The sequence below is a fragment of the Amycolatopsis thermoflava N1165 genome (genome assembly GCF_000473265.1).
Classification (GTDB): domain Bacteria; phylum Actinomycetota; class Actinomycetes; order Mycobacteriales; family Pseudonocardiaceae; genus Amycolatopsis_E; species Amycolatopsis_E thermoflava.
The window spans coordinates 3,774,146-3,999,098 of the sequence record NZ_KI421511.1 but is presented as its reverse complement, the minus strand read 5'-3'; the positions used below and the strand labels follow the sequence as shown (position 1 = coordinate 3,999,098).

The following is a 224,953-nucleotide window of genomic DNA, read 5'->3' as shown; positions in this document are numbered from 1 at the left end:
CCGCGCGCTTCTCGGCGGCGGCGTCGAGCCAGTCGAAAACCTGCTCTGGGGAGGAGGAAGCCGGTAGGTTCACGTCACGCAGTGTCGCACCGAGCCACAGCTGGGGAGTGGAGGGGCCATGACCGGCACGGGACCGGCGATGATGCCGGAGGACTGGAGCCGGGCGCTCGCGGTGGTCGCGCACCCGGACGACCTGGAGTACGGCGCGGCCGGGGCGATCGCCCGGTGGACCAGGCAGGGGAAGTCGGTCGTCTACGTGCTCGCCTCGCGCGGCGAGGCCGGCATCGACAGCATGCCGCCCGAGGAGGCCGGGCCGCTGCGGACGCAGGAGCAGCTCGCCGCGGCCAGGGTCGTGGGGGTCGAGGAGGTCGAGTTCCTGGACCACCCGGACGGCCTGATCGAGAACGGGATCCCGTTGCGGCGGGACATCGCGGCGGCGGTCCGGCGGCACCGCCCGGAGCTGGTGGTGACGCTCAACCACCGCGAGTCGTTTCCCGGCGGCGGATTCAACATGGCCGACCACCGCAACGTCGGCCTGGCCACGCTCGACGCGGTCCGCGACGCCGCCAATCGGTGGCTCTTCCGCGACCTCGGGCTGGAGCCGTGGAGCGGCGTGCGGTGGGTGGCGGTGGGCGGCTCGCCGGTGCAGACCCACGCCGTGGACATCACCGGCACGTTCGACCTGGCGGTCGCGTCGCTGCGCGAGCACAAGGCGTACCTGGCCGCGCTGGGCGGGGTGATGTCCGAACCGGAGCCGTTCCTGCGCCAGTTCGCCTCGGCCGCGGGCGAACTGGCCGGCGTGCCCCTGGCCTGCACCTTCGAGCTGTTCCCGATCTAGCGCCGGACCCGGTAGGTCACGTGGGTGACCAGCGAGGTGGTGCGCGAGGAGACCGGCTCCAGGTCCAGGTCGCTGAGGCCGGCGAAGAGCCGCTCGCCCTCTCCCAGCACCAGGGGGGCGATGTGCAGGCGCAGCTCGTCGATCAAGCCGGCCGCCAGGTACTGGTTCACCGTCGAGGCGCCGCCCGCCACCGACACGTTCCGGTCACCGGCCGCGGACCGCGCCTGCTTCAGCGCGGACTCGATGCCGTCGGTGACGAAGTGGAACGTCGTGCCGCCCTCCATCTCGATCGGTTCGTGCGGGAAGTGGGTCAGCACGAACACCGGCCCGTGGTACGGCGGCTCGTCGCCCCACCAGCCACGCCAGTCCTCGTCCCATTCGCCACGGACCGGGCCGAACATGTTGCGCCCCATGATGAACGCGCCCGCGTCGACGATGGCGTCGATCTCCGGCCGGTTCTCGTCCGGGGTCTCGAACATCCACCGGTGCAGCTGCTCGCCGCCCTCGCCGAGCGGGTCCTTCCGGGTCTGACGCGGCCCCGCCAGGAAACCGTCGGCCGACACGCCCAGGCTGCTGAACACCTTGCTCATGGTCGTCTCCTCTACTGGTTGTGGTTTGCAATCGGTTTTCAGGAACTGTACTGCTTCCGGAACCGGTTGTAAACTGCAATCGGAAGGAGGGTGGGATGACGGACGAACGCCGGTCGGGATGCCCGATCAACCTGTCGGTCGAGGTGCTCGGTGACAAGTGGTCGCTGGTCGTGATCCGGGACATGATGTTCGGCAACCTGCGGCACTTCCGGGAGCTGCTGCAGAACTCGCAGGAGGGGATCGCGTCGAACATCCTCGCGTCCCGGTTGCAGCGGCTGACTGAGCTGGGACTGGTGTCCCGCGCCCCGGACCCCACGCACAAGCAGAAGGTGATCTACAGCCTGACCGAACCGGCGATCCAGCTCGTGCCGGTGATGGCGCACCTGGGCGCGTGGGGGCGCAGGCACCTGCCGGTCACCCGCGAACTGGCCGTGCGGGCGGAACTCCTGGAACGCGGCGGGCCGCAGCTGTGGGACGAGTTCATGGACGAGCTGCGCGAACAGCACCTCGGCATCCCGCGTCCCCCGGGCCGGGAGTCGGTGTTCGCGAAGCTGCACAGCGCCTACGAAGCGGCCCTCGCCGAACAGAGCGCATAACCCGCGGCGCCGCGCCTGCACACCGCGAGACTCACGGAAAAGGCCCACTGAACGAAAGAACCGCCGCGACCCCGGGCTGGGATCGCGGCGGTTCCGGGTTCAGCGCGTCAGCTGGCCGACGGCGTGCTGCGACGCGGGCCGCGGCCCGGACGCCCCTGGCGGTAGCCGCCACCGTGACCGCGGTCGCGGTCGCCGTAGCTGCCACCGCGACGCGGCCGCTGCGGCCCGCCGAAGCCACGCGAGCCGCCACCCCGGCGCGGGGCGGTGTCGCGCGGACGGTCCACCACCGGGACGCCGCTCGGCTCGCGGGCGCCGGTGATGTCGGACAGCTTCGCGTCACCGGGCCGCACGACCAGCTGGTCGGCGCGGACGCCGGCCTTGTCGGTCATCCGGCGCACGGTGCGCCGCTGGTCGGGCGTGATCAGCGTGACCACGGTGCCCGACGCACCGGCGCGCGCGGTGCGGCCGGCGCGGTGCAGGTAGTCCTTGTGGTCCGCGGCCGGGTCGACGTGCAGCACCAGGCTGACGTCGTCGACGTGGATGCCGCGCGCCGCGACGTCCGTGGCGACCAGCACCGTGGTGTGGCCGTCGCGGAAGTCCTGCAGGACCCGGTTGCGCTGGCCCTGCGACTTGCCGCCGTGCAGCGCGCCCGCCCGCACACCGCGCTCACGCAGCCGGTCGGTCAACCGGTCCACGTGGTGCTTGGTGCGCACGAACATGATCGTGCGGCCCTCGCGGGCGCCGATCTCGGTCACGACCGACTGCTTCTCCTGGCGCGAGACCTGGAACACGTAGTGGTCCATCGTGTCGACGCTGGCCGTGGCCGGCGCGACCGAGTGCTCGACCGGGTCGTGCATGTACCGGTTGACCAGCTGCCCGACGTCGCCGTCCAGCGTCGCCGAGAACAGCAGCCGCTGGCCGTCGCGCGGGGTCAGGTCCAGGATCTCCCGGACCTGGGGCAGGAAGCCCATGTCCGCCATCTGGTCGGCCTCGTCGATGGCGATGAACTGGACCTCGCTGAGGTCCGCGGTGCCCTGCCGGACGTGGTCGGACAGACGGCCCGGCGTGGCGATCAGCAGGTCGACGCCGCGGTGCAGCGCGTCGGCCTGCCGGGGGAAGGCCATCCCGCCGACGGCGGTCCGGCACCACAGGCCCAGCGCGCGGGCCAGCGGGGTGAGCGCGTCGCTGACCTGGAGGGCCAGCTCACGCGTGGGAACGAGGACCAGGCTGCGGGGTTTCCGCGACCGGGCCTTCCCGCCCTCGAGGCGGGCCAGCAGGGCCAGCCCGAAGGCGAGGGTCTTCCCGGATCCGGTCTGCGCCCGGCCGAGCACGTCGCGCCCGGCGAGCGCGTCCGGCAGGGTCGCCGACTGGATCGGGAAGGGTGCGTCGATGCCGGCCTTGCGCAGGGCCCCGAGCAGGGGCTCCGGCAGGTTCAGGTCGGCAAACGACTGCACGGTGGAAGTGGACTCAAGGGTGATGCTCACGCACTGCCTCTCGGACGTGGTGGTACGTCGCAAGGGAGGCCCGGTGTGCCTGCGCGCAGGCAGGCTGAAGAACAAGTTCGGCGGGCTTTCACAAGGACGAACCCGGCGCGGCTGCGCCATCGGTGGTGTGTCCGCGTCCCATGAAGGGGGCGACCCGAATTCACGTCGCCCGGTTGCGGACTGTGATCAGAATACCTGAAGACCGTCGGGGACCTCACCTCAGCCCCGCCCGCTGCCGCAGGTCGAAAGCCAGGTCATCGGCCTCGACCTGCAGACCCCGCGCGGCAAACCACGCGGAGATGTTGTGGACGTCACGGGTGAGGTACTCCGCTCCTCTCGGATTCGCCACGACATCCACGACCTGGGGCAGGTCGATGAGCACGATCCGGCCCTGGTGGACGAGGATGTTGTAGGCGGACAGGTCTCCGTGCGCGAGCCCCTCCGACGCCAGTACGTCGAGCGCCCCGATCGTCTGGAACCACAGGTCGCGTAGTTCCTCCGGCTCGGGCCGCAGCTGTGCCAGGCGTGGCGCCGCCGTGCCGTCGGGCTCTCCGACGAACTCCAGCAGCAGTTCCGTGCCGTCCCGCTGCACCGGGTACGGCACCGGCGCACCGATCGTCCACAAGCGACTGAGCGCGGCGAACTCGGCGATCGCCCACTGCTCCGCGATGAGGTTGCGGCCGAACGAGGTGCGCTGCGCCATGGCCCGGTTCTCCCGGGACCGGCGCATGCGCCTGCCCTCGAGGTAGCCGGAGTCGCGGTGGAACTGGCGGTGCTCGCTTGATCGGTAACGCTTCGCGGCGAGCAGGCATTCCCGGCTGCGGTCGGGGAGCCCGCGGCGCAGCAGGTGCACCTCGGCCTCCTTGCCGGTCTTGAGGACACCCAGCTCGGTGTCCACGGCGGCCAGTTCGGTGACCAGCCAGACCGGGTGCGGGCGCGGGCCGTGCTCGGCGCTGTCCCACGTCGAGTAGCGGTCGGCGCCGCCGGGCACCGCCGGTTCGGCGTAGCTGTCGTCGCGCACGCGGGCGAGCCGCTGCCGCTCCTGTTCGGTCAGGCGGCCGCTGCGGACGGGGTTGATCTCGTCGTCGAACCGCGGGCGGCGACGACGTGAGCGTGGTGTGAAGTCTTCGAAATCGTGCTGACGCACTGGTGGGTCTCCAAGGCTGAGGGGCCCCACCGGCGCCGTTCGATCAGGCGGGTGGGGCGGGTGGACGGGCGGCGAAGGCACGGCCCAGCACAACGACGGACACAACGCACCTCCTCCACTCGCCACCGGGGCCCAGCGCACCGGCGTTGGCGTGATCATGCCGTCGGCGGTGCTGCGGCCGCAACCGAATTAACGGCAGACTGGCGGCATGCGCGTGATCGTGATCGGCTCCGGGATCGCCGGAGCGAGCACCGCCCACCAGCTCGCCCGCCGCGGCGCCGAGGTCGTCGTGGTGGAGGCCGGCCGCCCCGGGGTGGCGACGGCCGCGGGTGCGGGCATCGTGTGCCCGTGGACCAGCCGCCGCGGCGACGACGAGTACCGCTTCGCCGCCGCGGCCGCCGCCTACTACCCGGAGCTGGTCGCCCAGCTGGCCGAGGACGGCGCGGGCGACACCTCGTTCGAGGTGGTCGGCGGCATGGTCGTGTCGGCGGACCCGGCCGAACTCGACGAGGCGTTCGCCCGGGTGAGTGCGCGCGTGGCCGGGGAACCGGCGGCGGGCGAGGTCTCCCGGCTCGATCCGGCGCAGGCCCGCGAGCTGTTCCCCGCGCTCGCGCCCGACCTGGCCGCGGTGCACGTCTCCGGCGGCGGACGCGTGGACGGGCGGCGGATGCGGCAGGCGCTGCTCGACGCCGCGGTGGCGCGCGGCGCCCGGATCGTCGAGGGCGCGGCGGAACTGAGCGGGCGCGGCGTCCGGGTCGCGGGTAAGGAGCTGGCGGCGGACAAGGTCGTCGTCGCGGCCGGGGCGTGGAGCAGCGAGCTGGTGCCGTCGGTGTCCGTGGCGCCGCAGCGGGGCCAGATCAGCCACTTCGAACTGCCGGGCGCGGACACCGCGCGCTGGCCGGTCGTGCTGCCGGTGTCCAGCCACTACCTGCTGGCCTTCCCCGGCTCGCGGGTGGTCGCGGGCGCCACGCGGGAGACCGGCTCCGGCTTCGACCACCGCATCACCGCGGCCGGCCAGCGGGAGGTGCTGGACAACGCCCTGACCGTCGCGCCGGGCCTGGCCGACGCGACGCTGCTGGAAACCCGGATCGGCTTCCGGCCCGCCTCACCGGACGGCCTGCCGCTGCTCGGGCCGCTGGCGGAGCGGCCGGACGTGCTGATCGCCACCGGCTTCGGCCCGGGCGGGCTGACCGCGGCGCCGTTCGCCGGACGGCTCGTCGCCTGCCTCGCGCTCGGCGAAGACGTGCCGGTCGACCTCGCGCCCTACCGGCCGGAGCGGTTCACCGGTCGGTGATCAGCTCCAGTTCCTGCTCGCCGACCCGGTCGAGCGTGATGCCGGCCCGCTCGGCGGCGCTGATCAGGCCTTCCACAGTGGAGGGTTCGCGGGTGGCGGTCGCCAGCGCGGCGGCGAGCTTTCCCTTGTAGGCCTTGTTGAAGTGGCTCACGGTCTTGCCGCTCGCGGTGACCACGCGCACGGTGATCGCGCGCGGGATCCGGGCCAGCGCGGCGTAGGCGCCGGAGCGCAGGTCGACGATCAGACCGTCCACTTCGGCCAGTGCGGGCTCGAGGACCGGACGCCACAACGACCGCAGCGAGCCGAGCGCGGGCAGGGTGGTGCCGCCGGAGAGCCGGTAGGCCGGGATGCGGTCGTCGCCGCGGGCGATGCCGAACAGGGCGGAGGCGACGGCCAGCCTGCGGTCCGCCTTCGCCCGTGCGGCGGGACGCAGACCGCCGTAGTCGAGCGCGTCGTAGAGCACGCCGGTGTAGCGCTCCAGCGCGGGCAGGGTGGGCGCGCTCCAGAGCGCGCCGTTGCGCGCCACCTCGTCCTCCTGTCGCGCCGACAGCCCCAGCACGTCCAGGCTCTCCGGAACGTTGCCTGCCAGCTCCACGAGCGCGTCGGCCAGCTTGCGCCGCAGCGGGTTCAGCTCGGGGAACGACAACGCGTCGAGATCCAGCGGAGGGCCGTCCCCACCGGCGGCTTTGGTTTCCGAAGGAGGCAGCAGCACCAGCACGGCCAGCAGGGTAACTCGCGGCCGGAAAATCGCTGGGGACGGGCCGGCGGCTGTGCCTACGCTCGGCCGATGACTGTGACCTGGCGCGCACTGCGGCTGGACGACGCCGAAGCGGTGACGGAGTTGTTCGCCGCGGGCGAGAAGGTGGAGCCCACAGGGGAGGAGCACAGCGTCGCCGACATCAGGGAGAGCCTGGAGTCGCCGAACTCCCCGCTGCCCGAGGCGGGGGTCGCCGTGCTGGACGGCGACCGGATGATCGCCTACGCGATGACGGCACGCCGGACCGCCGCCGATCCGGTGCACCACATGCGGGTCGAGTCGATGGTGCACCCGGACCACCGGACGAATGCGCTCGGCGCGGAGCTGCTCCGGTGGTACGAGGAGGCGAGCTCCGAACTTCACCGGAAAGTGTTCCCGGGAGCGCCGCTGGAACTGCACGCCATGGCGCACGACAACCAGCGGTGGTACGCGTCGGTGCTGCGCCGCGGCGGCTACGAGCACGTGCGCACCTTCCTCGACATGGCGGCGGACCTGTCCGCCCTGCCGTCCGTGGAGTCCACGGTCGAGCCCGTCCGGTACGAGCCGCGGCACGAGGAGGCCACCCGGCTCGCCCTCAACGAGGCGTTCCGCGAACACTTCGGCAGCGCGCCGCTGACACCCGAGCTGTTCCGGCACCGCGTCACCGGCAGCGCGGGGTTCCGGCCGGAGCTGTCGTTCCTGACCCTCGACGGCGACCGGGTGACCGCGCTGGTGCTGTGCGTCGAACGCGGCGTGGCCGACGGCGAGGTGGTCGTCGAGTACGTCGGCACCCTGCCCGAGGCGCGGGGCCGCGGCGCGGCGAAGAGCCTGGTGGCTCGGGTGCTGCGGGAGGCTCGCGAGTGCGGCTACCGGCGGGCGGTGCTGGGTGTGGACGGCGCGAACCCGACCGGCGCGCAGCGGGTGTACGAGCGGTGCGGCTTCGCGGTGACCGGCCACTGGCACGTGCACGCGCGCCCGGTCAGCGGACGGTAAGCCGTCGGTCAGCGCTCCTGGCGAAGCTCGGGTCAACCGAGTTGAGGAGCTTCGATGAACAGGACAGTGCTGATCTCCGGTGCGAGCATCGCAGGCCCGTCCACGGCGTTCTGGCTGAACCGCCTGGGCTACGCGACGACCGTGGTCGAGCGGGCGCCCGCCCTGCGTGAGGGCGGGCAGGCCGTCGACTTCCGCGGCGAGCAGGTGTCGGTGCTGCGGCGGATGGGGTTGCTGGAGGAGATTCGCGCGCACCAGACGTCGATGGGGGAGCAGCACATCCTGGACGCGTCCGGGAAGCGCGTGGCGAGCCTGCCTGCGTCGATGATCAGCGGTGAGGTCGAGATCCAGCGCGGGGACCTGAGCCGCGTGCTGTACGAGGCGACGAAGGACCGCACCGAGTACGTGTTCGGCGACTGGATCACGTCGCTGACGGAGACCGGTTCGGGTGTCGAGGTGACGTTCGCCCACGGCGCGCCGCGGACCGTCGACCTGGTGATCGGCGCCGACGGGCTGCACTCGGGCGTGCGGGCGCTGGCGTTCGGCCCGGAGTCGCGGTTCCGCACCGAGATGGGCTACGCGTGCGCGGGGTTCAGCGCGCCGAACCACCTGCGGCTCGACCACACCGGGCTGATCTACAACGTGCTCGGCCGGGGCGTGACGTACGCGGCGCAGGACCCGGACGGTCCGGCGAACATCGGTTTCGTCTTCGCGGCCGACGGCCTGACCTTCGACCGCAAGGACGAGGACCAGGTGAAGCGGTTGATCGCCGAGGTGTACGACGGCGTCGGCTGGGAGGTCCCGCGTCTGCTGGAGGGCCTGCGCGACGCGGCCGACCTGTACTTCGACGAGCTGGCGCACGTGTACCTGCCGCGCTACACCAGCGGCCGGGTCGCCCTGGTCGGCGACGCGGGCTGGGGCGTCGGGCCTGGCGGTGGCGGCACGGGACTGGCGATGATGGCGGCGTACGTGCTGGCGGGCGAGCTGGCCGCCGCGGGCGGGGACCACGCCGTGGCGTTCGAGCGGTACGAGTCGGAGGTCCGCCCCGCCGCCGAAGCGGGCGCGAAGCAGGCGAAGGGCACCGGCCCGTTCCTGGCGCCCCGCACCGCGCGCGGTCTGTGGCTGCGGAACCAGTCGCACCGCATGCTGACGACCCGCGTGTTCTCCGGGGTGTTCGACAAGATGACGCTGAAGGCGGCGAACACGTTGAAGCTGAAGGACTACGGGATCTGAGGCTCCCGGGAGTTGAGGGCTTCCGAGATCTCCTCGAAGGACATGGCGGCGCCGCGGTCGTGGGCGGCCGCGAAGGCGTCGGCGCCCAGCAGCTTCTGGCAGCCCGCCGCCACCGCCGCCACGTCCTGGTCGTGCGGCCTGGTGGCGCTCCGCAGCGCCACCGCCATTCCCAGCTGCTCGGCCGCCCGCTCGGGGTCGCCGTCGAGCAGGGTCATCCCCGCCTGGCCCTCCAGCGCGTCCGCGATGTCGGTCCGGAAGTGCTGCGCCAGCGTGATGTCCAGCGCCTGCCGGTGCCGCGCCCGCGCCTCCGCCCAGTCGCCCGTCGCCTCGGCGAGCCTGCCCATCGCGGTGAAGGTCCGGGCGCTCGCCGCGTCGCTCTGCCAGTCCGTCCCCAGCATGGCCAGCGCCCGCTCGAAGTGCGCCCGCGCCCGCGCGAAGTCACCGCGACGCCGGGCCAGCTCGCCGAACCCGCGCTCGGTGAGGCCGAGCAGGGTCGAGGCGCCCGCGCGCCGCGCGAGGTCCGCCGCGTGGCGGTGACCGGCCTCGGCGTCGGTCAGGTCGCCGTCGCGCAGCAACCGGTCCGCCCGCCGCGCCCACAGCTCGGCCAGCTCCTCCGTCGCGTTGAGCTGCCCGAGCAGGTCCATCGCCTCGTCGACGAGCGCGGTGGAGCGGTCCCGGTCACCGCGCAGGTCCGCGAGCTCGGCGAGCCCGTCGAGCACCTGCGCGGTGCCCCACCGGTCGCCGATCCGCCGGAACAGTCCGAGCGACCTCGCGAACGCCTCTTCGGCGCCCGCGCTGTCGCCGTTGAACAGGCGCAAGTAGCTCGTCGAGAAGTGCACCAGCGCCTGGAACCACGGATCGTCGTCGTCGAGCATGGCCTGTTCCAGCTCGTTCGGCCGCCGCGCCGGGCTGGGCGGACCGGCGAACAGTGCCCAGTAGACGAGCAGGTACGGCTGCCGCAGCGGCCACGGCAGCGACGGCACGATCGAATCGACCCGCCGCAGGTGCTCGTCGAGGCCGGGCGATTCGGCGGGCGCGGCGTTGAGCACGCACAGCACGTACTCCTCCGCCAGGTCGCCGGGCGGTTCCGGGCCGAGGTTGGCCAGCAGCCGCGCGGCGAGCGGCGCGACTTCCGTGCGCACGCCCTGCAGGCGCCAGTACGACGACAACGCGCCGACGAGCCGCAGCGCCAGCGCGGTGTCCGACTCGACCGCCCAGCGCAACGCCGCGTGCAGGTTCGCCCGCTCGGCGGTCAGGCGGGCGAGCCACTCGATCTGCTCGGTGCGGCGCAGGTGCGGGTCGGCGGTCTGGGCGAGTGCCAGGAAGTGGCTGGCGTGCGCCCTGGCCACCGCGTCCCGTTCGCCCGATTCGTCCAGTCGCTCGGCGCTGAACGCCCGGATCGTCTCCAGCATCCGGTAGCGCTCACCGGAAAACTCGATGAGCGACTTGTCGACAAGACTGTCGAGGAGGTCTTCGGTGTCCGGTTCGGACAGTCCGCACACGCTCGCGACCGCGTCCATCGTCGCCCCGCCGGAGAAGATCGCGAAGCGGCGCACCAGGTTCTGCTCCTCCGGCGCGAGGAGGTCCCAGCTCCAGCCGACGACGGCGCGCAGCGTCTGGTGCCGCGGCGCGGCGGTGCGGCTGCCCTTGGACAGCAGGCGGAACCGGTCGTCGAGGCGGGCTTCGAGCTGGTCCAGCGGCAGGGTCCGCAGGCGTGCCGCGGCGAGTTCGATGGCCAGTGGCAGCCCGTCGAGCGCGGCGCAGATCCGCCGCACCCGCTCGGCCGAGTCGTCGTCGAGCCGGAACCCGGGCCGCACGGCGGCGGCCCGTTCGGTGAAGAGCCGCACCGACTCGTAGCCGGTGGCCTCGGCCGCGCCGGCGCCGCGCGGCGGGGACGCGAGCGGGGGCACGGCGCACAGCGCCTCGCCGGTGATGCCGAGTGGCTCGCGGCTGGTGGCGAGCACGCGGAGTCCCGGGCTCGACGAGAGGAGCCGGTGCACGAGCTTCGCGGCGTCGGCGATGACGTGCTCGCAGTTGTCGAGGATCAGCAGCAGGCGCCGGTCGGTGAGCGCGGTCTCGATGCGCCCGACCGGGTCCGGCGGGGCGCCGCCGGTGGGGAACAGGCCGGTCTCCCGCAGGCCGAGCGCGGTGAGGACGGCCTGGGCGACGTCGGCGGCGCTGGTGACGGGCGACAGGTCGACGAAGCACACTTCGCCGTCGGCGCGGCCACCGGCCTCGATGGACAGACGGGTCTTGCCGGCGCCGCCGGGGCCGGTCAGGGTGACCAGGCGGCCGGTGCCGAGCAGGCCGGCGATGCGGGCCAGTTCCGGTTCGCGGCCGATGAAGGTGGTGAGCTGGGCGGGGATCTTCGGCGGTTCGGGTGCCGGCTCGGCGCGCAGCACGGCGAGGTGCGTGGCGGCGAGTTCCGGGGACGGGTCGGCGCCGAGTTCGTCGGCGAGCACGCGCCGGGCGTCCTCGAAGACGGTGAGCGCTTCGGCTTGGCGGCCGTTGGCGGCGAGCGCGCGCATGAGCAGGACGCGGGGCCGTTCCCGCAGGGGGTGCGCGGCGCACAGCTCGGTGAGTTCGCCGATCACCGCGCGGGATTCGCCGATGGCGAGGTCGGCTTCGGCGCGGTCCTCGACGGCGGCGACGCGCAGCTCGTCGAGGCGCGCGGCCTGGGCTTCGGCGAAGGGCGCGTCGCGCACGTCCGCGAGGGCGGGGCCGCGCCAGAGGTCCAGGGCGTCACGGAGCAGCTTCGCGGCGCGGGCGTGTTCGTTGGTGGTGAGGGCTTGGCGTCCCTCGCGGGCGAGGCGGGTGAAGCGGTGGAGGTCGACGCGGTCCGGTTCGACCGCGAGGCGGTAGCCGGCGGGCTGGGATTCGATGTGGGCGTGGTCGCCGAGTTTGCGGCGGAGGCGGGACACCTGGGCCTGCAGGGCGTTGGCCGCGTCGCCTGGCGGGTGGTCGCCGTAGAGGCCGTCGATGAGCCGGTCGGTGCCGACGACGCGGCCGGCGTCGAGCAGCAGGAGCGCGAGGAGGGAGCGCGGCCGCGGACCGCCGAGGGGCACCGGGTCGCCGGCCGCGGAGCGCGCCTCGACAGGACCCAGGACGGCGAACCACACCCCGCGATTGTGGCGCATGGCGCGCCGGACGGGGTGAGGCTGTGCCGCGGTTCGCGGGCCGCTGCTTTACTTCACTCATGGAACCTGGGCCGCTGACGATTTCCTACGCCGTGGCTTCCGACGTCGGGCAGCGACGCGAAGCGAACGAGGACTCGGTCTACACCAGTCCGCGTCTGCTCGCCGTCGCCGACGGGATGGGGGGTCACGTCGCCGGTGAGGTCGCCAGTTCGGGCGCGGTCGCCGCGATCGCCGCACTGGACGAGCGCCTCGAGGCGGAGTCCGCGAAGGCCGACGTGGAGGCGCTGGCGGCCGCCGTGTCCGACGCCGGTGCCCGCTTGCGGGCCCAGGTCGAGGAGGACAGCCGGCTGCAGGGCATGGGGACCACGCTGACGGTGCTGGCCTGGGACGGCACGTCGTTCGCGGTGGCCCACGTCGGGGATTCGCGGGCGTACCGGCTGCGCGAGGGCGAGCTGACGCAGGTGACGCGGGACCACACGGTGGTGCAGGAGCTGGTGGACCAGGGCCGGATCTCGCCGGAGCTGGCGATGAGCCACCCGCAGCGTTCGGTGCTCACGAGGGCGCTCCAGGGCGCCGGCGAGCCCGAACCGGACCTCTTCGTGGTGGACGCAAGGCCCGGCGACAGGTACCTCATCTGCTCCGACGGCCTCTCCGACGTCGCGACGCCGGAGCAGCTGACCGAGGTGCTGACGACGGTGCCGACCCCGGAGGAGGCCGTGCAGAGGCTGGTGGAGCTCGCCAACGCGGGCGGCGGACCGGACAACATCAGCTGCATCGTGGCCGACGTGGCCGAGACGAGCGCCACCCCCTGACGCGGCTGATGTAGCGGGCTAGAGCGACATGGCCGACGTGGCCGACCCGGCCGACGTGGCCGGCTCGGCCGACGTGGCCGACTTGGCTGGCTCGGGCTGGCCTGGTCCGCGTGGCCGGCGCGGCCGGCTCGGGCTGGCCTGGTTGGCATGCCCGGCGCAGCCGGCTGGAGCGACATGCCCGGCGCGGCTCGGTGCGGCTGGTTGGGGCTGGCTTGGTTGGCGTGCCCGGCGCGGCCGGCTGGAGCGACATGGCCGGCGTGGCTCGGTGCGGCTGGTTGGGGCTGGCTTGGTTGGCGTGCCCGGCGCGGCCGGCTGGAGCGACATGCCCGGCGTGGCTCCGTGCGGCTGGTTCGGGCTGGCCTGGTCAACGTGGCCGGCATGGTGGCTCGGGCTGGCCTGGTCCGCGTGCCGGCGCGGCCGGCTGGAGCTACGTGGCCGGCGCGGCCGGCATGGCTGGCCTGGTCGGCGTGGTCGGCCAGAGCTGACATGGTCGATGTGGCTGGCCCGGCTGGCGCGGCCCGCATGGTCGATGTGGTGAGCGCGGGCGGCTAGAGCTACATCGCCGGCGCGGTTGACTCGGCCTACAGGGCCGACATGCCCGACGGCATTCGCGGTGGGCTTCGCCGGTGGCGGTGCGGACCGCTGCGGCCACGCACCCTAGGTGGCTGCGCCGCTGGCGGTCGGCGTGCCGCGCCCGGTGGGTCTTCCCGGCGGCGTGTCCGCGTCTGATCATGAAAACTGGTTCGCGCGTTCGTCGGCCGCGGGTACGGTCGGGGCCATGGCCTCACCGGAAGCGCTGGTCTCCGCGCTGGCGGACCCCGAACGCCTGATGCTTTTCGCCCGGATCTGCACTTCGCCTGACGGGCTACCGATCGCGGAGGATCGGCACACCGCGAAACTCGCGAAGCGCCTCGTTTCGGCTGGGATCGTCACCGTTGACGGGGACCGGTACCGGGCCGTGCCGCAAGCGTTCCGAGAGTCGCTCGCCAAGCCGGCGAACGATCCGCTCGAAGCGCTGTTCAGCCGCGGCAGGCTCACCGCGATCCCGCGTCCGGGCAAGCTCCGCCAGGCCCTGCTCGTGAAGCTCGCCGAGCAGTTCGAGCCTGGCCGGGTCTACACCGAGCCGGAGGTCCGCGCGAAGCTCGCCGCGATCTACGAGGACCATGCCGCGCTCCGCCGCTACCTCGTCGACGCAGGGCTCCTCCAGCGCAGCAACGACGGCCGCGCATACGGCCGCCCCGCTGAAGCCCGGCCCGGCCTCGAGACCGACGGTCGGCGAGCCCACGTCTGAGTGCGGCTGGCGTACGGCGATCGACACCTGATTGAGCCGCTGACTCGGCCAGTGGGCGTTGAGCTGCCCAAAACTGACGCTTGAGCCGCTCGGCTCGAGGCGCCAGGTGGGCCTCAACGCGACTGCTTGCGGTAGATGCCCCGCACCACGTCGGGGCGGGTCACGTTCGCACAGGCCGACTCCCCAGTGATGTCCCCGACAGCCGCGGGGGCTCGCCCGGCCGTGACGGGACTGCCCGAGTGCTGGGCCACGTCGAGGCGCGTCGCTAGGCTGCGGGAGGTGCGGGGGCAGCGCCATTCTGCCCCCGCACCCTTTCGGTCACACCGTGTCAAACACGCAGGAACCACGCTCACGCGACGGTTCTCGACGTCGAGGCTCGCGATGCGGACCTCGACCCGTTCACCGGCTTCCGCTTCCGCAGTCCAGGCGGGCCTGGACAGCAGCCCAGGAACGCCCGGCGGCAGTTCGACCAACGCGCCGAACGGAAGCACCCGCGTCACGGTCGCGGCGATGACTCCGCCGTCCGCGTGCTGGGCGAGGAAATCGCGCCACACGGCCTGCGAGACCTGGTACTGGGACATGTGATCACCTCCTTTCGCGTCGTCCCAGAGAAGGGGAGAGCGCAGGAGGTGGCGGGCCACGGGCCCGCCGAGTGATCACGGCCCGGCCGGGAGTCCTGTCTGTGCGCGGCGCAAGGCCGACCCGGCAGTCACGGCGTCGAAGTTAGCAGCTCACCGTGCCATGCTCAACAGTCCTTCCTGTCGTAGGGTCTTCGCCATGATCGCCGCCGACCCGGACCGACTCTGCCCACGACCACAACTCGTCCGGTCCGAGTGGTTCGACCTGGACGGTGCCTGGGGCTTCGCCTTCGACGACGACGATCGCGGCCTCGCCGACCACTGGTTCACCGCCACCGAGCCGTTCGACCGGACGATCACCGTCCCGTATCCGCCCGAGTCGCAACTCTCCGGCGTGCACGCGACCGAACCGCACACGGTGGTCTGGTACCGCCGTGAGTTCGACGCCCCGCCGATCCCCGACGGCCACCGCCTCGTCCTGCATTTCGCCGCCGTGGACTACGCGGCCTCGGTGTGGATCAACGGGATCCACCTCGGCAGCCACGAAGGCGGGCAGACGCCGTTCTCCTTCGACATCACCGCGGCTCTGCGGTCGGACGGTCCGCAGGTGATCGTCCTGCGGGCGGAAGACCGCCCGGACGAGGGCACCCAGCCCAGGGGCAAGCAGGACTGGCACCCGGAGCCGCACGACATCTGGTACCACCGCACCACGGGAATCTGGCAGCCGGTGTGGGCGGAGGTCGTCCCGGCGCTCCACCTTCGCGAACTGCACTGGACTCCCGAGCTCACCCGTGCGTCGGTCTCCTGCGAGGGCGAGCTTTCCGCGGCGCCGCGCGAAGCTGTGACGATCCGCGTGGTTCTGCGGCACGGGGACGAGGTGCTGGCCGAGCAGTCCGTGCGCGTCGACCGGCGGCGGTTCCGGTTCGACATCACCGTGCCCGCGCTGCGGCACGGACAGGACCGGTCCCGGCTGCTGTGGTCACCGGAGAACCCGGTGTTGGTCGATGCGTCGATCGAACTGCACGGCGCGGAAGTGCCGTCCGACGCGGTGAGCAGCTACCTCGGTCTGCGCGAGGTCGGCGTGGCCGACGGTCGCTTCCTCCTCAACCACCTCCCTTACTACCCGCGAATGGTCCTCGAACAGGGCTACTGGCCGCAGTCGCACCTCGCCGCGCCGGACTCGGTCGCACTCCGGCGGGAGGTCGAGCTCATCAAGGAACTCGGCTTCACCGGCGTCCGCGTGCACCAGAAGGCCGAGGATCCACGATTCCTCTTCTGGTGCGACAAGCTCGGCCTGCTCGTCTGGGGCGAGACCGCGAATGCCTACGAGTTCGCGCCCGAAGCCGTCGAGCGGCTCACCCGGGAGTGGCTGGAGATCCTGCGCCGGGACCGCAGCCACCCCTGCATCGTGACGTGGGTGCCGGTCAACGAGAGCTGGGGCGTTCCCGACATCGCCACGGCACCCGAGCAAACCCACTTCGTGCGCTCGATCTACCACCTCACCAAGAGCATCGACCCCACCCGGCCTGTCATCGGCAACGACGGCTGGGAGATCGCGGAAGCCGACATCATCGGCGTGCACGACTACGCGCCGACCGGTGAAGCACTGTCCACACGGTACGGTGCCGCGTTGCGCCACACCCTGTCCGACGGCCGTCCCGGTGGGCGCCGCCTCCTGCTCGACGGCACCGCTTCGGACCGCCCCGTCATGCTGACCGAGTTCGGCGGCCTCTCCCACGTTCCCGCCGAGGACGAGAAGTGGTTCGGCTACTCGACTGTGACCGACGACGAGGAGCTGGCCGTCCGGCTGGACCAGCTCGTCACCGCGGTCCTCTCGTCGCCGGAACTCGCCGGCTTCTGCTACACCCAGCTGACCGACACCGAGCAGGAACGCAACGGCCTGCTCACCGCCGAACGCGTGCCCAAGCTCGATCCGGCCCGCGTCCGGGCCATCCTCACCCGGCCCGCGGCGGCCGTGCCCCCGGAGGAGCTGAACCCGTACCGGGAGCGCAGCTGAACAGGTTCGCCCCGCGAGCAGGGCATCGACGCAGCACCTGTCGCTCTCGGCACGCAGCGCGCTACGCCAAGGACGCGCTGCGGGCGATCTTCAGTGCCGCGCTCGCCGGGGCGAGAGCGCGAACCACCGGGTGCACCTCTGCCCTTGGCCCCACCGACCGAGAACCTTCAGCGGTGACCCGCGGGCGCGCCGTGTGCCCGCGACGCGCCCGCGGGCGGGAACCGCGGGGAGCGGATCCCGGACCGCCGCCAGCCCGGACTCACGTCCCCAGGAGCGGGCGAACGGCGATCTCGTCTGCGGCGACTCCGCCTAGTAGTCCCAGATCTGGATGGCCCGCACGACGAACGGCGCGTGCGGCACGAACGTCCCGCCACCCGGGTACGTGGTGAAGTCGCCTTCCGTGGAGCAGTCCTCGCCTTGGTACACCGTCACGTCGCGGTCCAGCCGGTTCACGAACGACCGCGCGTCACCACTGAGCGGAATGCATTCCCCGGGATTGGCGGTGCGAAGGTCGAGGAACTGCACCGACCCGCCGTAGAACTCCTCGGACCACGCGCAGAACTCGCCTTGCTCGCAGCCATACCCGGCCGGCGGCGCGGTCTCCGCCTCGGCGATGCCGCCCGTGGTCAGCAGTCCCAGCGCGGCCAGCACGAGCGCCTTCGGCAGGTACGCGCGAAAATTCGCGAACATTTCTCATCTCCCCTGTGAGTCGGTCTCCGCGGTGCGCGGTTCCGGACTCCACAATGGCCGGTGGGAGAAGGGTTGTCAGCAGGGATTTCTACTTCTGTGGATAAGTAGGTTCCGTTAACTCGATCGGGGCCTCGGAAACGCACTTGTCCACAGGGCGCAAACTGATTCTTGCCGAACGGGCGAAACCTCTGCTATTTGGCAGGACCCGTGGAACCCCGCACCACCAGCTCGACGTCCAATGTGGTCGCCTTCGGCGCGCGCTGCCCGGAGAGCAGGCGCAGCGCCAGTTCTCCGGCCAGCTGCCCCTTGCGCACGAGGTCCTGCCGCACAGTCGTCAACGGTGGATCCGAGCACGCCGCCGGCGGCGTGTCGTCGAACCCGACGATCGACAGGTCCGCCGGCACCCGGAGACCGCGTTGCCGGGCAACGGCGAGCGCCGCGAGGGCCAGTTCGTCCGACATGCACAGCAGCGCGGTCGGCTCCCGGTCCAGCAACGCCGCCGCGCCGGGCATCGCCGCCTCCCGCGACAGCCCCGACACCTCCCAGATCGGCACCGCGTCCGGATCGATCCCGGCCGCCCCCAAGGTCTCCAGGTAGCCGGCGAGCCGCTCCCGGTTGTCCAGGAACCGGCTCCGCGCCGCCTCCGTCGCGCTCAACGGACCCCCGCGCGGTTCGGACAGGCACTGCGCGGACAGGATCGCGAACCGCCGGTGGCCCAGTTCCAGCAGATGCCGGGCCGCGGCCGCCGCACCGCCGCGGTCGTCCGTCGACACCCGCGCCGACCCGGGCACGACCGGCTGGTCGATCACCACCAGCGGCAGCCCACGCTGCTTCACCGCCCGCAGCGCCGGCGCGTTGTCCGCCAGCGAGTAGGCGACCGCGAGGTCGGCCTGCGCCGCCAGCACCCGGTCCGCGCGTGGCCCGCCGTCGTGCCCGCCCGGCAGGAGGAGCAGCGCGTGCCCTTCCGGATCGACCCGGCTCGCGAGCGCGTCCAGCGTGATCGACAACGCCGGATCGGAGAACGCCGCCGACAACCCGGTGTCGAGCATGAAGGCGATCGCGCCCGACCGCTGGGTGGCGAGGCTGCGGGCGGTCGGGTTGGGGCCCGCGTAGCCGAGCCGCTTCGCCGCGCGCAGCACTTCCTCACGCAGGTCGGCCGACAGCTGGTCCGGGCGGTTGTACGCGTTGGACACCGTCGCCCGTGAGACGCCCACCGCTTCGGCGACGTCGTCGAGCGTCGGGCGGCGCCGACGGGTACCGGTCATCGCCGCAGTCTAGACCGATCGCCCGCCGGGTTGACGTTCTGAAGCGCTTAAGTCATTGTGGGACGGGTGATTGGGGTCAATGATCGGGTAGCGGTGTTCGTCGTCTTCGCGCTCAACGGCGCGGTTTACGGGTCCTGGGCGCCGCGCGTGCCCGCGCTCGCCGAGCAGGTCGGAGCCAGTCCGGGCGAACTGGGGCTGGCGCTGCTCGGCGGCACAGCGGGGCTCCTGCTGGCGGCCCCGCTGTCCGGCCGCGTGTCGGAGCGGTTCGGCGCGCGTGCCGTGATGCTCGCCGCGACGCTGCTGTCCTGCGTCGTGCTGTCGTTGACCGGGCTCGTCGGCTCGGTGGCGTGGCTCCGCGGTCGCGTTGTTCGGCCTCGGCTTCGCCAACGGCGGGCTCGACGTGGCGATGAACATCGGCGGCGTCAGCGTCGAGCGGCGCACGGGCACGGCGATCATGCCGGTCTTCCACGCCGGCTTCAGCTTCGGCGGGCTGGTCGCCTCGGCCGCAGCCGGGCTCGCAGCGGCGCAGCACTGGTCACCCGAGCGGCACTTCCTCGTCGCCGCCGTCGTGACAGCGCTCGTGATGCTGGTCGTCCACCACGGCTTGCCGCGTGCGGTGCCGCGCACCGAACGGGCTGCCCGGCCGGCGACCACCGCGCCCACTCGGCGACCGGTGCTGTGGCTGCTGGCCGTGGTGCCGCTGTGTTCCGCGATGGCCGAAGGCGCCAGCTCGGACTGGTCCGCGTTGCTGCTGGTCACCGAGCACGGCGCGGGCGAGGGCGCCGCCGCGCTCGCCTTCACCGCGTTCTCGCTCGCCATGGCCGTCACCCGGCTCGGCAGCGCGTGGGTGCAGCGCCGCCTCGGCGCCACCCGGACCCTCGCGGTCGGCGCGGTCGTCGCCGCGGCCGGCCTGCTGGTGTCCGCCCTCGTCCCGGTCGCCGCATTGGCCTTCGCCGGGTTCGTGCTGGCCGGCACGGGGCTGGCCGCCGCGTTCCCGGTCGCGCTGAGCCTGGCGGGCGAGGCGGGCAAGCGCGCGGACGGCAGCGGCGGGGAGCGTGAGATCGCGTTCGTCACCACTGTCGCCTACACCGGGTTCCTGGCCGGTCCGCCGCTGATCGGCGGTGTCGCACAGGCGACCTCGTTGTCCGCTTCGTTCGTGCTGGTAGCGGTTCTGGCGGCGCTCATCGCGCCGGCCGCGGTCGGCGCGAGTCGCGCACGTCACCGTGAACGGACCGCTGCCGAACTCCCCGTTTGAGGCGGGCCTACCCTCGACGTGTGCCCTCCGAAGTTACCGAGACCGCGTCCCGGCGCCGGGTGAGCGTCCTCCCGCTGCTCCTGGTGTGCGGGTTGCTGGCGGCGGTGGTGGCCGTCGCGCTGCTCGCGCTGTCCGGCGGGGCCACCTACCAGATCGCCGGCCTGCCCGAGCCGGGCCTCGTGACGCAGTACGGCGTCGGCGTGGTCCGCGTGCTCGCCGACGCGGCCTCCGTCGTGTGCGTCGGGTCCCTGCTGCTCGCGACCTTCCTGGTGCCGCCGCAGAAGTCCGGCGTGCTGGCGCGCGACGGGTACGCGGCGCTGCGCACCGCCGGGATCGCCGCGTGGGTGTGGTTCTTCGCCGCGCTCGCCTCGGTCCTGTTCACCGCGGCGGACGCGGCGGGCAAGCCGGTCACCGAGCTGTTCTCGCCGCAGGTCCTGCTGGACCTGGTGGACGCGATCGAGCAGCCCAAGGCCTGGCTGTGGACGGCGGGCATCGCGCTCGTGCTGGTGCTCGGCTGCCGCCTGGCGCTGTCGTGGGGCTGGACCGCGGCGCTGTTCGGGCTGTCCGTCGCCGGGCTCGTCCCGGTCGCCGTGACCGGCCACTCGGCCAGCGGCGGTTCGCACGACCTCGCCACCAACAGCCTGCTCTACCACCTGATCGCCGCGTCGCTGTGGGTCGGCGGCCTGGTCGCGCTGCTCGCCCTCGGATGGCGGCGCGGGGAGCACCTGTCGCTCGCGGCGCGGCGCTTCTCCCGGCTCGCGCTGGTCTGCTGGATCGTGATGGCCGTGTCCGGCGTGGTCAACGCGCTGGTCCGGCTGCCGCTGTCCGACCTGCTGACCACCGAGTACGGGCTGCTCGTCGTGGCGAAGGTCGTCGCGTTGCTGGTGCTCGGCGTGTTCGGCCAGCAGCAGCGGACCCGCGGGGTGCGCGCGGTGGTGGACGGACAGGGCGGCGGGCAGCTGCTGCGGCTGGCCGCGGTCGAGGTCCTGATCATGTTCGTCACGATCGGCATCGCCACCGCGCTCGGCCGCACCCCGCCGCCGCAGGAGGCGGTCCAGCCGTCGACGACGGAACTGCTCATCGGCTACGACCTGCCCGGCGCGCCGACCGTGCTGCGGCTGCTGTTCGACTGGCGCTTCGACCTCGTCTACGGCACGGCTGCGATCGTGCTGGCCGCGCTCTACCTGGCAGGCCTGCGGCGGTTGCGGCGCAAGGGGATCGAATGGCCGGTGGGACGCACGGTGGCGTGGCTGACCGGGTGTTTCGTGCTGCTGATCGCCACGTCGTCCGGCATCGGGCGCTACTCGCCCGCGATGTTCAGCGTGCACATGGGCAGCCACATGCTCCTGTCGATGATCGCGCCGGTGCTGTTCGTGCTGGGCGGTCCGGTGACGCTGGCGCTGCGGGCGCTGCCGGTGGCGGGCCGGGACGCCCCGCCGGGACCGCGCGAGTGGCTGCTGGCGGCGGTGCATTCACCGGTGTCCCGCGTGCTCACCCATCCGATCGTCGCGCTGGCCTTGTTCGTCGGTTCGTTCTACGCGCTGTACTTCTCCGGCTTGTTCGACGCGGCGCTGAACTACCACTGGGCACACCTTCTGATGAATGCCCATTTCCTCCTCGCCGGTTACGTCTTCTACTGGCCGGTGATCGGGGTCGACCAGGCTCCGCGGCGCCTGCCGCACCTCGGCCGGCTCGGGATGATGTTCGCCGCGATGCCGTTCCACGCCTTCTTCGGCGTGATCCTGATGTCGAAGCAGACGATCATCGGCGACAACTTCTACCGGGCGCTGCACCTGCCGTGGGTGTCCGACCTGCTCGCGGATCAGCGCCTCGGCGGCGGCATCGCGTGGGCGTCCGGCGAGGTCCCGGTTCTGCTGGTGCTGATCGCGTTGCTTGTGCAGTGGTCGCGGGCCGACGCGCGTGAGGCGAAGCGGAAGGACCGCCGCGAGGAGGCCAGCGGCGACCAGGAACTGGCGGCCTACAACGCGATGCTCAAGCAGATGGCGGACCAGGGCAAGCCGCGCCCGTAGCACAGCCCACCGACAATTCCGGGGGCACGACCGATCAACCCGGCGAGTTGTCCACACGGCCCGAAACCATCCACAGATTTCGGCCGTTTTCGCTTTCGCGCTCCCAATCGCTCGTTTCCGGTGCACTCTTGGTCTCAAGCCGGTGACGACGAGTGAGAAGGAGAGCGGCGATGGCGATCGGGGAGACGATGGTGACCCTGGTGGGCACGGTGACCAGCGACATCACGGTCAAGCGGGTCGGGCAGGACCGGCACGAGCTGGCGATCTTCTGGGTGCGCAGCGACGAGCGCCGGTTCGATCGGAACAGACAGGAGTGGGTGCCGGGCAGGCGCTTCTCGGCGCGGGTGGTGTGCCGTCGCGGGATGGCGGTATCGGCCGCGGACGGGCTGCGCCGAGGCGATCCGGTCGTGGTCAACGGGCGGCTGCACACCGGTGATCCGGACACCGGCGGGTCTCGTGCTCAACTTGAACTCGAGGCTTTCGCGCTCGGGCCGAACCTCGCCCAGTGCGGCGTCTCGCTGAGGCGGGGCTCGCGGCCCGAACCCGATGTCCCGTCCCAGATCCCGTTGTGGGAGGCTGCCGGGCCCGCCGTCGAAACCCTGCAGGACGGGCCCGTCGAGGCGCCCGCGCCGGCACTCGCCGGGCCGCGAGGAGGGCAGGGCCCGTGACGAGCGGAGCGTTCTCCACGGTGACGGGGGGTTGACTGTCCGTCGCGGGATGGTGACCGGCGTTCGGTCGCGCGTGACACGGCTCTACGATCGTGGGCATGGCCGAGTTCATCTACACCATGAAAAAGGTGCGCAAGACCGTCGGGGACAAGGTCATCCTCGACGATGTCAGCACCGCGTTCTACCCGGGCGCCAAGATCGGCGTCGTGGGTCCGAACGGTGCCGGCAAGTCCACCGTGCTGAAGATCATGGCGGGGCTCGATCAGCCGAGCAACGGTGAGGCCTTCCTCCAGCCGGGCGCGAGCGTCGGGATCCTGCAGCAGGAGCCGCCGCTCAACGAGGACAAGACCGTCCGCGGCAACGTCGAGGAGGGCCTCGGCGAGATCAAGGTGAAGCTCGACCGCTTCAACGAGATCGCCGAGCAGCTGGCCACCGACTACAGCGACGAGCTGATGGAGGAGATGGGCCGGCTCCAGGAGGAACTCGACCACGCCGACGCGTGGGAGCTGGACTCCCAGCTCGAGCAGGCGATGGACGCGCTGCGCTGCCCGCCGCCGGACGAGCCGGTCACCCACCTCTCCGGTGGTGAGCGCCGCCGGGTCGCGCTGTGCAAGCTGCTGCTGTCGAAGCCCGACCTGCTGCTGCTCGACGAGCCCACCAACCACCTGGACGCGGAGAGCGTGCTGTGGCTGGAGCAGTTCCTGGCCAGCTACCCCGGCGCTGTCCTCGCGGTCACCCACGACCGGTACTTCCTGGACAACGTCGCCCAGTGGATCATGGAGCTCGACCGCGGCCGCGTCGTCGGCTACGAGGGCAACTACTCCACGTACCTGGAGAAGAAGCGGGAACGCCTCGAGGTCCAGGGCAAGAAGGACGCCAAGCTCGCGAAGCGCCTGAAGAACGAGCTGGACTGGGTGCGGTCCAACGCCAAGGCGCGCCAGACCAAGTCGCGGGCCCGCCTCGACCGCTACGAGGAGATGGCCGCGGAGGCCGAGCGCACCCGCAAGCTGGACTTCGAGGAGATCCAGATCCCGCCGGGGCCCCGGCTGGGCAGCGTGGTCGTCGAGGTCTCGCACCTGAAGAAGGGCTTCGAGGACCGCGTCCTGATCGACGACCTGTCGTTCACGCTGCCGCGCAACGGCATCGTCGGTGTGATCGGCCCGAACGGTGTCGGTAAGACGACGCTGTTCAAGACCATCGTCGGGCTGGAGAAGCCGGACGACGGCGAGGTCAAGATCGGTGAGACGGTCAAACTGTCCTATGTAGACCAGAACCGGGCCGGGATCGACCCGAAGAAGACGGTGTGGGAGGTGGTGTCCGACGGGCTCGACTACATCAACGTCGGGCAGACCGAAATGCCGTCGCGCGCGTACGTGAGCGCGTTCGGGTTCAAGGGCCCGGACCAGCAGAAGCCGTCGGGCGTGCTCTCCGGTGGTGAGCGCAACCGGCTGAACCTGGCGCTGACCCTCAAGCAGGGCGGCAACCTGATCCTGCTGGACGAGCCGACCAACGACCTGGACGTCGAGACGCTGGGCTCGCTGGAGAACGCGCTCGAGCAGTTCCCCGGTTGCGCCGTGGTCATCTCGCACGACCGGTGGTTCCTGGACCGCGTGGCGACGCACATCCTCGCGTGGGAGGGCACCGACGAGAACCCGGCCAAGTGGTTCTGGTTCGAGGGCAACTTCGAGGGCTACGAGAAGAACAAGGTGGAGCGGCTCGGACCGGACGCGGCCCGGCCGCACCGGGTGACACACCGCAAGCTGACTCGCGACTGAGCGGGGAAGCCCCGTGCTAGCACGCTCGAGCCGACACGGAAGCGGAGTCCCCTTGGTAGCCACCCAGCACAGCCGATCCGGTTCGCGTCCGCAGGACGGTGGCCGGAGCGCGGAGATCGCCGCGGTCGAGCGCATGCTCGGCCAGGCCGCCGACTTCGAGCTGCGCGCGCCCGAGCTGGCGCTCGTACTCGGGGAGCGGGCGGCGGCCCTGGCCGAGGCCGCGGGTGCCGAGGAGCTGTGGGTGCGTGGTGAAGGGCTCGCGGTGTCCGCGCGGGTTCGTCTCGGTCTGCGCGCGCCCACGGTGGGGCGTGCCGTGGCTGCTCTGCGTGCCGCGGAGGACACGGGGCAGACAACGCTCGCGGCGCAGCTGCGCACCGACCTCGCCGTGTGCGCCCGTAGCGTCGGCGCGCCGCTCACCGGGCTCGCCGCGCTGCGGCCGGTGCTGGACTCGTCCGGCTTCGGCGGCGCGCGGAAGGCGGCGGTGCTCAGCCAGCTGGTGGCGTGCTTGGCGCAGTTCGGGCGCAAGCTGGAGCTCGACAAGACCCTCGCCGAGGCCGACCGGTTGTGCGGCGCGGACGACGACCTCGACGGAGATGGGCGGCTGCTCGCGCGGTCGCTGCTCCGGGTCGCGGTGTCGGCGCACCGGCGGCGTCACGGCGACGTCATCGGCGCGGCCGACGCGGCGCGCACCGGGCTCGGCTTCCTCGAGCAGCTGGAGGACGCGCAGCACGACGGTGGTGTCGTGCGGATCCGGCTGGTGCTCCAGCTCGTGTGCTCGCTGCTCGACCGCGGGGACGGCAAGAACGCGCTGGAGCTCGCGCAGTCGGTGCTCGACGAACCGGCGCGAGCCGCGTCCGTCGCGCCGGCGGGTTGGCTCCGGATGGCGATCGCGACGCGGGTCCTGCTGCCCTCCGGCAGCGTGGAGGCGGCCGCGCGCATGCTGCGGGATGCCGTGCACGCCACCGAACGGCACGAGTTGCACGCGTTGACCGCGCGCCTGTGGACCGAGCTGGCACACGTGGAGGAGCGGCTCGGCCGCTACGCCGAAGCCATCGAGTGCCTGCAGCTGGCGCGGGCGGCCGAGCACATCCACGCGCGGGCCCGCCGTCAGGCGGTGGGACTGCTCGCCGGTGAGTTCGGCGGTGGCGGGCACGAGGTCGACCTGGACCGCGTGCTGGGGTCGGTGCCGGCGGGCGAGACGGCGAGCGCTTCCGTTGCGGTTGCGCCGTTGTCGGTGCCCGAGCCGAAGGTTCCGGCCACCCGTGAGCCCAGCGCCGAGGTGACGACCGCGCACGCGGACGCTCCGCGTCCGCGCGCGGCGGCGGAACAGGGCCGGAACAACAGCGAGCGGCCGAGCTGGTCGCTTGCGCCCGAGCCAGCCGACAAGCGGCTGGCGGACGTCGCGAAGGCTTCCCGCGCCGAGGATGCGGCAGGGGTTTCGCGGTGGGACGAGATCGGGACCGGGTCGCGGTTCGAGGAGCCGGAGCGGCCCTCGCGAGCGTCCGAGCGTGAGTCCGGGCGCGCGCGGGCGGACGAGGTGGCACGGTCCGAGCGTGAGTCCGCGCGAGCGAAGGCGGACGAGAGCGCGGCGGTGGCGCGGCTTGAGCAGCGTGAGTCGGTGCGGGACCGGGCTGGCGAGAGCGTCTCGCGGCTGGACCGGCGTGAGTCCGCGCGGAGCCGGGCTGGCGAGGAAGCGTCCCGGTTCGGGGCGCGTGAGGCGGTGCTCGCTGACGAAGTGGCGACGGCATCCCACACTGAGCGGACCGATTCCTCGACGGGGCGGGCTGACGAGGTCGCGGCGGTGGCGCGGTCCGAACCGGCTTCTGGCGACGTGGTGCGGTACCGGCGGCCTGAGACGGTCGCGTCCGGCATGCAGTCGGATCCCGAGCGGCGGAAAGCCGGAGGGCGGCGGCGGGCCGAGGAGAACTCGGACGGGCAACCGGCGGACGTCTCGCCCGGCGAAGTCTCGTCCGACATCGTGGCGCTTTCCCGATCGGAGCGCGCTGACACGCGGGCGTCGCGGAAGACGCGGCACGATTCGGAGCACGGGTCGGTCGCGGCGCGGAGCGTGCTGGACCGGCTGGGGGTCAGCACCGGTGCGGGTGGCGGGCGCCGCCGCGCGCCCGGGGCAGGGGAGCCCGAGTCGGGTGGACGCCGCCGCGCCGAGGACGGCCCGAGCCGGGAATCCGCCGCGCGCGAGGAGTTCGGTGTGGGCGAGGACGTCCGCAGTGAATCCGCCAACTCGCGCGCGGATTCGGATCGGAACTCCGCCCGGCGAGCGGACGAGAGCACGCCCCTCAGCGGTGACTCGGGCACGCCCCGCGAGTTCTCCGGCCATGACGATGCGGCCCGGGATTCCGCCGTGCGGGCGGGCGAGAGCACAACGCTCAGCGGCTCGGACGCGCGCCGCGAGTTCTCCCGGCGTGAGGATGCGGCCCGGGATTCCGCTGGGCGAGTGGACGAGAGCGCGCCCCTTAGCGGCTCCGACGCGGGCCGCGAGTTCTCCGGGCGTGAGGATGCGGCTCGGGAGATCGCCGCCCGGGAGGGCAGCGATTCGTCGAGCGAGTCGTGGTTGAGTGCGGATGCGGAGCCGGTCAACCGGGCGGACATCCCGCAGACTGGGCGGGCCGAACCCGACGCTCGCAGTGAGAACGAGCCCGCGCCGAGCATGCCGGTCATCGACAACTGGTTGCCGCGCTTGCGGCTGCCACCGTCGCTGGCGCCGTGGGACGACTCCGCCGACACGGACAGCGAACCGGCGCCCAGCAACAGCACCTCGGAGACCCCGTTCACGAACGCGCCGGTGCTCCAGGACGACGGGCTCGGCGAGCCGTTCCGCACTGAGCTGACCGGCGTGCCGGACGACGACCTGCCGGAGGACGCCGGGCTCGCGGACCTGCTGGCCCGCGCGCTCGCCGAACACCAGGCGGGCACCGCGAGCGCGGCGGCGCTCGTGAAGCGACTCGGCAACCAATCGTCCTCCGAGCCGCGGCCCGTCAACGGCCACGGACGCAACGGCAGCGAGCCCGGAAACGGCCGCCACCGCGGCGACCGCTGAGCACCGGCCGGTCTGTCGACGCCGGGCGCGGCAGGCTTGGCCTGGCGCTGCCGCGCTGGCGACCCCTCCCGGGGTGAGGAGTCGGCGGTGGGGCGTTGCTGCGCTGGTGCCCCTCGGGGGCGTAGCCGGGGTGAGGGGTTGGCGGCGGGGCCGATGGTGAGCGGTTGGCGGTGGGGCGTTGCTGCGGTGGTGCCCGGTCCGGGGGCGCAGCCGGCGTGAGGGGTTGGCGGCCGGGCCGATGGTGAGGGGTTGGCGGTGGGGCGTTGCTGCGCTGGTGCCCCTCGGGGGCGCAGCCGGGGTGAGGGTTGGCGGTGGGGCGATCGCGCGTTGGCGAGCTCCGGTGGCTGGTGGGCCGGGGAGTGCCGAAGGGGGAATTCGCCGCAGTCCGCGGCCGCGGTGGAATTCGCGGCGGTCTGCGGCGTGGGCCCGCGGCGGGGGTTCCTGGGACTGGTGGAGCGGAGCAAGGAGTTGGCGCGGTGAGACGTCGGCGGCTGGCAGCCCGGGCGGCTGGTGCTGGTGGCTGGTGCAGTGGCTAGGCGTTTGGAGGGTTGGCGTTCGCGGCTGGTGCAGCGGCCGGCAACTATGCGGCTGGTGTAGCGGCTGGCGGCCCCGGGCACCGGGCGGCGGTGCATCTCGCGGCGGCTTGGCGCCTTGCCACCCCGTGGGGCCGGGCATCAGGCGGCGGTGCATCCTCGGCGGTTTGCCGCGTCGGCAGCCGGGGCAGTCGCGGGGATGAACAGAAGCGGCCCGCGGCACCGCCGGGCCGCTCGGACCCCGGGCGCGGAGGCACTATGAACACCTCCGAACCCCCGCTCCGATCTGCCTCGATTGTGCATCGATTCAACAATCCGACGGTCGGGCGTCAGCAGGTTTTACGAGCTGGTTATGGTGGTGTTCGTTCAGCGTCACGCGCGCGATCAGACTCGGTGGAGAGTTGCCTGAGATGAGCTCGACGAGAGTGTCCGTCCGCCCCGGAACCGCGACCGGAACCGACCGCCTACGACCCGCCAGCCCGGAGCAGATCCGGGACGAGCTGATCGAAGCCGCGGCCCGGCACGCTCCCGACATCGCCGACCTCATCCGCCTCTACTACCGCCACATCCCGGCCGACGAGATCCTCGGCGACGACCCCGTGGACCTCGTCGGCGCCGTCCGGTCCCACCAGGAGTTCGCCCGCAACCGCATGCCGGGGCGGCCCGCCGTCCGGCTGCTGAACCCGACCACCGCCGAGGACGGCTGGACCCGCGACGCCACCGTGGTCCAGATCGTCACCGACGACATGCCCTACCTGGTCGACTCGATCACCGCCAAGCTCGCCCGCGACGGCGTCCAGGTCCAGCGCCTCGTGCACCCGATCGTCGCCGTCACGCGGGACATCACCGGCGAACTCGTCAAGGTCCACCCGGCCGCTGACGTCGCCAACCCGCCCGAGGGCGCGATGGTCGAATCCTGGATGTACGTCGAGATCGACCTCATCACCGACCTCAACCGCGCCCGCGAGCTGGACACCCACCTCGCCTCCGTGCTGGGCGACGTCCGCGAGGTCGTCGAGGACACCGACAAGATGATCCAGGCCGCGGAAAGCCTCGCGGCCGAGCTCGACGCCACCCCGCCGCCCCTGCCCGCCGACGAGGTCGCCGAGGGCGCGAACCTCCTGCGCTGGCTCGCCGACGGCCATTTCATGTTCCTCGGCTACCGCCGCTACGAACTGGTCGAGGACCCCGACCCGGGCACCGACGAACCCGCCCTGCGGGCCGTCCTCGCGTCCGGGCTCGGCGTGCTCCGCCAGGACAGCCTCGCCGCGCGCAGCCTCACCGCGGGCCCCGACTCGGCCGCCACCGCGCTCGCCCCGCACCTGCTCGTCCTCACGCAGGCCAGCGCACCGTCCACTGTGAACCGTCCGGTCTACCCGTACTACGTGGGCGTCAAGACGTTCGACGAGCGCGGCAACGTCACCGGTGAGCACCGGTTCCTCGGCATGTTCACCACCTCCGCGCTGCACGAGGACGTCCTCGACGTCCCGGTCGTCTCGCGCAAGGTGTGCGAGGTCATCCACCGCGCCGGCTTCCCCATGGAGTCCTACTCCGGCCAGCGCATGCTGGAGGTCCTGCAGAACTGGCCGCGCGCCGACCTGTTCTCCGCCGACCTGGACTCGCTCTACTCGACCGCCATCGGCGCGATCACGCTGTCCGACCGGCGCCGTCTGCGGCTGTTCCTGCGCCGCGACACCTTCGGCCGCTTCTACTCGTGCCTGGTGTTCCTGCCGCGCGACCGCTACACGACCCGGTCCCGCCTGGCGATGCAGGAGGTGCTGCTCGCCGAACTGGAGGGCACCCACCTCGAGTACGGCACGCGCGTCGGCGAGACCGCGCTCGCCCAGGTGCACTTCACCGTCCACACCGACCCGGCCACGCGCGTCGAGCCGGACGTGCTGCGCATCCAGGAACGGCTCAACGCCGCGGTGCGCAACTGGGACGACCTGATGGTCGAGGCGATCCTGGCCGAACGGCGCGAGCGGGCGGGCGAGGTCGCCCGCACCACCGCCACCCTCGGCGAGGAGTCGGCAGGTGAGCTGGGCCAGCGCTACTCGGGCATCTTCCCGGAGGCGTACAAGGAGGACTTCACCGCCGTCGAGGCGCTCGCCGACCTGCGCAAGCTGGAAGGCCTGACCGGCCCCGACGACCTGGCGATGTCGTTCTACACGCCGGACGGCGCGGAGCCGGGGGAGCGGCGGTTCAAGCTCTACCTGCTCGGCGAGGGCGTCACGCTGTCGGCCGTGCTGCCGGTGCTGCAGCGGATGGGCCTGGAGGTCGTCGACGAGCGGCCCTACGAGCTGCGCCGCTGGGACGGCACCCGCTCCTGGGTCTACGACTTCGGCCTGCGCATCGGCCTCACCGACCTCGGCGACGCCGAGGTTGACCTGCGCGAACGTTTCCAGGACGCGTTCGCCGCGGCCTGGCGGGGCGACTGCGAGGTCGACGACTTCAACGCCCTCGTGTTGCGCGCCGGGCTGAGCTGGCGCCAGGCCGCGGTGCTGCGCGCCTACTCGCGCTACCTGCGCCAGGCAGGCACGCCGTACTCGCAGGAGTACATCCAGCGCGCCGTCCTCGCGCACACCGACATCGCCAAGGCGCTGGTGAAGCTGTTCGAGCACCGCTTCGACCTCGCCACGAACCCGGATGCCGACGAGCAGACCGAGGCGCTGATCGGCGAGATCTCGGCGATGATCGACGCCGTCACCAGCCTGGACGAGGACCGCATCCTGCGGCGCCTGCTGTCGGTCATCTGCGCCACGCTGCGCACCAACTACCGGGTCACCGACGCCGACGGCCGCCCCCGCCCGTACCTGGCGCTCAAGCTCGACCCGAAGAGCGTGCCGGACCTGCCGGAGCCGCGGCCCCGGTTCGAGATCTTCGTGTACTCGCCGCGCGTCGAGGGTGTGCACCTGCGCTTCGGCTCGGTCGCGCGCGGTGGCCTGCGCTGGTCCGACCGCCGGGAGGACTTCCGCACCGAGATCCTGGGCCTGGTCAAGGCGCAGGCGGTGAAGAACGCCGTCATCGTGCCGGTCGGCGCGAAGGGCGGGTTCGTCGTCAAGCGCCCGCCTGCCCCGACCGGCGACCCGGGCGTGGACCGCGACGCGCACCTGGCCGAGGGCATCGCCTGCTACCGCATGTTCATCTCGGGCCTGCTCGACCTCACCGACAACCTCGTCGAGGGCCGCACGGTCCCGGCGAAGGACGTCGTGCGCTACGACGGCGACGACAACTACCTCGTCGTGGCGGCGGACAAGGGCACCGCGACCTTCTCCGACATCGCCAACGAGGTGTCCGCGTCCTACGGCTTCTGGCTGGGCGACGCCTTCGCCTCCGGCGGCTCGGTCGGCTACGACCACAAGGCCATGGGCATCACCGCGCGCGGCGCGTGGGAGAGCGTCAAGCGCCACTTCCGCGAGCTGGGCGTGGACACCCAGAGCCAGGACTTCACGGTCGTCGGCATCGGCGACATGGCGGGCGACGTGTTCGGCAACGGCATGCTGCTGTCCGAGCACATCCGGCTGGTGGCGGCGTTCAACCACCTGCACGTCTTCCTCGACCCGAACCCGGACGCGGCGGCGTCGTTCCGCGAGCGCAAGCGCCTGTTCGAGCTGCCCCGTTCGTCGTGGGAGGACTACGACCGCTCGCTGATCAGCGAGGGCGGCGGCGTCTTCTCCCGCAGCGCCAAGACGATCCCGGTCTCGCCGCAGGTGCGGCAGGCGCTCGGCCTCGCCGACGACGTCACGCAGCTCGCCCCGGCCGACCTGATCCGCGCGATCCTGCTGGCGCCGGTGGACCTGCTGTGGAACGGCGGCATCGGCACCTACGTCAAGGCCGAGACCGAAAGCCACGCCGACGCCGGGGACAAGGCCAACGACGCGGTCCGCGTCAACGGCAACCAGCTGCGGGTGAAGGTCGTCGGCGAGGGCGGCAACCTGGGCCTGACCCAGCGCGGCCGCATCGAGTTCGCCCGCTCCGGCGGCAAGATCAACACCGATGCGCTGGACAACTCCGCGGGCGTGGACTGCTCCGACCACGAGGTCAACATCAAGATCCTGCTCGACCACCTGGTCAGCAGCGGCGCACTGGACCGCGAGCAGCGCAACGAGCTGCTGCACCAGATGACCGACGAGGTCGGCCGCCTGGTGCTGGCGGACAACTACCACCAGAACGCGGTCCTCGGCGTGAGCCGGGCGCACGCGCCGCAGATGCTGCCTGTGCACGCCCGGCTGGTCGCGAACCTGGAGAAGGCCGGGGCGCTGGACCGCAAGCTGGAGGCGCTGCCGAGCAAGCAGCAGTTCCAGGCGCTGGAGAAGGCGGGTGACGGCCTCACCTCGCCGGAGCTGGCGACGCTGCTCGCGCACGTGAAGCTGGAGCTGAAGGACGAGCTGCTGGCCAGCGACCTGCCGGACGCGGAGGTGTTCGCCCGTCGGCTGCCGGAGTACTTCCCGGAGCCGCTGCGCGAGCGGTTCGCCGACCGCATCGGTGAGCACCCGCTGCGCCGCCAGATCATCACGACGCTGCTGGTCAACGAGGTCGTCGACGGCGCGGGCGTGTCCTACGCCTACCGCCTGGCGGAGGAGATGAACGCGACCGCGACCGACGCGGTGCGCGCGTACACGATCGTCACGCGCGTGTTCAACCTCAACGCCCTGTGGGACGACATCAACGCCCTCGACAACGCGGTGCCCACCGAGGTCCAGGACGAGATGATGCTGGAGTCGCGGCGGCTGCTGGACCGCGCCGCGCGCTGGTTCCTCGCCAACCGGCCGCAGCCGCTGGCCGTGGGGGCGGAGATCTCGCGCTTCGGGCCGGTCGTCGCCGAGCTGGCGCCGAAGGTCGACACCCTGCTGCGCGGCCGCGAGGCCGAGGCGGTGCGCGAGCAGGCCGACCGGTACGCCGAAGCCGGCGTGCCGCGTGAGCTGGCGCTGCGGATCGCGGGCCTGCTCGACGCCTACGGCCTGCTCGACGTCGTCGAGGTGGCCGAGCTGGCGGTGCGCGAGGCCGGGGTGGACGCGGAGCGCAGCCCGGAGGAGGCGTCGCAGCTGTACTACGCGCTGTCCGCGCACCTGGACGTCGACCGGCTGCTCACCTCGATCAGCGCGCTCGAGCGGGGCAACCGCTGGCACGCGCTGGCGCGGCTGTCGCTGCGGGACGACGTGTACTCGTCGTTGCGGGCGATCACGCTGGACGCGTTGCGGCACAGCGATCCCGAGGACGACACCGACGAGAAGATCGCCCAGTGGGAGAAGACGAACGCCTCCCGCCTGGCGCGGACCCGCGTCGCGCTGGACGAGATCAACCAGTCGGGCCGGCTCGACCTGGCGACGTTGTCGGTCGCCGCGCGCCAGCTGCGGAGCACGGTGAGGTAGGAATATCGGGGTGTACGTAGCGAAGGTGCGGCCCCGCTGGTCGGACATGGACGTGTTCGGGCACGTCAACCACGCGAACATGGTGACGTTGCTCGAAGAGGCACGCGTTCCGTTGTTGTTCGACGAAGCGGGCCGCGCCGGGCTCGCGGAGTTCGCGAAGGGCATGGTCGTCGTGAAGCTGGCCGTGCACTACCGCGCCCCGGTCGTGGTCGACGGGCAGGAGATCCGGGTGGAGATCTCGTTGCAGGACCTCAAGTTCGCGTCGCTCACCCTGGCCTACCGGGTGCACGACGGTCCGGACGCGGAGTCGCCCGTCGCGGTCACCGCTGAGACCGTACTGGCGCCCTACGACGTCACCACCAACCGTCCGCGCCGCCTCACCGCGGAGGAGCGGGCGTTCCTGCAGACCAGGCTGACGGAGGCGGGCGCGTGACCGAGCTGCGCATCCCGGACCGGGGCGACCGCGAGACGCTCGGGGCCTTCGTGGCCAGGGCGGTGCGGCTGGACGGCCAGGCCGCGGTGCGGTTGCGTAACCGCGGGGGCGGGATCGTCGAGGCGTGGGTGTCCACGCCGTTCGACTGCCTCGCCACCCGGGCCGTGCACGGCGAGGTCGAGCCGGGCGACGTGACGGTGTCCGGCAACGAGCTGCTGGCCGCCCTCACGGTCGCCGGCGGCGAGCGCATGGACCCCGGCCCGCCGCGGGACCTGCTGTGGCACAGCGAACTGCCGGCCACCGGGCACTGGCAGCTGATCGACGAGCTGCCGACGAAGGTGATCAGCGAGCTCACCGACCGCGGTGTCGCACTGGCCCGCGAGAACGCCGGCCCGCACGGCAATCCGCCGGCGTCGCTGATGGATCAGGCGGTCCTGACGGTCAGCGAGGGCGATGTCGAGGTCAAGGTCCAGATGCGGTGCCTGTTCGCCCTGTCCGGGATGGGGTTCTTCGATTCGTCCATCCCGGACGACATCATCCGGGTGACAGCCACGAACTCGTGGATGCGCCTGGACGCCAGGTACGGCGCGGTGGTCCGGCGGCGGCACGCGCTGCTGCCCCTGCTGTTCTGACTTGCGCTGGAGCAGCTCCAGGTCGCTAGGGTCGCGGCCATGCGCTTCGCATTCAAAACCTCACCGCAGGACACCGAGTGGGCCGACATGCTCGCCGTGTGGCAGGCCGCCGACGACATCGAGCTGTTCGAGTCGGGCTGGACCTTCGACCACTTCTACCCGATCTTCTCCGACCCGACCGGCCCGTGCATGGAGGGCTGGGTCACGCTGACCGCGCTCGCGCAGGCCACCAAGCGGCTGCGCCTCGGCACACTCGTCAGCGGCATCCACTACCGGCACCCCGCGCTGCTGGCGAACATGGCCGCCACGCTCGACATCGTGTCGAACGGGCGGCTGGAAATCGGCATCGGTGCGGGCTGGAACGAGGAGGAGTCCGGCGCCTACGGCATGGAACTCGGCACGGTCAAGCAGCGCAGCGACCGGTTCGAGGAGGCCTGCGAGGTGCTGGTCGGCCTGCTCACCCAGGAGACGACGACCTTCCAGGGTGAGTACTACCAGCTCACCGACGCCCGCAACGAGCCGAAGCCGGTCCAGCGCCCGCACCCGCCGATCGTGATCGGCGGCAGCGGCGAGAAGCGCACCCTGCGCACCGCCGCCCGCTTCGCGCAGCACTGGAACTTCGTCGGCGGCACGCCGGAGGAGTTCGCCCGCAAGCGGGACGTGCTGCACCAGCACTGCGCGGACATCGGCCGCGACCCGAAGGAGATCATGCTGTCCAGCCACGTGCGGCTGGGAGCCGATCTCGACTACGCCAAGGTCGCCGACGAGGCTGCCGCGCTCGGCGAACAGGGCCTCGACCTGGCGATCGTCTACCTGCCGCCGCCGCACACCCCGGACGTGCTGGAGCCGCTCGCGGAGGCGCTGGCCAAGCTGGGCTGACGCCCGACGGCCCCGTGCCCGACCGCGGGCACGGGGCTCAGACCCAGCTGTTCATCATGCTCTGGGCGGCCATCTCCAGGTAGTTCCACAGCTGCGTCTCCAGCGGCTCCGGCAGCCCCGCCTCGTCGACCGCGATCCGCATCGCGCGCAGCCACGCGTCACGTTCGATCGGGCCGATCTTGAACGGCGCGTGCCGCATCCGCAGGCGAGGGTGTCCGCGCTGGTCGGAGTAGGTGTGCGGGCCGCCCCAGTACTGCATCAGGAACAGCCGCAGCCGGTCCTCGGCCGGCCCGAGGTCCTCCTCGGGGTACATCGGCCGCAGCACCTCGTCCTTCGCCACCTCGGCGTAGAACCGCGCGACGATCTTGCGGAACGTGGGTTCCCCGCCGACGGCCTCGTAGAAGGACTGGGGGTCGCTCATACCGGTCACCCTTCCATCATGCCGTGGTCGCCGTGGACAGGAAGCCCGCTTCCTCCAGTGCCGTGAGGCACGCCGCGCGCAGCTGCCGCTGCACGGCCCACTGGCGGCCCGGCCGCACCTTCACGGTCAGGCGCAGTTCGATGCTCTCCGGTGTGACCTTTTCCACGCCGAGCACCTCGGGCTCCTCCAGCAGGTCGACCGACAGCGGCTCGGTCGCGGCCGCGGCATGGGCGGCCTCCGTCAGCACGGCCGTGGCGCGTTCGACGTCGGCGTTGTAGCTCAGCGGCACGTCGACCAGGGCGATCGCGTAGCCCTGGCTGGAGTTGCCGACCCGGGTCACCTCGCCGTTGCGGACGTACCAGACGGTGCCCTTGACGTCGCGGATCGTGGTGATGCGCAGGCCGACCGACTCGACGGTGCCGGTGGCGGGGCCGATGTCCACGACGTCGCCGACGCCGTACTGGTCCTCCAGCATCATGAACATGCCGGACAGGAAGTCCTTGACGAGGTTCTGGGCGCCGAACGCGAGTGCGATTCCGACCACACCGGCGGAGGCGAGCAGCGGTCCGAGGTTGATGCCCAGCTCACCGAGGATGTAGATCGCGGCGAGCCCGAGCACCACGAACGAGGTCAGCGACTTCAGCACCGAGCCGATCGTCTTGGCCCGCTGGCGGCGCCGCTCGGCCACGACCGGACCGAGGATGTCGGGGGCGCGCTCGCGCAGGGGTCGCAGGATCGTGGGCAGTTTGCCGCCGTTGCTGCGCGGCATGGTGGTGACCCGGTCGATCAGCTTGTGCAGCAGGAACCGGATGATCAACGCGACGAGCAGGATCAGGATGATCCGCAGCGGCTTGGCGATCAGCCAGTTGGCGGAGGCCGCCAGCCATTCGTTGTGCGTGATCTGGAACACTTGGTAGCACCAGGTACCGGGCTGGTTGATGCACTCGGGTGCTTCGTTGAGCAGCGGCGTCACGGGGCTCGGGGATCCCTTTCTGGCCGTTTTCGACCGGCGTCACGCAGACGTCGAACGAATTTCACAGGACACGTCTTCTAACACAGGTGCGCATCGGGTGTGATCTGTGGTCGACTATGGCTGCACCGGTGGAGGTGGTCGAGTGCCAGACCGACAACCGATCCCCCTCGGCGCCCCCGACCAAGCGGTGGGCGGGCAGGCGCCGGAGGTAGCCCTGTGTTCTGTTCAGGATCAGGGCGCTCACCAGGGTCAGGGGCCGCCGGGAGGCGGACCTCAGCCCAGTGGGCCACCCCCGCGAGGCGGCCGCGTGAGCCGACCCTCGGGTCAGCGTAGAGGGCGGGATCCGGCCGGTCTGAACGCCCCTGCCACGCCGGGCGCGTTCTCGATGGGCAGGCGTCGCGTGCTGCTCCTCAACGCCACGTTCGAACCACTGACCGCGCTCCCGCTGCGACGGGCCGTGGTGCTGGTGATGTGCGGGAAGGCGGAGGTCGTGCACGGCGATCCGGGGGGCCTGACGTTGCACGCCGCGACGTTGTCGCTGCCCGTGCCGTCGGTGATCCGGTTGTCCACGTACGTGCGGGTGCCCTACCGGGCGCAGGTGCCGCTGACGCGGGCCGGGCTGATGCACCGGGACCGCTACAAGTGCGCGTACTGCGGCGGTCGGGCCGAAACGATCGACCACGTGCTGCCGCGCAGCAAGGGTGGGCCGCACAGCTGGCAGAACTGCGTGGCGTGTTGCGCGAAGTGCAACCACCGCAAGGCAGACCGGCTGCTGGAGGACCTGGGCTGGCAGCTGCGCGTGGTGCCGACGGCGCCGCGGGGCCCGCACTGGCGGCTGCTGGTGCACTCCGGGGACGCGGATCCGCTGTGGAAGCCCTACCTCGGCGTGGCGGCCTGACAGGGGACACACCGGTGCCCCGGCTGTGGTGGTGAGCCGGGGCGTTCCGACGTCTTCGTCTCGGTGGTGGTTCGGTTCAGTTCGGGGGAGGGACGGCGTCTCAGGCGGCGGTGACTCGCGTGCCTCGGGTGACCCGGGTGCCCATCGTGACGCGGGTGCCGCGAGTGACTCGCGTGCCACGGGTCACGCGGGTGCCCATCGTCACGCGGGTGCCCCTGGTGACCCGGGTACCGCGGGTGACCCGGGTACCGGCCGTCACCCGTGTGCCGCGCGTCACACGCGTGCCCCGCGTGGTGCAGCCGTTGGATGCGTCGATCAGTGACGGAGCGTGGTCGTCGTTGGTCTGAGCGAGGGTACGGAGCAGGTACATGATCTGTCCTCCAGGGACCTGTGCGTTACTCATTGGGAAGGGGAGCGGGGCGCAAGGCCCGTACAGGTGAAAAAGCTACGAGGAACTGGGCCACCGGACAAGGCAATCGCGCCCGGTGCGGCCGGCTGTACGTTGAGTTGCAACCTTTCGTCCGACCGCTCTTCAGCCCATCGCCCCAACGCGGTCGCGACGCTCGGCGGACGGCGGCCCCCACGCGACGAGCGGTCGTGACCGGCTTCGGCGGGCTCGGGTTCGTCGGGCTACTCTTCTGGCGTGAACATCGGAGAGACGATCCTGATCTTCGCGCTGATCCCGGCCGCGATCTACGGGGTGATCAGCGTGCTCACCCTGCGGTCGAAGCTGACCGGCACGCCGCGCTACCGGCCCGGCCAGGCCTGGGAGTACCCGCCGATGTGGTGGAGCGGCAACCCGGAAGGTATCGGGACCGTGCACGACACGCACTCCGGCGAACCGGTGGAGAACAGGGACGCGAGCGGGAACGCGCGCGTGACGGCGGCAGGAGGAGCCCGTGGCAGCTGGTGAGCTGACCCGACAGCCAGGATCGGACGAGGAGCTGGAGGTCGGGGTCGCGATTACCGCGACCGGTCGCCGCTCGGTGGCCCGGATGTACGAGCCCGCTGCTCCATCCAGCCCATTCAGCACCGTCCAGTTGGCCCGTCTGGACGAGGCGCTGACGCTCGCGAGCCGGGAGACCGGGCTCGACTTCAGCGTGTACCTGGGCGAGCTGGGCTCCGAGAGCCGCGCCCGCGCCGAAGAGCTGCACGCGAGGATCGAACCGAGCTCCGCGAACGCCGTGCTGATCGCCGTCTCGCCCGGCGAGCGTGTGGTGGAGATCGTGACGGGCTCCGACGCGATCCGCCGCCTCCCCGACCGCGGCGCCAAGCTCGCCGTGATGAGCATGGTGGCGTCCTTCAAGGAGGGCGACCTCATCGGCGGCCTCACCTCGGGGCTGCGCATGCTGGCCGACCAGGCCGGCTCCGCCCCCAAGCACTAAAGGGCAAAAAGAAGAAGGGCGGTCGCGCAAGCGGCAGCCCTTCTTCTTTTTGATCTTTGAACCCAAGGTAGCTGGGTGGTCATCCCGTCGCCTGACACCGGACGATCACCTTGAGCCAGGGCCGCAACCCAGGCCGCCAACCGGCAGCCGAACATGCCAACCTTGCGGCCCTGGCTCAAGGTGATATGCACAAACCGGAAGGCGACGGGATGACCACCCAGCGACCACCTCACCAAGGCGAGACGAGGCACCCAACCCCTGGTCATCCCGGAGCCTGCCCGTCCGGCGAGGACTCTTTTGATCTTTAAACCCGCGCCTTCGCGCGGCGAAGAGTCCGCCCTGCGGGCGGGAAGCGCCTCACGGCGCTCAAATGGTCACCTTCCGACCACCCCCCGCCCCCGATGCCTGATTGTGTTTCAGTCGCCGAGCAGGCGTGTCAAGGCGGGAAAGCGTGCCTTGACACGCCTGGTCGGCGACTAAAGATCGGCTGTGGATCGGGGGCGGGGGAGGTCTGGTTGGGGTAGTCGGTGCTGTTGCGTTGCCGGCTTGCGTTTGTTGAAAGCAAAAAGGGCGCCGAGCTGCTTGTGCCCGGCGCCCTTTGCTTTGTTGATCAGGCCTCGTCGAATTCCCGTGCTGCCAGTGCGCGCACGATGCCGGCCCGGCCTTCCGAAACCAGCCGCCGGAGGGCAGCCGGGTGGTCGCCGGCCAGCCACTCGTCCGCGGCCTGCACCGTGGCGTGTTCGACCGCCCAGGCGGGGAACAGGCCGACGACCGTGGGCTGGGCGCGTTCGCTCGATCGGCGGGACCAGACCTCGTCGATGGCGGCGAAGTAGGTGTTCACGTAGCCCGTCAGCAGGTCCTTCTGCCCGGGGTGGGAGAAGCCGCCGATGATGGCGTTGCTCATCGCGTTCGGGAGGTCGTCGTCGTAGACCGCGCGCTGCCACGCCTCCGCCTTGGCCTCCGGGGTCGGACGCAGGGCACGGGCGTACTCGGCGTGGCGGCGGCCCGTCGCGGTGTCGTCGCGGGCCAGTTCCGCGTCGATCTCCTCGTCCGCCGCCCGGCCGTGCGCCACCAGCGCGTTCAGCAGGCGCCAGCGCAGGTCCGCGTCGACGACCAGGCCCTCCAGCGGGTTCGACCCGTCGAGCCAGCCCGCCAGCACGTCGACCGTCGCGTCGTCCAGGACCGAGCCTGCCAGCGAGTTGACGAACGCCAGCTGGTGGTCCGAACCCGGCTCGGCGGCACGGGCCAGCTCCAGCAGCTTCCGGGTGAACTGCGGCCACCCCTCGGCCGCCGCCCAGGACGGCTGCGCGTACGAGTTCAGCGCCGTCTGCGCCTGCAGCAGCAGCCGCTGCACGACACCGACCTCGGTCTCCGCGTGGATCCCGTGCAGCACGATCTGCAGGAAGTCCCTGGCCTTCAGCTCGGCCTCGCGGGTCATCTCCCACACGGCCGACCAGCACAGGGTCCGCGGCAGCGGCTCGGTGATGTCGGCGATCCGGTCGACCAGCGTGGTCAGCGAACCGGCGTCCAGGCGCATCGTGCAGTAGGTCAGGTCGTCGTCGTTGACCAGCACCAGCTTGCCCGCCGGCTGACCGACCAGGTCCGGCACCTCGGTGCGCTCGCCCTCGACGTCCAGCTCCACCCGCTGCTTGCGGACCAGCTTGCCGTCCTCGTCGTCGTAGACGCCGACCGCGATGCGGTGCGTGCGCAGCTCACCGGCACCCGGCTTCGCCCCGGTCTGCAGCACCGCGAACGACGTGAACCGGCCTTCGGCGTCGGTCTCGAACTTCGGCCGCAGCGAGTTCAGGCCGGTCGTCTCCAGCCACTGCGCGCTCCACCCGGACAGGTCGCGGCCCGAGGCCTCCTCCAAGGCGCTGAGCAGGTCGGCCAGCGTCGCGTTGCCCCACGCGTGCTTGCCGAAGTACACCCGCAGCCCGGCCAGGAAGTGGTCCAGCCCGACGTAGGCCACCAGCTGCTTCAGCACGCTGGCGCCCTTGGCGTAGGTGATGCCGTCGAAGTTCACCTCCACGGCCTGCAGGTCCACGATGTCGGCCGCGATCGGGTGCGTCGAGGGCAGCTGGTCCTGCCGGTAGGCCCACGACTTCTCGATGTTCGCGAAGCTCGTCCAGGCGTGCTCGTACTCGGTCGCCTCGGCCTGCGCCAGCACGCTCGCGAACGTCGCGAACGACTCGTTCAGCCACAGGTCGTCCCACCAGCGCATGGTGACCAGGTCGCCGAACCACATGTGCGCCATCTCGTGCAGCAGCGTCTCGGCGCGCCGCTCGTAGGCGTAGCGGGTGACGCGGCTGCGGAAGACGTAGTCCTCCAGGAACGTCACCGCGCCCGCGTTCTCCATCGCGCCCGCGTTGAACTCCGGCACGAACAGCTGGTCGTACTTGCGGAACGGGTACGGCGTGGCGAACGCCTTGTGGTAGAAGCCGAAACCCTGCTTGGTCTCGGTGAACAGCCGCTCGGCGTCCATGTGCTCGGCCAGCGACGCGCGGCAGTAGATGCCCAGCGGGATCGTGCCGTGCTCGTCGGTGTACTGGTCGTGCCACTCCGCGTACGGGCCGGCGATCAACGCGACCAGGTACGTCGAGATGCGCTCGGAAGTGGCGAAGACCGTGCGGGTGGCGCCCTCGGCGGTCTTCTCCGTGCTCTCCATCGGCGCGTTGGACACGACCTTCCAGTCGCTCGGCGCGGTGACCGTCAGCCGGTAGGTGGCCTTGAGGTCGGGCTGGTCGAAACAGGCGAACATGCGCTTCGCGTCGGCCGTCTCGAACTGCGTGTACAGGTACACGGCGTCGTCGACCGGGTCGACGAAACGGTGCAGGCCCTCGCCGGTGTTCATGTAGCGGCAGTCGGCCTCGACGACCAGCTCGTTGGTCGCGGCGAGGTCCGGCAGTTCGACGCCGTTCTCCTCGGTGTAGCCGGAGACGTCCAGCGCCGTGCCGTTCAGCGTCGCGGAGCGGACGGAGCCGGCGACAATGTCGACGAACGTGCTCGCGCCTGGCTTCGTGGCGGCGAACCGGATGGTTGTCTTCGAGTCGAAGCTTCTCTCGCCCGGGCCGCCGTTACCGTCCGTGAGATCGAGGGCGATGTCGTAGGACTCGACCTCGAGCAGCTCGGCACGCTGTTTGGCTTGGTCACGGGTCAGGTTAGGGGCGGGCACAGGCACCTCGGAAACGCTCGCGGTTGTCATTCTCGGTGATCCCGCTATCCAATCATGTTCCGGCGGGGAACAAGTGCACTCCGCGTGCTGTTGGCCCGTTTGACGGCCCCAGCACCCACAGGGAGAACACTGATGACCGCAGAGCGCACACGGGTGGACTTCTACTTCGACCCCGTCTGCCCGTTCGCCTGGATCAGCTCGCGCTGGATCCTCGAGGTGGAGAAGCAGCGCGACCTCGACCTGAACTTCCGCGTCATGAGCCTCGCGGTCCTCAACAGCGGGCGCGACCTGCCCGCGGAGTACAAGGAGCTGCTGGAGAAGGCGTGGGGCCCGGTGCGCGTGGCCACGGCGCTCGCGCAGGAGAAGGGCGAGGCGGTCCTGCGGGACTTCTACACCGAGTTCGGCACCCGCTACCACAACCAGGGCAACAAGGACATCCCCGAGGTCACCCGCCAGGCCCTGGAAGCCGTCGGCGCGCCCGCCGACCTCGCGTCGGCGGCCGACTCCGCCGAGTACGACGACGCGCTGAAGAAGAGCCACCACGAGGGCATGGACCCGGTCGGCATGGACGTCGGCACCCCGACCATCCACATCGACGGCGTCGCGTTCTTCGGGCCGGTGCTCAGCTCGATCCCGAAGGGCGAGGACGCCCTGAAGGTGTTCGACGGCGCCCGGCTGCTGGCCAGCTACCCCGACTTCTACGAACTCAAGCGCACCCGCACCGGCGAGCTCAACTTCGACTGAGCTCGTCGCGCTGGGCGGCCACGAAGTCCGGGCCGACCGGATCGCCGTGCCCCGGCACGATCGTGGCGGGATCGAGCGCGAGCAGCCGGTCCAGCGCCGACGGCCAGCGAGCGGGGTACGCGTCCGGTCCGATCGACGGTGGCGCGCCCTGCTCGACGAGGTCACCGGCGAACAGCACCCCGGCGTCCGGCACGTGCACGGCCACGTCGTGGTCGGTGTGCGCCACGCCGGGGTGGACCAGCTCGACGGTCCGGCCGCCGAGGTCCAGCTGGACGCTGTGGGTGAGCAGGTGGTCCGGCAGCACCAGCCGGGCCGCGGCGAGCCGCTCGGCTTCCGGCTTTCCGGCCAGCCGGCGCACCCACGCCGCCCGGTCGGACTCGCCTTCGCGGATGAGCGCGTCCCGGCAGCGTTCGTGCGCCCACACCGGGCAGGGCAGGAACGCGGCGGTGCCGAAGTGGTGGTCGAAGTGGGCGTGGGTGATGACCACGACCCACGGCAGCGCGGTGATCTCGCGGATCTCCGCCGCGAAGGCCGCGCCGTGGACCTCGTCGCAGCCGGTGTCGATCACCAGGCACCGCTCGGCGCCCACCACCAGACCGAGCGTCTGGTCCAGATGCTCGTAGCGGCGGGCGTGCACGCCGTCGGCCAGTTCGAGCCAGGTCACGCTGCCTCCAGGAGATCGCCGACGAGGACGGGGGCCACGGTGCTGACGTCCACCTGAGCGGCGAGCTCGACGTCCCGTCCGTGGCCGTTGAGGGTGAGACCCCGCCCGGAGACACATCCTCGCAGCGCTTCGGCGATGTCGGTGCCGCGGTAGGCGGTGGCGGCCAGCAGCGCCTCGGCGGAGGCGTCGCGGCCGGACAGCGCGGCGGCGATCGCGCCCGCGCCGAGGAGGTCCTCCACACACGGCCGGAGCGGTCCGCGGGGAGCGGTGGTCGTGATGTTGATGCCCCAGCGCTCGCCGGCCGGGACGACACCGATCGGGCGCTCGCCGGCCAGCTGGTCGGCGGCGGCCGCGACCGCCGAGGCGTTGCGCAGGCAGCCCACGAGCACCGTCGCGCCGGTCCCCGCGGCCTCGGCGCACAGGGTCGCCCCGTTCGGGGACGGTAGGTCGAGCAGCCCGGGATCGGGCCCGACCGCGGCCGGCCGCGGCACCTGGCCACCACGCCAGCGCAGGGGACGGACCCGGCCGCCGCGGCCGGTCACCAGGTCCACGGTCGTGCTGAACGACAGCACGTCCACGACGATCAGCACCGCGCACTCCCGCCCAAGCTCGGCGACCCCTTCCGCACCCCACTCCAACCGCAGGTCATGCCCGTCCTGGGCGAACGCGTCCACACCCCCAGCATGCCCGGCTTCCACCCGGATGCGAGACTCCACCCGTGCGCGTCTACTTGGGATCAGACCACGCCGGCTTCGAGCTGAAGAACCACTTGGTCGAGTACTTGAAGGGCCAGGGCCACGAGGTCACCGACATCGGCCCGGCCGTCTACGACGCCGCCGACGACTACCCGGCCTTCTGCATCGAGACCGCCCGCCGCGTGGTGGCGGACGAGGGCAGCCTGGGCATCGTCATCGGCGGTTCCGGCAACGGCGAGCAGATCGCCGCGAACAAGGTGAAGGGCGCCCGGGCCGCGCTGGCCTGGAAGCCGGAGATCGCCGAGCTCGCCCGCCAGCACAACCACGCGCAGCTCATCGGCCTCGGTGCGCGCATGCACACCGTCGAGGAGGCCACCGCGATCGTCGACGCGTTCCTGTCGACCCCGCCGTCGGAGGACGAGCGGCACGGCCGCCGCGTGCAGCAGATGCTCGACTACGAGCGCACCGGCACCCCGCCGCCGCTGCCTGCCTGATGCCCGAGGGGCACACCCTCCACCGGCTCGCCCGCCTGCACCAGCGGCGGTACGCGGGCGCGCCGGTTGGCGTTTCCAGTCCGCAGGGCCGCTTCGCGAGCGAGGCGGCCCTTTTGGACGGTCAGGTCATGCTGAAAGCCGAGGCCTACGGCAAGCACCTGTTCCACGACTTCGGCCCGCTCGGGTCCGTGCACGTCCACTTGGGACTGTACGGCACGTTCACCGAGGCGAAACTGCCGGAAACCCCGCCGGTGGGCCAGGTCCGGCTGCGGCTGACCGGCCGGACGCACTGGACGGACCTGCGCGGGCCCACCCGGTGCGAGCTGCTCACGCCGGACGAGGTCGACGCGATCAAGGCGCGCCTCGGCCCCGACCCGCTGCGCCGCGACGCCCGCCCGGACGAGGCGTGGCAACGGATCTCGGCGTCCCGCACATCCATCGCCGCGCTGCTGATGGACCAAAAGGTCGTGTCGGGTATCGGGAACGTGTACCGCGCGGAGGTGCTGTTCCGGCACCGGATCAACCCGATGGTGCCCGGCCGCGCGCTGGACCACGTGCAGTGGAAGGTGATGTGGACCGACCTCGTGGCGCTGATGCGCAAGGGCGTGCGGATCGGCCGCATCGACACCGTGGACGACGAGCACCTGCCCGAGGTCACCGGCCGCGCGCCGCGGCAGGACCGGCACGGCGGCGAGGTCTACGTCTACCGGCGCACCGGGCAGCCGTGCCTGGTCTGCGGCACCCCCATCGCCCACACCGAGCTGGCCGGGCGGAACCTGTACTGGTGCCCGGTCTGCCAAGCGGCCTGAAAAAGCGGGCCGGACGTGGTGTCCGGCCCGCTGTGCGTTGAGGCGTCAGAAGCCGCCGAAATCCCCGCCGAAGTCGCCCCCGAAGTCGCCTCCGCCGAAATCGCCGCCCATGTCGCCGCCGAAGTCCCCGCCCGCGTCGCCGCCGGCGTCACCCATGTCGCCGCCGTCGGCTCCCGCGTCGGCCATGGCGTCCTCCTGGCCCGCGTCGTAGCCGGACTCCCACGCCTCGGCGCTCGCGATGCCGGCCATGCCGCTGAACATCGCGCTGAACAGGAACATCGACCCGAGGCCCCACGCGCCCGCCACGAGCGCCGGCTTCCACCACGGCTCGCTGTACCAGCCCTGCGGCACCGGGCGCCCGGCCACGCGGCCACCCGGGTAGTAGTAGGGCGTGTTGTCGCCGGGGTTCGGCGACGCCTCGTAGTGCCTGCCCTCGACGTCCACGCTGCGGTGCTCGGTGACCTTGCCCGCCCGCTCGCGCTCGGTCTCCTCGGGCAGCTTCGGGCCAGGGTCCATGCCCATCGCCTCGCGCGCGGCGCGCACGTAGTAGAGGCCTTCGAGCGCGGTCTCCTTGACGAGCTTGGCCTGCTCGGCCGTCTGCGCCTGCTCCAGTTGGGAGCCGGCCGCGTTGTAGCGCTCGGACGCGTCGGCCAGCGCCTGCTTCGCAGGCTCGTTCGAACCCACGAGGTTCAGCACCTGGCCACCCAGGCGCTCGACCAGGCGCCGGGCGTCGGCCTTGGCGTCGTCGAGCTGGCGCCGCCGCGTGGCGGCCTGGGCTTTCGCGAAGTAGGCGATGCCGCCCACGATGAGGACGAGGAGCACGATCACGGTGATCGCGGTGCCCATGGCTTACTCCCGGAAGTTCGGTGTCTTGAACCGGACAACGGGGACGCTACGCCGATGGTTCCCAGCTCGCGCACAGGACGCGCACAGGCACCTCCTCGGTGTAGACGCCGCCGGGTTCGGCTTCGCGGAGCGCCGCCCGCAGGTCGGCGTCGAAACCGCGCCGGCCTGCGGCGTCGAGCTTCTCCAGCGCGCCGGCGGAGTACAGGGCGCCGACCACCTCGTCGAGACCGAGCCGCTCGGTGTGATCAAGGCGATGTTCCCGCACCCGCGTGAACCCGGCCCGTTCGAGCAGGTCCCGGTACCGCGCACGCTCGGCGTCGCTACTGCCGCACGCGGGGAAATCCAGCGCGCCCAGCCACCGCGTGGACACCTGCCGGATCGCGGTCGCCCACCGGGTGCGCTGCGTCCAGACCGGGGTGCCGTTGGCGATCACCGCGACGCCGCCACCCGGCCGGAGCAGGCGGGACAGCGCCGCGAACAGCGGGCCGGGATCCATCCAGTGCAGCGCCTGGCCGATGGTGACGAGGTCGAGACCGCCCGCGCCGAGCAGGGGCTCCAGCGCGGGCACGTCGCTGTCCGCGCCGACGACCCACACGACGTTCGGGACCTCCGCGGCGCGGGCGTGCGCGAGCATGTCGGGGGAGGGGTCCATGCCGATCACCGCGCCCGCCCTGGCGGCCATCGGCACCGTCAGCTGACCGGTGCCGCAGCCCAGGTCCAGCACCCGGCCGAGCGGGAACTCCGCCGCCAGCAGGTCGAAGACCTCCGTCCGGTACCCGCGGCGGAAGCGCGCGTAGTTCGACGCGACGTCGCCGGCGAATTCCTGGATCACGGGGACCAGTCTGTGAGCCGGCGGAACGCGGCCGCAAGCTGTTCCGCTCTCGACGAAAACTAGAACACGTTATAGTCTCGAGCGCATGAAGTTCACCCTCTCGGTCGCGATGAACCCCCTGGACCAGTTCACCGAGCTAGCGCGCACCGCCGAGGAGTGCGGCTTCTCCTCGATCGCGTTGCCGGACTCGCTGTTCTACTCCGAGCACGTGTCCGCCGAGTACCCGTACACGCCGGACGGCAGCCGGTTCTGGACCGCGGACACGCCGTGGGCCGACCCGCTGGTGGCGGTCGCGACGATGGCCGCGGTGACCGAGCGGATCGAGTTCTACACGTCGGTCCTCAAGCTCGGCTCGCGCAATCCGGTGCTGCTCGCGCGGCAGGTCGGGTCGGTCGCGGTGCTGTCCGGCAACCGGTTCGGGCTCGGGCTGGGCGTCGGCTGGTCGCCGGAGGAGTTCGAGTGGTGCGGCGCGCCGTACGCGAAGCGCGGCAAGCGCGTGGACGAGGCGATCGAGGTGCTGCGGCTGATCCTGGACGGCGGGATGGTCGAGTACCACGGCGAGTTCTTCGACTTCGACAAGCTGCAGATGAGCCCGGCGCCGTCGGAGCACGTGCCGTTCTACATCGGCGGGCACACCGAAGTGGCGTTGAAGCGCGCCGCGCGGGTTGGCGACGGCTGGTCCTCGGCGATGATGAAGTTCGACGACCTGCGCTCGACGATCTCGCGGCTCGCGGAACTGCGCGCCGAGTACGGGCGGGCCGACGTGCCGTTCGAGATCCAGGCGGTGTGCATCGACCGGTTCGGGCTGGACGGCTACCGCGAGCAGGCCGAGATCGGCGTGACCGACATCGTCACGCAGCCCTGGGTGTTCGACGGCATCGGGTTCGGCGATCCGGTCGGCCCGAAGAAGGACGCGATCCGCAAGTTCGCCGACGAGGTCATTTCCCGGTTCTGAGGGGGCGTGTCATGGGTGTTCAGGTGTGCTGGGACGTCGAGGCCGAGCAGCCGCCGGCCCGGGTCGCATCGTGGCGGTCGATGAACGCGACCTGCCGCGGCGCGAAGGACGAGTGGCTGGCGTTGTTCGCGCCGGACGCGGTGATCGAGGACCCGGTCGGCAAGTCGATGTTCGACGAGGAGGGTCGCGGGCACCACGGCCACGAGGGGATCGCGGCGTTCTGGGACCTGGCGATCGCGAAGGTCGAGCGGTTCGAATTCGTGATCAAGGATTCGTTCGCGGCGGGCGACGAGGTGGCGAACGTCGGGACGATCACGACGTACCTGCCCGGCGGGTACCGCGTGGACACCGAGGGCGTGTTCGTGTACCGGGTGGGTGACGACGGGCTGGTCCGGTCGATGCGGGCGTTCTGGGAGACGGAGCGGGCGATGGCGACGGCGCGGCAGGTGGGCGGGTAAACACTGGGCGCACGTTCGTAAGCCGTGTGTTACCGGCGGTGTGGCTGGTGTTGGTCGCGTGCTGGTGTTCGCCACGATGCCGCGCATGCACGGCAGATCGCCTTTGGAACTGTGCGTCTACTGGGGCTGGCTCCCCGACAGCGACGCCGGAGCCACCCACTGGGTCTCCCCGGCGCGCGACTACCACCCGAGGACCGGGCTGAGGTCCAACTGCGGGAGGCGCTGCATCCCGTCGGAGAGGACCCACGCGTGGCGGAAGCTGCCGCGGTGCCGGGACTGCGTGTCGTCGCTGGCTGCTGCTGATCGGGCGCGCGGCTAGACCAGGCGTTTGGTGAACCCTGCGGCGATGAGGCGCTGCAGAGCATTGTGGACATCGGCCGGGAAGGGTTGGGGGATCGCGAAACCCCGCTCGGCGTAGAGGGTGATGCGCTGCGTGTCGCCGACGAGCATGTTGATCACCCGGTCGTCGTCGCCGATGGTGCGCAGGTGCTCGTCGAGGGTTTGCGGCTTGGCGGCGCACACGACGTCCACCTCGGGCCACAGCTTGCGGCAGGTCGCGTAGGCGCGGCGCTGCTGGTAGGGGCGCGAGACGAGGGTGACTTCGCGGATGTCGTGGTCGCGGAGCAGGTCGCGCGTGAAGGTGATGTTCTCGCCGGTGTTGGTGGCGCGGGTCTCCAGCCGGATGGCCGCCGCCGGGACGCCGCGGGCTCGAGCGTGCTCGCCGAAGTGGACGGCCTCGCCGCGCGGGAACAGGTCGACCGTGGTGGGCGCGTTGGCGCCGGTGAAGACGACCAGCGGAAACCGGCCGGCGTGGTACAGCTCGGCGGTGTGGTCGGCGACTCCCAGATCATGACTCCCGAGCCCCACGCCGACATCCGTCCGCCGCGGCTCGTGGTCCAGGTGGTGGTAGCGCCAAAGCAATTCGACGTCGGGGCGCAGGTGGTCGTCCACAGCCGTCTCAACCCAGGCTGCGCAGCAGTGCGCGGTAGGTCCGGTCCACCTGGCCCTCCTCGACGTGCACGATCCGGGCCCGCGGCCGGGCCGCGACGACCTCCATCAAACGGTCGTACATCACGGACAGGTCGTCGAACCCGCCGTCGCGCCCGATCATCTCGTGGGCTTCGACATGCAGCGGGTCGGCAGCCGCGCGGGTGCGCTCGGCGAAGCGCCGCAGCACGTTCTCCTTGCTGTCGAGCAGCACGACCTCGTGGAACGCGGCGCCGACCTCGCGGGAGAGGCACTCGAGCTGGTCGATGAACGCCGTCCGGCCCAGGAACTGCGGGACAACCACGTCGTGCCCGGCCAACAGGTGCGCGCGAGCCGCGGCGAGCGTGACGCCACGAGCAAGCCGGCCTGCGGTGTGCGGGTCGTCACGCCAGCGGCCGATCAAGCTGCGGACACGGTCGACGTCCAGGTTCAGGGTCAGCGGATGATCGTCGGCGAAGCGCCCCGCGAGGGTCGACTTGCCACACGCGGGCGGGCCGTTGAGCAGGAGCAACCGCGGCACCCGGCGACAGTACCAACGACCGCCGCCCAGGAGACGACGAGAGCGGGCGACGGGAATCGAACCCGCACCACCAGTTTGGAAGACTGGGGCTCTACCATTGAGCTACGCCCGCATGCACCCGCATCGTACGGGCGCGTCTGCGAGTCTAGCGGCTCGCGCTAGAGTGATCGCACCGCCCCGGCCCTGGGGCGAACCGGGATGTGGCGCAGCTTGGTAGCGCATCCGCTTTGGGAGCGGAGGGTCGCAGGTTCAAATCCTGTCATCCCGACCACCAACAACCGGCCGGTCGCCCGCGTGGCGGCCGGCCGGAGTCATGTCTGGCGGCCGGCGCAGCGTCCGGCAGGCGCTTATTTTTCGTCACCGCTATCCTTAATTGTGTTCAACAACGCTTCGTGAGCCGTGAACCGGAACCTCGGGCGTCACGTTATCTGCTGACCTCGGTTAGCTACTTCGCAGTATCGTTGAGATTTTCTGCTCCTTCACTTATTGTCCCTCAGCAGACCTGGGGGTGGTGCTTTTTTCCAACGGTGAACGAAGGACGCAATGGGCTCGATGACGGAATTGACGTTCGGCTGGATCACGCCCGTTCTGTCCTACGTCATGGCGTGCGTGGGAAGCGCACTCGGTCTCCGCTGCATGGTGCGAGCGCTTTCCGCGACCGGCCGTTCCCGCCGCCACTGGCTCGTCAACGGCGCCATGGCCATCGGCACCGGGATCTGGACCATGCACTTCATCGCGATGATGGGGTTCGGCGTCACGGGCAGCGAAATCCGCTACGACGTCCCGCTCACGGTGCTCAGCCTCCTGGTCGCCATCGCGGTCGTCGGCATCGGCGTGTTCGCCGTGGGATACCTCGTTTCCAAGACGCTCGCCGTGCTCGTCGGCGGCGTCGTCGCCGGCCTGGGCGTCGCCGCCATGCACTACATCGGCATGGCCGCCATGCGGATGGCCGGCAACGTCTCCTACGACCCCGGCGTCGTCACACTGTCCGTCGCGATCGCGGTCGCCGCCGCGACCGCCGCGCTGTGGGCCACCCTCAACATCCACGGCAAGGCCGCCGCGGTCGGGGCGTCGCTCGTGATGGGCGTCGCAGTCAGCGCCATGCACTACACCGGAATGGCGGCGGTCAGCGTCGAAGTCCACGCCGGGCATTCCGTGACCAGTGGCGCCACCCCCATGCAGTTCGTGTTCCCGCTCACCGTCGTGCTGGGTTCCTACCTCTTTCTGACCTCCGCGTTCGTCGCGCTTTCCCCAGGTCCGCAAAAAGAACTGACGACGACCTGAGCGAACCGCGAACGAATTCCGCAATTGGAGAACCATGGCCGTGCGCCGAGAAAAGCATGCCCGCATTTCGCCGGCACCCCGGCTCGTCGACCGCCTGACGCCGCGGTCCGTCCGCGCGAAGATCGTCGCCCTGCTCATGGTGCCGGTGGTCTCGCTCATGGTCCTGTGGGGCCTCGCCACGGTCTCGGCCGTGCAGACCGCCTGGAACCAGCGTCAGGTCGAGGAGTTCGACACGCACCTGACCGCCCCGGTCGCCGACCTGGTCACCGGCCTGCAGGCCGAACGCGCGGTCGTCGCCGCCCACCTCGCCGGCTCCGGTGACCTGCCCGCGCTGGAGCAGCGGTACGCCCAGACCCGCGCGGCGCTCACGACGCTCCGCGACGGGGTGACCCTGGTCGCCGCCGACCTCGCCGGCATCGCGCCCGACCTGAACCGCCGACTCGGCGACCTCGTCGCCGACGTGACCAGGCTGAGCGGCGCCCAGGGCGCGGTGACCGCCCGCCAGGCCGACTGGCGCGCCACCTTCGACGCCTACTCCGGCGCGATCGACACCGCCTTCGCGGTCGAATCCGCGCTCGCCGACATCCACGACATCCCGGTCGCACTTGCCGTGCCCGGCCTCGGCCGCGTCGGCGAGATGCTCGCCCGGCAGGACGCCGCGGCCCGCGCCGCAGCCGCCGGACGCGCGAACGCCGAGACCTACCGCGCCTTCGTCGACGCGCTCGGCGGGCAACGCGTCCTCACCGCCGGGCTGCTGTCCGACCTGCCGGACGCCCAGCGGGAAGCCCTCGGCGACATCACCACCAGCGACTCCTACCGCGCCCTCACCGACGTGCAGAACTCCGTGCAGGCCGACACCGCGGGCCGCGCGCTCGCCGCGACCGTCACCTCCGGCCAGTGGGCCGCCTCGCTCGACGCGGTCACGCGCGACCTCGCCGCCGTCCGGTTGGAGGCAGCCACGGCGGCCGCCGCCGAAGCGGACGACGCGGGCAACGCGGCCCTCACCGAGAGCGCGGTGACCGTCCTGCTGGGACTCGCCGCCGTGCTGCTCGCCCTGCTGATCTCCGTGCGGATCGGCCGCGGCCTGGTGATCGAGCTGGTCGGCCTGCGCGACTCGGCCCTCGAACTGGCCAACCGGCGGCTCCCGCGCGCGATGCGCAGGCTGCGGGCAGGCGAGAAGATCGACCCGGACGCGGACGTGCCCGTCGTGCCGCCGAGCGACGGCGAGATCGGCCAGGTCGGCGCCGCGCTCAACGCCGTGCAGCGTGCCGCGCTGACCGCCGCCGCGGAACGCGCCGAGCTGCTCACCGGCGTGTCCGGCGTCTTCGTCACACTCGCCCGGCGCAGCCAGTCGCTCGTGCACCGCCAGCTCAGCCTGCTCGACACGATGGAACGGCGCTCCGAGGAACCCGCCGAGCTGGAGGACCTGTTCCGCCTCGACCACCTCGCCGCGCGCATGCGCCGCCACGCCGAGGGCCTGATCATCATGTCCGGCGCCGCCCCCGGCCGCGTGTGGAGCAAACCAGTCCCGCTGATGACCGTCGTCCGCGCGGCCGTCGCCGAGGTCGAGGAGTTCCAGCGGGTCGAGGTGCACCGGATGGCCGACGTCGGCGTTCAGGGCGCCGCGGTCGCCGACCTCACCCACATGATCGCCGAGTTGGTCGAGAACGCCACGTCGTTCTCCCCGCCGAACACCACGGTTCTGGTGCACGGCGAGGCCGTCGGGGCCGGGTTCGTCGTGGAGATCGAGGACCGCGGCCTCGGCATGGGGCCGGAACGGCTGGCCGAGGCCAACCGGCGGATCGCCGAGGCGCACCAGCTCGACCTGTTCGACGGCGAGCAGCTCGGGTTCTACGTGATCAGCCGCCTGGCGCGGCGCCAGGGCATCACCGTCACGCTGCGGCGCTCGGCCTACGGCGGCACGACCGCGGTCGTGCTGGTGCCGACCGGGCTGCTCACCCGCGCCGAGGCGGCGCCGGCCGACGCCGAGGTCCCCACGGCCCGGTCGCGCCCGGCGCGGCGCCCCGAGCCCGTCCGGGAACGGGACAACGGGCGTCACCGTCCGCCGCCGCGCCCGCCCGCCCCGCCACGGCCCGAACCGGTGGTCGCCGAGGACGACGTCACCGGCGGTCTGCCGCGCCGCAAGCGACAGGCGCACCTCGCTCCCGGGTTGCGCGAGTCCGCGCACGACGAGGCCGCGACGCCGCGGACGTCGCCCGACGAGGCCCGCGCCACCATGTCCGCCCTGCAGCAGGGATTCACCCGCGGACGCAACGGATGACGACGAGAGGGGTAGCGGTGGACGCCACCGATAACGGCCGGGAGCTGGCCTGGCTGCTGGACGAGCTGGTGGGCAACGCGCCACGGGTCCGGAACGCGCTGCTGCTGTCCAACGACGGCCTGGCGATGGCCACCTCGACGGGGATGACCCGCGAGGAGAGCGAGCACCTCGCCGCGGTGTCGTCGGCGCTGAACAGCCTCGCGAAGGGCGCGGGCAGGCAGTTCGACGCCGGCGCGGTCCGGCAGACGATGGTCGAGCTCGACGGCGGTTTCCTGTTCGTCATCGCGGCTGGCGGCGGGACGTGCCTGTCGGTGTTCGCCGAGGCCGGCACCGACATCGGACTGGTCGCCTACGAGATGGCCCGGCTCGTTTCGCAGGTGGGTGAGCACATGTACACCGCACCACGGCTGGACCGGACGGGCACGTGAGCGACTGGTACGGCGACGAGTCCGGCCCCATGGTCCGCCTGTACGCGCTGACCAGGGGCCGGGCCCGGCCGTCCGCCGAGTTCCTGGACATCATCGCGCTCGTCTCCGCCCGCACGCGGCCCGAGCACGACCTCACCCTGAGCCCCGAGCAGGCGGTGATCCTCCAGCTGTGCCAGGCGCACACGCTGTCGGTCGCGGAGATCGCGGCCCGCGCGAACCTGCCGCTCAACGTCACGCGGGTGCTGCTGGCGGACCTGCTGAACGGCGGGCACGTCGAGGTGACCCGCCCGGTCCCGGCCGCCACCGGACCGACCGACCGCATCCTGAGGGAAGTGCTGAATGGACTCCGTGCGCTCTGAACCACTGCCCGCGCCGGCGAAACCCTTCACCGCGTTGAAGATCCTCATCGCGGGTGGTTTCGGCGCGGGCAAGACCACGATGGTCGGTGCGGTCAGCGAGATCCAGCCGTTGCGCACGGAGGAGTACCTGACCGAGGCGGGCGCCGGGATCGACGACGCCGAGGGCCTGGAGCAGAAGACGACCACCACGGTCGCCATCGACTTCGGCCGGATCACGTTCGACGAGCACCTCGCGCTGTACCTGTTCGGCACCCCGGGGCAGGACCGGTTCTGGTTCTTCTGGGACGACATCGCGCAGGGCGCGCTCGGCGCGGTCGTCATCGCCGACACGCGCCGCCTCGAAGACTGCTTCCCGGCGGTCGACTACTTCGAGCGGCGCGAGACGCCGTTCGTGGTGGCGGTGAACTGCTTCGCCGGATCCCGCCAGTACCGCGCGAACCAGGTCGCGGCGGCGCTCGACCTCGACCCCGGCATCCCGGTGGTGCTGTGCGACGCGCGGAACCGGGAGTCGGCGAAGGAAGTGCTGATCGCGCTGGTGGAGCAGGTGCGGCGGGGCAGACACCGCTGAGTTCGGCCGGGACCGACACGACCGGTCCCTAGCGTGGCGGCGTGAACATCGCAACGGACGAGCACGTCGTGATCAACCCGAAGATCCTCTATTTCGGCACGCCCGTGGTGCTGCTGTCGACCGAGAACGCCGACGGCAGCGCCAACCTCGCGCCGATGTCCTCGGCCTGGGCGCTGGGGCAGGTGGTCGTGCTGGGGCTGGCCGCCGCGTCGCACACGGCGGCCAACCTCCGCGCGCGCCGGGACGTGGTGGTCAACCTGCCCGGCCCGGAGCAGTGGCGGGCGGTGGAGCGGCTGGCCCCGCTCACCGGCGCGGACCCGGTGCCCGCGCACAAACGCGGCGCGTTCCGGCACGAGCCGGACAAGTTCGCGGCGTCCGGGCTGCGGCCCGCGGAGTCCGACCTGGTCCGGCCGCCGCGGGTGGCGGACTGCCCGATCGCGCTGGAGGCGCGGGTGGCCGAGGTGGGCGAGGGCTGGGGCGGCGGTTTCGTGGTGGTGCAGGCGGAGGTGCTGCGCGTGCACTGCGATGCGCGGCTGGTCGTGCCCGGCACGCAGCACGTCGACCCCGGCGCGTGGAGCCCGCTGATCTACAACTTCCGGCACTACTTCGGCCTCGGGCCGGAGCTGGGGCACAGCTTCCGCTCGGAGACGCCGCGCTAGGTCGCGAGGGCTTGCGGCTGGGGGTGGGGCTGTCGCTGGGGGGAGGGGCGGCAGGGTGGTGGCCTGCAGCTGGGCTGGCTGCTCGGGGGGAGGGGCGGCAGTGCGGGGGTTTGTGGCTTGGGTGGTGGGGCCGTCGCTGGAGGAGGGGCAGTCGCGCGGGGGCTTGTGGCTGGGTGGTGGGGCTGCCGCTGGGGGAGGGCAGCAGCGTGGTGGCCTGCGGCTGGGCTGGCTGCTTGGGGGGAGGGGCAGCAGTGTGGTGCCTTGCGGGTGGGTGGCGGGGCTGTCGCTCGGCGGAGGGGGCAGCAGCGCGGGGGCCTGCGACCTGGGCGGCCGGAGCCGCCGCGGCCGGAGCCGCCGGGGCAGGTGAGCCGCCGCGGCCGGAGCCGCCGGGGTAGGTGAGCCGCCGCGGGAGGTGAGTCGTGGGCGAGGGTCAGCGTGCCCGAGTGACCACGGTCAGGAGCCCTGCTCGCGGCGGGCGCGGGCCCGGCGTTTGCCCTCGTGCATCGCCTGCACGCGGGCGATTGGGATGGTGCGGCCGTGCTCCACCAGATCCGCCGGCAGCTCCTGCGGATCCGGCAGCGACTCGGTCCACGGATCGTCCGAGCCCAGCAGCCGCAGGGCCTCGCGGAGCGTGAAGTCGCTGGGCTGCACGTTGTCCAGGTCGCTCCACGGCACCGGGAACGACACCGGCAGCCCGGGCCGCACCCGCGGGCTGTAGACCGACACGACCGTGGCGCCGCCCGCGCGCGTCGAGTCGAGGAAGACCTTGCCCTCGCGGTCCTCGCGGATGAATGCCGTCGTCGCCAGTTCCGGGTCGAGCGCCTCGGCTCGCGCGGCCAGTGCCCGGGTTGCCGCGGCGGCCTGCTCCGCGTCCGCGCCACGCACCGGCACGAAGATGTGCACCCCCTTGGAACCGCTCGTCTTCACCGCGCCGGCCAGACCGCAGTCGTCCAGCGCGCGGCGCACCAGGTGGGCCGCGCGCACCGCCAGGTCGAAGGCCGCCGAGCCCTCCGGCGGGTCCAGGTCCAGCACCAGGTGCGTCGGCCGGTCCAGGTGCCCGGCGGTGCCCAGCGTCGGGTGGTACTCGATCGCCCGCTGGTTGCCGAACCACAGCAGCGTGCGGCGGTCGTCGCACAGGGCGTAGGTCACCTGCCGGTGCGAGCTCTCCGCCCACATGCTCACCCGCGGCACCCACTCCGGGGTGTACTTCGGCAGGTTCTTCTGCATGAACGCGTCCTGGCCGCGCAGCACCCGCACGACCGACAGCGGCCGGTCCCGCAGCGCCGCGATCATCCGGTCGGCGACCGCGTCCAGGTAGTCGACCAGATCGCGCTTCGTGGCGCCGGCATCGGCGAACAGTGACTGGTCGAGGTTCGTCAACGACACGCCGTCCCGCACCTCTGCGCTGCTCATGGCCCCACTCTTGCCGATCCGTGTCGTCCAGGCCACCCCGGATCGGGTTTGCGGCCACCCGTGCAGGGGTAGCGATTCCTCGTGGACATGGGTGAGCGGTACCGGCTCGAGGAGCGGATCGGTGGCGGTGGCAGTGCCGACGTGCACCGCGCGTGGGACCGCGTCGCCGAACGCGAAGTCGCGATCAAGCTCTTCCGCGCCGGTTCCACACCCGCCCAGCAGCGGCGGCAGGCGCAGGAGTTCCGCATCCTGGACCGGTTGCGGCACCCGGCGTTGGTGCCGCTGTACGACTCCGGCGTGTGCGACGGGCGCGTGTTCTTCGTGATGCGGCTCGTGCACGGCCCGACGCTCGCGGACCGCATCGCCGAGGGGCCGCTGGCGATGGACGAGACGATCGAGCTGGGCGCGCGGCTGGCGGACGCGCTGGCCTACGTGCACCACGCGGGGATCACGCACCGGGACGTGAAGCCGGCCAACATCCTGCTCGGGCCGGACGGCGCGGTGCTCGGTGACTTCGGCATCGCGCAGGGCCACGACAGCACGCGCTTCACCACCACCGGCACCGTGGTGGGCACCGCCGCGTACATGGCGCCCGAGCAGGTGCGCGGGGAACCGGTCGGCCCGCCCGCGGACGTCTACTCGCTCGGGCTGGTGCTGCTGGAATGCCTGTCCGGGCGGCGCGAGTACCCCGGGTCGCTGACCGAGTCCGCGGTGGCGCGCCTGCTGCGCCCGCCCGCGGTGCCGGACGACCTGCCCCCGCACCTGGCGGACCTGTTGCGGCGCATGGGGAACCGGGACCCGCACGGGCGGCCGTCGGCGCGTGAAGTGGCGGCCGTGCTCGGTGGGGCGACCCGGCCGTTGGTTCCGCTGAAGCCGAAACGGCGGCTCGGTGTCGCCGCCGGGATCACCGGCGTGGCAGCCGCGGCCGCGATGGCGTTCACACTGCTGAACGGGTCCACCACGGAGGCGCCGGCCTCGGTGCCCGCACCCGTGGCGCCGGCCCCCGCGCCGGTGGCCGCGCCGCCGCCGGTGACGAGCGAAACACCCGCCCCGGTGGCGAAAACCGTTCCGGCGAGCCAGAGCGAGGAGGCTCCCGCGCCCGCGAAGGGCCGGAAGGACGACAAGAGTAAGGGCCAGGACAAGGGCAAGGGGCAGGACAAGAAGCCCGGCAAGGACAAGTGAGGCGTCAGACCGTCTTGCTCATGTGCACCAGCGCGCCGTCGAGGAACGGCTCCTCGCGGTCCACCCGGTAACCCAGCCGCCGGTAGAAGCGGATGTTCTCGGTGAACAGGGCGTTCGTGTAGAGCCGCACGCCGGGCAGCCCCATCGACTGGGCCAGCAGGTCCGCGTGCCGCATCAGCAGGCGCCCGTGACCGGCGCCCTGCGCGGAGGGCCGCACGGCGACGTTCTCGATCAGCAGGTGGTCCACCGCCGGGATCATCTCGATCAACGCGACCAGCTGGTCGTCGTCGTAGAGCAGGTCGATGCGGTGGGCGGTGACGGCCTGCCGGTAGTCCGTGCGCATCGGCAGGGGTTCTCGGCGGATGATGTCCACCCACTTCGCGTACGCGGCGTGGACCAGTTCCCGGATCGCGTCGGCGTCGTCGGGCGTCGCGCGTCGGAAGAGGTACTTGTGCGGCATTTCTCCTCCTTCGCGGCCGGGCGGTTGCCCGTGGGTCCGGGGGGTACCCGTTGCCCGCACGAACAGCCGAGTATCAGGAGAGCGTATGGCGCAGCACGCCGGACTCCGGGACCTCGCCGCCGCGGGTCGCGCCGAGGCCGACGCCTACCGGGGGAACCACGACCGCCCGCTGGGCGGCTACCTCGTCGTCCTGCTCGTGTACACCTCGCTCGTGGCGACGGCGACGCTCGTGGCTCTGCTCACCGGCCGCAAGATGCCCCGTGACCTGCGGGTGTCCGACATCGCCCTGATGGCGATGGGTACCCACAAACTGGCCAGGACGATCAGCAAGGACGCCGTCACCAGCCCCCTGCGCGCCCCGTTCACCCGATACGCCGACACTGGCGGGCCCGCCGAGGTGATGGAGGAGGTGCGCAAGCCCTCCGGGCTGCGGCACAGCCTCGGCGAGCTGCTCAGCTGCCCGTTCTGCCTCGACATGTGGGTGGTGACCGGATTCACCGTCGGCCACGTCTTCGCGCCCCGCGTGACGCGCCTGGTCGCGGCGGCGCTGGCGGCGCTGACCGGCGCCGATTTCCTGCAGCTGGCCTACGCGAAGGCGCAGCAGATCGCCGAGGGCTGAGCCCGCCGGGTGTCGCGGAGGAGAAGCAGGGGTACTCGCACCGCGGACAGGAGGTGCGATGACTGAGCTGATGACCCGGGAAGACGCGGCCATCGAGGTCCGCGACCCCGCGAGCGGCGAGCTGGTGGGACGCGTACCGAGTGCGACCGCGGACGAGGTCGCCGCGGCGGTGCGCGCGGCGCGGGTGGCGTTCACGGGCTGGGAGCGGACCGCGGCGGGGGAGCGCGCTGCCGCGTTGAAGGCCGCGGCTGCCGAACTGCGTGAGCGGGCCGACGAGCTGGCCGCGATGAACAACCGCGAGACCGGCAAGCTGCCGGACGAGGCACGCGAAGGTGTCCTCGCCGGCGCGGGGACCCTCGAGCAGTACGCGGAGCTGGGGCCCGCCCACCGCGGGCGCAGCCTGCAGGGCGGCTGGGACGCGACGGACCTGATGGTGCCCGGGCCGCGTGGTCTCGTGGTGGCGCTGACGCCGTGGAACGACCCGGTCGCGGTCGCGTGCGGGCTGATCGGCGCGGCGCTGGCGACGGGCAACGTCGTCGTGCACAAGCCGAGCGAGCGGTGCCCGCACGTGGGGCGGATGCTGACCGAGCTGATCGCGCGGCACCTGCCCGCGGACGTGCTGGTCTGCGTGGACGGCGACGGCCGGGTGGGCGCGCAGCTCGCGGAGTCCGCGGACGTGGATGTGATCGCGCACGTCGGCAGCACCGCGACCGGCCGTTCGGTGGCGGTGGCCGCGGCGCGGACCGGGGCGAAGGTGCTGCTGGAGAACGGCGGCAACGACGCGCTGATCGTCGACGCCGGTGTGGATCCGAAGTGGGCGGCCGAGCAGGCCGCGCTGGGGGCGTTCGCGAACGCCGGGCAGATCTGCGTGTCGGTGGAGCGGATCTACGTGCACCGGTCGGTGGCCGACGAGTTCCTGCACGCGCTCGTGGCGGAGGCGCGCAAGCGCCCGTCCGAGGTGCCCATGGCGCCGCTGGTGGACGAGCGGCAGCGCGAGCACGTGCACTCGCACGTCGAAGACGCCGTGGCGCAGGGCGCGTCGCTGCTGGCCGGCGGGAAGTTGCCGGACGGGCCGGGTGCGCACTACCCGGCGACCGTGCTGGCCGGGTGCACGCCGTCGATGCGGGTGCTGAGCGAGGAGACGTTCGGGCCGGTCGCACCGGTGCGCGTGGTCGACAGCTTCGACCAGGCGCTGGAAGAGGCGGCCGACGACCGGTACGGCCTCACGGCGACGGTGCTGACCGATTCGATGGCCCACGCGCAGCGGGCGTGGCGGGAACTGCCCGTGGGGACGGTGAAGGTGAACAACGTCTTCGGCGGCGCGCCCGCCGGCGCGGCCCACCCGCGCAAGGCCAGCGGCGAGGGGTTCGGCTACGGGCCGGAGCTGCTCGACGAGATGACCGTGACGAAGGTCGTCCACATCGGACCCTCCGGCGGTTAGCGCGTGCCGGCCCTGCCGGTGAGGGGCATCGGCACTCGCGCGCACGATCCAGCCCGTGCCGTCGAGCCGGAGATCGCGGCCAGCCGGGCCGAAGGCGCGCGGCGGAACTTGGCGGGCACCGAGGTGATGCGAGCGGATCCGAGCGGCACCTGCCGTCGCGCGCCTCCGCCGCTCGACGGTCGTCCACATCGGACCGTCCGGCGGTCAGGCGGGCACGCGGCCGAGAGCCTCGGCCAGCTGGGCGCGGTAGGCGGCCAGCCGGCCGGGGCGGTTGCCGGTCAGCGCGCCCACCAGCTCGCCGTCCCGCCGGTATGCGATGTCGAGTCTGCCGCCGTCCGGGTCGTTCTCGTGGACCTCGACGGTGTCGGCGAACGCGGGGAAACCCACGGCGCGGAGCCGGACGCCGTAGAGGTCGGACCAGAACGACGGCACCGGGCGGTAGGTGGCGGGATGGGCGGGGTCGAGCAGATTCCGGGCCGCCACCTCGGCCTGTTCGACCGCATGCGTCCAGTGGCCGAGCACGGCGCCATCCGGTCCCGCCCACGGGTGAGGCCAGCGGGCCACGTCCCCCGCCACCACGATGCCCGGCACCGGCGCCCCGTCGGTGCCGAGCGCTCGTGCGTGCCGGTCGCAGACGAGACCGCGGTTGATGCGCAGGCCCGCGCCGGCGAGCCATCCGGTGCGCGGCGACGCGCCCAGCGCCACCACCGCGAGGTCGGCCGCCACCCGGGTGCCGTCCGACAGGATCGCGCCGGTCAGCCGGTGGTCACCGGTGAACGAGCCGACCCGCGTGCGCGTCCGCAGGGACACCCCGGCCGCGCGGTGCAGCGCTGCGACGAACTCGCCGGCGACCGGCCCCAGCGCGGAGCGCAGCGGCTGCGGCTGCGCTTCGACCAGCTCGACGGACGTCCCCCGGCCCCGGGCGGCGGCGGCCAGTTCACCACCGAGGAAACCTGCCCCGATGACCAGCAGGCGATCGCCGCCGCCGAGCCGGTGCCGCAGGGCCCGGGCGTCGTCCAGCGTGCGGAACACCCCGACCTCCGGTGGATGCGTTCCGGGCCAGGGGTTCGGCGCGGAGCCGGTGGCGACGACCAGGCCGGTGAAGGGCAGGACGTCGCCGCCGTCCAGTTCGACGGTGCGGCCCGGCACGTCGAGCCGACGGGCTCGCCGTCCGAGCACCCAATCGATCCCGAGCCCGGCGGATGGCAGTGCCGCCGCGGACTCGTCCGCGGTCGCGGCGAGGAGCTCCTTGGACAGTGGTGGCCGGTCGTAGGGGAGATGCGGCTCCGCGTCGACGACGGTCAGGCGCCCCCGGTAGCCGTGGCGGCGGAGTGCGGCGCACGCGCGCTGGCCGGCCAGGGACGCACCCACCACCACGATGCCCGCGTCACCGGCGGTCATGCCGCCGGTCTTCCGCTGCCGGACGGGCCGACGGTGATGGCGCGCACCGGGCAGGCCGACGCGGCCCGGATCACGTCCGCACGCCGTTCTTCCGGCGGGGACGGCGAATAGCGGAGCTGGTCGTCGTCGTCGAAGGAGAAGACGTCCGGCGCGCCGAAGACACATTGGCCATGGCTCTGGCACACCGCGAGGTCGACGTGTACTTGCACGGTGACCGTCCTATGAGGCAGTGGGGAGGGGAGGGTTGAAGCGGGAGAAGGCGGGTGCGCTCCAGCGGAGGCGACTGGCGCTGGGGATCTCGACCACGGCGCTGACGGTGAAGTCGACGACCCGTTGCGCGCCTGGCAGGGACCCGGCCGCGGCCTGCCCCCAGTCCGTGCGCGCCGTTCCGGTGAGCTGCACGGTCGTGCCCGTGGTCCAGTCCAGGAACAACAGTCCGGCGGCCGGGTTGACCTCCAGGTTGCCCAGCGTGTTGAACATGGCGTTGCCGACGTAGTCCGGCCAGCGCAGTGTGGTGCCGGACAGCACCTGGACGAAGCCCGGGTTGCCGCCGCGGTGCGAAGCGTCGACGTCGCCGTCCCGGTCGGCGGTGGCGACGAAGAACGTGTCCGCACGGCTGAGGAGTTCCCGCTGGTACGGCGACAGGGCGGACGAGGTGACCGGTTCGCCGGGCGCGGCCTGCTCCGGGTGCGGTTCCCGTTTCTGGATGTACTTCGGGCAGTTCGCGTAGACCTGCTCGAGCGCGACCCGCAAGCCGCCGGCGACCGGTGTGCTGCGGCCGTTCATCCGCATGCGGCGCCGGGAGGACGCCTCGATCGCGAGCATGCCCACCGGTGTGGGTTCGCCGAGCCGGGAGCGCAGCGGGTCGCCGGGCGCCGGGAGCGCCGCAACGGCGAGTGTGGTGTCGTCCTCGGCCCGCAGGAACCCCGGCGGTCCGGACAGGAGTGTGGCCCAGACCCGGCCCTCGGCGTCGGTGGCGCCGAGCACGAGCATGACCTGCTGGGCGAGGAAATCCCGGGCCACCGCCGGGATCGCGCGCTGGATCGCGCGGGCGGAGAACCCGCCCTGGTCGAGGAGGCCGGAGCGCCGCTGGGCGGCCCGTTCACCCTCGTGGTAGACGTCGACCGCCACAGCGGCCTCCTTTCAGCTCGGAATCAGGGTGGGAATCAGAAGAAGCCGCAGGTGGGCGCCTCGCCGCTGGGGGCGGCCGCGGTCTCGGCGCCGCTCGGGGCGTAGATCTCCAGGCGGATGCCGTCCGGGTCGGTGAAGAAGATCCCGCCGGAGCTCATGCCTTCCCCGTGCGGCACCACTCCGTCGTAGCGGAACTCGGCGCCGAGTTCGCGCAGCACCGCCTCGGCCGCTCGCACCTCGTCGATCGAGCCGACCTGGAAGGACAGGTGGTGCAGGCCGGCCGAGGACGCGGGGAACGGCGTCTCGCTCTGCTGCCACAGGGTCAGCACCAGCCGCCCGTCGCGTCCGAGGAAAGCCCAGCGTCGCTCGTCGTTCCCGCCTTCCGCCTGCACCTGGAACCCGAAGACCCGGGCGTAGAACGGCACCGCACGGTCCAGATCCGTGACGTTCAGACCGACGTGGCCGGTCTGAACGGCGCTGATCGTGGCAGTTGTCATGAGCTTCCTCCTCGGTGGGGCCTAACTGTCTTAATGAAGTTAGACGGTTAGAAGATCCAGTGTCAACCACCTATTGGGAGATGACCGGGTAGACTGGCCTCGTGTCAGACCCCCGCCCGTTGACCGGCGAGCCGCTGTGCCTCGATCTGCTGAACACGTATTGGATCGGCGAGAACGGCCCCGAGGACCTGCTCGACTCCACCGACGGTGTGGGCGTCTGGCTGCACTCGGCCGGGCTGGCGGACCGGGCGGTCGCGAACGAGGCGACGCGCGACGCCCTGCGTGAGACGCGGGAAGTACTCCGGGCGCTGGTGGACGGCGAAGCCGGGCGGGACGCCGCTCGCGAGCTCAACCGGATCCTCGAGCGCGGGGCGCTCCGCTACCGGCTCGGGGCCGCGGGACCGGAGACGCGTGGCACGACCGATGATCCGGCCTGGCTGCCTGCCTGGCTCGCCGCGACGGACTACCTGGGACTCGTCGACGGCAAGCCGGAGCGGATCAAGCGTTGCGCGGCGCACCCGAAGTGCGTGCTGCACTTCTACGACACGACCAAGAACGGCACGCGCCGGTGGTGCTCGATGGCGGGGTGTGGCAACCGGGCGAAAGCCGCCCGGCACTACGAACGAGAGCGAGCCGGGTCTGGCTGAAGCCGGGGCGGCTCACGCCGATTCGCGCAGCTTCAGCGACACCGGCAGCACCTGCCGCCGCGGGCGGATCGTTTCACCGGCCAGCAGGGCGGTCAGCGTGGCGACCATCTGGCGCACCTGGGCGGCCGGGTCCTGGTGCACGGTGGTCAGCGGCGGGTTCATCGCGGTGGCCAGCGCCGGGTGGTCGTCGAAACCCACGACCGCCACGTCGGCGGGCACGCGGCGGCCCGCGGCGCCCAGCGACTGCAGCACTCCCGCGGCCATCACGTCGCTCGCCACGAAGACCGCGTCCAGGTCCGGCTCCCGCGCGAGCAGCCGGTCCATCGCCTCGCGGCCGCCGTCCAGCGTGAAGTCCGCCTCCTCCGCCAGGCCCGCCGACTCCAGCCCCGCGTCGGCCAGGGTCTTGCGCCATCCGGACAGCCGGTGGACCGCCGCGGTCTGGTCCTGCGGGCCGGCGACCGTCGCGATGCGGCGGCGGCCCAGCGAAACCAGGTGCTCCACCGCGAGCCGCGCGCCGGACTCGTTGTCGAAGTCGATCACGTGCACGCCCCGTGCCACGCCGCCCGCCGGGCCGCCGAACACCACCGGCAGCCGCAGCAGCCGCAGCGCCCGCGGCAACGGGTCCGCCTGGTGCGGCGCGAACACCAGCGCGCCGTCGACGTGCCCGCCCTCCAGGAAGCGCAACGTCCGCGTCAGGTCGTCCCGTCCGTCGCAGAACATCAACACCATCTGGGCCCCGGACGCGGCCAGCTCCCGGTACCCGGCGCGCATCACCGCGGTCCGGTACGGATCGCCGAGCAGGACCTCCTCCGGCTCGGACAGCACCACCGCCACCGCGCCCGTCCGCCGCGTCACCAGCGACCGCGCAGCCTGGTTCGGCGAATAGCCCAGATCCGCCGCCGCCGCGCGCACCGCTTCCCGGGCGCGGGCGCTGACGTTCGGGTCGTCGTTCAGCGCCCGGGACGCCGTCGAGCGCGAGACTCCGGCGAAGGCGGCCACGTCCTCCAGCGTCGGACGGCCGTCGTGGTTGCCGTGTGCGGTCACCGGGTCACCTTCCGCCATGGATGGGAGCGCTTCCAACAATAGCGCATCTTGACACGGCTCGTGACTGGGGACACACTCAACCCCGTTCTGGGAGCGCTCCCAAAATCTCCCTCCCTGGAACCCCACGAGTTAGGGAATCGACGTGCGACATCTTCACAAGGGCGTGAGCTTCGCGATCGGACTGGCGGTGCTGGGCGCGAGCCTGGCCGCCTGTGGCGGCGGCTCGTCCGGGACGTCCGGCGACGGGCGGATCGAGCTGTCCATCGGCACCTTCACCGAATTCGGCTACGAAGACCTGATCACCGAGTACGAACGCCTGCACCCCAACATCAAGATCACCCACCACAAGACCGGCGAGGGCGGCCCCTACCACCAGAACCTGATCACGAAGCTGGCCGCTGGCAACGGGCTGGAGGACGTGGTCGCGGTCGAGGAGGGCCACTTCTCCGACATCATCGACAAGTCGTCGAAGTTCAACGACCTCACCGAGATCGGTCCCAAGGACGTGACCGCGGACCGCTGGCTGAACTGGAAGTACGAGGCGGGCAAGGACAAGGACGGCCGCCTGATCGGTTACGGCACCGACATCGGCCCGCTGGCCCTGTGCTACCGCAAGGACCTGCTGCAGGCCGCCGGCCTGCCGTCCGACCCCGAGGGCGTCAAGTCGTTGTTCGCGACCTGGGAGTCCTACTTCGCGGCCGGCGACCAGTACGTCGCGCGCACCGGCGGCAAGGCGTGGTTCGACGCGTCCTCGCAGCTGTACAACTCCATGGTCAACCAGCTCGAGACCGGTTACCTGGACCGCAACGACAACCTCACCATCGAGACGAACCCCGGCATCAAGGCGGCCTGGGACCGCATCACCGGCGCGATCCAGCGCGGCCAGTCCGCGAAGCTCATCGCGTTCGGCAACGAGTGGAAGACCGGGTTCCAGCAGGGATCCTTCGCCACCACCGTGTGCCCGTCGTGGATGCTCGGCGTGGTCGAGGAGAACGCAGGCCCCGGCAACGCGGGCAAGTGGGCGGTCACCGACGCGTTCCCCAACGGCGGCGGCAACTGGGGCGGCTCGTACCTGACCGTGCCGAAGCAGAGCCAGCACCCGAAGGAGGCGGCCGAGCTCGCGGCGTGGCTGACCGCGCCGGAGCAGCAGCTCAAGGCGTTCCAGGCGCGCGGCAACTTCCCGAGCCAGACGCAGGCCCTCACCTCGCCGCAGCTGCTGCAGCAGACCGAGCCGTACTTCGGCGACACCAAGGTCGGCCAGCTCTACTCCGAGCAGGCCAAGAAGGTGACCCGTGCGCAGTACAAGGGTCCCGGTGACGGCCAGATCCAGGAGAACGTCACCAGCCCGGCGCTGCAGGCCGTCGAGCAGGGGACACCGCCCGACCAGGCCTGGCAGCAGGTGGTCGACGAAGCCAAGAAGATCGTGCAGTGAGCGCAGGGGGAACGGGCCGATGACCAGTGTGGCCGAAAAACCACCGCGGCAGGACGTGCCGCCGGAACCGGTGAGACCGACGCTGCGGCAACGGTTGTCGCGCTGGGACGTCAGGTTCTCGCCGTACCTCTACATCGCGCCGTTCTTCGTGGTGTTCGGCCTGACCGGCCTGTTCCCCCTGCTCTACACGGGTTACGTGTCGCTGTTCGACTGGGAGATCGGCGACGACGACCCGAAGTTCATCGGGCTGGAGAACTTCGTGACGCTGCTGGGTGACGCGCAGTTCTGGAACGCGGTCGTCAACACGATCTCGATCTTCGTGCTCTCCAGCGGGCCGCAGCTGGTGATCGCGATCCTGCTCGCGGCGCTGCTGTCGCTGCGGCTGCGCTTCCCGGCGAGCTGGCGGGTCGGGATCCTGCTGCCCTACTCGGCCAGCCTGGTCGCGCTCGGCATCATCTTCGCGAACCTGTTCGGCCCGCGGTACGGGCTGGTCAACGCGATGCTGGAGGCGGTGGGGCTGGACCGGGTGGAGTGGCAGGCCAACCGGTTCGCCAGCCACCTGGCGATCGCCACGATGGTCAACTGGCGCTGGACCGGCTACAACGCGCTGATCGTGCTGGCGGCGATGCAGGCGCTGCCGCGGGACGTGTACGAGGCGGCGGTGGTCGACGGTGCCGGCGCGGTCCGCCGGTTCTTCTCGATCACGCTGCCGATGCTGAAGCCCACGCTGATCTTCGTGGTGGTCACCTCGACGATCGGCGGGCTGCAGATCTTCACCGAGCCCAAGCTGTTCGACGCCATGCCCGGGTCGAACAACGGCGGTTCGCAGCACCAGTTCCAGACCCTGACCTTGTACCTGTACCAGTCGGCGTTCGAGGGCTTCGACCTCGGCTACGCCTCGGCGATCGCGTGGCTGCTGTTCCTGCTGATCGTCCTCATCGCACTGGTCAACTTCCTGATCACCCGGCGGGTCGCCGCGACGACGGGACTGAAACGATGACCGTACGGATATTCCCGCGCGGGCGCGGCGGGTCGCGCTTCTTCGTCTACGCCACGCTGATCGCGTTCGTCGCGGGTTCGCTGTTCCCGTTCTACTGGTCGTTCCTGGTGGCCAGCCGCGACACCGGCATGCTGTCGGACCACCTGCCGCCGCTGCTGCCGGGCGGGAACTTCTGGGCCAACGCCGGCCGCGTGTTCGACGCAGTTCCGTTCTGGAAGGCGCTGGGCAACAGCCTGATCGTGGCAGGCACGGTGACGCTGACGACGGTGCTGTTCTCGGCGCTCGCCGGGTTCGCCTTCGCCAAGATGCGGTTCCGCGGCTCGAACGGGCTGTTCGTGTTCATCGTGGTGACGCTCGCGGTGCCCACGCAGCTGGGCGTGATCCCGCTGTTCATCATGATGTCCGACCTCGGCTGGGCCGGGCACCTGCAGGCGGTGATCGTGCCGAACCTGGTCACCGCGTTCGGGGTGTTCTGGATGCGCCAGTACATCGTGGACGCCGTGCCGTACGAGCTGATCGAGGCCGCGCGGGTGGACGGGTGCAGCGTGTTCGGGACCTTCGTGCACGTCTGCCTGCCCGCGATCCGCCCGGCGGCCGCGGTGCTCGCGATGTTCACGTTCATGATGTCGTGGAACGACTTCCTGTGGCCGCTGATCGTGCTCGACGCGGGCAACCCCACCGTGCAGGTGGCGCTGGAGAAGCTGCAGAGCGGCCACTACGTCGACTATTCGCTGGTGCTGGCCGGGACCACGCTGGCGACCATTCCGGTTCTGATCGTCTTCCTGCTGCTCGGGCGCCAGATCGTGTCCGGGATCATGCAGGGCGCGGTGAAAGGGTGAGCATGTCGGTTCTGGGTGAAGAGGTCACCGCCGGGCTGGAGTTCCCGCCCGGGTTCGCGTGGGGGGTCAGCACGGCGGCCTTCCAGATCGAGGGGGCGACCACTGTGGACGGTCGCACCGACTCGATCTGGGACGCGTTCTGCCGCCGTCCGGGCGCGGTCGCGGGCGGTGACACCGGGGAGCCGGCGGCCGACCACTACCACCGCTTCCGGGACGACGTCGCGCTGATGGCCGAGCTCGGGCTCGGGGTGTACCGGTTCTCGCTGGCCTGGTCCCGGGTGCGCCCGGACGGCGGCGCGGTCAACCCGGCTGGGCTGGACTTCTACGAGCGGCTGGTGGACTCGTTGCTGGAGCGGGGGATCACGCCGTGGGCGACGCTGTACCACTTCGACCTGCCGCAGGCGCTGGAGGAGCGCGGCGGCTGGGCCGCGCGCGACACCGCCCACCGGTTCGCCGAGTTCGCCGCGTCGGCCGCCGAGCGGCTGGGCGACCGGGTGCCGTTCTGGTCCACCCTGAACGAACCGTGGTGCTCGGCGTTTCTGGGCTACGCCAAGGGCATTCACGCGCCGGGCAGGCAGGAGCCGCGCGCGGCGGTCGCGGCGGCGCACCACCTGCTGCTCGCGCACGGCCTCGGCCTCGCCGAGATCCGCAGGCACGCGCCGCGGGCGCAGGCGGGCATCACGCTGAACCTGTACCCGGTGCGGGCGGAGGACCCGTCGTCGGCGGCGGACCGTGACGCGGCGCGGCGGGTGGACGGGTTGCAGAACCGGCTGTTCCTCGACCCGGTGCTGCGCGGGCGGTACCCGGAGGACCTGCTGGCGGACCTGGAGCCGTTCGGTCTCGGCGCCTGCGTGCGGGACGGGGATCTGGCGCTGATCGGGGCCCCGATCGACCAGATGGGGATCAACTACTACCGCGGCTACGAGGTCACCGGCACATTGCGGCCGGGGGTCGAGCCGGGCGGGCTGGAGTGGGTGGGCGCGGACGGGATCGGGTTCGTGCCCGACACGGCGGCCTCGGTGACCCACTCGGGGTGGTTCGTGCAGCCGGAGGGGCTGACCGAGACGCTGGTGCGGGTGCACCGCGAGTACCCGGCGGTGCCGTTGTACGTCACGGAGAACGGCGCGGCCTACGACGACTCCGTGCGGCCGGACGGCTGGATCGACGACGTCGAACGGGTCGAGTTCCTCGCCGCCCACCTGCGGGCGGCGCACGCCGCGCTCGCGCAGGGGGTCGACCTGCGGGGGTTCTCGTACTGGTCGCTGCTGGACAACTTCGAGTGGGCGGAGGGCTACTCGAAGCGGTTCGGGCTGGTGCACGTGGACTACCGGACACAGGCCCGCACGATGAAGCGCAGCGCCCACTTCTACGCCGAGGTGATCCGCGGCAACGCGGTGCCGCCGATCGGCGGGTGACGGTGCTACGTCTCGTCGGTGAGCAGGCGGTGTTGCTCCACGAGCCACGTGTCGAACTCGACGGACGCGTGGATCCAGGTGGCGGTGGTGGTCACGAAGTGCTCCACCGTGACGCCGGCGCCGATCAGCATCATCGCCTCACCGATCAGGGTCACCGCGCCGTCGTCGCCGGTGTGGCTGTACACCTTCGGCCACAGCGTACGGCGGTTCCAGTCGTCGAGGAGTTCCAGCAGGTGCGGCTTGGCCTCGATCGCGTGGCGGCGGTCGTAGAAGGTGCGCACGGCGAAGGTTCGTCCCTCGTCCGCGCCGCGGAACACGAAGTACATCCGAAAGTGCTCCCACGGGGCGCCGAGATCGCCGTCCTCGTCGAGGCCGTACTCCAGCCCCATCTCCTCCAGCAGCCGCTCGACGAAGGCCTGGTCGGGAACGACGATCTCGGTGGTCATCCGGAGATCCTGTCAGGCGGGGGTGACGGTGGGCAGCGGGGTGGTGGTCAGGTCGGGCAGTGCGGGCGCCAGGTCGGCCATCAGCGCGGTCGCGTTGTCGTGGCCGCCCGCCGCCAGCACGGCGTCCACCAGGGCGTGTGCGCTGTTCGACGGCACGCGCAGCAGTTCGGCCATCGCGGCGCGGGTCAGGACCTTGTGGACGCCGTCGCTGGTCAGCAGCAGCCCCGCCGGACCGACCGCGACGGCGTGGCCGAACTCCTCGGGGCGCGCCGTCCGCACGCTGGTCGTGACCAGGTGCTCCATCCTGGGGGTGGGCACCTGGCCACGGTCGCGGAAGTACTGCGCCAGCGTGTGGTCCCTGGTCAGCTGGCGCAGCGAGTCGCCGTCCCAGGCGTAGGCCCGCACGTCGCCGACCCACCCGACGCGGTAACCGCCATCGACAGGCGTCGCGACCACCAGGACGCAGTCGCCGGCCGGCTCGGCGCGGACCGCCCGCTGCGCGGCGGCCAGTGCGGCAGCCGGCCCCTGCGACGCGGGCACCTGGACGGCCGTGGCGACGGCGACCTGGGCGGCCCGCGCGGCGCTCTGCTCGTCTCCCACGCCGTCGGCGAGGGCGAACACGACCTCCCCGGTGCTCGGGTCGGTGTAGGCCGCGGTGGCGTCGGCGTTCACCGAACGCGGGCCGCGGGCGGTCGCGGTGGCCCACACGGGGCTGGAGGTGAGGCGGTGCATGGTGGCCTCCTTCGTGCTGTTGTACCTCCACTGTCGACCGCCCGCCTGTGCTCAGGCTGAGATCGGCGTGAAGCCGGGCTATGAGTCAGCTCAGCACGTACACCGTGGTGCCCCCGATCGTCGTGGCCGTGAAATTGGCCTCGACCCACGCCTGGATCTCGCTGGACGACGTCTCACCGGAGCCGCGCATGCCCTGCCCGTCGGCGATGTAGTACTTGATCTCGCCGGCCGCGACGTAGGCCTGGAACTGCTCCAGCGTCGGCGACGCGTCGCTGCCGTCCCAGCCGCCGATCGCGATGACGGCCTTGCCGGTGGCCAGTTCCAGGCTCGCGGCCTGCTGCGACCCGCTGACCGCCGCCGCCCACTTGGTCGTGGTCTGCGACAGCAGCGTCGCCAGTTCCGCCGAGGACGACTCCCTGCCCGGGCCCATGCCGCCCATCGCGCTGGTGCCCGGGCCGGACGCCGGGGTCGAGCCGTTGTGCGCGACGCTCGCGGTGGTCACTCCGTAGGCCGCGCCGCCGAGCCCGAAGACCAGCACCGCGGCGGTGACCAGCACGGCGCCGATCCGCCGGAACTGGGTGACCCCGGCCAGCAGCCCGGTCGACACGAGCAGCCCGAGCGCGGCGACCACGAACTTCAGCCATGGCAGGTAGTCCGGGGTGCGGGCGAGCAGGATGTAGTCCCACACCGCGGTCACCGCGACCAGGCCGGCCAGCACCGCGCGGGCGGCGAAGTTCGCCCGGCCCTGCCACAGCGCCCTGCCCGCGATCGCGACCAGCGCGGCGATCGCCGGGGCGAGCGCCACCGAGTAGTACGGGTGGACGGTGCCGCTCATGAAGCTGAACACGCCCGCGGTCACGACCAGCCAACCGCCCCACAGCAGCAGCGACAGCCGGGTCTTGTCCGTGCGCGGCGCGCGGCGGGTGAACCACAGCCCAGCGACCAGGCCGAGCGCCGCGGCGGGCAGCAGCCAGGAGATCTCGGCGCCGAAGGCGGAGTTGAACATCCGGAACACGCCGGTGCTGCCGCCGAACCCGGTGCCGCCGCCCCCGCCCAGGTTGCCGTCGCCGCCGAAGATCCGGCCCAGGCCGTTGTAGCCGAGCGCCAGCTCCAGCAGGCTGTTGGTCGTCGAACCGCCGATGTAGGGCCGCGAAGACGCGGGCCAGATCTCCACCAGCGCGACGTACCACCCGGCCGACACGACGACGGCGACGAGCGCGCCGAGCAGGTGCAGCAGGCGACGCCGCAGCGAGGCCGGCGCGGCCACCAGGTACACCAGCGCGAACGCCGGCAGCACCAGGAACGCCTGCATCATCTTGGTCAGGAACGCGAACCCGATCGCGACACCGGCGAGCGCCAGCCACTTGCCGCTTGCCTTCTCGGTGGCGCGCACCGTGCCGTACGCGCCCGCGACGAGCAGCAGCACCAGCAGCGCGTCCGGGTTGTTGAACCGGAACATCAGCACGGCCACCGGGGTGAGCGCGAACACGGCGCCCGCGAACAACCCGACGACGGGTCCGGACGTGCGCTTCACGGTCGCGTACAGCAGCCCGACCGAGGCGACCCCCATCAGCGCCTGCGGCGCCAGGACAGTGAAGCTGGAGAAGCCGAAGATCCGCGCGAACGCCACCGCGACCCACAGCGCGGCGGGCGGTTTGTCGACGGTGATCGAGTTGCCGGAGTCCAGCGAGCCGAACAGCCAGGCCTTCAGGTCCTGGGTGCCGGCCTGGACCGCGGCGGCGTAGAAGCTGTTGCCGTAGCCGGATGCGGTCAGGTTCCACAGGTAGAGCACCGCGGTCGCGGCCAGCAGCGCGAGCACCGCGGGCCGCACCCAGGCGGGCTGGTTCGACGGCCCGCGCAGGAGCCGGCGCATCCGGCCGCCGGGCGGGGAGCCGGCGGGCTCCTCGGCCCGGTGCCGCGGCCCGGTGCGGGCCGGCTCGGTCAGGACGCTGGTCATCTCGGATCTCTTTTCTCTCGGAGGAGTCAGCTCTGCCGGCGCGGGTGGAACACCCAGCCGCGCAGCAGGACGAACCGGAGGACGGTGGCGGCGAGGTTCGCCAGCACCAGGACGGTCAGTTCGAGCGCGAGCCCGGGCGCGGTGAGCCCGGTCAGCAGCGCGAGCGAGCCGCTGGTCAGGACGAGCCCGAGCCCGAACACGATCAGGCCTTCGAACTGGTGCCGCCCCGCGCCCTTCGCGCCGCGCACGCCGAAGGTGAACCGGCGGTTGGCGGCGGTGTTGGCGACGGCGGTGACCCCGAGCGCCAGGAAGTTGGCGAGCTGCGGGCCCATGCCGAGGCGCAGCAGCAGGAACAGCACCAGGTAGGCGAGCGTGCTGCCGGCGCCGATCGCGGCGAAGCGGACCAGCTGTGTGGCCAGCCGCGGCGGCACCCCGAGCGCCGACACGCCGATCGGGTGGCGGCCCAGCTGCGCGCGCAGGTCGCTGATCGGCAGCGTGCCCTTCGCGAACGCCCGCAGCATGCGGGCCACGCCCTTGAGGTCGGCGGTCGCCGTCGCGACGATGTCGACCGAGGAGTCCGGGTCGTCCACCCAGTCCACCGGCACCTCGTGGATGCGCAGCCCGGCGCGCTCGGCGAGCACCAGCAGCTCGGTGTCGAAGAACCAGCCGGTGTCCTCGACCAGCGGCAGCAGCTGCCGGGCGACGTCGGACCGGATCGCCTTGAAGCCGCACTGCGCGTCGGTGAACTTCGCGGCGAGCGCGCCGCGCAGGATCAGGTTGTAGCAGCGGGAGATGAACTCGCGCTTGGGGCCGCGCACCACGCGCGCGCCGCGGGCCAGCCGCGAGCCGATCGCGACGTCCGAGTGCCCGGAGATCAGCGGGGCGACCAGCGGCGCGAGCGCGGCCAGGTCGGTCGACAGGTCGACGTCCATGTAGGCGACGACCGGTGCGTCCGAAGTGGACCACACGGCGTTCAGCGCCCGCCCGCGGCCCTTGAGGTCCAGGTGGCGCACCTCGACCTCGGCGAACTCGCGGGCGAGGCGCTCGGCCACCTGCAGGGTGGTGTCGGTGCTCGCGTTGTCGGCGACGGTGATGCGGAAGCGGTAGGGGAGGGAGGTGGTCAGGTGGGCGTGCAGCCGGCGGATGCACGGCTCCAGGTCGGTTTCCTCGTTGTAGACCGGGATGACGACATCGAGGACCGGGTCGGCTGTCCGGGTGTCGATGCGGGTCGTGCCGGGGCCGGTCGCGGGGATCGTGACTGTCATGCCTCCACGGTCGCGGCGCGTGCTGTGCCGGGACTTTGAAGAAGCCTTGTGGCGACTAGGAAGTCAGGTCGTACACGGTCACACCGTCCACAGTGGTCGAAGTGAAGTTCGCGGCCACCCACTCGGCGATCTCCTCGGCCGCGTCGCTGCCGCCGGTGCTGTTGATCTCGGCGGGCTCGCCGACGAAGTAGTGGATCCGCCCGTCCGCCACGTACTGCTGGAACTGCGCCGGCGTCGGGGACGGGTCGGTGCCGTTGAACCCGCCGAGTGCCATCACCGGGAAGCCGGACGCCAGCTGGTAGCTCGCCGCCGGGTTGGAGCCGACGGTGGCCGCGACCCACGTGTAGTTCTCCGCGTCGGCCTGCAGCAGCGCGGTCATCTCGGCGCTCGGTGTCGTGGTGGTGAGCAGGCTGCCGACGCCGCCGCGCATCCCGCCGCGTTGACCACCACCGGGCGGGCCGCCCTGGCCGCCGAAGCCGCCGCTGCTCGGCCCGGCCGAGGGGATCGCGCCGGAGTGCGGCGTGGCCGTGGTCGCCACCGTGTACGCACCGGACCCGAGCAGCGAGGCGATCAGGGCCAGCGCCGCGACCCCGCGGGCGCCGGAGCGCGGCAGCCGGTCGGACACCAGGACCAGCACCGCGGCGGCCAGCCCGAGCAGCAGCACCACGTACTTCAGCCAGGGCAGCCAGGTGGATTCCCGCGTCAGCAACAGGTACCCGGTCAGCGCGGTGAGCACGACACCGCTGGACAACAGCCCGGACGCGATCGGGTGCGCCCGCGCCCGCCACAACCGGACCGCGCCGGTGCCGACGAGCGCGGCGACCGCCGGGGCCAGCGCGACCGTGTAGTAGGGGTGGATGATCCCGCTCATGAAGCTGAACACGCCGCCGGTGACGACCAGCCAGCCGCCCCACAGGATCGTCGCGGCGCGTGTCCGGTCGGTGCGCGGCGCGCGCCAGGTCAGCCACGCGAGCGCGCCGAGCGCGATCGCCGCGGCGGGCAGCAGCCAGGCGATCCCGCCCGCCATCTCGCTGCCGAACAGCCGCGCCCAGCTGCCGCTGCTCTGCGCGCCGCCGAGGCTGCCGACCTCGTCGCCGGTGATCCGGCCGACGCCGTTGTAGCCGAGGGTCAGTTCGAGGATGCTGTTGCTCTGCGACCCGCCGATGAACGGCCGCGAGTCCGCCGGCCACAGCTCGACGACCGCGAGGTACCAGCCCGCCGAGACGACCACCGCGCCCAGCGCGCCGAGCAGTTGCAGCAGCCGCTTGCCCAGCGACGTGGGCGCGGCGACCAGGTAGGCGATCGCGAACGCCGGGAGCACCAGGAACGCCTGCAGCATCTTCGCCAGGAAACCGAACCCGACCGCGACCCCGGCCAGCGCGAGCCACTTCGGGGACGCCTTTTCCAGCGCCCGCACCACGCAGTACGCGCCGAGCACGAGCAGCAGGACCAGCAGCGCGTCCGGGTTGTCGAAGCGGAACATCAGCGCGGCCACCGGGGTCAGCGCGAGCACCGCCCCGGCCAGCAGACCCGCCGTCGGCCCGGACACCCGGCGCACGGTGGCGAACAGCGCCCACACCGAGCCGACGCCCATCAGCGCCTGCGGCACGAGGATGCTCCACGAGCTGAGCCCGAACAGCCGCACCGACAGGCCCATCACCCACAGGGCGGCGGGTGTCTTGTCGACGGTGATCGCGTTCGCCGCGTCGCTGGATCCGAAGAACCACGCCTGCCAGCTCTCCCCGCCGGCCTGCGCCGCGGCCGAGTAGAACGCGTTGGCCCAGCCGGACGCGCTCAGCCCCCACAGGTAGAGCACCGCGGTGGCGATCAGCAGCCCGCCCAGCGCCGGGCGCACCCAACCCGGACCGGGCGGGTGCGGATCGGCGGGTTCGGGGGTCGAGGGTGCGGAGCCGCGCTCGGCGAGGGCCGTCATGAGGTCACTGTGACCGCGCGAGCTTGGCCGTCGTTGTGGCGTTCCTGTGTGGAACCTGTGCGCGGCAGCCGCACCTCGAACTCGGTGCGGCCGGGTCTGCTGTGCACGCCGACCGTGCCGTGGTGCGCGTGCACCACCGCGGCGACGATGGCCATGCCGAGACCGGTGCTGCCTGCCGCGCGGGAGCGTGACGAGTCGCCGCGCGCGAAGCGTTCGAAGACGTGCGGCAGCAGGGCGGGCGCGATACCGGGGCCGTCGTCGGTGACGGTCAGGACCGCGCTGCCGTCCGCCGACACGCTCAGCCGCGTGGTCACCGTCGTGCCGGGCGGGGTGTGCGTGCGGCCGTTGGCGAGCAGGTTGCCGAGCACCTGGTGCAGGCGCTGCGCGTCGCCGGCCACCACGACCGGGTCGGGCGGCAGTTCGAGCCGCCACCGGTGCCCGGGCCCGGTGATGTGCGCGTCGCCGACGGCGTCGGCGACCAGGCGGGTCAGGTCGACCTCGCCGGCGTCGAGGGGGCGGCCCGCGTCCAGCCGGGCGAGCAGCAGCAGGTCGTCGACCAGCGTCGTCATGCGGTCGGCCTCGGATTCGACGCGGCTCATCGCGTGCGCGATCTCCGGCGGCACCCGGCCGCCACTGCGCCGGGTCAGCTCGGCGTACCCGCGGATCGCGGCGAGCGGGGTGCGCAGTTCGTGGCTGGCGTCGGCGACGAACTGGCGCACCCGCATCTCGCTGTTCGCGCGGGCGTCGAGCGCGTTGTCGATGTGCACGAGCATCCGGTTCAGCGCGTAGCCGACCTGGCCGACCTCGGTGGACGGATCGGTGTCGGTGACCGGCACGCGCACCGACAACGCGACGTCGCGGCGGTCCAGCGGGAGTTCGGTGACCTTGGACGCCGCCGCGGCCACCCGGTCGAGCGGGCGCAGCGTGCGGCGCACGACGAACGCGCCGACGAACCCCGCGCCCAGCACGGCGATCGCGGCGACCGCGGCGAGGATGATCCCGACGGTCAGCAGGGTGTCCTCGGCCTGGTCCATCGGCAGGCCGAGGACCAGCACGACGCCGTCGTCGATGGTCGCGATGACCCGGTAGTCGCCGCCGGACAGCGAGATCGTGTGGGCGTGGCCGTCGACCGGGGTCGCCAGCAGGGCCGCGGCGTCGGCGGCAGGCAGCGCCTGCGCCTCGTTCTCCGGGGAGCCGGGGATGGGGGCGAGGGTGGCCGCTTCGAGCACCCGGCCGCCGGCCAGCTGCGCGTACAGCGTGCCCTCCGCGGTGCCCGGGATGTGCAGCGGATCGTCCCCGGCGGGCCCGTCGAAGTGCCGGGTCCGCTCGACCGCGTCCCGCACCTGCGTGTCGACCTGCTGGGTGAGGAACCTGCTCAGCGCGAACTCGCTGATCACGCCCACCACCAGGCACACGACGGCGAGCAGCGCGACGAGCGCCGCGATCAGCTTGGTCCGCAGCGGGCGGACGCGCCGCGGTCGCGTCCCGGCCCGCCGGTGGGCAGGGTGGGGCAGGTTCATGCCACGACGATCCGTCGGGTTCGTGTGTGGTGCTTGTGCCGTCCCTGTGAGGCGGCTGTGTCCGCCCGGGCACAGGAATCCTTCACCCGTCCCACAGTCGGTCCACAGCGGAGCCGCCGAAGCTGGTCCTCGACGCACCGGCGAGAGGAACCCACGATGACCACGGAACAGCAGACCGCCCCGCAGTCCCAGGAATGGGGCGCCCAGCAACCGCCGCGGAAGTGGTCCGCGCGCAAGACCGTCGCCGCGGTCGCCATCGCGGTCGGCGTCGCGAGCGCGGGTGGCGTGGCGATCTACGCGGCGAGCGGCTCGACCGACTCGTCGGCGATGGGCCAGGGCGGGCCGGGCGGCGGCATGGGGATGCCCGGCGGCGGTTCGGCGAGCGCGATGGTGAACGCGCTGCACGGCGAGTACGTCGTCGCCGACGGCAACGGCGGCTACACCACCGAACTGATGCAGATCGGCACCGTCACCGAGGTCAGCGCGACGTCGCTGACCGCCAAGAGCGACGACGGCTACACCAAGACCTACACGATCGACAGCGACACCGCGGTCGGCGACAACGCCGACCTCAGCAGCATCGCCACCGGCGACACCGTCACGGTCGTGGCGTCGGTGTCCGGCGACACCGCGACCGCCGACACGCTGACCGAGGGCACTGCCCAGGCAGGCCCGGGCGGCGCGGGCGGCGGCCAGCAGGGCGTGATGCCGCGCCGCGACGACGGCACCTCGGACTCGGGGTCGAACTGACGTGGACGCGCGGGAGAGCGGTGCGCGGCGGGCAGGCTGGCTCACGATCGGCCTGGCCGTGGCCGGGGTCGCCGGGGTGACCGCGGTCGCGGGCACGGTGCACGAGGCGTCGGCGACGGTGGGGTCCACTTCGGACAGCGCGACGGTGCCCGGGTTCAGCGGCGGGGACCTGTCGCAGGGCAGCGGGCAGGCGCACGCGCAGTCGGGAGGTTCGTGATGACACTGGTCGACGACGCGACGGTGGCCGAGTGGCCGGTGTGGAGCACGACGGCGCGGGTGGTCGTCACCGACCCGGCCGCGCTGGCCGAGGCCCGGTTCGTCGTCGAGTCCGAACTCGGCGAGGTCGAGCGGGCGTGCAGCCGGTTCCGGCCGTCCGAACTGGCCGCGGTCGAGGCGGCGGGGGAGGAGGTCGAGGTCGGCGAGCTGCTGGCCGAGCTGATGGGCGCCGCGCTGGAGGCCGCCAGGCGCACCGGTGGTGACGTCGACCCGACGCTCGGCGAGGCGCTCGCGCAGCTCGGCTACGACCGCTCGCTGCCGTTGCCCGCGGAAGGTCCGGCTGTGCCGGTGCAGGTGCGGCCCGCGCCCGGCTGGCAACGGATCCGGTTGGCGGGACGGCGGTTGTTCATCCCGCCCGGTGTCCGCGTCGACCTGGGTGCGACCGCGAAGGCGCTGGCCGCCGACCGCGCCGCGCGGCACGCGGCGGGCCGGCTCGGCACCGGCGTGCTCGTCGAACTGGGCGGCGACCTGGCGACCGCGGGCGCCGCACCGCCCGGCGGGTGGCGCATCCACGTGCAGGACCAACCGGACGACCCGGCGTGCACGGTGGTGCTGCCGTCCGGCGCGGCGATGGCAACGTCCAGCACGCGCAGCCGCAGCTGGTTGCGTGGCGGGCGGCTGCTGCACCACGTCCTCGACCCGCGCACCTGCCAGCCGGTCGAGCGGATCTGGCGCAGTGTCACGGTGGTCGCCGACCGCTGCGTCGACGCGAATACCTGCACCACGGCGGCGCTCGTCCGCGGCGTCGACGCCTTCGGCTGGCTGCGCGACCTTCGGTTGCCCGCCCGGCTGGTCGCGCGCGACGGCGAGGTGCGTGTGCTGGGCGGCTGGCCGGCATGAGCACCGATGCGCTGTGGGACTTCGGGCGTGGCAGCGGGGTGGTGGCGCTGGTGCTGGTCACGGTCAGCGTCGTGCTGGGGATCCTGACCCGGCGCGGCGAACCGGTCGCCGGGCTGCCGCGGTTCGCGGTCACCGAGGTGCACCGCAACGCGAGCCTGCTGTCGGTGGTGTTCCTCGCGCTGCACGTCGGGCTCCTGTTGTTCGACCCGTACGCGCAGCTGCGGATCTTCGACCTCGTCGTGCCGTTCGCGGGCGACTACCGGCCGTTCTGGCAGGGGCTGGGCACCGTCGCGCTGGACCTGCTCGTCGCGCTGGTCGTCACGAGCCTGCTGCGGCAGCGGCTGGGCAGGCGGACGTGGCGCGCGGTGCACTGGCTGGCCTACGCGATGTGGCCGGTCGCGGTGGCGCACTCGCTGGGCACCGGCACCGACGCGTTCAGCGCGTGGTTCCTCGCGATCGCCGCGGTGTGCGTGGCCGCGGTGCTCGGCGCGGCGGGGTGGCGGTTCACGCGGAAGGAGCTGGTGTCATGACCGTGCTCGAAGCGGCGGCCCCGGACCTGGCGGCGCACGAGAGCCGCAACGGGCCGATCCCGTGGGGGCAGGACGTGGTCGGTGACCTGGCCGCGGCGGGGCTGACCGGCCGCGGCGGCGCGGGGTTCCCGGCGGCGCGCAAGCTGGCCGGGATGAAGCCCGGCGGGGTGGTGATCGCGAACGGCGCCGAGGGCGAACCGGCCAGCCGCAAGGACCACACCCTGCTCAGCGTGGCGCCGCACCTCGTCCTGGACGGGCTGCAGCTGGTCGCGGAGGCGGCCGGCGCCCGGGAGGTGTGTTGCTACGTCTCGCCCCGCAGCGCGATGGCGGTGCGGACCGCGCTGGCCGAGCGGCGGGAGTGGGACGCGCGGCCGGTCCGGGTCGTCGTCGCGCCGGAGACCTTCCTGGCCGGTCAGGAGTCCGCGGTGATCGCCGCGGTCGAGGGCCGCCGCGCGGTGCCCGCCGACCGGCTGCGCCCGGCTGTCCACAGTGGATACCTGGTGCACAACGTGGAGACGCTGGCCCACGTCGCGCAGATCCTGCGGTACGGCCCGGCGTGGTTCCGGTCGCGCGGCACGGCCGACGAGCCGGGCACGTTCCTCGCGACCGTCGGCGGCGCGGTGCGGTCGCCGGGCGTGTACGAGGTGCCGTTCGGCACGCCGCTGCCGGTGCTGCTGGACAAGGCCGGGGGAGCGGGCCCGCTGCGGGCGGTGCTGGTGGGTGGCTACCACGGGGCGTGGATGGCGCCGGACGTCACGCTGTCCAGGGCCGCGGCCGGCTCGCTGGGCGCCGGGGTGGTGGTCGCGCTCGGCGCCGCGGACTGCGGATTGCAGGCGGCGGCGCGGATCGGGGACTACCTGGCGCGGGAGAGCGCGCGCCAGTGCGGGCCGTGCCGCAACGGGTTGCCCGCGCTGGCCGGGGTGCTGTCCGGCTTGGCCGCCGGGGACGCGGACCTCGCGCGCGGCGCCGGTGCGCTGGCGTCGCTGGTCGAGGGCCGGGGCGCGTGCCACCACCCGGACGGGACGGCGCGTTTCGTGCGCAGCACGGTGCGGATGTTCGCCGACGAGATCGCGCGCCACGGGCGCGGGGAATGTGTTGCGAGGAGATGACCGTGCGCCTGCACATCGACTGGACCGCGTGCGACGGCCGGGGCCTGTGCACCGAGCTGTTGCCCGAACTGCTGGACCGGGACCCGTGGGGCTACCCGGTGCCGCCCGGCCGGGAGCCCGAGGTGCCACCCGGACTGGTCCCGCACGCCGAACGAGCGGCCCGCCTCTGCCCGACGCTGGCTTTGCGGCTGCGCCGTTAGCATCGCCGGATGGGCGGGGTGTCGCGGAACCTGAACTACCAGCCCGAGTGGCCGGTCCCGGAGTTTGCGGGGCTGTCGGTCCCGCGGGCTAGCGCGCTGGCCGGCGAAACCGGCGTGGCGCTGATCGACGGGACGGCCGGCGCGCCCGCCGGCCGTCGGGCGCATCGTTGGCGAGGGCCCGCGCGGCACGACTCGGCGTCGGTTGGCGCATGGTCGGGGTGTGGGTGGAGCGTGGCGCTGATCGACGGGACGACCGGCGCGCCCGCCGGCCGCCGGGAGCGTCCTTCGCCAGGATCCGCACGGCACGTCACCGAGCCGTCCGCGCACGGTCGCGGTGTGGGTGGAGCGGGGCGCGCGGGTCTGACTGTCAGTTGGCGTGCCCGTTTGCGGCGCTGGCCGTCGGCCGCGTCGTTGGCGAGGGCCCGCGTGGCACGACTCGGCGTCGGTTGGCGCGTGGTCGGGGTGTGGGTGGAGCGGGGCGCGCCGCCCTTGACCGTCCGCGGCGCGCATGGCGCGCCATTGCGCCGTCCGCGCACCGTCCCCACACGGGCACGGTCGAGCGGGGCGCGGGCCTGACCGTCAACCACGCGCCCGGGTGCGCAGGTGGATGCGCTCACCCTGCTTGCCGAACAGGCTCAGCACCTCGACGCCACCGCGGCCGGCCGCGCCGAACCAGTGCGGGATCTGGCAGTCGAACTCGGCGGCCTCCCCGGCGCCCATCACGAAGTCCTTGCCGCCCAGTTGCACGCGGAGCCGTCCGCGCAGCACGTACAGCCATTCGTGGCCCGCGTGGGTGCGCAGGTGCGGTTCCTCGTCGTGCGCCGGGATGATCATCTTGTACGCCCGCGGTTCGCTCTGCTGCCGGGACAGCGGGATCAGCACCCTGCCGTCCTTCCGGGTCGGTTCCTGCGGCACCCGCGGGTCGACGATCCGGGGCGCGGCGACGATCTCGTCGAGCGGCACCCCCAGCGCAGCGGTGACCGGCAGCAGCAGCTCCAGGCTCGGCTTGCGCTGACCCGACTCCAGCCGCGACAACGTGCTCGTCGAGATGCCGGTGGCGCGGGACAGCGCGGTCAGGCTGACGTTCTTCCGCTCCCGGGCGCGCCGCAGCCGGGGAGCGATCTGCTCGATGACGGCGCCGATGGTCGGTTGCGACTCCACGGACGCAGTGAACCAAGGCGTCCCGGTTTCGGCAACGTCTGTTGTCGGGGCCGGGCGGTCTCCGGATCCTCGCGGTGGAGGTGATCCGAATGGAGATGATGATCGGCAGGCGGACCCGGAACCGCCTGCCCGCAGGGGTGTACCTGCTCGGCTTCAGCCTGTTCGCGATGGGCACGGCGGAGTTCCTGCTGGCCGGGGTGTTGCCGGCGGTGGCAGGCGACCTGGGCGTCCCGTTGTCGGCGGCGGGGTTCCTGATCACCGCGTTCGCGCTCGGTGTGGTGCTCGGCGGGCCGCCGTTCGCGGTGCTCAGCCTCCGCTGGCCGCGTCGCGCGACGCTGGTGGTGACGCAGGGCGTCTTCGCCGTGAGCATCGCCGCCGGGCTGCTCGGCGACTACCCCGTCCTCGTGGCCACGCGGGTCGTCGCGGGCGTCGCCTACGCCGGTTTCTTCGCGGTCGCGTCGGTGACCGCGGTCAGCCTCGTGACGCCGGACCGGAAGGCCAGGGCCTCCGGGGTCGTGGTGAGCGGGCTCAGCGTCGCGATGGTCGCCGGCGGGCCCGCGGGCACGCTGCTGAGCCACTTCACGAACTGGCGCGGCGGGTTCTGGGCGGTGGTGGCCCTGACGGTGGCCGGGATCGCCGGCTGCCTGCTCGGCATCCCCGACACGCCCAACCGCGCGAGCAGGCCCAGCGTTGCGGGCGAACTGGCCACCATGCGGAAACCGGCGCTGTGGGGCCTGCTCGCGATCACGATCCTCACCACCGCCGCCTACATGATCACGTTCAACTACCTGGCGGCCATGCTCACCGTGCCCGACGTGTGGGTCCCCGCGGTACTCGCGCTGTTCGGGATCGGGGCATTCGGCGGGCTGTCGATCGGCGGCCGGGTGTCCGACCGCCGCCCGCACCTGGCGCTGCTGACCGGCGCTGCCGCGATCGTGGTGCTCTCGGTGGCGGTGGCCGCCGCCGTCGGGCACGGCTGGGCGGTGGTGCCGCTGGTCTTCCTGCTCGGCGTCGCGGCGTTCGTGCTGAACCCGGCCATCTACGGGCGCGTCTTCACCGTCGCGGCCGGCGCGCCGACCCTCGCCGGCGCCACCACCGTGTCGGCGTTCCAGCTGGGAATCAGCATCACCCCGGCGCTGGCCGCGGCCGCGCTCACGCGAGGCGCCCCGCTCAGCGCGGTGTGCTGGATCGGCGCCGCCCTGGCCGCGGCCGCCGTGCCGCTGATCCTGCTGGACCGGCGTTAGGCCCCCTCCGCCACGCGGGCCAGCATCGCGCGGAACGAGCGTTGCTCGGCGGCGCTCAGCGGGCCGAGCAGTTCGTCCTCCACGGCGCGGATGTCGGCCCGCGCCGCGGCGTGCCGGGCCTCGCCGTCCGGCGTGAGGCGCACGGTGTGCGAGCGGCGGTCCGCCGGGTCGCGTTCGCGCACCACCAGGCCCTCCTGGGCGAGCTCGTCGAGCAGGCCGATCAGCCGGGTCTTGTCGTAACCGATGGCCTTCGCCAGCGCGAGCTGTGAGGTCGCCGGCTGCGCGGCGAGGCTCGACAACGCCGCGTACGCCCACATGGAGAGCCCGTGCGCGCGCAGCACGGGCTCCTCCGCCTTCATCAACCGCCGCACGATGCGCGCCAGCGAAGCGCCGAGTTCTGCCACGCACCGAATCGTAGAGTGACAAGACGATAAGCAAGAGCGTACGATCTGCTCATGCCTACGATTTCCGAGTCCATCTCGATCGCCGCCACGCCCCAGACCGTCTTCGACCTCGTGTCCGACCCCAGCCGGCTGCCGAAGTGGGCGCCCGGCGTGGACGCCACGCGAGTGCGCGTCCGCGCGTCACGGGAACACGGCACCGTCGACTTCTTCGCCGCCGACAACCCGGACGCCGGCGTCTACACCCGCGTGCTGCCCAACGGCGAGGGCGCCGAGTACCAGTTCACGATGTTCTTCCCGGACGGCACACCGGAGACGGTCGTCGCCGAGCAGGCTTCGGTCGTGCGTGGTGAGCTGGATACCGTCCGGACGCTTTGCGAATGACGGTCAGGGCCGGTGGAAGTGCTCCACGTGCACGGCGTCGTCCGGCACGGCGTGCTCCGCCAGCGCCGACCGCACCGGCCCGGCGACCTCGGGCGGCGCGCACAGCAGCCACTCGTCCACCTTCGACGGGTGCAGGCGCGCCTCCAGCAGCCCCCGGATGCGCCCCGGGTCCAGCCCGCCCGGCAGGTACCGCTCGTACGAGATCGCCAGCGCCTGGCCGATGCTGTCGAACGGCCGCGTCCCGCGCGCGTACCGCAGGCTCGGGTCGCGCTCGTCGGTCCGGTAGTGCGTCACCCGCAGCCGCCCTTCGAAGCGGCGCGCGTACTCCGAAAGCTCGTCGGCGAACAGCGTGTCGTCCCCGGACCGGTTCACGTACAGCAGCGTCACCCGGCTGCGGGGTGACTTCTCCAGCAGGTGCACCACGACCGGCAGCACCGGCGCGATCCCCGATCCCGCCGCGACGGCCACCACGTGCCGCGGTTCGGAGCGCAGCGTGAACGTCCCGGACGGCGGCCGCGCCAGCACCCGGTCGCCGAGCCGCAATCCCATGGCGTACCCGGAGAACCGGCCGCCGGGCACCCGTTTGATCGCCACCCGCAGCTCCGGCTCGTCCGGGCACGCGCAGATCGCGTAGCTGCGCTCCACCGGCTCGCCGTCGATCTCGGCGCGCAGCACGAGGTGCTGTCCGGGCGCGAACCGGAACACCTCGCGCAGCCCGTCCGGCACGGCGAGGGTGACCGCGACGGCCTCGCCGGTCAGCGAGCGCACGCCGGTGACGGTCAGCGGGTGGAACTCCGACGGCGCCTCGGTGGCGGGCGCCGCGGACTCCGGCGACCGCGGCAGCGGGATCGCGGTGTAGCGGTAGAACGGACGGCCGGGCCGCTCGGCGTGCATCCGGTGGTATCCGGTCGGCCGCCGCCGCGGGCGCCAGTCGTGGCACCACGACACCAGCGCGAGCGCGAGCCGCTGCGGTACCAGATAGACGACCGCCAGCTCCCACCCGTGCCCGGTGCCCACCACGGCCGCGAGCACGCACGGCAGGAACACGAGCATCCCGAGCGTCTCGGCGCTCTCCGCGGTCGGCCGCCCCGGCGTGGACAGGTAGCGCCACGCGTACCAGAGGTCCACGGTGGCCCAGCGCAGCGGCAGCGTCCACGCCGGGCCGCGCGTGTTCCACGGCGTGAGGTGCTCCGGCGACCCGGACCGGTGCTGGGTGAGGTGCACGTACCTGGCCGCGGGGAAGCCGCCGAACGGGGACACGAACGGCACCGTCACGCGGCCGAGCGCCCCGTTCACCCACGTGAGGCTGCCCGCGGCGTGGTGCGCGGCCTCGTGCAGCACGGTGAACAGGGCGACCACGGCGAGGGTATGCAGCGGTACGGTCGCCCACGCCGGTGAGTGCCAGACCAGGGCGAGCAGGGTCGCCCAGCTCCACAGGCCCAGCCCGCAGGCGGCGAGCGCGACGGTCGGCGCCACCACCATCGGCAGGCGCGTCGGGGGTTCCGCCACGACCTGCGGAACGCCCTGGACCTGGGCATCGGCTGTCACGAACCGGGCTCCTGGGGACGGCGGGACGGCAGGACCAAGACGGTAGACAAAGCGTCCCCAAATGTAAACGGAGAGCACGCGCCCGTACCTCACCGCCTGGCAGGCAGGGCCGGGCCGGTGCTGTCCGGTCGCTGGCCTAGACTCGGCCTTTGGGCACTGCCGTGCCCGCATGTCGGCTACCACCCGAAAACCAGGTTTTCACGGCTCGAGGAGAACACGTTGAAGAGCACCGTCGAGCAGCTCAGCCCGACGCGAGTCAAGATCAATGTCGAGGTGCCGTTCGACGAACTCAAACCGAACTTCGACCGCGCCTACTCCAAGATCGCCCAGCAGGTCCGCATCCCGGGCTTCCGCCCCGGCAAGGTGCCCGCTCGCGTCCTGGAGAGCCGGATCGGCCGCGCGCCGGTGCTCGATGAGGTCGTCAACGAGGCCATCCCGGCGAAGTACCTGGAGGCGGTGCGGGCCGGCGAGGTGCGCACCCTCGGCCAGCCGGACTTCGAGGTCACCAAGCTCGAAGACCGTGAGGTGCTGGAGTTCACCGCCGAGGTGGACATCCGCCCGGAGATCACCCTCCCCGACTTCAGCGGCCTGTCGGTCAGCGTCGACGACGTCGAGGTCACCGACGAGGAGGTCGACGCCGAGCTGGACAACCTCCGCGCCCGCTTCGGCACGCTGAAGGGCGTCGAGCGTCCCGCCCAGGACGGCGACTTCGTGTCGATCGACCTGTCGGCCACGGTCGACGGCAAGGAGGTCGAGGAGGCGGCCACCAGCGGCCTGTCCTACGAGATCGGCTCCGGACAGCTGGTCGACGGCATCGACGAGGCCATCATCGGTGCGAACGAGGGCGAGACCAAGACCTTCACCACCAAGCTGGTGGCGGGTGAGTACGCCGGCCGCGACGCCGAGGTGTCGGTAACCGTGCAGAGCGTCAAGGAGCGCGAGCTCCCCGAGGCCGACGACGAGTTCGCCCAGCTGGCGAGCGAGTTCGACACCATCGACGAGCTCAAGGCCGACCTGCGCGAGCGCCTGGCCAAGATGAAGAAGGTCCAGCAGGGCGTGCAGGCCCGCGACAAGATCCTGGACGAGCTGCTGGAGTCCGTCGACGTCCCGCTGCCGGAGAAGGTCGTCGAGGCCGAGGTCGAGAACCGCAAGCACGACGCGATCCACGACCTGGACCACAGCGAGGAGAACCTCGCCAAGGTGCTGGAGACCCAGGGCAAGACCCTGGAGGAGTTCCACGCCGAGCTGCAGACCGAGGCCGAGAAGGCGGTGCGCACCCAGCTGCTGCTGGACAGCGTCGCCGACGCGGAGGAGGTCCAGGTGGGTGACGCCGAGCTGACCGAGCGGATCATCTACCAGGCCCAGCGCTTCGGCATCAGCCCGGACGAGTACGTGCAGCGGGCCCAGCAGTCGGGCCAGCTGTCCGCGATCTTCGCCGACGTGCGCCGCGGCAAGGCGCTGGCGTCGATCGTGCGCAAGGCGACGGTCACCGACGCCTCCGGCGCCGAGATCGACCTGAGCGACCTCTTCGGCGGCGACGAGGACGAGGCCCCCGCGGCCGCCACTGAGACCGAGGTCACCGAGGAACCCGCGGCCGCTTCCGAGAAATAAAGCTGTCAGCGAACTTGGGCGGTACCGGGCATGCCGGGCCGCCCGAGTTCGTTAGGGTCGGTTACAAGATCTCAGCATCTTCGACAGTGCACAGTGGATCTCCCTCCGGGAGGGCCACAGCGGTGAAAAGGCAGGCAGACGTGACGCAGCACAAGGCAGAGGCTCGCAGCTCGACCGCGGGCCTCAATCTGACCGACTCGGTGTACGAGCGGCTGCTCCAGGAGCGCATCGTCGTCCTCGGCTCCGAGGTCAACGACGAGGTGGCGAACCGGATCACCGCGCAGCTCCTGCTGCTGTCCGCGGAGGACTCCGAGTCGGACATCCGCTTCTACATCAACTCGCCGGGCGGCTCGGTGACCGCCGGGTTCGCCATCTACGACACGATGCAGCTCATCGAGCCGGACGTGGCGACCTACGCGATGGGCCTGGCCGCCTCGATGGGGCAGTTCCTGCTGTCCTCGGGCGCCCCCGGGAAGCGCTACTCGCTCCCGCACGCGCGCATCCTGATGCACCAGCCGTCGGCCGGTGTCGGTGGCACCGCGTCCGACATCGCGATCCAGGCCGAGGTCTTCGGCAAGTGGAAGCAGGAGCTGGCCCGGATCACCGCCGAGCAGACCGGTCAGTCGGTCGAGCAGATCATCGCCGACGGCGACCGGGACCGCTGGTTCACCGCCGAGGAGGCGCGGGAGTACGGCTTCGTCGACCACGTCCTCACCCGGGAGAACCAGCTCCCGTCCAGCAACGGCAGCCGCTGACCGGGCCTGATGAGGAGAAAGCTCTCATGAACAACTTCCAGCTTCCGCAGTCCCGGTACATCCTGCCGTCGTACGTCGAGCGCACGAGCTACGGCATGAAGGAGTCGAACCCGTACAACAAGCTGTACGAGGAGCGGGTCATCTTCCTGGGTGTGCAGGTGGACGACGCGTCGGCCAACGACGTGATGGCCCAGCTGCTGCACCTCGAGCACGAGGACCCGGACCGCGACATCACGATCTACATCAACTCGCCGGGTGGCTCGTTCACCTCGCTGATGGCGATCTACGACACCATGCAGTTCGTGCGCCCGGACATCCAGACCGTCGCGCTGGGCCAGGCCGCCTCCGCGGCCGCGGTCCTGCTGGCGGCGGGCACCAAGGGCAAGCGGCTCGCGCTGCCCAACGCCCGCGTGCTGATCCACCAGCCGGCCACCGAGGGCACCTACGGGCAGGTCTCGGACCTGGAGATCCAGGCCAACGAGATCCAGCGGGTGCGCCGCCTGATGGAGACCACGCTGTCCAAGCACACGAACAAGACCGCCGACGAGGTGCGCGCGGACATCGAGCGCGACAAGATCCTGACCGCCGAGCAGGCCAAGGAGTACGGCATCATCGACGAGGTGCTGCCGTACCGCAAGGCGACGCAGATCGGCTGAGGCCCGGCCCCGGGACTCTGACCCGGCCGGTGCGTGTCCTACCCGGCGCGCCCCGGCCTCCGGTTTAGGGTCTCGGGGCGCCCGGCGCCCGCTGGTCCTCCCGCGCGGCGCTCCGGGCGGGTACCGTCTAGGGGCAGCGGCCATTTTTCCCGCTGGCTCGGCGGCGAGGGCAGGAACACGATCAGGTGTGCCGGCAGGCGCACCGGAGGGGAACAGGTCAACGGTCATGGCACGGATCGGCGACGGCGGGGACCTGCTGAAGTGTTCTTTCTGCGGGAAGAGCCAGAAACAGGTGAAGAAGCTCATCGCCGGACCTGGCGTCTACATCTGCGATGAGTGCATCGACCTGTGCAACGAGATCATCGAGGAGGAGCTGGCCGAGGCCGGCGACGTCAAGCTCGACGAGCTGCCCAAGCCGCTCGACATCCACGAGTTCCTCGACCAGTACATCATCGGCCAGAGCGACGCGAAGCGGACGCTCGCCGTGGCGGTGTACAACCACTACAAGCGCATCCAGTCCGAGGACAAGACCGGTCCGAAGGACGCCAAGGACGAGCCGGTCGAGCTGGCGAAGTCGAACATCCTGCTGCTCGGGCCCACCGGCTGCGGCAAGACCTACCTCGCGCAGACCCTGGCCAAGATGCTGAACGTGCCGTTCGCGATCGCGGACGCCACGGCGCTGACCGAGGCCGGGTATGTCGGCGAAGACGTCGAGAACATCCTGTTGAAGCTGATCCAGGCCGCGGACTACGACGTCAAGCGCGCCGAGACGGGCATCATCTACATCGACGAGGTCGACAAGATCGCCCGCAAGTCGGAGAACCCGTCGATCACCCGGGACGTGTCCGGTGAGGGTGTGCAGCAGGCGCTGTTGAAGATCCTGGAGGGCACGACGGCGTCGGTGCCGCCCCAGGGTGGGCGCAAGCACCCGCATCAGGAGTTCATCCAGATCGACACCACGAACGTGTTGTTCATCGTGGCGGGCGCGTTCGCGGGCCTGGAGAAGATCATCAATGAGCGGGTCGGCAAGCGCGGCCTCGGCTTCGGCGCCGAGATCCGCACGAAGGCCGAGATCGAGGAGAGCGACGTCTTCTCCGACACCATGCCTGAGGACCTGATCAAGTTCGGGCTGATCCCGGAGTTCATCGGCCGTCTCCCGGTCGTGGCGAACGTGACGCACCTGGACAAGGATTCGCTGGTCCGGATCCTCACCGAGCCGCGCAACGCCCTGGTGAAGCAGTACAAGAAGCTCTTCGAGATGGACAACGTCGAGCTGGAGTTCACCAAGACGGCGCTCGAAGCCATCGCCGACCAGGCGGTCCTGCGCGGCACCGGCGCCCGTGGCCTGCGCGCGATCATGGAAGAGGTGCTGCAGCCGGTGATGTACGACATCCCGAGCCGCACCGACGTCGCCAAGGTCGTCATCACGGAGCAGACGGTCCGCGAGAACGTCAATCCCACGATCGTGTCGCGTCAGCCGTCCCGGCGGCGCAGCAGCGAACGCGGCGAGAAAACGGCCTGATCTGCGTGAAGGCAGCTCCTCCACGCTCGCTAAGCTAGCCGGATGAGCGTGGAGGGGGCTGGTCCCCGTTCGGGTGCCGGCGAGGGCACCGCTCCGGCCGACGCGGCCGGGGACACCGTCGTTCCGGAGGGGCGGGACGATGTGCGTGGCATCAGCGACCTGACCTTCCGGGTGGTCGCGCCGTACCTGAGCAGTCCGGTCCTGTTCAAGGTCATGCTGGTGCTGCTCGGGCTGATGACGCTGGCGTGCGTGGTAGCCGCCCCCGTGCGCCTGTCGGCGCTGCCCCTGATCCCGCTCCCGGTGCTCGGCGTGGGGTTCTACGCGCTCCGCCGGGTACGCACCGCAGACGGCGACTACCGCCCCCTGTTGCGCTGGTCAAGCCTCCTCTTCGCGGCGACGCTCATCGGCCTGTGGCTGCTGTCGGTAGTGGGCCGCTGGGTCAGCTGACCCAGCACCACCCGAAATGACTCAGCACCACCCGAAAACGCAAGCCGGCAACGCAACAACACCGACCATCGAACCAGACCTCCCCCGCCCCCGATCCACAGCCGATCTTTAGTCGCCGACCAGGCGTGTCAAGGTACGCTTTCCCGCCTTGACACGCCTGCTCGGCGACTGAAACACAATCAGGCATCGGGGGCGGGGGTGGTCGTAAGGTGACCTTTCGAGCGCCGTGAGGCGCTTTCCGCGCGTCAGCGCGGCTTTAAAGATCAAAAGAGTCCTCGCCGGACGGGCAGGCTCCGGGATGACCAGGGGACCGTTGTCGTCTCACCTCGGGTGGGTGGTCGCTGGGTGGTCATCCCGTCGCCTTCCGGTTTGTGCATATCACCTTGAGCCAGGGCCGCAAGGTTGGCATGGTCGGCCGCCGGAGAGAGCCCGGGTTGCGGCCCTGGCTCAAGGTGATGGCGCCGGTGTCAGGCGACGGGATGACCACCCAGCTACCTTTGTTCTTCAAACAACTGGCGCTACGCGCTTGGGCGGTGGCGGCCTAGGAAGCTCACCATGCTCGGCACCACCGTCCGGTTGAACGAGTCGCCGTGCTTGCCTCGCGCCGTATACCCGATTTCGGGCTTCACGGCCGCGATGAAGCGTCGGGCGCCGTGGATGAACGCGTCTTCCGTGCCGCACCACAGGGCGGTTGGGATGCCCGCCGTCGCCTCGAGGTGGCGTAGCGGGTCCATCGACGCCCAGTCGGCTTCGTCACGGAAGGTGTGCCGCTTCGCCATCTCCGTCCACGACAGGATGAGCGCCGGCGCCAGCAGGGCCAGCGCACCCACCGGCTGGCGGCGCTCCGCCCGGCGGCGGGCGTACAGCAGGGCACCGAAACCGCCCATCGACATGCCGGTGCAGGCGAACGGCATCCCGTCCACGCCGCCGAGGCCGCGTTCCCGCAGCCACTGCGGCACCTCCTCCAGCAGCATGCCCATCGGATCGTCGCCGGGCACGTTTTCATGCCAGTAGTTGTCGCCGCCGTCGACCGCGACGAAGCCGTACGGCTGGACCCGCTTGCGGGCGACCTGGCTGGCCAGCTCGGCGAGCGTCCCGGTCGGGGCCGCCGTCCGCGCCCGCCCGTGCAGGCCGTGCAGCAGCAGCGACACCGGCAGGTTCCGCGGCGGCGACTTCGACGGCAGCAGGATGACCAGGTCGACCATCCGGTTCCGGTACCGCGACCACACCCGCTCGACCTTCGCGACCCCGATCTGCGACGCGGGCGACGACGACGCCACACCCAGCGCCCGCTGCAACGCCTCGCTCACCGGCAGCACCCCGGTCGCCGTCCCCGCGGCGACCGCGGCGATACCCAGGCCCGAAGCGCCGGCGATCAGCACCGAGCGGCGGCTGGGCCGCCCGCGCGGTTCAGTCGCTTCGTCCTCGTCCACCTGGCCTCCCGGCGCCATTGAACATCAGTCCCGTAACCCATGTCGTGGGAAGTTCCGCAACCGATACACCGACAGGACTAATGTCGTGCCCATGCGGTTCGCGATCTCGATTCCCCAGTTCGTGGCCGACGGAACGTTCGACCCCGCCGCCTTCCGCTCGTACGTGCGGCGCGCCGAGGAGCTCGGCTTCGAGAGCGGCTGGACCCAGGAGCAGGTCCTCGGCACGGCCCCGCACCTTTCGGCGAACGAGACCATGGCCTACGCGTTCGCCTGCACCGAGCGCTTGCGCCTCGGCTGCGCCGTGTACGTCACCCCGCTGCACATCCCGGCGCACCTGGCCAAGAGCCTCGCCACGCTCGACCAGCTCAGCCGCGGCCGCCTGGAGGTCGGCGTCGGCAGCGGCGGCCGCAACCGGCCGTTCGCCGCGTTCGGCCTCGACGGCGAGGCGCACGTCGCCCGGTTCACCGAGGGGATCCGCCTGGTCAAGGCGCTGTGGACCGAGGACGTGGTCGACTTCGACGGCCGCTTCTGGCAGCTCGAGGGCGCCTCGATGCAGCCGAAGCCGTTCCAGAAGCCCGGCCCGCCGCTGTGGTTCGGCGGCAGCCACCCGAACGCCCTCAAGCGGGCGGTGAAGCACGGCGACGGGTTCTTCGGCGCCGGTTCCTCGACCACCGCGGCCTTCGCCGAGCAGGTCAAGACGCTGCGCGAGGTGCTGGCCGAAGCCGGGCGCGAGGACTTCCAGGTCGCCAAGCGCGTGTACATCGCGGTGGACGACGACGGGGACGCCGCCCGCCGCCGCGTCGCCGACGGTCTCGCCGAGATCTACGGCAAACGCGGCCTCGAGGCGGTCGCGGTGGCAGGCACACCCGACGAGTGCGTGGCCGGGGTGCAGGAGGTCGCCGCCGCGGGCGCCGAGCTGATCCTGTTCACCCCGTTCGCCGACCAGGCCGAGCAGATGGAACGCCTGGCCGCCGAGGTCATGCCCCGGATCTGAGCGCTCACACCGCGGCCGGCTCCAGTACGCGCTGGTCGCCGGTGTAGAGGTTCATGCTGGTGCCGCGCAGGAACCCGACCAGCGTCATGCCGTTCTCCTCGGCCAGCTCCACCGCAAGCGACGACGGCGCGGACACCGCCGCGAGGAACGGGACCCCGGCCATCGCGGCCTTCTGCACCAGCTCGAACGACGCCCGCCCGGACACCAGCAGCCCGCAGTCCGACAACGGGACCCGGCCCTCCAGCAGCGCCCAGCCCAGCACCTTGTCGACCGCGTTGTGCCTGCCCACGTCCTCCCGCACGGCCAGCAGCGACCCGTCCGCCCGGAACAACCCGGCCGCGTGCAGGCCGCCGGTGCTGGCGAACACGCGCTGCTGCTTGCGCAGCGTTTCCGGCAGCCCCGCGAGCACCTCCGTGCTCACGGCGAAAGTCGACTCCCCGGGCGCGAAGCGGGTCTTGAGCTTCACCGCGTCCAGCGCCGCCTTGCCGCACACCCCGCACGAGGACGTCGTGTAGAAGTTGCGCTCCACACCCGTCTCCGGCGGCGCGACGCCCTCGGCCAGGGCGAGGTCCAGGACGTTGTAGGTGTTGCGCCCCTGGTCGTCGACGCCGTCGCAGTACCGGGCCGTGAACACGTCGTCCCGCGAGGCGATGACACCCTCGGACAGCAGGAAGCCGTGCGCCAGCTCGACGTCGTGCCCGGGAGTGCGCATGGTGACGGCCAGGGCCTTGCCGCCGACCCGCAGCTCCAGCGGCTCCTCGGCCGCCAGCAGGTCGGCGCGCCGCGTCTGCCCGCCCTCGGTCAGCTTCCGCACCGGACGTCGCACCGTCACGCGCCCCATCGGGCACTCCATTCCACTCATCGACGACAAGAGCTTGCCGTGCCGTCGCGCATCTAGTAAGAAATTGCAGGCTCAATCACCAGCGTAGGGGAGCCCGCCGTGGCCGTCACTTTCCTCGACCGTTCGCACAGCATCGCGCCCCCGGACTGGAGCCGGTGGCTGATCCCGCCCGCGGCCCTGTCGGTGCACCTCGCGATCGGTCAGGCGTACGCGTGGAGCGTGTTCAAACCGCCGCTGGAGAAGGCGCTGGGCCTGTCCGGGACGCTGAGCGCGCTGCCGTTCCAGCTCGGCATCGTCATGCTCGGGCTCTCCGCGGCCTTCGGCGGCACGCTGGTCGAGCGCAACGGGCCGCGCTGGGCGATGTTCGTGTCGATGACCTGCTTCTCCACCGGGTTCCTGGTGTCCGCGCTCGGCGCGTTCACCTCCCAGTACTGGCTGGTGGTGCTCGGCTACGGCCTCATCGGCGGCGTCGGGCTCGGCATCGGCTACATCTCGCCGGTGTCGACGCTCATCAAGTGGTTCCCGGACCGGCCGGGCATGGCCACCGGCATCGCGATCATGGGCTTCGGCGGCGGGGCGCTGATCGCCTCGCCGTGGTCGAGCCAGATGCTCGAGTCGTTCGGGTCGACGCCCAGCGGCATCGGCACCTCGTTCCTGATCCACGGCGTCGTCTACGCGGTGTTCATGTCGCTCGGGGTGTTCCTGGTGCGGGTGCCCGCGGAGGGCTGGAAGCCCAAGGGCTGGGAGCCGACGGCCGCGAAGGCCCGGTCGATGATCACCACGGCGAACGTGTCGGCCGCCAACGCCATCAAGACGCCCCAGTTCTGGTGCCTGTGGGTCGTGCTGTGCTTCAACGTCACCGCGGGCATCGGCATCCTGGAGAAGGCGTCGCCGATGATCACCGACTTCTTCCGCGGCACGTCGGTCCCGGTCGGCGCGACCGCGGCCGCCGGTTTCGTCGCGCTGCTGTCGCTGACCAACATGCTCGGCCGGTTCGTCTGGTCGTCCACTTCGGACTTCATCGGCCGGAAGAACATCTACCGCATGTACCTCGGCGTCGGCGCCCTGCTGTACCTGGTGATCGCGCTCGTCGGGAACTCGTCCAAAGTGGTCTTCATCCTCGCGGCGATGGTGATCCTGTCCTTCTACGGCGCGGGTTTCGCCACGATCCCGGCCTACCTGAAGGACATGTTCGGCACCTACCAGGTCGGCGCGATCCACGGCCGCCTGCTCACCGCGTGGTCGGCCGCCGGTGTGCTCGGCCCGCTGATCGTCAACGCGATCGCCGACAGCCAGAAGCGGGCGGGCAAGCAGGGCCCGGACCTCTACACCACGTCGTTCTACATCATGATCGCGCTGCTGGTGATCGGCTTCATCGCCAACGAGCTGGTGCGCCCGGTGAGCGCGAAGTACCACGAACCGGAGAGCGCGGACGTCGCGCGCGAGGAGGCGAAATGAGCACGCCGGAGCAGGTCCCCGCGCGCCGCCGGGTCTGGTTGATGACGCTGGCCTGGCTGTGGGTGGGCGTGCCGTTTCTCTACGGCCTCTACGAACTGATCCTCAAGGTCGTCAAGCTGTTCGGCGGCTAGAACAGCCCGCCGCCGGCGTGGATCGTCTGCCCGGTGATCCAGCCGCCGTCGGCGGAGGCGAGGAACGCCACGATCGACGCGATGTCCGACGGCTCGCCGAGGCGCCCCAGCGGCGTCTGGGCCGTGGTCGCCGCTAGGCGTTCGGCGTCCATCCCGGCTTCCAGCGCGTCGCTGCGGGTCGCGCCGGGCAGCACGCTGTTGGCGGTGATCCCGCGCGGCCCGAGTTCCTTGGCCGCGGCGCGCACGAGCTGCTCGGCAGCCGCCTTGCTGGCCGCGTACACGCCGCCGTTCGGGCGTGCGGTGACCGTGGCGCCGCTGGAGATCACGATGATCCGGCCGCCGTCCCGCAGCCTCTTCGCGGCCTCGCGCAGGGCGACGAACGTCGAGCGGGTGTTCGTGGCGAAGACCCGTTCGAAGTCCTCGTCGCTCGCCTCGGCGAGCGGGGCGAACCGGGCGATCCCCGCGTTGCCGACCAGGATGTCGAGGCCGCCGAAGGCCGACTCGACGGCGTCGAACAGCGCCACGACCTGCGCCGGGTCCGCGACGTCGGCCTGGACGGCCACGGCCTGCCCGCCCGCGTTGTCGATGGTGGCGACCACCTTGGCCGCCGCGTCCGCGTCGGTGCGGTAGTTCACCACCACCCGGGCGCCTTCCGTGCCCAGCCGCTCGGCGATGCCCCGCCCGATGCCCCGCGATCCGCCCGTCACGAGGGCCACCCTGTCCGTCAGCACTATTCCTCCAGATGATCGATAGTCGAGATACTCGACTAATTGGTGGAGCATGTCAACTATGCTGGGGGCATGGAGGGCTTGGCCGCGGCGGTCGCCGCGCTGCACCGCGAAGCGGCGGTGCTCTACGCGGGAATCGCCCGCGACTTCGACCTGACCAGCCAGCAGACCCAGGTGCTGTGCGGCCTGGCGCGGCGCCCGTCGTTCGGCGAGCTGGCGACGCTGCTGGGGTGCGACAAGACGAACGTGACCGGGATGGTCGACCGACTCGAGAAGCGCGGCCTGCTCGCGCGGGAGCCCGACGAGAAGGACCGGCGCGTCAGTCGCGTCGTGCTGACCCCCGCGGGCGAGGAGCTGCGCGAACAGATCAGGCAGCGGTTCGCGGAACTGGTGGGGGAGCGGTTCAGTGCCTTGACGGACGAGGAACGCGCCCGGTACGCGAGCCTGGTCGAGGTCCTCAGCGGGCCGGTTCGGGCAAGCTCTCGCTGAGGCGCCGGCGACCCTGGCCCGGACTCCTCAGCGGTGCAGCCCGCGCAGGCCCTGGATGAGACCCGGCTGGTCGCGCACGCCTGGCCCTCGCGGCGAGTCGGTTCGCACTAGCGCTCGGTGGGGCGCCGGCGAGGCTGGCGCGACCTTCCCAGTGGTTGCAGGGCGTTGGCAGCTGCGCGTGCCTGGCCCAGGGCCCGTCAGCGATGCAGTTCGCGCAGGCTCTCGATCAACCCCCGGCTCGCGGAGCGCACGTGTTCCTCCGCCAGGTCGCCCAGCCCCTCGACCCGCCGCGCGCGCAGCAGTGTCGCCAGCTCGCGGTGCTCGTCCACCACGCGCGTGCGGTAGTGCTCGTGCGAGAGCCGCACCCGGTGGGCCTGGAACAGGTGCACTTGCGACCGCACGGCCTCCCACGCGTTGGTCAGCCTGCCGTTGGCCGCCATCGCGTACACGCAGTCGTGGAACTCGATGTCCAGCGCCACCAGCCGGTCGCCGTCCGCCGGGCCGCGTGCCTCCCGGTCCATCGCCGCCACCAGCCGGTCGAGCTCGTCGAACTGCCCTTCCCGGCCCCGCTCGGCCGCGGTCAGCGTCGCCAGCCGGTCCAGCGCCGCGCGCACCTCGTAGACCTCGGTGATGTCGGTCTCGCTCAGCTCGATGATCCGCGTGCCCCGGTGCCACTCGCTGTGCACCAGCCCCTCGCGCTCCAGGATCGCCAGCCCCTCGCGTACAGACCCGCGGCTGACCTGCAGTGACGCGGCCAGCTCGACCTCGCGCAGTGCGCTGCCAGGCGCGAACCGGCCGGACAGGATCTCGTCGCGGATGCGGTCGGCGGCCTCCTCGGCCAGACCACGCCGCCGGGCGGGTTGCATGTCCTAATGTTGACATTCCGACATAGTCCGGGTCAAGCTGGAGCCACCGACGATGAAGGAGGCACCATGACCCGCCCCGCGTTCCACCTCGCGATCCCGGTCGACGACCTCGGCCGCGCCCGGGAGTTCTACGGCGGGGTGCTCGGGCTGTCCGAAGGCCGCTCCGACACCAAGTGGGTGGACTGGAACTTCCACGGCCACCAGGTCGTCACCCACGTCGTCGAGGGCGCGCGCAACGAGGCGGGCCGCAACCCGGTCGACGGCCACGACGTCCCGGTGCCGCACTTCGGCCTGGTCCTGACCGTCGACGCCTTCCACGAGCTCGCCGGCCGCCTCAAGGACGCGGGCACGCAGTTCGTCATCGAGCCCTACCAGCGATTCGCGGGCGAGCCGGGGGAGCAGTGGACCATGTTCCTGCACGACCCGGCGGGCAACGCGCTGGAGTTCAAGGCTTTCCGCGACGAGTCCCAGCTGTTCGCCAAGTGAGCCGCGGCGTCCTCGTCACCGGAGCGTCGGCGGGCCTCGGCCGCGCGATCGCCACGGCCTTCGCCGAGCGCGGCGACCGTGTCGCGGTGCACTACAACTCCAACCAGGCCGCGGCGGAAGCCACCCTGGCGGCGCTGCCCGGCGACGGGCACGCCCTGGTGCAGGGCGACATCCGGGAGGCCCAGCGCATCGCCGACGCCGCCGAAGACGCGCTCGGCGGGGTCGACGTCCTGGTCAACAACGCCGCCGTGGTGACCACCACCGAGACCGCGCACCCGCTCGCCGAGACGACCTTCGAGCACTGGCGGGAGGTCTGGCGGCAGTCGGTCGAGGTGAACCTCCTCGGCGCGGCCGACGTCACGTTCTGCGTCGCCCGGCACATGATCGGCCGCGGCGCGCGCGGACGCGTGGTCAACGTCGGCTCGCGCGGCGCCTTCCGGGGCGAGCCGGACCACCCCGCGTACGGCGCGACGAAGGCGGCCCTGCACTCACTGGGCCAGTCGCTCGCCGTGCACCTCGCGCCGCACGGCATCGCGGTGAGCACGGTCGCGCCCGGGTTCATCGCGACCGAGCGGGTCGCGGACTGGCTGACCGGTGAGCGGGGCGACGCGTTGCGGGCCCAGGCCCCGTTCGGCCGGGTCGCGGAGCCGCCGGAGATCGCCGCCGCGGTGGTCTACCTCGCCTCCGCCGAGGCCGAGTGGGCCTCCGGCGCCATCCTCGACCTCAACGGCGCCTCCTACCTGCGGTCCTGAGGACAGTCCTCCGGGCGGACCACCCGCAGGATCTGCTCGGAGATCGCCCGGAGGGCGTCCACCTGTTCGCGCGTGAGCACGTCGAACACCAGCTCGCGCACCGTGTCCACGTGGTGCGGCGCGGCCTGCTCGATCGCCTCCCGGCCCTCGCGGGTCAGCACGATGAACGCGCCGCGCGCGTCGTCCGGGCACTCCTCGCGCGCCACCAGGCCGCGCTTCTGCATGCGCCGCAGGTGGTGCGACAGCCTGCTCTTCTCCCAGTCCAGCGCCCTGGCCAGCTCGAAGACCCGCACCCGGCCCTCCGGCGTGTCCGTGAGCTGGACCAGCACCTCGAAGTCGGGCAGCGACAGCTGGGAGTCCGCCTGCATCCGGCGGCCCAGCGCGGCGTTGAGGTGGCTCTGCATCTTCACGTACGCGCGCCACGCCTGCTGTTCACCGTCATCGAGCCATCGGGTCATGCCATTGAGTATAGCGGGAATAGTTGACGCGTCATCCAAGTTGTGTCACTGTGTCGATGACACATCAACCAGACCTTCACGGGAGGAACCCGCAATGACCACCCAGACCGGCTACGCGAACCTGACCGGCGAGTACACCCTGGACCCGACCCACACCCGGATCGGCTTCGTCGCCCGCCACGCGATGGTCACCAAGGTGCGTGGCGCGTTCAACGAGTTCACCGGCACCGCCCACATCGACGGTGACGACCCGGCCAAGTCGTCGGTGACGGTCGCCATCAAGGCGAACAGCATCGACACCCGCAACGCCGACCGCGATGCCCACCTGCGCAGCAACGACTTCCTGTCGATGGACGAGCACCCGGAGATCACCTTCGTCTCCACCTCGATCCGGCAGACCGGCGACGCGAGCTTCGACGTCACCGGCGACCTGACGATCAAGGGCATCACGAAGTCCGTCACGGTCCCGTTCGAGTTCGAGGGCACCGCCCAGGACCCGTTCGGCAACACCCGGATCGGCTTCGAGGGCTCGACCACCATCAACCGCAAGGACTTCGGCGTCACCTGGAACGCGGCGCTGGAGACCGGCGGCGTCCTGGTGAGCGACAAGGTCACCCTGGAGTTCGAGGTCTCCGCGATCAAGGCCGCCTGACGCGGATGCCGGTGGTGCCCGGCGGGTAAGCCGGGCACACCACCTCCGCCAGGAGAAAGGAACGCCAGCCATGACCTCCGTCGACCTCGACGCGGTCCGCCGGGAGCGCGACCGCATCCGGGACGCCCACCTCAAGCCCGCGGGGGAGCGGCCCGCGTCGTCCGCCCGCGGCCTCCACCACACGGCGCTGATCAGCAGCGACGTCGAGCGAACCGTTCGCTTCTACCAGGACGTCCTGGAGTTCCCGCTCACCGAGCTGATCGAGAACCGCGACTACCCCGGGTCGTCGCACTTCTTCTTCGACATCGGCAACGGGAACCTGCTGGCGTTCTTCGACTTCCCGGGCCTGGACGTGGGCCCGTACGCCGAGGTGCTCGGCGGGCTGCACCACATCGCCATCTCGGTCGACCCCGAGCGGTGGCAGCGGCTGGTCGCCAAGCTCGCCGAGGCCGGCGTCAAGCACGCGGTGCACAGCGACGTCTCGGTCTACTTCCGCGACCCCGACGGCGCCCGCATCGAGCTCATCGCCGACCCGCTCGGCGAGATGTACGGCAACACCGTCCTCTAGGACGCGGGCTCCAGGCGGAGCACGATCGCCTTCGAGACCGGCGTGTTGGACTTCTTCGCCACCGAGTCCAGCGGGACCAGCGCGTTGGCCTCCGGGAAGTAGGCCGCCGCGCACCCGCGGGCCGTCGGGTACGCCACCACCCGGAAGTGCTCCGCCCGCCGCTCGCTGCCGTCCTCCCACTCCGACACGAGATCGACCAGCTGGCCGTCGGCGAAGCCCAGCTCCGCCAGGTCGGCGGCGTTGACCAGCACGACCCGGCGCGCGTCCTCGATGCCGCGGTAGCGGTCGGACAGGCCGTAGATCGTCGTGTTGTACTGGTCGTGGCTGCGCAGCGTCTGCAGCAGCAGCCGGCCCGCCGGCACGCGCGGGAACTCCAGCTCGCTGGTCGTGAAGTTCGCCTTGCCCGTCGAGGTGCGGAACGACCGCGAGTCGCGCGGCGGGTGCGGCAGGACGAACCCGTCCGGCTGCCGCACCTTCGCGTTGTAGTCCTCGCAACCCGGCACGACCTGCGCGATCCGGTCCCGGATCAGGTCGTAGTTCCCCTCGAAGTCCCGCCACGGCACGGCGTGGTCCGCGCCGAACAGCTCGGTCGCGAGCCGGCAGATGATGGCCACCTCGGACAGCAGGTGCTCGCTCGCCGGCTTCAGCCGCCCGCGCGAAACGTGCACGCACGACATCGAGTCCTCGACCGTGACGAACTGCTCGCCCGCGGCCTGCGTGTCCCGCTCGGTGCGGCCCAGCGTGGGCAGGATCAGCGCGGTCCGGCCGGGCACGACGTGCGACCGGTTCAGCTTCGTCGACACGTGCACGGTCAGCTCGCACGACCGCAGCGCTCGCTCCGTCAGCCCGGAATCCGGGGTGGCGGCGGCGAAGTTGCCGCCCATGCCGATGAACACCTTGCCGCGGCCGTCGCGCATCGCGCGGATCGAGTCCACGGTGTCCAGCCCGTGCTTGCGCGGCACCGGGATGCCGAACTCGTCCTCCAGCCTGCTCAGGAACGACTCGGGCATCTTCTCCCAGACACCCATCGTGCGGTCGCCCTGCACGTTGGAGTGCCCGCGCACCGGGCACAGGCCCGCGCCCGGTTTGCCGATCATGCCGCGCGCGAACGCCAGGTTGCTGATCTCCTGGATCGTCGCGACCGCGTGCCGGTGCTGCGTGACACCCATCGCCCAGCAGTAGACGGTGCGCTCGGACGCCGCGATCATCCGCGCCATCCGCTCGATCTGGTCGCGGTCCAGCCCGGTGGCCTCGTCGATCGCCGACCAGTCGATCTCGCGCAGGTTCTTGGCCCAGTCGTCGAAGCCGTGCGTCGAGGACTCGACGAACTCGCGATCGACGATCGTGCCCGGCGCCGCCTCCTCCCAGGACAGCAGCAGGTGCCCGACCGCCTGGAACAACGCGAGGTCGCCACCCAGGCGGATCTGCGCGAACTCGTCGGCCAGCGGCGTGCCCTTGCCGACCACGCCGCGCGGGTTCTGCGGGTTCTTGAACCGCATCAGCCCGGCTTCCGGCAGCGGGTTCACCGCGATCACCTTCGCGCCGCGGCCCTTGGCCTCTTCCAGCGCGGACAGCATGCGCGGGTGGTTGGTGCCCGGGTTCTGGCCGACGACGACGATCAGGTCGGCGTGGTGGATGTCGGCGAGGCTGACCGAGCCCTTGCCGATGCCGTAGGCCTCCGACAGCGCCGCGCCGGAGGACTCGTGGCACATGTTGCTGCAGTCCGGCAGGTTGTTCGTGCCGAACGAGCGCACCAGCAGCTGGTACAGGAACGCGGCCTCGTTGCTGGTGCGGCCGGAGGTGTAGAAGATCGCCTCGTCCGGGCTGTCCAGCTCCTTGAGCTTGCCCGCGATCAGCCGGAACGCCTCGTCCCAGCCGATCGGCTCGTAGTGCGTGCCGCCCTCGCGCAGCACCACCGGCTCGGTGAGCCTGCCCTGCTGCCCGAGCCAGTAGTCGGTGCGGCCGTGCAGCTCCTCGACCGGGTGCTGGGCGAAGAACTCCCGTCCGACGCGCCGCTTCGTGGCCTCCTCGGCGACCGCCTTCGCACCGTTCTCGCAGAACTCGGCGAGCTTGCGGTGCTCACCGTCCTCCGCGCGCGGTTCGGGCCAGGCGCAGCCGGGGCAGTCGAAACCGTCGCGCTGGTTGAGCAGGCGGAGGGTCTTCACCGTGCGGCCGGCGCCCATCTGCTCGACACCACGCAGGAGCGACACCGCCACTCCCGGGATGCCCGCCGCCCACTCCTTGGGCTTGTGCACTTCGAGGGCGGCTTCGTCGATGTCGGCGCGAGGAGCGTTGCGTGTCACGTCCACTATCTTGCGTCAGCGCTTGCCTTCGCGCGAGTACCGAGTTTCCGGTCGGTCACCGTGACCGTGAACAGCACGGCGCCGATCACGATGAGTGCCGCGGCCAGTTCGTGCAGGCCGTGCGAGGTGGCGTGGTCGCCGAAGCACAGCGCGATCAGCGTCGACGACCCGATCGCGCCGAGGTACTGCGCCGTGCGGAACAGGCCGCTCGCGGTGCCCATCACGTCCGGCGGCACCTGGCCGTAGAGGACGGTCTGGTTGGTCACACTGGTCAGGCCCTGACCGAGCCCGAACACCGCGGCGAGCACCACGAGCGCGCCGATCCAGGTGCCGTCGTGCACGAACAGCAGCAGCACCGACCCGGCGAGCAGCGCCAGCGAGTTGACGACCAGCCGCCCCTTGAGCCGCGCCGGCCTGCCCGCCGACGCCGCGGCCAGCACCGCGGCCACCGACATCGGGGTCAGCAGCGCGCCCGCCGTCGATTCGGTGAGCCCGCGCGCGGATTCGAGCCACTGGACGTAGCCGAACATGATCGAGTAGACGATGAGGAACGCCAGCGCCTGGCGCAGGTAGGTGCGCAGGAGCGGGCGGTTGCCCGCCAGCATCCGCAGGTCGACGAACGGGCGTTCGGCGTGCAGCTCGACCCGGACGAACAGGGCGCCCAGCACCAGCGCGACGCCGAGCAGGTACAGGTCGGACACCGCGGGCGCCATCACGTAGAGGAGCACCGCGAGCAGGGTCGCGGAGAACAGGGCGATGCCGGCGACGTCGATCGGCTCCCGCCGTCCGGCGCGCGGCGGGTCCTTGGGCACCCAGACGAGCGCGAGCACGAACGCGACCGCGGCGAGCGGGATGTTCACCGCGAAGATCGCCGGCCAGCCCGCCAGCCCGATCAGCGCGCCGCCCAGCGTCGGGCCGATGACCATGACGGTCTGCGAGGACATCGCGAGGACCGACAGGACGCGGCTCGGCACGCCGCCGCCGGTGGCGTCGGCGCGCTTGCGCAGCACCGCCATCGCGGCGGGGAAGCCGGCGCAGGTGCCGATGCCGAGCACGACCCGAACCGCGACCAGCCAGCCCAGCGAGAACGCGAGCAGGCCGCCGACGCCGGCGGCGAACACGGTCACCGAGCCGGCCAGCAGCACGCGCCGCGCGCCGAACCGGTCGACGAACAGCCCGACGACCGGTTGCCCGACTGCCGTGGCCAGGTACAGCGAGGTGATCAGCCAGGCGGTTTCCCCCGGTCCGGCGCCGAACGCCTGGCCGATGGGCACCAGCGCCACGGCGATCAGGGTGGAGTTGACGGGGTTGAGCACCGCGCTGGCCACCAGGGGGAGGACCATGCGCGGCGGGTAGGCGGTTCGCGTGAGCTGTGTCGTCCGCTGGGACGTGGTCACCACTTCCTCATCGCTGCGCCAGCTTCGCGAGCAGGGGCAGCGCTTCGTCGATCTTGCGGCGCTCCTCGGCGGTGAGGTCGTCGGTCAGGGCGCGCGCCAGCCACTCCTCGCGGTGCTGGTGCACGCCCCGCACGGTCTTCTCGCCCAGGTCCGACAGGGCGACGAGCACACGCCGCCCGTCGCGCGGGTCGCGGGTGCGGCTGAGGTAGCCCAGCTCGTCCAGCGCGCCCAGCGTGGCCGCCATGGACTGCTGCCGGACGTGCTCCGCCGCCGCGAGCTGCGCCTGGGTGGCCGGGCCGTCCCGGTGCAGGCGCGCGAGCACGGCCGACTGCGAGGGCGTCAGGACGCCTGCGTTGTCCACCTGGCGCAACCGGCGGTGCAACTGCCCGACGACGGCGCGCACCGCACCGGCCAGGCGCGCCGCGTCGTTCGGGACCCGGGTCATATAGACAGTCTAGACTGTTGAGTCTGAGCTGTCGAAGTGACTACTCGCAGCCGCCGGTGAACTCCGGCATCGGCTTGGTCACGTCGTACATCGCCGCCTCGTCGAAGCCCGAGGTGTCCTGCGTGACGGGACCGGGCTCGCTGTAGGCCGGTGCGAGGTAGCCCCGCTTGGCCGGCTCGCAGGCCATCGAGTAGACGATCCCCCTGGTCGTCGTCACCCACAGACCGCGGTCGTTCTTCTGGAAGGAGGAACCCCGAACCAGTTCGAAGTCCACCTCGTAGCGGATGAACACGTCGATGTCGGCGGGGCTCATGATCGGCGCGTAGCTGCCAGGGTCGAACGCGTAGGCGACCGAGTAATCCGCGTGCAGGGCCAGCCTGTTCGCTTCGTCTCCCGGGGCCGCGGTGATGGTGCCCGTGATCCGCGGGCCTGCCGGGAGCAGCCGGTAGCCGTCTTCGGCGAAGCTGACCACGGACCGGAAGTCCTCCGTGCGGTCGTTGATGGCCTTGGCGAACTCCCGCCGGGCGTTCGGGGCCAGCAGGTTCAGCAGCAGCGATCCGTCGCGACCCTCGATGGTGCGCCGGTCGAGCCTGCCCGCGCGGATGACCTCCCGCACCTGGCCGACGGCCGCCGCGACCTCGCCGGCGGAGAACCCGCCGACCGGGCCGGGCGGCGGGGCCAGCAGCCCGTCCACCGACTCGCCCCAGGTTTCGGCTGGGGTGCCGTCGAACGGGCGCTCCAGGTTCACGCGCGCGATGTCGGGCAGCACGCTCGGCGCGGTCGGGCGCATCTCGGCTGGTGGGGGCGCGCTGCCGTCGTAGTGGGCGGACGTCGAGCGGCCCCACTGGACGAGCCCGAACACCGCCCCGGCCACGACGACCAGCGTCACGCCGGTCCAGGCGAGCCGCTTGCCCGTCCGGCGCTGGCGGCGCACACCGGCCCGCGCCTGCTTCACCGCGTGCCGCTGCCAGTCGGGGTCCCGCAGATCCGGGTGCTCCGCGATGTCGTAGTCGTCCACTTCGGACCTGCCTTCCGGTTCGATCTCGCCTTCTGATCGACCGGCTGCGGAGATCGTTACGGGGTGCGCGCGTCCTGAGACCGATCCGCAAACAACGGTGCGATCAGGGGCGCCCCGGCGCACCATGAAGCCGGCCGCGCGAGGGTCGGTGTGACTGCCGTCACCAGGGCCGTTCTCGGCCGCCAGGGCGCCGGCCGCGCGTCGTCCGGGGTGTGTGCGAAGCCGTCCATTTCGGACCCGCCGCCCCCGGCCGAAGATCGTCACCGGCCCCGGAGGCAATGCGGATGCGGCGCTGATTAGCAGGTTCGTACACTTACCGGTTGTGACGGAGAACGCCCCTGACCAGCAGCCCGCCCTCCCGGCCGCGTGGAACCCGGCCGACGAAGAAGCCGCCCTCTACCAGCGGTGGGTAGACGCGGGCTACTTCACGGCCGACGCCGGGTCGGACAAGCCTCCGTTCACCATCGTGCTGCCGCCGCCGAACGTGACCGGCAGCCTGCACATGGGGCACGCGCTCAACCACACCCTGATGGACGTGATGACGCGCCGCCGCCGCATGCAGGGCTACGAGGTCCTCTGGCTGCCGGGCATGGACCACGCCGGCATCGCGACCCAGAACGTCGTCGAACGCGAGCTGGCCAAGTCCGGCAAATCGCGCCACGACCTCGGCCGCGAGAAGTTCGTCGAGCGCGTCTGGGACTGGAAGGCCGAGTACGGCGGCAAGATCCTCGGCCAGATGCGCCGCCTCGGCGACGGCGTCGACTGGTCGCGTGAGCGCTTCACCATGGACGAGGGCCTGTCCCGCGCCGTCCAGACCATGTTCAAGCGCCTCTACGACGACGGCCTGATCTACCGCGCCGAGCGCATCATCAACTGGTGCCCACGGTGCCTCACCGCGCTGTCGGACATCGAGGTCGAGCACTCCGAGGACGAGGGCGAGCTCGTCTCGATCCGTTACGGCGACGGCGAAAACTCGATCGTCGTGGCCACCACCCGCGCCGAGACGATGCTGGGTGACACCGCGGTCGCCGTCCACCCGGACGACGAGCGGTACAAGCACCTGGTCGGCACCGAGGTCGAGCTGCCGCTGACCGGCCGCCGCATCCCGGTCATCGCCGACGAGCACGTCGACCCCGAGTTCGGCACCGGCGCCGTCAAGGTCACCCCGGCGCACGACCCGAACGACTTCGAGATCGGCCGCCGCCACGACCTGCCGATGCCGACGATCATGGACGAGCGCGCCACGATCACCGTGCCCGGCCCGTTCCAGGGGCTCGACAGGTTCGAGGCGCGCCCTGCGATCGTCGCGGCGCTGCGCGAGCAGGGCCGGATCGTCGCGGAGAAGCGCCCGTACCTGCACGCCGTCGGGCACTGCTCGCGGTGCGACACGGTCGTCGAGCCGCGGCTGTCGCTGCAGTGGTGGGTCAAGGTCGAGCCGCTGGCCCGCGCGGCCGGCGACGCGGTCCGCGACGGCCGCACCAAGATCCACCCGCCGGAGCTGGAGAAGCGCTACTTCGACTGGGTCGACAACATGCACGACTGGACGATCTCGCGCCAGTTGTGGTGGGGCCACCGCATCCCGGTCTGGTACGGGCCGAACGGCGAGACGGTGTGCGTCGGGCCGGACGAGCAGCCGCCGTCCGGCGAGGGCTGGACGCAGGACCCGGACGTCCTGGACACCTGGTTCTCCTCGGGCCTGTGGCCGCTGTCGACGCTCGGCTGGCCGGAGGAGACGCCGGACCTGGCGAAGTTCTACCCGACCAGCGTCCTGTCCACCGGCTACGACATCCTGTTCTTCTGGGTCGCCCGGATGATGATGTTCGGCCTGTACGGCGGCGGCGACGTCCAGCCGTTCGACCACGTCTACCTGCACGGCCTGATCCGCGACGCGCAGGGCAAGAAGATGTCGAAGTCGCGCGGCAACGTCATCGACCCGCTGGACTGGATGGACAGCTACGGCGCGGACGCCACCCGGTTCACGCTGGCCCGCGGCGCGAACCCCGGTTCGGACATGGCGCTGGCCGAGGAGTGGGCCGCCGGGTCGCGCAACTTCTGCACGAAGCTGTGGAACGCCACCAAGTTCGCGTTGATGAACGGCGCCACCGTGGCGACGCCGCTGCCGCCCGCCGCGGAGCTGACCGAGGCCGACCGCTGGATCCTCGGCCGCCTCGCGAGCACAGTGTCCGAAGTGGACGAGCTGCTGGAGGACTTCCAGTTCGCCAAGGCCGTCGACCGGCTCTACCACTTCACCTGGGACGAGCTGTGCGACTGGTACCTGGAGCTGGCGAAGGTCCAGATCGCCGGTGAGCGGGCCGACAGCACGCGCGCGGTGCTGGGGCACGTGTTCGACACGGTGTTGCGGCTGCTGCACCCGGTGATCCCGTTCATCACCGAGAAGCTGTGGCGGGCGCTGACCGGCGGCGAGTCGGTCGTCATCGCCGACTGGCCGAAGGCGGACGCCTCCTACGCCGACGCGGCGGCCGACGCCCGCATCGCCGACGTGCAGAAGCTGATCACCGAGATCCGCCGGTTCCGGTCGGACCAGGGCCTCAAGCCGGGCCAGCGCGTGGCGGCGCGCGTCAACGGCGCGGGCTTCGCCGACGTGTCCGCGCACGAGGAAGCGGTGCGTGCGCTGGCGCGGCTGACCGCCCCGGAGGACGGTTTCACGGCGTCCGCCTCGGTCGAGGTGAGCCTGTCCAGCGGGAACGTGCACGTCGAGCTGGACCTGTCCGGCGCGGTCGACGTGGCGGCCGAGCGCAAGCGGCTGGAGAAGGACCTGGCCGCGGCGCAGAAGGAGCTCAAGCAGACCGAGGGCAAGCTCGGCAACCAGGCGTTCCTGGACAAGGCGCCCGCCGACGTGGTCGAGAAGATCAAGGTGCGCCGGGACGCGGCGGCAGCCGACATCGAGCGGCTCACCGCGCGCCTGGGTTCGCTGCCCACGGCCTGAGCACGCGGTTCGGGACGGGCCTCGCGCCCGTCCCGGCGCCGTCCGGTCTTGGGTTCAGGTGATGCTGTCGGGGATTTCGGCAACCGGAGGGTGGAGTCCGGCACCGTAGCTCCGATCCAGGCGAGGTGGCCAACCGCCAATCCGGCGTCGAACTCCGCGGGAACCTGCCGCCGGACGGCCCGCACGTAGTCGGCCGCGCCCCACTCGGGATGGGGCCGCGGTCGCGCAGGGCGGAGCCGCCGTACCGCGCCTGCAGGACACTCACCGAGGCGCGCGTCCCGGAGCCGTCACCGGCCGACGGAGCCGTCGGCCTGTTCGCGCAGGATGTCGGCGTGCCCGGCGTGCCGCGCGGTCTCCTCGATCATGTGCACGAGCAGCCAGCGCATCGACGGCGGCTCGGTCTTCCGCAGCGATCGGGCGCCCGGGCGGTCCAGATCCGGGCAGGCGGCGATGATCGCGTCGCAGCGTTCGACCATCGCGCGGTACTCGGCGAACAGCGTTTCGGCCGTGTCCGCGGGCCCGGGGAACGCTTCGTCGTCCCACAGCTCGACCTCTTCGCCCGCGTAGGCCCACACGAACCAGTTGTGCTCGACCGCGATCAGGTGCTTCACGAGCCGCAGCAGGCTCGTGCCGGACGGGACCCCGGCGGTGCGCGCTGCCTCGTCCGGCAAGCCGTCTGCCTTCGCGATGATCGATTCCCGCAGGTAATCGAGGAAGGTCACGAGCGTCGTCTTCTCGTCCGCGTTCAGGCTGGGCGGCCCCAGATCACCCCTGGTCATCGGCTCACTCTAGGCGGGCGGGTAGACGAGGATGCGCTCGCCGCCGTTGGTGGCCGTGCCCAGGTACGCTGAGCCGGCCGCGACGCCGTCCGGGACCTTGGTGCCGTCGGGCAGCGGCGTCGCCTTGCCGGTGCTCAGGGACACGCTCACCGGCGTGTCGTCGCTGCCCGCGGTGCCGTAGGCGGTGTCGCCGCCGATCGCCGTCAGCTCGATCGCGCGCCGGTCCGAAGTCTCGGCGAAGCAGCGGCCCTTCCCGGTCGACAGGTCGAACGCGACGCGACCGGCGAGCAGGTAGTGGCCGGAGACCACCGGTTCGAGGCCGGACGGACCGTGGGCGGTCGCGCCGTCGAGGTCGCACTTCACGGAGCCGCGAACCTGTCCGGTGGCGGCGTCGTGCAGCGCCCACAACCACTCGGTGGGGTCCTCGGTCGGCCAGCCGGCGAGGACCGACTGCCCGTCGGGGGAACCGACGACCTCGACGTTGCGGAAACCCTCGTTCGAGCTCGCGCCTGCCGGCTTGACGTCGTCGCTGATCCACGCGCCCGGCACCCAGAACGACTGGAAGCCCTGCACCAGCGGCCCGCTCGCGGTCGCCGCGACCACGGCCATCCGGTCGGCGCACGACCCGATGGCGTGCGGGCACTCCTTCGGCGGGCGCAGCCCGGCGTCGTCCTCCGGGTAGCTGGTCATGCTGCCGTCCGCGACGCGCACCACGGTCACCGTGTCGCCGTTCTCCAGGAACACGCGGCCGTCGGATTGCGCCCAGTAGTCGCCGGACCTGACGGGCAGACTGACGTCCCGTTCGGGCGTGACCGCCGTGCCGGACGAGTCCGTGCCGTACACGTAGAGGTGCGTGCTCCGCGCGGGCTTGTCGACGCCGTTGTCCTCGCCCGTGCCGGTGGTGGCCAGCACCGCGTACTCGCGCCCGCCGTCGCTGGTCACGAACACGGTGGAGTCGAGGTCGCCCTCCGGTTCCGGCACGGGCACGCTGCGCCACCGGACCGCCCCGGTGACGGCGTCGTGCGCGACCATGTGCACCCCGTCCGGCCCGCTCGCCCGCACCAGCAAGAGGCGGGCTTCCGGCGCGCCGGTCGGGTGCGCGAACTCGACGTCCTGGTCCGCGCTGATCGACCAGCCGCGGGCGGCGTCGAACTCGGCCGGAAGCGGTTCCCGCGGCGCGGACGGCGCCGAGCTGCTGGACACGGGCGGCGCAGCCGCTCGCCCGCCGTCGGAACCACATCCGGCGAGCACCACGACCGCACAGGCCGCCGCCAGAACACCCGTCACCTTGTACGACACGTCACCGCTCCCAGTTGATCACGAACCGGAGCTGTGACGGGGGTGCGACGCGAACGGTTCCGCCACCGGTCGGCGTTGGAAACGGCAAATCAGTGCAATTGCCAGGGAAGGGCACAAGGACCCTTCAGCGGTTCACTCGGAGGTGTGAAGATGGACGAACCTGTAGGTGTTCGAGTGGGGAAGACCGATGGACAGGACTCCCAGGCCGTCGGGGTGCACCGAGACCAGCCTGCACTGCCGCTGGCCCGCTTCGCCCCGTGACATCACGGCGCTGCGGTACGAGCTCGTGCGCTGGGCGCAGGACCTCGACCTCCCGGGTCACCTCGCGCACGCGATCGGTCTCGCCGGCTACGAGGCGCTGACGAACTCGGTGACCCACGCCTACCCGGAGGGCACGGACGGCCCGGTCGAACTGCACGCGAGCCGGGACCACGACCTGATCGCCGTCACCGTCATCGACCGCGGCCGCTGGAAGACACCGCCGCCGGGGCGCTCGATGTCCGACGGCCGCGGGCTCCGGCTCATCCGCGGGCTCGCCGGGCACGTCGAGGTCATGGCGACCGACGAGGGCACCACGGTGTCGATGACCTGGCAGCTGCCGAACCACCTCGGGTTCGAGCGGTCAATCGCGTAGTTGCGCGTACGTCACCGCGGCGACGCCCTGCATCCCGGTGAAGAACGGGTGGTAGTTCGCGGCCCACGGCTTGAGGTCCTTGCCGTTGATCCACGCCTGCCCCGGCGGGGCGCACGCGTCGTGGCCCAGTGACGGCCCGAAAGTGTCCACATAGGACGCGTCGCCGTCGTCCGCGACCGCCTTTTCCAACGCCGCGTTGAGTTCTTCCTCCACGCTGTTGAGCCACGGGTAGTCGCCGTCGGCGAAGGGCAGCACGTCCGGGCAGGTGCCCGACGGCGGCGCGATGCGCGGGTAGCCGATCACCAGCACCTCGGCCTCCGGCGCGCGGTCGTGAATCTCGCCGAGCACGGCGGTGACGTTCGCCTGCGTCTGCGGCAGCCGGGCCTTGATGGTGTCGACGCCGTCGACGGTGAAGTGGCGCTCGCAGGGGTTGCCGGTGGGATCGGAGGCGCGCAGGCCCGGGCAGGTGCCGATGATCGTGCCGAAAACGCCGTAGTCGTTGCCGCCGATGCCGAGCGTGACCAGGTCGGTGTCCGGGCGCAGGGCGTCCAGTTGCGGTGGGTTCGGGCCGAGGACCACGTCCTGCGGGGCGACCATGTCGTGGGTGTCCGCGCCGCTGCACGAGACGTCGGTGAACGCGCCGACCCGCAAGGCGATCGCCAGCAGCGACGGGTAGTTCCCGGTCGAGCGGAGGCAGCCGACGGGGTCCACGCGCTGCAGCGGGATCAGTGGGCCCGCCGTGTAGGAGTCGCCGAGCGCGACGTAGTGCCGGTAGCGGGGTTGCGCGGACGCGGTGAGCGTCGAGGCGAGCAACGTGCAGGCGGCGACCAGGAGGACGAACATGCTGCGGCGCATGGGTAGTTCATAGCTCCGGGCGGGTCAGCGTGCCGCCGCCATTCGGGTGGGCTCGCGTTCCGTCACCTGTCCGGGGTAATGTACAGGTATGGACAGGACTGAACAGGTCGGTTTTTCCAAGCGGCACCGCCTGGTCACCGATCTCGCCGAGCAGATCCGGACGGGCAGGCTGGCGCGCGGTGAGCGGTTGCCCGGGGAGCACCAGCTGGCGCAGCGGTACCAGGTCAGCCGGGGCACGGTCCGCAGCGCCCTGTCCGAACTGCAGCGGCGCGAGCTGATCGCGACGGAGAGCGGTGTCGGTTCGTTCGTCACCTTCGACGGCGTCGAGCTGGACCAGGCCGTCGGCTGGGCCACCGCGCTCGCCCGGTCCGGGTTCGAGATCACCACCGACCTGCTGGCGATCGAGCACGTCCGCGACGACGCCCTCGCCGAGCGCTTCGGGGTCGAGTCGTTCGTCTCGATCCGCCGGTTGCGTCGCGACCAGGCCGCCGGCCCGGTGTCGCTGGAAGTCGCGCTCGTCCCGGGCACCGGCGCGCTCGCCGGGCTGCCGGAGCGAGGCTTGGTGCGCGGCTCGCTGACCGCGACGCTCGCCGACGCCGGTCTGCGCGCCGAAGGTGGTGAGCAGTGGATCGGCACCGAGGCGCTGACCCCGGAGACCGCGGCGCTGCTGGAACGGCCGCCAGGCACGCTGTTCCTCCGCGCGGTCCGCACGAGCACCGACGCGGCGGGTGGTCTCGTCGAGCACGTCGTCAGCCTCCTGGACCCGGCGCGGTTCCAGTTCCACCTCACGTTCGGCCGCCGGTGAGCGCGCGGGACCGGGCGCTCGGCGCGTTCGCCGGGCTCGCCCTCGGCGACGCGCTGGGCATGCCGACGCAGTCGATGTCGCGAACCGAAATCACCCGCCGCTACGGGCGGATCGACACGCTCGTGGACGCCGTGGCGGACCAGCCGATCGCGCCCGGCATGCCGGCCGGGTCCATCACCGACGACACCGAACAGGCCCTGCTGCTGGCGCGGCTGCTCATCGACGGCGACGGCCGGATCGACCCGCTGGTGTTCGCCCGCGCGCTGCTCGACTGGGAAGCCGACATGATCCGGCGCGGCTCGGCCGACCTGCTCGGCCCGTCCACGAAACGCGCGCTGGACCTGCTCCAGTCGGGCGCCGACCCGGCCGAGGCCGGGCGCGGGGGCAGCACGAACGGCGCCGCCATGCGGATCACGCCGGTGGCGATCGCGACCCCGCCGGAGCTGGACCGCCTGCTGGACGCCGTGACCGAAGCCAGTCTGGTCACACACAACTCGAGCCTCGGCATCGCTGCGGCCGCGGCCATCGCGGCGGCCGTGTCCGCGGGAGTGGACGGCGCGTCCCTGCCCGAAGCGCTCGACCACGCCGAGGCGGCGGCTGCCGCCGGTGCCGGCCGCGGCGCCTGGAGCGCGGGCGGCGACATCGCGGCGCGCATCCGCTGGGCTCGCGACTGGGTGTCCGGAATGGACACCGCGACCCTCGCCGACGCCGTCTACCAGGTGATCGGCACCTCGGTCGCGGCGCAGGAATCGGTGGTCGCGGCGATCGCGCTGGCGCAGGCGCTCGGTGACCGGCCCGCCGACGCCCTCACCCTCGCCGCCGGACTGGGCGGCGACACCGACACCGTCGCCGCGATGTGCGGCGCGATCCTCGGCGCGCAGCACGGCTTCGCCGGACTGCCCGCCGGACCGGTCGGCACCGTTCTCACGGTCAACCGGCTGGACCTCGGCCCCGTCGTCGACGGGCTGCTGGAAATTCGTGGAAGGAAGTGACATGGCGACTGACACCGCTGTCGAGTCCCGCGCGGGTGCATTGGAGACCCGCGGCATCGAACCGGTCCCCGAGGCCGAACGCACCGGCAGGCCCGGGCAGCTGTTCTGGGTGTGGTTCGCCGCGAACATCTCCATCCTCGGTCTGCCGCTCGGCGCGACGCTGGTCGCGATCCAGGGGCTGACGTTCTGGCAGGCCGCGATCGTCGCGGTGATCGGGTCGGTCGGGTCGTTCGCGATCGTCGGCGCGGTGTCGATCGCCGGGCGGCGCGGGGGAGCGCCAGGCCTGACGTTGTCCCGCGCGGTGTTCGGCGTGCACGGCAACGCCGGGCCGACCGTGGTGTCGCTGCTGTCGCGGCTGGGCTGGGAGACGGTCAACACCACGACCGCCGCGTTCGCCCTGTTGTCCCTGTGCGCCATCGTGTTCGGCACCGCGTCGGACGCGAAGGCCACGCCGGTGCTGACCATCGCCTGCATCGCGGTGTTCGTCGCGTGCACCGTGGTGGTGTCCGGGCTCGGGCACGCGGTGCTGGTCGCCGTGCAGCGCTGGGCGACGTGGATCTTCGGCGCGCTCAACATCGTGGTCGCGGTGAACCTGGTCGCGACCATCGACTGGAGCGCGGTCGGGGCCGCCGAGCCGGCGTCGGTGGGCGCGATGATCGCCGGGGTCGGGACGATCGCGGCCGGCACCGGCATCGGCTGGGCGAACGCCTCGGCCGACATGTCGCGCTACCAGTCGCCCGCGGTGCGCAACGGGTCGCTCGTGCTGTCCGCCGCGGCGGGCGCGGGGATCCCGCTGGTGCTCCTGATCGGCCTTGGCAGCCTGCTCTCCGCGGGCGACCCCACGCTCGCGCAGGCCGACGACCCGGTCGCCGCGATCCGGTCGATGCTGCCCGCGTGGATGGCGGTCCCGTACCTGCTGGCCGCGTTCGGCGGGCTCCTGCTGTCCAACCACCTGTCGGTGTACTCCGCGGGACTGACCACGCTGACCCTGGGCATCCGGATCAAGCGGGTGTACGCGGTGGTGGTCGACGTGATCGTCACCTTCGCCGGGGCCGCGTACTTCATGCTGGTCGCGGACAACTTCTACGGGCCGTTCATCGCGTTCATCAGCCTGCTCGCGGTGCCGATCACCGCGTGGGTCGGCGTGTTCGGCGTGGACATGCTGCGCCGCAGGCACTACGACCCGGCCGGGCTGATGGACCTGCGCCGCACCAGCGTGTACTGGTACCGGGCCGGCATCGAGCCGCGCGCGCTGCTGGCGTGGGCCGCGGGCATCGTCACCGGGTACCTGTTCACCACCGCGGGGACCGGCGAGGACGTGTGGTTCACCGGGCCGTTCGCGAACACGTGGCCGGGGCAGAACGGGCTGGGCTGGCTGATCACGCTCGTCGTGGCCGGCGGCCTGTACGGGCTGCTCGGCGGCGCGCGGACGGCGTCGCGGTGAGCAGGCTCGTCCATACCGGACAGGTGATCGTCGACCTGGTGCTGCGGGTGCCGGAGCTGCCGCGGCGCGGCGGTGACGTGCTGGCGGATGGGATGGACCTCACGCCCGGTGGCGGCTTCAACGTGATGGCCGCCGCGGCCCGCTCCGGCGCCGAAGTGGTCTACGCCGGCGCCCACGGAACGGGCCGGTTCGGCGACGCGGTCCGGGCGGCGCTGGCGGCGGAGGGAATCGGGGTGGCCCAGGCTCCGTTGTCCGATGTGGACACCGGGGTGTGCGTGGTGCTGGTCGATTCCGGTGGTGAGCGGACGTTCGTGACCGGCACCGGCGCCGAGGGGATGCTCGCGCCGGGCCGGCTGGACGACGTGCCGGTGGCGGCGGCCGACCTGGTGTACGTCAGCGGGTACTCGCTCGCGCACGCGCCGAACCGCGCGGCGCTGGCGGCGTGGCTGCCGACCGTGCCGGCGCGGGTGCTGCTCGACCCCGGCCCGCTCGCCGCCGACCTGCCGCTGGACCTCGTGCTGCCGCACGTGGACATCCTGAGCTGCAACGCCGCCGAGGCTCGCGCACTGTCCGGAAAGGACTCGCTGACGGAGGCCGCGTTGGCGCTCGGCGGAACGGTCGTCGTCCGCGACGGCCCGGCCGGCTGCCTGCTGGCCGAGAACGGCGAGGTGCGGACGATCCCGGGTTTCCCGGTGGAGCCCGTGGACACCAACGGCGCGGGCGACGCGCATTGCGGAGTCCTCGCGGCGGAGCTGCTGGCCGGAGCGGACCTGGCCATGGCGGCCCGCCGGGCGAACGCCGCCGCCGCGATGGCCGTGCTCCGCCCCGGCCCGGCCACTGCGCCTAACCGCCAGGAGATCGACGAGTTCCTGGCGGCTCGCGCGTAGTGCTGCGCCGCTCAGGACCGGCCCGCGGCGGCACGAAGGGCGCTCTGCGCGAGCCTGGCGTGCTCGCCGACCGGTCCGCGCGGTTCCCCCGGCTCAGCGGGTGGTGCTCTGCCTGGCGGCGACCGCGGGTCTTCTCGCGCCGTGGCGCGGTGCCGGGCTCGGGTGGCTGTCGTGCGGGCGAACCGCGCTCGGGCCACGGTGGCGAGGAACTCGCCGCTCTGCGGACCGCGGGCCTGCTCGCGGCCGGCCGGCGAGCCTGGCGTGCTCGCCGGCCGTGCCGTGCCGGCTCAGCGGTAGGCGCCCTGCGCGGCGGGGACCATGGGTCTTCTCGCGCCGTGGCGCGGTGTCCGCGCTCGCGGTGGCTGTCGTGCGGGCGAACCGCGCTTGGCCACGGTGGCGAGGAACTCGCCGTTCTGCGGACCGCGGGCCTGCTCGCGGCCGGCCGGCGAGCCTGGCGTGCTCGCCGTGCCGTGCCGGCTCAGCGGTAGGCGCTCTGCCCGGTCAGCAGCTGCCCGAGCACCAGCGTGTGGATCTCCTCCGTGCCCTCGTAGGTCAGCACGCTCTCCAGGTTGTTCGCGTGCCGCAGCACCGGGTACTCCAGGCTGATCCCGTTCGCGGCCAGGATCGTGCGCGCCGTCCGGGCGATGTCGATCGCGGTGCGCACGTTGTTCAGCTTGCCGAAGCTGACCAGCTCGGGCGGCAGCTCGCCGGCGTCCTTGCGGCGCCCGAGGTGCACCGCGAGCAGCATGCCCTTGTTCAGCTCCATCGCCATCCCGACGAGCTTCTGCTGCGTAAGCTGGAACCCGCCGATGGGGCGGCCGAACTGCTCCCGCGTCGACGCGTAGTCGAGTGCGCTTTCGTAGCACGTGCGGGCCGCGCCGAGCGCCCCGAACAGGATGCCGAACCGCGCCTCGGACAGGCAGGACAGCGGCCCCTTCAGCCCGGTCACGCCGGGCAGCACCGCGTCGCCCGGCAGGCGCAGGTCGTCGAACGACAGCTCGGCCGTCGCGGACATCCGCAGCGACAGCTTGTGCTTGATCTCCCGCGCGGTGAACCCCGGCGTGTCCGTCGGCACCACGAACCCGCGCACGCCCTCGTCGGTGCGCGCCCACACCACGGCGACGTCGGCGAGGGTGCCGTTGGTGATCCACATCTTGGACCCGTTGAGGATCCAGTCGCCGCCGTCGCGCTTGGCGAACGTGCGCATGTCGCCAGGGTCGGACCCGCGGTCGGGCTCGGTGAGGCCGAAGCAGCCGATCGCCTCGCCGCGTGCCATCGACGGCAGCCACCGGTCCTTCTGCTCGTCCGAGCCGTACTTCCAGATCGGGAACATCGCCAGCGAGCCCTGCACGGACACGAAGCTGCGCAGCCCGCTGTCACCGGCCTCCAGCTCCAGGCACGCCAGGCCGTACGCGGTGGCGCTGGTGCCCGCGCAGCCGTACCCGGTGAGGTGCATGCCGAGCAGGCCCATCTCGCCGAGCTGCCCCACCAGGTGCTTCGGGAACGTCGCGTCCTCGAACCACTGGCCGGCGTGGTCGGCGACCTCCTTGCGGACGAAGGTCCGCACCGTGTCCGCGATCTCGCGCTCCTCCTCGTTCAGCAGATCGCGGATGCCGAGCAGGTCACGGGGGTCGGGCTTCGTCATGACGGCGTTCTTCCTGTGCGGGCCCGTGCCAGGGCGCGGGCGGGTGGACCGGATTCGATCACTCCGCCGAGCAGGCAGAGCAGGGCTTCCCGCCGCCGCGGCCCGACGAGCTGCGCGCCGGCCGGGAGACCGGCGCCGGTCAGCCCGGCCGGGACCGTCAGCGCGGGATGCCCGCTGACGGAGGCTAGTGCGGTCAGCCGGTAGTACGCGTTTTCGAGCGACTCCGCTCGCCCGCCGAGCTCGACCTCGTCGGTGTCGGCGGGCGCGGCGGTGACCGGCACGGGTGGGCATCAACAGGGCGTCGACCTCGCTGAGCACCGCGTCCACCTCGGCGGCGATCTCGGCAGCGCGGGCGCGGGCGGCCTCGTAGTCGTCCCGGCTCACCTCGGCGCCTGCCTTGAGCTGTCCGATCGCGCGGCCACGCAGGCCGGACGGGTCGTCGGAGTAGGCCTGCCACCACTGCTGGGCGGACTCGTACAGCATGGTCGTGTACCCGGCCGAGCGCGCGTGCCGGGCGCCCAGCGGCAGCTCGACCGGCACGATCTCCACGCCGGCCGTGCGCAGGGTGTCTGCGGCCGACTCGACCACCTCCAGCACCTCGGGGTCGATCTTGCCGCGCCACAGGTGCTCCGGCCAGCCGAGGCGCAGACCCTCGACGGTGTCCGGCGCGGGTTCACCCGCACCGGCCAGGATCCGGTGCACCGTGAGGCAGTCCGCCGCCTTCCGCGCGATCGGGCCGGCGGTGTCCATCGACGGCACGAGCGGCGTCACCCCGCGCATCGGCACGGTGCCGTGCGTCGGCCGCAGCCCGGCGACCCCGCACAACGCGGCCGGGATGCGGATCGAGCCGCCGGTGTCGGTGCCCAGCGCGACCGGCACGTCCCCGGTGGCGACGGCGACCGCCGAGCCGCCGCTCGACCCGCCCGCGTCCCGGTCCGGCGCCCACGGGTTGCGGCAGCCGGGTGTGCGGACCGACCACGCCAGCTCCGGCACGGTGGTGCGGGAGACGGGGACGTAGCCGGCGGCACGCAGCCGGGCGACCACTTCGGCGTCCTCGGCCGCGACGTGGTGCCCCAGTCCGGGCGTGCCGTTGCGCGTCGTCTGGCCCGCGACGTCGAGGAAGTCCTTGACCGCGAAGGGGATTCCGGTTTCCGGGTGGGGAAAGCGCTCGACGTAGGCGCCGAAGTCGGTCGACAGCGCGCACACCTCCTCGTGCACGGGGACTTTCCCGAGAGCTTGCCCGATCAGTGTGACCCCGTCGAGGGCGCGGCGCGCGTAGTCTCGGCCACATGTGCCGAAACATCACGGTGCTCCGCGGGCTCGAGCCGTCGGCGACGGCGGAGGAGATCGAGGCCGCCGCGCGCCAGTACGTGCGCAAGGTGACCGGGGTGCAGACCCTGTCCGACGCCACGCGCGAGCCGTTCGAACGGGCCGTCGCGGAGATCGCCGAGATCACCACGCGGCTGCTCGGCGAGCTGCCCGCGCGCCGCCAGCCGCCCACGACCGTGCCCCCGTTGCGCCGGCCCGAAGTGCGCGCGCGGATCGCCGCGCGTCAGGCCCGGTAGAGCAGCAGGTAGCGGAAGAACAACAGCGGCCGCACGCTCGATCCGGGCAGCAGCCGCGCGGAGTCGCGTCGCACCTGCGTCATCGTCGTGTCCCAGTCGCGCACCGGCGCCTTCGCCACCGGGTCCGGACCGCCGTTGAGGTGCTCGCCCGCCGCCACGACCAGCCGCGCCGCCAGGTTGACCGGTGGCGCGAGCAGACCCCACATCGCCCAGTCCGCCGCCGAGCGCGGCTTGGCCAGCCCGAGCACCGCCAGCACCCCGCCGGGGTTGAGCGCCGCCCGCAGCTTCGTCACCGTCTCGAACGGCACGTGGTGCAGCGAGGCGAGGCACGAGATGAAGTCGTAGCGGCCCAGCTCCGCCGTCGTGACGTCCTCGTTCCGGTAGGTGATGCCGGGGCCGAGCGCCCGCGCCGCGGCGATGACCTCCGTGGACGGGTCGATCCCCTCGACCGACAGACCGGCCGCGGCCAGCTTGCGGGTGAACCGTCCCGCGCCGCACCCCACGTCCAGCGCGGTGCGTGCCCCGGCGGGCACGTGCCGCAGCAGCAACCGGTGGTAGGCGTGGTTGTGGTCGAACGGCATGCAGCCCAACCTGCCAGGACCCGCGAAAGTAGACTCGGCCGGGTAGTCAACCCCGGCCGAAGAGGGAGAACGCGTGACATCGGGCGAGGACGAGGAGTACCCGGCGGAGCTGTCCAGCGGGGGCAACTTCGTAGCCGGGCCCCTGCCCGACGATCCGGCCGAGATCGACCCGGTCGACCTGGAGGAGATCGAGCGACAGGCCCGCCGTGAGCTGCTGCGCGTCGAGGCCGAACTGAACCAGCGCTGGCCGGAGACGAAGATCGAGCCGTCGCTCGACCGCATCGCCGCGCTGATGACCGTGCTGGGCGACCCGCAGAAGACGTACCCCGTCATCCACGTCGCGGGCACCAACGGCAAGGGCTCGGTCACCCGGATGATCGATGCGCTGCTGTCCCGCCTCGGGCTGCGCGTGGGCCGCTACACCAGCCCGCACCTGCAGCTGGTCACCGAGCGGATCGCCGTCGACGGCGCCCCGATCGCGGCGTCGAAGTACGTCGACATCTACCGCGACATCGCGCCCTACATCGGCATGGTGGACAACGCGGGCGGCCCGAAGATGAGCAAGTTCGAGGTGCTCACCGGCATGGCGTTCGCGGCGTTCGCGGACGCGCCGGTCGACGCCGCGGTGATCGAGACCGGCATGGGCGGCACCTGGGACGCCACCAACGTCGCCGACGGGCAGGTCGCGGTCATCACGCCGATCGGCCTCGACCACACCGACTACCTGGGCAGCGACCTCGGCGGGATCGCGGGCGAGAAGGCCGGGATCATCAAGGCGGGCAGCGTCGCGATCCTCGCCGAGCAGGAGCCGGATGCGCAGCGCGTGCTGCTGGAGCGCACGGTCGAGGTGGACGCGACGGTCGCGCGCGCGGGCAGCGAGTTCGGCGTGCTGCGGCGCGAGATCGCGGTCGGCGGGCAGATGCTGAGCCTGCAGGGCCTCGGCGGCGTCTACGACGAGATCTTCCTGCCCCTGCACGGCGCGCACCAGGCGAACAACGCGCTGCTGGCGCTGGCCGCGGTCGAGGCGTTCTTCGGCGCGGGCAAGGACCGGCGGCTCGACATCGAGGCCGTGCGCGAGGCGTTCGCGGCGGTGGAGATCCCGGGCCGCCTGGAGCCCGTCCGCGCCGCGCCGACGGTGCTGCTGGACGCGGCCCACAACCCGCACGGCGCGCGGGCGCTGGCCACCGCGATCGAGGAGGAGTTCGCGTTCCGCAGGCTCGCCGCGGTCATCGGGGCGCTCGAGGACAAGGACGTGCGCGGCGTGCTGGAGGCGCTCGAACCGGTGGTCTCCGATGTGGTGGTCACCAAGAACAGCTCGCCCCGCGCGATGCCGCTGGACGAGCTGAACGAACTGGCGCTGGCGGTGTTCGGGGAGGACCGGGTGGTCGCCGAGCCCAGCCTGGACGCGGCGGTGGAGACCGCGGTGGCGCTGGTCGAGGAGAGCGACGGCGGCGAACCGCTGGCCGGCGGCGGTGTGCTGATCACGGGTTCCGTCGTCACGGTCGGCGACGCGCGGACGTTGTTCGGGAAGGAGCCCGCGTGAGCGAGGAGAAGACGGTCCGGCCCCCGGCGAAGGACCCGATGAAGTCCTTCCGCGGGGTGATGGCCGGGACGCTGATCTGCGAGGCCATCACGGTCGGCCTGGCGCTGCCGGTGATCGCCAACCTGGGCGGCGGCATCGGCACCCTCGCGGGCTGGGGGATCATCGTGATCGCCGTGCTGCACGTGCTGCTGTGCGGCGTGCTGAAGCGGCGCTGGGCGGTGCCGGCGATCCTGGTGCTGCAGGTCGCGCTGGTCGCGTACTTCGTCGACACGGTGGCCATCGGCGTCATCGGCCTGCTGTTCCTCGCGTTCTGGCTGTGGGCGCTGTGGCTGCGCAACGACGTGGCCCGGCGCATGGCTGAGGGCCGTCTGCCCAGCCAGCAGCAGTAGCGGCGATCCGAAAAGAGAGCAGTGCTCTTGACAAGGGCGCTCCGCTCGGTCATTGTTGTCTTGTGAGAGCACTGCTCTCGAAATGGACAACCGATCTCGGAGGAGTGTTCCCATGAAGCGCACCGCCTGGGCCCTCGCCGGCGTCTTCCTGCTCGCGTTCGCCGTGTTCGAGGCCGTCAAGCACGGCGGCTGGACCGTCGGCGCCCTGCTGCTCGGCCTGATCGGGCCGGACCTGACGTTCCTGGCCGGGATCGGCGCGCCGCCCGCCGAGCGCGGCGTGCTGCCGCGCCGGGTGGTGCCGTTCTACAACGCCGCCCACCACTGGGCGGGTCCGGTCGTCCTGCTTGTGGTCTTCAGCTTCGTCGCGAGCCCCGCTGCCTTCACGCTCGGGCTGGCCTGGCTCGCGCACATCGTCGTGGACCGCGCCTTCGGTTACGGTCTGCGCACGGCCGACGGCAGGCAGCGTGCCACCGCGTGATTTCACCGTCCGGTCAGCCGGAGTTGGCCCGTCGGCCCCCGAGCCCGCATAGAACTCCAGCATGACCGAACAGACCCGCCGCTCCGCCCTCAGAACCGGCCTCGTCGGCGCCGGTGTCCTCGCCGCAGGCGTCCTCGGCAGCCCCTTCGCGAACGCCGTCCTCGTCCGCAAGGACCGCCCCGTCCTGACGCACGGCATCCAGTCCGGCGACGTGACCCCGAACTCGGCACTGGTCTGGACCCGTGCCGACCGGCCGTCCCGCATGATCGTCGAGGTCTCGCGCGACCCGTCGTTCCGACACGCGCGGACCATCCGCGGTCCGCTGCTGACCCCGGACACCGGCGGCACCGGCAAACTGCGGATCTCCGCGCTCGCGCCGGGCACCGAACTGCACTACCGGGTCACCGCCGAATCCCTCGACGGCCGGGCCACCAGCGAGCCGCTGACCGGCACGTTCAAGACCGCGCCGGTTGGGCGCAGCGACGTGCGGCTGACCTGGTCCGGCGACGTGGCGGGCCAGGGCTGGGGCATCAACCCGGACATCGGCGGCATGACCGCCTACGCCGCGATGCTCGCCCGCAAACCGGACCTGTTCCTGCACAGCGGCGACACGGTCTACGCCGACGGCCCGCTCACCGAGACGGTCACGCTGCCCGACGGCCGCGTCTGGCGCAACATCGTGACCCCGGAGAAGACGAAGGTCGCCGAGACGCTCGACGAGTACCGCGGCCAGTTCGCCTACAACATGCTCGACGCGAACGTCCGCGCCTTCACCGCCGCCGTACCCAGCTACGTCCAGTGGGACGACCACGAGGTCACCAACAACTGGTACCCGGGCGAGATCCTGGACCTGCCGCAGTACACCGAAAAGCGCGTCGACGTGCTGGCCGCGCGGGCGTTCCAGGCGTTCCACGAGTGGCAGCCGATCGACCCGCGCCAGGCGGTGGACGGCCGGGTGTACCGCAGCTTCACCTACGGCTCGCGGCTGGAGGTGTTCGTGCTGGACATGCGGACCTACAAGGACGCCAACACCGCGGACCCGACGAAGCCCGGGCAGATCCTCGGCGAGAAGCAGGCGAAGTGGCTCGTGGACGGCCTGTCCCGCAGCCGCGCCACGTGGAAGATCGTGCAGGCCGACCTGCCCATCGGACTGGCCGTGCTGGACGGCTCCACCGGCATCGAGGGCGTGGCGAACAACCGGCCCGGTGCGCCCGCAGGCCGCGAGAGCGAGATCGCGTGGGTGCTGCGGGAACTGGCGAAGCGGAAGGTGCGCAACACCGTGTGGCTGACCGCCGACGTGCACTACACCGCGGCGCACCACTATTCGCCGGACCGCGCCGCGGTGCAGGATTTCGACCCGTTCTGGGAATTCGTTTCCGGCCCGCTGCACGCCGGCGCGTTCGGCCCGAACACGCTCGACCCGACCTTCGGCCCGCAGGCCGTTTTCGTGCACGCCCCGCCCGCCGCGAACACCTCGCCGATGGCCGGTTTCCAGCATTTCGGCGAAATCAACATCGACGGCGGCTCGGGTGAGCTGCGAGTCGATCTCCGTGACGGCACGGGCGCCTCGCTGTGGTCGACGACCCTGGAACCGCAGCGCTGACCAGGCCAGTAGGCTTCGGGCAATCCGTGCACGTGATGAAGGAGAAACACAGTCGTGAGTGAACGCACGCTGGTTCTGGTCAAGCCCGACGGCGTACAGCGCGGCCTCGTCGGCGAGGTCATTTCGCGCATCGAGCGCAAGGGGCTGAAGCTGGCCGCGCTGGAGCTGCGCACCGTCGAGCGTTCGGTCGCCGAGGAGCACTACGCCGAGCACAAGGACAAGCCGTTCTTCGGTGACCTGCTGGAGTTCATCACCTCCGGCCCGGTCGTCGCGATCGCCGTCGAGGGCGTGCGGGCCATCGCGGCCTTCCGCCAGCTGGCGGGCGGCACCGACCCGGTGGAGAAGGCCACCCCGGGCACGCTGCGCGGGGACTACGGCCTGGAGACCCAGTTCAACCTGGTGCACGGCTCGGACTCGCCGGAGTCGGCCGAGCGCGAGCTGAAGCTCTGGTTCCCGGACCTCTGAGCAACCGCGGGGGCTCCCGGTGGGATTGATCCTTACCGGGAGCCCCTTCCGGGAATTACCATCTGGGGCATGGCCGCAGGCGATGGCGATGTCCCGAAGTCGGTGCTGGCGCGCGGCCTGGTGTTGCTGGACGCGTTCGAACCCGCCGATGTCGAACTCTCCCTGGCCGAATTGTCCGCCCGCACGGGGCTGCCGAAGCCCACCGCCCACCGGATGATCGCCGAACTCGTCCGCTGGGGCGGGCTGGAACGCCACGGTGCCTCCTACCGGCTGGGAATGAAGCTCTTCGAGCTCGGCCAGCGCGTGCCGCGGCGGCGTGAACTGCGCGAAGCGGCGTTGCCGTACCTGCAGGACCTGTACGAGGCCACGCACGAGAACATCCACCTCGCGGTGCCGGACGGCGGTCACACGTTGTTCCTGGAGAAGGTCACCGGTCACCGGTCGACGCCCATCCGCTCGCGCGTCGGCGGCCGGATGCCGGTGCACTGCACCGCGACCGGCAAGGTCTTCCTCGCGCTCGGGCCGCCGGAGTACTTCCGGCGCGTCACCGAGGCCGGGCTGGCCCGCAAGACGCCACGCACGATCGTCGCGCCCGGGTTGCTGCGGCGGGAGCTGGACCGGGCTGTGGAGCGCGGGTACGGGGTCAACCACGAGGAAGCCGAGGTCGGCGTCGCCGCGGTGGCCGCGCCGGTGTACGACCGGCGGCGCAGGCTGGTCGCGGCCGTGTCGATCACCGGCAGCGCCGAGCGCCTCGACGTGGAACGGCTGGCGCCCGCGGTGCGGACCGCCGCCTCCGCGCTGACCCGGGAGCTGGCCGCGCCGTAAACCGATCGAAACTGTCGGTGCCCGGTCGTACTGTGCTTGGTGTGGACGAACCGAGCATGGTGCAGGCCAAGGCGCTGGTGAAGCGCTTCGGCGACTTCGAAGCGGTGCGGGGGATCGACGTCGAGGTCCGGCGCGGGGAGGCGTTCGGCTTCCTCGGGCCCAACGGTGCCGGGAAGTCGTCGACGATGCGGATGATCGCGTCGGTGTCGCCGCGGTCCGACGGTGATCTGAAGGTCCTCGGCATGGACCCGAACGTCGAGGGCCCGCGCATCCGCGCCCGGCTCGGGGTGGTGCCGCAGCAGGACAACCTCGACAACGAGCTGACGGTGCGGCAGAACCTGCACGTCTACGGCCGCTACTTCGGACTGTCCAGGGCGCACGTGCGGCGCAAGGCGGTCGAGCTGATGGAGTTCGCGCAGCTGTCCGACCGGGCCGAGGACGAGGTGGAGCCGTTGTCCGGCGGCATGAAACGCCGGCTGACCATCGCCCGCGCCCTGGTCAACGATCCCGAGCTGCTGCTGCTCGACGAACCGACCACCGGGCTGGACCCGCAGGCGCGGCACCTGTTGTGGGACAAGCTGTTCCGCTTGAAGGCGCAGGGCGTCACGCTGATCATCACCACGCACTACATGGACGAGGCCGAGCAGCTGTGCGACCGGCTCGTGGTCATGGACGGCGGCCGGATCGTGGCCGAGGGCTCGCCCGCCGAGCTGATCCTGCGGTACTCCACCCGCGAGGTGGTGGAGCTGCGGTTCGCGCCGGGGGAGGAGGTGCCCGCGGACCGGGTGGCCGACCTGGCCGACCGGGTCGAGGTGCTGCCCGACCGCCTGCTGCTGTACACCGCGGCGGGCGAGGCTGCGCTGGAGCAGGTGCACCAGCGCAGGGTGCGGCCGCTGTCGTCGCTGGTGCGGCGGAGCACGCTGGAGGACGTCTTCCTGCGCCTGACCGGACGGACACTGGTGGACTGATGAGCGTTTCGTCGACGGGCCGGGTCGTCCCGGCGTGGCAGGGCGCGTGGTTGCGCGTCGAGGGGTACTGGGCGTGGTACCGCCGGTACTGGAAGTCCAATGTGTACTCGACCGGCCTGCAGCCGCTGTTGTTCCTGCTGGCGATGGGGCTCGGGTTCGGCTCGCAGGTGCAGGCCGGGCCCGCCACCGGCGGTCTGTCCTATGTGCACTACATCGCGCCCGCGCTGCTGGTGTCGGCGGCGATGCAGAACGCGGTGGGGGAGTCGACGTACCCGGTGCTGTCCGGGTTCAAGTGGCAGAAGGACTACCTGGCGGTCACGGCGACGCCGGTGTCGCCGGGGCAGGTGCTCGGCGGGCACCTGATCTGGGTGACGTTGCGGCTGTTGCTGTCCGGCGCGGTGTACGCACTGATCGCGGTGCCGTTCGGGGCGTGGCTGAACGCCGGGGCGGCGCTGGTCGTGGTGGTCGGAGCGGTGACCGGCCTGGCGTGTGCCGCGCCGGTGACGGCCCTGGCCGCGACGACGTACGACGAGGGCGTCCGGTTCAACGCCGTGTTCCGGTTCGTGGTGATGCCGATGACGTTATTCGCGGGCACGTTCTTCCCGATCGAGCAGATCCCGGTGGCGCTGCGCTGGCTCGCCTGGATCTCCCCGCTGTGGCACGGCAACGAACTCGCGCGGGGCGTCACCCTCGGCGGCCTGGAGCCGCTGCCCGCGCTCGGTCACCTGGCCTTCCTGGCAGCGCTGTTCACCGTGGGGGCGGTGCTGGCGCGCCGCTACTTCTACCGTCGCCTGGTGGTGTGACGATGCCCGCCTGCTCCCCACCGACCACCCGACTCCGGCCGACCACGCGAGAGCCCCGATGACCACACTCACCGAAACCCCGCGCCGCGGCGTCCTCCTCCGGATCCTGCCGCCCGGCCTCTACGCGGGCCGTGCCAGCAAACTCGTCGAGCGCTCGATCCTGGCCTACTCGCGCATGTGGCTGGTCTTCGCGTCCGGCGTGCTGGAGCCGCTCCTCTACCTCGTCGCGTTCCAGATCGGCTTCGGCAGGCTCGTCGGCGACGCCACCGGCCCGGATGGGCAGCCGATGAGCTACGTCGCGTTCGTCGCGCCCGCCCTGCTCGCCTCGTCCGCCATGAACGGCGCCGTCTTCGACAGCACGTTCAACGTGTTCTTCAAGTTCCGCTACGCCAAGACCTACGACGCGATGCTGGCCACCCCGATCGGCCCGCTGGACATCGCGATCGGCGAGATCTCGTGGGCCGTCCTGCGCGGCGGGCTCTACTCGGTCGCGTTCTTCGCCGTGATGGCCGCGATGGGCCTGGTCACCTCGCCGTGGGCGTTGCTGCTGATCCCGGTCGCGCTGTTGATCGCGCTGGCCTTCGCGGCGATCGGCATGGCCTGCGCGACGTTCCTTCGCTCGACGTCCCAGTTCGACTACATCCAGCTGGCCGTCGTCCCGATGTTCCTGTTCTCCACGACGTTCTACCCGCTGTCGGTCTACCCCGGGCCGCTGCAGGTGGTGGTGCAGTGCTCGCCGCTCTACCACGGAATCCAGCTGATGCGGGAATTCGCGGTCGGCGCCCTGCACCCGGGCATGATCGGCCACGTCGCCTACCTCGTGGCGCTGGCGATACTCGGCATCTGGGGCGCGGCCCGCCGCCTCAGCGGGCTGCTGCTGCGCTGACCCGTGCCGGGTGAGGTGCCCGCCGGCCGCGCCCGTTGCCGCCGCCTCGGGGCGCCCTGCACCCCGGCATGGTCGGTCACGTCGTCACTTGATGGCGCGGCCGGGCATCCGGAGCACGGCTCAGCGCCTCAGCGGGCTGCTCCTGCGCCAGCCCGTGCCCGTTCTCGCGCGAAAGCGCCGAACCACCTCGTACCCCGGCATGGTCCGGTCATGTCGCCTATTTGGTGGCGCGGTGCTGGGCGTCTGGAGCGCGGCCCACCGCCTCAGCGGGCTGCTCCCCGCGTCGAGACCCGTGCCCGGTGAGGTGGTAGCCCGCTGGGCACGGCACCGGCCGCGCCCGTTGCCGCCTCGGGGCGCCCTGCGCGCCGGCATGGTCGGTCACGTCGTCACTTGATGGCGCGGCCGGGCATCCGGAGCGCGGCCCACCGCCTCAGCCGGCTGCTCCTGCGCCAGCCTGTGCCCGCTGTCGCGGGAAAGCGCCGGACCCAGCACCCGGCGTGATCGGCCACACCGCCTCACAAATGGCGCGGTCCTGGCCATCCGGCGCACGGCCCACCGTCAGCCGGCGCCGACCCGCACCATCCCGTGCCCGTAGAAGCCGTTGTAGCCGGTGTACCCGGCGCAGAACGCGTCCTGCCGCCCGTCGCCGGTGAGGTCGTAGTCGGCGGGGCAGGGCACCGGCCGCGCGCGTTCCTCCAGCGCGCGCCGCAGCTGCCGGGCCGTCGACCCGGGCCGCTCGGCCGCGAGCACCGCCGCCGCGCCGGCCACGTGCGGCGCGGCCATCGAGGTGCCGCACATTTCGCCGTACCCGCCGGGCGTGGTGGACAGCACGCACCTGCCGCGGTCGCCCCCCGGCGCGGTCAGGTCGACCACACCGAGCCCGTACGAGCTGTACCCGGCTTTCACCTCGTCCGGCCCGACCGCCGACACGGCCACCACGTCCCGCAACGCGGCCGGCAACGCGTCGCACCCGCCCGCCCGGGACGCCGGGGTCAGGTCCACGGCGTCGTTCGTCGCCGCGGCCACGTTCACCGTGCCCCGCGACGCCGAGTAGGCCAGCGCCCGGCCGACCGCCTCGCGCACCGCCTCGCGCTCCGGTGACCAGGTGCACGACGAAGCCCACGTGTTGATCGCGAAGCTGCTGTTGGTGACCGCCATCCCGCGCTCGGCCGCCCACATCAGCCCGCACACCACGGCTTCCGGGGTGACCAGGCCCCGGTCGTCGATGACCTTGACCGACGCCACCCGCGTCCCCGGCGCGACCCCGGTCGTGCCGCGCCCGTCGTCGGCCGCGGCGATGATCCCGGCGACGTGCGTGCCGTGCGCCGACGTCGTGGCCCGCCACGCGCTCTTGGCCGGGTCGGGCACACCGCTCAGGCAGCCGGCCGAGTCGCCCCGGTCCAGCGCGTCCACGAGGTCGGGGTGGTCCGGGTCGATGCCCGAGTCCAGGACGCCGACCACGACGTCCGGGCTGCCCGCGCCGGGCCCGCCCACCGCGGCGAGGTTCCACTGGTCACCGGCGCGGTCCACGGACGGCACCTCCGACGGCGTTGTCGCGCGCAGGCCGGGCCGCACCGGCCGCTGCCCGGCCCGCCGCTCGTTCTGTGCGCTGTAGGCACGCCCGGGGCCGATCCGCGGCGCGAAGTCCGGGTCGCCGGAGGTGGCGACGCCCACACCGATCTGCGGGTGGTATCCGGTCAGCTGCCCGCACGCGGCCCGCGTTTGGGCCCGGGCCGTGGGTTCGGGCGTGTCGCGGTCGAAGACGACCAGGTAACGCACGTCGCGCCCGCTGTCCGAGCACGCCTGCTCCGGCTCCGCCGCCGCATGGGCCGGCGCCACCACCAGCACGGCGCACGCCACCGCCACCAGTGATCGTCCGAAGCCGGGCAACGGGGACCTCCAACAGGGCGAACAGCGGCCGGGGAGCCGTCGGCGTCCTGCCGCACGCTAAGCCACCCCGCGCGGCGGCGACAAGCGCACGCCGCAAGTTCGCCCGGCCGTGGTCACGTGCCTGTTGGCACCGAGTACGCCGCACCGGACGCACCGTGTGGGATACTCGGCTTGGCTGCTTCCGCCGACACGCCCGCGACCTGCGGTCCGTCCGGGGGTTGCGGTCCGGAGACAGGCCGGAAGAGCGCCAGGTCGTCGCCGCCAGGAACCACCTGGGTGGCTCGACGAGCGGCAGGCGGGCGGGAACCGCCGGCTCGGACGGCCCGTCACCGAGCGGACCTGCCATCGGCGGGTGCCGGACCCCGGCACCGTCGGGGCGAGACGAGGCACAGGATTCCCGCCGGCGGTGACCACCCCGGCGGAACAGACAGGAAGGGCCCCTGTGCGGCCGCGTCCGCCAGCCCAAGCGGCTGGGACGCGCCCGGGGGCGGAGGAGATGTATGTCGAACGCGGACACACCCGCCGAGAACACCGGCGGGAACACCGCCCTACCCGCAACCGGCCCGCTGGGCGAGTTGCCGCCCCGCGTCCGGGTGCACGCCCTGGCGAAGCTGCTCGGCTCCAACAGCCGGGTCGTGCTGGCGAAGCTCACCGAACTGGGTGAGACGGCGCGCAGCGCGCAGTCGAGCGTGCCGCGGGAGGTCGCGGTGAAGGTCGCCGAGGCGCTCGCCCCGGCCGACGAGCAGGCCGCCGAGGAGGCGGCTGCCCCCGAGGCGGTCGCCCCGGCCGAGGACGCGGCGCCCGACGCCGTTCCGGAGAGCACGCCCGAGCCGGTCGTCGAGACACCGGCCGCCCCCGAGCCCGCCACCCAGGCGACGCCGGAACCCGAGACCGCGCCTGCGGCCGCGGCGCCCGAACCCGTTGCCGAGCCCGAGCCGGTCCGGCAGCCGCAGCGCCCGCCGCACATGCCGGTCTTCGCGGCCCCGTCGCCGGTGTTCCTGCCGCCGGAGGCCGGCGCCGTCGAGGAGGAGCCCGCCCCCAAGGCGGAGCGGGCCGCCGAGGTCAAGCCGGTGGACGAGGACGCCGACGAGGGTGAGGACGGCGCGGGCCGCCGTCGCCGCCGCCGGGGCCGTCGCGGCCGTGGCCGGGGCAAGGGCGGCGACGAGAACGCCACCGAGACCACCGAGGCCGACGAGACCGCGCCGGCCGAGGAGACCGCCAAGGCCGAGGACGAGGACACCGCCGACGAGGGCGAGCCGTCCGAGGACACCGACGAGACCGAGGGGTCGAGCCGTCGTCGCCGTCGCCGTCGCCGCCGCAAGGGCTCGGACGGGGACAGCGCCGACTCGACCACCGACGACCCGCCGAACACCGTCGTCCACGTCCGCGAGGCGAAGGCCGACGAGAAGAGCAGCAGCAGCTCGGACGGCGTGCGCAGCGTCCGCGGCTCCACGCGCCTGGAGGCGAAGCGCCAGCGCCGCCGGGACGGCCGCGAGGCGGGCCGTCGCCGCGCGCCGATCCTGTCCGAGGCCGAGTTCCTGGCCCGCCGCGAGTCGGTCGAGCGGACGATGGTGGTCGCCGAGCGCGGCGAGCACACCCAGATCGGCGTGCTCGAGGACGGTGTCCTGGTCGAGCACTTCGTGACGTCGCAGGGCAGCGGCTCGATCGTCGGCAACGTCTACCTGGGCCGCGTCCAGAACGTGCTGCCCTCGATGGAGGCCGCGTTCGTCGACATCGGCCGGGGCCGCAACGCCGTGCTCTACGCGGGTGAGGTCGACTGGGACGCCGCCGGCCTGGAGGGCAAGTCCCGCAAGATCGAGCAGGCCCTGTCCACCGGTGACAACGTGCTGGTGCAGGTCACCAAGGACCCGGTCGGGCACAAGGGCGCCCGGCTGACCACCCAGATCTCGCTGCCGGGCCGTTTCCTGGTCTACATGCCGTCGGGCGGCGCCACCGGCATCTCGCGCAAGCTGCCGGAGAACGAGCGGCGGCGGCTGAAGGACATCCTCAAGCGGATCGTCCCCGAGGACGCCGGCGTGATCATCCGCACCGCGTCGGAGGGCATCAGCGAGGAGGAGCTGGAGCGCGACGTCCGGCGGCTGAAGGCGCAGTGGGAGGTCGTCAAGGAGAAGGCCGACGCGGCCACCTCCGGCAAGAAGTCGTCCGCCCCGGTGATGCTCTACGAGGAGCCGGACCTGCTGGTCAAGGTGGTCCGCGACCTGTTCACCGAGGACTTCGTCTCGCTCGAGGTCCAGGGCGACACGGCGTGGGAGACCATCCGCGCCTACGTCGAGCACGTCGCGCCGGACCTCACCCCCCGGCTCAAGCGCTACGTCGGCACCGGTGACGTGCTGGCCGAGCACCGCATCGACGAGCAGCTCACCAAGGCGCTGGACCGCAAGGTGTGGCTGCCCTCGGGTGGTTACCTGGTCATCGACCGCACCGAGGCGATGACGGTGATCGACGTCAACACCGGCAAGTTCACCGGTTCGGGCGGCAACCTCGAGGAGACGGTCACCCGCAACAACCTGGAGTCGGCCGAGGAGATCGTGCGCCAGCTGCGGCTGCGCGACATCGGCGGCATCATCGTGATCGACTTCATCGACATGGTGCTGGAGTCCAACCGCGAGCTGGTGCTCAAGCGGCTGACCGAGTGCCTCGGCCGGGACCGCACGCGCCACCAGGTCGCCGAGGTCACCTCGCTGGGCCTGGTGCAGATGACCCGCAAGAAGATCGGCACCGGCCTGCTCGAAGCGTTCTCCACGACCTGCGAGCACTGCAAGGGCCGCGGCGTCATCGTCTCGACCGAGCCGGTGAAGTCGGGCAACGGCGGCAACGGCGGCGGTCACCAGCACGGCGGTGGCGGCGGCGGTTCGCGCCGGTCGCGCGGCCGGGCCAAGGTCGAGGAGCCGCAGGCGGAGAAGACGCCCGAGCCCTCGCCGGTGCAGCGGGAGAGCACGATCTCAGCCGTCGAGGCCATGGCCAAGGCCGCGAAGATCGCCTCGACGAAGACCGAAGGCGGCGACAAGGCGGAGACGGGCGCGGCCCCGGCCGACGCGGCGCCCGCCGAGGCCCACGCCGGCGCGGAGAACGCCGCCTCGTCCGGCAGCGACCGCTCCGAGCGGCGGTCCCGCTCCCGTGGGAAGGCCCGCGCGGAGACGGCCCAGCCCGAAGCCCAGACCCAGCCGAACGCGACGGTCCAGCCCGAGGCAGCACCCCAGCCGGAGACCGCGGGTGCGCCCAGCTCGCAGGCCGAGACCAGGCCGGAGGGCGCTCCTGCTGAGGCGCAGCCGCAGTCCGGGACGGCCCACGAGGCAGCTGCTCAGCCCGCGCTTCAGGCCGACGCAGCGGCTCCGTTCGCGCAGGCCGGTTCCGAGGCGCAGCCCGCGCCGTCGGAGCAGCCCGCGGCGCAGGCCCGTCCCGAGAAGCAGCCTGGAGCAACGACCCAGCCTGTGGCGCAGGCCCAGGGCGGGGCGGCGCAGGCCGGCCCGGAAGGCGCGGTCGAGCCCCCGGTCGAGGCGCAGCCCTCGCCGGAGGCAGCGGCGCAGCCGCAGACCGATGAGCCGGCCGCCGCGGAGCAGGCGAAGCCCTCCCGCGCCCGGACCCGACGCGTCGCCCGCAGGCCCGCGGCGCCCCCGGAGCCGGTCCAGGCCACCACCGAGACGCCCCAGGTCACCACCGTCCCGGCCGGCCCCGTGGCCGGCGGGCCGGCGCCCACCCTGGAAACGTCCAGCCCGGAAGCCACCGGGCAGGAGGACTCCGGCGAGGCGTCGCCCGAGGTCAGCGTGCCCACCCCGGCCACCAGGACGGCCCGCAGGCGCCCGCGCCGCGCGGCCTCCCGTCCGGCCGGGCCGCCGGTGCACGCGTCGGACCAGAGCTGATCCACCTACGTGAGCCCCGGTGTCAACCGGCACCGGGGCGTCACGTAACCTGTAAGACGGCCCGTCCCCGGACGGGCTATGGCGCGATCACCGGACCGCACACAGCGGGACGTGGCGCAAGCCCTCACCCATTGTCGAGTTAGCAGGAGACTTCCGTGTCGGCGTACGCGATCGTCAAGACCGGCGGCAAGCAGTACAAGGTGGCCGTCGGCGACGTCGTCGAGGTCGAGAAGCTCGAGGGCAAGCCGGGCACCGAGCACTCTTTCCCCGCCGTGCTGTACGTCGACGGCAGCGATGTCACGGCGGATGCCGAAGCACTCGCGAAGATCTCGGTCACCGGCAAGGTCGTCGAGCAGACCAAGGGTCCCAAGATCCGCATCCACAAGTTCAAGAACAAGACCGGCTACCACAAGCGGCAGGGTCACCGTCAGAAGCTGACCCGCGTCGAGGTCACCGGAATCACGAAGTAAGGAGCTGCAGGAGCCATGGCACACAAGAAGGGTGCGTCCAGCTCCCGCAACGGGCGCGACTCCAACCCCCAGTACCTCGGCGTGAAGCGCTACGGCGGTCAGCTCGTGAACGCCGGTGAGATCCTGGTCCGCCAGCGCGGCACCAAGTTCCACCCCGGCCTGAACGTCGGCCGTGGCGGCGACGACACGCTGTTCGCCCTCGCGGCGGGCACCGTCGAGTTCGGCGCGAAGCGTGGCCGCAAGACGGTCAACATCGTCCCGGCCGAGGCCTGAGGGTCCGGCTAGACAACCCAGCACCTTCAGCGAGGGGCGGGCCCGGAACAGATCCGGTCCCGCCCCTTGTTGCTGAAGATGGCTGATATCCCTCCGAAGAAACGAGAAGAGGCTTCACGATGGCGTCCCGGTTCGTTGACCGCGCGGTGATCCACGTCGCCGCGGGCGACGGCGGGCACGGCTGTGCCTCGATCCACCGCGAGAAGTTCAAGCCGCTCGGCGGCCCCGACGGGGGCAACGGCGGCAACGGCGGCGACGTGCGACTCGTCGTCGACCCGAACGTGCACACGCTGCTCGACTTCCACTTCCACCCGCACGCCAAGGCCACCAACGGCCGCCAGGGCCAGGGCAGCCACCGCGCGGGCGCGGCAGGCGAGACCCTGGAGCTCAAGGTGCCCGACGGCACCGTCGTGATGTCCGAGGACGGCGAGGTCCTGGCGGACCTGGTCGGTCCGGGCACGACGTTCGTCGCCGCCCAGGGCGGCCGCGGCGGCCTCGGCAACGCGGCGCTGGCGTCCAAGGCGCGCAAGGCGCCCGGGTTCGCGCTGCTCGGCGAGCCCGGCGAGGAGCGCAGCCTCGTGCTGGAGCTGCGTTCGGTCGCCGACGCCGGTCTGCTCGGCTTCCCGTCGGCAGGCAAGTCGTCGCTGATCTCGGTGCTGTCCGCGGCCAAGCCGAAGATCGCCGACTACCCGTTCACGACGCTGGTGCCGAACCTCGGCGTGGTGAACGCGGGCGACACCGTGTTCACGATGGCCGACGTGCCCGGTCTGATCCCCGGCGCGAGCGAGGGCAAGGGCCTCGGCCTGGACTTCCTCCGCCACATCGAACGCTGCGCGGTGCTGGTGCACGTCGTCGACTGCGCGACCTACGACCCGGGCCGCGACCCGGTGTCCGACGTGGACGCGCTGGAGGCCGAGCTGGCCCGCTACACCCCGGCGCTCGGCGGCGAGCTGGACTCCCGGCCGCGGGTCGTGGTGCTCAACAAGATCGACGTGCCGGACGCGGCCGAGCTGGCCGAGATGGTGCGTGGCGAGTTCGAGGCGCGCGGCCTGCCGGTGTTCGAGGTTTCCACGGTGACCCGCCAGGGCCTGCGTGAGCTGACCTTCGCGCTCGCCAAGGAGGTCGAGAAGTACCGGGCGGCGCAGCCGGAGGCGGAGCCGACGCGGATCGTGCTGCGGCCGGTGGCGGTCGACGACTCGGGCTTCACCATCGAGGAGGACCCGGAGGAGCCGGGCGGCTTCATCGTGCGTGGCGCGCGCCCCGAGCGGTGGATCCGGCAGACCGACTTCGGCAACGACGAGGCCGTGGGCTACCTCGCGGACCGGCTCAACCGGCTGGGTGTCGAGGACGCACTGGCCAAGCGCGGAGCCGAGCCGGGCTGCCCGGTGACGATCGGCAACATCACCTTCGAGTGGGAGCCCTCCACGCCGGGCGTGGCGGCGCGCATGACGGGCCGGGGCACCGACGCGCGGCTGGAGCAGAACAACCGCGTGTCGGCCGCCGAGCGCAAGGAAGCCCGGCGCATCCGCCGTGACGGGCCGGACCAGCCCGAGGACGAGGACGCGACAGCACGATGAGCGTGGCCCGCAAAGCCGTCGCGGCGGCGGAACGGCTGGTCGTCAAAGTCGGCTCGTCGGCGCTGACCACCGCTGGTGACGGGCTCGACGTGACGCGGCTGAACGCGCTGGTCGACGCCATCGCGGCGCGGATCGCGCAGGGCAGCCAGATCGTGCTGGTGTCCTCGGGTGCGATCGGCGCCGGGCTGGCGCCGCTCGCGCTCGGCAAGCGGCCGCGGGACCTGGCGACCCAGCAGGCCGCGGCGAGTGTCGGCCAGTTGCAGCTCGCACACGCCTACGCGGAGTCGTTCGGCCGGTACGCCCTGACGGTGGGTCAGGTGCTGCTCACTTCCGACGACGTCGTGCGGCGCGCGCACTACCGCAACGCGCAGCGGACTTTCTCCCGCCTGCTGGCGCTGGGCGCGGTGCCGGTGGTCAACGAGAACGACACGGTGGCCACCGAGGAGATCAAGTTCGGCGACAACGACCGCCTGGCGGCGCTGGTGGCGCACCTGGTCGGCGCCGACGCCCTGGTCCTGTTGTCCGATGTGGACGGTCTGTACGACGGGGATCCGCGGTCGGGTTCGACGCGGCGCATCGCCGAGGTGACCGGCCCGGCGGACTTGGAGGGCATCGCTGTCGGCATGTCCAGTTCGGGGCTCGGCACGGGCGGGATGGTGTCGAAGCTGGCCGCGGCGCGCACGGCCGCGTCAGCGGGGATCCCCGTGCTGCTGGCCGCGGCGTCGGACGCTTCGCGGGCGTTGTCGACGGCCGAGGTCGGCACCGCGTTCCGGGCGGCCGACAGCCGGCTGTCCGCGCGCCGGTTCTGGCTCGGCTACGCGGCGGGGACGCGGGGTCGTCTGCACCTGGACGACGGTGCGGTGGCCGCGGTGGTGCGCCGGCGCCGGTCGTTGCTGGCGGCGGGGGTCACCGGTGTCGATGGTGATTTCGAGGCGGGCGACGTGGTGGAGCTGGTCGACGCCGCGCAGCGTGTGGTTGCCCGTGGTGTGGTGGCGTTCGACGCGGGGGAGTTGCCCGAGCTGATCGGCCGGTCCAGCCATGAGCTGCCGGAGGAGCAGCGGCGGGAGGTCGTGCACGCCGACGATCTGGTGCCGTTCCGCCGTTAACGCAGTTCCGTGCCCTTCGTTTCGGGGAGGGTGAGCAGCACGAGGAACGCGATCACCGCGCCGGCCGCAACGTACCAGAAGAACAGGATCGACGCCCCGGCCGCGGAGAGCGCGCTGATGACCAGCGGTGCGGTGCCGCCGAACACGGCGACGGTGAGGTTGTACCAGGCGCCGATGCCGAGGCCGCGCAGTTCGGTGGGGAACAGTTCGCTCATGATCGCGGGCGCGAGGCTGGACAGGGCGGCGTAGAGCCCGAGGCCGACGCAGAAGACGACGAGCAGGTTGCCGAGGCCGGGTTTGACCAGTGTGGACAGCGGCACGATGAGGATCGCGGTGGCCGCGGACCACGCGAACAGCTGGGGTTTGCGGCCGATGCGGTCGGAGAGCGCGCCGTAGGGGTACTGGAGTGCGACGAACAGCGCGGTGCCGATGGACAGGGCGAGGAAGACGTCGACGTCGTTGGCGTGGCGGGTCTTGACCGCGAAGGGCGTGAGGGCGCTGAAGAACGTGTAGTAGCACAGGGTCGACAGCATCGTGATGCCGACGAGCTGGCCGACGGCCTTGGGGTGTTCGCGCAGGGTGGTCAGCAGCGGGCGGCGGACGCGTTGCGCGCGGCCCTTGTTCTGCTCGAACTGTTCGGTCTCGGAGAGGCTGCGGCGTAGCCACAGGCCGACGATGCCGAGGACGCCGCCGAGCAGGAACGGGATGCGCCAGCCGTAGGAGCTCATGGCGGCCTTGTCCATGGTGCGGGCGAGGACGAACCCGAGCACGGACGCGAGCAGCACCGCGGAGCCGGTGGAGATGTAGAAGAAGGAGGAGTAGCGCCCCCGCCACTTCGGCGGCGCGATCTCACCGAGGTAGGCGGAGGCGTTGGACACTTCGCCCCCGAGGGACAGCCCCTGCGCGATGCGTGCGAGGAGCAGCAGGATCGGTGCCAGCCAGCCGACTTGCTGGAAGGTGGGCAGGATCGCGATGACGATGGAGCCGCCCGCCATGAGCGTGATGGTGAGAATCATGGCCGGCTTGCGGCCGCGCACGTCGGCGAACCGGCCGAGCAGCAGACCGCCGAGGGGCCGGAAGAAGAAGGCGAGCGCGTAGGTGGCGAACGTGTTGATCTGGGCGAGCAGGTCGTTGCCCGCGGGGAAGAACGCGGTGGCGAAGTAGATGCTGAACGTCGCGTAGATCGTCCAGTCGAACCACTCCAGCGCGTTGCCGACGCTGGCCGCGAACAACTTCCGGACGGGCAGCCGGTGCCGGACTGCTGTGCCCACCTTCGACTCGACCATGGCGCACCTCCACGTTCACCCGATGGGGTCGGACAATGCCACACCTCGGCCGCGACCGAAAGATTCTTTTCTGCCGGGAACCTGCTGAGCTGCGCTTTTCTCCCCGGGCGATGTCGAAGTGACACCCACGTGGCCGATGCACCCACACCACGACCTCACCCGCGCTCGCGGCACCACCCGACCCGCCGTCGGGACGCGGCCGATGCACCCACACCACGACCCCACCCGCGGCCGCGGCACCACCCGACCCGCCTCGGGGACGCCACGCGGCCCGCCGTCGGTGTGCCATGCGACCGGCCGTCAGGGTGCCATGCGGCCCGACGGCGGGTGGCAGCTGGCCCGTCGTCGGGGCGTGACCCGGCCCACCGCGGCCCGCCGTCGGGGCCGTGACGCGGCCGCCATCGGTGCGCCGCCTGGCCCGCCGTTCGGGCCGTGACGCGCCCGTCGGGGCGCCGCCCAGCCCGCCGGTCGGGGCGCCGCTTGGCCGGCAGTGCCGCCCAGTGGCCCCGCAGCCTGTCCGGCCCGCAGTGCTGCCGGGCGAACCTTGCCGCCTCAGCGGCCCGGGCCCTGCCAGGGCGAGTCTCGCCGCTTGCCCCGCGGGCCGCTCGGCGCGCGAGGCCGGGGGCGAGCTTTGCCGCTTGGCCTGCAGCCTATCCGGCCCGCAGTGCTGCCGGGCGAGCCGTGCCGCCTGCCCGATGGTGCCGCTGGGTGACGCGTGCTGTCCGGCCAGTCGGGCGTGCCCAGCCTGGAGAGTCGCAGCGCTGCCGTGCCACGTCGCCCGCCAGGCGCCAAGCCGAGGCCTGCTGCCCGGGGCAGCGGGGCTTGCCCGGCCCGGAGCTGGCCGCGCGGTCAGCTGTGCCGCCCCGGGTGGTGGGTGGCGAGCTGTGCCGCTCCGGCTGGCGGGGTGCGTGGCTAGCCGTGCCGCCCGACTAGCAGGGAGGGCTGCGCCTGCTGCGATACCGATGGGCCTGCCGTGCCGCCAGGCGTGGCCTCAGTGCCACCAGGGCGCTGTCTTGATCGGCGCCGATCAGGCCCGCCGCCGCGCGCCGCGCCGTCCTGGTCGGCCCTGGCCAATGTGGCCGGCTGGCGAGGCTGTCGCTGAGCGAGGTGCCGTGCCGGACTGACCTGCCATCACATCTCTCCGGCGCACGCTGGTGGCCAAAGCGTTGCGCCGCCGTGCTCTCCAAGGCTGGGCGTCGCGATCAAGAATTCCCTGTCAAGTCCCTCCCTTCAGTTCGTGCTCGCCAGTGCGAAAGGCAGCACTGCAGGCGCCCCGCCCTGACGCAGGAGCCGGGCGGCCAGCGTCATGCTCCAGCCGGTGTCCACGAGATCGTCCACGAGCAACACCGGACCCTCCACACCGGACAACTCCGCGACCAGCGCACCCGGCACCGCAAGCGTTTGCCACAGGTCCGCGACCCGCTGTGCGCTGTTCGCCCGGCGTGGACGCCCGCCCCGGCTCTCCAATGCGCCCAGGAAGCGCAGCCGCCCGATCTGCGCCAGCCGGGTCGCCAGGTCGTGCACCAGGCGCGGTCGGGTCGCGGAGGGCATCGCCACCACTGCCTCCGGCCGCTGGTCCCACCGCCAGGACGCCAGAACCTGGACGCACGCCTGGAAAATGCGGTCCGGCACCTCGCCGTCGGCGGCCCGCTCGCCGACCAGCTCGCGCAACGGCCCGCCCCACCCGACGTCCGTCAGCCGTCCAAGCGTGCGTCCCGGCTCGGCCAGCTCACCCTTCCCGATCCGCCCGGACAGCGGCACGTCGAGCGAAGCCATACCCGTCGGCCACTGGCGACGCGGGCTCACCTCGACCCCCGGCCGCCGGAGCCGCTCGTCGGTCTTTTCCACCGCCTCCGCCGAAACGGTGACGTCCCGATGCTCACCCGTGCAGTTGTCGCACCGGCCGCACGGTTCGGCGAACGGGTCGTCGAGCTGGCGACGCAGGAACTCCATCCGGCACGAAGTGGTGGCCTGGTACTCCAGCATCGCCTGCTGTTCCGCCCGCCGCGCCTCGGCGACGCGCTCGTACCGTTCGCGTTCGTACTGCCAGTCCTGCCCCGTCGCCTCCCATCCGCCTTTGACGCGCCGCACCGCGCCGTCCACGTCGAGCACCTTCAGCACCATCTCCAGCCGGGACCTGGACAGTTCGACCATCGGCTCCAGCGCCACCGTCGACAGTGGCCGGTCGGCGTAGGCGAGCGCGTTCAGCACCTGGTTGACGCGCTGCTCGTCCGGGAACGCGAGCGAGGAGAAGTACCGCCAGATCTCGGCGTCCTCCGCGCCCGGCAGGAGGATCACCTCGGCCCGCCGCACGCCACGGCCGGCACGGCCGACCTGCTGGTAGTAAGCGATCGGCGAGGACGGCGCCCCGACGTGGACGACAAAACCGAGGTCGGGCTTGTCGAACCCCATGCCCAGCGCGGACGTCGCCACGAGCGCCTTGACCCGGTTGGCCAGCAGGTCGTCCTCGGCCGCCTCGCGATCGGCCGGCTCGGTCTTGCCCGTGTACGCCGTGACCGGGAACCCGCGCTCGCGCAACATCTCCGCGATATCGTGCGCCGCGGCGACGGTGAGCGTGTAGATGATCCCGCAACCCGGCAGCTCGCCGAGCCGGTCCGCCAGCCACGCCAGCCGCGCCTGCGGGGTGGGCAGCTTCGCGACCGACAGGTGCAGGCTCTCCCGGTCGAGCGGACCGCGCAGCACCAGCGTGTCTCCGCCCTGACCGAGCCCGAGCTGTTCGGCGACGTCGGTGACCACCCGGTCGTTGGCGGTGGCCGTGGTCGCCAGCACGGGCACATCCTCGGGCAGCCCCGCGAGCAGCGTGCGCAGGCGGCGGTAGTCCGGCCGGAAGTCGTGACCCCAGTCGGAGATGCAGTGGGCCTCGTCGACGACGAGCAGGCCGGCCGTGGTGGTCAGTTTCGGTAATACCGTGTCGCGGAAGTCGGGGTTGTTCAGCCGCTCCGGGCTCACCAGCAGCACGTCGATCTCGCCGGCGGCGATGCGCGCCTGCACGTCGTCCCACTCCTGCTGGTTGGCCGAGTTCATCGTCGCCGCGTGGATGCCTGCCCGCCCGGCCGCTGCGATCTGGTTGCGCATCAGCGCCAGCAGCGGGGAGATGATGACCGTCGGACCCGCCCCCCGCTCGCGGAGCAGGGCCGTGGCCAGGAAGTACACGGCCGACTTGCCCCAGCCAGTGCGCTGCACGACGAGAGCGCGCCGGTGGTGGGCGACCAGGGCCTCGATGGCTGTCCACTGGTCGTCGCGCAGGGTCGCGCCGTCTCCGGCCAGTGCCCGGAGCAGCGTTTCGGCGCGTTCGCGCAGGAGGTGAAGGTCCACGGGTCAACGTCTACCCGAAGGCTGCGACGAAACCGAGCCGAGTACCGCACGAGTGGACCAGTCGTCGAGTAATGTGACGCAAGACACAGCGAATGTCCGCATCAGGACGCCCGAACGGCCGAGTCTCCTAGTTGTCGGGGTTCACTTGCGGGTTCGCCGGCGCCTCCGGAGGTTCCCCTCGAACCGCCGGCGGAGCGAGGCGCGCGGGTGCTGTTACCGGGGAGCGGGGCAGTACCCGCGCACTCGCGCTTCTACGATCCGTTCATGTCACCACGCCGAATCGGGGTCATGGGCGGCACGTTCGACCCCGTCCACCACGGCCACCTTGTCGCGGCCAGTGAGGTGCAGTCCCGGTTCGACCTCGACGAAGTGATCTTCGTGCCGACCGGCCAGCCGTGGCAGAAGTCCGGCAGGCAGGTCACCAGGGCCGAGGACCGGTACCTCATGACCGTCATCGCCACCGCCTCCAACCCGGTCTTCTCCGTGAGCCGGGTGGACATCGACCGTGGCGGCGAGACCTACACCGTCGACACCCTGCGTGACCTCAAGGCGGAGTACCCCGAGGACGAACTCTTCTTCATCACCGGCGCCGACGCGCTGGAGCAGATCCTGACCTGGCACAACGCCGACGAGCTGTTCACCCTCGCGCACTTCATCGGCGTCACCAGGCCCGGGTACAAGCTCAACGACCACCACCTGCCCAGCGGCAAGGTGAGCCTGGTCGAGGTGACCGCCATGGCCATCTCCTCGACCGGCTGCCGCGAACGCGTCGAGCACGGCGAACCGATCTGGTACCTGGTGCCCGACGGCGTCGTCCGGTACATCGACAAGCGCGGGCTGTACCGCAAGCCTGCCTGACACGCCGCCGGGGCCGCGGACGGCGGCAGGTACCCTCGGTGGACCGACGGTCTCAGGATGAGGGAGCACAGGAGTGGCAGCGACGTCCCAGGCACGTGACATCGCGACCGTGGCGGCGTACGCCGCCGCGGACAAGAAGGCCACCGACGTGGTGGTGCTGGACGTCTCCGAGCAGCTCGTCATCACCGACGTGTTCGTCATCGCCTCGGCGCCCAACGAGCGCCAGGTGGGGGCCATCGTCGACAACGTCGAGGAGAAGCTGCGGGAGGCCGGGCACAAGCCGGTCCGCCGCGAAGGCGCGCGCGAGGGCCGCTGGGTCCTGCTCGACTTCGTCGACGTCGTGGTCCACGTGCAGCACGACGAGGAGCGCTCGTTCTACGGCATCGAGCGGCTGTGGAAGGACTGCCCCCGCATCGAGGTCGACGGGCTCGCCGAGGCCGTCGACGCCGGGGACGCCTCGTGAGTTTCCGGCGCCTCGTGCTGTGGCGTCACGGGGAGACCGACTACAACGCCGCCGGCCGCATGCAGGGCCACCTGGACTCGGCGCTCACCGAGGTGGGCTGGAACCAGGCCCGCTTCGCCGCGCCCGCGCTCGCCCGCTTCCAGCCCGACCTGGTCATCTCGTCCGACCTGCACCGGGCCATGGACACCGCGACGGTGCTCACCGAGGCGATCGGGGTGCCGTTGCGCATCGACAAGCGCCTGCGGGAGACCCACCTCGGCGAGTGGCAGGGGCTGACCGGCGCCGAGGTCGACGAGGGCTGGCCCGGCGACCGCGCCATCTGGCGCGTGGACGCCACCTGGGCGCCCCCGGGCGGCGAGTCCCGGGTCGAGGTCGCCGAGCGCGCCTCCGAGGTCGTCAGCGACCTGCTGGCCAGTGACGACCCGGGTGATACCGTGCTGCTGGCCGCGCACGGCGGCCTGATCACGGCGCTCACCGGCAAGTTGCTGGCCCTGCCCGTCGCGGCGTGGCCGCAGCTCGGCGGGATCGGCAACTGCCACTGGGTCGAGCTGGGCCTGCGCGACGGTCACTGGCGGCTGCACGCCTACAACGCCGGAATGCTCGGCTGAGATGCCGAGTCTGCTGGTCTTCGGGGACTCGCTGAGTTTCCAGGGCCCGGAAAGCCCCTGCGCGGCCGACGAGCCGCGACTGTGGCCGAACATCGCCGCCTCGGCGCTCGGCGGTAGCGCGGAGCTCGTGGCGTCCGCGGGCTGGACGGCGCGCGACGCGTGGTGGGCGATGATCGGCGACCCGCGGGTGTGGGCCGATCTGAAGCACGCCGACGTCGTGGTGCTGGCCGTGGGAAGCATGGACACGCTGCCGTCGCCGCTCCCGACCTACCTGCGCGGCGGGCTGCGTTACCTCCGGCCGTCCGGGCTCCGCCGCGCCGTCCGCAAGGCGTACCTGGCCGCCCAGCCCCGGCTGGCGGTCGCGATGCGTGGCCGCCCGCGGGTCCTGCCCGCGAAGCTGACCGTGCACTACCTGGACCGGGCGGTCTACGCGCTGCGCATCCTGCGGCCGGAGCTGCCGATCGTGGCCGTCCTGCCCAGCGTCCATCGCGCGTCGTCCTACGGCAACGTGCACACCGGCCGGGAGGAGACGGCGGCCGCGATCGCCGCCTGGTCGCTGCGGGTGGACGTGCCCTTGCTCAACCTGGCGGAGGTCGTGGGGGAGCACGTCCTGAGCGGCCGCGGCAACCCGGACGGGATGCACTGGGGCTGGGAGGGGCACGCGCTCGTGGGCAAGGCGATGGCCGCGTTGATCGGTCCGCTCCTGGCCCCCGGCGAATCGCCCGCCGGCACGTAGGCTGACCGTCGTGCCGGTTGCCGTCATCACGGATTCCACCGCCCATCTGCCCGAGGGCTTCGCCGAGCGCCACGCCCTGCGCGTCGTCCCGCTGCACGTGCTCATCGACGGGGTCGCCGCGCTCGACGGTGTCGAGGTGGGGGCGGCGGCGCTCGCCGAGGCGCTGGGGCAGCGCCGGATCGTGACCACGTCGCGGCCGACACCTGGCGAGTTCGCCAAGGCCTTCCGCGAAGCGCTGGAGGCGGGCGCGGACTCGGTCGTGTCGATCCACCTGTCCAGCGAGATCTCCGGGACCTGGGAGTCCGCGGTGCTGGCCGCGCAGGAGGTCGGGCCGGACCTGGTGCGGGTCGTCGACTCGCGGGGAACCGCGATGGGACTGGGGTTCGCGGCGTTGCACGCGGCGCGCGCGGCGTCGGCCGGCGCGTCGGCGGCCCAGGTGGAAGCGGCCGCGACGGCGGCCGTGCGCTGTTCGGAGACCCTGTTCGTGGTCGAGACGCTGGAGTACCTGCGGCGGGGTGGCCGGATCGGCGCGGCGGCGGCGCTGCTGGGCACCGCGCTGGCCATGAAACCGGTGCTGCACCTGGACGACGGCCGGATCCAGCCGCTGGAGAAGGTGCGCACGATGAACCGCGCCACCGCGCGGCTGGTCGAGCTCGCCGAGGAGGCCGCGCGCGGGGAGCCGGTCGAGGTCGCCGTGCACCACCTCGCCTCGCCGCGGCGGGCGGTGGAACTGGCGAACCGCATCGAGGAGCGGCTGACCGTCGTCGACGGTTGCGTGGTGTCGGAACTGGGTGCCGTGATCGGCGCACACACCGGGCCCGGTGTGGTCGGCGTTGTGGTGCAACGGAATCCCGGCGGGCCGGGAAGCCGCTGAGCTTCCTGCGGGGGCTCACGAACCGTTCTTCCGCAATCGCTTTCGACCGCGGCGTCGAAACCCTCCACGTTGCCACACGGCATCGACAGAAAACCGTGGCACCGCGGCAGAACGCGCCACTTGTCCACAGACCCCTACTTGTCCACAGCCTCCCCGATTCCCACTTCTCCCTCCTTCCCGCGCCCCCTAGCGTCGAATGCGTGTTCGAACGATCAGCCCCGGAATCGCCGGGCATCCCTGTCAACCGCCGGCTCGAGCAGCTCGCCGGTCAGGCCCTCGCGGCTGACCGGGACACCGGGCCGCCGGGCGCCGTCGGACGGCTGGTCGAGCGATGGGTCCCCGAGTCGCTCACCGGCAGCCCCCAGCGGCGGCGCCTGACCACGGTGCTCCTGGCCCTGGTTGGCGTCCTGGTGCTCGTCGGGACGTCGATCGTGCTCCTCGGTGGCAGCCCGCCCGTCGAACGCGCGCCGGTGCTGCCCGCGGCGCCGGAACGGCCCGCACCGGTCACCGCGTCGGCGAGCCGGGTGGCCGACAGTTCGCTGGTGATCAGCGTGGTCGGCAAGGTTCGGAACCCAGGGCTGGTCACGGTCCCCGGCGGCGCACGGGTGGCGGACGCTCTCCGCGCCGCGGGCGGCGCGATCGAGGGCACCGACGTGACGGCGCTGAACCTCGCGCGCAAGCTGGCCGACGGCGAGCAGATCTACGTCGGCATCCCGCCGCCTGCCGGCGCGCAGCAACCGGCCGAGAGCGGCGGCGCCCCCGCGCTCGTCGACCTGAACACGGCCAGCGCCGAGCAACTTGACGCCCTGCCGGGAATCGGCGAGGTCACCGCCCAGCGCATCATCGACTGGCGCGCGAAGCACGGGTCGTTCCGGTCGATCGATCAGCTGCGTGAGGTGGAGGGCATCGGCGAGACTCGACTGTCCCGGCTGCGAGAGCAGGTGACGGTGTCGTGATCGCGGAACCTGTTGTGCGGCACGACTTCCGCCTGGTGCCGGCCGCGTTGTCGTTGTGGCTCGGAGCTCTGCTCGGACTGGTGTGGACGTGGTGGCTGGCCCTCGCGTGCGGCGCTGCGGCGGTGCTGGTGTCCGTGGGGCTGCTGATCAAGCTACGTCCGGCTCGGTCGCGCTGGTGGGCGGGCGCGGCGGCGCTGCTCGTGGCCGGTCTCCTGCTCGCCGGTCCGCTCGGCCTCCGCTTGCACCGGGCGGAGCACGACCCGCTCCACGGCCTCGCGCAGCGCGGCACTGAGGTCACCCTGCGGGTGCTGGTGACGGAACGCCCGAAACCGGTGCGGTCCGCCGGATACGCCGATCAGCAAGCAGGGCCGAGGTCGGTCGTGATCGCGGCGGATGTCCTGCACGCGGAACGTGGCGCCCAGCCGGTGGTCTCGACCGGGCGGGTCGCGCTGCTCGCGCCGTTCGCGACGTGGAGCGAGATCATCCCGGGGCAGGAGGTCACCGCGAGCGGCGAGCTGGCTCCGCCGCGCGACGCCGACCTGACCGTAGCCGCGATCTACGTCCGCGGGCCACCGGTGGCAGCGACGGAGGCTCCCTGGTGGCAGCGCGCCGCGGAGTCGATGCGCGAGGCGCTCCGCAACGCGTGCGGGGTCCTGCCCGAGGAGCAGGCCGGGCTGGTGCCGGGGCTCGTCGTGGGCGACACGAGCGGGTTGTCCGAACGGCTCGACCGCGAGTTCACCGACGCCGGCCTCACCCATCTGATGGCGGTCAGCGGGTCCAACGTCGCGATTGTGTGCGGCGCGGTGCTGCTGCTGTTACGGCTGTTGCGGGCAGGGCCACGGTTGTCCGCGGCGCTGTCCGGGGCGGCCCTGGCCGGGTTCGTGGTTCTGGCGGGTGGGGAGCCGAGTGTCCTGCGGGCCGGAGTCATGGGCGGGATTGCCCTGCTGGCGCTGGCGCTGGGGCGGGAAAGATCAGTCGTGCCCGCACTGGCCACCGCGACCTGCGTCCTCGTGGCGTGGGACCCGGCGATGGCGGTCAGCTTCGGCTTCGCGTTGTCGGTGATCGCGACCGCCGGGCTGGTGCTCCTGGCACCGCGGTGGGCGGAGAGCCTTCAGCGGCGCGGCGTTCCGCCGGGCTTCGCCGAAGGGCTGGCGGTGCCTGCGGCGGCGTTCGTCGTGACGGCGCCCGTCGTGGCCGGGATGGCCGGGCAGCTCAGCCTGGTCAGCGTGGCGGCGAACGTGCTGGCCGCGCCGGTCGTCGCGCCGGCGACCGTGTTCGGGGTGCTCGCGACCGTCGTCGCAGCCGCGTGGCCCGCCGGCGGGGAGCTGATCGTCCGGATGGCCGGACCGGAGGCGGGCTGGCTGATCGTCGTGGCGCGGCGGGCGTCGGAGGTGCCCGGCGCGGTGCTGGCGTGGCCCAGCGGCTGGTGGGGCGGGTTTCTCGCGCTGGTGGTCGCCGTCGCCGTGGTGCTGGCGTTGCGCCATCGGCGCTTGCGGGTGCTGTTGGCGTTGACGCTGGCCGGGGCGCTGCTACTCGTCGTCCCGGGCAAGGTGATCGCGCCCGGCTGGCCGCCGCCGGGATGGGCGGTGGTGGCCTGTGACGTCGGTCAGGGCGACAGCTTCGTGCTCGCGACCGGTGAGCCAGGACGGGCGGTGGTGGTGGACGCCGGGCCCGAGCCGGGACCGGCTGACCGCTGTCTGGACCGGCTGGGCATCGAGCGGGTGCCGCTGGTGGTGCTGAGCCACCTGCACGCCGACCACATCGGCGGACTCGACTCGGTGTTCGAGGGGCGCTCGGTGGGCGCGATCGCGGTCGGGCCAGGGCGGCAACCCGGCTGGGCGTGGCGGCAGGCCGGCCAGATCGCGGCTCGCCACGGGGTTCCGCTGCTCGAACTCGACCTGGGGCGACGGCTCGAGTGGCCGGCGCTGAGTCTCGAAGTGCTGGGTCCCACATACGTGTCCGAAGGAGAGGACGACGACGGAACACAGATCAACAACGGCTCGGTCGTGCTACGAGCTCGCACCACGGCGGGCAGCGTGCTGCTGACCGGCGACGTCGAACTCGCCGCACAGGCCGACCTGCTGGCCGCCGGAACGGATCTGCACGCGGAGATCCTGAAAGTGCCACACCACGGCAGCAGGTTCTCGCTGCCGCAGTTCCTGGCCGCGGTGTCCGCGCGGCTGGCGCTGGTCAGCGTCGGTCCGGGCAACCGCTACGGCCACCCGAACCGGACGACACTCGAAACACTGACCGCGGACGGCGCGCTCATCGCCCGCACGGACACCGACGGCGACACCGCGGTGATCCCCGACCAGTCCGGCCCAGCCGTTGTGCGCCGGGGAAAGTGAGGTGGCACCTTGATCGGAGACGGAGGAGCTGTCAGAGACCCAGAGCCTTGTGGACGGCCGCCGCCGACGGCGGGACCGTCGCCTTCGGGCCGACCTCGTTCTCGATCGCGTCCAGGGTCTTCAGGCCGTCACCGGTGATGAGCAGGACGGTCTCGGCGTCCGGGTCGATCTTGCCGGCCTCGATGAGCTTCTTCGCCGTTGCGACGGTGACGCCACCGGCGGTCTCGGTGAAGATGCCCTCGGTGCGGGCGAGCAGGCGGATGCCCTCGACGACCTCTTCGTCGGTCACGTCCTCGATCGCGCCGCCCGTGCGGCGAACCGTGTCGAGCACGTAGGGGCCGTCGGCCGGGTTGCCGATCGCGAGCGAGCGGGCGATGGTGTCCGGCTTGACCGGCTGCACGACGTCGTGACCGTTGCGGAACGCCGCGGAAACCGGCGAGCAGCCGGCCGCCTGCGCGCCGAACACCTTGTACGGGGTGTCCTCGACCAGGCCCAGCTTGGCGAACTCGCGGAAGCCCTTGTCCACCTTGGTCAGCTGGGAGCCCGAGGCGATCGGCACGACGATCTGCTCGGGGATCCGCCAGCCGAGCTGCTCGGCGACCTCGTAGGCGAGCGTCTTCGAGCCCTCGGAGTAGTACGGGCGGACGTTGACGTTCACGAACGCCCAGTTCTCGTGCTCGGCGGCCAGCTCGGTGGCCAGGCGGTTGACGTCGTCGTAGTTGCCGTCGACAGCGATCAGGTTGCCGTCGTAGACCGCGGTGGTCAGGACCTTGGCGCGCTCGAGCGAGGACGGGATGAGCACCACGGACTGCCAGCCTGCGCGGGCCGCGGCGGCGGCGACGGCGTTGGCCAGGTTGCCGGTGGAGGGGCAGGCCAGGGTGTCGAACCCGAACTCGCGAGCCGCGGCCAGTGCGACGGCGACGACGCGGTCCTTGAACGAGTGGGTGGGGTTGCCGGTGTCGTCCTTGACCCACAGGCTCTTCACACCGAGAGCCTTGGCGAGCCGGTCGGCCTTCACCAGCCTGGTACAGCCGGGCTCGGTGTTCGGGACCTCCTCGACGTTCGAAGGCACCGGCAGCAGCCGCTTGTAGCGCCAGATGTTGCGCGGGCCCGCCTCGATGTCCTCACGGCGGACGCGACCGAAGTCGTAGGCGACCTCCAGCGGCGAGAAGTCCTCGGCGGAGACGAACTCCGGGGCGAGGGGCTGGCGGTGGCCCTCTTCCTTGGAGACCAGTTCCACGGCCGGACCGAGGTCGACGGTGCGACGGGTGGTGGTCGAATCGAGGGCTGCAGTCATCGCGAGGTTCCTTTCCTCATCTGCCCCGCTGACGCGGGCCGGAATTGGCACCGTGATCGTCAGCTACCTCGCGGAATCGAGATGACAGGCTGACGCCGGTTGCCGGGGCTTCGTCGGGCCGTTCCCTCTGCCCCTCTGGATGAGCGGTATTCGGTTGTGGTGGCTGTCGCGCTCGCGCGATGCCTGGTTGACAACATACGGCACCACGCTCGGAGCACGCCATGCCCCTGCGGGTTTCATCACGCTCCGGAGCTGTCGGTGGCCCGTGGGAGGATCTGAACCGTGACCGCGCCGGCAACCACCTCCGCCCCCCTGCAGCTCGTGCTCGGTGAAGAGGAGCTGCTCGTCGAGCGCGCCGTCCGCGCCGCCCTGGAACAGGCGCGCCGGGAGGACGCGACGGCCGAGCTGACGAAGGTCCGGGTGTCCGATCTCACGCCGCCCGGCCTGGCCGAGCTGGTCAGCCCGTCGCTGTTCAGCGAGGGCCGGGTGATCGTGCTGGAAGGCGCGCAGGACATCGGCCAGGAGCTGGCCGACGCGGTGCTCGCCTACGCGAAGATGCCGGCCGACGGTGTCGTCCTGGTCGTCGTGCACACCGGTGGTGGCCGCAGCAAGGCGGCCAAGTCGCTGCCGGCGGCGCTGCGCAAGGCCGGCGCCCAGGTCACCGAATGCCCGAAGATCACCCGGCCGGCCGATCGGGAGTCGTTCGTCCGCAACGAGGTCCGGCAGGCCGGCGGCAAGATCGACCCGGCCGGGGTGGCTGCGCTGATCGATGCCGTCGGATCCGACCTGCGGGAGCTGGCCGCGGCGGCGTCGCAGCTGGTGGCCGACTCGGGCGGCCGGGTCGACGAGGAAGCCGTGCGCCGCTACCACCGGGGCCGCGCGGACGTGACGGGTTTCGCGGTGGCGGAGAAGGCCGTCGCGGGCGAGCGCGGCGCGGCGCTCGAAGCGATGCGGTGGGCGCTCCAGATCGGCGTGGCGCACGTCCTGATCGCCGACGCCCTCGCGGACGCCGTCCGCACGATCGCCCGCGTGTCGGCGGCGGGCCGCGGCAACCCGAACCAGATGGCCGGTGAGCTGGGCATGCCGCCGTGGAAGATCCGCAAGGCGCAGGGGCAGTCCCGCGGGTGGACGCAGGCCGGGCTGGCCGAGGCGATGGCCGTGGTGGCGCGGGTGAACGCCGAGGTCAAGGGCCAGGCCGCGGACCCGGCCTACGCGCTCGAGCGGGCCGTCCTGGAACTAGCCGCCGCCCGCGACAAGCGCTGAGTTCGGCGCCGGCCCCCGGGCGAGGCTGGGTAGTGGGGTCCGAGACAGCGCAGGTTCAGCGAATCCGCGACAGCGCCTGAGTGGGCATGGTGGAGGGGGCGTCCAGCGGGACGCCGACCGGAACGCGGCCGCCCGGCAGAAGCCGGAGTGTCCGCGTCGCGGATGTTGCCGGGCGGGCTCGCCGGCGGGCTCCCGGGGTGGTTGGGCCGTGGAATGTCCCGGGGTGGTGGGCCAGGCTGGCAGGGGTCGGGGTGCGAATGCGTCGCGGATGTTGCCGGGCGGGCTCGCCGGGCGGGCTCGCCGGGCGGGCTCGCGGGGTGGTTGGGCCGTGGAATGTCCCGGGGTGGTGGGCCAGGCTGGCAGGGGCCGGGGTGCGAACGCGCCGCGGAAGTCGCCGTGCAAGCGAGGGGCAGGAGCCGAGGCGGGCAGCGGCGCCGGACGCGCCTGCGATTGGGGTGGTTGGGGGTGATCCGGCCTCAGGCGCCGCGGGAAAGTCCCGTCACTCACGAACCCGTCACCCCTGGACAGCAGAAGGGCGGGCACCCTGCCGGATGCCCGCCCCTCGGAAGATCAAGCTCAGAGCTGGTTGACGCGCTTGGCCATCGCCGACTTCTTGTTGGCGGCCTGGTTCGCGTGGATGACGCCCTTGCTGGCGGCCTTGTCCAGGGCGCGAGCGGCAGCCTGCTGCAGCTCGACGGCCTTGGCCTTGTCGCCCGCCTCGGCGGCCTCGCGGAACTTGCGGATCGCGGTCTTCACCGAGGACTTGACCGACTGGTTGCGCTGGCGCGCCTTCTCGTTGGTCTTGATGCGCTTGATCTGGGACTTGATGTTGGCCATGAAGGCGCTCCTTCGATCTGTCGGTGGGTTCGCTGCCGCGCTGTACCGGCCCCGGCGTGCGGGTTTCCTCCCTGGCGGAATGCCGCACGGCAACGACCGACAAGGTTAGCAGGGCGCTACCGTGGCACTCGCACTGGCTGGGGGAGGCTGCAGGTGAACGGCACGGCGCTCGGGCTCGTCCTCGTCGCGGCCGTGGTGCACGCCGGGTGGAACCTCGCCGCCAAGCGGGTCGACGACGGGGCCCGGTTCGTCTTCCTCTACTACACCGTCTCCGCGGTGGTCTGCGCTCCGGTCGCCGTCGTGGCCCTGGTGATCCAGGGACAGCATCCACAATGGATCTGGCTGCCCGCGGCGCTGCTGACCGCGGTCTTCCACGTCGCCTACGGCATCGTGCTGCAGCGTGGCTACCGCGTCGGCGACCTGTCCGTCGTCTACCCGCTGGCGCGGGGGAGCGGGCCGCTGCTGTCGGTGCTCGCGGCGGTCGTCCTGCTCGGCGAGCGGCCCGGGTGGCTCGGGCTCGCCGGCGCCCTCCTCGTCGTGACCGGGGTGCTGGTGATCGGGCTCGGCTCCCGCTCGGCGGCGGACGCCCGCGCCCGCCGGGCCGGGGTCTTCTACGGGCTGCTCACCGGGGTCGCCATCGCGGCCTACACGCTCTGGGACGACCACGCCGTCAACGCCCTCGCCGTCCCGCCGCTGACCTACTTCGCCGCCGGTTCGGTGCTGCAGAGCCTGCTGCTCGCGCCCGCGGCCCTACGCGCAGGCGGACGGATCGGCGCGCTGTGGCGGGCGCATTGGCGGGAGGCGGTGGCCGTCGGGGTGCTGTCGCCGGTCGCCTACGTGCTCGTGCTCTACGCGATGCGCATGGCGCCGGTCAGCCTGGTCGCGCCCGCGCGCGAGGTGAGCATCGTGCTGGGCGGGATCGCGGCCTGGCTCGTGCTGGACGAGCCGCACCCGGCGCGCCGCCTGGCCGGCTCGGTCGTCGTCCTGGCCGGAATTGCCGCGATTGCGGCTTCCTGACCAGGTGGGGTAGGCAGGAGGTATGGACGTCCTGAGCAGCCGGGTGCTGATCCACCCCCGCGACCCCGAGAAGACCACGGCGTTCTACCGGGACGTGCTCGGCCTGGCCATCTACCGCACGTTCCCCGGCGGGACCGTGTTCTTCACCGGCCAGGGCTACCTGGAGGTCGTCGGCCGCGGCGAGCAGGGCACCAGCCCCGACGTCGAGCTGTGGTTCCAGGTCCGCGACCTCAAGGCCACGCTCGACGAGCTGGCCGAACGCGGGGTCGTGCCGGACCGCGAGGCCCGCCGCGAGCCGTGGGGCCTGGACGAGGCGCGCATCTCCGACCCGGACGGCACGTCGATCGTGCTGGTGGAGATCCCGCCGGACCATCCACTGCGGACGGACATCCGCGCGCAGTGAGCCGCCACACGGGACCGGCGGCGGGCCTGGGCTTGTTCCGGTGCGTCGGCGGATCCCGCGGGGCCGGGGTTCGTCTCGCGGCGTTGGCGGTGCCTGGGGCTGATTCTTGGGTGCGTTGACCGTGGATCTCGCCGGCGCTGGTTCTCAACTTGCGCCGCCGATCGTGCGGCGCCGGTGACGGCGGATCTCGCGGGGCCGGTTTTGATTTGGGGTGGCAGGTGGCGCAGGCTCAGGCGGGCCGTCGGGCGCGGAACTGGGCGGCCAGCGGCGCGGTGACGCCCGGGGGTTGCCACACCCACGTCTGCAGCTCCGTGAAACCGGCCTCGACCAGTTCGGCCGCCAGCGCGTGCCGCGGCACGGGGAGCCACTTCTCGTGCGCCGAGAGGATCAGCCGGCCGCCCGGGCGCAGCACCCGCCGCAGCTCGTGGAAGCCCGCGAGGCGGTCGTCCCACAGTTGGACGTTGTTCACGCTCACCACCACGTCGACGGAGGCCTCGTCCAGGCCCGTCCGCTCCGCCGAACCGCGGGCCAGCCGGACCCGGCCCGCCGCGATCTCCGCCGCGCAGCGGGCCTGCGCCAGCGCCAGCATCTCCGGCGACGGATCCACCCCGTGCGCCACCGCCGCACGCTGACCGGCCAGTCGCAGGCCCACCCCGGGACCGGGGCCGACCACCAGCACCGTCTCCTCCGGGGTGAGCCTCGCCACGTCCACCACGTGCGATTCGGTCGCGCCGTTCGCCTGGGCCATCACGGCGCCGCCGATGCGGCCCAGCAGGCCGCGGGGGTGACCGAAGGCCCGGTCCAGGATCTGCTCGATGGTTGTGCTCATACCTCCAGGTCAGCACTCGCCACCGCTCACCGGCATCGGGGATGACCCGGAAATCGGGCATGGGAACATGGAGTCGTACCCCACGACGAGCCGAGGATCCGAGTGAGCACGTTCGCCGACCAGACCTTCACGCCGCCGGAGCAGATCCGGAACTTCTGCATCATCGCGCACATCGACCACGGCAAGTCCACCCTGGCCGACCGGATGCTGCAGCTCACCGGCGTGGTCGAGGAGCGGGCCATGCGCGCGCAGTACCTCGACCGGATGGACATCGAGCGCGAGCGGGGCATCACGATCAAGGCCCAGAACGTGCGCCTCCCGTGGCAGGTCGACGGCCGCGACCACGTCCTGCACCTCATCGACACCCCGGGCCACGTGGACTTCACCTACGAGGTCTCCCGGGCACTGGAGGCGTGTGAGGGCGCGATCCTGCTGGTCGACGCGGCGCAGGGCATCGAGGCGCAGACCCTGGCCAACCTGTACCTGGCGCTGGAGAAGGACCTGCACATCATCCCGGTCCTGAACAAGATCGACCTCCCCGCGGCCGACCCGGACAAATATGCCGCCGAGCTGGCGCACATCATCGGCTGCGACCCGTCCGAGGTGCTGCGCGTCTCGGCGAAGACCGGCATGGGCGTGCCCGACCTGCTGGACGAGGTCGTCCGCCAGGTGCCGCCGCCGGTCGGCGACGCCGACGCCCCGGCCCGCGCCATGATCTTCGACTCGGTCTACGACACCTACCGCGGCGTCGTCACCTACATCCGCGTCGTGGACGGCAAGATCACCCCGCGCGAGCGGATCCGGATGATGTCCACCGGCGCCACGCACGAGCTGCTGGAAGTCGGCATCATCTCGCCGGAGCCCAAGCCCAGCGCGGGTCTCGGCGTCGGCGAGGTGGGTTACCTCATCACCGGCGTGAAGGACGTCCGCCAGTCCCGGGTCGGTGACACCGTCACCTCCGAGCGCAAGGGCGCCACCGAGCCGCTGGCCGGCTACCGCGACCCCAAGCCGATGGTGTTCTCCGGCCTCTACCCGGTGGACGGCTCGGACTATCCGGAGCTGCGGGAGGCGCTGGAGAAGCTGCAGCTCAACGACGCGGCCCTGACCTACGAGCCGGAGACGTCGGTCGCACTCGGCTTCGGCTTCCGGTGCGGCTTCCTCGGCCTGCTGCACCTGGAGATCACCCGTGACCGGCTGGAGCGCGAGTTCGGCCTGGACCTGATCGCCACCGCGCCGAACGTCGAGTACCGCGTGGTGCAGGACGACGGCACCGAGGTGCACGTCACCAACCCGTCCGACTGGCCGACCGGTGTGAAGATCGCCGAGGTGCACGAGCCGCTGTCGAAGGTCACCGTGATCGCCCCGTCGGAGTTCATCGGCGCGATCATGGAGCTGTGCCAGAGCAAGCGCGGCAACCTGCTCGGCATGGACTACCTGTCGGAGGACCGCGTCGAGCTGCGCTACAACCTGCCGCTCGCCGAGATCATCTTCGACTTCTTCGACTCGCTGAAGTCCCGCACCCGCGGCTACGCCTCGCTGGACTACGAGGAGGCCGGCACGCAGGTCGCCGACCTGGTGAAGGTCGACATCCTGCTCCAGGGCGAGCCGGTCGACGCGTTCTCCGCGATCGTGCACAAGGACGCCGCCTACGGCTACGGCAACAAGATGGCGGGCCGGCTGCGCGAGCTGATCCCGCGGCAGCAGTTCGAGGTGCCGATCCAGGCGGCGGTCGGGTCGCGGATCATCGCGCGCGAGACGATCCGCGCGATCCGCAAGGACGTGCTTTCCAAGTGCTACGGCGGTGACATCTCGCGGAAGCGGAAGCTGCTGGAGAAGCAGAAGGAAGGCAAGAAGCGGATGAAGAACATCGGCCGGGTCGAGGTTCCGCAGGAGGCCTTCGTCGCGGCACTGTCCACCGACGAGCCCTCCGGCGACAAGGGCAAGAAGAAGTAGCGGCCGCTCACGCGGTGCCGGAGATCCGGGCTGGCTCGACGAACACGGCGCAGCGGCGCTCTTCGGCCATCACGCGGTCGTAGGTGTCCCAGTCGTCGTGGGTGCCGCCGGCCGCCGTGAAGATGTCGCGCAGCAGCCGGGGCAGGCCGGCCGGGTCGAAGGCCTCATCCGGGTGGTCCGGGCCGATCAGCCGCACCGGTCCCTGCACCGCCGCCCACGTCCAGCCGCGCCGGAACACCACCGTCGCGTTGCCACGAGCGCTCAGCAGGTCCAGCTTCTTCGCATGGCCGACCGCCACGAACGCGACGGACGGGCGGCCGGACACCGGGTCGTCCAGGACCCCGGCGTTGACCACCGAAGCGTGCACCGAGCCGTCCGCCCGCGCGACCGCCACCGTGGCCAGGCCGGTCTCCTGGGCGGCGAGCGAGCGGACGGCGTCGAGGTTCGTCATGGGGCCAAGCTAGCGCCGGGAGCGCCGCCGGAACAACGCGCCCGCGACCGGCATCGCGACCAGCGTGATCCCGCCCCACCACAACACCGCGAGCCAGGCCGAGTTCCCGACCGGCCCGCCGAGTAGCAGCGCCCGCACGCTGTCGACCACCGGGGTGACCGGCTGGACCTCCACGACCGCGCGCAGGCCGTCCGGCATGGTGCTCGGCGGCACGAACGCGCTGCTCAGGTACGGCACGAACACCAGGATCATGCCCAGCCCGGCGGCGCTTTCCGTGCCGCCGGCGAGCAGCCCGAGGATCGCCGCGACCCACGAGATCGCCACCGTGAACACCAGCAGGATGCCGAGCGCGCCCAGCCACCCGCCGACACCCGCGGCAGGGGAGAAGCCGATGAGCAGGCCGACGCCGATCATGATCGCGAGCGACAGCGCGTTCCGGACGATCGCGCCGGCGATGTGCCCGGTGAGCACCGCGACGCTGGACATCGGCATCGAGCGGAACCGTTCCACCACACCGCGTTCGAGGTCGTCCGCGACGCCGACGGTGGTCGAGGTCGAGTTGAACGTGACGCTGATGGCGATGATCCCGGCGAGCACGTAGTCGATGTAGGCCGTGCCGCCGGTGTTGATCGCGCCGCCGAACACGTAGCGGAACATCAGCATGATCGCGACCGGCAGGAAGATCGCCGTCATCGCCTGGTCGGGGGAGCGCAGGATGTGCCGCACCGACCGTCCGATGAGGACGGCCGAGTTGTTCGCGTTCCAGTACAGGGTGCTCATCGGGCCGCTCCGATCGTCGGCGAGCCGGTCAGGGACAGGAAGACGTCGTCGAGGGACGGGCGGGTCAGCGCGAGGTCGACGACGTCGGCACCGGCCCGGTCGAGGCGTTCCAGGACCTCGCGGACGTCGCGGGCGCCGTCGACCGGCACGTTCAGCACCAGTCCCTCCCCGGCGTGCGCCTCACCGAGCACCAGCCGGGCCACCTCGAACGCCTCCGCGGTGGCGAAGGTCAGGTCGAGGCGCTCGCTGCCGACGCGCTGCTTGAGCGACGCCGGGGTGCCTTCGGCCACGACCCGCCCGCCGTCGATCACGGCGACCCGGTCGGCCAGCTCGTCGGCCTCCTCCAGGTACTGGGTGGTGAGCAGGACCGTCACGCCGCCGGCCAGCAGGTCGCGCACCGTCTCCCACACGCCGGCGCGGCTGCGCGGGTCCAGCCCGGTGGTGGGCTCGTCGAGGAACAGCACCGGCGGCGCGGTGATCATGCTGATCGCCAGGTCGAGGCGCCGTTCCAGGCCCCCGGAGTAGGTCTTCACCGGCCGTCCGGCGGCCTCGGTCAGGTCGAACCGCTCGAGCAGTTCGGTCGCCCGGCGGCGGGCCGCGGCGGCGCCGAGCCGGAACAGGCGGCCCATCATCACCAGGTTCTCGTAGCCGGTCAGCAGGCGGTCGACCCCGGTCTGCTGGCCGGTCACCCCGATGATCCGCCGCACGTCCGGCGCCTGCCGCACCACGTCGAACCCGCCGATCCGCACGGTGCCCGCGTCCGGCGCGAGCAGGGTCGTCAGGATGCGGACGGTGGTGCTCTTGCCCGCGCCGTTGGGCCCGAGCAGGGACACGACGCTGCCGCGCTCGACGGTGAGGTCGACACCACCGAGCACCTCTCTGCCCCCGAATGCCTTGCGCAGGCCGCTGACCTCGATCATCACTCTCTCCCCTGGAACTGTGTATGACGTAGACTGATTTGTGTAAGTGATACACAGTTCTAGGATGGCCGTCAAGGACGAAAGGACGGCGATGACGGCGGAACGCACGCGAACCCTCGAACTCCTGTGGGGCGGCGGCGAACGGCCCACCCGGGGGCCGAAGCCCGCGCTGAGCGTGGAAAAGATCGTCCGGGCGGCGATCGAACTCGCCGACGCCGAGGGTGTCGAGGCGCTCTCCATGCAGCGGGTGGCGGCGGCGGTCGGCAAGACGACCATGTCGCTGTACCGGTACGTGTCGGGCAAGGACCAGCTGATCGAGTTGATGGTCGACTACGCGGCCGAGGAGGAACCGCCGAAGCCGGCGGGCGAGGACTGGCGCGCCGAGGTCGCGGTGTGGGTGCGCGCGGTGTGGGAGTTCCACCTGCGGCACCCGTGGATGCTGCGGATCCGGATGAACGGCCCGCCATCGGGACCCCGGCAGCTGGCCTGGATGGAAGCCGGGATGCGGGCGATCTCCGGGCTCGGCCTCACCGTTGCCGAGATGATCTGGGCGATGACGTTCCTGGACGGCGCCGTGCGCGAGCTCGCGCGGATCTCGCTGGACATGGCGGAGGCGCAGCGCGAGGCCGGCATCACGGGGCTCCAGGCGGACGCGGACTTCGCCGCCGGGCTGCGGAAGTACCTGGACCCGGAGCGGTTCCCGATGCTGGCCGCCACGATCGCCGAGGGCACGTTCGACCCGGGCACGGAGGAATCCGGGATCCTGCCGGACCTGGAGTTCGGCGTGCAGCGCCTGCTGGACGGCCTCGAGGCGTACGCGCGGCGCCGGAAACCCTAGGGTGGGGAGCATGTTCGAAGAGTTGCGTGTCCCCGTTCTCGTGGCGCCGATGGCGGGCGGGCCCACGACACCCGAACTCGTCGCCGCCGTTGCCGAGGCCGGCGGATCCGGGTTCCTCGCCGCCGGGTACCTGACCGCGGACGCGCTCGGCGAGCGGATCGCGAAGACGCGGGAGCTGACGAGCCGGCCGTTCGGGGTCAACCTGTTCGTCCCCGGACGGAAGTCCGATGTGGATTTGTCGCCCTACGTGCGGCGGATCGAGGAGGAGGCCCGGCACTACGAGGCCGAGCCGGGCGACCCGCGCTGGGAGGACGACGACTACCCGGCGAAGGTCGACCTCGTGGCGGCGCAGCGGATCCCGTTCGTGTCGTTCACGTTCGGGCTGCCGTCCACAACGGACGTAGCGCGGCTGCGCGAGGCCGGTTCGCAGGTGATCGTGACCGTCACCACGCCCGAGGAGGCCGTGCGGGCGGTCGAGGTGGGCGCGGACGCCCTGTGCGTGCAGGGGTTCGAGGCGGGCGCGCACCGCGGGCTGTTCGTCGACGATCCGGAGCACCCGGCCGGGGGCGAGGTGTACGGGCTGCTGGCGTTGCTGCGGCTGATCGGGTCCGCCGTGGACCTGCCGCTGATCGCGGCGGGCGGGATCGTGCACGGCGCGGACGTCGCCGCGGTGCTGGCCGCCGGCGCGGACGCGGCGCAGCTGGGCACCGCGTTCCTGCGCGCCGACGAGGCGGGGACGCAGCTCGCGCACCGCAAGGCGCTGGCCGAGGGCGGGCGCGTCACGGCCATCACGCGGGCCTTCAGCGGCCGCCCCGCGCGCGGGCTGGTGAACCGGTTCCTGACCGAGCACTCGCCGTACGCGCCCTCGGCGTACCCGCAGGTGCACCACCTGACCAAGCCGGTGCGGGCAGCCGCGCACGCCGCCGGCGACCCGGAGGGCGTGAACCTGTGGGGCGGGCAGACGTACTCGGTGGCGCCGGAGGGCCCGGCGGCGGAGATCGTGGCGCGCCTGAAGGCCGAGGCGAAGGCGGCGCAGGAGCGGGTGACCCGACGACTGGGGTAGGTGCACGGCGCCCGGGCGGGATGGGCTAAGATTTCGGCACACCGGGCGATTAGCTCAGGGGGAGAGCGCTTCGTTCACACCGAAGAGGTCACTGGTTCGATCCCAGTATCGCCCACCGGTTATTTTAGCTGTTCAGACGGCCTGCCGACGACCATCGTCGGCAGGCCGTCTGCGTTTGCGGGGGGCACGGCGTGGCGACCACGTTCGCGAATCCGAAGAGGTCACGCTACTGGCGCCCCGACCCCCGATCGCCCTCCAGCTTCACCTGTGCTGCTCGGCGGGCTCGGTGCGCGGGCACTGCCGTGCCTTCTTGTCAAGCGACTCAGTGCGCGGTCCATCCGCCGTCGACCCGCAGGGTGCTGCCGGTCACGTAGGACGACGCGTCGCTGGCCAGGAAGACCGCCGCGCCGGCCAGTTCGTTCGCGTCACCGATGCGGCGTTGCGGCACGGCGTTGACGATGACCTCACCCCAGCGGCTGTTCATCAGGCCGTCGGACAGGTCCGTGGCGAAGTACCCGGGCGCGAGCGCGTTCACCCGCACGCCGCGGTCGGCCCACTCGACCGCGAGCACCCGCGTGAGGGCCTCCACCCCGCCCTTGCTCGCGGCGTAGGCGGCGATCCGCTGGAAGCCGGTGGTGGCGTGCACCGAGGACACGTTCACGATGCTGCCCGCCCCCTGCTCGAGCATGCGGCGACCCGCGGCGCGGCAACAGAAGTACGTGCCGTCGAGGTTCACGCGCAGCACCTGGTGCCAGTCGTCGTCGCTCAACGATTCGCTGCGCGTGAAGACCGGGCTGATCCCGGCGCAGTTGACGAGGGCGTCGACGCGTCCGAGGCGTCGCACACAGTCATCGGCGAACCCGGGCTGGTCCACGGATCCGGGCAGCACGACCGTGTCCGGCCCGGTCTCCTCCGCCAGCGTGCGCAGGTCCTTCTCGGTCCGGGAGGTCACGGCGAGCCGTGCGCCCGCCTTCGCCAGCGCCAGGGACATCGTGCGGCCGAGGCCTTTGCCGGCCCCTGTCACCCACACCGTCTTCCCGGTGAGATCGAAGGTGTTCACGCGATCACCGGCAGGGACCGCAGGTCGCGCTTGAGCACCTTGCCCGACGGCGTGCGCGGGAGCTGATCGATGAACTGGATCTCTGCGGGTACCTTGAACTTCGCGAGGCGTTCGCGGCAGAACGCGACGAGTCCGGCGGTGTCCACGTCGGCGCCGGGCCGCAGCACGACGAAGGCCTTCGGCACCTCGCCCCACCGCTCGTGGGGCATGCCCACGACCGCGGCCTCCACGACGTCGGGGTGCTCGTAGAGGACGCGCTCGACCTCAGGCGTGGCGATGTTCTCCCCGCCGGAGACGATCATGTCCTTCTTCCGGTCCTCGACGTAGAGGTAGCCGTCGTGGTCGATCCGGCCGATGTCGCCGGTGTGGAACCACCCGTCGCGCAAGGCCTTGGCCGTCGCCTCGGGGTCGCGCCAGTACCCCGCGAACACCTTGGGGCCGGAGAGCGCGATCTCACCGAGCTCACCGCGCGGCACCTCGCGGCCGGTGTCGTCGACGATGCGCACTCGCAGGTGCGCGACCGGCCTGCCGACCGACCCGACCTTCGACAGCATGTGCTCGGCGTCGTTGAACGTGTCGCCGGAGACGGTCTCGGTGAGCCCGTAGGCGTCGGCGAACCACGCGGCGGGGAACGCGGCGCGGATGCGCTCGATGAGCGGCACCGGCATCTTCTCCCCGCCGCCGATGATGAACCGGATCGAGGAGGTGTCCCGTTCGGTGAGCCCTGGCAGGTGCAGCAGTGCGTTCATCATCGAGGGGGCGAGCCAGACGTTGGTCGGACGTTCCCGCTCGATGATGTCGACGACCTCGGCTGCGTCGAACTTCCGCGTGAGGATCAGCGAACCGCCGGCGTGCAGGGTCGCCAGTGCGGGCAGGTCGAGCCCGCCCACGTGGTAGAGCGGTCCGCACACCAGCGTGGTGTCCGCACTGGTGATGCCGAATTCCACGATCTGGCCGAGGTTCTTGTACAGCAGGTTGGCGTGGGTGATGCACACACCCTTCGGGCGGGAGGTGGTGCCGGAGGTGTACATCAGGCGCTGGAGCGTATCCGGGCCGACGTCCTCGATCGGCACCACCTCGCCGAGGTGCCGTGCCACCAGGTCGTCGTAGGACGCCCAGCCCTCCCGCCGCTCGCCGAGCATCAGCCGGTTCCGGACCGGGATCGCCGACGCGGCGTCGGCGAACTCCGGCTCGGTGAGGATCGCCGCCGCCTCGGCGTTGCCGACGATGTAGTCCCATTCGGCGGGGGAGAGCCGGTAGTTCAACGGCAGGAACGCCGCACCGAGGTGGTTGAGCGCGAGCACCGTCTCGACGAATTCGATGTGGTTGTAGAGCAGCAGCGCGACGATGTCACCGCGGCCGATGCCCAGTTCACGCAGGCCGGCGGCCAGCGCGTGCACCCTGGCGGCCAGCTCGCGGTTGGTCAGGTGGTGCTCGCCCTGGGACAGCACGACCTTGTCCGGGTAGCGGCCCAGGTTGTGCTCGAGCACGGCGGCGAAGTTGTACATCAGCGCTCCTCCGTGTGGAAGCTGTGCAGTTGTGCGCCCGCCTTGCCCCAGTGGATCGTGCTGATCATGCCGCCATCGGCGACCAGGTCGGCCCCGGTGACGAAGTCGGACTCGGGGCCGGCGAGGAAGGCGACGACGCGCGCGATGTCGTCCGGTTCACCCAGCCGTCCGAGCGGGATGTTGTCCACAGTGGCCGAACGGATGGCCTGGTTGGCCAGGGTGTCCCGGTTCAACCCGCTCTGGACCACACCCGGGCTCACCGAGTTGATGCGGATCCGGTGCTCGGCCAGTTCGGCGGCGAGCTGCTTGGTCAGTGCGAGCACCCCGCCCTTGGCCGCGGTGTAGGAGGAGAACCCGTACCCGGTGTGCCCGGCGATCGAGGCGATCTGCACGATCGAACCCCCGCCCGCCTCGGTCATGGCCGGGATGACGTGCCGCAGCAGGATGAAGTAACCGGTGAGGTTGACGTCGACCACGCGCCGCCACTCCTCGACCGAGCACTCGAGCAGCTTCTTGCGCACGATGATGCCCGCGGCGTTGACCAGTACCCGCGGCGCCCCGGGCAGGGCACCGATCACGTCCCGCACGGCGTCGTCGTCGGTGACGTCGACCGCGTACTCGGTGGCCTTGCCGCCGTGTTCCTCGATCTCCCGCAGGGTGCCGCTCGCCCCGTTGACGTCGAGCAGCGCGACGGTCGCCCCCGTCGCGGCCAGGCGCACCGCGCAGGCCCGCCCGATACCGGAGGCAGCTCCGGTGATGACAGCGCAGTCCATGTTGTTTCCTCTCAACCCATCGCGTATCCGCCGTTGACGTCGACCACGGCGCCGGTCATGTAGCTGGCCGCGGGGGAGGCGAGGAACGCCGCCACCCGCGCGATCTCCTCCGGCTGGGCGAGCCTGCCCAGCGGGCAGTAATCCGGCCGGTAGCCGCGACCGGCGACCATTTCGGTGTCCACCACTCCGGGAGCCACGCCGTTGGCGGTGATCCCGTGCGCCGCTTCGGTCTTGGCGAGCCACTTGACCATCGCGTGCACGGCGCCCTTGCTTGCCACATAGTGCGGCCCGGCGAGCACACCGCCGACCTTGCCCGCGACGGAGCCGATGCAGACCACGCGGCCACCGTGCCGTCGCAGGAGCGGCAACGCCGCCTTGATGGTCCACAGGGTGCCCTTCACGTTGACGCCCAGCACGTGGTCCACTTCGGACTCGTCAAGGTCGTCGACGGACACCGTGTCGCCGTACACCGCCGCCGAGGTGACCAGCGCGTCGAGTGCGGGCAACCCGGACAGGATCGCGCGCACCCCGGCCAGGTCGGTGACGTCCACCGTGTGCCCGGTGGCGGTCCCGCCCTCGGCCCTGATGGTGGCGACGGTGCGGGCGGGGTCGTTGACGTCGAGCACTGTCACCTCGGCGCCCGCGGCCGCCAGCTCGCGAGCGATGTGCGCGCCGATGCCGCGGGCGGCGCCGGTCACGACGGCCTGACGGCCGTGCATCCCGGCGGCGCCGCCCGCGGCGAGAACACCGGTCACGAGCCGGCGCCGTTGCGGCGCTCGTGGGCTTCCAGTTCCTCCATCAGCACCGGCACGCCGAGAGTGCAGGTGTGGATGCCCAGGACGCTGGTCAGCTCCAGGACCTCCATGATCTCCTCCTTGGTCGCCCCGTAGCCCAGCGCGTTGCGGATGTGCTGGCGCAGACCGGGCTCGTAGAGGTGCGTGGTGGAAGCGTCGATGGCGGTGTAGATCAGCTCCCGCACCTTCGGCTCGAGGACACCCTTGCGCCACGGCACCGACGAGAAGGTCAGGTAGGCCTCGAAGAACTCGGGGTCCAGGCTGAGCAGCCCCTCCCAGAAGGGGTTCCAGTAGCCCCGTTCGGACACGAACCGCTCACGCAGCTCCCGTTGGCTCTCGTTGAGCTCGATCGATGTCATGCTGGTCTCCTTCACTGAGCGGCCAGTTCGGCGCGGCGGCGGCGGGTGGCTTCTTCGTCGACGCGCAGCCCCTCCGGATCGGTGCGCGGATCGCCGGTGATGACGACGCCGTAGTCGCGGTAGGCGCCCTCGACTGTCACGTACTCGTCACGCACGTCCCGCTTGACCCGTTCCGGGTCGCGGTCGAGCGGGTTGCCCCAGCCGCCACCGCCATTGGTGAGGTAGCGGAACACCGCGTGCGGCTTGGTGTGCCACACGGGGGTGCTGGCGAAGTAGAAGTACTCCCCGTCCGGGTCGACGCACTTGGTCTCCGGGTCGAGCATCCCGGCCACCGGGGTGGCACGTGCGTACACCTCGTCGGAAGTCCCGAGCAGTTCCCTGGTGCGCACGACGTCGCGGTCCTCGGCGTGGAACAGCCACGTCGCACCGAGCGCGCCGCTCTTGCCGCCGTACACCCCGAGACCGCTGGGGCTCTTGGTGTGCAGCGGGCTGGACCAGTGCTCGGCCGCGGTCAGGTACAGGGTGTCCTTGAGGACTGCGGCGCCACCGCGGTTGGTGCCCGCACCGGAGCTGTCCGGGACGTACTCCTTGCGCAGCACCACCGCGGGCAGCTCGGACTCGATCGCCTCGGTCGCCGGATCGAGGTTGTTGGCCTGGTAGACCACGGAGTAGCTGTCCGCGTCGCCGGCCTCGGTGGCGCCCCACGGGCCGTGCTCGCCACCGCACTGCGCGGTGGTCACCCACGGCGTCCCGTCCTCGAGCACACCGTTGGCGTTGTGGATGTTGAGCGAGCCGTAATCACCGCCGACGGCCTTGCGGCCCAGTGCCTTCTCCAGCGCGCGGAACACCGCCAGCAGGACCGGTCCGGTGCTCTCCCAGTACAGGAACACCGCGCCGTCCGGTGGGGTGGCACTGATGAACGTCCCGGCGGGCAGCACGATGTCGATGTCCCGGTAGGCACCGGAGGTGAACGGTGTCGCCGGGTCGATCAGGAATTTCAGTGCGACACCGACGGCGGTCTTGGTGTCCAGGATTCCCGCGTTGATGCTGGTGCGCGCCTGCGGCGAGGTTCCGCTGAAGTCCAGCTCCATGCGGTGCCCGGCCTTGGTGATCCTGACCTTGATCCGGTATTCGACCGAGTCGTCGATGCCGTCGCAGTCGATGCCCTCCTCGGCCTCGTACACGCCGTCGGGCAGCTCGGCCAGCGCGGTGCTCATCGCCTCGGCGGAGACGTCGGTGCTGTACCGGATAGCCCCGAGGTAGGCCTCGACCCCGTAGCGTGCGACGCTTTCCTGGATCAGCTGCTCGCCCAGCAACAGGTTCGCGTAGATGGTCTTGATGTCGGGCAGCAGCAGCGCGCAGTAGCGAGCGTTGTCGAAGATCAGGTTGAACGCGGACTTGACCGGCTTGTCGTCCCGGTAGAGCAGGGTCGGTGCGATGACCAGGCCGTTCTCGTAGACGTTGCGCTTGGTGCCGCTGAACCCGGCGGGCACGACGCCGCCCATGTCCAGCTGGTGGGCGCGCAGCGTGACGAAGGAAATGATGCGGCCGTCCGCGAACACCGGCCGGATGAAGCAGATGTCGTTGACGTGGTTGCCCGCGCGGTACGGGTCGTTGCAGATCACCACGTCGCCGGGACGCAAGTTCTCCGGCCCGTACTCTTCGATGGTGTTGCGGACCGCCTCGGACATGGTGCCGAGGAACATCGCGAGGCTGTTGCTCACCGACGACATCGGGTAGTTCTGCTCCGGCGGTCCGGAGATGGTGGCCGCGAAGTCGTACCAGTCGCGCAGGATCAGCGAGAACGCGTTGTTGAGCAACCCGGTGCACATGTGCTGCACGATGTAGCGCATCCGGCTGGACAGCACCGTCGCGGTGAACCGGTCGGCGCCATACCGCTCGGCGAACTGCGCATCGTCGAGGTCCTTGAGTGAAACGGTCACGGGTTTCTCCTTCACGCCTTGCGAATTCGCAGCTCACCGTGGGAGCCGACGTGGGCGGTCTGGCCGGGTACGAGGAACGTGGTGGACAGCGGTTCCCTGATCACGGCGGGGCCGGGGATCTGGTCGCCGGCGCGCAGATCGGCCCGCTGGTACTCGTGTGCGGGGAGGTCTTCGTCGGTGAGGTAGCGGATGGTCAGGGTCCGGGTCGGCTCGGGGCGCTCGCCCGCGGGCCGCTCCGGCAGCACCGGGTACTCGACCTTGTCGGCGTTCACCACGGCCTGCACCCGGTAGGTCACGCCCTGCACCGGCAGCGCCTCGAACTTGTTGCCGCTGCGCTCGGCGTAGGCCTCGTGGAAGTTGGCCACCATCTGCTCGACGCCCTCGGCGGTGATCTCGCCGTTGGGCACCGCGATGAACGGCGTCTCCCAGGTCTGGCCGGCCAGCCGTCCGTCGAAGCTGCGGACGAAGGTGACCTTGCCGCGGTCGGCGTCCTTCAGCCGCTCCGAGAGCCGCTGTTCCATGGAGCGGTAGACCTTGTCGATCGACTCGGCGGCTTCCGCGGTGAGCAGGGTGTAGGCGCTGCGGCTGTCGGCGTAGACCAGGTCGGTGCTGACGAGGCCCAGCGCGGAGAACAGGCCGGGGTGCGGCGGCACGATGACCTCGGCCGCGTGCACCAGGTCGAGCACCGCGGGAAGCAGCATCGGACCCGCGGCACCGTAGGCGACCAGGCTGTAGTCGCGGGGATCGACGCCGTGCTGGATCGCGATGTTGGTGACGCCTTCGGCGATGTTGTTGATCCCGATGTTGAACGCGTAGGACACGCGCTGTTCGAACGACAGCTTGGTGTCCAGTGCCTCGAAGGCCTGCCGGGACAGCTCCGGGTCGAGTTTCATCCGGCCGCCCGCGAAACCGTCCGGGTCGATGATCCCCATGAGCAGACAGGTGTCGGTGGTCGCGGGTTGCGTGCCGCCGATGCCGTAGCACGCCGGTCCGGGATCCGCGCCCGCGCTGCCCGGCCCGACCTTCAGCTCGCCCGCCGCGTTGATCGTGACAAGGCTGCCGCCGCCGGCGCCGATGCTGGAGATCTCGTTGGACAACGCGTTGACGATGAGGTCGTGTTCCAGTTCGAAGGTGGTGTTCACGAACGGCGTGCCGTCGGTGACCATGCTGATGTCGCACGAGGTTCCGCCCACGTCCGCGCACAGCAGGTTCCGGGCGCCGATCAGGCTGCCGAAGTGTGCACTGGAGACGGTGCCCGCGGCCGGGCCGGCGAACACGATCCGGAACGGGTGCTCCATCGCGACGTCGGAGCGAACCAGCTGGGCGGCGCAGTCGGCGAAGTTCAGATCGCCGGTGAACTTCAAGTCGCGCAGTCCGGCGTCGAGGCGACGGGTGTATTCGCCGTAGATCAGGCGCATGAACACGTCGACGACGGTCGTGGAGGCGCGGGCGAACTCCTTGGCCAGCGGGGAGACCTCGCTGGAGATCGACACCGGGATGTCGCCCAGTTCCTCCTGCACCAGCTGGCGCAGGCGCTCCTCGTGGTGGTCGTTGACGTAGGCGTTGATCAGGCAGATCGCCACGCCCTCGACGCCGCAGCGGCGCAGCACCGCGAGTTCGGCGCGGGTCTGGTCCTCGTCGAGCGGGATCAGCACACCACCGTCGGCGGTGAGCCGCTCGCGGATACCGCGGCGAAGATAACGGGGCACCAGCGGGCGGTTGGCGTCGCCGTAGGAACGGCGCCACGCCGGGTTCATCAGGCCCTCGACGGGTCGCCAGGTGCGCCCGACGTCGAGGATGTCGCGGTGACCCTCGGTGGTGAGGAACGCGATCTTGGGCAGCCGGCGGGTGATCACGGCGTTGAGGCCGTGGGTGCTGGCGTGGTTGAAGACCTCGGCCGCCTCGACGCCGATCTCTTCGGCTCCCTTGAGCACGCCCCGCTCGGTGGTGCGCACGTCCGTGGCGACTTTGACGGTCTTGATCTTGCCGTCCTCGATGGCCACGACGTCCGTGAACGTCCCGCCGACATCGACTCCGATCATGGTGGCTTCTCCCTTCTCAGTTGACGTCGAGGCCGTCGGAGGCCAGAGCGATCGGGCCGAGCAGCGGGCCCGGCTCGCGGGCCACCGACTCGAGCGTCTTCTGGTGTTTCACGACGGTGAACCAGCCGCCCTCGGACAGCACCGGGTAGCGCCGGAAGTCGGCGGCGGTGCTGCCGGGGAAGTCGCGGGCGAGCTCGACGCCCAACGCGCGCAGGTCCTCTTCGGAAACGTCCTCCCGCGGCACGGAAAGGCCTTGCGGAGCAGGGGACTTCTCATCACTCACGGGCCATCACTCCAGTGTGCTGCCGGTGGATTTGTTTCGTGTACCAGTCGGTCTACGAAACGGTGACGGGAAGCACTCTAAGGCGCGGGTCGGAACCTGACAAGCCCGGACCGGGTGAGCTTCCGTGATCGGTGTGGACGGTGGGTGAGCGAGCACGACGTGGTGCGAGCGGAATAGGCTCTGGTGTCATGCCAAGACCACCAGGGCACGGGCCGGGTTACGAGATCAAGCGGCAGGAGATCATCGACCAGGCGGCGCGGCTGTTCGCCAAGCAGGGTTACGCGGCCACCGGGATCGCCGAGATCGGGCAGGTCGCCGGCCTTGCGAAGGGTGCGCTGTACTACTACATCGGGTCCAAGGAGAACCTTCTCGTCGAGATCCAGAACCGCGTCCTGAACCCGTTGCTGGCGGCTGCCCGGCGGATCGCGGCCCTGGACGAGGATCCGGTCCTGCGCCTGCGACTGCTGTCCCAGACCCTGCTGGAGCTCATCCTGGCTCGGCTCGACCACATCTGGGTCTACGAACACGACTACCGGCACCTGCGCGGTGCGAACCGAACGCGGCTGCTCCACCAGCGGCAGGAGTTCGAGAAGATCGTGCGGGACCTGCTCGTGGAGGCGATGGAGACGGGCGCGTTCCGCAAGATGGACGCGCGCCTGGCGATGCTGCAGTTCCTCAACATGCACAACCACACCTACCAGTGGGCCAAGCCCGGCGGTAAGTGGGATGCGGAGTTCCTGTCCCGGGAGTACTGCGCCACGCTGATCTCCGGCTTCCGCAGCCCGTCCTACGACGCCGGCGACCTCGAGGAGCGGGTGCGGCGGTTCCGGGAGCACGAGCAGGGATGAGGCCGTTCCCGCTGCCGCGTCCGTGTGGGACGGACGCGTGTCCATCCCACACGGCGCTTCGCTAGTTGTTCTTTCCCGTGAGGTTGGGTAAGCGCGTGGCGGGTGGGCCGTCGATGCTGGTGTGGTGTCGGTGATGGTTGTGGTCGTGGAGGAAGCCGGGCAAGGTGGCGCGCCGTGCGGTTTGTGAGTGGTAGGGCTGGGCGTAGGCCCATTCGTCGGACAGGGTGCGGTTGAACCGCTGGACTTGGCCGTTGGTTTGCGGACGGTAGGGGCGGGTGCGTGTGTGGTGGATGCCGGCGGCGGTGAGGGTGTTGCGCCAGTTGCGTGAGCGGTAGCAGGAGCCGTTGTCGGTCAGCACTCGCTGCACGGTGATGCCGTGGGAGGCGAAGAACGCCTGTGCCCGGGGCCAGAACGCGACCGCACTGGTCTTGGTCTCGTCGGGCGGGATCGAGGCGTAAGCCAGCCGGGAGTGGTCGTCCACGGCGTTGTGCAGGTAGCTGTAGCCGATCTGGGGTTTGCCGTGCGGGTAGCGGGCGGTGGTGGTGGCCTTGCGGTGCTGGTTGCCAGTGGCGCGGTCGCAGTCCCGGTGGCCGCCGTCGGGGATGTTGCCCAGCTTCTTGATGTCGACGTGCACCAGCTCACCCGGTGTGGCGCGTTCGTAGTGGCGCACCACCCGCCCGGTGGCCCGGTCCAGGTGCCTCAGACGGGCCAGGCCATAGCGGGTCAGCACGCGATGCACGGTGGAGGCAGCCAACCCCAGCAGGGCGGCGATGCGGGCCGGTCCCCACCGGCGCAGCACCCGCACCTTGATGATCCGCCGCTCGGTCCGGGTCGGAGTGCGATGCGGGCTGCAATGCGGACGTGAGCAGCGGTCGACCATGCCGGCCTCACCCTCGTCGCGGTAACGGTCGGTCCACCGTTTCCCGGTGGCCACCGACACCTGGAACCGCTCCGCCGCCCGCCGCAGCGGCCACCCCTCCTCCACGACACACCGGGCCAGACGCAGTCTGCCGGTCGCGGTCAACGGCGCGTCACGGTGAGACACGAGGACCTCCCGAGGTGCGGTGCAGATTGTGGTGATCCACACCGAACCCGGAGGTCCTCCCTCATTTTAAGATCATCCAACTACGTGTCCCCCGCGTTCACAACCTCCCCGAGCAATACACCTAGCCGAGCACGGATTTCCGCACGGCGGCGGCGATCCGCTCCTGGTCCGGGAGCCACTCGCGCTCCAGCGAGGGTGCGTAGGGCGCGGGGGTGTGGGCGGCGCCGACCCGCAGGACGGGCGCGTCGAGCGTCCAGAACCCGTGCTCGGCCGCGACTGCGGCCAGTTCCGCTCCGACGCCGAAGGCTTCCACGGCCTGGTGCGCCACCACGAGCCTGCCGGTCTTGGCCAGTGACCGCAGCACCGTCTCGGTGTCCAGTGGAGCGATCGTGCGCAGGTCGATCACCTCGACGCTGATCCCGTCCTGGGCGAGTTGCTCGGCCACCGCGGTGCACTCGTGCACCAGTTTCGAGTACGACACCAGCGTCACGTCGGTGCCCTCGCGCCGGATGGCTGCCTTGCCCAGCGGCACCAGGTGGCCGGGTCGCGGCCGCGGGCCCTTGCGCCCGTACAACAGCCGGTTCTCCACGAACACCACCGGGTTCGGATCGCGGATGGCAGCCCGGAGCAGGCCGTAGGTGTCCGCCGGGGTCGACGGCATCACCACGGTGAGCCCGGGGATGTGCGCGAGCAGCGCCTCCAGGCTCTGGGAGTGCTGGCTGCCCGAGGACTTGCCCGCGCCGAACTGGGTGCGCACCACCAGCGGCATGCTCACCGCGCCGCCGGTCATGAACCGCAGCTTCGCGGCCTGGTTCATCAGCTGGTCCAGGCACACGCCGAGGAAATCGAAGTACATCAGCTCCACGACCGGGCGCAGGCCGGCCATGGCCGATCCGACACCCGCGCCGATGATGGCGCTCTCCGAGATCGGGGTGTCGCGCACCCGCCCCGGGTAGGCCTCTGCGAGTCCGCGGGTGAGCCCGAAGACGTTGCCGCCCGCGCCGACGTCGATCCCGGCCAGGAACACGTCCTCATCGGCGGCCAGCTCGTGCTCGAGTGCCTCCCGGACGGCGTCCATGGTGCGAAAGACCTCGCCGTCCGGTTCGGGCGGCTCCGGAACCGGCTCCCTGGGCACGCCTACGAAGTGGTGCAGGGTCTCTGGTTCCGGCTCGTCCGCGGCCTGCGCCTGCTCGACCGCGGCGTCGATGACCGCGTCGACCTCGCGGTCGATCTCGGCCACCCGGTCCGGGGCGAGCCGGGCCGCGAGCACCGTCAACGGGTCGCGCATCTTCCATTCCGTGAGCTCGGCTGGTTCCCGATAGCGTTCCGGGTCACCCTCGTAGTGCCCGTGCCAGCGGTAGGTCTCGGCCTCCACCAGCACCGGTCCCCCGCCTGCCCGCAGGTCGCGCACCAGGCCGCTCACCGTGTCGGCCACCGCGACCACGTCGTTCCCGTCGACGTGCGCGAAGTCGATCCCGTACCCGCGGGCCCGGTCGGCCAGCGTCGCGCGGTGCTGGTCCTTCGCCGCCGAGAACTCGGCGTAGTGGTTGTTCTCGCAGAAGAAGATGATCGGGAGCTGCCACACGGCGGCGAGGTTGACCGCCTCGTGGAACATGCCCTGCGCCACCGCGCCGTCCCCGAAGAACGCGACGACCACGCCGCCGCGGGAGCGCAGCTGCGCAGCGGTCGCCGCTCCGGTGGCGATGGGCAGCCCGGCCGCCACGATGCCGTTGGCGCCGAAAATGCCCTTGCGCGGATCGGCGATGTGCATCGAACCGCCGCGGCCCCGGCACGTCCCGGTGCTGCGGCCCATCAGTTCCGCGAACATGCCGGTGACATCGAGCCCCTTGGCGATGCAGTGGCCGTGGCCGCGGTGTGTGGAGGTGACCACGTCGCGGTCGTCGAGCGGCCAGCAGGCCCCCACGGCTGTGGCCTCCTGGCCGATCGACAGGTGCAGGAACCCGGGGATCTGGTTGACGCGGTAGAGCCGGGAGGCGCGGTCCTCGAACTGCCGGATCAGCCGCATCCGCCGGTACATCTCGGTCTGTGCCGCGACGTCGGCGCCGACGTCGCTCGCCTGGGTGGAAGTCATCTCGATCTCGCCCTTGTCGTGCTGGGGTTTCGGCCCGCCCCCTTGACATCTGGCGGGGAACCACGATTCTTGTACCGATTGTTCGAAAAAACAACTCTGACGCGAAGGTGGGTCGGATGCGAGCGTTGCGGTGGCACGGCCGGGGTGATCTGCGACTGGACGAGGTGCCCGAGCCGCCCGAGCCCGGCCCAGGCGAGGCGCTGGTGGCGGTCTCCTACGCGGGCATCTGCGGTACCGATCTGCACGAGCACACCCACGGTCCGAACCTGATCAGGGAAAAGCCCCACCCGCTGACCGGGTTCAGCCCGCCGGTGACCCTCGGGCACGAGTTCAGCGGCCGGGTCGTCGCACTCGGCTCCCCGGTGCCGGGTATCGAACCCGGCACCCGGGTTACCGTCGACCCCTGCCTGCGCTGCGGCAGCTGCCGCTGGTGCCGCCACGGCGAGTACCACATCTGCGCCAAGGGTGGTTCCGTCGGCCTCGCCTCGCCGGGCGCGTTCGCCCCGCTGGTCACGGTGCCCACCTACGGGCTCGTGCCGGTGCCGGACGGGGTGTCCGACGAGCTCGCCGCGCTGGCCGAGCCGCTCGCCGTGGGACTGCACGCCGTGCGCCGGGCCGGCGTGCGCCCGGGTGACAACGTTCTGCTCCTCGGTGCCGGCCCGATCGGCGTCGCGGTGCTGATGGCGCTCGAACTCGCCGGTGCGGCGGGAATCTACGTCAGCGAGCCGGTCCCCGACCGGGCCAAACGGGCGGCTGAACTCGGCGCGACCGAGGTCTACGACCCCGCCGTCACCGACGTGCGGCGCGAGGTGTTCCTGCGCACCGGGCGAATCGGACCGGACGTCGTCGTCGAGGCCACCGGACGGCCCGAGCTCGTCGAGCTCGCCGTGTCCGCGGTGCGGCGCGGAGGCCGGGTGGTGCTCGCCGGAATCAGTGGTGGCGCGGCGTCGCTGCCGCTGAAGCAGATCGTGCCGTTCGAGCGGACCGTGCTCGGCACGCTCGGCTACAACTTCGACATCCCCCGGGTGCTCGACCTGGTCGCCGCGGCCCGGTTCGACCCCACGCCGCTTCTGACCGGTGTGTACCCGCTTTCCCGGGGGCTCGACGCGTTCCACGACCTCGCCTCCGGTTCCCACCTGAAGATCCTGCTCGACCCCGAGGAGCACTGAGATGGATTTTGATCTGCCCGCGGAAACCGTTGCGCTGCAGCGGATGTGCCGCGATTTCGCTGCGAAGGAGATCGCGCCGTACGCAGCCGAGTGGTCCGAACGGTGCCACTTCCCGGCGCAGGTGTTCCGCAAGCTGGGCGAGCTGGGGCTGATGGGCATGCTCGTCGACGAGTCCTACGGCGGGGCGGACGCGGGGTTCGTGTCCTATGTGGCCGCAATGGAAGCGCTGGGCGAGGCGGACCAGTCGGTGGCGTCGGCGTGGAATGCGCATTCCACGATCGCTACCCTGCCGCTGGCGCGTTTCGGGACCGAGGAACAGAAGAAGCGCTGGCTCGTCCCGCTCGCCACGGGCGAGAAGCTCGGCGCGTTCGGGCTGACCGAGCCCACCGCGGGTTCGGACGCCGCGGGTATCCGCACCACGGCTCGGCGCACCGAGGACGGCTGGGTGCTCAACGGCACCAAGATGTTCATCAGCAATGCCGGCACCGAGATGAGCCTCGGCGTGACCGTGCTGGCCGTCACCGGCACCGACGACAACGGCAAGAAGCGGTACGGGACCTTCTTCGTACCGGACGGCACCGCCGGTTACGACAAGGGGCGGCCGCTGCGCAAGCTCGGATGGCACGCACTGGACACCCGCGAGCTCGTGTTCACCGACTGCTGGGTCCCGGAGGACCACCTGCTGGGGGAGGAGGGCAACGGGCTCCGGCAGTTCCTCGAGGTACTGGACGCGGGACGGATCAGCGTCGCCGCGTTGTCACTGTCGCTCGCGCAGGCCGCACTCGACCTCGCCGTCCGCCACGCGGGTGAGCGCGAGCAGTTCGGCCGTCCGCTCAACAGGTTCCAGGCCGTTGGGCACAAGCTCGCCGACATGGCAACGGAGGTCGAAGCCGCGCGCTGGCTGGTCTACCACGCCGCGTGGCTGGGGGACCAGGGCCGCCCGTTCGCCAAAGCCGCGGCCATGGCGAAGCTGTACGCGTCCGAAGTGGCCAATCGCGCGGCCAGCGCGAGCGTGCAGATCCACGGCGGGTACGGGTTCATCCGCGAGTCCGCGATCTCGCGCTTCTACGCCGACGCGAAGATCCTGGAGATCGGCGAGGGCACCAGCGAGGTGCAGCGCAACGTCATCGCCCGCTCCCTCGTCCCGGCCGGTAAGGAGATGCCGCGATGAGCGATGAGGTGCTGGTCGAGGAACAGGACCGGGTCCTGGTCATCACGATCAACCGCCCACGGGCCCGCAACGCCGTGAACGCGGCGGTCGCCACCGCCGTCAACGCGGCACTCGAACGACTGACCGAGCGCGACGACCTGCTCGCCGGTGTGCTGACCGGTGCCGGGGACACGTTCTGCGCGGGGATGGATCTCAAGGCCTTCCTGCGAGGGGAGACCGTCTCGCTGCCCGGGCTGGGACTGGCGGGGCTGACCGAGCGACGACTGACGAAACCGATGATCGCCGCGGTCGAAGGCTACGCGCTCGCCGGCGGGTGCGAGCTTGCGCTGGCCTGTGACCTGATCGTCGCGGCGGACAACGCCCAGTTCGGCATACCCGAGGTCAAACGCGGCCTCGTCGCCGCGGCGGGCGGGCTGCTGCGGCTGCCCACGCGCATGCCCTACCAGCTGGCCATGGAATACGCGCTCACCGGCGACCCGTTCGACGCGACCGTGGCGCACCGCCACGGCATGGTCAACCGGTTGACACAGCCGGGCCGGGCACTGACCGGGGCGATGGCGCTCGCGCGCCGCATCACCGCCAACGCACCGCTGGCAGTGCGAGTGTCCAAGGCGGTCGTCAGCCGGGCACCCGGGTGGAGCGAGGAGGTGGCCTTCGAGCGCCAGCGGGAGCTGGTACAGCCGGTCTTCGTCTCCGAGGACGCCCGGGAAGGTGCACGGGCGTTCGCGGAAAAGCGGGATCCGGTGTGGCGGGGTAAGTGAGGCTCCGAGGGCACACGCGGAGCGAACCCGGATCACGCGATCTTGATGCGCGGCAGCACCGCTTTGAGGGTCTGCCTCGGCTCCCTCCACCTTCAACATATCCCGGACCAGGGGGCTTGCGGCAAGCCCCGGTCGGTGGCCCAGAATTGCCGACCGCCGGCCGGACGCGCCGGGGAACCGGGGGGATCGCGAAATGCGTGTGCTGCTTACGTCGTGGGGATCGCGCGGGGATGTCGAACCGCTGGTGGCGCTCGCGGTGGCGCTGCGGGAGCTCGGCGCCGAGGCGCGGCTCTGCGTGCCGCCCGACGAGGAGTTCGCGGAATTGCTCGGCCGGGCCGGTGTGCCGTTGGTGCCGTTCGGCCCCGCGGTCCACTCCATCGTCGCCAGGCCGGAGCCGCCGACGGTGGAGGACGCCTTCCGGCTCGCCCGCGAGCTGGTCACCGCGCGGTTCGAAACGCTCACCGCCGCCGCCGAGGATTGTGACGCGCTCGTGGCGACCGGCCTGATGCCCGCCGGCGCCCGGGACGTGGCCGAAAAGCTCGGCATCCACTACGTGCTCGCCTGCTTCCACCTCCTCGGGCTGCCGTCGCGGCACTTCCCGCCGGGGCGGCGGCCGGGCAAACCCTCCCCGCGGGAGGAAACCGACAACCGGGCGTTGTGGGAGCAGGACGCCCAGCGGGTGAACGACCTGTACGGCGAAGTGCTCAACAGCCACCGCGCGGCGATCGGCCTGCCACCGGTCGCCAACGTCCGCGACCACGTCCTGACCGGACGGCCCTGGCTGGCCGCGGACCCGGTGCTGTGCCCGTCGGAGGGCCGGACGGAACTCGACGTCGTGCAGACCGGGGCGTGGATCCTGCCCGACGAACGCCCGCTCCCGCACGACCTGGAGGCGTTCCTGGACGACGGCGCGCCACCGGTGTACGTCGGGTTCGGCAGCATGTCCCCGCACGTCGCGCGGGAGGCCGCGCGGGTGGCTGTCGAAGCGGTCCGCGCGCAGGGCCGCCGCGTCCTGCTCGCCCGCGGCTGGGCCGGGCTGACCCCGGACGGCGGCGACTGCTTCGTCATTGGCGAGGTCAACCAGCAGGCGCTGTTCCGCCGGGTGGCCGCCGTCGTGCACCACGGCGGCGCGGGCACCACCACGACCGCCGCCCGCGCGGGTGCGCCCCAGGTCATCGTGCCCCGCATCGCAGACCAGCCGTTCTGGGCCGGGCGCGTGACCGAGCTGGGCATCGGCGCGACGCACGACGGCCCGGCGCCGACCGTCGACTCCCTGTCCGCCGCGATCGCCGCCGCCCTGGCACCCGGGACGCGCGCCAGGGCGACCGAGGTGGCCGGCCAGGTCCGCGGCGACGGCGCGGCGGTGGCAGCGAAACTGCTCCTGTCGGAAGCCGCCTGACTGGGGGTGGCAGGACCAGGCGAGCCGGCCGTGCCGCGGATTACCGTGGGAACGTGGCCGACGAACCGAACCTGCTTGGCGACTTCCTGCGCGCCCGCCGCGAACTCGTCACCCCCGAACAGGCCGGGATCCCCGTCCACGGCGTGCGGCGGGTTCCCGGCCTGCGCCGCGAAGAGGTCGCGATGCTCGCCGGCATCAGCGCCGACTACTACCTGCGCCTCGAACAGGGCCGCGACCGCAGGCCGTCGGTCCAGGTCCTCGAGTCGATCGCCCGTGCGCTCCAGCTCGACGAGGAAATGACCGCCTACCTGGTCGGGCTCGCCGCCGAGAAGCCCCGGCGCAGGCGGCGGCCGCCCAGGGAGACGGTGCCCGCCGGCACCGTCAAACTCATCGGGACGCTCCCGCTGCCCGCGTTCGTCGAGGGGCGCTACTTCGACGTCCTCGCCGCCAACCCGCTGGCCACGGCGTTGTCCCCACGCCTGGCGCCGGGCGGCAACCGGCTGCGGGACGTGTTCCTGGATGCCGGAGAGCGGGCGCTCTTCCCCGACTGGGAGACCGCCACCGAGGAGCTGATCGCGGGCTTCCGCCAGTCGGTGGGCACCGACATCGACAACCCCCGCTTCGTCGAGCTCGTCGGCGAGCTGTCCCTCGCCAGCCCCCGGTTCCGGCGGCTCTGGGCCCGCCACGACGTGCAGCCGCGGCAGGGCGCGCGGGTGCGGTTCGACCACCCCCAGGTCGGGCGGCTGGTGCTGCACCGGGAAAAGCTCGTGATCACCACCAGCAGCACCGAAGGGATGATGCTGGTCGTGTACCACGCCGACGCGGGCAGCGACGACGCCGACAAGCTCGCGCTCCTCGCCTCCGCCGCCCTGCCGGCACCCGCGCCGGATCACTCCTTCGGCTGAAAGAGGTGCGCGGCCGCGTGCGGCGGCGCACCCTTTCGTCCATGGCGTTCGGAAAAGCCGCCGCCGTGGCGGCTGTCCTGATCACGGCTGCCGCGCCGGTGGCCGGGGCCGAACCCGCCCACGGCGAGCTGGCCTTCACCGTTGACGGCACGTTCACCGCGCCCGAGGGGATCACCTCGGTGTTCGTCGCCGTGTGGGGCGCCGGTGGCGGGGGTGGCGAGGCGAACCCCGGCGGCGGTGGGGGAGCGGCGTGGTGTTCCGTCGCGGTCACCCCGGCCGCCGAGTACACCGTCACCGTCGGCGCGGGCGGGCAGGCCGGGGCGCCGGGCAGCGACTCCACCGTGGGTGTCGCGGGAAGCCCGGCGCTCGTCGTGGCGCACGGGGGCGCGGCCGGGTCAGCCGACGCGCCGGGCCGGGGCGGCGCCGCCGACTGCGGCACCTCGCCCGGCCTCGCCGCGCCCGGCAGCGACGGCACCGCCGACCGGCCCGGCGAGGCGGGCGTGATCCCGAGCGCGCCGCCGGGCGGGATCGGCGCCGGCGGCGCGGCCGGGATGCCCGGCGCGCCCGGGTACGTCTACTTCTGGTGGTGATCCGCCAGCTTCGAATGCCGCCTGCTGTAGCCGAAGTACACCACCAGCCCGATGACGAACCAGATCGCGAACCGCAGCCACGTCTCCGGCTGCAGGAACGTGATCAGCCAGATGGAGAACGCCACGCCGATCGCCGGCACCACCGGCATCCCCGGGCAGCGGAACGTGCGCGGCAGGTCCGGACGGCGGTACCGCAGCACCACGACCGCCACGCACACCACCACGAACGCCAGCAGGATCCCGATGTTCGTCAGCTCCGCGGCCTCCCCGATCGGCAGCAGCCCAGCGATCACCGCCGCCGCCACGCCGAGGATCCACGTCATCCGGCTCGGCACCTTCTTCACCGGGTGCGTGCCGGAGAACCACTTGGGCAGCAACCCGTCGCGGCTCATCGCGTACCCGACGCGCGTCGCGCCCAGCAGGAACGTGAACAGCACGGTGAGGATGCCGAGGATCGCGCCGACCGCGATCACGCCGCCGAGCCACCGCAACCCGACCGATTCGAAGGCGCTGGAGAACGCGGCTTCCGAGTCGATGTCGGTGTAGGGCACCATCCCGGTCAGCACCAGGCACGCCAGCACGTACAGCACCATCGAGATCCCGAGCGAGTACAGGATCGCCTTGGGCATGTGCTTCTGCGAGTCGCGCGACTCCTCGGCCGCGGTGGACATCGCGTCGTAGCCGAACACCGCGAAGAACACCGTCGCCGCGCCGGTGAACGCGCCGCTGACACCGAACGGGAAGAAGTCGGACCAGTTGCCGGTGTTGACGTGGAACGCGCCGACCACGATCACCAGCACCACGAGCGCGACCTTGAGGTACACCAGCAGCGTCTCGAACCGCGCCGCGGAGCGCATGCCCTGGTTCAGCACGAACGCGATCAGCAGGCACAGCAGCACCGCGAACAGGTTCACCTTGTACGAACCCGCCGCGACGCCCTCCGGTTCGGTGCCCGGCGCGCCGGACATCCACAGTGGCAGGTGGATGTCCAGGAAGCCCAGCAGGTCGTTGAAGTAGCCGGAGATGCCGATCGCGACCACCGCGACGATCGCGGTGTACTCCAGCAGCAGGTCCCAGCCGATGAACCAGCCGACCAGCTCGCCGAGGACCGCGTAACCGTAGGTGTAGGCCGATCCGGCGCGCGGGATCAGCCCGGCGAACTCGGCGTAGGAGAACGCCGCCGCCGCGCTCGCGATCCCGGCCACCAGGAACGAAATGAGCACGGCCGGTCCGGCGGTCTCGTTCGCCACCGCGCCGGCGAGCGAGAAGATGCCCGCGCCGATGATCCCGCCAACGCCGATCGCGGTCAGCTGCCACAGGCCCAGGGTCCGCTGGAGCCCGCCGCCTTCCACGGCCTCGATCTGCTCGACGGGTTTGCGCCGGAACAGCTCGTGTACGGCCACCGATCTCCCCAATCACTCGTTCGGGTATGACCGGATCACGTTACTAGGGAAGGGCTCGCCCCGGGACCCACGAAGGTCCCGGGGCGGTGGGGGATCAGCCGAACTGGCCCGGCTGGTAGTCGCCCGCGGGGTTCCGGACGATGACGTTGATGCGGTTCCACGTGTTGATGAGCGCGATCGCGGCGACCAGCGCGGCGAGCTGCTCCTCGTCGTAGTGCTTGGCCGCGTTGGCCCACACCTCGTCGCTGACCCCGCCCGCGGCGTCGGCGAGGCGGGTGCCCTCCTCCGTCAGCTCCAGTGCGGCGCGCTCGGCCTCGGTGAACACGGTGGCTTCCCGCCACGCCGCGACCAGGTTGAGCCGTGTCGGCTCCTCGCCCGCTGCCACGGCGTCCTTGAAGTGCATGTCCGTGCAGTAACCGCAGCCGTTGATCTGACTGGCGCGCAGCTTCACCAGTTCCTGTGTCCGGGCGGGCAACGTCGACTCGGCGAGCACCTTGCCCGCACCGAAGAGGTGCTTGACGAACTTGCCCGCGGTGGGGCTGGTGAAGATGTTCAGACGAGCGTCCACGGTGAACTCCTGTTCCGTTCGGGGTTTCTGCCTCCTTGACGGAACAGCGCGCCGAGATGTGACAGCCTCAGCCCGCGGCGGCCTTCTGCGTGAGCGTGGCCGAGCGGCGGCGCGGCTTCTTGTGCAGCACCCCGGCCCGGAAGTAGCTCAGCAGGTCGGCGATCGCGACCGGGTCGTCCAGCTGCGGGCAGTGGCCCCACTCCTCGCGCAGCATCAGCCGGCTGTGCGGCACCAGCGCGTGCAGGCGCCGCCCGGCGGCGGCGGTCACCAGGCGGTCCTTGCCGCACGCGACGACCAGCAGCGGGACGGTGATGCCGTCCAGCCCCTCGTACGCCTCGGCAAGCTCGGCGACCAGCTGGCGCGCCTGGTCCAGACGAGTGGTGGTCGAGCGGAAGTCCGGGAACAGCCCGGTGAACCGGGCGACGTGGGCGACGTCGGCGGCGGCGCGGTCGGCGTAGAGCAGCCGCGGCACCACGAACTCCGCGATGGTCCGCACCACGAACCCGGGCACCGGCAACGGCAGCGACGCGGCCAGCCGCAGTGGCAGCGGGTACTTCCCGACGGTCCGGACCAGCCAGGAGTCGACGAAACCGGGCGCGGCGATCGACACCACACCCGCGATCGGCAGCTCGTCGCGGCACGCGGCACGCAGGCTCATGGTGCCGCCGAGCGAGTTGCCGCCCAGCACGACCTTGCCGCGGTCCGAATAGAACCGGACCACCTCGGCCACGAACGCGTCGAGCTGCGCCAGCATCGCGCCGGGGCGCAGGGGATCGGCCTCACCGAAACCGGGCAGGTCGACCGCGACCGCGGGGATCCCGGCCGCGGCGAGTTCGGCCAGCGCCGGGCGCCAGGTGTCGGCGCTGTCGCAGTAGCCGTGCAGGAGGACGAGTCTTCCGGTGCCGCGCTTCGGTTTGGGGCCGACTTCGAGCACCCTGGTGCGCACGCCTGCGAAGCTCCGGTGGCCGGCCCGGACGACTTCCGGGCCGGCGAGCCGTGAGCCCGGCGCCGCCTCGATCTCCCGCTGCACTGCGGTCATGTACCCAGATTAGCGAGTAAATCTCGGGTTCCGCTCAGTAGACGGGGATAACAAACCGGTATCGGCGCCATGTCAACAAGGCGTCTATGCAGGTCAGAGCGTTATCAGCGGGTGAAAACGACCTTGCCCGCGGTCTCGCCCTCCTGCATCAGCCGGAACCCTTCGGCGGCCTCCGACAGCGGCAGCTCCTTGCCGATCTGCGGCTTGATGCCCGTCAGGTCGAGGTAGCGGAGCAGGTCCTCCAGCTCGTCCCGGGTGCCCATCGTGGACCCGACGACCCGCAACTGCAGGAAGAACACCCGCTGCAGGTCCGCGCTCGGATCCGGACCACTCGTCGAACCGGACACCACGACGATCCCGCCCGGCTTCAGCGACTTGAGCGAGTGGCCCCAGGTCGCCTTCCCGACGGTCTCGAACGCGCCGTCCACCCCTCCGGCAGCCGCGCGCCCGACTCGAACGTCTGGTGCGCGCCCAGCTGCTCGGCCAGCGCCCGCTTCTCCTCGGACCGGCCGGTCACCCACACCCGCAGGCCCGCGGCCCGGCCGAGCTGGATCAGCGCGGTCGAGACGCCACCCGAGGCGCCCTGCACGAGCATCGTCTGCCCGGGCCGCAGGCCCGACTTCACGAACAGCATCCGGTACGCGGTCAGCCACGCCGTGCCCATCGTGGCGGCTTCGGCGAAGGACAGCCCGGCGGGCTTCGGCACGGCGTTGCGGGCGGGCACGACCACGTAGTCGGCGAAGGTGCCCTGGTACTTCTCGGTGAGCAGGGTGCGCTTCGGGTCGAGGGTGTCGTCACCCTGCCAGCCGGGGGCGTTGATCACCGAGTGCAGGACGACCTCCGTCCCGTCCTCCAGCACGCCCGCCCCGTCGCAGCCGAGGATCATCGGGAACTGGTCCGGCTTGATCCCGACCCCGCGCAGGGTCCAGATGTCGTGCATGTTGAGGCTGGCGGCCTTCACGGCGACCTTCACCCAGCCGGACGGCACCTCCGGCTCCGGTCGCTCGCCGACGGTGAGGGCGTCGAGCGGGTTTTCGGGGTTCGGTTCACTGGCGTAGACGGCGAACATGCCTGCAACGTACCTCGCCGGGCCCCCTGGCGTACCCTGGTCAGGTGTTCGACGGCCTGGCGACCTGGTGGGACAACGCCGAGCTGTGGCTTGCGCAGCTGTGGTTCCCGTTGCAGTTCCTGCTGGTCATCGCCGTGCTGGCGCCGCTGTGCGTCGGTGCGGCGTGGCTGATCGACCGGATCGTCGACCGGGTGGCCGCGTGGTTGCGGCCGGGCCGCGACGAGGACGTTTCGAGCCGGTCCTAAGGTGTCGCTGGTGTCAAGCAGGAGGCGGATCACCGTCGCGCTCGTCGGGCTCATCGTGCTCGTGTTCGGTGGCTGGATCGTGCGCGAAACCACCACGTCGACCGAGCCGGCCAGTGGGCTCACGGCGTTGTCCAGCCTGCCCGCCGAGGCGGGCCAGACGTGGCGTCTCATCCAGGCCGGCGGGCCGTTCCCGTACCGCAGCGACGGAACGGTGTTCGAGAACCGGGAAAAGCGGCTCCCCGTCAAGGAGAGCGGTTACTACCATGAATACACGGTGCCCACGCCGGGGAGCGCGGATCGCGGGGCCCGGCGGCTGATCACCGGGGCGCAGACCGAGCTGTACTACACCGGTGATCACTACGCTTCCTTCGTCCAGGTCGACCCGTCGAAGTAGCGAGAACCCCATGTCCTCTTCCCAGACGATCGTCGAGCAGGCCCGCGCCCGCGGCGCCTACTCGCACATCATCGGCAGCAGGCCGGCGGACAAGATGTCCGCCCTCGACGCGATCGCGTCCGCGTTGTCCTTTCCGGACTGGTTCGGCCGCAACCTGGACGCGCTCTACGACTGCCTCACCGATCTGTCGTGGTTGCCCTACGGCGAGCACGTCCTGGTGTGGGCCGGATCGGACCTGCTCAAGGACGCCGACCCGAAGGCGTACCTGGCGATCCGCAGCGTGCTGTCCGACGCCGAGCGCGCCTTGGCGCCGGGCGGCGACCGCGCCGACAGCCGCCGGCTGACGGTCGCCCTCACCGACGACTAGTCCTGCGGGACCCAGTTCGGCTTGCGCTTCTCGCCGAACGCGCGGATGCCTTCCTGGCCCTCTTCGCCGGCGAAGAACTGCGCGGACAGCTTGAGCATGTCGGGGAAGCCGTCGGCGGGGGTGGCCGGGCGCGGGCTGGCGAGCAGTTCCTTGGTCGCGGCGAGCGCGGCCGGGCCGCCGAGTGTGAGCGAGCGGACGTAGGCGTCGGTCGCCTCGTCGAGCTGGTCGGCGTCGACGGCCTTGTTGATCAGGCCGATCTCGGCGGCGCGCTCGGCGTCGAACACGTCCCCGGTGAGGAACAGCTCCTGCGCGGCGCGCGGGTTGACGCGCGGCAGAACCGTGAGCGAGATGACGGCGGGCACGACGCCGATGCGGACCTCGGAGAACGCGAAGGTGACCTCCTTGGCGGCGACCACGATGTCCGCGGCCGCGACCATGCCGACCCCGCCGGCGCGGGCGACCCCGGACAACTTGGCGACGACCGGCTTCGGGCTCGTCCAGATCTGCTCGAGGATGCGGGGGAACTCGTTGACGCCCTGGTCGCCCGCCCCGGCGCCGCGCGCTTCCTTCAGGTCCATGCCGGCGCAGAACACCTTGCCGGTGTGGGTGAGAACGATCACCCGGACGGCGTCGTCGTCCTTCGCCTTGGCCAGCGAGGCGGACAATTCGCGGCGCAGCTGGGCCGACAGGGCGTTCCGGTTGTGCGGCGAGTCGAGGGTGATCGTCGCGACACCACTCGCCACTGAGTAATGCACCAGTTCATCAGTCACGGGCTCACTGTAGTTCGGGCGGTGCGGCGGGGGAGCGTGGTTGTGAGCGGCTGCGCATCGGGACGATCCGGTGACAGCGCGTCAGGGGGCACGCTACGGTGCTACGCGACGGGGAGGGACGGCAGTGGCTGAGGACGGTGCGACGACGGGGGCCGCGCAGCTGGCGGGCGTGTTCGGCGGCGAGGCGAACCTGAACGCCATGCACGCCGACGCGAAGCGCATGCTGGCGGACGCGAAGGCAGGCAAGTGGGCGGTCGACGAGGAGACGGGGTCACACCTGCGGCGGGCTGTGACGCAGATGCAGGACCGGCTGGCGAGGCTGGACGGCAGGATCTACCGGCTGCAGCGAGCGCCGAAGCTCGGCAACGACGACTACGCCACGACAGTCGCCGCGCACTTCCTCACCGCGATGGACTCGGATGACCGATCTCTCGTCCGGGTCTTTCGCGCGGCCCAGGACACCCTGGAGAGCCTCCGGCAAGCCATCGAGATCGCGATCAGCAAGTACGACGCCTCGGACGAGGCGGCGGTCCAGGCATTGACCACGTTCAAGGATCAGGAAGCCCAGTGACGAACATCGTTCGCATCGGCCAGCTCGTCTCGGGTGCGTGTCTGTTGCTGGCCGCGGGCGCTTGCAACAGCACAGTCGCGGGCACGGCTTCGCCAGCCCCGACGTCAGTCAACCCGGGCGCCGACGTGTTCGCCGGCCTCAACGCCTGCCAGGTCCTGGAACGACTCACCGCGGGCGAAGGGTTCGGGCCGGGGGAGAACATCAGCCGCCGCAACGAGTGTGACGTTCTCAAGCCCGAGTTCGGGACGTACGGTCTTGCACTGGACCCGGTACAGGGCCTGGACGAGTTCGCTTCGAGCAACAGCGGCGTGGTCACGTTGACGATCAACGGACGGGATGCCATGCAGGCGAACTTCGGGGCGGCCGGATGCGCCGTTGCCGTCGAGGTCGCGGAGCACGCTCGTGCCATGGTGACGGTGTCGATGGCGCGGACCAGCGAGGGCGCCCAGGCGTGCCCGAACGCCGTGACGTTCGCCGAGGAGCTCGAGCCGCTCCTGCCCAAGGTTCAGTGAGGTTCTGGAGGCGATGTTCCGTCGGAGTACGCGGGTCGTGACCGGTGTTTGCCTGGTGCTGACCACGGCCGCTTGCACCAGCACGGTCGCGGGTACAGCATCACCGGCATCCGGCGCGAGTCCCACCGCGAGCGCTGATGTCTTCGCCGGCCTCAACGCCTGCCGAGTCCTGGAGCAACTCACAGCGGGGGAAGGATTCGGGCCTGGGGAGAACATCAGTCGTCGCAATGAATGCGACGTTTCAAAATCCCGATTCGGATCGTACGGTCTTGCCCTGGATCCCGTGCAGGGGCTCCGCGAGTACCGCGAGACGAACGACGCCGTGACGGACGTTTCGGTCAACGGGCGGAACGCCCTTCAGGCCGACATCCCCACCGGCGGGTGCGCGATCGCCATCGAGGTTGGGGAGCACGCCCGCGCCTTGGTGCAGGTCGCACTGGTCACTAGCCCGCGCGATCCGCAGGCTTGCGTGGACGCCCAAGCCCTCGCCGAGAAGCTTGAGCCCCTGCTGCCCAAGGTGCCGTAGTCAGTTCTGCCGCGGCAGCAGTTCCTCCACGAACCGCTCCAGGAACGCCTCGTACGACGATCCGCCCCGGTGGTAGACCACGAACTTCGTCAGGCCGGCTTCCAGGTGGCCGTCCAGCAGGCGGTGCAACGACGACCAGTCCGTGGCGATCACGTCCGCCGGGTCGGTGTCCGGGCGCCGGGAGCGCACCGTGGCGGCCAGGGCGTCCGGGATGCCGTCCTCGGCGAGCATCAGGCTCATCCCGTAGTGGTCCGGCTCGATCGAGCGGCCCGCGGCAACCGCGGCGGTCTCGATCGCCTCGCGGGCCCGGCGTGCTTCCGCCGGGGACAGGAAGCTGCCCAGCCATCCGTCGGCGTACTGGCCGATCCTCCGGTACGCCGCGGGCGCACTCCCGCCGAGCCAGATGTCCACCGGGCGCTCGAGCCGCGGGCCCAGCGAGACGTCCTCCAGCTTCCAGAACTCGCCCGCGAAATCGCCCGCACCGGCCAGCGCCGCCCGCAGCAACCGCAGCGACTCGTCGAACACCGCGGCCCTCGCGCCTGCTGGGACCTCGAACAGCGGCCACTCGCTGCGGCGCGCGGGGCGCAGGCCGAACACCGGCAGCACCCGCTTCGGCGCCAGCGCCGCCAGCGACGCGATCTGCTTCGCCACCAGCACCGGGTGCCGACCGGGCAACACCGCCACCGAACTGCCCGCCTTCAGCGACGAAGTCCGCGCCAGCGCGTGCGCCATCCCGACGAACGGGTCCACCGCGTCCGAGTACACCTGCTCGGAAAACCACACCGAGTCGACCCCGGCAGCCTCCAGCCGGTCGACGATCCCCGGCAACTCCACGGGCGAGGTCTCAGCCCCCAGCCCAACCCCGATCCGGATCTTCACGCCACCCACGTTACGGGTCAGGCCGACCGGGCGGCACCGGCCAACGCGGTGGCGTACCGCTCCAACACCAGCGACACCACCCGCGGATCACCGGCCAGGCAGTCGGCCAGCACCACCGACGGCTCGGCCTCCCGCGCCAGCGCGGCGATCCGGTCGGGCAGCAACCCGGGCGCGAGGAACCACGACGCCACCGCGATCCGCGACGCCCCACGGGCCCGCAGCTTCGCCACCGCCGCGGGCACATCCGGCTTCGCGGCGCTCGCGAACGCCGCCACCGCCCGGAAACCGTGCCGGGACTGCCACCGCCGGGCCAGCGCCGCGACCGCTTCGTTCGCCGCGGCGCGCGACGAACCGACCGCCGCCAGCACCACGCCCAGCCCGGGATCGGACACGTCCGCCACCGCGGCCAGCCGGTCGAACGCCACCGGCTCCAGGTCCGCGCCCAGCACGTCGGCGATCGTCACCCGCAGCGCGGGCACCTCCGCCACCAGCGCGGGCAGGTCGACCCGCGCGTGGAAGGCGCTGCCCAGCAGCAGCGGCACCACGACCGCCTCCCGGTGCCCCTCCGCGACCAGGTCCCGCAGCACGTCCGTCACCAGCGGCTCGGACAGGTCCAGGAACGACACCCGCACGTCCAGTTCCGGCGCCGCCGCGGCGATCCGGTCCACCAGCGCCCGCACGGTCGCCGCGGACCGCGGGTCCCGGCTCCCGTGTGCGACGGCGACCAGCGGGATCACAGCGACCCCAGCCCGCGCGCCCGCAGCACGGCCCGCTCCAGCGGCCGGAACACCAGCAGTTCGATGCCGACGCCGACCAGCAGGATCAGGAAGATCGCCGCGATCACGGTCGACATGTCGTTGAGGAACCGGCCGTCGTCCAGGTAAGCGCCCAAGCCCTTGCCCAGCAACGGCGATGTCGCGATGATCTCCGCCGCCATCAGCGACCGCCACGAGAACGCCCAGCCCTGCTTCAACCCGGCGAGGTAGCCGGGCAGCGCCGCGGGCAGCAGGATGTGCCGCGCGGTCGCCAGCCGTCCCGCGCCCATCACCTTGCCGACGCGCGGCAGGATCGGCGGGATTTGGTCGATGCCCGCCACCAGGCCGTTCGCGATCGACGGCACGCTGCCCAGCAGCAGCACCACGTACATCGCGGCCGGCTCCACGCCGAACCACAGCACCGCGGCAGGCACCCAGGCCACCGACGGCAGGCTCTGCAGACCGGACAGGAACGGCCCGATCCCGGCCCGCACGAGCTTGACCTTCGCGACCAGCAACCCGAGCGGCGTCGCGATCAGGATGGCGACGAGGAACCCGAGCACCGCGCGGTGCACCGACGTCCACACGAACCCGAAGGCGTCCCCGCTGGTGAACCGGGCCCACAGCTCGTTCCACACCGCGAGCGGCGAGGGCAGCTGGTACTCCGGCCAGAACGCGGCCGCCCACAACGCCTGCCAGACCGCGATCACCAGGACCAGGAACACCACCGGCGGCAGCACCGACCGGACGAACCGGCCCCAGCCGCCCTTCTTCGCGGCAGGCCGGACGGGCGTGTCGAGCGCGTCCAGACCCGCCTCGACCGCCGCGGCGTCCGGTTCGGTGGTCGAGCCCTCAAGCGGCGGCATGGCTGCTGATCACCTCACGCAGGCGGCGGTTGATCACGTCCACCGCGTTCACCTCGTCCTGGCCGGCCAGGCCGTCGACGCGCCACTGCTGCACGACCTTGCCCGGCCGTGACGACAGCAGCACCACTCGCTGCCCGAGCCGGACCGCTTCGCGCACGTCGTGGGTCACGAACACCACCGCGGTGCCGGTCGCTTCCCAGATGCGCAGCAGCTCGGCCTGCAGCACGTCGCGCGTGATGGCGTCGAGCGCGGAGAACGGCTCGTCCATCAGCAGCAGCGACGGCCGTTCCTCGCCGTCCTCGGTGTGGGTGGCCGAGGCCAGCGCGCGGGCGAGCGCCACGCGCTGGCGCATGCCACCGGACAGCTCGTGCGGCCGCTTGGCGCCCGCCCCGGACAGCCGCACCAGCTCCAGCAGCTCGCCGGTGCGGGTCTTGCGCTCGGTGCGGCCCATGCCGGCCAGCTTCAGCGGCAGCTCGACGTTCGCCGCGGCGGTCAGCCACGGCATGAGCGCCGCCTCCTGGAACATGACCGCCGGCCGGGACGTGGTCAGCTCGATCTCACCCGCGCTCGGCCGATCCAGGTTCGCGATCAGGTTCAGCAGGGTGGTCTTGCCGCAGCCCGAGGCGCCGAGCAGGCAGACGAACTCGCCCGGCGCGACGTCGAGGTCGACCCCGGCGAGCGCGGTCACGGCGTCGCGACCCTGCCCGAAGTTCTTGTGCACCCCGGACAACCGCACGGCGTGCCCGGTCGCGGGCTCCACCGGCGGGCGTCCCAGCGTGGCGGTCATGAACAGCCTCCTACTTCTTGTCCAGGCCGGACGCGCTGACGGCCGGCTTCCCGGCCTGGGCGAGCACGGTGTTGAGCAGGGTCAGGTCGGCGAACCCGGCGACGTCCGGGGCCTTGTCCTTCACCCCTGCGGTCACCTGGTCCTGGGCGAGCTGCGGGAACTGCCCGGCCAGCGGGTCGGTGGTGAGCTGGATGCCCTGCCACGCGCGGTCCAGCGTCGCAGCCCCGAGCGCCTTGCCGGTGAGCTGCTGCAGCTGGTTGTTCACCGCGGTCTTCGCCTTCGCCGGGTCGGACGCGGCGAGCGTGTTCGCGTCGAGCAGGCCCTGCAGGATCGCGGTCACGGTCGCCGGGTGCTCCTTGAGGAACTGGGTGCGCACGATCAGCACGGTGGTCGGGAACTGCCCGCCCGGCCACAGGTCCTTCTCGTCGACCAGGACCTTCGCGCCGGCCTCCAGCACCAGGCGGGACGCCCACGGCTCGGGCAGCCACGCGGCCTGGATCGCGCCGGACTTGAACTGGTCGAGGGTCAGCGCGTTGTCGATGTTCTGGACCTTGACGTCGCTCAGCTTCTGGTCGGCGATCCACTTCTTCAGCGACACGTCCTGCGTGTTGCCCAGCTGCGGCGACGCCACGGTCTTGCCCTGCAGGTCCTGCGGCGTGTTGATCGACGGCTGCACGACCAGCTGCGCGCCGCCCGAGGTGGCGCCCGCGATCAGCCGCACGGCCTCGCCGCCGGACTGGGCGTAGGCGTTGATCGCCGGGCCGGAGCCGATGAACCCGATGTCCAGCGAACCGCCGAGGAGCGCGTTGACCTCCTCGGGGCCGGCGTTGAACTTGGTCGGCACCAGCTTGGTGTTCCCGAGGTGCTGCGCGAACAGGTTCTGGTCGAGCCCGATCAGCGCCGACGCGTGCGTGACGTTCGGGAAGTACCCGAGCCGCACCTCGGCCGCCGGGCCCTGATCGGTCGCCGTCGCCGAATCCTCCGATCGGTCCGCCCGTGAACACCCGGTCACTACTGCCAATGCGGACAACGCCACTGCTGCCAGAGCCAGAACACGAGTTTTCACGGACGGACCTTTCGGTTGGGGATGGGGAGTTACGGGCCGGGGGAGACCACGTCCCGGTCGCTGCGCAGCACGGGAAGCGGCGCACCGACCATCCCGGCCGCCAGCGTGGTGCCGTCGGCCGGGTCGATCACCAGGAAGGCGCCGGTGCGCCTGCTGACCTCATACTCGTCGACCGGCAGCGGCTCCGCGACGCGGACCTTCGCACGACCGATCTCGTTGAGCTGCAGCGTCTCCGGGTAGTCCACAGTGGACAGCTTCTGCTCGTCGAAGCGGGAGACCAGCTCGTCGACGAACGCCTGCACCGTGCGCGCGCCGTGCTTGACCAGCACGCGGGCGCCCGGCCGCAGCGGCTTCTCCGACAGCCAGGCGAGCGTGGCGTCCAGCTCGTCGGTCGCGACCGGGGCCGAACCCGCCGCCGCGATCACGTCACCGCGCGCGATGTCCAGGTCGTCGGCCAGCACCAGTGTCACCGAGCGGCCCGCGGCGGCCTCGGCCAGCTCGCCGTCCGGCGTGTCGATCCGCTCGACCGTCGTGCGCAGGCCCGCGGGAAGCACCACGACCTCGTCGCCGGGGCGCACCGTGCCCGCCGCGACCTGGCCCGCGTAGCCGCGGTAGTCCGGGTACTCGGGCGTGCGCGGCCGGATCACGTACTGCACCGGGAAGCGGAACGGCGCGTCGTGCGGGTCGGGCGCGACCGGCACGGTCTCCAGGTGCTCCAGCAACGTCGGGCCGGAGTACCACGGCGTGTGCGCCGAGCGCTCCACCACGTTGTCACCCACCAGTGCGGACACCGGGATCGCCAGCACCGATCCTTCGGCGTAACCCAGCGACGTGGCGTGGTCGGTGAACTCCTTCGCGATGACCCGGAAGGTTTCCTCGTCGTAGTCGACCAGGTCGACCTTGTTCACCGCGAGCACCAGGCGCGGCACGCCGAGCAGGGCGAGCACCGCGGCGTGGCGGCGGGTCTGCTCGATGACGCCCTTGCGCGCGTCCACCAACAGCACGGCCAGCTGCGCCGTGGAGGCGCCGGTGACGGTGTTGCGGGTGTACTGCACGTGGCCGGGGGTGTCGGCGAGCACGAACGAGCGCTTCGGCGTCGCGAAGTAGCGGTAGGCCACGTCGATCGTGATGCCCTGCTCACGCTCCGAGCGCAGGCCGTCGACGAGCAGCGACAGGTCCGGAGTGGACAGACCGCGGTCGACGCTGGCGCGGGTGACCGCGTCCAGCTGGTCGGCCAGGACCGACTTGGTGTCGTAGAGCAGACGGCCGACGAGCGTCGACTTGCCGTCGTCGACGCTCCCGGCTGTGGCGAGCCGCAGCAACGAGCTCATCAGAAGTACCCCTCCCGCTTGCGGTCCTCCATGGCGGCCTCCGACAGGCGGTCGTCGGCCCGGGTGGCGCCGCGCTCGGTGAGCCGGCTCGCCATCACCTCGGCGATCACTTCCTCGACCGTCGACGCTGTGGATTCCACGGCGCCGGTGCAGGAGCCGTCACCGACCGTGCGGTACCGCACCGTCAGCTCCTTCACCTCTTCGCCGTCACGCGGACCGCCCCACGGTCCCTCGGTCAGCCACATGCCGTCGCGCTTGTAGACCTTGCGCTGGTGGGCGTAGTAGATCGAGGGCAGCTCCACCTTCTCGCGCGCGATGTAGTTCCACACATCGGCTTCGGTCCAGTTGGAGAGCGGGAACACCCGCACATGTTCCCCCGGACGGTGCCGTCCGTTGTACAGGTTCCACAATTCGGGACGCTGCCGTCGCGGGTCCCACTGCCCGAACGCGTTGCGCAGGCTGAAGATCCGTTCCTTGGCCCGGGCGCGCTCCTCGTCGCGGCGCCCGCCGCCGAACACCGCGTCGAACTTGTGCTCGGTGATGGTGTCCAGCAACGGCTGCGTCTGCAGCGGGTTGCGGGTGCCGTCGGGACGCTCGGTGAGGCGGCCGTCGTCGATCCAGTCCTGCACGTTCGCGACGATCAGCCGCAGGCCGTACTTCGCCACGACGTGGTCGCGGAACGCGATGACCTCGTCGAAGTTGTGCCCGGTGTCCACGTGCAGCAGCGGGAACGGCACCGGCGCCGGCCAGAACGCCTTGATCGCCAGGTGCAGCAGCAGGGTTGAGTCCTTGCCGCCGGAGAACAGGATCACCGGCCGGTCGAACTCGCCCGCCACCTCCCGGAAGATGTGGATGGCTTCGGATTCCAGTGCCGCCAGGTTGTCGGTCGCGGCGTCGGTCGCGGCTGTCGTCATTTCCTCTCCCTACGCGTGCAGGCCGCACTCGGTCTTGGACTTGCCTGCCCAGCGGCCGCTGCGCGGATCGGCGCCCGGCGCCACCTTCGCGGTGCACGGCGCGCAGCCGATCGACAGGTAGCCCTCGCCGACCAGCGGGTTCTGCAGGATGCCGTGCTCGTCGATGTAGGCGTTGAACTCGTCGTCGGTCCACGGCGCGATCGGGTTGACCTTGACAAGGCCGTTGCGGTCGTCCCAGGTGACGATCGGGGTGTTCGCCCGCGTCGGGGCGTCCACGCGGCGCACGCCGGTGACCCACGCGGAGTAGTTCGACAGCGTCTTGCGCAGCGGCACCACCTTGCGCAGGTGGCAGCACAGGTTCGGGTCCCGGTCGTGCAGCTTGGGGCCGTACTCGGCGTCCTGCTGCGCCACGGTCTGCTCGGCGGCCGCGTTCACGATCTTCACGTCCGGGTAGACGGTCGCGACCGCGTCCCTGGTGCCGATCGTCTCGGCGAAGTGGTAGCCGGTCTCCAGGAACAGGATGTCCACATCGGACTTCACCTTGGTGGCGAGGTCGATGAGCACCGCGTCCTGCATGTTGGAGGCGACGATGAAGTCGTCGCCGAAGGTCTCCGCGGTCCAGCGCAGGGCCTCCAGCGCGGTCGCGTCGGCCAGTTCGGCGGACGCCTTCTCCGCCAGTGCCTTCAGTTCTTCGGTCCTCGTCGCGGTGGTCACTTGCTCGCTCCTTCCGGAAAGCGCAGCCCGATGAACTTGACGGTGAAGACGCGGCGGCAGGCGCCGCAAAGCCAGGCGCCCTCGCCCTCCCGTCGCCCACCGCCACCCTCAACGGTGGCGCTGCGCGCCGCTGTGTCTTCCTGAGGACGGAGGTCTTCGTCCCCGCAGTACGGGCAGTGGAACGGCGTCGCGCGTTCCTGCGCCGTCATCGGAGATCGGCCTCGTCGGCGCGCGCCACCCACTGCGGGAAGCGCTCGCCCTCTTCCCGCTGGCCCAGGTAGTTGCGCACGACCCGCTCGACGTAGCCGATCAGCTCGTCGCCGGTCACCTTGTGGCCGCGCAGCTTCCGGCCGAACCCGGCGTCCAGGCCCAGCCCGCCGCCCAGGTGCACCTGGAAGCCCTCGACCTGGTTGCCGTCGTCGTCGGTCACGATCTGGCCCTTGAGGCCGATGTCCGCGGTCTGGATGCGGGCGCACGAGTTCGGGCAGCCGTTGATGTGCACCGTGACCGGGTTCTCCACCTGGTCCTGGATGTCGGCCAGCCGCTCCTCGAGCGCGGTCACCAGGTCCTTGGCGCGCTGCTTGGTCTCCACGATCGCGAGCTTGCAGAACTCGATGCCGGTGCAGGCCATCACGCCGCGCCGCCACGGGCTCGGGTTCGTGGGCAGGCCCAGCTCGGCCAGCTCCGCCTGCAGGCCGGGCACGTCCTCCTCGGCGACGTCGAGCACCAGCAGCTTCTGCAGCGGGGTGAGCCGCACGCGGTTCGAGCCGGCGCGCTCGGCGGCCTTCGCCACCTTGATCAGCGTCGAGCCGGACACCCGGCCGCCGATCGGCGCGGCGCCGACGTAGAACTTGCCGTCCTTCTGCCGGTGCACGCCCACGTGGTCGTGCTGCACGGCGGGCGCCGCGGGCGCGGGGCCGTCGATCAGCTTGCGCTTCAGGTACTCGTCCTCCAGCACCTGGCGGAACTTTTCCGCGCCCCAGTCCTTGACCAGGAACTTCAACCGAGCGCGCGAGCGCAGCCGGCGGTAGCCGTAGTCGCGGAAGATGCTGATGACGCCTTCCCAGACCTCGGGCACCTCGTCGAGCGGCACCCACGCGCCCAGCCGCTGGGCGATCATCGGGTTGGTGGACAGGCCGCCGCCGACCTGCACGTCGAAGCCGGGACCGTGCTCGGGGTGCCGCACGCCGACGAAGGCGACGTCGTGGATCTCGTGAGCCACGTCCGGCAGGCCGGACACCGCGGTCTTGAACTTGCGCGGCAGGTTCGCGTACTCCGGCTTGCCCAGGTAGCGGCGCTTGATCTCGTCGAGCGCCGGGGTGCCGTCGATGATCTCGTCCTCGGCGATCCCCGCGACCGGGGAGCCGAGCATGACGCGCGGGCTGTCGCCGCACGCGGTCATCGTGGTCAGGCCGACGCCCTCCAGCTTCTCCCAGATCGTCGGCATGTCCTCGATCCGGATCCAGTGGTACTGGACGTTCTGCCGGTCGGTGATGTCCGCGCTGTCGCGGGCGTAGGTCTGCGAGATCTCGCCGATGACCGCGAGCTGCTCGGTGGTCAGGGCGCCACCGTCGATGCGGACGCGGAGCATGAAGAACTCGTCGTCCAACTCCTCCGGCTCCAGCGTCGCGGTGCGGCCGCCGTCGATCCCGGGCTTGCGCTGGGTGTAGAGGCCGTACCAGCGGAACCGGCCGCGGAGGTCGCCCGGATCGATCGAGTCGAAACCGCCGCGCGCGTAGATGTTTTCGATCCGCGATCGAACGTTGAGCGGGTGGTCGTCCTTCTTCGAGCGCTCGTTCGGGTTCAGCGGCTCCCGGTAGCCGAGGGCCCACTGGCCCTCACCACGACGCTGCCGGGCGCGCGGGGTTCGGGCGGCGGCGGGGTTGTCGCGCGTCGGCGAAGCCATGTTCGAGTCCTTCCGGGGCTCTCGCGAAGGCGCCGCGCACACGGAAATGCCCTGGTCAAAGCCCGTGGTGGGGATTTGGCAGTCCGCGGCGTGACGGCGCCCGCTGGTCCTAGCTGGGTGGCGGTGGCGGCGTCAGTTCGTCTCGCGGCACAGGGCGCTGGCGACACGCCGGAAGTCGACGTGGCGACGCACCACGAGGAGCACTCCGGCATAAGTCACCGCATCAGCGTGCCACGCTGCTCACGATGTGGTCCAGCCCGCTCCGCATGCTGGGATACGCATCACGCTGAAAAAATCTCCGGCAGACTGTCGCGCGGAGTGGATCAGGGACACTGGGAAGCGTGAGTGAGACTTCCGCCCCGGTGGCGTTCGCACTGCCGGAGCACGCGCTGGCCGGGCTGGGGACGCGGCCCTTCGGCGTGTACGTGCACGTGCCCTTCTGCGCGACGCGGTGCGGCTACTGCGACTTCAACACCTACACCGCCGGTGAGCTGGGCACGAGCGCGTCGCCCGAGTCGTGGCTGGAGGGGTTGCGGCGCGAGCTGGACCTCGGCGCGCGGGCGCTGGGCAACGCGCCGGCGGCCGAGACGGTCTTCGTCGGCGGCGGCACCCCGTCGTTGCTGGGCGCCTCCGGGCTGGCCGACGTGCTGGACGCGGTGCGCGAGTCGTTCGGGCTGGCGCCGGGGGCCGAGGTCACCACCGAGTCCAACCCGGAGTCGACGTCGCCGGAGTTCTTTTCCGGGCTTCGCGAGGCCGGGTACACGCGGATCTCGCTGGGGATGCAGTCGGCGGCCTCGCACGTGCTGAAGATCCTGGACCGCACGCACACGCCGGGCCGCCCGGTGGCCGCCGCGAAGGAGGCGAGGGCCGCCGGGTTCGAGCACGTGAACCTCGACGTCATCTACGGCACGCCGGGGGAGCGGACCGCGGACCTGCGCGCCTCGCTCGACGCGGTGCTGGAGGCCGGGGTCGACCACGTGTCGGCGTACTCGCTGATCGTCGAGGACGGCACCGCGCTGGCCCGGCGGGTGCGGCGAGGTGAGCTGCCCGCGCCGGACGAGGACGTGCTGGCGGCGGACTACGAGCTGATCGACTCGGTGCTGTCGGCGGCCGGGCTGAGCTGGTACGAGGTGTCGAACTGGGCGGCCTCGGAGGCGGCCGCGTGCCGGCACAACCTGGGCTACTGGCGGGGCGGCGACTGGTGGGGCGCGGGGCCGGGCGCGCACAGCCACGTCGGCGGGGTGCGGTGGTGGAACGTGAAGCACCCGGCGCGCTACGCCGCGGCGCTGGCCGACGGCGGGTCCCCGGAGGCGGACCGCGAGGTGCTGACGCCCGAGGAGCAGGCCTTCGAGCGGATCATGCTGGAGCTGCGGCTCGCCGAGGGGCTGCCGGTGTCCGCGCTGACCGCCGACGGGGCGCTGGAGGCCGAGGCCGCGGTCGCCGAGGGGCTGCTGGACGCCGCCGCGCTCGCCGACAAGCAGCGGTGCGTGCTGACCTTCCGTGGACGCCTGCTGGCCGACGGCCTCGTGCGGCGGCTCGCTCCCTGAATATTCGTTCGCGGAGACCATCGCCGTGCTGCTAGCTTCGCGGCACCTGGTGACTTCGGGAGGTCGAGGGATATGGCTGTCAGCGGCCGTCCTTCGCCTGCCCGTTCTCTCTCACCAGGAGTTCTCCTTGTTCTTGACCACTGATCGTCTTCTGCTGCGACCGTGGACCGGGGCGGAGGCCGCCGCCGTCCGCGCCGGCGATCGCCGCCCGGACTGGGCCGGTGACTTCCCCGCCCACGGTGACGTCGTGATCGCCGGGCTGCTCGCCGAGCGCCCGGACTGGCTCACCGCGTTCGGGCACCACCTGGTCGTCGAGCGGGCCACCCGGCTCGTCGTGGGTTCGATCGGCCTGTTCTGGCCGCCTGAGGACGGCGTCGTGGAGATCGGCTACGGCATCGTGCCGAGCCGCCACGGGCGGCGGTACGCCGCGGAGGCCACCGTCGCGCTGACCGGGTTCGCGCTCACCTCGCCGGACGTGCGTAGCGTGTCCGCCCAGGTCGAGCGTTCCAACCCGGCTTCGGTGCGAGTGCTCGAAGCGGCCGGGTTTACGTTCGTCGCCGACGAGGGTGAGGTGCTCCGCTTCAGCCGGTCGTAGCGGCCGGGCGGCCGAACAGGCTGCGCCAGTGGCCGGAGCGCCGCAGCAGCAGGTGGGTCGGCAGCTGGAGGACGACGATCGTCACGATCGTCAGCACACTGTCGAGCGCGGGGACCACCGCGACCGGCAGCGTGTAGGCCATCACGATCCGCAGGGCGCTGTCGGCGAGCGCCGCGCCGCCCCAGCAGATCGTGATGGCCCGCCAGGCCGCCCGGAACCGTCCGTCGGTGGCCCACAGGCGGTCCATCAGCGTCGCGCGGTGCGGCAGCAGGGTCCTGGTCACCTCGAAGGTGAGCGGTTGCCGCCGGAACAGCGTCGCGAGCGTCCAGAGCCCGGCCGGCGCGCTGAACCAGGCGCCGCGCGCGAGCAGTTCGCGTGGGCCGCCGCCGAGCAGCGCCGCGACGGCGCCGAGCGCGGTGCCGGCGAGCACTGCGACCGCCAGCGCGTCCAGCCGGCGTTGCCGGACCGCGGTCAGGACCGCGTTGAGCGCGGGTGGCGTCATGCTCACCACGAGCGCCGTCGTGTCGCCGGTGGCCGAGCGGAGTCCGTAGAAGAGGGCGAGCGGTGCGGCGACGTCCAGCACCACGGAACGGACGTGGTTGCTCACCTGCCGATGGTCCTGGGTGCAGCCCGCCACGCGCGTCGGGCTTGCGGCTACACCGGCTCCGACCTTGGTCGGGGGTCAGCAGTCGGGGATCGTCTCGGTGCAGATCGGCTGCTCGCCGTTGCTCGCGGTCTGCAGCAGCCGGTAGAGCGTCTCGCGCTGGTCGGTGTCGAGCGCGCAGAACACCTCGTCCTCCACCGCCGCCAGCGCGAACTCCGCCTTCGCCAGCGTCTTCGCCCCGGCCTCGGTCAGCGAGACCGTGTGCCGCCTGCGGTCCTCCGGCGAGCGCCGCCGCTCGACCAGCTGCTCGCGCTCCAGGTCGTTGAGCAGGCCCACGACGTTCGTCCCGTCCATCTCCAGCGTGCTCGCCAGCGTCTGCTGCGAGATCCCGTCCCGGTCCCGCACCAGGGTCAGGGCCAGCAGGTGCCGCGGCCGCAGCCCCAGTGGCTCCAGCACGGTTTCCGAGCGCAGCCGCAGCCGGCGCGCCAGGTGGTCGATCAACGCGCCGACCCGGTGCGCGGGCTGGTTCACAACCGGCAGGGAGGCCACCTCGTCACTTTACCCAACGGAAAGGCCTATCGGTGTGCTATAGATAGTTTGCGTAACACAAATCAATCTTGAAGGGCAAACCACCAATGGCGCACCTATTGCACATCGACTCGAGCATCCGCGGCGAGGAGTCCGTCAGCCGCAGGCTGACCGCTCGTGCGGCGGCGGCCTGGCGGGCCGCGCACCCGGACGGCGCCGTCACCTACCGCGACCTCGCCCGGAACCCGGTTCCGCACCTCGGCGAGGCAGGCAACACGGCACGGACGGTTCCGCCCGCGCAGCACACCGAAGCCCAGGCCGCGGCCTGGGCGCGCATGCAGGAGCTGATCGGCGAGATCAAGGCGGCCGACACCGTCCTGCTGGGCCTGCCGCTCTACAACTACGGCCCGCCGAGCGAGGTCAAGGCGTGGGTCGACCACCTGATCGTCCCCGGCCTGGCGTTCGACCCGGAGACCGCGCGCGGGCTGCTCGGCGATCGCGAGCTCATCGTGCTGGCCAGCCGTGGCGGGGGCTACGGCCCGGGCACCCCGCGCGAGGGCTGGGACCACGCCGAGCCGTGGCTGCCGCACGGGCTGTCCCTGACCGGTCTCGAACCGCGCGTGATCGCCGCCGAGCTGACCCTCGCGCCGCACAACCCGGCCATGGCCGACCTGATCCCGCTGTTCGAGCAGAGCCTCGCCACCGCGGAGAAGGAGATCGACGCCCTGTGGGTGCCGGCCGCGGCCTGATCGTGTGACCCGGACCGCACTTCCGGGAAAAAGTGCGGTCCGGGTGCAACGGCCACCCGTGGTGCGAGCATCTGCTCTTCGTGCACTTCGACGATTTCGCCCGCGAGCAGCTGCCGGGGCTGGTGCGGTTCGCGGCGGTCCTGACCGGGGATCCGGACCTGGCCCAGGACCTCGTGCAGGAGGCGCTGGTGCGGGCCCACGAGAAGTGGGCCCGGGTCGCCGAGACCGACCGGCCCGACCTGTACCTGCGGAAGATGGTCGTCAACGGGCACCTGTCGTGGCGGCGCCGCTGGTACCAGCGCGCGGTGCGGACGGTGGCGGACCCGGCGTGGTTCCGCGAGCCGCACGCCGCCGACCCGGCCGGCCGGATCGCTGACGGCGCGCAGCTGAAGGAGCTGCTGTCGGGGCTGAGCCGGTCGCAGCAGGCCGCCATCGTGCTGCGGTTCTACGAGGACCGCGACGACGACGAGATCGCGTCGGTACTCGGCTGCGCGGTGGGCACCGTGCGCAGTCACATCTCCCGCGGCCTGTCCGTGCTGCGGGTCCGCCTGGGCGCCGAGATGGAGGTGGCCTGACCATGTCCGAAATGCGGAATCTGCGGGAAGCGCTGAAGACCCGGGAGGCGCTCGCCCCCGATCCGGACGCGGTGCTCGCCGGGGCGCACGGCCGGATCCGGCGCAGGCGCGCCCAGCGGCGGATCGCCGGCGCGGCGGCCGCGGTGGCGGTGGTGATCGCCGGGGTCGCCGCCGGGATGACCGTGCTGCGGCCGTCGGACGAGCCGGAGTCGATCGAGGCCGCCGCGGGGGCGGCCGACCTCCCGTTGCCCGCGCTCGCGTTGCCGTTCACGGTCGGCGACCTGCCGTCCGGGTTCGAGCTGAGCACCTGGACCGTCTCCGGCAGCTTCGCGAGCGGCCGGTACAACGGCTCGTCCGGCAACTACCTGGAGATCAGCGTCAGCGACTACCCGGATCGCGAGGTCGGGGAGTCGGGCATGGTGACGGACCTGGCCGGCGGGGGGACACAGGCGAAGGTCCGCATCGCGCCGGACCGGGTGGTCTCGGTGCTGACCAAGGCCTGGCAGATCCCGGACATCAGCGTGCTGCGGATCGCGCGGTCGGTCCGCCTCGTGCCGACGCCGGTGCACTCGATGCTGCGCAGCCTCCGCGCGCCGGCGGACCTGACGGTTCGGCAGTGGAGCGGCGGGACGGAGTACGAGTACCTGACGCTGTGCCCGCCCGAGGTGCAGACGCAGTCGCCGGCCCGGCCGGACGGGCGGTGCTACAGCGTCTCCGTGGCCGGCCCCGTGCCCGCCACCACGACCAGGGCCACGACGTCGACGAGCGTGCCTGCTCCGCTGATCACGGTCAAGACGGTGCGCCGCATCCTCGACGGCGGAACGGTTCTGATGGTCGACACGGAGGACGGCGAGCAGGCGGTGGTGGAGGCGATCGCGGCGTCCGCGGTCGCCGGCTGACCGGGGCCGCCGTCAGCTCCAGATGGTCACGTAGACCGGTGGCCGGAAGCGGGACGGCGGCACCCCGGCGCCCGGTGCGCGCATCACCTGCATCGCCGCCGGGGTGCCCAGGAAGTGCCGCAGCGCGTTCGCCGCGGTGGAACACCGGTTGTGCGGCAACGTGGTCAGGTGCCAGTACTCCGTTCGCGGGGTGACGGGCGTCGGCAGCACGACCAGTTCCTGCCTGCGCCGCTGCGGCGCCACCAGGTGCTCGAAAGCGAGCGACACCCCGTTGCCGTTGGCCGCCGCCGACCACGCCGCCGTCTGGTTGGGGAAGACGCGGATGGCGGATTCCGGAACGGCCATGCGGCGCAACAGTTGTGCCGTCCCGCTGCCCGGATCCGCGCCGGACGGGTCGACCAGCCACGGCCACTGCGCAGGCCCGCCGCGGGGCCGGAACCCAGGCGCCGCAACGGCGACGATGTTGCACCGGAACATTGGCTCGCTCGCCACATCGCCCTCCAGGCGCGGCCCGAGCGCGGCGTCGGCGAGCCGGTTCGTGACCAGCACCGGCATTTCCGCCACCTGGGCCAGCCCCGCCGAGGCGTCCACCGACTGGCCCGTTCGGCGCATGAACGCTTCGAGCAACGGATCCGCGACGAACTCCGCGATCGTGCTCGTGACCACGACGTGCATCCGTTCGGCTACGCCATTGGCCTCCCGAACGGCGGCATCGGCATCCGCCCCGAGGGCTACCATCTGTGTGGCGATCGGCAGCAGGCGGCTGCCGCCCGGCGTCAGCGTCATCCCGTTGGCAGTGCGCACGATCAGCTTGTCGCCGTGGTGCTGCCGCAACGCGGCGAGTGCCTGCGACACCGCGGGTTCGCTGACGCCGAGGGTCCGGGCCGCGTCGGTCACCGAGCCGAGCCGGGCCACGAGGACGAAGGCGCTCAGCTGACCGAGCGTCATCTCACACCGGTCCGAAGCACTTGAACAGCCTACATAAGTGATCCCTTAATCGGCCATTGTCGGTTTCCCCCACCGGGTGCACCCTGTGCCGAAAATCCATGCCCGGGGAGGGCGCATGCAAGTACCTGCGCAGTTCCAGTACGAACGAGCCACGAGCGTGGCCCACGCGCTGAGTCTGCTGACGAAGTTCGGTCCGGAGAGCCGGATCGTGGCGGGCGGGCACAGTCTCATTCCGATGATGAAGCTGCGCCTGGCCCAGCCACAGGCGCTCATCGACATCAACGACCTGTCCGAATTGGCCCGGATCAGCGTCGAGGACAGCACTTTGTGCGTCGGCGCCATGGTGCGTCACGCCGATCTGCTGTCCTCGGCGGTCGTGGGGGAGCACTTCCCGATCTTCCACGACGCCGAGCGGGTGATCGCCGATCCCGTGGTGCGCAACCGCGGAACGGTCGGCGGTTCGCTGTGCCAGGCCGATCCGTCGGAGGACCTGTCGGCCGCGTTCGCCGCGGTGCGCGGCGAGGCGGTGATCGAAGGACCCGGCGGGCGCCGGGTCGTGCCGGTCCGTGAGTTCTTCACCGGTCCTTACCAGACCGTGGTGGGGGACAACGAAATGCTCGTGCAGCTGCGCGTGCCGATCTCCTCGTCCGCGTCGGCCTACGAAAAGGTCGAGCGCAGGGCGGGGGACTGGGCGGTCGCCGCGGCCGGTGCGGAGCTGCGGATCGAAGGCACGCAACTGGTTTCGGTCGGCATCGGACTCACCGCGCTGGGTGCGCCGAACTTCCACGCGCCGGAGGCCGAGGAGTACCTGCTCGGCGGGCCGGCCGTGGACGAGCGCTTCGCCGAGGCGGGCCGGATCGCCGCCCGGCACTGCGAACCGGTTCCGGACCAGCGCGGTCCCGTCGACTACAAGCGTCACCTCGCGGAGGTCCTCACCGTCCGCGCGCTGCGCCGGGCCCGCACCCGTTGGCACGGCAACCACCGCCAGGAGGCGTGAAGACATGGAGATCACGGTTACCGTCAACGGGCAGCAGCACACGCGGGACGTCGAACCCCGCCTGCTGCTCGTGCACTTCCTGCGCGACGAGCTGGGCCTGACCGGCACGCACTGGGGCTGCGACACGTCCAACTGCGGCGCGTGCGTGGTGTGGCTGGACGAGACGCCGGTCAAGTCGTGCACGGTGCTCGCGGTGATGGCCGACGGCCGCCGCGTGCGCACCGTCGAGGGACTCGGCGACTCCACCCGGCTGGACCCGGTGCAGCAGGGCTTCACCGAATGCCACGGCCTGCAGTGCGGGTTCTGCACGCCGGGCATGATGCTGACCGCGCGCTGGCTGCTCGACCACCAGCCGGATCCGTCCGAAGAGGACATCCGCGAGGCGATTTCCGGACAGCTGTGCCGGTGCACCGGCTACGAGAACATCGTCAAGTCCATCCGGTGGGCCGCCGAGCACGACACTGCCGCCGCGGCGGTCCCCGAGGAGAGCACCGTGGACAGTACGGAGGTGTCCGCGTGACCACCACCGAGAAACACACCCCGATGGGGTTCGGGCGTATGCACCGCAAGGAGGACGCCCGGTTCATCCGCGGTCACGGGCAGTACGTCGACGACGTGAACCTGCCCGGGATGCTGCACGGCGCGGTGCTGCGCAGCCCGCACGCCCATGCGCGCATCGTGTCCATCGACACGAGCGCGGCGGAGGCACACCCGAAGGTGAAGGCCGTCATCACCGGCCAGACCCTGGAGGGGCTGAACCTCGCCTGGATGCCGACGCTCTCGCACGACGTGCAGGCCGTGCTGGCCACCGACAAGGTGCGGTTCCAGGGCCAGGAGGTCGCCTTCGTCGTCGCCGACGACCGCTACGCCGCACGCGACGCGCTGGAGCTGATCGACGTCGAGTACGAGGCGCTGCCGCCCGTCGTCGACGCCCGCCGCGCGCTGGAGCCGGACGCGCCCGTGATCCGCACCGACATCGACGGCAAGCGGGACAACCACATCTTCGACTGGGAAGCAGGCGACGCCGCGCGCACCGACGAGGTGTTCGCCCGCGCCGACGTGGTGTCCGCGCAGGACATGCTGTACCCGCGGGTGCACCCGGCGCCGATGGAGACCTGCGGCGCGGTGGCCCACATGGACCCCATCACCGGGAAGCTCACCGTGTGGACGACCACGCAGGCGCCGCACGCGCACCGCACCCTGTACGCGCTGGTGGCCGGCCTGCCCGAGCACAAGATCCGGGTCATCTCGCCGGACATCGGCGGCGGGTTCGGCAACAAGGTCGGCATCTACCCGGGTTACGTGTGCGCGGTGGTCGGCTCGATCGTCACCGGCAAACCGGTGAAGTGGATGGAGGACCGCTCGGAGAACCTGATGAGCACGTCCTTCGCCCGCGACTACCACATGCACGGCGAGATCGCGGCCACCAGCGACGGGAAGATCCTCGGGGTGCGGGTCAAGGTCCTCGCCGACCACGGCGCGTTCAACGGCACCGCGCAGCCGACGAAGTTCCCCGCCGGGTTCTTCGGCGTCTTCACCGGTTCCTACGACATCGAGGCGGCGCACTGCGCGGTCACCGGCGTCTACACCAACAAGGCGCCCGGTGGTGTCGCCTACGCGTGTTCGTTCCGCATCACCGAAGCGGTCTACCTGGTCGAGCGGCTGGTCGACGTGCTGGCCTACGACCTCGGGATGGACCCGGCGGAGCTGCGGATGCGCAATCTGCTCAGGCCGGAGCAGTTCCCGTACGTCAGCAAGACCGGCTGGGAGTACGACTCCGGCGACTACCCGCGCGCGCTGAGCCAGGCGATGGACATCGCCGGCTACGCGGAACTGCGGGAGGAGCAGAAGCGGCGCGCGGCGAGCGGGGACGGTCCGCTGATGGGCATCGGCATCAGCTTCTTCACCGAGGCCGTCGGCGCCGGGCCGCGCAAGCACATGGACATCCTCGGGCTGGGCATGGCCGACGGCGCCGAGCTGCGCGTGCACCCGACCGGCAAGGCCGTGCTGCGGCTGTCCTGCCAGAGCCAGGGTCAGGGGCACGAGACGACGTTCGCGCAGATCGTGGCCGAGGAGCTGGGCATCTCGCCGGACGACATCGAGGTCGTGCACGGCGACACCGACCAGACGCCGTTCGGCCTGGGCACCTACGGGTCCCGGTCGACGCCGGTGTCCGGCGGGGCGACCGCGGTGGTGGCGCGGCGGGTCCGCGAGCGGGCCAAGATCGTCGCCTCGGCCATGCTGGAGGTGAGCCCGGACGACCTGGAGTGGGAGAAGGGCCGCTGGTTCGTCCAAGGGGACCCGGACTCCGGCAAGACCATCCAGGAGATCGCGCTGGCCGCGCACTCCGACCTGGAACTGCCCGACGGCGTCGAGGGGCACCTGGACGCGACCTGCGTCTACAACCCGCCGAACCTGACCTACCCGTTCGGCGCCTACATCTGCGTCGTCGACGTCGACCCGGAGACCGGGCAGGTGAAGGTGCGCCGGTTCGTCGCGGTCGACGACTGCGGCGTCCGGATCAACCCGACGATCGTCGAGGGCCAGGTGCACGGCGGGCTGGCCGAGGGCATCGGGATGGCGCTGATGCAGGTGATGGCGTTCGACGAGGACGGCAACCACCTCGGCGGGTCGTTCATGGACTACCTGATCCCGACGTCGATGGAGTGTCCGTCGTGGGAGCTGGGCGAGACGGTCACCCCGTCGCCGCACCACCCCATCGGCGCCAAGGGCATCGGCGAGTCCGCGACCGTCGGCTCGCCCGCGGCTGTGGTCAACGCGGTGCTCGACGCGCTCAAACCGTACGGGGTGCGGCACGCGGACATGCCGCTGACCCCGGCAGCCGTGTGGCGCGCGATGCAGAACCGTCCACTCCGGACAGATTTGGCGATCACGTGATGAACGGGCAGGAGTTGCGGGCGCACGCGGAGTCCCTGCGTGCGGGCCGGACGCCGTTCGTGCTGGCGACGGTGGTGCGGGCGCAACGCCCCACCAGCGCGAAACCCGGCGACTGCGCGCTGGTGCTCGCCGACGGGACCATCGAGGGTTTCGTCGGCGGGTCCTGCGCCGAGTCGACCGTGCGGCAGCAGGGGATCCGGCTCTTGCTGACCGGCGAGTCGGCGCTGTTGCGGATCCAGCCCGGCGCGGGCGAGCAGGTCGAGGAGGGGGTGGTGACGGTCGGGAACCCGTGCCTGTCCGGCGGCGAGCTGGAGATCTTCCTCGACGCGCAGATGCCGCCGCCGCTGGTGGCGATCCACGGCGACGGGCCGATCGCGCGGGCGCTGGCGTCGGTCGGCCGCGTGCTCGGCTACGAAACGCGGGTGGGCGCCGAGCTGTCCGACGACACGTTCGCGGTGATCGTGGCGTCGCACGGCCGGGACGAGGAACGCGTGCTGGAGGCGGCGATGCGGGCGGACGTGGCCTACATCGGGCTGATCGCCAGCGAGAAACGCGGCGCGGCGGTGCTGGAGCGGCTGGGGCTGTCCGAGCCCGGCCGCATCCACACCCCGGCCGGCCTGCCGATCGGGGCGCGGACGCCGGCCGAGGTCGCGGTTTCGGTGTACGCGGAGCTGATCGCGACCCGCCCGCACCCGCCGCGGCGCCCGGCCGAGGACGTCGAGGTGGCCGCCGAGGCGGTCGACCCGGTGTGCGGCATGAGCGTCGCGATCACGCCGGAAGCGGTGCAGCTGCCCTACGGCGGGCGGCGGTACTACTTCTGCGGGACCGGATGCCGTCACGCGTTCGCCGACGAGCCGGGCAGGTACACCGGTGACGCCTGAGACGGTCGGCGATCTCGCCGAGCGCCTTGGCGCCGCCGGATACCTCACCGACGACGCACTGGCCACCGCCCTGTTCCTCGCGGTCCGGATGCGGCAGCCGATCCTGCTCGAAGGTGAGCCCGGCGTCGGCAAGACCCAGGCGGCCAAGTCGCTGGCGGCGGCCATGGACACGCCGTTGATCCGGTTGCAGTGCTACGAGGGACTGTCCTCTTCGGACGCGCTGTACGAGTGGAACTACCCGCGCCAGCTGCTCGGGATCCGGCTGGCCGAGTCGCGGGGCGAGTCGCTGGCGGAGGCGGACCTCTTCGCCGACGACTACCTGCTGGCGCGGCCGCTGCTGGCGGCGATCACGCACCCCGGACCGCGCCCGGCGGTGCTGCTGATCGACGAGGTCGACCGCGCCGACGACGAGTTCGAGGCGTTCCTGCTCGAACTGCTGGCCGAGTCGGCGGTGACGATCCCGGAGCTGGGGACGCGGCGCGCGGTGGTGCCGCCGGTGGTCGTGCTGACCTCCAACCGGACCCGCGAACTGCACGATGCCCTCAAGCGGCGGTGCCTGTACCACTGGATCGCGCACCCGGAGGTGGCGCAGGTGGCGGCCATCATCCGGTTGCGGGTGCCGGGCGTGGCGGACTGGCTCGCTGACCGTGTGGCGCGGGCGGTGGGGCGGATGCGCGGGTTCGGGCTCTACAAGCCGCCCGGGGTCGCGGAGGCGATCTCGTGGGCCTCGGCGCTGCAGGTGCTCGGTGTGGCCGCACTGGACGGCCCGGCGGTGGAGCGGACGCTGAGCGCGGTGCTCAAGTACGAAGAGGACCGCGCGGTGGCGGTCGAGCGGCTGGTGGAGGTGGTGGGTGAGTGAGTCCCGGCCTGGTGGTGCGGATGTTCGGCGTGGTGTTGCCGTGTGGAGAGGACCGGGCGGGCGTTTCTTCTCGGTGCCGGCGGTGGTCGTGTCCGGTGGGCGTGGTGGTGGAGGTGGTTGGTGAGTGAGTCCCGGTCCGGTGGTGCGGATGTTCGGTGTGGTGTTGCCGTGTGGAGAGGATCGGGCGGGCGTTGTCCTCGGTGCCGGCGGCGGCTATGTCCGGCGGGCGCGGTGGCGGTGGAGTGGCTGGCGGAGGTGGTCAGTGAGTAGGCCTGCCCGCCGCGTGCTGGAGCGTGTCGCGGAGGTGGTCGGTGCTGAGGCCGCCGGTGGTGCCGGGTGAGTGACCTGGCGGAGCTGGCGGCGCGGCTGTGCGAGCGGCTGCGGTCCGCCGGCCTGGCGGTCGGCGCGGACCGGGCTGCCCGTTTCGCCCAGGCGGTGATGCTCGTGTCTCCGCAGCGCACGCGCGAGCTCTACCTGTGCGCGCTGGCAACCCTCACCTCGTCCCCGGCCGACGCGCAGGTCCTGGCCAGCGTGTTCGCCACCGTTTTCGACGCGCCCGACGTCGGCGCCGGCGGGGCCTTCAGCGCTGGGGAATCGACCGGTCCGTCCCGGGAGGTGCGGGCGCCCACGGCAGGCAGCGCAGTCGACCGGCTGGCGACCCGCGACTTCGGCACGCTCGAACCCGCGGAGCTGGCGTTGCTGCGCGCCGCGATGAGCGAGTTCCGGCTGGCGACCCCGCTGCGGCGGTCGCGGCGGAAGCGGGTTTCGCCCGGCGGGCGCCGCGCCGACCTGCGGGAGACGTTGCGCGTGGCACGGCGGACCGGGGGCGAGCCGGTCCGGTTGCGGCGCTGGGTGTCGCGCGAGAAGCCGCGGAAGCTCGTCGTGCTGTGCGACATCTCGGGGTCGATGGAGCCCTATGCGCGGGCCCTGCTGCAGCTGCTGGTGTGCGCCGCGGGTGGCGCGCGGGCCGAGGTGTTCACGTTCGCGACGCGTCTCACGCGGCTGACCCGGGTGCTGCAGCGCGCGCCGTCCGAGGCGCTGGCCGACGCGGGGCGGGAGGCGCCGGACTGGTCGGGCGGCACGAAGATCGGTGATTCGCTCGGCGAGTTCCTGGATACCCATGGCGCGCGGGGGATGGCGCGCGGAGCGGTGGTGGTCGTCCTGTCCGACGGGTGGGAGACCGGCAGCCCCGAGCGGCTGGGCCGCGAAATGGCCCGGCTGTCGCGGCTCGCGTACCGGATCGTCTGGGCCAACCCGCGCACGGCCAGCCCGCGGTTCCGGCCGGCGACCGGCGGGATGGCGGCGGCGTGGCCATACTGCGACGCCGTCGTCAGCGCCCACCGGCTGGATGCGATCGAAGACCTGCTGACCGCCATCGCCGGTTGCTCCGGCCGGGATTAGGGTAGCCTAACCGCAGACGCTGAACGCGAGTGAGGAGCGGCGTATGGCAGGCAAGTCCCGGCCGGCGGTCCGGCTGCGGGTGCTGCGCACCCAGCGGCTGACACCGCACATGATCCGCATTGTCGCCGGTGGGCCAGGGCTGGCCGATTTCCAGCCGAACGAGTTCGCCGACGCCTATGTGAAAATGCTGTTCCCGCAGGAGGGCGTGGAGTACCCGGCGCCGTTCGACATGGGCGTCATCCGCGCCGAGATGCCGCGCGAGCAGTGGCCGGTGATGCGGACCTACACCGTGCGCTACTACGACCCGCGCGCCGGCGAGCTGGCGCTGGACTTCGTGCACCACGGCGACCAGGGGCTCGGCGGCCCGTGGGCGGCGTCCGCCCAGCCGGGTGACGAGCTGCTGCTGGCCGGCCCCGGCGGCGCCTACGCCCCCGGCGAGGAGGCCGACTGGCACCTGCTGGTCGGCGACGAGAGCGCACTGCCCGCGATCGCGGTGGCGCTGGAGATGATGCCGGCCGGTGTGCCGGTGCGGGCGTTCATCGAGGTGGCGGACCCCGCGGAGGAGCAGCCGCTCGCCACCAAGGGGGACGCGCAGATCCAGTGGCTGCACCGGTCCGCCGGGGACGACCTGGTGGCCGCCGTGCGCGCGCTGGAGTTCCTGCCGGGCACCGTGCAGGCCTTCGTCCACGGCGAGGCCGGTTTCGTCCGGGAGCTGCGCCGGCACCTGCTGGGCGAGCGCGGGGTGCGCAAGGACCTGCTGTCGATCTCGGGCTACTGGCGCCGGGGCAAGACGGACGAGGAGTGGCGAGCGGAGAAGGCCGCGGAGCGCGCCGCCGAGGAGGCCGCCGGCCGTTCGTGACGGGCTGCGCCGACCGCTTGTGGCGGGCTGCGCCGGCCGCTTGTGGCTGTGCGGGGCGCTTGTGATGGGCTGCGCCGGGCTGCTTGTGGCGGGCTGAGCCCGGGTTGCTTGTGATGGGCTGTGCCGGGCCGCTTGTGGCGGGCTGAGCCCGGGTTGCTTGTGGCGGGCTGCGCGGGCTGCTTGTGGCGGGCTGTGCCGGGTTGCTTGTGACGGGCTGAGCCCGCGTTGCTTGTGGCGGGCTGCGCGGGCCGCTTGTGATGGCTGCGCCGGCCGTTTGTGATGGGCTGCGCCGACCGCTTGCGGCGGGTTTCGTGGACCGCGCGTGATGGGCTGCGCCGGGCCGCTCGTGAGGGTGCGCCTGCCGTTCGTGAGGGCTGCGCCTGCCGTTCGTGACGGGCTGCGCGGGCCGGTTACGCCGGGTGGTTGCGAGGCCGGCAGGCCCGTCGGCTATTCTCTTTCCCGGCGCCGGAACCCGGCGCCACACGCGGACGTAGCGCAGCTGGTAGCGCATCACCTTGCCAAGGTGAGGGTCGCGGGTTCGAATCCCGTCGTCCGCTCCACGCGCGATTAGCTCAGCGGGAGAGCGCTACCTTGACACGGTAGAGGTCACTGGTTCAATCCCAGTATCGCGCACCACCGTCCTCTGTGGACACTGATCTTTCCGGAACGGCTGCCACGCTTGAACGCGGCAGCCGTTTTCCGTTTCAGCCGGTCGCGGGCGTGGCCGTCGTGAAGCCCACGGCAGCCCGCCGGGTCCGCGGCGCGGGCAGGAGCGCGGTTTCTCCGGGCGATCGTCAGGGGCACGTTGTGCAGCCGGCGCAGAGCGGTGTCCACCGTGATGCGCGCGAAAATCCGGCCGGTCCCCTGGGCCGGATCACTTGAGCGCCGAAACCGTGCTGAAGCCGTGGTGAAACCGGTCGCCCGCACGCTGCGGTCATGGAACAAGACGAACTGGCCTCGCTGCCCACCGCCCGTCCCGCCGGCTGCCCCTTCGACCCGCCCGCCGAGCTGGGCGAGATCCGGGCACATCGGCCCCTCGTGCGTATGTCCTACCCGGACGGGCACCGCGGCTGGCTGGTCACCGGTCACGCCCAGGCCCGCGCCGTGCTCGGCGACTCGCGGTTCACCTCGCGGTACGAGCTCATGCACTACCCGCTCCCCGGCCTGGACGGCGACATCCCGCCGGCCCCGGTCGGCGACCTCACCGGCATCGACGCGCCCGAGCACACCCGCTACCGCAAGCTGCTCGCCGGGAAGTTCACCGTCCGCCGGATGCGTCAGCTCACCGAGCGGGTCGAGGAAGTCGCCGCCGAGCACCTGGACGCGATGGCGAAGCACGGCCCCTCGGTGGACCTGGTGCAGGCCTACGCGCGCCCGGTGCCCGCGGTGCTGATCTGCGAGCTGCTCGGCGTGCCGTACTCCGACCGCGAGTTCTTCCACACCCAGGTGACGGCGCTGATGACCCCGCAGAGCACGCCGGACGAGCAGTTCGCCGCGTACGGCGCGCTGCAGGACTACCTGCGCGACCTGGTGCGCGCCAAACGCGCCGAGCCCACCGACGACGTGCTCGGCGACCTCACCACGAGCGACCTGACCGACGAGGAACTGTCCGGCATCGGCACGTTCCTGCTGGGGGCAGGCCTGGACACCACCGCCAACATGATCGCGCTGGGCGCCTTCGCCCTGCTGCGCCACCCGGACCAGCTCGCCGCGCTCCGCGACGACCCGGCCCTCGCGGACAGCGCGGTCGAAGAGCTGCTCCGCTACCTGACCATCGCCCACACCGGTGTCCGGGCCGCGCTGGAGGACGTCGAGCTGGATGGTCAGGTGATCCGGGCCGGCGAGTCGGTCACCATCGCCGCGAACGCCGCGAACCGTGACCCGGAGCGGTTCCCGGACCCGGACACGCTCGACCTGCGCCGGCACGCCGCCGGGCACCTGGCTTTCGGCCACGGCATCCACCAGTGCCTGGGGCAGCAGCTGGCCCGCGTCGAAATGCGCGTCGCCATCCCTGCGCTCTTCGCCCGGTTCCCGACGCTGCGCCTGGCGGTCCCGGCCGACGAGGTGCCGCTGCGACACGACATGAGCATCTACGGCGTCCACCGGCTGCCGGTCACCTGGGACTGATCGGCGGCACCGGACCGGCGGCCGATTCGGTAGGCACCTCCTGACGTTTCATTGGTCTCCTCAGAAGACAGTGCCTGCGTCCTGGGCGACGATTTCGTCCAGGGCTCGTTCGGCGACGGCGGCGATGGTCATGGACGGGTTGCACGCGGCGGTGTTGCCCGGCATGAGGGCGCCGTCGAGCACGTAGAGCCCGCGGTGGCCGAGGACGCGGCCGGCGAGGTCGCAGACCGTGCCCATGGACGCGCCACCGAGCGGGTGCCACGTGCTCGGCACGAGCGTCGTGGTGTTGAGCTTGACGGCGGCGTGTCCATGGGCACGCCGCGGGCGAGCATTGCCGCGGCGGGCAGGGCGGCGGGACGCTTCATTGGTCTCCTCAGAAGACAGTGCCTGCGTCCTGGGCGACGATTTCGTCCAGGGCTCGTTCGGCGACGGCGGCGATGGTCATGGACGGGTTGCACGCGGCGGTGTTGCCCGGCATGAGGGCGCCGTCGAGCACGTAGAGCCCGCGGTGGCCGAGGACGCGGCCGGCGAGGTCGCAGACCGTGCCCATGGACGCGCCACCGAGCGGGTGCCACGTGCTCGGCACGAGCGTCGTGGTGTTGAGCTTGACGGCGGCGTGTCCATGGGCACGCCGCGGGCGAGCATTGCCGCGGCGGGCAGGGCGGCGGGACGCTTCATTGGTCTCCTCAGAAGACAGTGCCTGCGTCCTGGGCGACGATTTCGTCCAGGGCTCGTTCGGCGACGGCGGCGATGGTCATGGACGGGTTGCACGCGGCGGTGTTGCCCGGCATGAGGGCGCCGTCGAGCACGTAGAGCCCGCGGTGGCCGAGGACGCGGCCGGCGAGGTCGCAGACCGTGCCCATGGACGCGCCACCGAGCGGGTGCCACGTGCTCGGCACGAGCGTCGTGGTGTTGAGCTTGACGGCGGCGGCTCCGCCGATGTCGGTGATCCGCTCGTGGATGCGCTGCGCCACCTTGGCGTCCGCGTCACCTGGCCACTGCAACACCGCGTCGTCCTTGGCCGGGTCGTAGACGAAATGGCCGCGCCCCGCGCTCACGCCGTAGCCGACGAGCATCGTGGTGCGCAGGTTCGGCAGCGGCGGGAGGGACGCCTGGATGACCGTGTTGGCCAGCGCCGGGTCGTCCCACTCCTTGCTGCCGTAGATGACCGGGCCGCCCTGTGGGGAGCCGAAGTCGTCGGCGAGGCTGGTCCACGTGTAGATCTGGTCGCCGTTGGAACCCCAGTTCGTGCCGAGGCCGTCCGGCAGGTCGGGGATCCCGCCGGTGGCGCCGGCCCGCATCAGCAGCTTCGTGGTGTTCGCCGTGCCGGCCGCCATCACGAGGGCGCTCGCGGTGAGGACCTTCTTTTCGAGCACGACGCCGCCGGTGTTGATGCGGTCCACGTGGATCAGCCAGCGCCCGTCGGGCGCCATCGCCACATCGGTGACGTTGTGCAGGGGCGCGACGGTGCAGCGGCCGGTGGCTTCGGCGGCCGCGAGGTAGGTGACGTCGACCGAGTGCTTGCCACCGTTGTTGACGCCGAACGCGCAGTCGCCGTTGGTGTAGGACGGTTTCATCTCGCCCCTCAGCTCGCGCAGGGCGTAGCTCCAGTCGATCGGCATCGGGATCTTCTCGACCGAGTGGCCGGCGGCGCGGGCGTTGCGGGCGAAGACGCGCGCCGCCGCGTAGGTCGGGCTGGCGATCAGTTCGTCGGGCGCGGTGGCGATGCGCAGCATGCTCGCCACGCGCCGGTAGTACACCTGGTCCATCCGCGCGTAGTCGAGCTGTTCGGGGAAGTTGGCGTTGAACACCTCCTCGGTCGGCTGGAGCGTCATGCCCTGGTAGATCAGCGATCCGCCACCGACACCGGCCGCGCACATGATGTCCATGCCGTTGCCCGGCACGCGTTCCAGCAGTCCGGTGTAGCGCTCGAAAGGGAACGACACGAGCCCGAACAGGTTGGGCTCGGAGCCGAGCCAGAAGATCCGCTTGTCCGGCGCGGTGGGGTGGGGGAAGGTCTCGGCGTTGGGGCCGGTGGGCCAGCGGATGCCGCGTTCGAGGACGTGCACGGGCACCCCGGCCTGCGCGAGCCGCAGGGCGGTCACGCCCCCGCCGAAGCCGGAGCCGATGACCACGACCCGGTGCTCCTCGCGGGTGACCGGCACCCGGCTCGCGGACGCGGCGCCCGGCAGGAGGGTCAGGCCCGTGGCGGCGGCCGCCCCCTTGAACACGGTGCGGCGGCTCAGAGCGGGCATGGGTCCTCCGTTGCGGTCGGTGCGGGTTTGGTGACGGGCGGGAGTTTAGGGAGGTGAACCGAGACATGGAACGATTTGCGGATCTCACTACTCGCCAGTAGCATCCGGCGGATGCGAGGTCGCCGGAGTTGAGCCCGCACCGCAGCGACGCCCTGCGCAACCGCGAGACGATCCTGCGCGTGGCCGACGAGGCGTTCGCGGAGGGCGTGGACGTCGTCCCGCTCGAGGAGATCGCCCGCCGGGCGCGCCTCGGCCGCGCGACGGTCTACCGGCATTTCCCCGACCGCCGTGCGCTCGGCTTGGCTGTGGCGGCGCAGCAACTGCGGGCGCTGCGGAGGATGGTGAAGCAGCAGGAGGCCGCGCCCCGCCCGTTCCGCGAACTGCTGGCGATGGTGCTGGCCATGCAGGTCTCCCGGCGCCCGCTGGTCCGCCTGTTCCGGGAGCTGCCGGTGCGCTACCAGCAGCAGAAGGCGAACGCGCTGATCACGATCCTTACCCCGGCTTTCCGCCGTGCGCAGACCGATGGGCAGTTGCGCGCGGATGTTCGGCCGACGGATCTGTTGCTGGTGTTCGAAATGGTGGAAGCGGCGGTCACGGCGGGATCGGCCGCGGTGCACCAGGACGACGCCGTGCGGCGGGTGGTGGATGTCGTGCTGGACGGGTTCTTCGCGGTGGCGCCGGCGCGCTGAGCGACGCAGGCCGAGCGCGGTTGCCAAGGTTGCCGGTGCGGCGCGGGCTGATCGTGGACTGCTGCGAGGCCATGGTCTTCCTTCTGTCCTTTGTGGCTTCGGTTCTGCTGATCAGTTTAGGAGGCGCAAAACCACCGCACATCTACCAAAAGACAGATTTTCCGGCTCTCACCGCACCACGCCGCGCACCCCTTCCGGCCACTCCAGCGGCACTCCGAGCTTCGCCAGGCGGGCCTGGAAGTCCGCCAGCAGACCGGGTCGCGCGCGCACCGCCCGCGGGGGCACCCCGTTCTCCAGCGCGAACGCCGCCAGCGCTCCGGCCGCCTCGCCGGTGTTCCACTCCACCGGGTGCAGCCGGTAGCAACCGTTCGTCACGTGCGTCACCCCGAGGCACTTTCCGCCCGCCAGCAGGTTTTCCACCCGCACCGGCAGCAGCGCGCCGAGCGGGATCTGGAACGGGTGGCAGGCGATGTCGAGGTACCCGCGGCCCCCGGTGCTCGGGTGCAGATCGATCCGGTAGCAACCGATCCCCACGCTGTCGGCGAACTGCTCGGCCTGCCCGATCCCGGCGCGCGCCGCCACCCCGACGTGCTGCTCCAGCACGGTGAACTCGGCCCGGATCCGGCGGCTCTCCCGCACATAGGGCGCGAGCGCCAACCCATCCGCGGTCCCCAGCGGCTCCCCGGTGAGACGCAGACCGGGGTACCCCGCCTCGGTCTGCAGCCAGTGCACGAAAGACAAGGTCAGCGACCGCGCCTGCGCCAGCCGCGCCGCCCGCTCCTCCGGCGCCACTCCGGTCACCGGCGCCAGCCAGTAGTCGATCTGCGGCCAGTTCACCAGCGTCACGTCCGGCCGCGGCGGTTCCCACAACCGTCCACTCCGGATCCGCCGGAAGCGCCACAGGTCCTGTCCCTCGCCGAACAACGGACGGCTCAACGGCTCGCCCGTCTCCGGCTCCTGCGTGGTCCACCCCAGCTGGGGGCCCGGCCAGAACGGCGCCCGGTAACCACGCCAGAAGTCGTAGTCATCGGGGCGCGGCACGACGTGCGAACCGTCCGGGTCCCACTCCAGCGCGGCGCACCAGGTGAGCGCCTGCTGGTCGAACGGGTCGGCCGGCCCGTCCAGCGCGTGCGGCTCGCCCGTCTCGTCCGCGCTCTCCGAGCCGAGCACGTGCTCACACCCCGCCAGCGGCAGGACGTCGCCCTCTTCGGTCGCGTCGATCACGTACGACGCGCTCAGCGACACCGCACCCTCCGGTGACGCGAACTCCACCGCGTCCACCCGGTCGCCCATCGTCACGGTGCCGACCGGCGTGTGGTGGTACCGGATCTCCAGGTTCCCCGCCCGCACCAGCGGCGCGAGCAGCTCGTCCAGCACCTCGCCCACGACCACCGGCTCGGCGCACAACGCGCTCACCCAGCCCTCGCCCGGGTTCAGCTCCCGCACCGCGCGTGCCTCGGCGCTGAGCCGGGGGTCCGCCCGGTACCGGTCACGCACCCGGGACCGCATCAGCCGGTACGACTGGGTGGCCCCGAACGTTTCCACCCACGCGTTCTCGTCGGGCGGCACCGCCTGTGTGGTCAACTGGCCGCCGAGCCGCCCGGTCGTCTCGGTCAGCACCACCCGCCTGCCGAGCATCGCCGCCGAGAGGGCCGCGGCCACCCCGCCGCAACCGCCGCCGACGACCAGCACCTCGCAGTCGGAACGCATTGCCCTCTCCCTCACTTCACGCCCGTCTGGGCGAGGCTTTCGGTGATCTGCCGCCGGGCCACCAGGTAGGCGATCACCAGTGGCACGGTCGAGATCGCCGTCGCCGCCATCTGCGGTCCCCACAACGGGTTTCCGCTGGTGTCGGTGAGCGCGGTCAGCGCGAGCGGCACCGTGTACAGCTCGCTGCGGTTGACGAACACCAGCGGTTCCAGGAACGAGTTCCAGCTGTACAGGAACGCGATGATGCCGATCGTGCCGAGCATCGGGCGGGTCAGCGGCAGGACCAGGTGCCACAGGATCCGGGCGCGGCCCATCCCGTCGATCATCGCCGCCTCCTCCAGCTCGACCGGGATCGACTGGATGAACTGGCGCATCAGGAAGATCCCGGTCACCCCGGTCGCGCCGAACACCGGCAGCGCCAGCAGTGGCACGTGCGTGTCGGCCAGCCCGAGGTCCTTCATCAGCGTGAAGTTCGGGATCAGCGTGACCTCGACCGGCAGCATCAGCGCGCTCAGGAACAGGAAGAAGATCACGTTGCGCCCGGGGAAGCGCAGCCGCGCGAAGGCGTAGCCGGACAGCAGCGACAGCGCGCAGGTGAACAATGCGACCAGCACGGCGATGTACAGGCTGTTGTAGATCTGCCGGGCGAACGGCTGGAACGCGAAGACGTCCCGGATGTTGTCCAGCGTGATGTCGCGGGGGATGAGCTGCGGCGGCGACGCGAGCACGTCCCCGGGCAGCTTCAGCGCGCTGGCGATCATCCACAGGAACGGGAACACCAGCGGCACGCACAGCACCACGAGGAAGGCGTACCGCAGTACCCGGCTACTCACTGTGCACCCACTTCCTGCGCGCCCACCACTGCGCCGCCACCAGGAGCAGCGTCAGTCCGAAGAGGACGACGGCGATCGCGCTCGCGTAACCGGTCCGGAACAGCTGGAACGCCTGCTCGTAGAGGTAGTAGGCGAGCACGGACGTCGCGTGCGCCGGCCCGCCGTGCGTCATCAGCTGAATGTAGTCGAACACCTGGAACGACCCGATGAACGTGATCAGCACGACCACCAGCGTGGTGGGCGCGATCAGCGGCAGCACGATGTGCCTGGTCACGCGCCACTCGCTCGCGCCGTCCAGCCGCGCCGCTTCCAGGGTCTCCGACGGCATGTTGCGCAGCGCGGCGAGGAAGATCACGGCCTTCAGCCCGACCGTCTTCAGCGCCGCCACCACGGTCACCGCCACCAGCGACGGCTGGGCCTCGAACAGCCAGTTCGGGCCGGTGATGCCGAAGACCGAGAGGAACTCGTTGACCCCGCCGCCCTTGCCCTGCAACAGGAACCGCCACACCAGCGCCCACGCCGCCTGCGAGGTGATGACGGACAGGAAGGCGAGCGTGAGGAACACCTCGGCTCCCGGCGGTCGGCGGTGGAGCACGAGCGCGAGCCCGAGCGACAACCCGACGTTGATCACCACGAGCCCGAGCGCGAACACCCCGGTGACCGCCAGCGAGTGCCAGAAGGTGGCGTCCCCGGTGAGCAGTTCCCGGTAGTTCTCCCACCCCGCCGGTTTCGACACGCCCGAGCGCAGGTCCGTGTGGGTGAACGACAGGACCACGACGGACACCAGCGGGACCAGCACGAACAGCGTGAACCCGATCATCTGCGGGGTGATGAGCAGGTAACCGGTCAGCGTCTCGCGGACGCGGCGCCGTGCGACCACGACCTCCCCCTAACTCTTCTCGCGCAGCAGCGGGCCGACCTCGCTGCACAGCTCGGACAGCGCTCCGGCCACGTTCGCGCCGGGTGACCACAGCTCGTCGAACACCGGCTGCGCCGCGGTCTTGATCTCCGGCCACGTCCGCGGGTACTGGAACGCCTGCCCCTCGGTGATGCCCGGCACGAGGATGTTCCTGATCGCGTCCGGCGGCAGCGCGTTGCCGTCGTACACCTGTGTGGCATCGGCGAGCACGGACTGGCGCGGCGGCGGGAAGAACCGGGCGAGCTCACGCATCGAGCGTTCGCCGGTGAGGAACTTGAGGAAGTCGATCGCCAGGTCCCGATGCGGCGCCTGCTGGAACACGACCAGCCCGGCCTGCCCGGTCACCTGCGGCTGACCTCCGGGGCCGGCGGGGAGCGGGGCGAAGCCGTACTGGAACTTCGCGCCCTTCAGCTGGGACAACCGGGAGAGCTGGGTGATCGTCAGTGCCGCGTTGCCGGCGTAGAAGTCCGCCTGCGCGCCGGGCGGCACCGCGGTGCCGTCGGTGAACGCCATGCGGTGCAGGGTCTCGATGGCCCGTACGGCTTGCGGCGAGTCCATTGTGCACTGGTCGCCGGATGCGAAGCGCGCGCCGTGAGCCCGCAGCAGCGGGTCCAGCGTCGGCCACGACACCGGCAGCGGTCCGTACAAGCTGCCTTCGTTGCTCTGGAACACGTAGCTGCCACCCGGCAACGTCGGTTGCAGGTCCCGCGCGAGGGCGGCCAGCCGGTCCCACGTCCACTCGCCACGCGCGGCCAGCTCGGCGGGCTCGGGCAGACCGGCGCGGGAGAAGAAGTCCCGGTTGTAGACGACGAAGAACGGACTGGTGGAGAACGGCACTCCGTACACCGCGTCGCCGTTCTGCCAGTTGGTGAACGCGCTCGGCACGAAGTCGCCCAGCCGGTACGCGGGGTCGGCTCGCAGGGCGGGCCCGACGTCGGCGAGCACCTCGGTGGCGGCCATGCCGACCGCGTCCGGCGCGCCGAGCCAGCCGAGGTCCGGCGGGTCGCCGCCGGCCAACCGGACGGACACCTTCGTCGTGTAGTCGGCCTGCGGCACGGTCTGGATCCGCACCGGCGTGCCGCCGTGCTGCGCCGAGAACTCCCCGGCGAGCCGGTTGAGCAGGCCGAGCTGTTCCTGGTTTGACGTCCAGACCGTCATGGTGACGGTGTCTGCGCCGGCGCGGTCGCCGATCCCGCAGGCCGCGGTCAGCGCGACCGCGGACACGGCGAACAGGCGCCCCCATCGCTTTCTCATGCAACCTCTCCGTTGGGGTCGGCAGTGTCAGGCGCGGGTGAGCGTGGTCCCCTCGCGCTGCGGGCAGTCGACGGTGCTGATCGCAGCGCCGCCGCCGTCCAGCGCGGCCAGCAGTTGTTCGAGCGCGCGGCGGCCGACCAGGCGGCCGGGAATGCCGTAGCCGGACCAGAAGTCGTCTTCGCTCTCCTCGGAGATCCCGGCGACGGCGACCGGCAGGTCCGCGGCCACCGCGCGCACCGCCTCGGCGTAGTCGACGTTCTCCGCGACCACCGCGGTGGCCCCGCTTTCGCGCAGTTCTCGAACGAAGGCGGGGGAGATCTCGTCGAGCTTCGGGAAGGACTCCGACACCGTGAGATCGCCGTCGCGCAGCCCGGCGAGCCGGTCCGCGGTGGCCGGCAGCCCGGAATTCGCGCCCACATAGCGGATTTCGCGGTGCCCGAGCGCGGCGATCCGGCCGGCCAGCGCCCGCCCCGCCCCCCGGTAGTCCGGCGACACGTTGGGCACCTCGCGCCCGTCGTCCAGGAACCGCCGCCCGATGAACACGAACGGGTACTCCTCGGCGACCAGTTGCTCCAGGTCGGCGGGGATCTCGTCCCGCCCGAGCAGCACGGCGCCGTCCACCAGGCGGAGCTTGTTCTCGCCGCCGGCGTAGATGCTGCGCACCGGCCCGGACATCGCGGCGCTGGTGAACAGCAGCAGGTCGTTCCCGGACTCCTCGGCGGCTTCCTCAATGCCCAGCAGGAACGGGTGGTAGAGGCTGCGCTGTGCGGTGCCGAAGACGCGCTCGTAGGTGAAGATCCCGAGCAGCTGGCTGCGCCCCTTGGCGAGGCGGCGAGCGAGCGGGTCGGCGCGGTAGCCCATCTCCCGTGCGATGGCGAGCACCCGCTGCCGGGTCTCCTCCGGGATCGTCGTCGCCTTGTCGCGCAGGATCAGCGACACCGCCGCCTGGGTCACCCCGGCGCGGCGCGCGATGTCGGCCTGCGACACCCGGCGTGGCCTGCCCCGGCCAGTTATGCGCATAACTAAACGATGTCAGCCGCGGATCTGGTCTGTCAAGGCCGGCTGGAGTAGAACGGGATCATGGCGACGGAGCTGAAGGTGGACACCGACCCCGCCGAGGTGGGGTTCGACGCGCGGCGGCTGGACCGGATCGACGGGCACTTCGGCCGGTACGTGGACGACGGCCTGCTTCCCGGGTACCTGGCCGTGGTCGCGCGGCGCGGCAAGATCGCCTACGTCGCGCGACAGGGCCACCGGGACGTCGAAGCGGGCCTTCCGGTCGAAGTGGACACCCGCTGGCGCATCTTCTCGATGACCAAGCCGATCACGTCGGTCGCCGCGATGGTGCTCTACGAGGAGGGCGCCTTCGAGCTCACCGACCCGATCGCCCGCTGGCTGCCGGAGTTCGCCGAGCCGCGCGTGTTCGTCAAGGGCTCCGCGCTCAAACCGGTCACCGAACCGGCCACCGAGCCGATCCGCGTGTGGCACCTGCTCACCCACACCGCCGGGCTCACCTACGGCTTCCACCACGCCCACCCGGTCGACGCGATCTACCGCGCCAACGGCTTCGAGTGGGGGACCCCGCCGGGCGCCGACCTCGCCGAGTGCACGCGGCGGTGGGCGGAGCTGCCGCTGGTCTTCCAGCCCGGCGCGGAGTGGAACTACTCGGTCGCCACGGACGTCCTCGGCCGGCTCGTCGAAGTGGTGTCCGGGCAGCCTCTGGACGAGTTCTTCGCACAGCGCGTCTTCGAACCGCTCGGCATGGGCAACACGGGTTTCGCCACCGACTCCACGGACAAGTTCGCCGCGCTGTACGTGCCCGATCCCAGTACCGGCAAGGCCGTCCGCAACGACGCGTTCGGGCGGTCCGGGCTGGAGAAGGCCGCGTGTCTATCGGGCGGTGGCGGGCTCGTGTCCACGGCCGCGGACTACCACCGGTTCACCCAGTTCCTGCTGAACCGCGGCGAACTCGACGGGGTCCGGCTGCTCGGCCCGCGCACCGTCGACCTGATGACGAGCAACCACCTGCCGGGCGGTGTGGACCTGGAGGCCTATGGCAGGCCGCTGTTCGCCGAAATGCCCTTCCACGGTTTCGGGTTCGGGCTCGGCTTCTCCGTCCTGACCGACCCGGTGAAGGCGAAAACCCTGTCCGGCGAGGGCGAGTTCGCCTGGGGCGGTGCGGCGAGCACCGCGTTCTGGGTCGATCCCGCCGCGGAGATCACCGCGTTGTTCTTCACGCAGCTGCTGCCGTCCAGCACTCACCCGATCCGGCAGTACCTGCGGCAGCTGGTGTATCAGGCGCTCGTCGACTGACGGTGCAGCCGCCGCAGCGCCAGTGCGAGCTGCAGGCGCAGGCGCCCGGACGGGTCGTGCACCGACCAGCCCAGCAGGGTTTCCGCGTGGGCCAGCCGGTCCTGCAGCGTCGAGTGGTGCACGGTGAGCGCGGCGGCCGCCGCGCGCAGGCTCGCACTGGTGGCCACGGCGTCGAGCGTCGCGAGCATCCACGGCGCCGACGCGGCCGCGCGCTCCAGGGCACGCACGTCCGGGACCGGTTCGCTACCCGGCCCGACGGCTTGCGCGAGCACCGCCAGCCCGCCCAGCTCGTCCGCGCGGACCACCCGCGGACCCGGGTCGTCCGGGGTGCCTTCGGCGGTGAACCGCAGCGCCGTCCGGGCCGCGGCCAGGGACGACGGCAGGTCCAGCACGGGCACCGCGGGGCCGATTCCCGCGCGTGCCCCGGCCGGCGGGGTGATCATCACCCCGGCCGTGCCGTCGGCGTAGGCGATGGCACGCGCGGTCGCCCCCAGGCCCAGCCGCCGCGCCGCCTTCTCCCTGGCCTGCGGGGCCGCGGTGCCGTCCAGCACGACCTCGACGGGCTCCGGCACCCGGTCCCGCTCCAGCACGAGCCGGATCGCGGCGGCGGCGCGTTCGAGGACCATCGCATCCACCGCGGAAGGCGGGCCCGGCCGCTCCAGCCACAACCCGTCCACACCGGGCCAAGCCGGATCGACCGGGGTGTCCAGGTCCGACCGGCGGCCGTCGGCCGAAACCCGGATCCGCCTGCCGGGCGCCTCCAGCCGCGCGGCGCAGCCGGCGAGGGTGGCCGCGCCGCGGACCAGCGCCTCCAGCCCGGCGTGCCCGTCGACGAGGCGGTCGAAGTAGGCGATCACCTTGACCGCGGCGCCCGCCTCCGGGTCGAGCGCGGCCAGCCGCCCTGCCAGCTCTCTCACCGGTCCATGGTGTCACTCGGCGAGGATCCGCCGCAGCCACCGCAACCGCGCGGCCTTCGCGGCCCGGGAGATCTCCGCCTGCGGCGCGAACGAGTCGAACCCGTGGTAGCCGCCCGGCCACACGTGCAGCTCGGCGGACCCGCCCGCCAGCCAGATCCGCCGCGCGTAGTCGACGTCCTCGTCGCGGAAGGACTCCGCCGAGCCGACGTCGATGAACGCAGGCGGCAGCCCGGACAGGTCGGTGGCCCGCGCCGGGGCGGCGTAGGGCGAGACGTCCGGGCCGCCGCGCGCCGAGCCCAGCAGCGCCGTCCAGCCGGTGTCGTTCGACGTGCGGTCCCACACGCCGAGCCCCTTCATCTGGTGCGTCGACGGGGTCTCGTTGCGGTCGTCCAGCATGGGCGCGACCAGCAACTGCCCCGTCAGCCGCGGTCCGCCGCGGTCCCGGGCCATCAGTGCGACGGCCGCGCTCAGCCCACCACCCGCGCTGCCCCCGGCCACGACCAGCCGGGACGGGTCGATGCCCAGCTCGGCGGCGTGCTCGCGGGTCCACCGCAGCCCGGCGTAGCAGTCCTCGACCGGCACCGGGTGCGGGTGCTCGGGCGCCAGCCGGTACTCCACCGACACCACGACCAGCCCCAGCTCGAGCGCCCAGGCCAGCGGCTCGTCGAGCCCGACGCGGTTGGTGCCCACGACCATGCCGCCGCCGTGGATCCAGTAGATCCCGGGCGCGGGTGTGCGCAGCCCGGTGGGGCGGCCGACGACCACGGACACCTCGTCCGACACCCGCCGGTCCACCAGTTCGATGCGCCCGTCCTGGCTCAGCTCGTCGTCGGAGAGCAGGCGTGCGCCCATGCCCTCGCGCATCGCGGGGATC

215 protein-coding genes, 5 tRNA genes, 4 pseudogenes and 1 riboswitch (2 of these 225 cut by a window edge) are annotated in these 224,953 nt (G+C 71.7%); of the genes and pseudogenes, 126 read left to right on the top strand and 98 right to left on the bottom strand.

Features of this window, described 5'->3' with window-relative positions; all coding sequences use genetic code 11:
• Nucleotides 1–73, bottom strand: partial view of an 8-amino-7-oxononanoate synthase gene (locus tag AMYTH_RS0119695; RefSeq protein WP_027931762.1) — the 5' end (the start) only. The gene continues 1,103 nt to the left of window position 1, outside the view; the window shows 73 of its 1,176 coding nt (coding positions 1–73); its start codon is at nt 71–73; the stop codon falls past the left edge of the window.
• Nucleotides 74–118: 45 nt separating this feature from the next.
• Between AMYTH_RS0119695 and AMYTH_RS0119690 the strand changes: the two genes are divergently transcribed.
• Nucleotides 119–838, top strand: coding sequence for a PIG-L deacetylase family protein (locus AMYTH_RS0119690; protein WP_027931761.1), 720 nt, complete (start codon nt 119–121; stop codon nt 836–838).
• On the opposite strand, the gene AMYTH_RS0119685 is transcribed toward AMYTH_RS0119690, so the two are convergent.
• Nucleotides 835–1,428, bottom strand: a complete 594-nt coding sequence (locus AMYTH_RS0119685) for a dihydrofolate reductase family protein (RefSeq protein WP_027931760.1) — start codon at nt 1,426–1,428, stop codon at nt 835–837. The two genes, AMYTH_RS0119690 and AMYTH_RS0119685, sit on opposite strands and share 4 nt — an antisense overlap.
• Before the next feature lie 95 nt (nt 1,429–1,523).
• Between AMYTH_RS0119685 and AMYTH_RS0119680 the strand changes: the two genes are divergently transcribed.
• Nucleotides 1,524–2,024: a winged helix-turn-helix transcriptional regulator gene (locus tag AMYTH_RS0119680; protein WP_027931759.1), complete on the top strand. Its 501-nt coding sequence runs from the start codon at nt 1,524–1,526 to the stop codon at nt 2,022–2,024.
• Nucleotides 2,025–2,131: 107 nt separating this feature from the next.
• On the opposite strand, the gene AMYTH_RS0119675 is transcribed toward AMYTH_RS0119680, so the two are convergent.
• Nucleotides 2,132–3,508, bottom strand: coding sequence for a DEAD/DEAH box helicase (locus tag AMYTH_RS0119675; protein ID WP_027931758.1), 1,377 nt, complete (start codon nt 3,506–3,508; stop codon nt 2,132–2,134).
• Between the two features lie 214 nt (nt 3,509–3,722).
• Nucleotides 3,723–4,655: a serine protein kinase RIO gene (locus AMYTH_RS0119670; protein ID WP_027931757.1), complete on the bottom strand. Its 933-nt coding sequence runs from the start codon at nt 4,653–4,655 to the stop codon at nt 3,723–3,725.
• Between the two features lie 208 nt (nt 4,656–4,863).
• On the opposite strand from AMYTH_RS0119670, the gene AMYTH_RS0119665 reads away from it, so the two are divergent.
• Nucleotides 4,864–5,949: an NAD(P)/FAD-dependent oxidoreductase gene (locus AMYTH_RS0119665; RefSeq protein WP_027931756.1), complete on the top strand. Its 1,086-nt coding sequence runs from the start codon at nt 4,864–4,866 to the stop codon at nt 5,947–5,949.
• On the opposite strand, the gene yaaA is transcribed toward AMYTH_RS0119665, so the two are convergent.
• Entirely contained in the window at nt 5,936–6,667 is a 732-nt protein-coding gene (gene yaaA, locus AMYTH_RS0119660) for a peroxide stress protein YaaA (RefSeq protein WP_027931755.1), read from the bottom strand. The two genes, AMYTH_RS0119665 and yaaA, sit on opposite strands and share 14 nt — an antisense overlap.
• A 69-nt stretch (nt 6,668–6,736) precedes the next feature.
• On the opposite strand from yaaA, the gene AMYTH_RS0119655 reads away from it, so the two are divergent.
• Both AMYTH_RS0119655 and AMYTH_RS0119650 read left to right on the top strand, forming a co-directional pair.
• Nucleotides 6,737–7,678 carry a GNAT family N-acetyltransferase gene (locus tag AMYTH_RS0119655; protein ID WP_027931754.1) on the top strand — a complete coding sequence of 314 codons (942 nt, stop codon included), beginning with the start codon at nt 6,737–6,739 and terminating at the stop codon, nt 7,676–7,678.
• 54 nt (nt 7,679–7,732) lie between these two features.
• Nucleotides 7,733–8,908, top strand: coding sequence for an FAD-dependent monooxygenase (locus AMYTH_RS0119650; protein WP_027931753.1), 1,176 nt, complete (start codon nt 7,733–7,735; stop codon nt 8,906–8,908).
• On the opposite strand, the gene AMYTH_RS0119645 is transcribed toward AMYTH_RS0119650, so the two are convergent.
• Nucleotides 8,896–12,027: a BTAD domain-containing putative transcriptional regulator gene (locus tag AMYTH_RS0119645; protein WP_027931752.1), complete on the bottom strand. Its 3,132-nt coding sequence runs from the start codon at nt 12,025–12,027 to the stop codon at nt 8,896–8,898. The two genes, AMYTH_RS0119650 and AMYTH_RS0119645, sit on opposite strands and share 13 nt — an antisense overlap.
• A gap of 77 nt (nt 12,028–12,104) precedes the next feature.
• On the opposite strand from AMYTH_RS0119645, the gene AMYTH_RS0119640 reads away from it, so the two are divergent.
• Entirely contained in the window at nt 12,105–12,857 is a 753-nt protein-coding gene (locus tag AMYTH_RS0119640; protein ID WP_037322611.1) for a PP2C family protein-serine/threonine phosphatase, read from the top strand.
• Between the two features lie 661 nt (nt 12,858–13,518).
• Nucleotides 13,519–14,148 (top strand): DUF2087 domain-containing protein, encoded by a 630-nt coding sequence (locus AMYTH_RS0119635; RefSeq protein ID WP_228684877.1) that lies wholly within the window; start codon nt 13,519–13,521, stop codon nt 14,146–14,148.
• A 113-nt stretch (nt 14,149–14,261) separates the two neighbouring features.
• On the opposite strand, the gene AMYTH_RS50380 is transcribed toward AMYTH_RS0119635, so the two are convergent.
• Nucleotides 14,262–14,729: a S1 RNA-binding domain-containing protein gene (locus AMYTH_RS50380; protein ID WP_228684875.1), complete on the bottom strand. Its 468-nt coding sequence runs from the start codon at nt 14,727–14,729 to the stop codon at nt 14,262–14,264.
• Between the two features lie 196 nt (nt 14,730–14,925).
• Here AMYTH_RS50380 and AMYTH_RS0119625 point away from each other — a divergent pair, with 196 nt between their 5' ends.
• Nucleotides 14,926–16,743 (top strand): glycoside hydrolase family 2 protein, encoded by a 1,818-nt coding sequence (locus AMYTH_RS0119625; protein ID WP_027931749.1) that lies wholly within the window; start codon nt 14,926–14,928, stop codon nt 16,741–16,743.
• A gap of 309 nt (nt 16,744–17,052) precedes the next feature.
• Here AMYTH_RS0119625 and AMYTH_RS0119620 read toward each other — a convergent pair whose 3' ends face one another.
• Together AMYTH_RS0119620 and AMYTH_RS0119615 are read right to left on the bottom strand one after the other, a co-directional pair.
• A complete protein-coding gene (locus AMYTH_RS0119620; protein WP_027931748.1) occupies nt 17,053–17,433 on the bottom strand; it encodes a peptidase inhibitor family I36 protein in 381 nt (126 codons plus the stop codon).
• A 191-nt stretch (nt 17,434–17,624) separates the two neighbouring features.
• A complete protein-coding gene (locus AMYTH_RS0119615) occupies nt 17,625–18,698 on the bottom strand; it encodes a LacI family DNA-binding transcriptional regulator (RefSeq protein ID WP_027931747.1) in 1,074 nt (357 codons plus the stop codon).
• Between the two features lie 66 nt (nt 18,699–18,764).
• Here AMYTH_RS0119615 and AMYTH_RS45320 point away from each other — a divergent pair.
• From AMYTH_RS45320 to AMYTH_RS0119570, 9 genes and pseudogenes are all read left to right on the top strand, one after another.
• A pseudogene (locus AMYTH_RS45320) lies at nt 18,765–19,953 on the top strand (MFS transporter).
• Nucleotides 19,954–19,973: 20 nt separating this feature from the next.
• Complete coding sequence (locus AMYTH_RS0119605) at nt 19,974–21,983, top strand: cytochrome c oxidase assembly protein (protein WP_027931746.1); 2,010 nt, start codon at nt 19,974–19,976, stop codon at nt 21,981–21,983.
• A gap of 170 nt (nt 21,984–22,153) precedes the next feature.
• Nucleotides 22,154–22,651 carry a single-stranded DNA-binding protein gene (locus tag AMYTH_RS0119600; protein WP_027931745.1) on the top strand — a complete coding sequence of 166 codons (498 nt, stop codon included), beginning with the start codon at nt 22,154–22,156 and terminating at the stop codon, nt 22,649–22,651.
• 98 nt (nt 22,652–22,749) lie between these two features.
• Entirely contained in the window at nt 22,750–24,426 is a 1,677-nt protein-coding gene (gene ettA / locus AMYTH_RS0119595) for an energy-dependent translational throttle protein EttA (protein ID WP_017987635.1), read from the top strand.
• Nucleotides 24,427–24,559: 133 nt separating this feature from the next.
• On the top strand, nt 24,560–27,484 hold the full coding sequence (locus tag AMYTH_RS0119590) for a hypothetical protein (RefSeq protein WP_051363084.1): 2,925 nt from the start codon (nt 24,560–24,562) through the stop codon (nt 27,482–27,484).
• 943 nt (nt 27,485–28,427) lie between these two features.
• Entirely contained in the window at nt 28,428–33,389 is a 4,962-nt protein-coding gene (locus AMYTH_RS0119585) for an NAD-glutamate dehydrogenase (protein ID WP_027931743.1), read from the top strand.
• A 10-nt stretch (nt 33,390–33,399) separates the two neighbouring features.
• A complete protein-coding gene (locus AMYTH_RS0119580; protein ID WP_017987638.1) occupies nt 33,400–33,822 on the top strand; it encodes an acyl-CoA thioesterase in 423 nt (140 codons plus the stop codon).
• The gene (locus AMYTH_RS0119575; RefSeq protein WP_027931742.1) at nt 33,819–34,454 is read left to right on the top strand and encodes a hypothetical protein; all 636 of its coding nucleotides are present in this window, start codon (nt 33,819–33,821) and stop codon (nt 34,452–34,454) included. The genes AMYTH_RS0119580 and AMYTH_RS0119575 overlap by 4 nt, the downstream gene beginning before the upstream one ends.
• A 39-nt stretch (nt 34,455–34,493) precedes the next feature.
• Complete coding sequence (locus AMYTH_RS0119570; RefSeq protein WP_027931741.1) at nt 34,494–35,333, top strand: TIGR03560 family F420-dependent LLM class oxidoreductase; 840 nt, start codon at nt 34,494–34,496, stop codon at nt 35,331–35,333.
• A 37-nt stretch (nt 35,334–35,370) separates the two neighbouring features.
• Here the strand turns inward: AMYTH_RS0119570 and AMYTH_RS0119565 are convergent, their stop codons facing one another.
• Both AMYTH_RS0119565 and AMYTH_RS0119560 read right to left on the bottom strand, forming a co-directional pair.
• A complete protein-coding gene (locus AMYTH_RS0119565; protein WP_020418215.1) occupies nt 35,371–35,754 on the bottom strand; it encodes a globin in 384 nt (127 codons plus the stop codon).
• Nucleotides 35,755–35,770: 16 nt separating this feature from the next.
• Nucleotides 35,771–36,727, bottom strand: coding sequence for a mechanosensitive ion channel family protein (locus tag AMYTH_RS0119560; protein WP_027931740.1), 957 nt, complete (start codon nt 36,725–36,727; stop codon nt 35,771–35,773).
• 400 nt (nt 36,728–37,127) lie between these two features.
• On the opposite strand from AMYTH_RS0119560, the gene AMYTH_RS0119555 reads away from it, so the two are divergent.
• From AMYTH_RS0119555 to AMYTH_RS0119540, 3 genes are all read left to right on the top strand, one after another.
• On the top strand, nt 37,128–37,625 hold the full coding sequence (locus tag AMYTH_RS0119555) for an HNH endonuclease (RefSeq protein WP_017987643.1): 498 nt from the start codon (nt 37,128–37,130) through the stop codon (nt 37,623–37,625).
• 643 nt (nt 37,626–38,268) lie between these two features.
• Nucleotides 38,269–38,538 (top strand): aa3-type cytochrome oxidase subunit CtaJ, encoded by a 270-nt coding sequence (gene ctaJ, locus AMYTH_RS0119545; protein WP_017987644.1) that lies wholly within the window; start codon nt 38,269–38,271, stop codon nt 38,536–38,538.
• Entirely contained in the window at nt 38,525–39,010 is a 486-nt protein-coding gene (locus AMYTH_RS0119540) for a DUF5130 family protein (protein ID WP_017987645.1), read from the top strand. The genes ctaJ and AMYTH_RS0119540 overlap by 14 nt, the downstream gene beginning before the upstream one ends.
• A gap of 610 nt (nt 39,011–39,620) precedes the next feature.
• Here AMYTH_RS0119540 and pepN read toward each other — a convergent pair.
• Nucleotides 39,621–42,182 (bottom strand): aminopeptidase N, encoded by a 2,562-nt coding sequence (gene pepN / locus AMYTH_RS0119535; protein ID WP_027931738.1) that lies wholly within the window; start codon nt 42,180–42,182, stop codon nt 39,621–39,623.
• A gap of 132 nt (nt 42,183–42,314) precedes the next feature.
• On the opposite strand from pepN, the gene AMYTH_RS0119530 reads away from it, so the two are divergent.
• The gene (locus tag AMYTH_RS0119530) at nt 42,315–42,926 is read left to right on the top strand and encodes a mycothiol-dependent nitroreductase Rv2466c family protein (protein ID WP_027931737.1); all 612 of its coding nucleotides are present in this window, start codon (nt 42,315–42,317) and stop codon (nt 42,924–42,926) included.
• Here AMYTH_RS0119530 and AMYTH_RS0119525 read toward each other — a convergent pair.
• On the bottom strand, nt 42,913–43,590 hold the full coding sequence (locus AMYTH_RS0119525; RefSeq protein WP_027931736.1) for an MBL fold metallo-hydrolase: 678 nt from the start codon (nt 43,588–43,590) through the stop codon (nt 42,913–42,915). The two genes, AMYTH_RS0119530 and AMYTH_RS0119525, sit on opposite strands and share 14 nt — an antisense overlap.
• Entirely contained in the window at nt 43,587–44,264 is a 678-nt protein-coding gene (locus AMYTH_RS0119520; protein ID WP_027931735.1) for a 2-phosphosulfolactate phosphatase, read from the bottom strand. Before AMYTH_RS0119520 ends, AMYTH_RS0119525 begins: the two co-directional genes overlap by 4 nt.
• Nucleotides 44,265–44,308: 44 nt before the next feature.
• On the opposite strand from AMYTH_RS0119520, the gene AMYTH_RS0119515 reads away from it, so the two are divergent.
• Both AMYTH_RS0119515 and AMYTH_RS0119510 read left to right on the top strand, forming a co-directional pair.
• Complete coding sequence (locus tag AMYTH_RS0119515; protein ID WP_017987650.1) at nt 44,309–44,779, top strand: ribose-5-phosphate isomerase; 471 nt, start codon at nt 44,309–44,311, stop codon at nt 44,777–44,779.
• Entirely contained in the window at nt 44,779–45,588 is an 810-nt protein-coding gene (locus tag AMYTH_RS0119510; RefSeq protein WP_027931734.1) for an Fpg/Nei family DNA glycosylase, read from the top strand. The genes AMYTH_RS0119515 and AMYTH_RS0119510 overlap by 1 nt, the downstream gene beginning before the upstream one ends.
• Nucleotides 45,589–45,633: 45 nt before the next feature.
• On the opposite strand, the gene AMYTH_RS0119505 is transcribed toward AMYTH_RS0119510, so the two are convergent.
• Both AMYTH_RS0119505 and AMYTH_RS0119500 read right to left on the bottom strand, forming a co-directional pair.
• Entirely contained in the window at nt 45,634–46,434 is an 801-nt protein-coding gene (locus AMYTH_RS0119505) for a hypothetical protein (RefSeq protein ID WP_027931733.1), read from the bottom strand.
• A 46-nt stretch (nt 46,435–46,480) separates the two neighbouring features.
• Entirely contained in the window at nt 46,481–47,266 is a 786-nt protein-coding gene (locus tag AMYTH_RS0119500) for a class I SAM-dependent methyltransferase (protein WP_027931732.1), read from the bottom strand.
• A gap of 85 nt (nt 47,267–47,351) precedes the next feature.
• Between AMYTH_RS0119500 and AMYTH_RS0119495 the strand changes: the two genes are divergently transcribed.
• A complete protein-coding gene (locus AMYTH_RS0119495) occupies nt 47,352–48,221 on the top strand; it encodes an LLM class F420-dependent oxidoreductase (RefSeq protein ID WP_020418226.1) in 870 nt (289 codons plus the stop codon).
• 11 nt (nt 48,222–48,232) lie between these two features.
• Nucleotides 48,233–48,679 (top strand): nuclear transport factor 2 family protein, encoded by a 447-nt coding sequence (locus AMYTH_RS0119490; protein WP_017987656.1) that lies wholly within the window; start codon nt 48,233–48,235, stop codon nt 48,677–48,679.
• A 315-nt stretch (nt 48,680–48,994) separates the two neighbouring features.
• On the opposite strand, the gene AMYTH_RS0119480 is transcribed toward AMYTH_RS0119490, so the two are convergent.
• From AMYTH_RS0119480 to AMYTH_RS0119470, 3 genes are all read right to left on the bottom strand, one after another.
• Nucleotides 48,995–49,630: a YdcF family protein gene (locus tag AMYTH_RS0119480; RefSeq protein ID WP_027931730.1), complete on the bottom strand. Its 636-nt coding sequence runs from the start codon at nt 49,628–49,630 to the stop codon at nt 48,995–48,997.
• 7 nt (nt 49,631–49,637) lie between these two features.
• Nucleotides 49,638–50,186: an AAA family ATPase gene (locus AMYTH_RS0119475; RefSeq protein WP_027931729.1), complete on the bottom strand. Its 549-nt coding sequence runs from the start codon at nt 50,184–50,186 to the stop codon at nt 49,638–49,640.
• A gap of 41 nt (nt 50,187–50,227) precedes the next feature.
• Nucleotides 50,228–50,298: transfer RNA gene (locus AMYTH_RS0119470), tRNA-Gly, on the bottom strand.
• Between the two features lie 82 nt (nt 50,299–50,380).
• Here AMYTH_RS0119470 and AMYTH_RS0119465 point away from each other — a divergent pair.
• From AMYTH_RS0119465 to AMYTH_RS0119435, 7 genes are all read left to right on the top strand, one after another.
• Nucleotides 50,381–50,457 (top strand) — tRNA-Pro (locus AMYTH_RS0119465).
• A gap of 281 nt (nt 50,458–50,738) precedes the next feature.
• The gene (locus AMYTH_RS0119460) at nt 50,739–51,470 is read left to right on the top strand and encodes an MHYT domain-containing protein (RefSeq protein WP_228684872.1); all 732 of its coding nucleotides are present in this window, start codon (nt 50,739–50,741) and stop codon (nt 51,468–51,470) included.
• 40 nt (nt 51,471–51,510) lie between these two features.
• A complete protein-coding gene (locus tag AMYTH_RS45315; RefSeq protein WP_167344600.1) occupies nt 51,511–53,751 on the top strand; it encodes a sensor histidine kinase in 2,241 nt (746 codons plus the stop codon).
• 17 nt (nt 53,752–53,768) lie between these two features.
• Nucleotides 53,769–54,179 (top strand): roadblock/LC7 domain-containing protein, encoded by a 411-nt coding sequence (locus tag AMYTH_RS0119450; protein ID WP_027931727.1) that lies wholly within the window; start codon nt 53,769–53,771, stop codon nt 54,177–54,179.
• On the top strand, nt 54,176–54,538 hold the full coding sequence (locus AMYTH_RS45310; protein ID WP_051362752.1) for a DUF742 domain-containing protein: 363 nt from the start codon (nt 54,176–54,178) through the stop codon (nt 54,536–54,538). Before AMYTH_RS0119450 ends, AMYTH_RS45310 begins: the two co-directional genes overlap by 4 nt.
• Nucleotides 54,519–55,106 carry a GTP-binding protein gene (locus AMYTH_RS0119440; RefSeq protein WP_027931726.1) on the top strand — a complete coding sequence of 196 codons (588 nt, stop codon included), beginning with the start codon at nt 54,519–54,521 and terminating at the stop codon, nt 55,104–55,106. Before AMYTH_RS45310 ends, AMYTH_RS0119440 begins: the two co-directional genes overlap by 20 nt.
• Nucleotides 55,107–55,147: 41 nt before the next feature.
• Nucleotides 55,148–55,765, top strand: a complete 618-nt coding sequence (locus AMYTH_RS0119435; protein WP_027931725.1) for a flavin reductase family protein — start codon at nt 55,148–55,150, stop codon at nt 55,763–55,765.
• Between the two features lie 453 nt (nt 55,766–56,218).
• On the opposite strand, the gene AMYTH_RS0119430 is transcribed toward AMYTH_RS0119435, so the two are convergent.
• Complete coding sequence (locus tag AMYTH_RS0119430) at nt 56,219–57,178, bottom strand: DNA polymerase domain-containing protein (protein WP_027931724.1); 960 nt, start codon at nt 57,176–57,178, stop codon at nt 56,219–56,221.
• Between the two features lie 87 nt (nt 57,179–57,265).
• Here AMYTH_RS0119430 and AMYTH_RS0119425 point away from each other — a divergent pair, with 87 nt between their 5' ends.
• A complete protein-coding gene (locus AMYTH_RS0119425) occupies nt 57,266–58,360 on the top strand; it encodes a serine/threonine-protein kinase (protein WP_037322610.1) in 1,095 nt (364 codons plus the stop codon).
• Between the two features lie 4 nt (nt 58,361–58,364).
• On the opposite strand, the gene AMYTH_RS0119420 is transcribed toward AMYTH_RS0119425, so the two are convergent.
• Nucleotides 58,365–58,820, bottom strand: coding sequence for a GNAT family N-acetyltransferase (locus AMYTH_RS0119420; protein ID WP_027931722.1), 456 nt, complete (start codon nt 58,818–58,820; stop codon nt 58,365–58,367).
• A gap of 85 nt (nt 58,821–58,905) precedes the next feature.
• On the opposite strand from AMYTH_RS0119420, the gene AMYTH_RS0119415 reads away from it, so the two are divergent.
• Nucleotides 58,906–59,439 carry a DUF1360 domain-containing protein gene (locus AMYTH_RS0119415; RefSeq protein ID WP_027931721.1) on the top strand — a complete coding sequence of 178 codons (534 nt, stop codon included), beginning with the start codon at nt 58,906–58,908 and terminating at the stop codon, nt 59,437–59,439.
• Between the two features lie 58 nt (nt 59,440–59,497).
• Nucleotides 59,498–60,880 carry an aldehyde dehydrogenase family protein gene (locus AMYTH_RS0119410; protein ID WP_037322609.1) on the top strand — a complete coding sequence of 461 codons (1,383 nt, stop codon included), beginning with the start codon at nt 59,498–59,500 and terminating at the stop codon, nt 60,878–60,880.
• A gap of 204 nt (nt 60,881–61,084) precedes the next feature.
• Here AMYTH_RS0119410 and AMYTH_RS0119405 read toward each other — a convergent pair whose 3' ends face one another.
• From AMYTH_RS0119405 to AMYTH_RS0119395, 4 genes are read right to left on the bottom strand one after another with little or no spacing between them, the layout of a single operon-like run.
• Nucleotides 61,085–62,281, bottom strand: coding sequence for an NAD(P)/FAD-dependent oxidoreductase (locus AMYTH_RS0119405; RefSeq protein WP_027931719.1), 1,197 nt, complete (start codon nt 62,279–62,281; stop codon nt 61,085–61,087).
• On the bottom strand, nt 62,278–62,490 hold the full coding sequence (locus tag AMYTH_RS47975; RefSeq protein ID WP_020423296.1) for a ferredoxin: 213 nt from the start codon (nt 62,488–62,490) through the stop codon (nt 62,278–62,280). The genes AMYTH_RS0119405 and AMYTH_RS47975 overlap by 4 nt, the downstream gene beginning before the upstream one ends.
• Nucleotides 62,491–62,500: 10 nt before the next feature.
• Nucleotides 62,501–63,412 carry a pyridoxamine 5'-phosphate oxidase family protein gene (locus AMYTH_RS0119400; RefSeq protein WP_027931718.1) on the bottom strand — a complete coding sequence of 304 codons (912 nt, stop codon included), beginning with the start codon at nt 63,410–63,412 and terminating at the stop codon, nt 62,501–62,503.
• 35 nt (nt 63,413–63,447) lie between these two features.
• Nucleotides 63,448–63,909: a VOC family protein gene (locus tag AMYTH_RS0119395; RefSeq protein WP_027931717.1), complete on the bottom strand. Its 462-nt coding sequence runs from the start codon at nt 63,907–63,909 to the stop codon at nt 63,448–63,450.
• Nucleotides 63,910–64,010: 101 nt separating this feature from the next.
• Here AMYTH_RS0119395 and AMYTH_RS0119390 point away from each other — a divergent pair, with 101 nt between their 5' ends.
• A complete protein-coding gene (locus tag AMYTH_RS0119390; RefSeq protein WP_027931716.1) occupies nt 64,011–64,556 on the top strand; it encodes a CGNR zinc finger domain-containing protein in 546 nt (181 codons plus the stop codon).
• Between the two features lie 12 nt (nt 64,557–64,568).
• On the opposite strand, the gene AMYTH_RS0119385 is transcribed toward AMYTH_RS0119390, so the two are convergent.
• Nucleotides 64,569–65,618 carry a LacI family DNA-binding transcriptional regulator gene (locus AMYTH_RS0119385; protein ID WP_123683407.1) on the bottom strand — a complete coding sequence of 350 codons (1,050 nt, stop codon included), beginning with the start codon at nt 65,616–65,618 and terminating at the stop codon, nt 64,569–64,571.
• A gap of 124 nt (nt 65,619–65,742) precedes the next feature.
• Here AMYTH_RS0119385 and AMYTH_RS0119380 point away from each other — a divergent pair, with 124 nt between their 5' ends.
• From AMYTH_RS0119380 to AMYTH_RS0119365, 4 genes are read left to right on the top strand one after another with little or no spacing between them, the layout of a single operon-like run.
• Nucleotides 65,743–67,032: an ABC transporter substrate-binding protein gene (locus AMYTH_RS0119380; RefSeq protein ID WP_027931714.1), complete on the top strand. Its 1,290-nt coding sequence runs from the start codon at nt 65,743–65,745 to the stop codon at nt 67,030–67,032.
• Between the two features lie 19 nt (nt 67,033–67,051).
• Nucleotides 67,052–68,032, top strand: a complete 981-nt coding sequence (locus tag AMYTH_RS0119375; protein ID WP_027931713.1) for a carbohydrate ABC transporter permease — start codon at nt 67,052–67,054, stop codon at nt 68,030–68,032.
• Nucleotides 68,029–68,871 (top strand): carbohydrate ABC transporter permease, encoded by an 843-nt coding sequence (locus tag AMYTH_RS0119370; RefSeq protein WP_027931712.1) that lies wholly within the window; start codon nt 68,029–68,031, stop codon nt 68,869–68,871. The genes AMYTH_RS0119375 and AMYTH_RS0119370 overlap by 4 nt, the downstream gene beginning before the upstream one ends.
• A 2-nt stretch (nt 68,872–68,873) precedes the next feature.
• A complete protein-coding gene (locus AMYTH_RS0119365) occupies nt 68,874–70,286 on the top strand; it encodes a GH1 family beta-glucosidase (RefSeq protein WP_123683404.1) in 1,413 nt (470 codons plus the stop codon).
• Nucleotides 70,287–70,291: 5 nt separating this feature from the next.
• Here AMYTH_RS0119365 and AMYTH_RS45305 read toward each other — a convergent pair whose 3' ends face one another.
• The 6 genes from AMYTH_RS45305 to AMYTH_RS0119335 form a co-directional block, all read right to left on the bottom strand.
• A complete protein-coding gene (locus AMYTH_RS45305; RefSeq protein ID WP_051362751.1) occupies nt 70,292–70,732 on the bottom strand; it encodes a type III secretion system chaperone family protein in 441 nt (146 codons plus the stop codon).
• A gap of 12 nt (nt 70,733–70,744) precedes the next feature.
• Complete coding sequence (locus AMYTH_RS0119355; protein WP_027931710.1) at nt 70,745–71,464, bottom strand: PP2C family protein-serine/threonine phosphatase; 720 nt, start codon at nt 71,462–71,464, stop codon at nt 70,745–70,747.
• An 85-nt stretch (nt 71,465–71,549) separates the two neighbouring features.
• A complete protein-coding gene (locus tag AMYTH_RS0119350; RefSeq protein ID WP_027931709.1) occupies nt 71,550–73,421 on the bottom strand; it encodes an ArnT family glycosyltransferase in 1,872 nt (623 codons plus the stop codon).
• Between the two features lie 26 nt (nt 73,422–73,447).
• Nucleotides 73,448–74,686 carry a bifunctional glycosyltransferase family 2/GtrA family protein gene (locus AMYTH_RS0119345; protein ID WP_027931708.1) on the bottom strand — a complete coding sequence of 413 codons (1,239 nt, stop codon included), beginning with the start codon at nt 74,684–74,686 and terminating at the stop codon, nt 73,448–73,450.
• A gap of 55 nt (nt 74,687–74,741) precedes the next feature.
• Nucleotides 74,742–76,619, bottom strand: coding sequence for an ArnT family glycosyltransferase (locus AMYTH_RS0119340; protein ID WP_027931707.1), 1,878 nt, complete (start codon nt 76,617–76,619; stop codon nt 74,742–74,744).
• Nucleotides 76,616–78,139: a sensor histidine kinase gene (locus tag AMYTH_RS0119335; protein ID WP_027931706.1), complete on the bottom strand. Its 1,524-nt coding sequence runs from the start codon at nt 78,137–78,139 to the stop codon at nt 76,616–76,618. Before AMYTH_RS0119335 ends, AMYTH_RS0119340 begins: the two co-directional genes overlap by 4 nt.
• 156 nt (nt 78,140–78,295) lie before the next feature.
• Between AMYTH_RS0119335 and AMYTH_RS0119330 the strand changes: the two genes are divergently transcribed.
• Genes AMYTH_RS0119330 through AMYTH_RS0119305 form a run of 6 tightly spaced genes read left to right on the top strand, consistent with a single transcriptional unit; the run spans nt 78,296 to nt 81,844 of the window.
• Nucleotides 78,296–78,889 carry a hypothetical protein gene (locus tag AMYTH_RS0119330; RefSeq protein WP_027931705.1) on the top strand — a complete coding sequence of 198 codons (594 nt, stop codon included), beginning with the start codon at nt 78,296–78,298 and terminating at the stop codon, nt 78,887–78,889.
• 1 nt (nt 78,890) lies between these two features.
• Entirely contained in the window at nt 78,891–79,106 is a 216-nt protein-coding gene (locus AMYTH_RS0119325; protein WP_027931704.1) for a hypothetical protein, read from the top strand.
• Nucleotides 79,106–80,005 (top strand): FAD:protein FMN transferase, encoded by a 900-nt coding sequence (locus AMYTH_RS0119320; protein ID WP_027931703.1) that lies wholly within the window; start codon nt 79,106–79,108, stop codon nt 80,003–80,005. The genes AMYTH_RS0119325 and AMYTH_RS0119320 overlap by 1 nt, the downstream gene beginning before the upstream one ends.
• Nucleotides 80,002–80,535, top strand: a complete 534-nt coding sequence (locus AMYTH_RS45300; RefSeq protein WP_037322608.1) for a ferric reductase-like transmembrane domain-containing protein — start codon at nt 80,002–80,004, stop codon at nt 80,533–80,535. The genes AMYTH_RS0119320 and AMYTH_RS45300 overlap by 4 nt, the downstream gene beginning before the upstream one ends.
• Entirely contained in the window at nt 80,532–81,644 is a 1,113-nt protein-coding gene (locus tag AMYTH_RS0119310; protein ID WP_037322607.1) for an NADH-ubiquinone oxidoreductase-F iron-sulfur binding region domain-containing protein, read from the top strand. Before AMYTH_RS45300 ends, AMYTH_RS0119310 begins: the two co-directional genes overlap by 4 nt.
• Before the next feature lie 2 nt (nt 81,645–81,646).
• Complete coding sequence (locus tag AMYTH_RS0119305) at nt 81,647–81,844, top strand: ferredoxin (RefSeq protein WP_228684870.1); 198 nt, start codon at nt 81,647–81,649, stop codon at nt 81,842–81,844.
• 579 nt (nt 81,845–82,423) lie between these two features.
• Here AMYTH_RS0119305 and AMYTH_RS0119300 read toward each other — a convergent pair.
• Nucleotides 82,424–83,005, bottom strand: a complete 582-nt coding sequence (locus tag AMYTH_RS0119300; protein WP_027931700.1) for a helix-turn-helix domain-containing protein — start codon at nt 83,003–83,005, stop codon at nt 82,424–82,426.
• An 89-nt stretch (nt 83,006–83,094) separates the two neighbouring features.
• On the opposite strand from AMYTH_RS0119300, the gene AMYTH_RS0119295 reads away from it, so the two are divergent.
• A complete protein-coding gene (locus AMYTH_RS0119295) occupies nt 83,095–84,249 on the top strand; it encodes an MFS transporter (RefSeq protein WP_410468317.1) in 1,155 nt (384 codons plus the stop codon).
• On the opposite strand, the gene AMYTH_RS0119290 is transcribed toward AMYTH_RS0119295, so the two are convergent.
• Entirely contained in the window at nt 84,246–84,653 is a 408-nt protein-coding gene (locus AMYTH_RS0119290) for a MarR family winged helix-turn-helix transcriptional regulator (RefSeq protein WP_027931698.1), read from the bottom strand. The genes AMYTH_RS0119295 and AMYTH_RS0119290 overlap by 4 nt on opposite strands.
• Before the next feature lie 51 nt (nt 84,654–84,704).
• Between AMYTH_RS0119290 and AMYTH_RS0119285 the strand changes: the two genes are divergently transcribed.
• Nucleotides 84,705–85,034: an SRPBCC family protein gene (locus tag AMYTH_RS0119285; RefSeq protein ID WP_027931697.1), complete on the top strand. Its 330-nt coding sequence runs from the start codon at nt 84,705–84,707 to the stop codon at nt 85,032–85,034.
• A 3-nt stretch (nt 85,035–85,037) separates the two neighbouring features.
• On the opposite strand, the gene AMYTH_RS0119280 is transcribed toward AMYTH_RS0119285, so the two are convergent.
• Entirely contained in the window at nt 85,038–86,582 is a 1,545-nt protein-coding gene (locus AMYTH_RS0119280) for an FAD-binding oxidoreductase (protein WP_027931696.1), read from the bottom strand.
• Between the two features lie 219 nt (nt 86,583–86,801).
• Between AMYTH_RS0119280 and tig the strand changes: the two genes are divergently transcribed.
• The 5 genes from tig to AMYTH_RS0119255 all read left to right on the top strand — a co-directional run bounded on the left by tig (nt 86,802) and on the right by AMYTH_RS0119255 (nt 91,573).
• A complete protein-coding gene (gene tig, locus AMYTH_RS0119275) occupies nt 86,802–88,193 on the top strand; it encodes a trigger factor (RefSeq protein ID WP_027931695.1) in 1,392 nt (463 codons plus the stop codon).
• A gap of 140 nt (nt 88,194–88,333) precedes the next feature.
• Entirely contained in the window at nt 88,334–88,948 is a 615-nt protein-coding gene (locus AMYTH_RS0119270; RefSeq protein WP_020420753.1) for a ClpP family protease, read from the top strand.
• Between the two features lie 26 nt (nt 88,949–88,974).
• Nucleotides 88,975–89,604 carry an ATP-dependent Clp protease proteolytic subunit gene (locus AMYTH_RS0119265; RefSeq protein ID WP_020420754.1) on the top strand — a complete coding sequence of 210 codons (630 nt, stop codon included), beginning with the start codon at nt 88,975–88,977 and terminating at the stop codon, nt 89,602–89,604.
• A gap of 226 nt (nt 89,605–89,830) precedes the next feature.
• Nucleotides 89,831–91,126 (top strand): ATP-dependent Clp protease ATP-binding subunit ClpX, encoded by a 1,296-nt coding sequence (gene clpX, locus AMYTH_RS0119260; RefSeq protein ID WP_027931694.1) that lies wholly within the window; start codon nt 89,831–89,833, stop codon nt 91,124–91,126.
• 42 nt (nt 91,127–91,168) lie between these two features.
• Nucleotides 91,169–91,573: a hypothetical protein gene (locus tag AMYTH_RS0119255; protein ID WP_027931693.1), complete on the top strand. Its 405-nt coding sequence runs from the start codon at nt 91,169–91,171 to the stop codon at nt 91,571–91,573.
• A gap of 518 nt (nt 91,574–92,091) precedes the next feature.
• Here AMYTH_RS0119255 and AMYTH_RS0119250 read toward each other — a convergent pair.
• The gene (locus AMYTH_RS0119250) at nt 92,092–93,024 is read right to left on the bottom strand and encodes an alpha/beta hydrolase (RefSeq protein WP_027931692.1); all 933 of its coding nucleotides are present in this window, start codon (nt 93,022–93,024) and stop codon (nt 92,092–92,094) included.
• A gap of 73 nt (nt 93,025–93,097) precedes the next feature.
• Between AMYTH_RS0119250 and AMYTH_RS0119245 the strand changes: the two genes are divergently transcribed.
• On the top strand, nt 93,098–94,000 hold the full coding sequence (locus AMYTH_RS0119245) for an LLM class flavin-dependent oxidoreductase (protein ID WP_027931691.1): 903 nt from the start codon (nt 93,098–93,100) through the stop codon (nt 93,998–94,000).
• Nucleotides 94,001–94,004: 4 nt separating this feature from the next.
• On the opposite strand, the gene fdhD is transcribed toward AMYTH_RS0119245, so the two are convergent.
• Nucleotides 94,005–94,841 carry a formate dehydrogenase accessory sulfurtransferase FdhD gene (fdhD, locus tag AMYTH_RS0119240; protein ID WP_027931690.1) on the bottom strand — a complete coding sequence of 279 codons (837 nt, stop codon included), beginning with the start codon at nt 94,839–94,841 and terminating at the stop codon, nt 94,005–94,007.
• Between the two features lie 99 nt (nt 94,842–94,940).
• Here fdhD and AMYTH_RS0119235 point away from each other — a divergent pair, with 99 nt between their 5' ends.
• Together AMYTH_RS0119235 and AMYTH_RS50910 are read left to right on the top strand one after the other, a co-directional pair.
• The gene (locus tag AMYTH_RS0119235; protein WP_027931689.1) at nt 94,941–96,299 is read left to right on the top strand and encodes an L-lactate MFS transporter; all 1,359 of its coding nucleotides are present in this window, start codon (nt 94,941–94,943) and stop codon (nt 96,297–96,299) included.
• Nucleotides 96,296–96,430 (top strand): MFS transporter small subunit, encoded by a 135-nt coding sequence (locus tag AMYTH_RS50910; protein ID WP_017987694.1) that lies wholly within the window; start codon nt 96,296–96,298, stop codon nt 96,428–96,430. Before AMYTH_RS0119235 ends, AMYTH_RS50910 begins: the two co-directional genes overlap by 4 nt.
• Here the strand turns inward: AMYTH_RS50910 and AMYTH_RS0119225 are convergent.
• Entirely contained in the window at nt 96,427–97,137 is a 711-nt protein-coding gene (locus tag AMYTH_RS0119225; protein ID WP_323807234.1) for an SDR family oxidoreductase, read from the bottom strand. The two genes, AMYTH_RS50910 and AMYTH_RS0119225, sit on opposite strands and share 4 nt — an antisense overlap.
• A gap of 93 nt (nt 97,138–97,230) precedes the next feature.
• Here AMYTH_RS0119225 and AMYTH_RS0119220 point away from each other — a divergent pair, with 93 nt between their 5' ends.
• Nucleotides 97,231–97,647, top strand: a complete 417-nt coding sequence (locus AMYTH_RS0119220; RefSeq protein WP_027931687.1) for a MarR family winged helix-turn-helix transcriptional regulator — start codon at nt 97,231–97,233, stop codon at nt 97,645–97,647.
• A 197-nt stretch (nt 97,648–97,844) separates the two neighbouring features.
• Here AMYTH_RS0119220 and AMYTH_RS0119215 read toward each other — a convergent pair whose 3' ends face one another.
• Complete coding sequence (locus AMYTH_RS0119215) at nt 97,845–98,513, bottom strand: GntR family transcriptional regulator (RefSeq protein ID WP_027931686.1); 669 nt, start codon at nt 98,511–98,513, stop codon at nt 97,845–97,847.
• A gap of 66 nt (nt 98,514–98,579) precedes the next feature.
• Between AMYTH_RS0119215 and AMYTH_RS0119210 the strand changes: the two genes are divergently transcribed.
• Both AMYTH_RS0119210 and AMYTH_RS0119205 read left to right on the top strand, forming a co-directional pair.
• On the top strand, nt 98,580–98,999 hold the full coding sequence (locus AMYTH_RS0119210) for a VOC family protein (protein WP_027931685.1): 420 nt from the start codon (nt 98,580–98,582) through the stop codon (nt 98,997–98,999).
• Nucleotides 98,996–99,751, top strand: coding sequence for an SDR family NAD(P)-dependent oxidoreductase (locus tag AMYTH_RS0119205; RefSeq protein ID WP_027931684.1), 756 nt, complete (start codon nt 98,996–98,998; stop codon nt 99,749–99,751). The genes AMYTH_RS0119210 and AMYTH_RS0119205 overlap by 4 nt, the downstream gene beginning before the upstream one ends.
• Here AMYTH_RS0119205 and AMYTH_RS0119200 read toward each other — a convergent pair.
• Nucleotides 99,736–100,209, bottom strand: coding sequence for a MarR family winged helix-turn-helix transcriptional regulator (locus AMYTH_RS0119200; protein ID WP_017987699.1), 474 nt, complete (start codon nt 100,207–100,209; stop codon nt 99,736–99,738). The two genes, AMYTH_RS0119205 and AMYTH_RS0119200, sit on opposite strands and share 16 nt — an antisense overlap.
• 94 nt (nt 100,210–100,303) lie before the next feature.
• On the opposite strand from AMYTH_RS0119200, the gene AMYTH_RS0119195 reads away from it, so the two are divergent.
• Both AMYTH_RS0119195 and AMYTH_RS0119190 read left to right on the top strand, forming a co-directional pair.
• Nucleotides 100,304–100,861, top strand: coding sequence for a YceI family protein (locus AMYTH_RS0119195; RefSeq protein WP_027931683.1), 558 nt, complete (start codon nt 100,304–100,306; stop codon nt 100,859–100,861).
• 70 nt (nt 100,862–100,931) lie between these two features.
• Nucleotides 100,932–101,429 (top strand): VOC family protein, encoded by a 498-nt coding sequence (locus AMYTH_RS0119190; protein ID WP_027931682.1) that lies wholly within the window; start codon nt 100,932–100,934, stop codon nt 101,427–101,429.
• Here AMYTH_RS0119190 and AMYTH_RS0119185 read toward each other — a convergent pair.
• The 4 genes from AMYTH_RS0119185 to AMYTH_RS0119170 all read right to left on the bottom strand — a co-directional run bounded on the left by AMYTH_RS0119185 (nt 101,426) and on the right by AMYTH_RS0119170 (nt 106,592).
• Nucleotides 101,426–103,732, bottom strand: coding sequence for an FdhF/YdeP family oxidoreductase (locus AMYTH_RS0119185; protein ID WP_027931681.1), 2,307 nt, complete (start codon nt 103,730–103,732; stop codon nt 101,426–101,428). The genes AMYTH_RS0119190 and AMYTH_RS0119185 overlap by 4 nt on opposite strands.
• Nucleotides 103,733–103,737: 5 nt before the next feature.
• Complete coding sequence (locus AMYTH_RS0119180; RefSeq protein WP_157360630.1) at nt 103,738–105,075, bottom strand: MFS transporter; 1,338 nt, start codon at nt 105,073–105,075, stop codon at nt 103,738–103,740.
• A 61-nt stretch (nt 105,076–105,136) separates the two neighbouring features.
• Nucleotides 105,137–105,574 carry a MarR family winged helix-turn-helix transcriptional regulator gene (locus tag AMYTH_RS0119175; RefSeq protein WP_020420772.1) on the bottom strand — a complete coding sequence of 146 codons (438 nt, stop codon included), beginning with the start codon at nt 105,572–105,574 and terminating at the stop codon, nt 105,137–105,139.
• 40 nt (nt 105,575–105,614) lie between these two features.
• Nucleotides 105,615–106,592, bottom strand: coding sequence for a hypothetical protein (locus AMYTH_RS0119170; RefSeq protein ID WP_027931679.1), 978 nt, complete (start codon nt 106,590–106,592; stop codon nt 105,615–105,617).
• Between the two features lie 322 nt (nt 106,593–106,914).
• Between AMYTH_RS0119170 and AMYTH_RS0119165 the strand changes: the two genes are divergently transcribed.
• Nucleotides 106,915–109,539, top strand: coding sequence for a valine--tRNA ligase (locus AMYTH_RS0119165; protein WP_027931678.1), 2,625 nt, complete (start codon nt 106,915–106,917; stop codon nt 109,537–109,539).
• 287 nt (nt 109,540–109,826) lie between these two features.
• Here the strand turns inward: AMYTH_RS0119165 and AMYTH_RS0119160 are convergent, their stop codons facing one another.
• Together AMYTH_RS0119160 and AMYTH_RS0119155 are read right to left on the bottom strand one after the other, a co-directional pair.
• A complete protein-coding gene (locus AMYTH_RS0119160) occupies nt 109,827–110,318 on the bottom strand; it encodes a DinB family protein (RefSeq protein ID WP_027931677.1) in 492 nt (163 codons plus the stop codon).
• Nucleotides 110,319–110,327: 9 nt separating this feature from the next.
• Entirely contained in the window at nt 110,328–111,617 is a 1,290-nt protein-coding gene (locus AMYTH_RS0119155) for a hypothetical protein (protein WP_027931676.1), read from the bottom strand.
• A gap of 187 nt (nt 111,618–111,804) precedes the next feature.
• On the opposite strand from AMYTH_RS0119155, the gene AMYTH_RS0119150 reads away from it, so the two are divergent.
• Nucleotides 111,805–112,251, top strand: a complete 447-nt coding sequence (locus tag AMYTH_RS0119150) for an ATP-binding protein (protein ID WP_027931675.1) — start codon at nt 111,805–111,807, stop codon at nt 112,249–112,251.
• Here AMYTH_RS0119150 and AMYTH_RS0119145 read toward each other — a convergent pair.
• Nucleotides 112,240–113,106 (bottom strand): SGNH/GDSL hydrolase family protein, encoded by an 867-nt coding sequence (locus AMYTH_RS0119145; protein ID WP_027931674.1) that lies wholly within the window; start codon nt 113,104–113,106, stop codon nt 112,240–112,242. The two genes, AMYTH_RS0119150 and AMYTH_RS0119145, sit on opposite strands and share 12 nt — an antisense overlap.
• An 88-nt stretch (nt 113,107–113,194) precedes the next feature.
• Between AMYTH_RS0119145 and AMYTH_RS0119140 the strand changes: the two genes are divergently transcribed.
• Genes AMYTH_RS0119140 through AMYTH_RS0119125 form a run of 4 tightly spaced genes read left to right on the top strand, consistent with a single transcriptional unit; the run spans nt 113,195 to nt 117,234 of the window.
• Nucleotides 113,195–113,911 carry a GntR family transcriptional regulator gene (locus AMYTH_RS0119140; protein WP_027931673.1) on the top strand — a complete coding sequence of 239 codons (717 nt, stop codon included), beginning with the start codon at nt 113,195–113,197 and terminating at the stop codon, nt 113,909–113,911.
• Entirely contained in the window at nt 113,908–114,903 is a 996-nt protein-coding gene (locus AMYTH_RS0119135) for an ADP-ribosylglycohydrolase family protein (protein ID WP_027931672.1), read from the top strand. Before AMYTH_RS0119140 ends, AMYTH_RS0119135 begins: the two co-directional genes overlap by 4 nt.
• 1 nt (nt 114,904) lies before the next feature.
• On the top strand, nt 114,905–116,347 hold the full coding sequence (locus AMYTH_RS0119130) for a purine-cytosine permease family protein (protein ID WP_027931671.1): 1,443 nt from the start codon (nt 114,905–114,907) through the stop codon (nt 116,345–116,347).
• Nucleotides 116,344–117,234, top strand: a complete 891-nt coding sequence (locus tag AMYTH_RS0119125) for a PfkB family carbohydrate kinase (protein ID WP_027931670.1) — start codon at nt 116,344–116,346, stop codon at nt 117,232–117,234. The genes AMYTH_RS0119130 and AMYTH_RS0119125 overlap by 4 nt, the downstream gene beginning before the upstream one ends.
• A gap of 478 nt (nt 117,235–117,712) precedes the next feature.
• Here AMYTH_RS0119125 and AMYTH_RS0119120 read toward each other — a convergent pair whose 3' ends face one another.
• Together AMYTH_RS0119120 and AMYTH_RS45295 are read right to left on the bottom strand one after the other, a co-directional pair.
• Nucleotides 117,713–118,879, bottom strand: a complete 1,167-nt coding sequence (locus AMYTH_RS0119120) for an acyl-CoA dehydrogenase family protein (protein ID WP_027931669.1) — start codon at nt 118,877–118,879, stop codon at nt 117,713–117,715.
• A 336-nt stretch (nt 118,880–119,215) separates the two neighbouring features.
• A pseudogene (locus tag AMYTH_RS45295) lies at nt 119,216–120,085 on the bottom strand (amidase); the annotation flags it as partial.
• 83 nt (nt 120,086–120,168) lie between these two features.
• Between AMYTH_RS45295 and AMYTH_RS0119110 the strand changes: the two are divergent.
• A complete protein-coding gene (locus tag AMYTH_RS0119110) occupies nt 120,169–120,444 on the top strand; it encodes a DUF2277 domain-containing protein (protein WP_017987717.1) in 276 nt (91 codons plus the stop codon).
• Here the strand turns inward: AMYTH_RS0119110 and AMYTH_RS0119105 are convergent.
• Entirely contained in the window at nt 120,432–121,025 is a 594-nt protein-coding gene (locus tag AMYTH_RS0119105; RefSeq protein WP_027931668.1) for a class I SAM-dependent methyltransferase, read from the bottom strand. The two genes, AMYTH_RS0119110 and AMYTH_RS0119105, sit on opposite strands and share 13 nt — an antisense overlap.
• Before the next feature lie 73 nt (nt 121,026–121,098).
• On the opposite strand from AMYTH_RS0119105, the gene folC reads away from it, so the two are divergent.
• The 9 genes from folC to AMYTH_RS0119060 all read left to right on the top strand — a co-directional run bounded on the left by folC (nt 121,099) and on the right by AMYTH_RS0119060 (nt 128,985).
• Entirely contained in the window at nt 121,099–122,568 is a 1,470-nt protein-coding gene (folC, locus tag AMYTH_RS0119100; protein ID WP_027931667.1) for a bifunctional tetrahydrofolate synthase/dihydrofolate synthase, read from the top strand.
• Nucleotides 122,565–122,957, top strand: a complete 393-nt coding sequence (locus AMYTH_RS0119095; protein ID WP_017987720.1) for a DUF4233 domain-containing protein — start codon at nt 122,565–122,567, stop codon at nt 122,955–122,957. Before folC ends, AMYTH_RS0119095 begins: the two co-directional genes overlap by 4 nt.
• A 112-nt stretch (nt 122,958–123,069) precedes the next feature.
• Nucleotides 123,070–123,435, top strand: coding sequence for a DUF4260 family protein (locus AMYTH_RS0119090; protein ID WP_037322606.1), 366 nt, complete (start codon nt 123,070–123,072; stop codon nt 123,433–123,435).
• Nucleotides 123,436–123,496: 61 nt separating this feature from the next.
• A complete protein-coding gene (locus tag AMYTH_RS0119085; RefSeq protein WP_027931665.1) occupies nt 123,497–125,038 on the top strand; it encodes an alkaline phosphatase D family protein in 1,542 nt (513 codons plus the stop codon).
• 54 nt (nt 125,039–125,092) lie between these two features.
• Complete coding sequence (ndk, locus tag AMYTH_RS0119080; protein ID WP_017987723.1) at nt 125,093–125,503, top strand: nucleoside-diphosphate kinase; 411 nt, start codon at nt 125,093–125,095, stop codon at nt 125,501–125,503.
• 69 nt (nt 125,504–125,572) lie between these two features.
• The gene (locus AMYTH_RS0119075) at nt 125,573–126,328 is read left to right on the top strand and encodes an IclR family transcriptional regulator (protein ID WP_027931664.1); all 756 of its coding nucleotides are present in this window, start codon (nt 125,573–125,575) and stop codon (nt 126,326–126,328) included.
• A gap of 56 nt (nt 126,329–126,384) precedes the next feature.
• Nucleotides 126,385–127,296, top strand: a complete 912-nt coding sequence (locus tag AMYTH_RS0119070; RefSeq protein ID WP_051362750.1) for an ABC transporter ATP-binding protein — start codon at nt 126,385–126,387, stop codon at nt 127,294–127,296.
• Entirely contained in the window at nt 127,296–128,099 is an 804-nt protein-coding gene (locus AMYTH_RS0119065) for an ABC transporter permease (protein WP_027931662.1), read from the top strand. Before AMYTH_RS0119070 ends, AMYTH_RS0119065 begins: the two co-directional genes overlap by 1 nt.
• 58 nt (nt 128,100–128,157) lie before the next feature.
• Nucleotides 128,158–128,985 carry an ABC transporter permease gene (locus AMYTH_RS0119060; RefSeq protein ID WP_027931661.1) on the top strand — a complete coding sequence of 276 codons (828 nt, stop codon included), beginning with the start codon at nt 128,158–128,160 and terminating at the stop codon, nt 128,983–128,985.
• 558 nt (nt 128,986–129,543) lie between these two features.
• Here AMYTH_RS0119060 and AMYTH_RS0119055 read toward each other — a convergent pair.
• Nucleotides 129,544–130,851 (bottom strand): S8 family peptidase, encoded by a 1,308-nt coding sequence (locus tag AMYTH_RS0119055; protein WP_027931660.1) that lies wholly within the window; start codon nt 130,849–130,851, stop codon nt 129,544–129,546.
• 524 nt (nt 130,852–131,375) lie between these two features.
• On the opposite strand from AMYTH_RS0119055, the gene AMYTH_RS0119050 reads away from it, so the two are divergent.
• From AMYTH_RS0119050 to proB, 5 genes are all read left to right on the top strand, one after another.
• Entirely contained in the window at nt 131,376–134,756 is a 3,381-nt protein-coding gene (locus AMYTH_RS0119050) for an Rne/Rng family ribonuclease (RefSeq protein WP_027931659.1), read from the top strand.
• A gap of 155 nt (nt 134,757–134,911) precedes the next feature.
• On the top strand, nt 134,912–135,226 hold the full coding sequence (rplU, locus tag AMYTH_RS0119045) for a 50S ribosomal protein L21 (protein WP_017987730.1): 315 nt from the start codon (nt 134,912–134,914) through the stop codon (nt 135,224–135,226).
• 15 nt (nt 135,227–135,241) lie between these two features.
• Entirely contained in the window at nt 135,242–135,499 is a 258-nt protein-coding gene (gene rpmA / locus AMYTH_RS0119040) for a 50S ribosomal protein L27 (protein WP_017987731.1), read from the top strand.
• Nucleotides 135,500–135,618: 119 nt separating this feature from the next.
• Nucleotides 135,619–137,076, top strand: coding sequence for a GTPase ObgE (gene obgE / locus AMYTH_RS0119035; RefSeq protein ID WP_017987732.1), 1,458 nt, complete (start codon nt 135,619–135,621; stop codon nt 137,074–137,076).
• Nucleotides 137,073–138,182, top strand: coding sequence for a glutamate 5-kinase (gene proB, locus AMYTH_RS0119030; RefSeq protein ID WP_017987733.1), 1,110 nt, complete (start codon nt 137,073–137,075; stop codon nt 138,180–138,182). Before obgE ends, proB begins: the two co-directional genes overlap by 4 nt.
• On the opposite strand, the gene AMYTH_RS0119025 is transcribed toward proB, so the two are convergent.
• Both AMYTH_RS0119025 and AMYTH_RS0119020 read right to left on the bottom strand, forming a co-directional pair.
• Nucleotides 138,179–139,468, bottom strand: coding sequence for an MFS transporter (locus AMYTH_RS0119025; RefSeq protein ID WP_027931658.1), 1,290 nt, complete (start codon nt 139,466–139,468; stop codon nt 138,179–138,181). The genes proB and AMYTH_RS0119025 overlap by 4 nt on opposite strands.
• Nucleotides 139,469–140,698: 1,230 nt before the next feature.
• Entirely contained in the window at nt 140,699–142,804 is a 2,106-nt protein-coding gene (locus AMYTH_RS0119020; RefSeq protein ID WP_027931657.1) for a RecQ family ATP-dependent DNA helicase, read from the bottom strand.
• 264 nt (nt 142,805–143,068) lie between these two features.
• On the opposite strand from AMYTH_RS0119020, the gene nadD reads away from it, so the two are divergent.
• The 7 genes from nadD to AMYTH_RS0118985 all read left to right on the top strand — a co-directional run bounded on the left by nadD (nt 143,069) and on the right by AMYTH_RS0118985 (nt 149,647).
• A complete protein-coding gene (gene nadD / locus AMYTH_RS0119015) occupies nt 143,069–143,662 on the top strand; it encodes a nicotinate-nucleotide adenylyltransferase (protein WP_081617688.1) in 594 nt (197 codons plus the stop codon).
• 73 nt (nt 143,663–143,735) lie between these two features.
• Complete coding sequence (gene rsfS / locus AMYTH_RS0119010) at nt 143,736–144,125, top strand: ribosome silencing factor (RefSeq protein ID WP_027931656.1); 390 nt, start codon at nt 143,736–143,738, stop codon at nt 144,123–144,125.
• Nucleotides 144,122–144,733 (top strand): histidine phosphatase family protein, encoded by a 612-nt coding sequence (locus AMYTH_RS0119005; protein ID WP_027931655.1) that lies wholly within the window; start codon nt 144,122–144,124, stop codon nt 144,731–144,733. The genes rsfS and AMYTH_RS0119005 overlap by 4 nt, the downstream gene beginning before the upstream one ends.
• A gap of 1 nt (nt 144,734) precedes the next feature.
• Entirely contained in the window at nt 144,735–145,469 is a 735-nt protein-coding gene (gene octT, locus AMYTH_RS0119000; protein WP_027931654.1) for a diglucosylglycerate octanoyltransferase, read from the top strand.
• A 10-nt stretch (nt 145,470–145,479) separates the two neighbouring features.
• Complete coding sequence (locus AMYTH_RS0118995; protein WP_027931653.1) at nt 145,480–146,343, top strand: DegV family protein; 864 nt, start codon at nt 145,480–145,482, stop codon at nt 146,341–146,343.
• 200 nt (nt 146,344–146,543) lie between these two features.
• Nucleotides 146,544–147,299, top strand: a complete 756-nt coding sequence (locus AMYTH_RS0118990; protein ID WP_027931652.1) for a ComEA family DNA-binding protein — start codon at nt 146,544–146,546, stop codon at nt 147,297–147,299.
• Nucleotides 147,296–149,647, top strand: coding sequence for a ComEC/Rec2 family competence protein (locus tag AMYTH_RS0118985; RefSeq protein ID WP_027931651.1), 2,352 nt, complete (start codon nt 147,296–147,298; stop codon nt 149,645–149,647). Before AMYTH_RS0118990 ends, AMYTH_RS0118985 begins: the two co-directional genes overlap by 4 nt.
• Before the next feature lie 31 nt (nt 149,648–149,678).
• Here the strand turns inward: AMYTH_RS0118985 and thrC are convergent, their stop codons facing one another.
• A complete protein-coding gene (gene thrC / locus AMYTH_RS0118980; protein ID WP_027931650.1) occupies nt 149,679–150,944 on the bottom strand; it encodes a threonine synthase in 1,266 nt (421 codons plus the stop codon).
• Between the two features lie 13 nt (nt 150,945–150,957).
• Nucleotides 150,958–151,090: riboswitch (SAM riboswitch) on the bottom strand.
• Between the two features lie 136 nt (nt 151,091–151,226).
• Between thrC and holA the strand changes: the two genes are divergently transcribed.
• Entirely contained in the window at nt 151,227–152,207 is a 981-nt protein-coding gene (holA, locus tag AMYTH_RS0118975) for a DNA polymerase III subunit delta (protein ID WP_027931649.1), read from the top strand.
• A gap of 576 nt (nt 152,208–152,783) precedes the next feature.
• Here holA and rpsT read toward each other — a convergent pair.
• Nucleotides 152,784–153,044 carry a 30S ribosomal protein S20 gene (gene rpsT / locus AMYTH_RS0118970; RefSeq protein ID WP_020420811.1) on the bottom strand — a complete coding sequence of 87 codons (261 nt, stop codon included), beginning with the start codon at nt 153,042–153,044 and terminating at the stop codon, nt 152,784–152,786.
• Between the two features lie 153 nt (nt 153,045–153,197).
• On the opposite strand from rpsT, the gene AMYTH_RS0118965 reads away from it, so the two are divergent.
• Both AMYTH_RS0118965 and AMYTH_RS0118960 read left to right on the top strand, forming a co-directional pair.
• Nucleotides 153,198–154,061 carry an EamA family transporter gene (locus AMYTH_RS0118965; protein WP_027931648.1) on the top strand — a complete coding sequence of 288 codons (864 nt, stop codon included), beginning with the start codon at nt 153,198–153,200 and terminating at the stop codon, nt 154,059–154,061.
• Nucleotides 154,062–154,083: 22 nt separating this feature from the next.
• Nucleotides 154,084–154,464 (top strand): VOC family protein, encoded by a 381-nt coding sequence (locus AMYTH_RS0118960; RefSeq protein ID WP_027931647.1) that lies wholly within the window; start codon nt 154,084–154,086, stop codon nt 154,462–154,464.
• Nucleotides 154,465–154,693: 229 nt separating this feature from the next.
• Here AMYTH_RS0118960 and AMYTH_RS0118955 read toward each other — a convergent pair whose 3' ends face one another.
• Nucleotides 154,694–155,293 carry a class I SAM-dependent methyltransferase gene (locus AMYTH_RS0118955; protein ID WP_027931646.1) on the bottom strand — a complete coding sequence of 200 codons (600 nt, stop codon included), beginning with the start codon at nt 155,291–155,293 and terminating at the stop codon, nt 154,694–154,696.
• A gap of 102 nt (nt 155,294–155,395) precedes the next feature.
• Here AMYTH_RS0118955 and lepA point away from each other — a divergent pair, with 102 nt between their 5' ends.
• Nucleotides 155,396–157,246: a translation elongation factor 4 gene (gene lepA, locus AMYTH_RS0118950; protein ID WP_020420815.1), complete on the top strand. Its 1,851-nt coding sequence runs from the start codon at nt 155,396–155,398 to the stop codon at nt 157,244–157,246.
• Between the two features lie 7 nt (nt 157,247–157,253).
• Here the strand turns inward: lepA and AMYTH_RS0118945 are convergent, their stop codons facing one another.
• From AMYTH_RS0118945 to AMYTH_RS0118935, 3 genes are read right to left on the bottom strand one after another with little or no spacing between them, the layout of a single operon-like run.
• Nucleotides 157,254–157,697 carry a pyridoxamine 5'-phosphate oxidase family protein gene (locus AMYTH_RS0118945; protein ID WP_027931645.1) on the bottom strand — a complete coding sequence of 148 codons (444 nt, stop codon included), beginning with the start codon at nt 157,695–157,697 and terminating at the stop codon, nt 157,254–157,256.
• Between the two features lie 9 nt (nt 157,698–157,706).
• Nucleotides 157,707–158,477: an ABC transporter permease gene (locus AMYTH_RS0118940; protein ID WP_027931644.1), complete on the bottom strand. Its 771-nt coding sequence runs from the start codon at nt 158,475–158,477 to the stop codon at nt 157,707–157,709.
• The gene (locus AMYTH_RS0118935; RefSeq protein ID WP_027931643.1) at nt 158,474–159,397 is read right to left on the bottom strand and encodes a daunorubicin resistance protein DrrA family ABC transporter ATP-binding protein; all 924 of its coding nucleotides are present in this window, start codon (nt 159,395–159,397) and stop codon (nt 158,474–158,476) included. The genes AMYTH_RS0118940 and AMYTH_RS0118935 overlap by 4 nt, the downstream gene beginning before the upstream one ends.
• A gap of 64 nt (nt 159,398–159,461) precedes the next feature.
• On the opposite strand from AMYTH_RS0118935, the gene AMYTH_RS0118930 reads away from it, so the two are divergent.
• From AMYTH_RS0118930 to AMYTH_RS0118920, 3 genes are all read left to right on the top strand, one after another.
• Nucleotides 159,462–160,235 carry a TetR/AcrR family transcriptional regulator gene (locus tag AMYTH_RS0118930; protein WP_084022631.1) on the top strand — a complete coding sequence of 258 codons (774 nt, stop codon included), beginning with the start codon at nt 159,462–159,464 and terminating at the stop codon, nt 160,233–160,235.
• Nucleotides 160,236–160,245: 10 nt separating this feature from the next.
• Nucleotides 160,246–161,298 carry a nitronate monooxygenase gene (locus tag AMYTH_RS0118925; RefSeq protein ID WP_027931641.1) on the top strand — a complete coding sequence of 351 codons (1,053 nt, stop codon included), beginning with the start codon at nt 160,246–160,248 and terminating at the stop codon, nt 161,296–161,298.
• A gap of 43 nt (nt 161,299–161,341) precedes the next feature.
• Nucleotides 161,342–161,413: transfer RNA gene (locus tag AMYTH_RS0118920), tRNA-Val, on the top strand.
• A gap of 207 nt (nt 161,414–161,620) precedes the next feature.
• Here AMYTH_RS0118920 and AMYTH_RS0118915 read toward each other — a convergent pair.
• The 8 genes from AMYTH_RS0118915 to AMYTH_RS0118880 are packed head-to-tail and all read right to left on the bottom strand — an operon-like array spanning nt 161,621 to nt 170,060.
• Complete coding sequence (locus tag AMYTH_RS0118915) at nt 161,621–162,358, bottom strand: SDR family NAD(P)-dependent oxidoreductase (RefSeq protein ID WP_027931640.1); 738 nt, start codon at nt 162,356–162,358, stop codon at nt 161,621–161,623.
• Nucleotides 162,355–163,866 (bottom strand): acyl-CoA synthetase, encoded by a 1,512-nt coding sequence (locus AMYTH_RS0118910; protein ID WP_027931639.1) that lies wholly within the window; start codon nt 163,864–163,866, stop codon nt 162,355–162,357. Before AMYTH_RS0118910 ends, AMYTH_RS0118915 begins: the two co-directional genes overlap by 4 nt.
• Nucleotides 163,866–164,639, bottom strand: coding sequence for an SDR family NAD(P)-dependent oxidoreductase (locus AMYTH_RS45290; RefSeq protein ID WP_037322604.1), 774 nt, complete (start codon nt 164,637–164,639; stop codon nt 163,866–163,868). The genes AMYTH_RS0118910 and AMYTH_RS45290 overlap by 1 nt, the downstream gene beginning before the upstream one ends.
• A gap of 11 nt (nt 164,640–164,650) precedes the next feature.
• Nucleotides 164,651–165,394: an SDR family NAD(P)-dependent oxidoreductase gene (locus tag AMYTH_RS0118900; RefSeq protein WP_228684868.1), complete on the bottom strand. Its 744-nt coding sequence runs from the start codon at nt 165,392–165,394 to the stop codon at nt 164,651–164,653.
• The gene (locus AMYTH_RS45285) at nt 165,391–165,792 is read right to left on the bottom strand and encodes a carboxymuconolactone decarboxylase family protein (protein WP_017987778.1); all 402 of its coding nucleotides are present in this window, start codon (nt 165,790–165,792) and stop codon (nt 165,391–165,393) included. Before AMYTH_RS45285 ends, AMYTH_RS0118900 begins: the two co-directional genes overlap by 4 nt.
• Nucleotides 165,793–165,803: 11 nt before the next feature.
• Nucleotides 165,804–167,735, bottom strand: coding sequence for a hydantoinase B/oxoprolinase family protein (locus AMYTH_RS0118890; RefSeq protein WP_027931637.1), 1,932 nt, complete (start codon nt 167,733–167,735; stop codon nt 165,804–165,806).
• A gap of 11 nt (nt 167,736–167,746) precedes the next feature.
• Nucleotides 167,747–169,777, bottom strand: a complete 2,031-nt coding sequence (locus AMYTH_RS0118885) for a hydantoinase/oxoprolinase family protein (protein ID WP_027931636.1) — start codon at nt 169,775–169,777, stop codon at nt 167,747–167,749.
• 16 nt (nt 169,778–169,793) lie between these two features.
• A complete protein-coding gene (locus tag AMYTH_RS0118880) occupies nt 169,794–170,060 on the bottom strand; it encodes a hypothetical protein (RefSeq protein ID WP_228684866.1) in 267 nt (88 codons plus the stop codon).
• A gap of 188 nt (nt 170,061–170,248) precedes the next feature.
• On the opposite strand from AMYTH_RS0118880, the gene AMYTH_RS0118875 reads away from it, so the two are divergent.
• On the top strand, nt 170,249–170,908 hold the full coding sequence (locus AMYTH_RS0118875) for a TetR/AcrR family transcriptional regulator (protein ID WP_017987782.1): 660 nt from the start codon (nt 170,249–170,251) through the stop codon (nt 170,906–170,908).
• Nucleotides 170,909–170,969: 61 nt separating this feature from the next.
• On the opposite strand, the gene AMYTH_RS0118870 is transcribed toward AMYTH_RS0118875, so the two are convergent.
• Nucleotides 170,970–171,953, bottom strand: coding sequence for an IS481 family transposase (locus AMYTH_RS0118870; protein ID WP_051362749.1), 984 nt, complete (start codon nt 171,951–171,953; stop codon nt 170,970–170,972).
• 121 nt (nt 171,954–172,074) lie between these two features.
• Complete coding sequence (locus AMYTH_RS0118865; protein ID WP_017987783.1) at nt 172,075–174,045, bottom strand: alpha-ketoacid dehydrogenase subunit alpha/beta; 1,971 nt, start codon at nt 174,043–174,045, stop codon at nt 172,075–172,077.
• 116 nt (nt 174,046–174,161) lie between these two features.
• On the opposite strand from AMYTH_RS0118865, the gene AMYTH_RS0118860 reads away from it, so the two are divergent.
• From AMYTH_RS0118860 to AMYTH_RS47095, 6 genes are all read left to right on the top strand, one after another.
• Nucleotides 174,162–175,214, top strand: a complete 1,053-nt coding sequence (locus AMYTH_RS0118860) for an alcohol dehydrogenase catalytic domain-containing protein (protein WP_027931634.1) — start codon at nt 174,162–174,164, stop codon at nt 175,212–175,214.
• Nucleotide 175,215: 1 nt separating this feature from the next.
• The gene (locus tag AMYTH_RS0118855; RefSeq protein WP_027931633.1) at nt 175,216–176,385 is read left to right on the top strand and encodes an acyl-CoA dehydrogenase family protein; all 1,170 of its coding nucleotides are present in this window, start codon (nt 175,216–175,218) and stop codon (nt 176,383–176,385) included.
• Nucleotides 176,382–177,146 carry a crotonase/enoyl-CoA hydratase family protein gene (locus AMYTH_RS0118850; RefSeq protein WP_027931632.1) on the top strand — a complete coding sequence of 255 codons (765 nt, stop codon included), beginning with the start codon at nt 176,382–176,384 and terminating at the stop codon, nt 177,144–177,146. The genes AMYTH_RS0118855 and AMYTH_RS0118850 overlap by 4 nt, the downstream gene beginning before the upstream one ends.
• Nucleotides 177,147–177,339: 193 nt before the next feature.
• Nucleotides 177,340–178,545 carry a glycosyltransferase gene (locus AMYTH_RS0118845; protein WP_027931631.1) on the top strand — a complete coding sequence of 402 codons (1,206 nt, stop codon included), beginning with the start codon at nt 177,340–177,342 and terminating at the stop codon, nt 178,543–178,545.
• Between the two features lie 53 nt (nt 178,546–178,598).
• Complete coding sequence (locus tag AMYTH_RS0118840) at nt 178,599–179,450, top strand: helix-turn-helix transcriptional regulator (protein WP_027931630.1); 852 nt, start codon at nt 178,599–178,601, stop codon at nt 179,448–179,450.
• A 41-nt stretch (nt 179,451–179,491) separates the two neighbouring features.
• Complete coding sequence (locus AMYTH_RS47095; protein WP_027931629.1) at nt 179,492–180,040, top strand: glycine-rich domain-containing protein; 549 nt, start codon at nt 179,492–179,494, stop codon at nt 180,038–180,040.
• Here the strand turns inward: AMYTH_RS47095 and AMYTH_RS0118830 are convergent.
• The 4 genes and pseudogenes from AMYTH_RS0118830 to AMYTH_RS45275 all read right to left on the bottom strand — a co-directional run bounded on the left by AMYTH_RS0118830 (nt 180,025) and on the right by AMYTH_RS45275 (nt 184,119).
• The gene (locus AMYTH_RS0118830) at nt 180,025–181,443 is read right to left on the bottom strand and encodes an amino acid permease (protein WP_027931628.1); all 1,419 of its coding nucleotides are present in this window, start codon (nt 181,441–181,443) and stop codon (nt 180,025–180,027) included. The two genes, AMYTH_RS47095 and AMYTH_RS0118830, sit on opposite strands and share 16 nt — an antisense overlap.
• Nucleotides 181,444–181,537: 94 nt before the next feature.
• Nucleotides 181,538–182,011, bottom strand: coding sequence for a carboxymuconolactone decarboxylase family protein (locus tag AMYTH_RS0118825; protein ID WP_027931627.1), 474 nt, complete (start codon nt 182,009–182,011; stop codon nt 181,538–181,540).
• A 67-nt stretch (nt 182,012–182,078) separates the two neighbouring features.
• Nucleotides 182,079–183,050 (bottom strand): alpha/beta fold hydrolase, encoded by a 972-nt coding sequence (locus AMYTH_RS0118820; protein ID WP_027931626.1) that lies wholly within the window; start codon nt 183,048–183,050, stop codon nt 182,079–182,081.
• A gap of 104 nt (nt 183,051–183,154) precedes the next feature.
• Nucleotides 183,155–184,119 (bottom strand): annotated as a pseudogene (locus tag AMYTH_RS45275) (quinone oxidoreductase family protein).
• Nucleotides 184,120–184,163: 44 nt separating this feature from the next.
• On the opposite strand from AMYTH_RS45275, the gene AMYTH_RS0118810 reads away from it, so the two are divergent.
• From AMYTH_RS0118810 to AMYTH_RS0118800, 3 genes are read left to right on the top strand one after another with little or no spacing between them, the layout of a single operon-like run.
• The gene (locus AMYTH_RS0118810; protein WP_017981180.1) at nt 184,164–184,364 is read left to right on the top strand and encodes a hypothetical protein; all 201 of its coding nucleotides are present in this window, start codon (nt 184,164–184,166) and stop codon (nt 184,362–184,364) included.
• Nucleotides 184,365–184,374: 10 nt separating this feature from the next.
• Nucleotides 184,375–184,758, top strand: coding sequence for a guanyl-specific ribonuclease (locus AMYTH_RS0118805; RefSeq protein ID WP_026152964.1), 384 nt, complete (start codon nt 184,375–184,377; stop codon nt 184,756–184,758).
• A 10-nt stretch (nt 184,759–184,768) separates the two neighbouring features.
• A complete protein-coding gene (locus tag AMYTH_RS0118800) occupies nt 184,769–185,125 on the top strand; it encodes a barstar family protein (RefSeq protein WP_017981182.1) in 357 nt (118 codons plus the stop codon).
• On the opposite strand, the gene AMYTH_RS0118795 is transcribed toward AMYTH_RS0118800, so the two are convergent.
• Complete coding sequence (locus tag AMYTH_RS0118795; protein WP_027931625.1) at nt 185,122–185,895, bottom strand: enoyl-CoA hydratase-related protein; 774 nt, start codon at nt 185,893–185,895, stop codon at nt 185,122–185,124. The genes AMYTH_RS0118800 and AMYTH_RS0118795 overlap by 4 nt on opposite strands.
• A gap of 124 nt (nt 185,896–186,019) precedes the next feature.
• On the opposite strand from AMYTH_RS0118795, the gene AMYTH_RS0118790 reads away from it, so the two are divergent.
• From AMYTH_RS0118790 to AMYTH_RS0118780, 3 genes are read left to right on the top strand one after another with little or no spacing between them, the layout of a single operon-like run.
• Entirely contained in the window at nt 186,020–186,466 is a 447-nt protein-coding gene (locus AMYTH_RS0118790) for a hypothetical protein (protein WP_027931624.1), read from the top strand.
• Complete coding sequence (locus AMYTH_RS0118785; protein ID WP_027931623.1) at nt 186,463–186,978, top strand: DUF3558 domain-containing protein; 516 nt, start codon at nt 186,463–186,465, stop codon at nt 186,976–186,978. The genes AMYTH_RS0118790 and AMYTH_RS0118785 overlap by 4 nt, the downstream gene beginning before the upstream one ends.
• A gap of 55 nt (nt 186,979–187,033) precedes the next feature.
• Nucleotides 187,034–187,504, top strand: coding sequence for a DUF3558 family protein (locus AMYTH_RS0118780; protein ID WP_228684864.1), 471 nt, complete (start codon nt 187,034–187,036; stop codon nt 187,502–187,504).
• Here the strand turns inward: AMYTH_RS0118780 and AMYTH_RS0118775 are convergent, their stop codons facing one another.
• The 11 genes from AMYTH_RS0118775 to AMYTH_RS51225 form a co-directional block, all read right to left on the bottom strand.
• The gene (locus AMYTH_RS0118775; protein ID WP_027931621.1) at nt 187,505–188,383 is read right to left on the bottom strand and encodes a TIGR03854 family LLM class F420-dependent oxidoreductase; all 879 of its coding nucleotides are present in this window, start codon (nt 188,381–188,383) and stop codon (nt 187,505–187,507) included.
• 17 nt (nt 188,384–188,400) lie between these two features.
• Nucleotides 188,401–189,120 (bottom strand): sirohydrochlorin chelatase, encoded by a 720-nt coding sequence (locus tag AMYTH_RS0118770; protein ID WP_027931620.1) that lies wholly within the window; start codon nt 189,118–189,120, stop codon nt 188,401–188,403.
• Nucleotides 189,117–190,004, bottom strand: coding sequence for an ABC transporter permease (locus AMYTH_RS0118765; RefSeq protein ID WP_017981189.1), 888 nt, complete (start codon nt 190,002–190,004; stop codon nt 189,117–189,119). The genes AMYTH_RS0118770 and AMYTH_RS0118765 overlap by 4 nt, the downstream gene beginning before the upstream one ends.
• A complete protein-coding gene (locus AMYTH_RS0118760) occupies nt 189,991–190,791 on the bottom strand; it encodes an ABC transporter ATP-binding protein (RefSeq protein ID WP_027931619.1) in 801 nt (266 codons plus the stop codon). Before AMYTH_RS0118760 ends, AMYTH_RS0118765 begins: the two co-directional genes overlap by 14 nt.
• A gap of 10 nt (nt 190,792–190,801) precedes the next feature.
• Complete coding sequence (locus AMYTH_RS0118755; protein WP_027931618.1) at nt 190,802–191,857, bottom strand: ABC transporter substrate-binding protein; 1,056 nt, start codon at nt 191,855–191,857, stop codon at nt 190,802–190,804.
• Between the two features lie 29 nt (nt 191,858–191,886).
• Nucleotides 191,887–193,188 (bottom strand): sulfate adenylyltransferase subunit 1, encoded by a 1,302-nt coding sequence (locus AMYTH_RS0118750; RefSeq protein WP_027931617.1) that lies wholly within the window; start codon nt 193,186–193,188, stop codon nt 191,887–191,889.
• Nucleotides 193,188–194,102, bottom strand: coding sequence for a sulfate adenylyltransferase subunit CysD (gene cysD / locus AMYTH_RS0118745; RefSeq protein WP_027931616.1), 915 nt, complete (start codon nt 194,100–194,102; stop codon nt 193,188–193,190). Before cysD ends, AMYTH_RS0118750 begins: the two co-directional genes overlap by 1 nt.
• A gap of 9 nt (nt 194,103–194,111) precedes the next feature.
• The gene (locus AMYTH_RS0118740) at nt 194,112–194,816 is read right to left on the bottom strand and encodes a phosphoadenylyl-sulfate reductase (protein WP_027931615.1); all 705 of its coding nucleotides are present in this window, start codon (nt 194,814–194,816) and stop codon (nt 194,112–194,114) included.
• A complete protein-coding gene (locus AMYTH_RS0118735) occupies nt 194,813–195,025 on the bottom strand; it encodes a hypothetical protein (RefSeq protein ID WP_027931614.1) in 213 nt (70 codons plus the stop codon). The genes AMYTH_RS0118740 and AMYTH_RS0118735 overlap by 4 nt, the downstream gene beginning before the upstream one ends.
• Nucleotides 195,022–196,722 (bottom strand): nitrite/sulfite reductase, encoded by a 1,701-nt coding sequence (locus AMYTH_RS0118730; RefSeq protein WP_027931613.1) that lies wholly within the window; start codon nt 196,720–196,722, stop codon nt 195,022–195,024. The genes AMYTH_RS0118735 and AMYTH_RS0118730 overlap by 4 nt, the downstream gene beginning before the upstream one ends.
• 132 nt (nt 196,723–196,854) lie before the next feature.
• Nucleotides 196,855–196,926, bottom strand: a complete 72-nt coding sequence (locus AMYTH_RS51225) for a putative leader peptide (protein ID WP_354708697.1) — start codon at nt 196,924–196,926, stop codon at nt 196,855–196,857.
• A 158-nt stretch (nt 196,927–197,084) separates the two neighbouring features.
• Here AMYTH_RS51225 and hemW point away from each other — a divergent pair, with 158 nt between their 5' ends.
• Nucleotides 197,085–198,269: a radical SAM family heme chaperone HemW gene (hemW, locus tag AMYTH_RS0118725; protein ID WP_037322602.1), complete on the top strand. Its 1,185-nt coding sequence runs from the start codon at nt 197,085–197,087 to the stop codon at nt 198,267–198,269.
• 133 nt (nt 198,270–198,402) lie between these two features.
• A complete protein-coding gene (locus AMYTH_RS0118720) occupies nt 198,403–198,864 on the top strand; it encodes a GNAT family N-acetyltransferase (protein WP_027931611.1) in 462 nt (153 codons plus the stop codon).
• On the opposite strand, the gene AMYTH_RS45270 is transcribed toward AMYTH_RS0118720, so the two are convergent.
• Together AMYTH_RS45270 and AMYTH_RS0118710 are read right to left on the bottom strand one after the other, a co-directional pair.
• A complete protein-coding gene (locus AMYTH_RS45270; RefSeq protein WP_037322601.1) occupies nt 198,851–199,471 on the bottom strand; it encodes a VC0807 family protein in 621 nt (206 codons plus the stop codon). The genes AMYTH_RS0118720 and AMYTH_RS45270 overlap by 14 nt on opposite strands.
• Nucleotides 199,472–199,546: 75 nt before the next feature.
• Nucleotides 199,547–200,017, bottom strand: a complete 471-nt coding sequence (locus tag AMYTH_RS0118710; RefSeq protein ID WP_026152969.1) for a MarR family winged helix-turn-helix transcriptional regulator — start codon at nt 200,015–200,017, stop codon at nt 199,547–199,549.
• A gap of 86 nt (nt 200,018–200,103) precedes the next feature.
• On the opposite strand from AMYTH_RS0118710, the gene AMYTH_RS0118705 reads away from it, so the two are divergent.
• The 3 genes from AMYTH_RS0118705 (at nt 200,104) to AMYTH_RS45265 (ending at nt 202,219) form a co-directional block, all read left to right on the top strand.
• Complete coding sequence (locus AMYTH_RS0118705; RefSeq protein ID WP_027931610.1) at nt 200,104–200,745, top strand: FMN-dependent NADH-azoreductase; 642 nt, start codon at nt 200,104–200,106, stop codon at nt 200,743–200,745.
• Between the two features lie 80 nt (nt 200,746–200,825).
• Nucleotides 200,826–201,320: a SigE family RNA polymerase sigma factor gene (locus AMYTH_RS0118700; RefSeq protein WP_027931609.1), complete on the top strand. Its 495-nt coding sequence runs from the start codon at nt 200,826–200,828 to the stop codon at nt 201,318–201,320.
• Between the two features lie 11 nt (nt 201,321–201,331).
• Nucleotides 201,332–202,219, top strand: a complete 888-nt coding sequence (locus tag AMYTH_RS45265) for a hypothetical protein (protein ID WP_167344556.1) — start codon at nt 201,332–201,334, stop codon at nt 202,217–202,219.
• A 12-nt stretch (nt 202,220–202,231) separates the two neighbouring features.
• Here AMYTH_RS45265 and AMYTH_RS0118690 read toward each other — a convergent pair whose 3' ends face one another.
• Nucleotides 202,232–203,167 carry a LysR family transcriptional regulator gene (locus tag AMYTH_RS0118690; protein WP_027931608.1) on the bottom strand — a complete coding sequence of 312 codons (936 nt, stop codon included), beginning with the start codon at nt 203,165–203,167 and terminating at the stop codon, nt 202,232–202,234.
• 115 nt (nt 203,168–203,282) lie between these two features.
• Between AMYTH_RS0118690 and AMYTH_RS0118685 the strand changes: the two genes are divergently transcribed.
• The 10 genes from AMYTH_RS0118685 to AMYTH_RS0118640 all read left to right on the top strand — a co-directional run bounded on the left by AMYTH_RS0118685 (nt 203,283) and on the right by AMYTH_RS0118640 (nt 213,189).
• Nucleotides 203,283–204,164 carry an FAD binding domain-containing protein gene (locus AMYTH_RS0118685; protein WP_027931607.1) on the top strand — a complete coding sequence of 294 codons (882 nt, stop codon included), beginning with the start codon at nt 203,283–203,285 and terminating at the stop codon, nt 204,162–204,164.
• A 4-nt stretch (nt 204,165–204,168) separates the two neighbouring features.
• Nucleotides 204,169–204,684 (top strand): (2Fe-2S)-binding protein, encoded by a 516-nt coding sequence (locus tag AMYTH_RS0118680; protein ID WP_027931606.1) that lies wholly within the window; start codon nt 204,169–204,171, stop codon nt 204,682–204,684.
• A 23-nt stretch (nt 204,685–204,707) separates the two neighbouring features.
• Nucleotides 204,708–207,062 (top strand): aerobic carbon-monoxide dehydrogenase large subunit, encoded by a 2,355-nt coding sequence (locus AMYTH_RS0118675; RefSeq protein ID WP_157360788.1) that lies wholly within the window; start codon nt 204,708–204,710, stop codon nt 207,060–207,062.
• On the top strand, nt 207,062–207,943 hold the full coding sequence (locus AMYTH_RS0118670; protein ID WP_027931604.1) for an XdhC family protein: 882 nt from the start codon (nt 207,062–207,064) through the stop codon (nt 207,941–207,943). Before AMYTH_RS0118675 ends, AMYTH_RS0118670 begins: the two co-directional genes overlap by 1 nt.
• Entirely contained in the window at nt 207,933–208,802 is an 870-nt protein-coding gene (locus AMYTH_RS0118665) for an AAA family ATPase (RefSeq protein ID WP_027931603.1), read from the top strand. The genes AMYTH_RS0118670 and AMYTH_RS0118665 overlap by 11 nt, the downstream gene beginning before the upstream one ends.
• Before the next feature lie 336 nt (nt 208,803–209,138).
• Complete coding sequence (locus AMYTH_RS0118660; protein WP_027931602.1) at nt 209,139–210,203, top strand: vWA domain-containing protein; 1,065 nt, start codon at nt 209,139–209,141, stop codon at nt 210,201–210,203.
• A 43-nt stretch (nt 210,204–210,246) separates the two neighbouring features.
• A complete protein-coding gene (locus tag AMYTH_RS0118655; RefSeq protein WP_027931601.1) occupies nt 210,247–211,062 on the top strand; it encodes a siderophore-interacting protein in 816 nt (271 codons plus the stop codon).
• Between the two features lie 484 nt (nt 211,063–211,546).
• Nucleotides 211,547–211,622, top strand: a tRNA-Gly gene (locus tag AMYTH_RS0118650).
• A gap of 1 nt (nt 211,623) precedes the next feature.
• Nucleotides 211,624–211,698: transfer RNA gene (locus AMYTH_RS0118645), tRNA-Val, on the top strand.
• A 300-nt stretch (nt 211,699–211,998) separates the two neighbouring features.
• The gene (locus AMYTH_RS0118640) at nt 211,999–213,189 is read left to right on the top strand and encodes a cytochrome P450 (RefSeq protein ID WP_027931600.1); all 1,191 of its coding nucleotides are present in this window, start codon (nt 211,999–212,001) and stop codon (nt 213,187–213,189) included.
• Between the two features lie 60 nt (nt 213,190–213,249).
• Here the strand turns inward: AMYTH_RS0118640 and AMYTH_RS0118635 are convergent.
• From AMYTH_RS0118635 to AMYTH_RS0118625, 3 genes and pseudogenes are all read right to left on the bottom strand, one after another.
• Nucleotides 213,250–213,498: pseudogene (locus tag AMYTH_RS0118635) on the bottom strand (GMC oxidoreductase); the annotation flags it as partial.
• Between the two features lie 64 nt (nt 213,499–213,562).
• Nucleotides 213,563–213,886, bottom strand: coding sequence for a GMC oxidoreductase (locus tag AMYTH_RS0118630; RefSeq protein WP_084022628.1), 324 nt, complete (start codon nt 213,884–213,886; stop codon nt 213,563–213,565).
• Complete coding sequence (locus AMYTH_RS0118625) at nt 213,876–215,444, bottom strand: GMC oxidoreductase (RefSeq protein ID WP_027931598.1); 1,569 nt, start codon at nt 215,442–215,444, stop codon at nt 213,876–213,878. The genes AMYTH_RS0118630 and AMYTH_RS0118625 overlap by 11 nt, the downstream gene beginning before the upstream one ends.
• Before the next feature lie 128 nt (nt 215,445–215,572).
• On the opposite strand from AMYTH_RS0118625, the gene AMYTH_RS0118620 reads away from it, so the two are divergent.
• Nucleotides 215,573–216,133 carry a TetR/AcrR family transcriptional regulator gene (locus AMYTH_RS0118620; protein WP_027931597.1) on the top strand — a complete coding sequence of 187 codons (561 nt, stop codon included), beginning with the start codon at nt 215,573–215,575 and terminating at the stop codon, nt 216,131–216,133.
• Between the two features lie 168 nt (nt 216,134–216,301).
• Here AMYTH_RS0118620 and AMYTH_RS0118615 read toward each other — a convergent pair whose 3' ends face one another.
• The 5 genes from AMYTH_RS0118615 to AMYTH_RS45260 are packed head-to-tail and all read right to left on the bottom strand — an operon-like array spanning nt 216,302 to nt 221,869.
• Nucleotides 216,302–217,843 carry an FAD-dependent oxidoreductase gene (locus tag AMYTH_RS0118615; protein WP_037322599.1) on the bottom strand — a complete coding sequence of 514 codons (1,542 nt, stop codon included), beginning with the start codon at nt 217,841–217,843 and terminating at the stop codon, nt 216,302–216,304.
• An 11-nt stretch (nt 217,844–217,854) separates the two neighbouring features.
• Nucleotides 217,855–218,676, bottom strand: a complete 822-nt coding sequence (locus tag AMYTH_RS0118610) for a carbohydrate ABC transporter permease (protein ID WP_027931595.1) — start codon at nt 218,674–218,676, stop codon at nt 217,855–217,857.
• Nucleotides 218,669–219,556 (bottom strand): carbohydrate ABC transporter permease, encoded by an 888-nt coding sequence (locus AMYTH_RS0118605; RefSeq protein WP_020416590.1) that lies wholly within the window; start codon nt 219,554–219,556, stop codon nt 218,669–218,671. Before AMYTH_RS0118605 ends, AMYTH_RS0118610 begins: the two co-directional genes overlap by 8 nt.
• A gap of 9 nt (nt 219,557–219,565) precedes the next feature.
• The gene (locus AMYTH_RS0118600) at nt 219,566–220,849 is read right to left on the bottom strand and encodes an ABC transporter substrate-binding protein (protein ID WP_063630398.1); all 1,284 of its coding nucleotides are present in this window, start codon (nt 220,847–220,849) and stop codon (nt 219,566–219,568) included.
• Nucleotides 220,850–220,876: 27 nt separating this feature from the next.
• The gene (locus AMYTH_RS45260; protein ID WP_037322598.1) at nt 220,877–221,869 is read right to left on the bottom strand and encodes a LacI family DNA-binding transcriptional regulator; all 993 of its coding nucleotides are present in this window, start codon (nt 221,867–221,869) and stop codon (nt 220,877–220,879) included.
• Between the two features lie 60 nt (nt 221,870–221,929).
• Here AMYTH_RS45260 and AMYTH_RS0118590 point away from each other — a divergent pair, with 60 nt between their 5' ends.
• On the top strand, nt 221,930–223,162 hold the full coding sequence (locus AMYTH_RS0118590) for a serine hydrolase domain-containing protein (RefSeq protein WP_027931593.1): 1,233 nt from the start codon (nt 221,930–221,932) through the stop codon (nt 223,160–223,162).
• On the opposite strand, the gene AMYTH_RS0118585 is transcribed toward AMYTH_RS0118590, so the two are convergent.
• Nucleotides 223,144–224,079 (bottom strand): helix-turn-helix domain-containing protein, encoded by a 936-nt coding sequence (locus AMYTH_RS0118585; RefSeq protein WP_027931592.1) that lies wholly within the window; start codon nt 224,077–224,079, stop codon nt 223,144–223,146. The two genes, AMYTH_RS0118590 and AMYTH_RS0118585, sit on opposite strands and share 19 nt — an antisense overlap.
• A 12-nt stretch (nt 224,080–224,091) precedes the next feature.
• Nucleotides 224,092–224,953, bottom strand: the 3' portion of a protein-coding gene (locus AMYTH_RS0118580; protein ID WP_027931591.1) for an alpha/beta hydrolase. Its footprint extends 107 nt past the window's final position; 862 of the gene's 969 nt are visible here — the last part of the coding sequence; its start codon lies beyond the right edge, outside the window; the stop codon is at nt 224,092–224,094.

Excerpts from the sequence above, each read along its gene's own strand:
- AMYTH_RS0119065 (WP_027931662.1), top strand. The coding sequence starts at position 127,296 with ATGAGCGTTTCGTCGACGGGCCGGGTCGTCCCGGCGTGGCAGGGCGCG.
- AMYTH_RS0119220 (WP_027931687.1), top strand. The coding sequence starts at position 97,231 with ATGGAGGGCTTGGCCGCGGCGGTCGCCGCGCTGCACCGCGAAGCGGCG.
- AMYTH_RS0119255 (WP_027931693.1), top strand. The coding sequence starts at position 91,169 with ATGAGCGTGGAGGGGGCTGGTCCCCGTTCGGGTGCCGGCGAGGGCACC.
- AMYTH_RS0118960 (WP_027931647.1), top strand. The coding sequence starts at position 154,084 with ATGGACGTCCTGAGCAGCCGGGTGCTGATCCACCCCCGCGACCCCGAG.
- AMYTH_RS0118910 (WP_027931639.1), bottom strand. The coding sequence starts at position 163,866 with ATGTACAACTTCGCCGCCGTGCTCGAGCACAACCTGGGCCGCTACCCG.
- AMYTH_RS0118800 (WP_017981182.1), top strand. The coding sequence starts at position 184,769 with ATGTCCTCTTCCCAGACGATCGTCGAGCAGGCCCGCGCCCGCGGCGCC.
- fdhD (WP_027931690.1), bottom strand. The coding sequence starts at position 94,841 with ATGGGGCGCGTGACGGTGCGACGTCCGGTGCGGAAGCTGACCGAGGGC.
- AMYTH_RS0119130 (WP_027931671.1), top strand. The coding sequence starts at position 114,905 with ATGGCGACTGACACCGCTGTCGAGTCCCGCGCGGGTGCATTGGAGACC.
- AMYTH_RS0118690 (WP_027931608.1), bottom strand. The coding sequence starts at position 203,167 with ATGACGCTCGGTCAGCTGAGCGCCTTCGTCCTCGTGGCCCGGCTCGGC.
- AMYTH_RS0118930 (WP_084022631.1), top strand. The coding sequence starts at position 159,462 with ATGGCCGTCAAGGACGAAAGGACGGCGATGACGGCGGAACGCACGCGA.
- ettA (WP_017987635.1), top strand. The coding sequence starts at position 22,750 with ATGGCCGAGTTCATCTACACCATGAAAAAGGTGCGCAAGACCGTCGGG.
- AMYTH_RS0119430 (WP_027931724.1), bottom strand. The coding sequence starts at position 57,178 with ATGAGCAGCGCAGAGGTGCGGGACGGCGTGTCGTTGACGAACCTCGAC.
- AMYTH_RS0119310 (WP_037322607.1), top strand. The coding sequence starts at position 80,532 with ATGACCGTGCTCGAAGCGGCGGCCCCGGACCTGGCGGCGCACGAGAGC.
- AMYTH_RS0119505 (WP_027931733.1), bottom strand. The coding sequence starts at position 46,434 with ATGGGCACCGCGATCACCGTGATCGTGCTCCTCGTCCTCATCGTGGGC.
- AMYTH_RS0119340 (WP_027931707.1), bottom strand. The coding sequence starts at position 76,619 with ATGACGGCCCTCGCCGAGCGCGGCTCCGCACCCTCGACCCCCGAACCC.
- AMYTH_RS0119665 (WP_027931756.1), top strand. The coding sequence starts at position 4,864 with ATGCGCGTGATCGTGATCGGCTCCGGGATCGCCGGAGCGAGCACCGCC.
- AMYTH_RS0119570 (WP_027931741.1), top strand. The coding sequence starts at position 34,494 with ATGCGCTTCGCATTCAAAACCTCACCGCAGGACACCGAGTGGGCCGAC.
- AMYTH_RS0119410 (WP_037322609.1), top strand. The coding sequence starts at position 59,498 with ATGACTGAGCTGATGACCCGGGAAGACGCGGCCATCGAGGTCCGCGAC.
- AMYTH_RS0119440 (WP_027931726.1), top strand. The coding sequence starts at position 54,519 with ATGGACTCCGTGCGCTCTGAACCACTGCCCGCGCCGGCGAAACCCTTC.
- AMYTH_RS0118955 (WP_027931646.1), bottom strand. The coding sequence starts at position 155,293 with ATGAGCACAACCATCGAGCAGATCCTGGACCGGGCCTTCGGTCACCCC.
- AMYTH_RS0119655 (WP_027931754.1), top strand. The coding sequence starts at position 6,737 with ATGACTGTGACCTGGCGCGCACTGCGGCTGGACGACGCCGAAGCGGTG.
- AMYTH_RS0119680 (WP_027931759.1), top strand. The coding sequence starts at position 1,524 with ATGACGGACGAACGCCGGTCGGGATGCCCGATCAACCTGTCGGTCGAG.
- AMYTH_RS45300 (WP_037322608.1), top strand. The coding sequence starts at position 80,002 with ATGAGCACCGATGCGCTGTGGGACTTCGGGCGTGGCAGCGGGGTGGTG.
- AMYTH_RS0119590 (WP_051363084.1), top strand. The coding sequence starts at position 24,560 with ATGCTCGGCCAGGCCGCCGACTTCGAGCTGCGCGCGCCCGAGCTGGCG.
- AMYTH_RS0119425 (WP_037322610.1), top strand. The coding sequence starts at position 57,266 with ATGGGTGAGCGGTACCGGCTCGAGGAGCGGATCGGTGGCGGTGGCAGT.
- AMYTH_RS0119395 (WP_027931717.1), bottom strand. The coding sequence starts at position 63,909 with ATGACAACTGCCACGATCAGCGCCGTTCAGACCGGCCACGTCGGTCTG.
- AMYTH_RS0118845 (WP_027931631.1), top strand. The coding sequence starts at position 177,340 with ATGCGTGTGCTGCTTACGTCGTGGGGATCGCGCGGGGATGTCGAACCG.
- AMYTH_RS47095 (WP_027931629.1), top strand. The coding sequence starts at position 179,492 with ATGGCGTTCGGAAAAGCCGCCGCCGTGGCGGCTGTCCTGATCACGGCT.
- AMYTH_RS0119365 (WP_123683404.1), top strand. The coding sequence starts at position 68,874 with ATGTCGGTTCTGGGTGAAGAGGTCACCGCCGGGCTGGAGTTCCCGCCC.
- AMYTH_RS0119620 (WP_027931748.1), bottom strand. The coding sequence starts at position 17,433 with ATGTTCGCGAATTTTCGCGCGTACCTGCCGAAGGCGCTCGTGCTGGCC.
- AMYTH_RS0119150 (WP_027931675.1), top strand. The coding sequence starts at position 111,805 with ATGGACAGGACTCCCAGGCCGTCGGGGTGCACCGAGACCAGCCTGCAC.
- AMYTH_RS0118735 (WP_027931614.1), bottom strand. The coding sequence starts at position 195,025 with ATGACGGCGCAGGAACGCGCGACGCCGTTCCACTGCCCGTACTGCGGG.
- AMYTH_RS0119345 (WP_027931708.1), bottom strand. The coding sequence starts at position 74,686 with ATGACAGTCACGATCCCCGCGACCGGCCCCGGCACGACCCGCATCGAC.
- AMYTH_RS45260 (WP_037322598.1), bottom strand. The coding sequence starts at position 221,869 with ATGCGCATAACTGGCCGGGGCAGGCCACGCCGGGTGTCGCAGGCCGAC.
- cysD (WP_027931616.1), bottom strand. The coding sequence starts at position 194,102 with ATGACGACAGCCGCGACCGACGCCGCGACCGACAACCTGGCGGCACTG.
- AMYTH_RS0119415 (WP_027931721.1), top strand. The coding sequence starts at position 58,906 with ATGGCGCAGCACGCCGGACTCCGGGACCTCGCCGCCGCGGGTCGCGCC.
- AMYTH_RS0119110 (WP_017987717.1), top strand. The coding sequence starts at position 120,169 with ATGTGCCGAAACATCACGGTGCTCCGCGGGCTCGAGCCGTCGGCGACG.
- AMYTH_RS0118615 (WP_037322599.1), bottom strand. The coding sequence starts at position 217,843 with ATGCGTTCCGACTGCGAGGTGCTGGTCGTCGGCGGCGGTTGCGGCGGG.
- AMYTH_RS0119420 (WP_027931722.1), bottom strand. The coding sequence starts at position 58,820 with ATGCCGCACAAGTACCTCTTCCGACGCGCGACGCCCGACGACGCCGAC.
- AMYTH_RS0119690 (WP_027931761.1), top strand. The coding sequence starts at position 119 with ATGACCGGCACGGGACCGGCGATGATGCCGGAGGACTGGAGCCGGGCG.
- clpX (WP_027931694.1), top strand. The coding sequence starts at position 89,831 with ATGGCACGGATCGGCGACGGCGGGGACCTGCTGAAGTGTTCTTTCTGC.
- AMYTH_RS0119490 (WP_017987656.1), top strand. The coding sequence starts at position 48,233 with ATGGGTGTTCAGGTGTGCTGGGACGTCGAGGCCGAGCAGCCGCCGGCC.
- AMYTH_RS0118860 (WP_027931634.1), top strand. The coding sequence starts at position 174,162 with ATGCGAGCGTTGCGGTGGCACGGCCGGGGTGATCTGCGACTGGACGAG.
- proB (WP_017987733.1), top strand. The coding sequence starts at position 137,073 with ATGAGCGTGGCCCGCAAAGCCGTCGCGGCGGCGGAACGGCTGGTCGTC.
- AMYTH_RS45265 (WP_167344556.1), top strand. The coding sequence starts at position 201,332 with ATGCGGAATCTGCGGGAAGCGCTGAAGACCCGGGAGGCGCTCGCCCCC.
- AMYTH_RS0119075 (WP_027931664.1), top strand. The coding sequence starts at position 125,573 with ATGGCCGCAGGCGATGGCGATGTCCCGAAGTCGGTGCTGGCGCGCGGC.
- AMYTH_RS50910 (WP_017987694.1), top strand. The coding sequence starts at position 96,296 with ATGAGCACGCCGGAGCAGGTCCCCGCGCGCCGCCGGGTCTGGTTGATG.
- AMYTH_RS0119295 (WP_410468317.1), top strand. The coding sequence starts at position 83,095 with ATGGAGATGATGATCGGCAGGCGGACCCGGAACCGCCTGCCCGCAGGG.
- AMYTH_RS0118680 (WP_027931606.1), top strand. The coding sequence starts at position 204,169 with ATGGAGATCACGGTTACCGTCAACGGGCAGCAGCACACGCGGGACGTC.
- nadD (WP_081617688.1), top strand. The coding sequence starts at position 143,069 with ATGTCACCACGCCGAATCGGGGTCATGGGCGGCACGTTCGACCCCGTC.
- AMYTH_RS0119350 (WP_027931709.1), bottom strand. The coding sequence starts at position 73,421 with ATGACCAGCGTCCTGACCGAGCCGGCCCGCACCGGGCCGCGGCACCGG.
- AMYTH_RS0119370 (WP_027931712.1), top strand. The coding sequence starts at position 68,029 with ATGACCGTACGGATATTCCCGCGCGGGCGCGGCGGGTCGCGCTTCTTC.
- AMYTH_RS0119140 (WP_027931673.1), top strand. The coding sequence starts at position 113,195 with ATGGACAGGACTGAACAGGTCGGTTTTTCCAAGCGGCACCGCCTGGTC.
- AMYTH_RS0119265 (WP_020420754.1), top strand. The coding sequence starts at position 88,975 with ATGAACAACTTCCAGCTTCCGCAGTCCCGGTACATCCTGCCGTCGTAC.
- AMYTH_RS45290 (WP_037322604.1), bottom strand. The coding sequence starts at position 164,639 with ATGGACTGCGCTGTCATCACCGGAGCTGCCTCCGGTATCGGGCGGGCC.
- AMYTH_RS0119175 (WP_020420772.1), bottom strand. The coding sequence starts at position 105,574 with ATGACCCGGGTCCCGAACGACGCGGCGCGCCTGGCCGGTGCGGTGCGC.
- AMYTH_RS0119200 (WP_017987699.1), bottom strand. The coding sequence starts at position 100,209 with ATGACCCGATGGCTCGATGACGGTGAACAGCAGGCGTGGCGCGCGTAC.
- AMYTH_RS0119385 (WP_123683407.1), bottom strand. The coding sequence starts at position 65,618 with ATGGCGGAAGGTGACCCGGTGACCGCACACGGCAACCACGACGGCCGT.
- AMYTH_RS0118750 (WP_027931617.1), bottom strand. The coding sequence starts at position 193,188 with ATGAGCTCGTTGCTGCGGCTCGCCACAGCCGGGAGCGTCGACGACGGC.
- thrC (WP_027931650.1), bottom strand. The coding sequence starts at position 150,944 with ATGACTGCAGCCCTCGATTCGACCACCACCCGTCGCACCGTCGACCTC.
- AMYTH_RS0119215 (WP_027931686.1), bottom strand. The coding sequence starts at position 98,513 with ATGCAACCCGCCCGGCGGCGTGGTCTGGCCGAGGAGGCCGCCGACCGC.
- octT (WP_027931654.1), top strand. The coding sequence starts at position 144,735 with ATGCCGAGTCTGCTGGTCTTCGGGGACTCGCTGAGTTTCCAGGGCCCG.
- AMYTH_RS0119145 (WP_027931674.1), bottom strand. The coding sequence starts at position 113,106 with ATGCGCCGCAGCATGTTCGTCCTCCTGGTCGCCGCCTGCACGTTGCTC.
- AMYTH_RS0118675 (WP_157360788.1), top strand. The coding sequence starts at position 204,708 with ATGGGGTTCGGGCGTATGCACCGCAAGGAGGACGCCCGGTTCATCCGC.
- AMYTH_RS0119335 (WP_027931706.1), bottom strand. The coding sequence starts at position 78,139 with ATGAACCTGCCCCACCCTGCCCACCGGCGGGCCGGGACGCGACCGCGG.
- AMYTH_RS0118670 (WP_027931604.1), top strand. The coding sequence starts at position 207,062 with ATGAACGGGCAGGAGTTGCGGGCGCACGCGGAGTCCCTGCGTGCGGGC.
- AMYTH_RS0118590 (WP_027931593.1), top strand. The coding sequence starts at position 221,930 with ATGGCGACGGAGCTGAAGGTGGACACCGACCCCGCCGAGGTGGGGTTC.
- AMYTH_RS0119085 (WP_027931665.1), top strand. The coding sequence starts at position 123,497 with ATGACCGAACAGACCCGCCGCTCCGCCCTCAGAACCGGCCTCGTCGGC.
- AMYTH_RS0119495 (WP_020418226.1), top strand. The coding sequence starts at position 47,352 with ATGAAGTTCACCCTCTCGGTCGCGATGAACCCCCTGGACCAGTTCACC.
- AMYTH_RS0118940 (WP_027931644.1), bottom strand. The coding sequence starts at position 158,477 with ATGAGCACCCTGTACTGGAACGCGAACAACTCGGCCGTCCTCATCGGA.
- AMYTH_RS0119250 (WP_027931692.1), bottom strand. The coding sequence starts at position 93,024 with ATGGCGCCGGGAGGCCAGGTGGACGAGGACGAAGCGACTGAACCGCGC.
- AMYTH_RS45285 (WP_017987778.1), bottom strand. The coding sequence starts at position 165,792 with ATGACATCGATCGAGCTCAACGAGAGCCAACGGGAGCTGCGTGAGCGG.
- rpsT (WP_020420811.1), bottom strand. The coding sequence starts at position 153,044 with ATGGCCAACATCAAGTCCCAGATCAAGCGCATCAAGACCAACGAGAAG.
- AMYTH_RS45305 (WP_051362751.1), bottom strand. The coding sequence starts at position 70,732 with ATGACCACCGAGATCGTCGTTCCCGACCAGGCCTTCGTCGAGCGGCTG.
- AMYTH_RS0119210 (WP_027931685.1), top strand. The coding sequence starts at position 98,580 with ATGACCCGCCCCGCGTTCCACCTCGCGATCCCGGTCGACGACCTCGGC.
- AMYTH_RS0119090 (WP_037322606.1), top strand. The coding sequence starts at position 123,070 with ATGAAGCGCACCGCCTGGGCCCTCGCCGGCGTCTTCCTGCTCGCGTTC.
- AMYTH_RS0118685 (WP_027931607.1), top strand. The coding sequence starts at position 203,283 with ATGCAAGTACCTGCGCAGTTCCAGTACGAACGAGCCACGAGCGTGGCC.
- AMYTH_RS0119510 (WP_027931734.1), top strand. The coding sequence starts at position 44,779 with ATGCCCGAGGGGCACACCCTCCACCGGCTCGCCCGCCTGCACCAGCGG.
- AMYTH_RS0119640 (WP_037322611.1), top strand. The coding sequence starts at position 12,105 with ATGGAACCTGGGCCGCTGACGATTTCCTACGCCGTGGCTTCCGACGTC.
- AMYTH_RS0118865 (WP_017987783.1), bottom strand. The coding sequence starts at position 174,045 with ATGACTTCCACCCAGGCGAGCGACGTCGGCGCCGACGTCGCGGCACAG.
- AMYTH_RS0119650 (WP_027931753.1), top strand. The coding sequence starts at position 7,733 with ATGAACAGGACAGTGCTGATCTCCGGTGCGAGCATCGCAGGCCCGTCC.
- AMYTH_RS0118945 (WP_027931645.1), bottom strand. The coding sequence starts at position 157,697 with ATGACGAACCTCGACGCCGTCCGCTCGCTCGCCGCCCAGGAGACCGGC.
- AMYTH_RS0119195 (WP_027931683.1), top strand. The coding sequence starts at position 100,304 with ATGACCACCCAGACCGGCTACGCGAACCTGACCGGCGAGTACACCCTG.
- AMYTH_RS0118855 (WP_027931633.1), top strand. The coding sequence starts at position 175,216 with ATGGATTTTGATCTGCCCGCGGAAACCGTTGCGCTGCAGCGGATGTGC.
- AMYTH_RS0119060 (WP_027931661.1), top strand. The coding sequence starts at position 128,158 with ATGACCACACTCACCGAAACCCCGCGCCGCGGCGTCCTCCTCCGGATC.
- AMYTH_RS0119285 (WP_027931697.1), top strand. The coding sequence starts at position 84,705 with ATGCCTACGATTTCCGAGTCCATCTCGATCGCCGCCACGCCCCAGACC.
- AMYTH_RS0118935 (WP_027931643.1), bottom strand. The coding sequence starts at position 159,397 with ATGATCGAGGTCAGCGGCCTGCGCAAGGCATTCGGGGGCAGAGAGGTG.
- AMYTH_RS0119585 (WP_027931743.1), top strand. The coding sequence starts at position 28,428 with ATGAGCTCGACGAGAGTGTCCGTCCGCCCCGGAACCGCGACCGGAACC.
- AMYTH_RS0118760 (WP_027931619.1), bottom strand. The coding sequence starts at position 190,791 with ATGACCGCCACGCTGGGACGCCCGCCGGTGGAGCCCGCGACCGGGCAC.
- AMYTH_RS0118850 (WP_027931632.1), top strand. The coding sequence starts at position 176,382 with ATGAGCGATGAGGTGCTGGTCGAGGAACAGGACCGGGTCCTGGTCATC.
- AMYTH_RS0119405 (WP_027931719.1), bottom strand. The coding sequence starts at position 62,281 with ATGACCGCCGGTGACGCGGGCATCGTGGTGGTGGGTGCGTCCCTGGCC.
- AMYTH_RS0119180 (WP_157360630.1), bottom strand. The coding sequence starts at position 105,075 with ATGGTCCTCCCCCTGGTGGCCAGCGCGGTGCTCAACCCCGTCAACTCC.
- AMYTH_RS0119025 (WP_027931658.1), bottom strand. The coding sequence starts at position 139,468 with ATGGTCGAGTCGAAGGTGGGCACAGCAGTCCGGCACCGGCTGCCCGTC.
- AMYTH_RS0119050 (WP_027931659.1), top strand. The coding sequence starts at position 131,376 with ATGTCGAACGCGGACACACCCGCCGAGAACACCGGCGGGAACACCGCC.
- AMYTH_RS0119460 (WP_228684872.1), top strand. The coding sequence starts at position 50,739 with ATGACGGAATTGACGTTCGGCTGGATCACGCCCGTTCTGTCCTACGTC.
- AMYTH_RS0118765 (WP_017981189.1), bottom strand. The coding sequence starts at position 190,004 with ATGCCGCCGCTTGAGGGCTCGACCACCGAACCGGACGCCGCGGCGGTC.
- AMYTH_RS0118640 (WP_027931600.1), top strand. The coding sequence starts at position 211,999 with ATGGAACAAGACGAACTGGCCTCGCTGCCCACCGCCCGTCCCGCCGGC.
- AMYTH_RS0119615 (WP_027931747.1), bottom strand. The coding sequence starts at position 18,698 with ATGACCGGTACCCGTCGGCGCCGCCCGACGCTCGACGACGTCGCCGAA.
- AMYTH_RS0118875 (WP_017987782.1), top strand. The coding sequence starts at position 170,249 with ATGCCAAGACCACCAGGGCACGGGCCGGGTTACGAGATCAAGCGGCAG.
- AMYTH_RS0119685 (WP_027931760.1), bottom strand. The coding sequence starts at position 1,428 with ATGAGCAAGGTGTTCAGCAGCCTGGGCGTGTCGGCCGACGGTTTCCTG.
- AMYTH_RS0119600 (WP_027931745.1), top strand. The coding sequence starts at position 22,154 with ATGGCGATCGGGGAGACGATGGTGACCCTGGTGGGCACGGTGACCAGC.
- AMYTH_RS0119375 (WP_027931713.1), top strand. The coding sequence starts at position 67,052 with ATGACCAGTGTGGCCGAAAAACCACCGCGGCAGGACGTGCCGCCGGAA.
- AMYTH_RS0119355 (WP_027931710.1), bottom strand. The coding sequence starts at position 71,464 with ATGCACCGCCTCACCTCCAGCCCCGTGTGGGCCACCGCGACCGCCCGC.
- rpmA (WP_017987731.1), top strand. The coding sequence starts at position 135,242 with ATGGCACACAAGAAGGGTGCGTCCAGCTCCCGCAACGGGCGCGACTCC.
- AMYTH_RS0119320 (WP_027931703.1), top strand. The coding sequence starts at position 79,106 with ATGACACTGGTCGACGACGCGACGGTGGCCGAGTGGCCGGTGTGGAGC.
- obgE (WP_017987732.1), top strand. The coding sequence starts at position 135,619 with ATGGCGTCCCGGTTCGTTGACCGCGCGGTGATCCACGTCGCCGCGGGC.
- AMYTH_RS0119105 (WP_027931668.1), bottom strand. The coding sequence starts at position 121,025 with ATGCCGTTCGACCACAACCACGCCTACCACCGGTTGCTGCTGCGGCAC.
- AMYTH_RS0118885 (WP_027931636.1), bottom strand. The coding sequence starts at position 169,777 with ATGATCGGAGTCGATGTCGGCGGGACGTTCACGGACGTCGTGGCCATC.
- AMYTH_RS0119530 (WP_027931737.1), top strand. The coding sequence starts at position 42,315 with ATGACCGCAGAGCGCACACGGGTGGACTTCTACTTCGACCCCGTCTGC.
- AMYTH_RS0119160 (WP_027931677.1), bottom strand. The coding sequence starts at position 110,318 with ATGACCAGGGGTGATCTGGGGCCGCCCAGCCTGAACGCGGACGAGAAG.
- AMYTH_RS0118655 (WP_027931601.1), top strand. The coding sequence starts at position 210,247 with ATGGCAGGCAAGTCCCGGCCGGCGGTCCGGCTGCGGGTGCTGCGCACC.
- AMYTH_RS0118730 (WP_027931613.1), bottom strand. The coding sequence starts at position 196,722 with ATGGCTTCGCCGACGCGCGACAACCCCGCCGCCGCCCGAACCCCGCGC.
- AMYTH_RS0119625 (WP_027931749.1), top strand. The coding sequence starts at position 14,926 with ATGATCGCCGCCGACCCGGACCGACTCTGCCCACGACCACAACTCGTC.
- AMYTH_RS0118820 (WP_027931626.1), bottom strand. The coding sequence starts at position 183,050 with ATGACCGCAGTGCAGCGGGAGATCGAGGCGGCGCCGGGCTCACGGCTC.
- AMYTH_RS50380 (WP_228684875.1), bottom strand. The coding sequence starts at position 14,729 with ATGTCCCAGTACCAGGTCTCGCAGGCCGTGTGGCGCGATTTCCTCGCC.
- AMYTH_RS0119330 (WP_027931705.1), top strand. The coding sequence starts at position 78,296 with ATGACCACGGAACAGCAGACCGCCCCGCAGTCCCAGGAATGGGGCGCC.
- AMYTH_RS0119120 (WP_027931669.1), bottom strand. The coding sequence starts at position 118,879 with ATGACGAAGCCCGACCCCCGTGACCTGCTCGGCATCCGCGATCTGCTG.
- AMYTH_RS0119565 (WP_020418215.1), bottom strand. The coding sequence starts at position 35,754 with ATGAGCGACCCCCAGTCCTTCTACGAGGCCGTCGGCGGGGAACCCACG.
- AMYTH_RS0118600 (WP_063630398.1), bottom strand. The coding sequence starts at position 220,849 with ATGAGAAAGCGATGGGGGCGCCTGTTCGCCGTGTCCGCGGTCGCGCTG.
- AMYTH_RS0118925 (WP_027931641.1), top strand. The coding sequence starts at position 160,246 with ATGTTCGAAGAGTTGCGTGTCCCCGTTCTCGTGGCGCCGATGGCGGGC.
- AMYTH_RS0118705 (WP_027931610.1), top strand. The coding sequence starts at position 200,104 with ATGGCGCACCTATTGCACATCGACTCGAGCATCCGCGGCGAGGAGTCC.
- AMYTH_RS0119190 (WP_027931682.1), top strand. The coding sequence starts at position 100,932 with ATGACCTCCGTCGACCTCGACGCGGTCCGCCGGGAGCGCGACCGCATC.
- AMYTH_RS0119245 (WP_027931691.1), top strand. The coding sequence starts at position 93,098 with ATGCGGTTCGCGATCTCGATTCCCCAGTTCGTGGCCGACGGAACGTTC.
- AMYTH_RS0118625 (WP_027931598.1), bottom strand. The coding sequence starts at position 215,444 with ATGCCCGCTCTGAGCCGCCGCACCGTGTTCAAGGGGGCGGCCGCCGCC.
- AMYTH_RS0119070 (WP_051362750.1), top strand. The coding sequence starts at position 126,385 with ATGGTGCAGGCCAAGGCGCTGGTGAAGCGCTTCGGCGACTTCGAAGCG.